Origin of the sequence: Spirosoma sordidisoli (genome assembly GCF_004138325.1) — a bacterium.
In the GTDB taxonomy this organism is placed as follows: Bacteria; Bacteroidota; Bacteroidia; order Cytophagales; family Spirosomataceae; genus Spirosoma; species Spirosoma sordidisoli.
The window spans coordinates 1,728,437-1,959,122 of sequence record NZ_SBLB01000001.1; the positions used below are offsets into that span (position 1 = coordinate 1,728,437).

Annotated in this window: 188 protein-coding genes and 5 tRNA genes (2 of these 193 cut by a window edge); 99 read left to right on the top strand and 94 right to left on the bottom strand. The window is 57.1% G+C overall.

From position 1 onward, the window contains the following. The 12 genes from EQG79_RS07405 to pfkA form a co-directional block, all read left to right on the top strand. Nucleotides 1-872 carry the 3' portion of a LegC family aminotransferase gene (locus tag EQG79_RS07405; RefSeq protein ID WP_129600967.1) on the top strand. 274 nt of this gene lie to the left of the window's left edge, so 872 of the gene's 1,146 nt are visible here — the last part of the coding sequence; its start codon lies beyond the left edge, outside the window; the stop codon is at nt 870-872. Continuing rightward, the gene (locus tag EQG79_RS07410) at nt 869-1,516 is read left to right on the top strand and encodes an acetyltransferase (protein ID WP_129600969.1); all 648 of its coding nucleotides are present in this window, start codon (nt 869-871) and stop codon (nt 1,514-1,516) included. Before EQG79_RS07405 ends, EQG79_RS07410 begins: the two co-directional genes overlap by 4 nt. Next, entirely contained in the window at nt 1,513-2,535 is a 1,023-nt protein-coding gene (gene neuB, locus EQG79_RS07415) for an N-acetylneuraminate synthase (protein ID WP_129600971.1), read from the top strand. Before EQG79_RS07410 ends, neuB begins: the two co-directional genes overlap by 4 nt. After that, nucleotides 2,532-3,644 (top strand): UDP-N-acetylglucosamine 2-epimerase, encoded by a 1,113-nt coding sequence (gene neuC / locus EQG79_RS07420; protein ID WP_240699296.1) that lies wholly within the window; start codon nt 2,532-2,534, stop codon nt 3,642-3,644. Before neuB ends, neuC begins: the two co-directional genes overlap by 4 nt. Beyond that, a complete protein-coding gene (locus EQG79_RS07425; RefSeq protein ID WP_129600974.1) occupies nt 3,628-4,671 on the top strand; it encodes a nucleotidyltransferase family protein in 1,044 nt (347 codons plus the stop codon). The genes neuC and EQG79_RS07425 overlap by 17 nt, the downstream gene beginning before the upstream one ends. After that, nucleotides 4,668-5,366, top strand: coding sequence for an acylneuraminate cytidylyltransferase family protein (locus tag EQG79_RS07430; protein ID WP_129600976.1), 699 nt, complete (start codon nt 4,668-4,670; stop codon nt 5,364-5,366). The genes EQG79_RS07425 and EQG79_RS07430 overlap by 4 nt, the downstream gene beginning before the upstream one ends. Nucleotides 5,367-5,502: 136 nt before the next feature. Continuing rightward, nucleotides 5,503-7,107 carry a lipopolysaccharide biosynthesis protein gene (locus EQG79_RS07435; protein WP_317126239.1) on the top strand — a complete coding sequence of 535 codons (1,605 nt, stop codon included), beginning with the start codon at nt 5,503-5,505 and terminating at the stop codon, nt 7,105-7,107. A gap of 67 nt (nt 7,108-7,174) precedes the next feature. Further along, on the top strand, nt 7,175-8,017 hold the full coding sequence (locus EQG79_RS07440; RefSeq protein WP_129600977.1) for a class I SAM-dependent methyltransferase: 843 nt from the start codon (nt 7,175-7,177) through the stop codon (nt 8,015-8,017). A gap of 75 nt (nt 8,018-8,092) precedes the next feature. After that, the gene (locus EQG79_RS07445; RefSeq protein WP_129600978.1) at nt 8,093-8,899 is read left to right on the top strand and encodes an FkbM family methyltransferase; all 807 of its coding nucleotides are present in this window, start codon (nt 8,093-8,095) and stop codon (nt 8,897-8,899) included. Continuing rightward, the gene (locus EQG79_RS07450) at nt 8,896-10,164 is read left to right on the top strand and encodes a glycosyltransferase family 4 protein (protein WP_077920728.1); all 1,269 of its coding nucleotides are present in this window, start codon (nt 8,896-8,898) and stop codon (nt 10,162-10,164) included. Before EQG79_RS07445 ends, EQG79_RS07450 begins: the two co-directional genes overlap by 4 nt. Before the next feature lie 21 nt (nt 10,165-10,185). Then, the gene (locus EQG79_RS07455; RefSeq protein WP_129600979.1) at nt 10,186-10,959 is read left to right on the top strand and encodes a glycosyltransferase family 2 protein; all 774 of its coding nucleotides are present in this window, start codon (nt 10,186-10,188) and stop codon (nt 10,957-10,959) included. Nucleotides 10,960-11,155: 196 nt separating this feature from the next. Continuing rightward, nucleotides 11,156-12,130 carry a 6-phosphofructokinase gene (gene pfkA / locus EQG79_RS07460; RefSeq protein ID WP_077920726.1) on the top strand — a complete coding sequence of 325 codons (975 nt, stop codon included), beginning with the start codon at nt 11,156-11,158 and terminating at the stop codon, nt 12,128-12,130. A 52-nt stretch (nt 12,131-12,182) separates the two neighbouring features. Here pfkA and EQG79_RS07465 read toward each other — a convergent pair whose 3' ends face one another. Next, complete coding sequence (locus tag EQG79_RS07465; RefSeq protein WP_129600980.1) at nt 12,183-12,962, bottom strand: YdcF family protein; 780 nt, start codon at nt 12,960-12,962, stop codon at nt 12,183-12,185. Between the two features lie 101 nt (nt 12,963-13,063). Here EQG79_RS07465 and EQG79_RS07470 point away from each other — a divergent pair, with 101 nt between their 5' ends. Then, entirely contained in the window at nt 13,064-14,557 is a 1,494-nt protein-coding gene (locus EQG79_RS07470) for a thioredoxin-like domain-containing protein (RefSeq protein ID WP_129600981.1), read from the top strand. A 129-nt stretch (nt 14,558-14,686) separates the two neighbouring features. Here the strand turns inward: EQG79_RS07470 and EQG79_RS07475 are convergent, their stop codons facing one another. Further along, entirely contained in the window at nt 14,687-15,598 is a 912-nt protein-coding gene (locus tag EQG79_RS07475) for a DUF58 domain-containing protein (protein WP_077920723.1), read from the bottom strand. Between the two features lie 105 nt (nt 15,599-15,703). After that, nucleotides 15,704-16,144, bottom strand: coding sequence for a septal ring lytic transglycosylase RlpA family protein (locus EQG79_RS07480; protein ID WP_077920907.1), 441 nt, complete (start codon nt 16,142-16,144; stop codon nt 15,704-15,706). A gap of 271 nt (nt 16,145-16,415) precedes the next feature. Between EQG79_RS07480 and EQG79_RS07485 the strand changes: the two genes are divergently transcribed. After that, complete coding sequence (locus EQG79_RS07485; RefSeq protein WP_077920722.1) at nt 16,416-16,745, top strand: DUF3276 family protein; 330 nt, start codon at nt 16,416-16,418, stop codon at nt 16,743-16,745. 195 nt (nt 16,746-16,940) lie between these two features. Then, complete coding sequence (ychF, locus tag EQG79_RS07490; protein WP_077920721.1) at nt 16,941-18,041, top strand: redox-regulated ATPase YchF; 1,101 nt, start codon at nt 16,941-16,943, stop codon at nt 18,039-18,041. 57 nt (nt 18,042-18,098) lie between these two features. Here ychF and EQG79_RS07495 read toward each other — a convergent pair whose 3' ends face one another. Beyond that, on the bottom strand, nt 18,099-19,397 hold the full coding sequence (locus EQG79_RS07495; RefSeq protein ID WP_077920720.1) for a type IX secretion system plug protein: 1,299 nt from the start codon (nt 19,395-19,397) through the stop codon (nt 18,099-18,101). A 368-nt stretch (nt 19,398-19,765) separates the two neighbouring features. Beyond that, on the bottom strand, nt 19,766-21,709 hold the full coding sequence (locus tag EQG79_RS07500; RefSeq protein ID WP_129600982.1) for an ABC-F family ATP-binding cassette domain-containing protein: 1,944 nt from the start codon (nt 21,707-21,709) through the stop codon (nt 19,766-19,768). 104 nt (nt 21,710-21,813) lie between these two features. Here EQG79_RS07500 and EQG79_RS07505 point away from each other — a divergent pair. After that, nucleotides 21,814-21,886: transfer RNA gene (locus EQG79_RS07505), tRNA-Thr, on the top strand. A gap of 56 nt (nt 21,887-21,942) precedes the next feature. On the opposite strand, the gene EQG79_RS07510 is transcribed toward EQG79_RS07505, so the two are convergent. Beyond that, on the bottom strand, nt 21,943-22,245 hold the full coding sequence (locus EQG79_RS07510; protein ID WP_129600983.1) for a hypothetical protein: 303 nt from the start codon (nt 22,243-22,245) through the stop codon (nt 21,943-21,945). A gap of 198 nt (nt 22,246-22,443) precedes the next feature. Here EQG79_RS07510 and EQG79_RS07515 point away from each other — a divergent pair, with 198 nt between their 5' ends. Continuing rightward, nucleotides 22,444-23,976, top strand: coding sequence for a sensor histidine kinase (locus EQG79_RS07515; protein WP_206445576.1), 1,533 nt, complete (start codon nt 22,444-22,446; stop codon nt 23,974-23,976). Between the two features lie 105 nt (nt 23,977-24,081). Here the strand turns inward: EQG79_RS07515 and EQG79_RS07520 are convergent, their stop codons facing one another. Then, nucleotides 24,082-24,447, bottom strand: coding sequence for a hypothetical protein (locus EQG79_RS07520; protein WP_077920716.1), 366 nt, complete (start codon nt 24,445-24,447; stop codon nt 24,082-24,084). A gap of 109 nt (nt 24,448-24,556) precedes the next feature. Then, the gene (locus EQG79_RS07525; protein WP_129600985.1) at nt 24,557-26,833 is read right to left on the bottom strand and encodes an FG-GAP-like repeat-containing protein; all 2,277 of its coding nucleotides are present in this window, start codon (nt 26,831-26,833) and stop codon (nt 24,557-24,559) included. Between the two features lie 132 nt (nt 26,834-26,965). On the opposite strand from EQG79_RS07525, the gene EQG79_RS07530 reads away from it, so the two are divergent. Together EQG79_RS07530 and EQG79_RS07535 are read left to right on the top strand one after the other, a co-directional pair. Next, the gene (locus tag EQG79_RS07530) at nt 26,966-28,258 is read left to right on the top strand and encodes a UDP-N-acetylmuramoyl-tripeptide--D-alanyl-D-alanine ligase (RefSeq protein ID WP_129601166.1); all 1,293 of its coding nucleotides are present in this window, start codon (nt 26,966-26,968) and stop codon (nt 28,256-28,258) included. Between the two features lie 45 nt (nt 28,259-28,303). Beyond that, nucleotides 28,304-28,954, top strand: coding sequence for a GDSL-type esterase/lipase family protein (locus EQG79_RS07535; protein WP_077920713.1), 651 nt, complete (start codon nt 28,304-28,306; stop codon nt 28,952-28,954). Here EQG79_RS07535 and EQG79_RS07540 read toward each other — a convergent pair whose 3' ends face one another. Together EQG79_RS07540 and EQG79_RS07545 are read right to left on the bottom strand one after the other, a co-directional pair. Continuing rightward, a complete protein-coding gene (locus EQG79_RS07540) occupies nt 28,955-29,416 on the bottom strand; it encodes a GNAT family N-acetyltransferase (RefSeq protein WP_077920712.1) in 462 nt (153 codons plus the stop codon). A 51-nt stretch (nt 29,417-29,467) separates the two neighbouring features. Beyond that, entirely contained in the window at nt 29,468-29,959 is a 492-nt protein-coding gene (locus EQG79_RS07545) for a MarR family winged helix-turn-helix transcriptional regulator (RefSeq protein WP_129600986.1), read from the bottom strand. Between the two features lie 134 nt (nt 29,960-30,093). Here EQG79_RS07545 and EQG79_RS07550 point away from each other — a divergent pair, with 134 nt between their 5' ends. The 11 genes from EQG79_RS07550 to EQG79_RS07600 all read left to right on the top strand — a co-directional run bounded on the left by EQG79_RS07550 (nt 30,094) and on the right by EQG79_RS07600 (nt 42,217). Beyond that, nucleotides 30,094-30,561, top strand: coding sequence for a RidA family protein (locus tag EQG79_RS07550; RefSeq protein WP_206445577.1), 468 nt, complete (start codon nt 30,094-30,096; stop codon nt 30,559-30,561). 140 nt (nt 30,562-30,701) lie between these two features. Continuing rightward, nucleotides 30,702-32,012 carry an adenosylhomocysteinase gene (gene ahcY, locus EQG79_RS07555; protein WP_129600987.1) on the top strand — a complete coding sequence of 437 codons (1,311 nt, stop codon included), beginning with the start codon at nt 30,702-30,704 and terminating at the stop codon, nt 32,010-32,012. Between the two features lie 100 nt (nt 32,013-32,112). Next, the gene (locus tag EQG79_RS07560) at nt 32,113-33,267 is read left to right on the top strand and encodes a hypothetical protein (RefSeq protein ID WP_077920709.1); all 1,155 of its coding nucleotides are present in this window, start codon (nt 32,113-32,115) and stop codon (nt 33,265-33,267) included. Nucleotides 33,268-33,315: 48 nt separating this feature from the next. Then, nucleotides 33,316-34,992 (top strand): M1 family metallopeptidase, encoded by a 1,677-nt coding sequence (locus EQG79_RS07565; RefSeq protein ID WP_129600988.1) that lies wholly within the window; start codon nt 33,316-33,318, stop codon nt 34,990-34,992. Between the two features lie 247 nt (nt 34,993-35,239). Then, complete coding sequence (locus tag EQG79_RS07570; RefSeq protein WP_129600989.1) at nt 35,240-35,983, top strand: 5'-nucleotidase C-terminal domain-containing protein; 744 nt, start codon at nt 35,240-35,242, stop codon at nt 35,981-35,983. Beyond that, nucleotides 35,961-36,893, top strand: a complete 933-nt coding sequence (locus EQG79_RS07575) for a bifunctional metallophosphatase/5'-nucleotidase (RefSeq protein WP_129600990.1) — start codon at nt 35,961-35,963, stop codon at nt 36,891-36,893. Before EQG79_RS07570 ends, EQG79_RS07575 begins: the two co-directional genes overlap by 23 nt. Before the next feature lie 179 nt (nt 36,894-37,072). Continuing rightward, entirely contained in the window at nt 37,073-37,759 is a 687-nt protein-coding gene (gene purQ / locus EQG79_RS07580; RefSeq protein WP_077920706.1) for a phosphoribosylformylglycinamidine synthase subunit PurQ, read from the top strand. Between the two features lie 497 nt (nt 37,760-38,256). Beyond that, the gene (locus EQG79_RS07585; RefSeq protein WP_129600991.1) at nt 38,257-38,568 is read left to right on the top strand and encodes a hypothetical protein; all 312 of its coding nucleotides are present in this window, start codon (nt 38,257-38,259) and stop codon (nt 38,566-38,568) included. A 533-nt stretch (nt 38,569-39,101) separates the two neighbouring features. Beyond that, nucleotides 39,102-39,494, top strand: a complete 393-nt coding sequence (locus EQG79_RS07590) for a VOC family protein (protein ID WP_129600992.1) — start codon at nt 39,102-39,104, stop codon at nt 39,492-39,494. 167 nt (nt 39,495-39,661) lie between these two features. Beyond that, nucleotides 39,662-40,882: a hypothetical protein gene (locus EQG79_RS07595; protein ID WP_129600993.1), complete on the top strand. Its 1,221-nt coding sequence runs from the start codon at nt 39,662-39,664 to the stop codon at nt 40,880-40,882. Between the two features lie 177 nt (nt 40,883-41,059). Then, on the top strand, nt 41,060-42,217 hold the full coding sequence (locus EQG79_RS07600) for a LamG domain-containing protein (RefSeq protein WP_129600994.1): 1,158 nt from the start codon (nt 41,060-41,062) through the stop codon (nt 42,215-42,217). Between the two features lie 184 nt (nt 42,218-42,401). Here the strand turns inward: EQG79_RS07600 and EQG79_RS07605 are convergent, their stop codons facing one another. Further along, the gene (locus tag EQG79_RS07605; protein ID WP_129600995.1) at nt 42,402-43,037 is read right to left on the bottom strand and encodes a dioxygenase family protein; all 636 of its coding nucleotides are present in this window, start codon (nt 43,035-43,037) and stop codon (nt 42,402-42,404) included. 193 nt (nt 43,038-43,230) lie between these two features. Between EQG79_RS07605 and EQG79_RS07610 the strand changes: the two genes are divergently transcribed. From EQG79_RS07610 to EQG79_RS07630, 5 genes are read left to right on the top strand one after another with little or no spacing between them, the layout of a single operon-like run. Then, on the top strand, nt 43,231-44,313 hold the full coding sequence (locus EQG79_RS07610) for a sensor histidine kinase (RefSeq protein ID WP_129600996.1): 1,083 nt from the start codon (nt 43,231-43,233) through the stop codon (nt 44,311-44,313). 5 nt (nt 44,314-44,318) lie between these two features. Then, a complete protein-coding gene (locus EQG79_RS07615; protein WP_129600997.1) occupies nt 44,319-45,254 on the top strand; it encodes a Kelch repeat-containing protein in 936 nt (311 codons plus the stop codon). A gap of 2 nt (nt 45,255-45,256) precedes the next feature. Continuing rightward, entirely contained in the window at nt 45,257-45,724 is a 468-nt protein-coding gene (locus tag EQG79_RS07620; RefSeq protein ID WP_129600998.1) for a hypothetical protein, read from the top strand. A 7-nt stretch (nt 45,725-45,731) separates the two neighbouring features. Continuing rightward, nucleotides 45,732-46,238, top strand: a complete 507-nt coding sequence (locus EQG79_RS07625; protein ID WP_129600999.1) for a hypothetical protein — start codon at nt 45,732-45,734, stop codon at nt 46,236-46,238. A gap of 19 nt (nt 46,239-46,257) precedes the next feature. Further along, nucleotides 46,258-46,974, top strand: a complete 717-nt coding sequence (locus EQG79_RS07630) for a LytR/AlgR family response regulator transcription factor (protein WP_129601000.1) — start codon at nt 46,258-46,260, stop codon at nt 46,972-46,974. A gap of 644 nt (nt 46,975-47,618) precedes the next feature. Here EQG79_RS07630 and EQG79_RS07635 read toward each other — a convergent pair. The 3 genes from EQG79_RS07635 to EQG79_RS07645 all read right to left on the bottom strand — a co-directional run bounded on the left by EQG79_RS07635 (nt 47,619) and on the right by EQG79_RS07645 (nt 50,456). Continuing rightward, nucleotides 47,619-48,713 (bottom strand): alkene reductase, encoded by a 1,095-nt coding sequence (locus EQG79_RS07635; protein WP_129601001.1) that lies wholly within the window; start codon nt 48,711-48,713, stop codon nt 47,619-47,621. A 93-nt stretch (nt 48,714-48,806) separates the two neighbouring features. Continuing rightward, on the bottom strand, nt 48,807-49,076 hold the full coding sequence (locus tag EQG79_RS07640) for an ArsR/SmtB family transcription factor (RefSeq protein ID WP_077920695.1): 270 nt from the start codon (nt 49,074-49,076) through the stop codon (nt 48,807-48,809). A gap of 171 nt (nt 49,077-49,247) precedes the next feature. Further along, nucleotides 49,248-50,456 carry an alpha/beta hydrolase family protein gene (locus EQG79_RS07645; protein ID WP_236648694.1) on the bottom strand — a complete coding sequence of 403 codons (1,209 nt, stop codon included), beginning with the start codon at nt 50,454-50,456 and terminating at the stop codon, nt 49,248-49,250. 211 nt (nt 50,457-50,667) lie between these two features. On the opposite strand from EQG79_RS07645, the gene EQG79_RS07650 reads away from it, so the two are divergent. Then, nucleotides 50,668-51,537 carry a glycosyltransferase family protein gene (locus EQG79_RS07650; RefSeq protein ID WP_129601168.1) on the top strand — a complete coding sequence of 290 codons (870 nt, stop codon included), beginning with the start codon at nt 50,668-50,670 and terminating at the stop codon, nt 51,535-51,537. A gap of 71 nt (nt 51,538-51,608) precedes the next feature. On the opposite strand, the gene EQG79_RS07655 is transcribed toward EQG79_RS07650, so the two are convergent. Both EQG79_RS07655 and EQG79_RS07660 read right to left on the bottom strand, forming a co-directional pair. Next, nucleotides 51,609-52,496, bottom strand: coding sequence for a hydroxypyruvate isomerase family protein (locus EQG79_RS07655; RefSeq protein ID WP_077920694.1), 888 nt, complete (start codon nt 52,494-52,496; stop codon nt 51,609-51,611). A 100-nt stretch (nt 52,497-52,596) separates the two neighbouring features. Then, nucleotides 52,597-53,322: a 3-keto-disaccharide hydrolase gene (locus tag EQG79_RS07660; RefSeq protein ID WP_077920693.1), complete on the bottom strand. Its 726-nt coding sequence runs from the start codon at nt 53,320-53,322 to the stop codon at nt 52,597-52,599. Nucleotides 53,323-53,562: 240 nt separating this feature from the next. On the opposite strand from EQG79_RS07660, the gene moeB reads away from it, so the two are divergent. The 6 genes from moeB (at nt 53,563) to EQG79_RS07690 (ending at nt 58,237) form a co-directional block, all read left to right on the top strand. Continuing rightward, nucleotides 53,563-54,702, top strand: coding sequence for a molybdopterin-synthase adenylyltransferase MoeB (gene moeB, locus EQG79_RS07665; protein ID WP_129601002.1), 1,140 nt, complete (start codon nt 53,563-53,565; stop codon nt 54,700-54,702). 105 nt (nt 54,703-54,807) lie between these two features. Continuing rightward, a complete protein-coding gene (panD, locus tag EQG79_RS07670; protein WP_129601003.1) occupies nt 54,808-55,161 on the top strand; it encodes an aspartate 1-decarboxylase in 354 nt (117 codons plus the stop codon). Between the two features lie 72 nt (nt 55,162-55,233). After that, nucleotides 55,234-56,292, top strand: a complete 1,059-nt coding sequence (locus EQG79_RS07675) for a lysylphosphatidylglycerol synthase transmembrane domain-containing protein (protein WP_077920690.1) — start codon at nt 55,234-55,236, stop codon at nt 56,290-56,292. A gap of 12 nt (nt 56,293-56,304) precedes the next feature. Then, complete coding sequence (gene rfaE2, locus EQG79_RS07680) at nt 56,305-56,784, top strand: D-glycero-beta-D-manno-heptose 1-phosphate adenylyltransferase (protein ID WP_129601004.1); 480 nt, start codon at nt 56,305-56,307, stop codon at nt 56,782-56,784. A gap of 148 nt (nt 56,785-56,932) precedes the next feature. Beyond that, nucleotides 56,933-57,346: a DUF2147 domain-containing protein gene (locus tag EQG79_RS07685; RefSeq protein WP_236648693.1), complete on the top strand. Its 414-nt coding sequence runs from the start codon at nt 56,933-56,935 to the stop codon at nt 57,344-57,346. A 225-nt stretch (nt 57,347-57,571) separates the two neighbouring features. Then, nucleotides 57,572-58,237, top strand: a complete 666-nt coding sequence (locus EQG79_RS07690; RefSeq protein WP_077920687.1) for a zinc metallopeptidase — start codon at nt 57,572-57,574, stop codon at nt 58,235-58,237. Between the two features lie 71 nt (nt 58,238-58,308). Here EQG79_RS07690 and EQG79_RS07695 read toward each other — a convergent pair whose 3' ends face one another. Continuing rightward, on the bottom strand, nt 58,309-58,713 hold the full coding sequence (locus EQG79_RS07695) for a phage holin family protein (protein ID WP_077920686.1): 405 nt from the start codon (nt 58,711-58,713) through the stop codon (nt 58,309-58,311). Between the two features lie 160 nt (nt 58,714-58,873). Between EQG79_RS07695 and EQG79_RS07700 the strand changes: the two genes are divergently transcribed. Continuing rightward, nucleotides 58,874-59,602 carry a class I SAM-dependent methyltransferase gene (locus EQG79_RS07700; RefSeq protein ID WP_129601005.1) on the top strand — a complete coding sequence of 243 codons (729 nt, stop codon included), beginning with the start codon at nt 58,874-58,876 and terminating at the stop codon, nt 59,600-59,602. A gap of 24 nt (nt 59,603-59,626) precedes the next feature. Here the strand turns inward: EQG79_RS07700 and EQG79_RS07705 are convergent, their stop codons facing one another. Both EQG79_RS07705 and EQG79_RS07710 read right to left on the bottom strand, forming a co-directional pair. Further along, complete coding sequence (locus EQG79_RS07705; protein WP_129601006.1) at nt 59,627-60,460, bottom strand: ion transporter; 834 nt, start codon at nt 60,458-60,460, stop codon at nt 59,627-59,629. A 62-nt stretch (nt 60,461-60,522) separates the two neighbouring features. After that, nucleotides 60,523-62,187, bottom strand: a complete 1,665-nt coding sequence (locus EQG79_RS07710; protein WP_077920683.1) for an amino acid permease — start codon at nt 62,185-62,187, stop codon at nt 60,523-60,525. Between the two features lie 131 nt (nt 62,188-62,318). Between EQG79_RS07710 and gldA the strand changes: the two genes are divergently transcribed. Then, nucleotides 62,319-63,236, top strand: a complete 918-nt coding sequence (gldA, locus tag EQG79_RS07715; RefSeq protein WP_129601007.1) for a gliding motility-associated ABC transporter ATP-binding subunit GldA — start codon at nt 62,319-62,321, stop codon at nt 63,234-63,236. 185 nt (nt 63,237-63,421) lie between these two features. Here gldA and EQG79_RS07720 read toward each other — a convergent pair whose 3' ends face one another. Together EQG79_RS07720 and aroB are read right to left on the bottom strand one after the other, a co-directional pair. Further along, nucleotides 63,422-63,955, bottom strand: coding sequence for a DUF4136 domain-containing protein (locus EQG79_RS07720; RefSeq protein WP_077920681.1), 534 nt, complete (start codon nt 63,953-63,955; stop codon nt 63,422-63,424). 176 nt (nt 63,956-64,131) lie between these two features. Then, nucleotides 64,132-65,169 (bottom strand): 3-dehydroquinate synthase, encoded by a 1,038-nt coding sequence (aroB, locus tag EQG79_RS07725; RefSeq protein WP_077920680.1) that lies wholly within the window; start codon nt 65,167-65,169, stop codon nt 64,132-64,134. A gap of 266 nt (nt 65,170-65,435) precedes the next feature. Between aroB and EQG79_RS07730 the strand changes: the two genes are divergently transcribed. From EQG79_RS07730 to EQG79_RS07740, 3 genes are all read left to right on the top strand, one after another. After that, the gene (locus EQG79_RS07730) at nt 65,436-66,824 is read left to right on the top strand and encodes a beta-alanine-activating enzyme beta-propeller domain-containing protein (protein ID WP_129601008.1); all 1,389 of its coding nucleotides are present in this window, start codon (nt 65,436-65,438) and stop codon (nt 66,822-66,824) included. Nucleotides 66,825-66,898: 74 nt separating this feature from the next. Beyond that, nucleotides 66,899-68,140 (top strand): MFS transporter, encoded by a 1,242-nt coding sequence (locus EQG79_RS07735; RefSeq protein ID WP_129601009.1) that lies wholly within the window; start codon nt 66,899-66,901, stop codon nt 68,138-68,140. 137 nt (nt 68,141-68,277) lie between these two features. After that, the gene (locus EQG79_RS07740; RefSeq protein ID WP_077920677.1) at nt 68,278-69,186 is read left to right on the top strand and encodes a manganese catalase family protein; all 909 of its coding nucleotides are present in this window, start codon (nt 68,278-68,280) and stop codon (nt 69,184-69,186) included. Between the two features lie 85 nt (nt 69,187-69,271). Here the strand turns inward: EQG79_RS07740 and EQG79_RS07745 are convergent, their stop codons facing one another. From EQG79_RS07745 to EQG79_RS31445, 5 genes are all read right to left on the bottom strand, one after another. Continuing rightward, the gene (locus EQG79_RS07745; RefSeq protein WP_077920676.1) at nt 69,272-70,411 is read right to left on the bottom strand and encodes a pyridoxal phosphate-dependent aminotransferase; all 1,140 of its coding nucleotides are present in this window, start codon (nt 70,409-70,411) and stop codon (nt 69,272-69,274) included. A 109-nt stretch (nt 70,412-70,520) separates the two neighbouring features. Next, a complete protein-coding gene (locus EQG79_RS07750) occupies nt 70,521-71,000 on the bottom strand; it encodes a hypothetical protein (protein ID WP_077920675.1) in 480 nt (159 codons plus the stop codon). Nucleotides 71,001-71,033: 33 nt separating this feature from the next. Further along, nucleotides 71,034-72,494: a SusD/RagB family nutrient-binding outer membrane lipoprotein gene (locus tag EQG79_RS07755; RefSeq protein ID WP_129601010.1), complete on the bottom strand. Its 1,461-nt coding sequence runs from the start codon at nt 72,492-72,494 to the stop codon at nt 71,034-71,036. A gap of 94 nt (nt 72,495-72,588) precedes the next feature. Next, nucleotides 72,589-75,756, bottom strand: a complete 3,168-nt coding sequence (locus EQG79_RS07760; RefSeq protein ID WP_077920673.1) for a SusC/RagA family TonB-linked outer membrane protein — start codon at nt 75,754-75,756, stop codon at nt 72,589-72,591. 15 nt (nt 75,757-75,771) lie between these two features. Continuing rightward, nucleotides 75,772-75,903, bottom strand: coding sequence for a hypothetical protein (locus EQG79_RS31445; RefSeq protein ID WP_262708610.1), 132 nt, complete (start codon nt 75,901-75,903; stop codon nt 75,772-75,774). A gap of 520 nt (nt 75,904-76,423) precedes the next feature. Between EQG79_RS31445 and EQG79_RS07765 the strand changes: the two genes are divergently transcribed. The 7 genes from EQG79_RS07765 (at nt 76,424) to EQG79_RS07795 (ending at nt 85,787) form a co-directional block, all read left to right on the top strand. Further along, a complete protein-coding gene (locus tag EQG79_RS07765) occupies nt 76,424-79,459 on the top strand; it encodes a SusC/RagA family TonB-linked outer membrane protein (RefSeq protein ID WP_240699297.1) in 3,036 nt (1,011 codons plus the stop codon). A 13-nt stretch (nt 79,460-79,472) separates the two neighbouring features. Continuing rightward, a complete protein-coding gene (locus EQG79_RS07770) occupies nt 79,473-81,017 on the top strand; it encodes a SusD/RagB family nutrient-binding outer membrane lipoprotein (RefSeq protein ID WP_129601012.1) in 1,545 nt (514 codons plus the stop codon). Between the two features lie 18 nt (nt 81,018-81,035). Then, nucleotides 81,036-81,812 carry a DUF4397 domain-containing protein gene (locus EQG79_RS07775; RefSeq protein ID WP_129601013.1) on the top strand — a complete coding sequence of 259 codons (777 nt, stop codon included), beginning with the start codon at nt 81,036-81,038 and terminating at the stop codon, nt 81,810-81,812. 134 nt (nt 81,813-81,946) lie between these two features. Then, nucleotides 81,947-83,086 carry a BamA/TamA family outer membrane protein gene (locus EQG79_RS07780; RefSeq protein WP_129601014.1) on the top strand — a complete coding sequence of 380 codons (1,140 nt, stop codon included), beginning with the start codon at nt 81,947-81,949 and terminating at the stop codon, nt 83,084-83,086. Between the two features lie 55 nt (nt 83,087-83,141). Next, entirely contained in the window at nt 83,142-83,828 is a 687-nt protein-coding gene (locus EQG79_RS07785) for a TIGR04283 family arsenosugar biosynthesis glycosyltransferase (RefSeq protein WP_077920669.1), read from the top strand. Between the two features lie 95 nt (nt 83,829-83,923). Next, nucleotides 83,924-84,913 (top strand): NAD-dependent epimerase/dehydratase family protein, encoded by a 990-nt coding sequence (locus EQG79_RS07790; RefSeq protein WP_077920668.1) that lies wholly within the window; start codon nt 83,924-83,926, stop codon nt 84,911-84,913. Continuing rightward, complete coding sequence (locus tag EQG79_RS07795) at nt 84,867-85,787, top strand: SDR family oxidoreductase (protein WP_236648691.1); 921 nt, start codon at nt 84,867-84,869, stop codon at nt 85,785-85,787. Before EQG79_RS07790 ends, EQG79_RS07795 begins: the two co-directional genes overlap by 47 nt. 12 nt (nt 85,788-85,799) lie before the next feature. Here the strand turns inward: EQG79_RS07795 and EQG79_RS07800 are convergent, their stop codons facing one another. From EQG79_RS07800 to EQG79_RS31450, 5 genes are all read right to left on the bottom strand, one after another. Beyond that, a complete protein-coding gene (locus EQG79_RS07800; protein WP_129601015.1) occupies nt 85,800-86,915 on the bottom strand; it encodes a hypothetical protein in 1,116 nt (371 codons plus the stop codon). A 14-nt stretch (nt 86,916-86,929) separates the two neighbouring features. Further along, nucleotides 86,930-87,640, bottom strand: coding sequence for a hypothetical protein (locus EQG79_RS07805; protein ID WP_129601016.1), 711 nt, complete (start codon nt 87,638-87,640; stop codon nt 86,930-86,932). Beyond that, nucleotides 87,612-88,169, bottom strand: a complete 558-nt coding sequence (locus EQG79_RS07810) for an RNA polymerase sigma factor (protein WP_077920664.1) — start codon at nt 88,167-88,169, stop codon at nt 87,612-87,614. The genes EQG79_RS07805 and EQG79_RS07810 overlap by 29 nt, the downstream gene beginning before the upstream one ends. Before the next feature lie 126 nt (nt 88,170-88,295). Then, nucleotides 88,296-89,003, bottom strand: a complete 708-nt coding sequence (locus EQG79_RS07815) for a GIN domain-containing protein (RefSeq protein ID WP_129601017.1) — start codon at nt 89,001-89,003, stop codon at nt 88,296-88,298. A gap of 257 nt (nt 89,004-89,260) precedes the next feature. Next, a complete protein-coding gene (locus EQG79_RS31450) occupies nt 89,261-89,395 on the bottom strand; it encodes a hypothetical protein (RefSeq protein ID WP_262708611.1) in 135 nt (44 codons plus the stop codon). Between the two features lie 61 nt (nt 89,396-89,456). Here EQG79_RS31450 and EQG79_RS07820 point away from each other — a divergent pair, with 61 nt between their 5' ends. Beyond that, on the top strand, nt 89,457-90,047 hold the full coding sequence (locus EQG79_RS07820; protein WP_129601018.1) for a diheme cytochrome c-553: 591 nt from the start codon (nt 89,457-89,459) through the stop codon (nt 90,045-90,047). Between the two features lie 79 nt (nt 90,048-90,126). Here the strand turns inward: EQG79_RS07820 and glmS are convergent, their stop codons facing one another. From glmS to EQG79_RS07835, 3 genes are all read right to left on the bottom strand, one after another. Beyond that, nucleotides 90,127-91,965, bottom strand: coding sequence for a glutamine--fructose-6-phosphate transaminase (isomerizing) (glmS, locus tag EQG79_RS07825; RefSeq protein ID WP_077920661.1), 1,839 nt, complete (start codon nt 91,963-91,965; stop codon nt 90,127-90,129). A gap of 140 nt (nt 91,966-92,105) precedes the next feature. After that, a complete protein-coding gene (locus tag EQG79_RS07830) occupies nt 92,106-93,545 on the bottom strand; it encodes a DUF4270 family protein (protein ID WP_165358847.1) in 1,440 nt (479 codons plus the stop codon). Beyond that, nucleotides 93,499-94,305, bottom strand: coding sequence for a glycogen/starch synthase (locus tag EQG79_RS07835; protein WP_077920659.1), 807 nt, complete (start codon nt 94,303-94,305; stop codon nt 93,499-93,501). Before EQG79_RS07835 ends, EQG79_RS07830 begins: the two co-directional genes overlap by 47 nt. 182 nt (nt 94,306-94,487) lie before the next feature. Here EQG79_RS07835 and panC point away from each other — a divergent pair, with 182 nt between their 5' ends. Then, a complete protein-coding gene (gene panC, locus EQG79_RS07840; RefSeq protein ID WP_129601020.1) occupies nt 94,488-95,327 on the top strand; it encodes a pantoate--beta-alanine ligase in 840 nt (279 codons plus the stop codon). Between the two features lie 96 nt (nt 95,328-95,423). On the opposite strand, the gene EQG79_RS07845 is transcribed toward panC, so the two are convergent. Beyond that, nucleotides 95,424-96,125: a M15 family metallopeptidase gene (locus EQG79_RS07845; RefSeq protein ID WP_394343294.1), complete on the bottom strand. Its 702-nt coding sequence runs from the start codon at nt 96,123-96,125 to the stop codon at nt 95,424-95,426. A 121-nt stretch (nt 96,126-96,246) separates the two neighbouring features. On the opposite strand from EQG79_RS07845, the gene EQG79_RS07850 reads away from it, so the two are divergent. Continuing rightward, the gene (locus tag EQG79_RS07850; protein WP_077920657.1) at nt 96,247-97,482 is read left to right on the top strand and encodes a nucleoside recognition domain-containing protein; all 1,236 of its coding nucleotides are present in this window, start codon (nt 96,247-96,249) and stop codon (nt 97,480-97,482) included. Between the two features lie 112 nt (nt 97,483-97,594). Further along, nucleotides 97,595-97,777: a hypothetical protein gene (locus tag EQG79_RS07855; protein WP_077920656.1), complete on the top strand. Its 183-nt coding sequence runs from the start codon at nt 97,595-97,597 to the stop codon at nt 97,775-97,777. On the opposite strand, the gene EQG79_RS07860 is transcribed toward EQG79_RS07855, so the two are convergent. Then, the gene (locus tag EQG79_RS07860) at nt 97,752-98,411 is read right to left on the bottom strand and encodes a DUF1345 domain-containing protein (RefSeq protein WP_077920655.1); all 660 of its coding nucleotides are present in this window, start codon (nt 98,409-98,411) and stop codon (nt 97,752-97,754) included. The two genes, EQG79_RS07855 and EQG79_RS07860, sit on opposite strands and share 26 nt — an antisense overlap. Nucleotides 98,412-98,481: 70 nt before the next feature. Continuing rightward, entirely contained in the window at nt 98,482-99,321 is an 840-nt protein-coding gene (locus tag EQG79_RS07865) for a DUF2911 domain-containing protein (RefSeq protein WP_077920654.1), read from the bottom strand. Between the two features lie 493 nt (nt 99,322-99,814). On the opposite strand from EQG79_RS07865, the gene EQG79_RS07870 reads away from it, so the two are divergent. Beyond that, nucleotides 99,815-103,264: a pyruvate carboxylase gene (locus EQG79_RS07870; RefSeq protein ID WP_077920653.1), complete on the top strand. Its 3,450-nt coding sequence runs from the start codon at nt 99,815-99,817 to the stop codon at nt 103,262-103,264. 22 nt (nt 103,265-103,286) lie between these two features. Then, on the top strand, nt 103,287-103,685 hold the full coding sequence (locus EQG79_RS07875; RefSeq protein ID WP_240699298.1) for a DUF4870 domain-containing protein: 399 nt from the start codon (nt 103,287-103,289) through the stop codon (nt 103,683-103,685). Nucleotides 103,686-103,726: 41 nt separating this feature from the next. Here the strand turns inward: EQG79_RS07875 and EQG79_RS07880 are convergent, their stop codons facing one another. Next, complete coding sequence (locus EQG79_RS07880; RefSeq protein WP_129601021.1) at nt 103,727-104,350, bottom strand: CPBP family intramembrane metalloprotease; 624 nt, start codon at nt 104,348-104,350, stop codon at nt 103,727-103,729. Nucleotides 104,351-104,490: 140 nt separating this feature from the next. On the opposite strand from EQG79_RS07880, the gene EQG79_RS07885 reads away from it, so the two are divergent. From EQG79_RS07885 to EQG79_RS07910, 6 genes are all read left to right on the top strand, one after another. Beyond that, the gene (locus EQG79_RS07885; protein WP_129601022.1) at nt 104,491-105,759 is read left to right on the top strand and encodes a glucuronyl esterase domain-containing protein; all 1,269 of its coding nucleotides are present in this window, start codon (nt 104,491-104,493) and stop codon (nt 105,757-105,759) included. Nucleotides 105,760-105,778: 19 nt separating this feature from the next. Continuing rightward, a complete protein-coding gene (locus EQG79_RS07890; protein ID WP_077920649.1) occupies nt 105,779-106,333 on the top strand; it encodes an NUDIX hydrolase in 555 nt (184 codons plus the stop codon). A gap of 113 nt (nt 106,334-106,446) precedes the next feature. Further along, complete coding sequence (locus EQG79_RS07895; protein ID WP_077920648.1) at nt 106,447-107,610, top strand: pyridoxal phosphate-dependent aminotransferase; 1,164 nt, start codon at nt 106,447-106,449, stop codon at nt 107,608-107,610. Next, nucleotides 107,607-108,464: a prephenate dehydrogenase gene (locus tag EQG79_RS07900; RefSeq protein WP_129601023.1), complete on the top strand. Its 858-nt coding sequence runs from the start codon at nt 107,607-107,609 to the stop codon at nt 108,462-108,464. Before EQG79_RS07895 ends, EQG79_RS07900 begins: the two co-directional genes overlap by 4 nt. A gap of 197 nt (nt 108,465-108,661) precedes the next feature. After that, a complete protein-coding gene (locus tag EQG79_RS07905; RefSeq protein ID WP_129601024.1) occupies nt 108,662-108,967 on the top strand; it encodes a type II toxin-antitoxin system RelE/ParE family toxin in 306 nt (101 codons plus the stop codon). Between the two features lie 84 nt (nt 108,968-109,051). After that, complete coding sequence (locus EQG79_RS07910) at nt 109,052-109,915, top strand: aldo/keto reductase (RefSeq protein WP_077920646.1); 864 nt, start codon at nt 109,052-109,054, stop codon at nt 109,913-109,915. A gap of 111 nt (nt 109,916-110,026) precedes the next feature. Here the strand turns inward: EQG79_RS07910 and EQG79_RS07915 are convergent, their stop codons facing one another. Then, nucleotides 110,027-110,482 (bottom strand): ferritin-like domain-containing protein, encoded by a 456-nt coding sequence (locus tag EQG79_RS07915; protein WP_077920645.1) that lies wholly within the window; start codon nt 110,480-110,482, stop codon nt 110,027-110,029. 286 nt (nt 110,483-110,768) lie between these two features. On the opposite strand from EQG79_RS07915, the gene EQG79_RS07920 reads away from it, so the two are divergent. Next, complete coding sequence (locus tag EQG79_RS07920) at nt 110,769-111,518, top strand: ferritin-like domain-containing protein (RefSeq protein ID WP_077920644.1); 750 nt, start codon at nt 110,769-110,771, stop codon at nt 111,516-111,518. A 13-nt stretch (nt 111,519-111,531) separates the two neighbouring features. After that, on the top strand, nt 111,532-112,299 hold the full coding sequence (locus EQG79_RS07925; protein WP_129601025.1) for a ferritin-like domain-containing protein: 768 nt from the start codon (nt 111,532-111,534) through the stop codon (nt 112,297-112,299). A gap of 66 nt (nt 112,300-112,365) precedes the next feature. On the opposite strand, the gene EQG79_RS07930 is transcribed toward EQG79_RS07925, so the two are convergent. Continuing rightward, complete coding sequence (locus tag EQG79_RS07930) at nt 112,366-113,799, bottom strand: hypothetical protein (protein WP_077920642.1); 1,434 nt, start codon at nt 113,797-113,799, stop codon at nt 112,366-112,368. A gap of 159 nt (nt 113,800-113,958) precedes the next feature. Continuing rightward, on the bottom strand, nt 113,959-115,287 hold the full coding sequence (locus tag EQG79_RS07935; RefSeq protein ID WP_240699299.1) for a hypothetical protein: 1,329 nt from the start codon (nt 115,285-115,287) through the stop codon (nt 113,959-113,961). 301 nt (nt 115,288-115,588) lie between these two features. On the opposite strand from EQG79_RS07935, the gene carB reads away from it, so the two are divergent. Beyond that, nucleotides 115,589-118,465: a carbamoyl-phosphate synthase large subunit gene (gene carB / locus EQG79_RS07940; protein ID WP_129601026.1), complete on the top strand. Its 2,877-nt coding sequence runs from the start codon at nt 115,589-115,591 to the stop codon at nt 118,463-118,465. A gap of 270 nt (nt 118,466-118,735) precedes the next feature. On the opposite strand, the gene EQG79_RS07945 is transcribed toward carB, so the two are convergent. Beyond that, nucleotides 118,736-120,280 (bottom strand): DUF4394 domain-containing protein, encoded by a 1,545-nt coding sequence (locus tag EQG79_RS07945; RefSeq protein WP_317126241.1) that lies wholly within the window; start codon nt 120,278-120,280, stop codon nt 118,736-118,738. A gap of 361 nt (nt 120,281-120,641) precedes the next feature. Next, nucleotides 120,642-122,114: a capsule assembly Wzi family protein gene (locus EQG79_RS07950; RefSeq protein ID WP_129601028.1), complete on the bottom strand. Its 1,473-nt coding sequence runs from the start codon at nt 122,112-122,114 to the stop codon at nt 120,642-120,644. 132 nt (nt 122,115-122,246) lie between these two features. On the opposite strand from EQG79_RS07950, the gene EQG79_RS07955 reads away from it, so the two are divergent. Beyond that, a complete protein-coding gene (locus EQG79_RS07955) occupies nt 122,247-123,065 on the top strand; it encodes an aldo/keto reductase (RefSeq protein ID WP_129601029.1) in 819 nt (272 codons plus the stop codon). 8 nt (nt 123,066-123,073) lie between these two features. On the opposite strand, the gene EQG79_RS07960 is transcribed toward EQG79_RS07955, so the two are convergent. Beyond that, complete coding sequence (locus EQG79_RS07960; RefSeq protein ID WP_077920637.1) at nt 123,074-123,817, bottom strand: Nif3-like dinuclear metal center hexameric protein; 744 nt, start codon at nt 123,815-123,817, stop codon at nt 123,074-123,076. Nucleotides 123,818-123,852: 35 nt separating this feature from the next. On the opposite strand from EQG79_RS07960, the gene EQG79_RS07965 reads away from it, so the two are divergent. From EQG79_RS07965 to EQG79_RS07985, 5 genes are all read left to right on the top strand, one after another. Beyond that, nucleotides 123,853-124,380, top strand: a complete 528-nt coding sequence (locus EQG79_RS07965) for a dihydrofolate reductase family protein (protein WP_129601030.1) — start codon at nt 123,853-123,855, stop codon at nt 124,378-124,380. Nucleotides 124,381-124,658: 278 nt separating this feature from the next. Then, on the top strand, nt 124,659-126,044 hold the full coding sequence (locus EQG79_RS07970) for an MATE family efflux transporter (protein ID WP_077920635.1): 1,386 nt from the start codon (nt 124,659-124,661) through the stop codon (nt 126,042-126,044). Between the two features lie 118 nt (nt 126,045-126,162). Next, a complete protein-coding gene (gene hflX, locus EQG79_RS07975) occupies nt 126,163-127,461 on the top strand; it encodes a GTPase HflX (protein WP_129601031.1) in 1,299 nt (432 codons plus the stop codon). Nucleotides 127,462-127,619: 158 nt separating this feature from the next. Next, nucleotides 127,620-127,691 (top strand) — tRNA-Arg (locus tag EQG79_RS07980). Nucleotides 127,692-127,803: 112 nt separating this feature from the next. Continuing rightward, the gene (locus tag EQG79_RS07985) at nt 127,804-128,244 is read left to right on the top strand and encodes a tyrosine-type recombinase/integrase (RefSeq protein WP_165358848.1); all 441 of its coding nucleotides are present in this window, start codon (nt 127,804-127,806) and stop codon (nt 128,242-128,244) included. Nucleotides 128,245-128,384: 140 nt separating this feature from the next. Here the strand turns inward: EQG79_RS07985 and EQG79_RS07990 are convergent, their stop codons facing one another. The 7 genes from EQG79_RS07990 to EQG79_RS08020 all read right to left on the bottom strand — a co-directional run bounded on the left by EQG79_RS07990 (nt 128,385) and on the right by EQG79_RS08020 (nt 134,474). Next, nucleotides 128,385-129,200 (bottom strand): SMODS domain-containing nucleotidyltransferase, encoded by an 816-nt coding sequence (locus tag EQG79_RS07990; protein WP_129601033.1) that lies wholly within the window; start codon nt 129,198-129,200, stop codon nt 128,385-128,387. A gap of 6 nt (nt 129,201-129,206) precedes the next feature. Continuing rightward, nucleotides 129,207-129,986: a hypothetical protein gene (locus EQG79_RS07995; protein WP_165358849.1), complete on the bottom strand. Its 780-nt coding sequence runs from the start codon at nt 129,984-129,986 to the stop codon at nt 129,207-129,209. Between the two features lie 139 nt (nt 129,987-130,125). Next, nucleotides 130,126-130,728, bottom strand: a complete 603-nt coding sequence (locus EQG79_RS08000) for a master DNA invertase Mpi family serine-type recombinase (RefSeq protein ID WP_129601035.1) — start codon at nt 130,726-130,728, stop codon at nt 130,126-130,128. Nucleotides 130,729-131,251: 523 nt separating this feature from the next. Beyond that, on the bottom strand, nt 131,252-131,470 hold the full coding sequence (locus EQG79_RS08005; RefSeq protein WP_129601036.1) for a YgaP family membrane protein: 219 nt from the start codon (nt 131,468-131,470) through the stop codon (nt 131,252-131,254). Nucleotides 131,471-131,563: 93 nt separating this feature from the next. Beyond that, complete coding sequence (locus EQG79_RS08010; RefSeq protein WP_129601037.1) at nt 131,564-132,220, bottom strand: endonuclease III domain-containing protein; 657 nt, start codon at nt 132,218-132,220, stop codon at nt 131,564-131,566. Nucleotides 132,221-132,235: 15 nt separating this feature from the next. Continuing rightward, nucleotides 132,236-133,465 (bottom strand): OmpA family protein, encoded by a 1,230-nt coding sequence (locus tag EQG79_RS08015; RefSeq protein WP_129601038.1) that lies wholly within the window; start codon nt 133,463-133,465, stop codon nt 132,236-132,238. Between the two features lie 55 nt (nt 133,466-133,520). Beyond that, on the bottom strand, nt 133,521-134,474 hold the full coding sequence (locus tag EQG79_RS08020; RefSeq protein ID WP_165358850.1) for a cyanophycinase: 954 nt from the start codon (nt 134,472-134,474) through the stop codon (nt 133,521-133,523). A gap of 278 nt (nt 134,475-134,752) precedes the next feature. On the opposite strand from EQG79_RS08020, the gene EQG79_RS08025 reads away from it, so the two are divergent. Both EQG79_RS08025 and EQG79_RS08030 read left to right on the top strand, forming a co-directional pair. Beyond that, nucleotides 134,753-137,827 carry a SusC/RagA family TonB-linked outer membrane protein gene (locus EQG79_RS08025; RefSeq protein WP_129601040.1) on the top strand — a complete coding sequence of 1,025 codons (3,075 nt, stop codon included), beginning with the start codon at nt 134,753-134,755 and terminating at the stop codon, nt 137,825-137,827. A 27-nt stretch (nt 137,828-137,854) separates the two neighbouring features. Continuing rightward, nucleotides 137,855-139,219 carry a RagB/SusD family nutrient uptake outer membrane protein gene (locus EQG79_RS08030; RefSeq protein ID WP_129601041.1) on the top strand — a complete coding sequence of 455 codons (1,365 nt, stop codon included), beginning with the start codon at nt 137,855-137,857 and terminating at the stop codon, nt 139,217-139,219. Between the two features lie 71 nt (nt 139,220-139,290). Here the strand turns inward: EQG79_RS08030 and EQG79_RS08035 are convergent, their stop codons facing one another. The 4 genes from EQG79_RS08035 to EQG79_RS08050 form a co-directional block, all read right to left on the bottom strand. Then, nucleotides 139,291-140,298 carry a bifunctional heptose 7-phosphate kinase/heptose 1-phosphate adenyltransferase gene (locus EQG79_RS08035; RefSeq protein WP_129601042.1) on the bottom strand — a complete coding sequence of 336 codons (1,008 nt, stop codon included), beginning with the start codon at nt 140,296-140,298 and terminating at the stop codon, nt 139,291-139,293. Nucleotides 140,299-140,468: 170 nt separating this feature from the next. After that, nucleotides 140,469-141,989: an NADH-quinone oxidoreductase subunit N gene (locus EQG79_RS08040; protein ID WP_129601043.1), complete on the bottom strand. Its 1,521-nt coding sequence runs from the start codon at nt 141,987-141,989 to the stop codon at nt 140,469-140,471. Between the two features lie 87 nt (nt 141,990-142,076). Further along, nucleotides 142,077-142,889, bottom strand: coding sequence for a TerC family protein (locus EQG79_RS08045; protein WP_077920625.1), 813 nt, complete (start codon nt 142,887-142,889; stop codon nt 142,077-142,079). A 111-nt stretch (nt 142,890-143,000) separates the two neighbouring features. Continuing rightward, a complete protein-coding gene (locus tag EQG79_RS08050; RefSeq protein ID WP_077920624.1) occupies nt 143,001-143,666 on the bottom strand; it encodes a hypothetical protein in 666 nt (221 codons plus the stop codon). A gap of 255 nt (nt 143,667-143,921) precedes the next feature. On the opposite strand from EQG79_RS08050, the gene EQG79_RS08055 reads away from it, so the two are divergent. After that, the gene (locus EQG79_RS08055) at nt 143,922-149,045 is read left to right on the top strand and encodes a translocation/assembly module TamB domain-containing protein (protein WP_129601044.1); all 5,124 of its coding nucleotides are present in this window, start codon (nt 143,922-143,924) and stop codon (nt 149,043-149,045) included. A gap of 11 nt (nt 149,046-149,056) precedes the next feature. Continuing rightward, on the top strand, nt 149,057-151,438 hold the full coding sequence (gene tamL / locus EQG79_RS08060) for a translocation and assembly module lipoprotein TamL (RefSeq protein WP_240699301.1): 2,382 nt from the start codon (nt 149,057-149,059) through the stop codon (nt 151,436-151,438). Nucleotides 151,439-151,479: 41 nt separating this feature from the next. Here tamL and EQG79_RS08065 read toward each other — a convergent pair whose 3' ends face one another. Continuing rightward, nucleotides 151,480-152,208: an arylesterase gene (locus tag EQG79_RS08065; protein ID WP_129601045.1), complete on the bottom strand. Its 729-nt coding sequence runs from the start codon at nt 152,206-152,208 to the stop codon at nt 151,480-151,482. A 117-nt stretch (nt 152,209-152,325) separates the two neighbouring features. Between EQG79_RS08065 and EQG79_RS08070 the strand changes: the two genes are divergently transcribed. Continuing rightward, entirely contained in the window at nt 152,326-153,039 is a 714-nt protein-coding gene (locus EQG79_RS08070) for an ABC transporter ATP-binding protein (protein ID WP_077920621.1), read from the top strand. Between the two features lie 22 nt (nt 153,040-153,061). Further along, nucleotides 153,062-155,581: an ABC transporter permease gene (locus tag EQG79_RS08075; protein WP_240699302.1), complete on the top strand. Its 2,520-nt coding sequence runs from the start codon at nt 153,062-153,064 to the stop codon at nt 155,579-155,581. A gap of 60 nt (nt 155,582-155,641) precedes the next feature. Here the strand turns inward: EQG79_RS08075 and EQG79_RS08080 are convergent, their stop codons facing one another. From EQG79_RS08080 to EQG79_RS08105, 6 genes are all read right to left on the bottom strand, one after another. Further along, nucleotides 155,642-156,394: an SDR family NAD(P)-dependent oxidoreductase gene (locus tag EQG79_RS08080; protein WP_129601046.1), complete on the bottom strand. Its 753-nt coding sequence runs from the start codon at nt 156,392-156,394 to the stop codon at nt 155,642-155,644. Between the two features lie 123 nt (nt 156,395-156,517). Continuing rightward, nucleotides 156,518-157,135, bottom strand: a complete 618-nt coding sequence (locus EQG79_RS08085) for an ABC transporter ATP-binding protein (protein WP_170315645.1) — start codon at nt 157,133-157,135, stop codon at nt 156,518-156,520. A 251-nt stretch (nt 157,136-157,386) separates the two neighbouring features. After that, nucleotides 157,387-158,184 carry an acyl-ACP--UDP-N-acetylglucosamine O-acyltransferase gene (gene lpxA / locus EQG79_RS08090; RefSeq protein ID WP_077920619.1) on the bottom strand — a complete coding sequence of 266 codons (798 nt, stop codon included), beginning with the start codon at nt 158,182-158,184 and terminating at the stop codon, nt 157,387-157,389. A gap of 133 nt (nt 158,185-158,317) precedes the next feature. Continuing rightward, the gene (locus EQG79_RS08095; protein ID WP_077920618.1) at nt 158,318-159,712 is read right to left on the bottom strand and encodes a bifunctional UDP-3-O-[3-hydroxymyristoyl] N-acetylglucosamine deacetylase/3-hydroxyacyl-ACP dehydratase; all 1,395 of its coding nucleotides are present in this window, start codon (nt 159,710-159,712) and stop codon (nt 158,318-158,320) included. Between the two features lie 71 nt (nt 159,713-159,783). Continuing rightward, nucleotides 159,784-160,812, bottom strand: a complete 1,029-nt coding sequence (lpxD, locus tag EQG79_RS08100) for a UDP-3-O-(3-hydroxymyristoyl)glucosamine N-acyltransferase (RefSeq protein ID WP_129601048.1) — start codon at nt 160,810-160,812, stop codon at nt 159,784-159,786. A gap of 103 nt (nt 160,813-160,915) precedes the next feature. Beyond that, nucleotides 160,916-162,166: an HD domain-containing protein gene (locus EQG79_RS08105; RefSeq protein ID WP_129601049.1), complete on the bottom strand. Its 1,251-nt coding sequence runs from the start codon at nt 162,164-162,166 to the stop codon at nt 160,916-160,918. A gap of 138 nt (nt 162,167-162,304) precedes the next feature. On the opposite strand from EQG79_RS08105, the gene EQG79_RS08110 reads away from it, so the two are divergent. Continuing rightward, a tRNA-Ile gene (locus EQG79_RS08110) sits at nt 162,305-162,378 on the top strand. A gap of 59 nt (nt 162,379-162,437) precedes the next feature. Here the strand turns inward: EQG79_RS08110 and EQG79_RS08115 are convergent. Further along, complete coding sequence (locus EQG79_RS08115; protein ID WP_129601050.1) at nt 162,438-163,619, bottom strand: dipeptidase; 1,182 nt, start codon at nt 163,617-163,619, stop codon at nt 162,438-162,440. A 167-nt stretch (nt 163,620-163,786) separates the two neighbouring features. On the opposite strand from EQG79_RS08115, the gene ubiE reads away from it, so the two are divergent. The 4 genes from ubiE (at nt 163,787) to EQG79_RS08135 (ending at nt 167,087) form a co-directional block, all read left to right on the top strand. Continuing rightward, nucleotides 163,787-164,521: a bifunctional demethylmenaquinone methyltransferase/2-methoxy-6-polyprenyl-1,4-benzoquinol methylase UbiE gene (gene ubiE / locus EQG79_RS08120; RefSeq protein ID WP_077920897.1), complete on the top strand. Its 735-nt coding sequence runs from the start codon at nt 163,787-163,789 to the stop codon at nt 164,519-164,521. Next, complete coding sequence (gene porT, locus EQG79_RS08125) at nt 164,467-165,201, top strand: type IX secretion/gliding motility protein PorT/SprT (protein WP_077920614.1); 735 nt, start codon at nt 164,467-164,469, stop codon at nt 165,199-165,201. Before ubiE ends, porT begins: the two co-directional genes overlap by 55 nt. A gap of 441 nt (nt 165,202-165,642) precedes the next feature. Next, nucleotides 165,643-165,717: transfer RNA gene (locus EQG79_RS08130), tRNA-Val, on the top strand. 470 nt (nt 165,718-166,187) lie between these two features. Next, nucleotides 166,188-167,087, top strand: coding sequence for a bestrophin family protein (locus EQG79_RS08135; RefSeq protein ID WP_077920613.1), 900 nt, complete (start codon nt 166,188-166,190; stop codon nt 167,085-167,087). 1,226 nt (nt 167,088-168,313) lie between these two features. On the opposite strand, the gene EQG79_RS08140 is transcribed toward EQG79_RS08135, so the two are convergent. The 12 genes from EQG79_RS08140 to EQG79_RS08195 all read right to left on the bottom strand — a co-directional run bounded on the left by EQG79_RS08140 (nt 168,314) and on the right by EQG79_RS08195 (nt 187,490). Further along, the gene (locus tag EQG79_RS08140; protein ID WP_129601051.1) at nt 168,314-169,375 is read right to left on the bottom strand and encodes a glycoside hydrolase family 2 TIM barrel-domain containing protein; all 1,062 of its coding nucleotides are present in this window, start codon (nt 169,373-169,375) and stop codon (nt 168,314-168,316) included. Nucleotides 169,376-169,475: 100 nt separating this feature from the next. Continuing rightward, nucleotides 169,476-170,912 carry an MOP flippase family protein gene (locus tag EQG79_RS08145; RefSeq protein WP_129601052.1) on the bottom strand — a complete coding sequence of 479 codons (1,437 nt, stop codon included), beginning with the start codon at nt 170,910-170,912 and terminating at the stop codon, nt 169,476-169,478. A 33-nt stretch (nt 170,913-170,945) separates the two neighbouring features. Then, nucleotides 170,946-171,818 (bottom strand): alpha-1,2-fucosyltransferase, encoded by an 873-nt coding sequence (locus EQG79_RS08150; protein ID WP_129601053.1) that lies wholly within the window; start codon nt 171,816-171,818, stop codon nt 170,946-170,948. Nucleotides 171,819-171,881: 63 nt separating this feature from the next. Next, on the bottom strand, nt 171,882-173,366 hold the full coding sequence (locus tag EQG79_RS08155; RefSeq protein ID WP_129601054.1) for an O-antigen ligase family protein: 1,485 nt from the start codon (nt 173,364-173,366) through the stop codon (nt 171,882-171,884). A gap of 28 nt (nt 173,367-173,394) precedes the next feature. Continuing rightward, nucleotides 173,395-175,608 carry a GumC family protein gene (locus tag EQG79_RS08160; protein ID WP_129601055.1) on the bottom strand — a complete coding sequence of 738 codons (2,214 nt, stop codon included), beginning with the start codon at nt 175,606-175,608 and terminating at the stop codon, nt 173,395-173,397. Nucleotides 175,609-175,611: 3 nt separating this feature from the next. Beyond that, on the bottom strand, nt 175,612-176,364 hold the full coding sequence (locus EQG79_RS08165) for a TolC family protein (protein ID WP_077920607.1): 753 nt from the start codon (nt 176,362-176,364) through the stop codon (nt 175,612-175,614). Between the two features lie 160 nt (nt 176,365-176,524). Continuing rightward, entirely contained in the window at nt 176,525-177,760 is a 1,236-nt protein-coding gene (locus tag EQG79_RS08170) for a glycosyltransferase (protein ID WP_129601056.1), read from the bottom strand. A gap of 9 nt (nt 177,761-177,769) precedes the next feature. Further along, entirely contained in the window at nt 177,770-178,774 is a 1,005-nt protein-coding gene (locus EQG79_RS08175; RefSeq protein ID WP_240699303.1) for a hypothetical protein, read from the bottom strand. A gap of 264 nt (nt 178,775-179,038) precedes the next feature. Then, nucleotides 179,039-181,405 (bottom strand): right-handed parallel beta-helix repeat-containing protein, encoded by a 2,367-nt coding sequence (locus EQG79_RS08180; protein ID WP_129601057.1) that lies wholly within the window; start codon nt 181,403-181,405, stop codon nt 179,039-179,041. 566 nt (nt 181,406-181,971) lie between these two features. Continuing rightward, nucleotides 181,972-182,955 (bottom strand): ThuA domain-containing protein, encoded by a 984-nt coding sequence (locus EQG79_RS08185; RefSeq protein WP_129601058.1) that lies wholly within the window; start codon nt 182,953-182,955, stop codon nt 181,972-181,974. Between the two features lie 120 nt (nt 182,956-183,075). Beyond that, nucleotides 183,076-184,080, bottom strand: a complete 1,005-nt coding sequence (locus EQG79_RS08190) for a YpdA family putative bacillithiol disulfide reductase (RefSeq protein WP_129601059.1) — start codon at nt 184,078-184,080, stop codon at nt 183,076-183,078. A 122-nt stretch (nt 184,081-184,202) separates the two neighbouring features. Continuing rightward, nucleotides 184,203-187,490, bottom strand: a complete 3,288-nt coding sequence (locus EQG79_RS08195) for an SdrD B-like domain-containing protein (protein ID WP_129601060.1) — start codon at nt 187,488-187,490, stop codon at nt 184,203-184,205. 213 nt (nt 187,491-187,703) lie between these two features. Here EQG79_RS08195 and priA point away from each other — a divergent pair, with 213 nt between their 5' ends. Beyond that, nucleotides 187,704-190,229 carry a replication restart helicase PriA gene (gene priA, locus EQG79_RS08200; RefSeq protein WP_129601061.1) on the top strand — a complete coding sequence of 842 codons (2,526 nt, stop codon included), beginning with the start codon at nt 187,704-187,706 and terminating at the stop codon, nt 190,227-190,229. A gap of 298 nt (nt 190,230-190,527) precedes the next feature. On the opposite strand, the gene EQG79_RS08205 is transcribed toward priA, so the two are convergent. Then, complete coding sequence (locus tag EQG79_RS08205) at nt 190,528-192,981, bottom strand: outer membrane beta-barrel family protein (RefSeq protein ID WP_129601062.1); 2,454 nt, start codon at nt 192,979-192,981, stop codon at nt 190,528-190,530. Between the two features lie 307 nt (nt 192,982-193,288). Between EQG79_RS08205 and EQG79_RS08210 the strand changes: the two genes are divergently transcribed. The 3 genes from EQG79_RS08210 to pyk all read left to right on the top strand — a co-directional run bounded on the left by EQG79_RS08210 (nt 193,289) and on the right by pyk (nt 196,786). Continuing rightward, nucleotides 193,289-194,353 carry a sensor histidine kinase gene (locus tag EQG79_RS08210; RefSeq protein ID WP_129601063.1) on the top strand — a complete coding sequence of 355 codons (1,065 nt, stop codon included), beginning with the start codon at nt 193,289-193,291 and terminating at the stop codon, nt 194,351-194,353. A gap of 30 nt (nt 194,354-194,383) precedes the next feature. Next, on the top strand, nt 194,384-195,118 hold the full coding sequence (locus EQG79_RS08215; RefSeq protein WP_129601064.1) for a LytR/AlgR family response regulator transcription factor: 735 nt from the start codon (nt 194,384-194,386) through the stop codon (nt 195,116-195,118). A 231-nt stretch (nt 195,119-195,349) separates the two neighbouring features. Further along, on the top strand, nt 195,350-196,786 hold the full coding sequence (gene pyk / locus EQG79_RS08220) for a pyruvate kinase (protein ID WP_077920895.1): 1,437 nt from the start codon (nt 195,350-195,352) through the stop codon (nt 196,784-196,786). A gap of 112 nt (nt 196,787-196,898) precedes the next feature. Here the strand turns inward: pyk and EQG79_RS08225 are convergent, their stop codons facing one another. Next, complete coding sequence (locus EQG79_RS08225; RefSeq protein ID WP_077920597.1) at nt 196,899-197,372, bottom strand: DUF5606 family protein; 474 nt, start codon at nt 197,370-197,372, stop codon at nt 196,899-196,901. 97 nt (nt 197,373-197,469) lie between these two features. Beyond that, nucleotides 197,470-198,105 (bottom strand): ribosome biogenesis GTP-binding protein YihA/YsxC, encoded by a 636-nt coding sequence (yihA, locus tag EQG79_RS08230; RefSeq protein WP_077920894.1) that lies wholly within the window; start codon nt 198,103-198,105, stop codon nt 197,470-197,472. A 189-nt stretch (nt 198,106-198,294) separates the two neighbouring features. On the opposite strand from yihA, the gene EQG79_RS08235 reads away from it, so the two are divergent. Further along, on the top strand, nt 198,295-198,753 hold the full coding sequence (locus EQG79_RS08235; protein WP_077920596.1) for a thioredoxin family protein: 459 nt from the start codon (nt 198,295-198,297) through the stop codon (nt 198,751-198,753). A 75-nt stretch (nt 198,754-198,828) separates the two neighbouring features. On the opposite strand, the gene EQG79_RS08240 is transcribed toward EQG79_RS08235, so the two are convergent. The 12 genes from EQG79_RS08240 to tgt all read right to left on the bottom strand — a co-directional run bounded on the left by EQG79_RS08240 (nt 198,829) and on the right by tgt (nt 214,306). Further along, on the bottom strand, nt 198,829-200,043 hold the full coding sequence (locus tag EQG79_RS08240) for a glycosyltransferase family 4 protein (protein WP_129601065.1): 1,215 nt from the start codon (nt 200,041-200,043) through the stop codon (nt 198,829-198,831). Further along, entirely contained in the window at nt 200,040-201,575 is a 1,536-nt protein-coding gene (locus EQG79_RS08245; protein ID WP_129601066.1) for a heparinase II/III family protein, read from the bottom strand. The genes EQG79_RS08240 and EQG79_RS08245 overlap by 4 nt, the downstream gene beginning before the upstream one ends. After that, on the bottom strand, nt 201,569-203,722 hold the full coding sequence (locus EQG79_RS08250; protein WP_129601067.1) for a bi-domain-containing oxidoreductase: 2,154 nt from the start codon (nt 203,720-203,722) through the stop codon (nt 201,569-201,571). Before EQG79_RS08250 ends, EQG79_RS08245 begins: the two co-directional genes overlap by 7 nt. After that, on the bottom strand, nt 203,719-204,816 hold the full coding sequence (wecB, locus tag EQG79_RS08255) for a non-hydrolyzing UDP-N-acetylglucosamine 2-epimerase (RefSeq protein ID WP_129601068.1): 1,098 nt from the start codon (nt 204,814-204,816) through the stop codon (nt 203,719-203,721). Before wecB ends, EQG79_RS08250 begins: the two co-directional genes overlap by 4 nt. Before the next feature lie 25 nt (nt 204,817-204,841). Next, a complete protein-coding gene (locus tag EQG79_RS08260) occupies nt 204,842-206,002 on the bottom strand; it encodes a Gfo/Idh/MocA family protein (protein WP_129601069.1) in 1,161 nt (386 codons plus the stop codon). Beyond that, nucleotides 205,999-207,132, bottom strand: a complete 1,134-nt coding sequence (locus tag EQG79_RS08265) for a glycosyltransferase (protein ID WP_129601070.1) — start codon at nt 207,130-207,132, stop codon at nt 205,999-206,001. Before EQG79_RS08265 ends, EQG79_RS08260 begins: the two co-directional genes overlap by 4 nt. Before the next feature lie 11 nt (nt 207,133-207,143). Then, a complete protein-coding gene (locus EQG79_RS08270; protein WP_077920589.1) occupies nt 207,144-208,163 on the bottom strand; it encodes a glycosyltransferase family 4 protein in 1,020 nt (339 codons plus the stop codon). Beyond that, nucleotides 208,160-209,653 carry an O-antigen polymerase gene (locus EQG79_RS08275; RefSeq protein WP_077920588.1) on the bottom strand — a complete coding sequence of 498 codons (1,494 nt, stop codon included), beginning with the start codon at nt 209,651-209,653 and terminating at the stop codon, nt 208,160-208,162. The genes EQG79_RS08270 and EQG79_RS08275 overlap by 4 nt, the downstream gene beginning before the upstream one ends. A 3-nt stretch (nt 209,654-209,656) precedes the next feature. Continuing rightward, nucleotides 209,657-210,652: a CgeB family protein gene (locus EQG79_RS08280; protein WP_129601071.1), complete on the bottom strand. Its 996-nt coding sequence runs from the start codon at nt 210,650-210,652 to the stop codon at nt 209,657-209,659. A gap of 20 nt (nt 210,653-210,672) precedes the next feature. Continuing rightward, entirely contained in the window at nt 210,673-211,965 is a 1,293-nt protein-coding gene (locus tag EQG79_RS08285) for a nucleotide sugar dehydrogenase (RefSeq protein ID WP_129601072.1), read from the bottom strand. Further along, on the bottom strand, nt 211,955-213,085 hold the full coding sequence (locus EQG79_RS08290) for a GNVR domain-containing protein (protein ID WP_165358851.1): 1,131 nt from the start codon (nt 213,083-213,085) through the stop codon (nt 211,955-211,957). The genes EQG79_RS08285 and EQG79_RS08290 overlap by 11 nt, the downstream gene beginning before the upstream one ends. A 90-nt stretch (nt 213,086-213,175) precedes the next feature. Further along, entirely contained in the window at nt 213,176-214,306 is a 1,131-nt protein-coding gene (gene tgt, locus EQG79_RS08295) for a tRNA guanosine(34) transglycosylase Tgt (protein ID WP_077920584.1), read from the bottom strand. 373 nt (nt 214,307-214,679) lie between these two features. On the opposite strand from tgt, the gene EQG79_RS08300 reads away from it, so the two are divergent. The 4 genes from EQG79_RS08300 (at nt 214,680) to EQG79_RS08315 (ending at nt 217,424) form a co-directional block, all read left to right on the top strand. Continuing rightward, nucleotides 214,680-215,912, top strand: coding sequence for a glycosyltransferase (locus tag EQG79_RS08300; protein WP_129601074.1), 1,233 nt, complete (start codon nt 214,680-214,682; stop codon nt 215,910-215,912). Between the two features lie 59 nt (nt 215,913-215,971). Further along, entirely contained in the window at nt 215,972-216,601 is a 630-nt protein-coding gene (gene rsmG / locus EQG79_RS08305; RefSeq protein WP_170315646.1) for a 16S rRNA (guanine(527)-N(7))-methyltransferase RsmG, read from the top strand. Nucleotides 216,602-216,899: 298 nt separating this feature from the next. Next, nucleotides 216,900-217,229 (top strand): hypothetical protein, encoded by a 330-nt coding sequence (locus EQG79_RS08310; RefSeq protein ID WP_077920582.1) that lies wholly within the window; start codon nt 216,900-216,902, stop codon nt 217,227-217,229. A gap of 121 nt (nt 217,230-217,350) precedes the next feature. Beyond that, nucleotides 217,351-217,424 (top strand) — tRNA-Asn (locus tag EQG79_RS08315). A 159-nt stretch (nt 217,425-217,583) separates the two neighbouring features. Here EQG79_RS08315 and EQG79_RS08320 read toward each other — a convergent pair. Further along, nucleotides 217,584-219,173, bottom strand: a complete 1,590-nt coding sequence (locus EQG79_RS08320; RefSeq protein WP_129601075.1) for a hypothetical protein — start codon at nt 219,171-219,173, stop codon at nt 217,584-217,586. 397 nt (nt 219,174-219,570) lie between these two features. Here EQG79_RS08320 and EQG79_RS08325 point away from each other — a divergent pair, with 397 nt between their 5' ends. The 3 genes from EQG79_RS08325 to EQG79_RS08335 all read left to right on the top strand — a co-directional run bounded on the left by EQG79_RS08325 (nt 219,571) and on the right by EQG79_RS08335 (nt 224,445). Further along, complete coding sequence (locus tag EQG79_RS08325; RefSeq protein ID WP_165358852.1) at nt 219,571-220,164, top strand: sigma 54-interacting transcriptional regulator; 594 nt, start codon at nt 219,571-219,573, stop codon at nt 220,162-220,164. Between the two features lie 71 nt (nt 220,165-220,235). Further along, nucleotides 220,236-221,651, top strand: a complete 1,416-nt coding sequence (locus EQG79_RS08330; RefSeq protein ID WP_129601077.1) for a DUF1593 domain-containing protein — start codon at nt 220,236-220,238, stop codon at nt 221,649-221,651. Nucleotides 221,652-221,706: 55 nt separating this feature from the next. Next, nucleotides 221,707-224,445 (top strand): vWA domain-containing protein, encoded by a 2,739-nt coding sequence (locus tag EQG79_RS08335; protein ID WP_129601078.1) that lies wholly within the window; start codon nt 221,707-221,709, stop codon nt 224,443-224,445. Between the two features lie 90 nt (nt 224,446-224,535). Here the strand turns inward: EQG79_RS08335 and EQG79_RS08340 are convergent, their stop codons facing one another. Genes EQG79_RS08340 through EQG79_RS08350 form a run of 3 tightly spaced genes read right to left on the bottom strand, consistent with a single transcriptional unit; the run spans nt 224,536 to nt 230,230 of the window. Beyond that, a complete protein-coding gene (locus tag EQG79_RS08340) occupies nt 224,536-225,645 on the bottom strand; it encodes an efflux RND transporter periplasmic adaptor subunit (RefSeq protein WP_165358853.1) in 1,110 nt (369 codons plus the stop codon). Then, a complete protein-coding gene (locus EQG79_RS08345) occupies nt 225,626-228,826 on the bottom strand; it encodes an efflux RND transporter permease subunit (protein WP_077923520.1) in 3,201 nt (1,066 codons plus the stop codon). Before EQG79_RS08345 ends, EQG79_RS08340 begins: the two co-directional genes overlap by 20 nt. Nucleotides 228,827-228,838: 12 nt before the next feature. Further along, a complete protein-coding gene (locus tag EQG79_RS08350) occupies nt 228,839-230,230 on the bottom strand; it encodes a TolC family protein (protein WP_077923519.1) in 1,392 nt (463 codons plus the stop codon). Between the two features lie 181 nt (nt 230,231-230,411). On the opposite strand from EQG79_RS08350, the gene EQG79_RS08355 reads away from it, so the two are divergent. Beyond that, nucleotides 230,412-230,686 carry the 5' portion of a response regulator transcription factor gene (locus tag EQG79_RS08355; protein WP_077923518.1) on the top strand. Its footprint extends 403 nt past the window's final position, so the window shows 275 of its 678 coding nt (coding positions 1-275); the start codon lies at nt 230,412-230,414; the stop codon falls past the right edge of the window.

The following is a 230,686-nucleotide window of genomic DNA, read 5'->3' on the forward strand; positions in this document are numbered from 1 at the left end:
TCATTACCCAGCCGCTCTCGTTCGTGGCCACCAGCAACGCCATTGCCTATACCGGCGCAACGCCCTGCTTTGTCGATGTCGATCTCGCCACGCTGAGCCTCAGCCCCGAGAAATTAGCCGCCTTTCTGGATGCGCAGACCGAGATCAGAGACGGCCATTGCTATCACCTGGCGAGCGGAAAACGCATAAGCGCCTGCGTACCGATGCATACGTTCGGCCATCCGGCCCGGATCGATGCCATCGTCAGGATTTGCGCTGCCCACCAAATCACCGTTGTCGAAGATGCCGCCGAGTCGCTGGGCAGCACCTACCAGGGGCAGCAAACCGGTACGTTCGGGCTGCTGGGCACCTACAGCTTCAACGGCAACAAAACCATTACCTGTGGCGGGGGCGGCATGATCGTTACCAACGATGAACAACTGGGCAGGCTGGGGAAACACCTGACCACCCAGGCCAAGGTACCGCACCCCTGGGAGTTTAACCACGACCAGACCGGCTATAACTACCGGCTGCCCAACCTGAACGCAGCCATGGCCTGTGCGCAGATGGAGCAGCTCGACGGCTTCATTGCCAACAAACAGCAGCTGGCCGGACTGTATGAGGCCTTTTTCCAGACAACTCCCTACCAGTTTGTGCAACAGCCGGCCAACAGCCAGTCTAATTTCTGGCTGAACGCCATTCTGCTGAACAACCGGCAGGAGCGCGACGCATTTCTGGCCTACACCAACCGCAACGGCATTATGACCCGACCGGCCTGGACCCTGCTGCCCAGCCTGCCGATGCTGAGCCACTGCCCGCACGATGACCTGACCCACGCCCAGTACATCGAAGACCGGCTCGTCAATATTCCCAGCAGTGTACGACTGACATGAGCAAGCCACAACTGATACTGGTAGGGGGCGGTGGACACTGCAAATCGGTGATCGATGTCGTGGAAGCGTCCGGCCAGTTCAGCATTGCCGGCCTGGTCGATACCCGGGATAAGCTGGGTACCACCCTCTCGGGTTACGCTGTTATCGCCACCGATGACGACATCGACGCGCTGGTTCGGGAGTACCGCTATTTTCTGGTGACGGTAGGCCAGATCAAGTCCAGTGCCCTGCGGTACCGGTTGTTTCAGCTTATCAAAAGCCAGGGCGGTCTGCTGCCAACGCTGGTTTCGCCCCGGGCTTATGTGTCGCCCCACGCCCAACTTGGCGAAGGCACGGTTGTTCATCATCAGGCGTTTGTGAACGCGGGTGCCCGAATCGGCGTAAATTGCATCATCAATACGGCTTCCCTGATCGAGCACGATGCCCAGATCGGCGATCACTGCCACGTATCGACGGCGGCCGTTGTCAATGGCGACTGTCGGGTGGGCGACCATTGTTTCATCGGCAGCCGGGCCGTGCTGTCGCATGGGGTTCACGTAGCGCCCAGCGGACTGATTGGCGCCGGGGCCGTGCTGTTGAGCCATACCGAAGCAGGAGGCTTGTACGCGGGCAATCCGGCGGTGCTGAAAAAACGAGTATCATGAGTAAGACACTGATCATCGCCGAAGCCGGCGTCAATCATAACGGCGATATAAACCTGGCGAAACAGCTGATCGACATCGCTGCCGACGCCGGGGCCGACATTGTAAAATTCCAGACCTTCAAGACCGAGAAACTGGTCAGCACATCGGCCCGCAAAGCCGATTATCAGGTCAATAACATGCCCGACGAGGCCGACAGCTCCCAGTTTGCCATGCTGAAAAAGCTGGAGCTGAGCCCGGCCGATCATCAGGAACTGATGGCCCACTGCCAGCTGCGCCATATTCAGTTTTTGTCCACGGCCTTCGATCTGGACAGTCTCGATTTTCTGGCGGGCCTGAACCTGACTATCTTCAAGATACCATCCGGCGAACTGACCAACCTGCCCTATCTGCGCCGGATCGGCAGCTACAACCGGCAGGTCATAGCCTCAACGGGCATGGCCACGATGGATGACATTTCGGCCATGCTGGATGTGCTCACCAGCGCCGGTACGGCCCGCGAGAACATTACGGTGCTGCACTGCAATACCGACTACCCGTCTCCTTTCCGGGATGTTAACCTGCGGGCTATGCAAACCATTGCCGACACGTTCGGGGTCGCGGTTGGCTATTCTGATCACACCCCCGGTATCGAGGTGCCCATTGCGGCCGTTGCCCTCGGCGCTACCGTCATCGAAAAGCATTTTACCCTCGACCGATCGCTGAAAGGGCCCGACCACCTGGCCTCCCTCGAACCGGACGAGCTGGTACAGATGATCCGGGCCATCCGCAATATCGAGGTAGCGCTGGGCGACGGTATCAAGCAACCGACCCCGTCGGAGCAGAAAAATCTGGCCGTTGCCCGAAAAAGCATTCATCTGGCCCGGCCACGGCTGGCGGGGCAGGTACTGACCGAAGACGACCTGATCATGAAACGGCCGGGCTCCGGAATCTCGCCCATGCAGCTGGATCAGGTGACGGGCCGTAGTCTGGGTGTCGATGTCGAAGCCGACCACCTCTTGCGCTGGGAGGATCTGGTATGAGAATCGGCGTGTTGACCAGCTCCCGGGCCGATTACAGCATCTACTACCCGCTGCTGACGGCCCTGGCCGAAGACCCGTTCTTCGACCTTGACATCCTTGCCTTCGGCACCCATCTGTCGGCCCGCCACGGCCATACGGTAGACCAGATCGTAGCGAATGGATTTTCGGTAAAGCACCGGATCGACACCCTCCCGGCGGGTGACGCCCCGGCCGACATCAGCCACGCGATGGGCAGCGTTATGCAGGCGTTTTCGGCGCTGTGGCCGCAGGAAAACTACGATCTTGTCTTATGCCTGGGCGACCGGTTCGAGATGTTTGCCGCCGTGGCCAGCGCCGTACCGTTCAACCTGCCGGTGGCGCACATTCACGGGGGCGAAACCACCCTGGGTGCCATCGACAACGCGTTTCGCCACGCCATTACGGTGATGTCGACCTATCACTTCGCCACGACCGATGCGTATAAAGCGCGGGTCATCGAACTGACCGGCTCGGCCAGGAATGTGTATAATGTCGGCGCCTTGAGCATCGACAACCTCCGCCACCTGACCCTGCTGACCAAAGCCGAGTTTTTCGAGAAATTTGCCATTGACCTCGACCAGCCCTCGATCCTCATTACGTTTCATCCCGAAACGGTTTCGTTCGAGAAGAACAGGGAGCACGTAGCCGAGCTGATCGGGGCGCTCGGGCAGCTGTCGGCCTACCAGCTGATCATCACCATGCCCAACACCGACACCATGGGCAACTACGTTCGGGAGCACCTGCTGGCCTTCATCGACCGGCAGCCCAACGCGGTAGGTGTCGAATCATTCGGGACAATCGGCTACCTTTCGTGTATGAAATACTGCCGGTTTATGCTCGGCAACACCTCGAGTGGATTCGTGGAAGCCAGCTTTTTTCCGAAATACGTGATCAACCTGGGTAACCGGCAGGAAGGGCGGCTGATAACGTCCCATATTATCAACTGCGCCATCGAGGCCAGCCAGATCCTGGAAGCGGTACGGACCATCGAAAACGCCGGTCCGCCCGCGCCTGTCGACGCCTACGGCAACGGTACCACCGCGCAACAGATCGTTTCTATCTTAAAACAGATTCGTGGCAGACTACAGTAAACATATCGTTCAGCACGACGTACCCGTTACCCGGGCGCTGGAGCAGATCAGCAGCCTCGGCCAGTACCTCACGCTCTTCGTAACTGACCAAACCGGCAAACTGCTGGGTACCCTCACCGACGGCGACATTCGGCGCGGACTGATTGGCGGCAAGCCACTCAGCGAGCCCGTAAGCCAGTTTATGAATCCGAACTTCCGGTTCCTGCGCCATAATGAGTATGATACCGAGACCATCCGGCGCTTTCGGGCGCAGCTGCTGCAACTGATTCCGGAGCTGGACAGCGAAGGGCATATCGTCCGCATCGTCAACCTGGCCCAGACCAAAGCGCTTTTACCGGTCGACGCCGTCATCATGGCTGGCGGCAAGGGCGAACGGCTGATGCCCCTGACGCGCGACACCCCCAAACCCCTGCTGAAAGTCGGTGATAAACCCATCATCGAGCACAACATCGACCGGCTGACCCGCTACGGAATCAACCACATTCACATCACCACCCGCTACCTGGGCGACCAGCTGGAAGACTATTTCGGCGATGGCTCGGCCAAAGGCATACGCATTCAGTACACCCGCGAAGACGAACCCCTCGGCACCATCGGATCGATGCGCCTGACGGACAATTACCAGAACGACACCATTCTGCTGATGAACTCCGACCTGCTGACGAACATCGACTTCGAGGATTTCTACGAATCGTTTCGCCGGCAGAACGCCGACATGTCGGTAGCGACGGTGCCCTACCAGGTCAACATTCCCTATGCCGTTCTCGAAACGAATGAGGGAGCGATCCGGTCGCTCAAGGAAAAGCCGACCTACACCTACTACATCAACGCCGGTATCTACCTGATGAAACGCAGCCTGGTCGATCTGATTCCCGAGGGGGTCTATAACGCTACCGACCTGCTCGAGAAGCTCATAGCCGAGCAGCATACCGTTACCTACTTCCCGATGCTGGGCTACTGGCTCGACATTGGCCGCCACGAAGATTACCAGAAAGCCTGCGTCGACATCAACCACATTACGTTATGAAACCCCTGTTCCTGATTACGGCGCGGGGTGGGTCGAAAGGGATTCCCGGCAAAAACATCAGGCCTTTTTTGGGAAAGCCGCTCCTGTACTACGCCATCGATACGGCGCGGGCGCTGGCTCCGGATACCGATATCTGCCTCTCCACCGACGCCGACGAAATTATCCGGGCGGCAGAAGCCTACGGCTTGTCGGTACCTTTCAAACGACCCGATCAGCTGGCTACCGACCAGTCGGGCAGTTATGAGGTGATGCGCCATGCCGTTGATTTTTACCGGCAGCAGCACCGGCCGTATGATACGCTGGTGCTGCTACAGCCCACCTCCCCGTTCCGCACCGCCCAACACGTTCGGGACGCGATGGCGCTCTACGCCGATGAGCTCGACATGGTGGTATCGGTAACGGAATCGGCCAGTAATCCGTATTACAACCTCTTCGAAGAACGCGCCGACGGGTTTCTCGAACGATCCAAAACGGGTAACTTCAGCCGTCGGCAGGACTGTCCGGCGGTTTATGCCTACAACGGAGCGGTGTACGTGATCAACCTGGCTTCGCTGGCCGAAAAACCCCTCAGCGAGTTTAGTAAGGTCAGAAAATACGTCATGAGCCCTCACGATTCCGTCGATCTGGACACCCCGCTCGACTGGGCCTTTGCCGAATTTCTGGCTACGCATGGTTCCCTGACGGCCAACCCATGAACCAGACCGTTGCGGCACCGGCCTGCTGGCTGGGCCACAGGTGGCAGTTCTCGACCGAAAGCCGTAAATTTGAGGTGCCAAGTCTGGCACGATGCGCGTGGCTGCGGGATGGTGTTACCAAAACCGATCGCCACACGTGCTTATCGGGCCCGGGCTGGCAAACCTGATTGACGCCTGCACAACCGGCCGGGCCCTGTTTCCCGATCTCCGGTTCTTCGTCATTCGTTTACTCGTTCAGTACGTGGGTATCATTAAACGGCAAACCATACAGAGTTCGATCTATTCCTACGCGGGGGTAGGCGTAGGTTTTTTAACGCAGGGCGTCTTTTTCCCAAACCTGTTCTCTACAGCCCAGATCGGCCTGATGGCGTTGCTCATTGCGATAGCTCAGGTGCTGGTTCAGGCCTCAAGTCTGGGGTTGAACAACGCCGGGGGCCGTTACTTTCCGTATTTCCGGAACATCGACCGGCAGCACAACGGCTACCTGATCATCAGCAGTCTGACCACGCTGGTCGGTTTTGGCCTCTGCACCCTCTTGCTGTGGCTGGGTAAACCCTGGGTCATTGCTCACTACGGTTCCCAGTCGCCCCTGTTCGTCGAATATTATTATCTGCTCATTCCGCTGACCTTTTTTACCGCCTATTTTGCCGTCTTCGACAACTACGCCAAACTGCTCTACGACCCCGTTACCGGTACGCTGCTCCAGCAGTTTGTACAGCGGGTGCTGGTGCTGGCAGCAGGCGGATTGTACTGGGCGGGCTGGCTTACCTTTAACCAGTTTATGGGCGTCTGGCTGATGGCCTTTTTTATCCCGACCCTGTTGATGATAGCGAGCGTGATGCGCGATGGCAACCTGTTCGCCAACCCCCGCTACGTAGCGGTCAGCCCGGACCTGCGCCGAAACCTCATCCGGTACGCCAGCCTGAGCCTGACCACGGCCCTGTCGACCCAGATCATCCAGACCATCGACAAAGGCATGATCAGCAATTCGCTGGGGCTCGACGCGACAGGGATCTACAGTACAGCCTCCTACTTTGCCGCCGTCATTGCCCTGCCCGCAACGGCGCTGTATAAAGTAGCCGCCACCCTCATCGCCGAATCCTGGAAAGTAAACGACCGCGCCAACATTCTGATGATCTACCGCAAAAGCTGCCTCAACCAGCTCATTGCCGGCTGTCTGGTCTTCGTGGGCGTAGCGGTCAACCTGCCCAGCCTGTTTACCATACTGCCGGCAGGCTACAAAGCGGGTTATTTCGTTATTTTGTGGCTGGGACTCAGCAAACTCATCGACATGGCAACGGGCGTCAACGGCCTTATTCTGTCTACGTCGCGTTTCTATGCGCTCGACTCGGTGCTTTTTATCGGTTTGATCATTATCACTATCCTGGCCAACAACTACCTGCTCCCCCGCTATGGCATCAACGGAGCCGCGATGGGTGCCGTGCTGGCCACGTTTCTGTACAATTTTGTCCGGACGCTGCTCGTCTGGATCGCCTTCCGGATGCAGCCTTTTTCGTGGCGCAACGGAGCCGTCATTCTCGTTGCCGGGATGGTCTGGCTCATCAGCGAGCAGGTGCCGCATTACGGAGGGTCGATCTGGCAGACCGGAACCGACGTACTGCTTCGGTCGGGTGCCGTTACCCTGCTTTTTGTGGGTCTTGTTGTTGTGTTGAAACTCTCGCCCGATGCCAGCGAACTCCTGACGGGTGCCTGGCAGCGGGTAAAAAAGCTACGGTCCTGACAGTCTGTAGCTCCCTGATCACGTTTGTGTTTACTAACCGCTCACCAGTAACGATGTGAGTTCATTGATGCGAAAACTTCTTATTAAGGTATTTGGCCTCGACACCCTGTATAAAGTACGAAAGTCGCCCGTTGTCAATTTTTTGCCCCGGCTAAAAATGGCCAGCGGGGTCTACAACTACCGCTACGGCCAGATTCTGCGCTGGAGCCTCCAGTCGCGGGAAGACACCAACTTCACTTATGAACTGAGTGAAGACAATCTGCTGTATATGGCCCATACCGTTGCCGTAGTGGCCGACGTGTCGCCCAAACTGGTACAGCAGTACATCCGCGAAGCCCAGACCGACGAAGCCCTGCGTCAGCATATCCTCGAAAAAACCCGCACGTCCTCCTACCGGCGCGTGGCCGATCTGCGCGTCGAGTTCGGTCGGCGGCTAGGCTGGTATGCGCTGGTCCGGCTCCGTAAGCCGGAGGTCGTTATCGAAACGGGCGTTGACAAAGGGCTGGGGGCGGTGCTGCTCTGCGCGGCCCTGCTGCGGAACCGCGAAGAAGGTAAACCCGGCCGCTACTACGGCACCGACATTGCCACCAAAGCCGGCTACCTGCTCGACGGCCCCTACCGCGAGGTGGGCGAGGTACTCTACGGCGACTCCATCACGAGCCTGCGCGCGTTCAGTCAGCCCATCGACCTGTTTATTAACGACAGCGACCACTCGGCTACCTACGAGGAAGACGAGTATCGGGTCGTTCTGCCTAAGCTGGGGCCGGGCGGCCTGCTGCTCAGCGACAACGCCCATGAAACAAGTGCTCTGGCCCGCCTGTCGCTGGAGGTAGGGCGTAAGTTTGTGTTTTTCAAAGAGATTCCGAAAGACCACTGGTACCCCGGTGCGGGTATTGGCTTTTCGTATTAAAGAAGGCGATCAGAATGGGGTCGGGACCGATACAAACCTGCCCCCGCGCTGGCCCTTCCTGTCTTCCCCGCGCTTATGTGGCTCTTCAAATACCTGTTCACGAACCTGTACCGGGCCCTGCAATCGGCCAACGGACGTCGGCTATTGTGGCTCTTTTTCCGGTACGCCGGCCAGCCCCGTCACCGGTTGACTACCATCCCGTTTCTGCGTTACCGCTTTCAAGTGCCGGACCCGCTGTCATTTGTCTGGCAGTTCAAGGAAATCTTTGCCGATGAGTCGTACCGCTTCCTGACCGATGCGGCCAAACCCGTCATCTACGACTGCGGAGCCAACATCGGCACCAGCCTGGCTTATTTCCGCCAAACCTACCCGCAGGCCCGCATTGTGGCGTTTGAGGCCGATCCGGACATTGGGGCGGTGCTGGCGCGGAACCTGCAAACCAACGGCATCAACGACGTTGAGGTCATCAACAAAGCCGTTTGGATACATGAGCAGGGACTCGATTTTGGCAGTGGCGAAGCCGATGGCGCGTCCATGTTTTCGGAGACGGGTCGGCGGCTAGTTCCGTCGGTCCGGCTGCGGGACTACCTCCTGCGCGAAACCCGCATCGACATGCTCAAAATCGACATCGAAGGCGCTGAAACCGAGGTGCTGGTCGACTGTAGCGATGCGCTCGCGCACATCAGAAACCTGTTCATCGAGTACCATGCCTACATCGGCCATCCGCAAACGCTGGGCCTCATCACGCGGCTGCTCGAGAACCAGGGCTTTCGGTATTATATCGACAGCAACCAGTCGCGGGTACGGCCGCTGGTCAACCATCGCTACCGGGGCAACGACCTGATGGACCTGCAGCTCAACATCTTTGCCTATCGTCCATGAATGTTGTCATCCTCAGCACCTATCAGCATTTTGGCGGGGCAGCCGTAGCCACCAGCCGGCTCCATCGGGCGCTGCTCAACCAGGGCGTTCAGGCTACCCTGCTCATCGGCACGTCGAACCGGCAGGAGAAACACCAGCCCGCCCCGGAGGTTGCCTTCCTGGCCAACAATTTCCTGGCCGAACAAACCGCCTTTGGCCGGTTCGTGGCCGAGCGGCTTTACTTTCTGCCGTTTGAACGCGACCCCTCCGTTCGTTTTCAGTTCTCGCCGGCCGTCTTTGGCGCGGATCTCGATTTCCACCCTGCTGTTCAGCAGGCCGATCTGCTGCACATTCACTGGAGCAGCTTCGGCTTTTTATCCCTCAGCGGGCTGCGGTCGCTGTTCAGCCTCGGCAAACCCGTTGTCTGGACGCTGCACGACCAGTGGGCCTTTACGGGAGGATGCCACTATACGGGGGGCTGCACCCACTTCATGACGCACTGCCACCATTGTCCGTACCTGAAAAAACCCGCCAGCAATGACCTGTCGGCCAGACGGTTCGACCGGAAGCAGTGGGCCTATACCAACGCTCCGCTGCATGTGGTACACCCGAGCCGGTGGCTAGCCGAACAAGCTGAAGGCAGTGCGTTGCTGGGCAGCTTCCCGCATCAGGTCATTCCTAATACGCTCGATCAGCAGGTCTTCGCGCCAGCGACTTCCCCACGGGACGGAGGTCAGCCCCAGCGGCTGTTGTTCGGCAGTGCCAACGTAACCGACACCCGCAAAGGATTCAGGTATTTTGCCGAAGCCCTGACCCTCCTGCACCAGCAACATCCCGAACTTACGCCCGAGATCCTGGTCTTCGGCAAAGGACGCTCGTACCTCTTCAACGAACTACCCTACCCGATCCGGCAACTGGGCCTCCTGACCAGCGAAGCCGACATCGTGGCTGCTTACAACGCAGCCGACGCCATGGTTGTCCCGTCGCTGGAAGACAATCTGCCCAATACAATCGTTGAAGCGATGTCCTGCGGAACCCCCGTAGTCGGCTTCCGCACGGGCGGCATCCCCGAGATGATCGACCACCGGCAAAATGGCTACCTGGCCGCTACCGGTTCAGCGCAGGAACTAGCCGACGGGCTGGCGTACGTACTTACCCATCCAGATCCGGCCGCTCTCCGGAATCAGGCCCGCCAGTCGGCCGAGGCCCGGTTTTCGGAAGATGTCGTTGCCGGCCAGCATATCGATCTGTATCAATCGTTACTGAGCGCACCAGCTAACCGATAGCGGAGAACGCCCCTTCTGATCATGCCGCCAACCGTCTCCATCATTACGATCACCTACAACGCCGGCCAGTTTCTGGAGCGTACGATCCGGAGCGTCATGGCGTACACCACCTCCGAGGTTGAGTACATCATCATTGACGGAGCCTCGACCGACCGCACGCTGGACATCATCCGACAGTACGAAGCTCACGTAACGAGCTGGATTTCGGAGCCCGACCGCGGGCTGTACGATGCCATGAACAAAGGCCTTCACCGGGCGCAGGGCAAATACGTCTGGTTCATGAACGCAGGCGATGAACTCCACGACCCCGATACCCTGCCCAGGCTGCTTAGCCTCATGCAGACAAACCCGGCGGATGTGTATTACAGCGACGCCCTGTTCGTTGAGGATACGGCGGACCGGCGGTCCAGCATTCCCGTTGGTCTGCGCAGCGTGATAACGCCCCATACGCTGCCCGTTCCGCTGACCTGGCGCGATATGGCGTTGGGGATGAAAGTATGCCATCAGGCGTTTGTGGCCTGCCGATCCATCGCGCCGGACTATATACTCGGCAACCTCAGCGCCGACCTCGACTGGGAAATTCGTTGTCTGAAGGCGGCCCGGCGTATTGAGTTCGTTCCTTTTGTCCTGTGTCGTTATCTGGTTGGCGGTTTGTCGGTACAGCAACACCGGCGGTCGCTGATCGACCGCTTCAGGGTCCTGGTCACCCATTTCGGCTGGGGATCGACGCTGTTCAATCACGGCCGAATTGTCTGGCGGGCCCTGAATCGACCCGGTAAAGGCCTGGGTAGTTAACCAAAAGGAAATCAATAGAGTAGTCATGCAGCCCCGTTGCTCTATATTATTTGGCCGGTATGAATTTTGCGTGAAGCCGACGGGATTAATGACTAAAAAATACCTTTACATCGAGAATTGCAGATAAATTTGCGGGATTTGCTTCGCTAAAGCCTGGCCTTCTTGTCCTTTTCCTGTAAAAAAATAGATTTAACCAATGAAACGAATCGCTGTATTTACTTCGGGGGGCGACGCACCGGGGATGAACGCTTGCATCCGGGCCGTTGTCCGGGGAGCAGTTTACCACGGACTCGACGTATTTGGCATCCGCCGGGGGTACAACGGAATGATAAACGGTGACATTTTTCAGATGTCCTCCCACTCGGTCAGCAACATCGTACAGCGCGGAGGAACCATTCTGAAATCGGCCCGGAGTAAAGAGTTTATGACGCCCGAAGGCCGTAAAAAAGCCTACGACCAACTACAGAAATTCGGGATTGAAGGCCTGATCGCCATCGGCGGAAACGGTACGTTTACCGGCGCAACGCTCTTCTATGACGAATACGGCATTCCGACCGTGGGCGCGCCGGGTACCATCGACAATGATCTCTACGGCACCGACTATACCATAGGCTTCGACACCGCCGTTAACACGGCCCTCGAAGCGATCGACAAAATCCGCGATACGGCCGACTCGCACGACCGCATTTTCTTTATCGAAGTAATGGGCCGCGACTCGGGTTATATCGCCATTCAGTCGGGGATTGCCGGCGGGGCAGAACTGGTCATGGTGCCGGAGGTACTCACGCCCATTTCTGAAGTTGTCGAAACGCTCAAAGCAGGCTGGAGCCGCCAGAAATCCTCGTCGATCATTGTCGTAGCCGAGGGTGAGGAAGAAGGGAACGCCAACGAAATTGCCGAGAAGATCCGGCAGCAGGTACAGTCGGATATCGACATGCGCGTAACCACCCTGGGCCACATCCAGCGGGGCGGCATCCCAACGGCCTACGACCGGATTCTAGCCAGCCGTCTGGGCCTCGGAGCACTCGAAGGACTCATGAACGGCGAGAAAAACGTAATGGCTGGTGTAGTCAATAACGAGCTGGTCTATACGCCCTTCAAAGATACCATCCGGCTGCCCAAGCCCATCAATGAGGATTTGCTGCGGATGGTAAAGATCCTGTCGGTCTAGACAGTCAGACGCCGGAACAGACCCCGCTTCCCAGCCGAGGGTCTGTTCCGGCTCAAATGTACCCGACCAGGCGGTAGGCCATATACCCCACCCCTTCTTTAACGAGGTAATACGCATCCTGAAAGGCCTGCGCGTTAGGCAACAGCCATTCGCCCGGCACGAACGTGCGCTGATGGCTCATGAAGCTGCCCGGAAACGGCACCACCTCAACACCCGCTTTTCGAAAACAGCCCACCGTCCGACGCATATGCCAGGCCGAGGTGACCAGCACACAGCGGTTGGTACCAAACTGCTTCCGCAGTAGCCGAGCCGTGAACAGGGCATTTTCACGCGTATTCTTCGATTTGTTTTCGAGTATGATATCCTCCCGGCGAACCCCCGCCGTTTCCAGGAAACGCGCTGTCATCTGGCCTTCGTCGCTCACGATACCCGGCTGAAACGGAAGGTCGCCGTTGCCGCCACTAATCAGAATGGTACGGACTGCTCCCTGTTTGTACAGATACAGTGCCTGCCCGGCCCGATCGGCCTCGCGGTCGAGCAGAAACCGCCGGTCTGGTATAGGCGTCATCCCATCCATCATGCCGCCGGTCAGGACAACAGCAATGCGGGTCGTGGTGTCGGCAGGAACGGCTACGGGGCCATACTCCCACCAGCGCGCAAACTCATTGACCAGGAAGGTATTACCGAATAGCCAGAAAACGGCCAGCGCCCCGCCCGCCAGCCAGCGCCTGCGTCGGTGGCTCCTGGTGAACAACGCCAGAACCAGCAAGGCCACCAGCCAGCCAGCCGGCGTAATAAAGTAGCTGAGAACTTTAGAAAAGAAATAAAACATAGACTACAGGCGGGATGGCAAGCGTTTTGTACCTGACGTATTTACAAATTGAAATCTGTATTTTTGACATCTCACAGTCGCGAAGATACGTACCACCCCCTATGAACAACCGTCTTATACTAACCTCTGTACTTGGTTTACTGCTGGTAACAGTCGGCTGGGCGCAGTCGCCGGCTTCTGCTCCGTCTGACGGCTTTGCCATCAAAGGTCGCATACAGGGCCTCAAAGACACAACCTGTGTGCTGGCCCATTATTTTGGCGCCACCCAGTACATTCCGAAAGACACGGCCCGGGTCGACGCAACCGGCTCGATGACGTTCTCCGGTACGAAGCGCCTGCCCGGCGGGTTGTACATCGTTGTGACGCCCAAAAATCGTTACATCGAATTCCTGATCGACGAAGCCAACCAGAATTTTTCGTTCGAGACCGATACGGCCAATACCGTACGGGAGATGAAAATTACCGGCTCAAAAGAGAACGCCCTCTTTTATACGTACCAGCAGCAACTTGGCAAGATTTACGAGGAAGCCCAGGCGCTCAACATTCAGAAAAAACTCCGCGACGACGCCGTATCGGCCGCAGTCACCAACAAACAACTGGCCGACCTGCAGAAGCAGGCCCAGACCTACCGCGAGCAGTTCCTCAAAGACAACGCCGGTACGTTTGCCGTCAAACTTCTGAAAGCCACCGCCGAACCCGACATACCAGCCGCCCCCAAACTCGCGAACGGCCGCTCTGACTCGACCTGGGTTTTCAACTATTACAAAAGCCACTTCTGGGACGGGTTCGACTTTGCCGACGAGCGGTTTGTACGCACCCCGATTTTCCAGCGCAAACTTGACCGCTACCTGAAAGAACTGACCGTTCAGACGCCCGACTCGCTCATTAAAGAGGCCGACTTCATCGTGAACAACGCCATAAAAGGGAAGTCGAAAGAAGTGAAGTCGTATGCCATCTGGTACATTACCAGCCAGTACGAACAACCCAAAATCATGGGCACCGATGGGCTGTATGTCCACATGTTCGAGAAGTACTACGCGACGGGCATAATGCCGGTTACCGACTCGACAACGATCCGGCAAATTGGCGAACGGGTTAAGTCCCTGAAGCCAACGCTGGTTGGTAAAGTGCTTTCGATACCCAACGTCAGCGATACCCTTCGCCGGCCCATCGCCTTTGCCAACATCAAGTCGGAGTACACGGTCGTTTTCTTCTATGATCCACAGTGCGGCCACTGCCGCGAGAGCGCTCCGAAACTGCAGCAGTTTGTCGATGCGAACAAAAGCAAAGGCGTTGAGTTAGTAGCGGTCGCGGTCGAGCAAAGCCCCGACGAGTGGAAGAAATTCATTCGAGAGTTCAAGCTCCAGAAAGCCATCAACGCCTACGATTACAGCTTCCGCACCGACTATCGCCGTCAGTATGATGTCTGGACCACGCCCACCATTTACGTGCTCGATAAAGACAAAAAGATCATTGCGCGCAAGTTGCCCGTGGAGCAGCTGGAAGACTTTATCGGTTTCCACAGACGCCAGCAGGCAACCGCCAAAAAGCCAGCTACGGCACCAGCCAACGCCAAGGCCAGCGTTAAAAAATAAGCCAGTTCCCGGCACTCGATGCCCGATCCCGTATAAAACCAAAGGCCAGCACGGATAGTCGCGCTGGCCTTTTTTATCATTCGTCTGGCCGGATTCGTCTCCGTTTTCCGACCAGTTGACAATCGTTGACTACCTCATTTTTGTTCGCTTCACCAGGTAGGCGGTCAGAATCTGTTCGAATCCCTGGGCAATATCGGCCTCGATAAAGTCGATCTTGTATTGACCACAGCGAAGCTTCAGCTCCTGAAAGTAATTTTTGACGGCCTGCTGGTATGTGTCGCGCACCTGACCGGGCTGTACCTTCACTTTCTCGCCCGTTTCCAGGTCGATAAATTCGTAAGGCCGTTCATCGAAGGCAAAATCTTCTTCGGTTTTTTTGTCCGTAACGTGGAACAGAAGAACCTCGTGGAGATTATGACGCAGGTGTTGCAGGGCCGAAAACAAGGCATCCGACTTCTCCGAGTTATCGAACATATCACTGAAAATCACCACCAGCGACCGCTTGTTGATCTTTTCGGCTACTTCATGAATCACCTCCGCAGCCGATGTCCGGCGCAGGGGTTTGGGCTGAAGCATGAGCTGGTCCAGCTGGGTAAAGATCTTGTGTACGTGCGAGGGTGTCGACTTGGTAGGCGTCTGCAGGTCGATCTGATCGGCAAAGGCCGTCAGGCTCACCGCATCTTTCTGGCGCTGGAGCATATAGGCCAGGCAGGCCGCAGCCATTACGCTGAAGGTTATTTTGCCGTAGTTGCTCTCGGGGTAATACATGGACGAGGACGTATCGACGAGCAGGTGGCAGCGGAGGTTTGTTTCTTCTTCGTAGCGTTTAACGAATAGTTTCTCTGTTTTGCCGTATACTTTCCAGTCGATATGCCGCGTGGTTTCGCCGGTGTTGTAGAGCCGGTGTTCGGCAAACTCGACCGAGAAGCCGTGAAAAGGTGATTTATGCAGGCCTGTAATAAACCCTTCGACCAGCTGGCGGGCCAGGAATTCGACATTGCCGAACGAACGTACCTGCCCCAGGTTAAGTGGTTGTTTCATATAGGTAAGGTACACAAAAAACGAACCCGCCCGACACCCCCGTCAGGAATTGCACAGCGGGGTATCGGGCGGGAACAGGACCGGACCGATCAGTCCGGATGGTTATTAAAGAACCGGCTCCAGCAGGGGCTGGAAAGCAACGGGTGCACTGAACGCTGAGGGAGCGGGTGCGAAAGCAACGGACTGGCTTTTGCCAATAACCCGGAGCGAAACATTGGCAACGCCCTTCGAAATCATGCCTAAAGCACGGGCGGCTGCGTGGGTCAGGTCAATGACGCGGCCTTTGGCAAAAGGACCCCGATCATTGATTCGTACAATTACGGTACGCTGGTTGTCAAGGTTGGTAACTTCAACCAGGGTGTTCAGTGGGAACGAACGATGAGCGCCTTCGAGGGCATCGGCGCTGACGCGCTCACCGTAGGCCGTCTTTCGGCCGTTAAACTTTTTGGAATAAAAAGACGCTTTGCCTTTCTGTATGAGACTCGGTAGAGTCTCCGCCGGTTTTATGCTGCTAAAAAACAGCATAATGGACATGATTACACTCATACAGCTATTGGTTACGTGAATAATGCAATGGAGCGGCTGCATTAACTGACTGGGCCAAATCTCCATCCCCAAAAAGTGCAATTCCTGTTTTACAAAGATACATCATATATGCCTAAAAGACAAGGCTTTATCGAAAAATCTGTGGAATGGTCTCCACAACCTGGCCCGAATGTGAGGGATTTTCGCCCCAAAATATTGTTGTTCAATTCTTTTTGTTCTCATACGAATGAACGTACTTTAGCGTTTACGAACGCACTAAACCTAACGCATTGTGGACGAAAGAGAACGGGAAAAGATTTACTCCAAACGGGTTCGGGCGGGCAAACGAACGTATTTCTTCGATGTAAAAACCACCCGCGCGAACGACTATTACCTCACCATAACTGAAAGCCGCCGACAGCCGCAGGGCGAAGGTTTCACCTACGAAAAACACAAAATGTTTCTCTATAAAGAAGACTTCGATAAGTTTATCGAAGCCCTTCAGGAAACCGTAGATCATGTTAAAACAGAGCTTATGCCCGATGTCGACTTTTCGCAGTTTGCCCAGCGCGAACGCGACGAATCGGACGACTACGCCAGCAGCGAACTCAAGTGGGAATAACTGAACGCCAGCTGCATGATCTGACTCTACTCACTCGTTTTCAAAATCCTATTCAGCCCTTGGCCCATGCCGAAGGCTTTTTTTGTTGTAATTTTGTCTAAACTATTTAGCGATAGAGCGAATGGGAAGATGGGCCTGCCAAACCTATAGCCACGGCCCCCTCCCCCACTCATTCGCTCCATCACGCATTCTCTTATGGGCTTACAATGTGGAATTGTGGGGTTACCGAACGTCGGCAAATCAACCCTGTTTAATGCAATATCGAGCGGCAAGGCCGAAGCCGCCAATTACCCGTTCTGTACGATAGAACCCAACGTCGGCGTGGTCACCGTACCCGATGACCGACTCGATACGCTCGAAAGTCTGGTGAAGCCGCAGCGCGTCGTTCCGACCATCATCGAGTTTGTCGACATTGCCGGCCTGGTAAAAGGGGCCAGCCAGGGCGCCGGACTGGGCAACAAGTTTCTGGCCAACATCCGCGAGGTGGATGCCATCGTTCACGTGATCCGCTGCTTCGAAGACGACAACATCGTTCACGTAGAAGGCAAAGTGAACCCTATTGCCGACAAAGAGATTATCGACGCCGAACTACAGCTGAAGGACCTCGAATCAGTCGACAAGAAAATTCAGCGGATCGACAAGGCAGCCCGCGTGGGCGATGCCAAAGCCAAAGTCGAGCTTGAAGTGCTAAAACAGTTTAAAGCAGCCCTGGAAGCCGGCCGTAGCGCCCGCACCGTACAGGTGTCGCCCGAAGAGCGCGAAACGGCCATCGGCGACATATCGCTGCTGACTGTGAAGCCGGTCATTTACGTGGCCAATGTGGACGAAGGCAGCCTCCCTAACGGAAATCAGTACTCCGACGCCCTGCGCGAAGCCGTAAAAGACGAAGGTGCCGAAGTCATCATCATCAGCGCCGGTATCGAGTCGCAGATTGCGGAGATGGAAGACCCCGATGAGCGGGAGCTGTTTCTAGGTGAGTACGGCCTGACCGAGTCGGGGCTGAGCAAGCTGATCAAAGCGTCGTACCGGCTGTTGGGGCTGATCACCTACTTCACGGCCGGCGTTAAGGAAGTACGGGCCTGGACCATCCACCGGGGCTGGAAAGCACCGCAGGCCGCCGGGGTCATCCACTCCGACTTTGAGCGCAAGTTTATCCGGGCGCAGGTCATGAAACTCCCCGACTTTGAGCAGTTCAAGACCGAAGCGGGCGTTCGCGAAGCCGGTAAGCTGTCCGTCGAAGGAAAAGAATACGTCGTGCAGGACGGAGATATTATGGAGTTCCTCCACAGCGCCTAGCCATCATCCTACTGTTGGGGCTAAAAGATTCACTTTTAGCCCTTTTTTTGTTCTTTACTACCGCCGGTTGACGCTCATACGCCGGTAGCCTACAAGCTGGTCGGCGCGGGCAGCCGGCGGACGGTGGTAGACAAATACTTCGTACTCGTTCTCGGTAGCCGAGTAGTTTCCTTCGATATACCCTTCATCGACCCGCGGGGGCTGGCCACTCGTCCGAACGATGTAATCGTAGTTATACACGCCCTGCTTAAGCAGGATAGCCGCCTGATACGTACCCGATGCCGCGTCGAAAGCCATACGGTTGCGGTCGTCCAGTCGCCAGAGGTTAAAAGCTCCGTTTACAAATACATCTACGCCCGGCAACTCGGGTATCCGCAGCGTAAATACGGTTTCGATGTAGTCAGCGCCGGTAGCGCCGTTGCCCGTTTCGCGGTGGTCGATCACGTATTGGCCGTTGAAGTCGTCGCTCTGGATATAGGCCCCCCGACTGCGCGCCTGGTCAGGCTGAACGTAGGCAATGTTGCGGTCGGCCGGGCGCTCGATGCGGTCGATGAAGTTAGCCCGCGAGAGTACCGTTCGTATGTCGAAAAAACGAAATTCGTTTCCGCCGGGCATGGTGTTGCTCAGATCGATCAGCCGGTACTCCAGCACCTGATCGAAGGCGCGAACGTTGGTAGGTCGCAGTCCGCCGATGGTCCGGTCGTCGCGGTAGTTCTGCCGGACAACGACCCTGAAATCGTCCTGGGGCGAAATCACCTGATACCCCCGATAATCGATGGCCAGATCGATTTGCTGATCGGTAAACTGCCTCGACGGATCCGACGAGAAGGCAACGGCCGCGTTGACCCGAATCCGATTCTGGTAGGTGCTGAACCGGCGCGTCAGGATAATATTGCTCCGGTTACGTTCGTCGTACACGATGAGCAGGTAGTTACCCGGCAGTTTGACCCGCGGCACCGGAAACTTGTAGTGATAGTACGGCACCTTGGTGTTGATCGATACGGCGTAGTCGGTGATAGGGTTATCGTTGTACTCGTAGGTAAACTCGATATCGTTCAGCACAGACTGCTTCCAGTCGGCATTACAGTGCATCAGTTTGGCCCGGAACGACCGGTAGTTGGCCGTCAGATCATCGAATTCAAGCTGAAGAAAGGCAGTCTCGTCGAGCGAGATAACCGGCGGGTTAAGCGTTTCGGACGGGTTGTCGGCTGCGTTGGCGGCCAGCTGCGGAAACAGCAGGACGGTCTGAATTTTGGGGTCGTAAATCTGATCGACCGCCGGAACGGACTGGGCACAGACAGGAACGACGACCGAAGTCATCCACAAACACATAATCAGCAGGCGGTACGAAATCATTAGCGATGTTATCAGCAGAAGCAGGTATCTACTAAACGGGTTTTGGCGGCAAACCGTCAGTGGTGATAGCGAAATTAGCCGGCTGTCTGCAGGGCTGGCCGGTTGAATCAGTTTACTTTACTCAACAAACGAGCCAATTCCCTGTCGGCCTTCCCAGATGTCAGGTTGCTAAATTTGGTACTGACAACAGGTACGGCCTCGACCTGGTAATTCAGTCAGGCGATCCGTTTTCATCTCCATGCCGCCCCTAACGGGGCCAGCCGAAAACCCGACCGCCGGGAGAATGTCATGTATGGAGCTATCGGCAAACCCGTCTACAGGCCACATTATATGAACAAACCCAGCCGGTTAGACTGGGTTTGTCGGGATCAGGCTAGTTTCTTTTCCCACTCTTCGGCTTCGAGCATGGCGTTTTCCCACTCGTCCTGAAGCTGACTGATTTCGGCCTTGACGCGGTGGTATTCGTCGTTTTTGGCTTGCATCAGCTTACTGTCGCCGTAGGTAGCGGGGTCGGCCAGTTCGGCTTCGAGTCGTTTTTTGCGTTCTTCCAGCTGGCTAATCTTGGTTTCTGATTCTTCGGCCTGCTGGGTCAGTTTCTTCAGGGTTCGCTGCCACTCCTTCCGTTCGTCGTCGCTGGCGCGCGGGGTGGTGGTGGCTGGCTGGGGGGCAGGCGCGGGTTTCCTGTCAACTGATTTGGAGTTGCCTTCCTGCTCCTTGCGCTCTTCCATCCACCATTCGTACTCGTCATACGTACCCGGATATTCTTTGATCTGCTCATCTTCGATGTACCAGATCTTGTTGGCAATCTGCGAAACGAAATAGCGGTCGTGCGATACGACTACGTACGTTCCTTCATATTGTTCGAGCGCCTGAATCAGGATATTCACCGACTGCATGTCGAGGTGGTTGGTTGGCTCGTCAAGCAGCAGGAAATTGGCCTGCGACAGCAGCACCTTGGCCAGGGCTACCCTCGATTTTTCGCCCCCCGACAGGACCTTAATTTTCTTGAATACCTCATCGTTGGAGAACAGGAAACAGCCCAGTACGCCCCGCAGCTCCCCTTCGCTCTTGGTTGGGTTGGCATGTTTCAGTTCGTCGAGCAGCGTATCCTCAACGCTCAGCGACTCCAGCTGGTGCTGCGCGTAGAAGCTGAACGACACGTTATGACCCAGCTGGCGTTTGCCCTCGTTAACCGGCTCCGAACCGGAAATAATCCGCAGCAGTGTCGATTTACCACGACCGTTGGCACCGATCAGCGCTACTTTGTCGCCCCGCTCCAGCCGGATATCGGCCCTGGTCAGAATCCGCTTGGGCCCGTAGGCCTTCGTGATGTCGTCCAGGTGCAGAATATGTCGGCCGGGCTGGGTCGAAAACTGGAATTTAAAGTTCACCCGGGCCGTTTCGTCGATCACCGCATCGACCAGCTCCATGCGGGCCAGCTGTTTGACGCGGCTCTGGGCCTGTTTAGCCTTCGTGGCTTTGGCCTTGAAGCGTTCGATAAACCGCTCCGTCTGCCGGATTTTGGCCTGCTGGTTTTCGTAAGCTCCTTTCTGAATTTCGTTCCGCAGCGCCTTTTCTTCGAGGTAGAACGAATAATTGCCGGGGTAGTAATTCAGCTTGGCACCGGCTACTTCAACCGTCACGTCGATGACGTTATCGAGGAACTCGCGGTCGTGCGATACGACTATGACGGCCCCTTCGTAGGTCTGAATATACTTCTCGACCCACTGAATCGAGGGTAAGTCAAGGTGGTTGGTCGGCTCATCGAGCATCAGCAGCGACGGCTTCTGCAGCAGCAGCTTGGCGAGCATCACGCGCATGCGCCATCCGCCGGAGAACGTCCGCAGGGGTCTTTGCAGATCGTCGGTCGAGAAGCCGAGACCTTCCAGGATTTCTTCGGCCCGGGCCTGTACGGTATAGCCATCGAGCGCGTCGAACTCTTCCTGCACTTTGCCGAGTTTATCGACCAGTTCGTCGCGGTAGTTGGTTTCCATCTCATGCAGCAGCTCATCGATCTGCCGCTGTAGCTCGTTCTGCCGCGCGAAGGCCTGCATGGCTACGGACAGGATGGAGTCATCGGTCTGGTAGCTGAGCAGATCCTGGTTGAGGAAGCCCAGCGTAACGTCGCCGGCTTTGGAGATAGTACCGCCATCGGCCTGGTATTCGCCATTGATGATGCGGAGTAAGGTTGACTTGCCGGTACCGTTGAGGCCAATAAGACCGATTTTCTGGTTAGGCTTAATGTGCAGCGATGCGTTTTCGTAGAGCGCGCGGCTGCCGAGGTAATACGACAGGTTCGTGATGGAAATCATGGGGCAAATTTACCGAAAAATGCCCGGTCGGCTGCAAAAATTTGTATCATGAGTTGCGCATTATGGGGCTTTGGCCCTATATTTGCACCCGCTAACAGCAAAAAGCCTCCTTAGCTCAGCTGGTAGAGCGACGCATTCGTAATGCGTAGGTCGCAGGTTCGAATCCCGTAGGAGGCTCATATCCCCGCTCAACCGAGTGGGGATTTTTTGTGTCTCCGGCATGAATGCCGGCGCTATTCATATGTCGTAGCTGGCTGGCTCGTTCGTTTTTTTGGTCTATTTTTTTGAGTTGGATCTTGGCGGATATGGTCCTTTTTTTCCGGCATGAATGCCGGTACCAGGCATTTGTCGTAGCTGGCCGACTCATTTGTTTTTTTGTCTATTGTCTCGACTTGATTATTGCTGGTCGGTCCCGGCTCATCCGATAAATGAATAGCCTCGGCATTCATGCCGGGGGCCTGTTTTTCGGCATTGATGCCGGTGAGCTCTTGGCCATAGCCCCTCTCCGAAACATGAATAGCCCCGACTTTTATCATTGGGGACTCTGTTCTGGCATTTCAATGGCACCTGATCACTTACCCGGTATGTACTTTGTTCGCTACACAGGTGACAATCTGCTGATTAACAGGCACCCGGATGAAACAAACCGATTCCATCATACGTTATATGGCTGTTTTTTAGTACTTTCTATGAAGTCTGTGCCGTAGCTCAACGACGTTATGAAAAGCCCATCTATGACCCCGTCCGAAAACCCGGTTCAACTTCGGGCCGCACTCAGCCTGTCAGGCAACGCCATCATGCTGTTCGAGTGCCTGCGTACGGCGCTGGGCGAGATTCAGGATTTTCGGCTCATACTGGCCAACCGAAAAGCAGAAGAAGTAGTGGGCATGAGCGAACAGGATATGCTTAATCGCAACTCTACCGATTTATTTCCTACCGCCAATACCGTTAACATATGGGAGCAGGCCCGACGCGTTGTAGAAACCGGGCAGCCGTACGAGGTTGAGTTTCAGCCCCAGCTGAACGACCAGCTCTGCACGAGCTGGTTTTCGCTGACCCTCCAGCGGTACGGCGACGGACTGGCTGCATCCTTTGTCGATATCACCGCCCTCCGCCAGCAGAAAGACCTTACCGAACGTATTCTGAACGGCTCGATCAATGGGATGGTCACCTGCGAGGCTCTGCGCAACGAGACGGGCACGCTGTATGATCTACGGATCCGGCTGGTGAACGACGCAGCTGCCCGCCTGATCCGGAAGCCAGTTAGCCAGCTGATCGGCGATACCCTGTTCAACCAGCCTGCCACGCTGGCGCAGCCGGAGCTGCTGCCGCGCTGTATCCACACCGTCGAAACGGGCGAGTCTCAACGCTTTGAAAGCCGGATCAGCGTCAATGGTATCGAGAACTGGTACGACATATCGATTTCGAAGCTGAGCGACGGACTATTGATGACGTTCATCGATATTACGGCGGCCAAGCACCACGAGCAGGAACTTAACCTGCTGATCGAAAATCTGAAACGGTCGAATCAGAACCTGGAACGGTTCGCCTACGTAGCCTCCCACGACCTGCAGGAGCCGCTCCGCAAGATTCAGTCATTTGGCGACATTCTGCGAAGCCAGTCGAGTCCGGCCGTAGACGACCATAGTCGTGAGCTGATTGACCGGATGCAGTCGGCCGCGAGTCGGATGAACACGCTTATTCGTGATCTGCTGACGTTCTCGCGGCTATCGACCCAGTCGCAGCCTTTCCGGACCATCTCCCTGCCGGAAGTGGTGAGGGATGTGCTGACCGACCTCGAAGCCACCATTCATGAGAAACAGGCGCAGGTCGAGGTAACGTCGCTGCCTGCTGTACTGGGCGATGCACTTCAGCTCCGGCAGGTGTTTCAAAACCTGATCAGCAACGCGCTCAAGTTCGCCAAACCAGCTTCTGGTCAACAAAAGCCACATATACGTATCGACTGCGAACAGGTTCCCGGCAGTGCTGTGCGACCTCTGCCCGGTCAGCCAATAGCCGCGTCTGACACCAGTCGGTTGTTTTACGCCATCAGCGTGACCGACAACGGTATTGGCTTCGACGAGAAGTACCTGGACCGGATTTTTACCATCTTCCAGCGACTCCACACCCGCTCCGAATACGACGGCACCGGCATTGGCCTCACCATTGTGCAAAAAGTAGTAGAGAACCACAGAGGCTACATCAGTGCCCGCAGCCAGCCCGGTCAGGGCGCTACATTCACCATCTATCTGCCTGCTTTGCTATAAAAAAAAGGTGATTTCTCTGGGGGTGATCGGTGGCTGTACGCCCTTGCGCCGTCCCACCAATCACCCCCAGAGAAATCACCCGCCAAATGTCGGTTCGGTTACTGGCTAGTACCGCTCGTTGCTGGCTTCCTCGTCTTCGGCGAGTTCGGTTATTTCCCGATCCAGCTCATCGTCGGAGAGGTCGTCGGCGAGCAGATCGTCGGGGGTGTCGTCCAGGTCGTCGGCGTTCGATACTTCATCGGTCGCATGGCGGGCTGTGGCGGTGTCGGTGTAGAGCAGCGTGTCGGTTGCTTCTTCATCGCCGGGGTTCATCACGTCAGGGTCGTTGTTAACGCCAAGACCCGCGTAGACCACAGCATCCATCTCGTCGTTGTTCTCGGGTACGTTGGTATTCTGGGGCGACATACCCTCCAGCGGGCCACCCGTATTCTGGTCGACGCGCTGCTGATCGGCGTTGTTTGTATTTTCCATACTGGTTTTTCGTAGTTGAGATGATCAGGTTATGGCTGGTCAGGGCTCGTTACGGGCCGTGACTCAGTCGTATGTGTCTCTAACCGACGAAGCCCCAAACTGTTTTCTGCTACTTCCAGACAACGACTTTCTGCACCTGCGCGGGCCGGTTTTCGCCCGTGAGCCGAAGCAGGTAGGTTCCGTCGGCCAACTGACTGACATCCAGCAACGTCTCTTCACCAGCCCGGACCGGCTGGGCGGGCAATACGGCCTGACCGGCTAACGACAGCAGTTCGACCTGTCCGGTAAAGGCGGGACGCACCGTCAGAAAATGATCGGTCGGGTTTGGGAAGGCCCACGGACTGACGGGCTCTTCGGGTTTGGTACCCGTAACGACTACTTTCTGCGACGTGTTTTTGAGGTATCGCAGCCCCCCTGCCCGGCTACCCAGCATCAGGTCGGGCAGCTGATCACCATCGAGGTCAGCCACAGCCGCCACCAGTCCCGCGCCTGGTAGACCCAGACCCGGCAGCGAGTCGAGCAGGGTGAGAGGCTGGTCGGGCCGGTCGGGAAAGCGGTAGATCCGGAGCTCGCCGTGGTCAGATGCCGAAATCAGCTCTGCTTTCTGGTCGCCGTTTAGGTCAGCCACTACCAGCGACCGCGCCCGATCCTGAAACACGTTGGCCGTTAACCCGCCGAAAGTCTGGTTCTGGAGCTGAAACGAAGGGCTGGTAGCCGAGCCAGCGTTGCGGTAGTAGCTGATAGTGCCGTCGTTTTTGCCGAGCAGCAGATCGAGCAACCCGTCGCGGTCCACATCGGTAAGCGTCGGTCGTTCGCCGATTTGCTGCGTACCGGGCAGCGCCCAGCTGGTAGCCCGGCTCAGATCGAACCGGACAGCCGCCCCTCTCGGAGCCGTATTCACCAGCGCCCGCATTTCTACATTGCGCGCGCCGGTACCGGTCAGCACCAGATCAACACTGCCGTTGGCATCGATATCGATCAGCTGAGGCAGCACCGATGTCAGGGCCAGCGACTGGCTGATACCCAGATAATCGGTCGTGACGAGTACGAAGGCCGGATTCTGGTTGGTGCCCTGGTTTTCGAACTGCCATAAGCCCGCCCGGTAGCTGGTTCCGGTCCGCAGACCGTCGAACCCCACCAGCAGGTCGGCATCCCCGTCGCCGTCGAGATCAGCCAGGGCCGGCGTAGCGTTCTCTCCCAGGTCGAGCATGTCTTTTTGCAGGAAATCGGTCTGTACAAACTGAAAATTGGGGTTGCGGTTGTTGCCGCGGTTTTTGTAATACCAGCCCGAAGCCCGAAAATCGAAGACCTGATTTTCGTTATACCCGACGTTGGGCGAAGCCAGCAAATCTTTTTGCCCGTCGCCGTCTACATCTTCCCAGGATACCGCCGGAAACGCCGGAAACACAATCGGTTTGCTGGCCGGAAACAAACTGTCGAAGCCGACAAAACGGGCTACGTTCGAGTTGGGTCCCGCGCCCCGCAGCCGAGCCAGGTTAGAACAGGTAACGAACCCGAACAGCAAATCTTTATTGCCGTCGCCATCGGTATCGACCACCGTCAGCGTATTGCCCGAGTGCAGCGGTCGGCCGTTGGGATTGGTACCGGCCAGGGGTGGCTTGATGGCTACCGCTCCCGCCGTAATCGGCTCGACGGAGGCCGGGGCATCGCCACACTCCAGCCCGAAGACAAAGTCATTGCAGAAATTCTTCTTGAAGTAACCCCAGCAGGGGCCCGACGTGCGTTTGAAGTCGAGGCCGTCACGTTTGCCGGTGCGCTCCACGCTCATGTTCTGCTGATACGAGATCTGATCGCCCGAGGGGTCGAAGGTGAGTACGTCGATATCGCCGTCGTTGTCATAATCGAGAATGGCCGGTGTATCGACACCCGCCACGTAGAGCGACTGTCGCCCGCCGTATCCTTCGGTCATCAGTTCGGCAGACACCAGCCGAAATGCGGGGCGCCCGTTGACGGGTTCGTTCCGGAACAGCCGGATGCTGCTGGCGCCGTTGGTGAAGAGATCTTTTTGGCCATCGCCGTCATAATCGACCAGCAGCAGCCAGCTGTAAACGGTTGGAAAAACGGCTTCGTACTCGGGCGCGTACCGCCAGGCAATTCCGCTACCGGTCGGGTTATCGATGGCTACAAAGGTGCTGAGCTTATTAGTAGTCCGGTCAAACACAACCAGATCGTCGCGGGTGTCGTCGTTGAGCCGGAGGGTCGAGTACTGGGTAGCGTTCAGCCCGCCCACCCAGGGGTTCAGCACGGCCTGGCCGTTGACGCTGACGGTTGGGCGCTGGTCGTACTGAAACCCGAAGGCCCCGTTCGATTGCGCCATACTCCACCACGGACTTACCAGAAAACAAAGCGTAAACAGCTTTTTCATTCTAATTTTGACTGGATTATTCAACACAGAGGCACTGAGGTCATCCCGTTTGCCGGCAACGAGCCCAGACTTGTTCCTGACACGACGTTGTTTTCTGTGTCTATTTGAAACGATGAAACCCGCCCGAATGTGATGGTGAACACCGAGCAACTGTATCATAAATTTCTGGAATGCACCGGCGTATCGACCGATACCCGACGAATTACGACCGGCTGCCTGTTTGTAGCCCTGAAAGGTGGCAATTTTGACGGAAACCAGTTTGCCCAGGAGGCTCTGACGGCCGGAGCCCGCTACGCCCTCGTCGACGATCCGGCCGTAGCGGCTCAGCAGCCCGACGGCTGTTTGCTGGTAGCCGACGCCCTCACGGCCCTGCAGGATCTGGCCCGCCATCACCGCCAAACGCTGACCATTCCGGTAGTGGGCCTGACGGGGTCGAATGGCAAAACCACCACCAAAGAACTCATTGCGGGGGTGCTTTCGAAACGCTACATCACCTACGCCACCCAGGGCAACTTTAACAACCACATCGGGGTACCGCTCACGGTTCTGTCCATCACCGATCAGTACGAGATGGCGGTCGTCGAAATGGGTGCCAATCACCAGCGCGAGATTGCCCTGCTCTGCTCAATCTGTCAGCCTACCCACGGACTCATCACGAACATCGGCAAGGCCCACCTCGAAGGGTTTGGCGGTATCGAGGGGGTTCGGATCGGCAAAGGCGAACTGTACGATTATCTGGCCTCAACCGGCGGGACCGTGTTCGTCAACGCGAACGATCCCGTTCTGACGGCCATGCATCAGGAGCGCAGCGGCTTCGGGCAGACCGTTTTTTACCTGGAACATAACCAGCCCGAACTCGTGCAGGAGTCGCCGGTAGCCGTATACCGAACCGACACCGGCCAGACCATCACGACCCACCTGCCCGGCCGCTACAACTTCGAGAATATGGCGGCCGCCCTGGCTATCGGGCAGCATTTTGGGGTATCGCCTGCCGAAGCTCACCATGCCGTTGCCGACTACAACCCCACCAACAACCGCTCGCAGGTGGTGCAGAAAGGCAGCAACACGGTACTGCTGGATGCCTACAACGCCAACCCCAGCTCCATGGCAGCTGCCATCCGGCAGTTTGCGGCTACCCCTGCTAAACGCAAAGTCGTTATTGTAGGCGATATGTACGAACTGGGCGACGAGAGCCCGGCCGAACACGAAGCCCTGGGGCAGCTCATTGCCGATGCCAAGTTCGACCTGGTTATTCTGGCGGGGAAAGACATGAAGTACGCGCTCGGTGCCCTGCCCAAGGCCTATTATTTTCCCGACAAATTTTCACTGCACAACTGGCTGATGGACAATCCCATGACCGACACCCATGTACTGATCAAAGGATCGAGGGGCATGAGTTTGGAGAGCGTTGTGCCTTTTATTTAACGCCCGGCGGCTACTGATGGCCAGCTTTCTCTCCTGTCGACACGCATGTTTGTTTTCCGAATCCTGTTCTTCGTTGTTTTTACCCTGCCCGTCCTGGCGCAGGACCTCCCCCGGTTCGAGTCGGAGATCCGTGCTTTCGAAGCCGCCGACAAAACCACCCGCCCACCCCGGCGGCCTATTCTGTTCACCGGTAGCTCGTCGATCCGGCTCTGGGATAACCTGGCCTCGTATTTTCCGGGCAAGAAGCTGCTGAACCGGGGCTTTGGCGGGTCGGAGCTGAGCGATGTCATTCGCTATGCCGATCGCATCATCATTCCCTACAAACCCAAACAGATCGTTCTGTACGCTGGTGAAAACGATATTGCTACCGGCAAAGTGAGCGGCCAGCAGACCTATGAGCGGTTCGTTACCCTGTTTCGTTACGTTCGGAAACGGTTACCGGGTGTGCCTTTCGTGTTTATATCCATCAAACCCAGCCCGTCGCGCCGGCAATACCGGGCTCAGGTCGACGAAGCCAACCGGCTCATCAAACAATTCCTGGCCGGCCAGTCGAAAACGAATTTTGTCGATATCGGCCCGGTTATGCGCCAGCCAAACGGCCAGACCATCGGCGCCCTGTTCAAGTCCGACAGCCTGCATATGAACGAGAAAGGCTATGTTTTGTGGGCCAGAGAACTGCGCCCTGTGCTACGGTAATTACAGCCGCATTTCCATGCAGATATCGGCCCGGGTGTAGGGCGACGGCCGGAGCGGGACTTCCACGAACCCAACCCGTTTGTAGAGTTCGATGGCGGCCACCGCTTTCCGATTCGATTCGAGCCAGATCAGACTGGCGCCCACCTCCCGGGCATACGCGATAGCCCCCAGCGCCAGCAGCTTACCTACGCCCCGGCCACGAAGCGCCGAAGCCACCGACATTTTAGCCAGTTCGTAAGTCCCCTCGCCCGTAGGAACCATAGCCGCCGTACCCACGATCTCATCGCCCTGTTTCGCCAGCAGAATCTGTCCACCGTTTGGCAGGATGTGGGTTTCGGGGTGGTCGAGCTGTTCGAGGTCGTGTTCTTCTACGGTAAAGGATTCGCTGATCCAGGCTATGTTGAGCCGTTTGAAGTCGGGCTGGTACTGAGGCTGGTAGTAGATAATGGAGATGTCGTTCATGATGATTACAGGTGGAGGTAACTGATTATTGGTAGGTAAAATAAAGAGACGTTAGGGGTGGCTTCTGGCGTCCAGCTCGGCTCGTACCCGGTCAAAAAAGCTCTGCTCGGCCAGCTGGTCTTCCATTTCCTGGACCGATATAAGCAGATTGTGCGTTTGCTGCATGAGCATCTGACGGTTCACCGTTACGAAAGCATCCCAGAGCGGCTGTAGCCGGGGCAGCATCGCCAGTCCCGCTTCGCTCAGGGCCAGGAGCCGTTTGCGCCCATCCTGATCGGACTTGGTCGATGCAATGAGATGCCGCTTTTCCAGTTCGTTGATGACCTGAATAACTGCCGGATGGGTAATGCCGAGCCGGTCGGCTATTTCCGTCACCGCAACGGGTCCCTGCCGGGCAATCAGGATGAAGATAGTGGCCCACCGAACATCGAAATCCAGACCCGACTGCCGATAAATAGCCGTAACCGCCTGCCAGTACGTTTCGCTCAGCCGCCGAAGCCGACTGGCCATAGCCAGCTCGGCCAGTTCTGCCATAAAATCCATATAAGTAAGTGATTACGTAAGCTCTTACATAGTTAATTAGTATATAGCTTGATGTCAAGCGGTAATGGATTATTTTTTCGTTTATCGGTTATCAGCCCGTACAGTCCTTGTCTTCCGGTATCTATACATCATTTATGCGCCTGTTCGCCTACCGCTACATTTTCCTGGTCGGGTTGCTGCTTATGACGCCCACCCTGCTGGCCCAGTCCATTCAGCACATCAATCCATCCGGCCTGCTGGTGTCAAAAGGGTATACCCAGGTGGTCGTTGCGCAGGGCGGCCGAACCGTGTATATATCCGGGCAGGTCTCGGCCAACGCCAAAGGGGAAATTCTGCACAAAGGCGATTTTCAGGCGCAGGTCAGGCAGGTATTCGACAACCTGAAAACGGCACTGGCGGCTGCGGGGGCCACATTCAGCGATGTCGTGAAACTGACAACCTATGTCGTGAACAGCACGGACGACAAATTAAACGCCGTGCGCAGTATCCGGACGCAGTACTATACGGGTCCTAATCCGCCCGGCAGCACCTATGTGGGCGTGCAGGCTTTGTATGATAAAGACGTGCTGATCGAGATCGAGGCCATTGCGGTCGTCCGATGACTGGTTAAAATACCAAATGGTTAGTCTTTCTGCCCGTTGGCAGCTAATTTTGCACTTTGCTAAGAAACCAATCCGGTCTGCTGCCGACCCACTGAGCCAATCGTGGGCGCTTCTGTAGACTGAAACATGTAAACTACTATATGCAAACCTCCACGTACGTCCCTTACAAGGTTAAGGACATCGCGCTGGCCGACTGGGGCCGCAAGGAAATTCGGCTTGCCGAAGCTGAAATGCCGGGTCTGATGGCTCTGCGTGCTGAATATGGCCCGTCGCAGCCGCTGAAAGGCGCTCGTATTGCGGGTTGCCTGCACATGACCATACAGACGGCAGTGCTGATCGAAACACTGGTAGCGCTGGGCGCCGATGTGACCTGGTCATCGTGTAATATCTTCTCTACGCAGGACCATGCCGCTGCTGCCATTGCCGCTGCAGGCATTCCGGTCTACGCCTGGAAAGGGATGACCGAAGAAGAATTTAACTGGTGCATCGAGCAAACGCTGTTCTTCGGCGAAGAACGCCAGCCTCTCAACATGATCCTGGACGACGGCGGAGACCTGACCAACATGGTGTTCGACGTATATCCGGAACTGATTCAGGGCATCAAAGGACTCTCGGAAGAAACCACGACGGGGGTTCACCGCCTGTACGAGCGGATGAAGAACGGCACCCTGCACCTGCCCGCCATCAACGTCAACGACTCGGTAACGAAGTCGAAATTTGACAACAAATACGGTTGCCGCGAGTCGCTGGTCGACGCCATCCGCCGGGCCACGGACCTGATGCTGGCCGGTAAGGTAGCGGTTGTAGCGGGTTATGGCGACGTAGGTAAAGGCTCGGCCGAGTCGCTTCGGGGCGCTGGCTGTCGCGTACTGGTTACCGAAATAGACCCCATCTGCGCCCTGCAGGCCGCCATGGACGGATACGAAGTGGTGCCGATGGACGAAGCCGTTACCCGGGCCAATATTTTTGTGACCGCCACCGGCAACGTCCGGATCATCAAAGACCGGCACTTCCGGGCCATGCGCGACAAGTCGATTGTCTGCAACATCGGTCACTTCGACAACGAGATCGATATGGCGTGGCTCAACGAAAACTACGGTCACAGCAAAAGCCAGATCAAACCGCAGGTCGACATGTACGAAATTGACGGCAAAGAGATCATCGTGCTGGCCGAAGGCCGTCTGGTGAACCTCGGCTGCGCTATGGGCCACCCCTCGTTTGTGATGTCCTGCTCGTTTGCGAACCAGACCCTGGCGCAGCTCGAACTGTGGGCTAACTCAGACAAGTACGAGAACAAGGTATATGTACTGCCCAAAAAACTGGACGAAAAAGTAGCGGCTATGCACCTGGCCCACGTCGGCGCCAGGCTCGAACCCCTCGAGCAGGAGCAGGCTGACTACATCGGCGTTACGGTTGATGGTCCGTTCAAATCAGAGATGTACCGGTACTAACCGCGTACAGACCTGCCTCGCTTTAGTTGGCGCAGCTTCGGAAACGGGGCTGCGCTTTTTTAGTATATTTGTTGATAGACAACCCCATCATCTTTTCGTCATGAACCGACTGTTCGCGGTGCTGCTGCTTCTGACGTCGTCTCTGCTCTGTTCAGCGCAGCAGACCACGATCGATACGCTGCATTGGAGCGCTACCCGTCGGCTACAGCTCAGCGACTTTCACAGCCCCGCCCAGCCCGGCCTGGGCGGGTCGGAGTTCTACTACCAGATCGGCTACGAAGTCCGACCGACGTCGATCGGAAGCCTGCCCGCTATCGATGCCTTCTGCCTGATGTTCCGCAACCTGTCGTGGGTATCCGAAACAGCCCGCTCGGAGCGGACACTGGCCTATAATCAGGTCCTGTTCGATCTGGTTGAAGTGCATACCCGCCAGATGAAAGCCAAGCTAATTGCGCTCGGTGCCGACCGGCGGTTTAAACAGCAGGCCAAACAGATCGAATACCTCACCAACGCCGAGCTGGGTGCCGAAGTAAACCGGTTCCGGGCCGAAACCGGCGGGGGCGACGACCTTGCAGCCCTGCAACGGTGGCAGCGGCAGGTGGTTCAGCGGCTGTACGATGTGCCCGACCTGGTAACGACCTACCGCTCGTCGAAAATAGGGTACGGCATATTCTTCGGCGGAGGGGGCGCCCTTGCCACCGGCCCGCTGGCCCAGCACCTCAACCCATCGGGCGGTATCGTGTTCGGTCTGGACCTGGCCTTCCGGCGAACGGTGCTGTTTATCCACCCCACGCTCTACAACGGCAGCGTTAAGTCCGACTTTTCGCACCAGAACAAAAAATGGGAAGCCGGTATGCCCGTCAGCCCCACCCAGCTCGAAATCGGCCTGGGGGCCATCGCCTACGAGTCGTCCCGGCAGCGGCTGATTCCCTACGTGGGCTACCGGCTGCTGGAGCTGACGCCCCGCAACCGGAACGATGAACGGTACAAAGGCTTCGTCGTGTCGGATCATGCCCCCGTAGTAGGCCTGGCCCTGGATATCAAACTGGGCAATAATACACCCCGGCCCGATCGTTCAGAAAATAGCTTCTGGTTTGTTCGTACCAAAGTATCCTACAGCCCGGTGCTGATTGGCAAGCCCTTTTCCGGTGGCCTGTTCAACCTGCAGATCGGCATCGGCGGCTTCGGACGGCTTCGTAAAGTCAACTACCGCCCCGAGCGAACAACCATTGTGCTGCCGGGCAACCTGATTTAATTACCTGATCGGCATGGTGTTTTTTATCGCTTCTTCAGACTCCCGTTTATGAACGCCATTAGCAGGCTGGCTTTTGCCGTATTTCTTTCGATCCTGAGCCAGCTGTCGGTGCAGGCGCAGACACCGGCCAGCCGCTTCACCCATGCCGACTCGCTGCGGGGTGGTCTCCGCCCCGAACGTACCAGCTACGATGTGCTTTTTTACGACCTGAGCCTGCGCGTCGATCCGGCTACCCAAACCATCCAGGGCAGCAACACCATCCGTTATAAAGTGGTGAAGCCGTTTCGGCGGATGCAGGTCGACCTGTTCGCCAGCATGGCGGTCCGATCCATTACCCAGAAAGGCAGCAACGGGCAGCTCAAACCGCTTGCCTATACCCGCGACGGCAACGCCCTCTTCATCACCCTGCCCGATGCTCCCGCGGCTGGTCAGGTTCGCGATATCACCATCAGTTATGCCGGTAAGCCCCAGATTGCCAAAAATGCCCCCTGGGATGGCGGCTTCGTCTGGCGCAAAGACACCACAACGGCCCGACAGGCCGACTGGGTAACGGTAGCCTGTGAAGGTACGGGCGCCAGTTTATGGTGGCCCAACAAAGACCACCTCTCCGACGAGCCCGACTCGATGCGCATCCGCTGCCGGGTGCCGAAAGGGCTGACCTGCGTCTCGAACGGAAAGCTGGTTGGGCAGAAACCGGCAGCCGGCGGTACACAAACCGAATGGACCTGGTTTGTTCATTACCCGATCAACAACTATAACGTAACCCTCAACATTACCGATTACGCCCACATTTCGGATACCTACACCGCCAAAGATGGCCAGAAACTGGCGCTGGACTATTACGTACTGCCCGGCAACCTGGCCAGGGCCAAAGCGCACTTCGCCCAGGTAAAGCCCATGCTGGCCTGCTACGAAACTCACTTCGGCAAATACCCTTTCTGGCGCGACGGCTACAAACTGGTTGAAACACCCTACTGGGGCATGGAACACCAGAGCGCGGTCGCCTACGGGAACAAGTACCGCAACAACGCCTACGGGTTCGACTTCATCATCATCCACGAGAGCGGCCACGAATACTTCGGCAACAGCCTGAGCTGCGCCGATCAGGCTGAAATGTGGATCCATGAGTCCTTTACGACCTATGCCGAAGCCCTGTACATGGCCTGTACGCAGGACGAAGCCCGCACCATCGGCTACCTCAACAACCAGCGGAAGCTGATTAAAAACAAGTTTCCGATGCTGGGTCCGCTGGGTGTCAATGCCGAGCAGGAAGACACCGACATCTATTACAAAGGAGCCTGGATGCTCCATACCCTCCGCTACGCCGTCAACAATGACAAAACCTGGTTTGCGGCCATCCGGGCGCTGGCGACCGAAAAACAGCGATCCATAGTATACACTGATGAAATCATCGACTTTCTGGGCAAACAGACCGGGGTGAACCTGCGCCCGCTGTTCGATCAATACCTGCGCCATGCCGACCTGCCCACGTTCGAGTACAAACTGGCTGGCAAAGGCACCGACGAGCTGGAGATGAACTACCGCTGGGTGGCCGACACGGATGGGTTCAACCTGCCCGTGTGGGTCCGGACCAGCACCAGCGACTGGCAACTGCTACGGCCTACCCGCTCCTGGCAGACTCTGACGCTCAAAGCCGGCGCCGGTCCAGTCAGCGTAGACCGGGATAAAGGCCTGTTCGACGTACGCGTCACCGCTGTCGAATAGCTGCAAACCCAGCCAGTAGACGCAGCCCCTGACTGTGGTCAACAAACCCAGCCAGTAGGCGTAGCCTCTGGCTGTGGTGAAGCGGTACGTTAGCGCGGTCTTCTTTTAAGTTTCCACTTGCTGTGGGGCGGTCGATGTGGAGCTGGCTTGCCAACCACAGCCAGGGGCTACGCCCACTTGGCTGGGTTTGCCGGCCTACATTAGCGGCTGTGGCTACTGGACCCGTTTCGTTATCTTTACATCCATCATGAAGCAACTCCTAGTTTTGATTACCCTGGCCGGGTTGTCGGCCTGCCAGCCGGGGGGATACCACCTGACCAGTCGAACCGCCCGCCGAATCGGTATTGACTCGGCAAGTGCTCCGGCCGACAGCAGCGTAGCCCGCTTTCTGCTTCCGTACCGCCAGGGCCTCGATCGCAGCATGAACGAAGTGCTGACCCGGTCAACGGGCCGGATCGAGAAAGGCCCGCCCGGCGCCCCGCTCAACAATCTGCTTACCGACGCGCTGCTGCAACAGGCCAGCCTGCGCTATGGCAAACCCATCGACTGCTCGCACCTGAACTACGGCGGTATCCGGAACAATCTGCCCGAAGGCAATATCACTACCGGCTCGATCTTCGAGGTGATGCCGTTCGACAACCAGCTGGTTATCATGACAGTTACGGGCACCATGCTCCAGCAACTGCTCGACCATTTTGCGAAAGGCGACAAACTGGTGATGGGTGGCCTGCGGGCCAGAATTCGGGGGGGGCAGGTACACGACGTTGCGTTTACCAACGGCCGAACCCTGCAACCGAACGAAACCTATACCGTAGCCATGAGCGATTACGTGGCCGACGGGGGCGACAACACCGGCTTCCTGAGAAATCCGGTCAGGCGCGAAACACTTACCTACCTCATCCGCGATACCCTGATCGATTATTTTCGGCAGCAGGGCAAGTCGGGTCAACCTATTACTCCTACATCTGATGGACGCTTTACAGTCGAATAGACGCCAGTTTCTGAAGCTGCTCGGCACCACCGCCGTCATTGGCGCGGTAGCCCCCGAGGCCCTGGCCCGGCGCGGCCCCACTACGCTGACCATTCTGCATACCAACGACGTACACAGCCGGCTCGACCCCTTCCCCATGGATGGCAGCCGGAATGCCGGCCGCGGTGGCGTGGCCCGGCGCGCAACGCTGGTCCGGGCCATTCGGCAGGAGCAGGTGGACGGCCACCCCCGCAACGTGCTGCTGTTCGATGCCGGGGATATTTTTCAGGGAACGCCCTACTTCAATCTGTACAAGGGCGAACCCGAAATACTGGCTATGAACCAGCTCGGCTACGACGCTGGTACCATCGGCAACCATGACTTCGACGGCGGCATCGACAATATGGTGACCCAGTTCGGCAAGGCTACGTTTCCGATGCTGATTGCCAACTATGACTTCAAAAACACCGTCCTGGATGGCCGCACCATGCCCTACAAAATCTTCACGAAAGAGGGCGTCAAAATAGGTGTTTTCGGCCTCGGTATCCGGCCGGAGGGGCTCATCCCGAAAGACGCTTACCGCGAAACGAAATACCTCGACCCCATCGAGATCGGGAACGACATGGCGGCTACCCTGCGCAATGACAAAAAATGCGATTATGTCATCTGCCTGTCGCACCTGGGGTTCAAGTACGACGGCCCAACGGTTTCGGATAACGTGCTGGCGGCTCAGACGCGCCATATCGACGGTATCATCGGTGGCCATACCCATACGTTCCTGGAGGCTCCCGTGCAGGTCAACAACCGCGATGGGCAGCCCGTCTGGATCAATCAGGTCGGTTTTGCCGGCATTAACCTGGGCCGGATTGACCTCACGTTCGAGAAAGGAAAAGTAACGGCATCGGGTCAGTCCGTAGCAGTGAAAGGCTGAGTTACCAGGCACGGGCTACTCCGTATAAGCATAGCCTTTTGGGCCGCCTGATTGCCTTAAACAGCATCTAAGTTCGTATCTTTGTATCATCAACGGGTAACCCGGCCACCGAGCAATCAGGGCCGCTGCCGGTCTGCTTCCGCGCCTGGTTACTCCTTCACTCTTTCGCTTTTTCGTCCATGAAATTTGGCGTTGTTGTATTTCCCGGCTCTAACTGCGATCAGGACGCGGTAGACGCTCTTGAACTGATGGACCAGCAGGTTGTCAAGCTCTGGCACAAAGACCACGACCTACAGGGCTGCGATTTTATTATACTTCCCGGCGGTTTCTCCTACGGCGACTACCTGCGTACGGGTGCCGTCGCGCGGTTTTCGCCGATCATGAACGAGGTGATTGCCCATGCCAACCGGGGCGGTTACCTGATTGGTTTCTGCAACGGCTTCCAGATTCTGGCCGAAGCCAACCTGGTGCCGGGGGTGCTGCTCCGGAATACGAACCAGCAGTACATCTGCAAAAACATTTACCTCAAGCCGGAGTCGACCGATGCGTTGCTCACGGCCGATCTGGAACGCCGGGCCTATAAAATTCCGATGGCCCACGGCGAGGGTCGCTACTTTGCCGATGCCGACACGCTCAAAGCGCTGACCGACAACGGGCAGATCCTGTTCCGCTACTGCGATGAACAGGGTAACATTACCGATGCGGCCAACCCCAACGGGAGCCTCGACAACATTGCCGGCGTAACCAACGACCGGAAAAACGTATTCGGCATGATGCCCCACCCCGAACGGGCGGCTGATCCCATCCTGGGTAATACCGACGGGCGGCTTATTCTGGAACAGATGCTCAAAGTCGTTCTGGCTTAAACAGGAGTCATCCCCAATTTTAGGGTCCTGGCATAAAAAGGCCTCCTTTCTTAGCTTTGGCATCACCAGGATTCCATAGCCAGAAAGGAGGCCTTTTCAGAACGTACTGAGGGGCTAACTGTGAAATCGCGATAATATGTGTTGACTATTAGCCAGGGAAAGCCAGCTTGTGGACGACCTAAACGCGTATTCGCAGCTTTCGCCAGGCGCCGGAAGAAATTAGTCCACCCGATACTTCGTTCCACGCTCCAGCCGGTCCGCCGGTGCAGCTTTGCTACCGGAACGAAGGTTTTTGCCGACGCTGGGCGGAAGGCATTCTCAACATCGGACTTCAGGCCGCAAACGAATCTGTAATAACTCGATTGTAGCCTTGATTACCAGCCATTTTCCAGTCGATCACCAGCACCTCACAAAATTGTTCCGATCAAGGCTACAGCCGCCGGTCCATCGCTCTCATGACCATCGGCAGCCCGGAGTCGACCTCAGGTTACCTGAAAATGAGACCTTTGAGTGGCTACGTTTCCTTCGCAGGAGCTATACCATGCATCCATAACCCGGCGGAGATCGACTTTACGCTTGCGCTGAAGCCGGGTGGGCTGGTGCCATCGAAAAAAGGTGAACCGGGCCGCCGGCGCGATTGCCGCCCACTGGTATCGGTCACAGATCAGCTTAAACCAGCTGGAGCTATCGACGAGATGGCGGCCTCCGGTAAGCCTCTTACCAGTTTATTGAGGACCAATGGCGTGTTTGATTCGGCAGACAAAGACCCCAATCGGGCGGTGGAGTTTCCCGACTCCAACTGCGTTTAGGCCTTCTTCTAATGAAAAAAAGTACAGCAAGCCCCACTCAGCGTAAAAAGATTACGTTGTGCGGGGGTTAAACTTGCCTGAGCAAACCGGGAACGGGCCTAACCACCTCTGCACACAAACACGGATGACAGTCAACAAAGCCGTCCCTCTACTCTACCGATGTAGCCCGCAGCCTGGCGTATTACACCGACGTACTGGGTCTCAAGCACACTAGGAGTGGGAAACCCAGCCCAGTTTCGGGGGTGTCGTGAAAGACGAGGTCGAACTGTTCTTTTGTCTGAAAGGTCATGGGCACCTGGCTCTCGATCACGGTCGACGATGTGGATAGCTATTATGAGACGATCAGGGCCAAAGGGGCCGTTATCGTGATGCCTCTCACCAATAAACCCTGAATATGCGCGAAATGCGGGTAAAGGACCCCGCCGGATACCTGCTGCTATGGAGTGCGAGCCGAAAAACGAACCAGCAGCTTAACCAGACACGTTTGGCCCTGGCAACAGAGAACACCATCCATTTATCCTGAAAACCACCATATGACCCAGTCCAAAGCCACCATTTCCCAGGCCTGGCCCTACCAGCAGAGCCCGATGAACCTGCCCGTTGCCGACGTCGATACGGCCCTGCCTTTCTACACAGACACCCTGGGTTTCCAGCTCGTATCACGTAGCGATACGCCCCATAAAGCAGCTACCCTTACCCGCGACACCATTCAGATCGGTCTGGCCGAAAACGGCGGTGACCCCACGCAGGATGGCTGCTTCTTCGCCGTAGACAACCTTGACAACGCCTTCGCCGAACTAAAAACAAACGGACTGCCGCAGGAACAGCCTACCTATGACTACCAGAAATACGGCGAAACGGTCTGGAAGGTCTTTTTCGTAGTGGCCCCCGACGGCCTCTGCTACTGTTACGGCGAACAACAATAAAACTAACGTCCCAGCGCGGCAATCGCTCCCGTAACCGGGCGTTGAGCATGCGCGCATACCCGTTTGCAAAACAGACCGGGGTAGGTTAGTATTACAGTTCATCGGGCGTCGCATCAATCCGTTGATGTACTATGGACAGGAAAGACATCAGTAACTTAACTCACCTTTTGAGCCGAATCGAAAGCCAGCTCAACTGGGGGTCGGCGGCAAGCTGGAGTAGTTTCGATTTTGACCGCTTAAGTCAGCAGATTTTCGAGGCAACCCATGTGCAGCTTAGCTCTACTACGCTGAAACGGGTTTGGGGACGTATAAAATCGAATCATACCCCCACCACCGTTACCCTGAACACCCTTGCCCAATTTGCCGGTTACGACAGTTGGCGAACGTTTTCACACCGAGAAACCGACACCATGGCTCCCGACATTCACCCGCCTAAACCGGCCGTTTCTCGTTCGTACAGGCATTGGCTAACGGCTGCGCTGGCCGTGTCGACCTTGACCATTGTATCCCTGCTGTTCCTGCACAATACCCGAAAACCCTACGACCCGACGTTATTCCGGTTTGCCGCCAACAAGGTCTTAACCAGGGACTTGCCCAACTCCGTTGTTTTTAGTTACGATGCCGTAGCGGCTGGTGATGATTCGGTATTTATCGCCCAGACGTGGGATGTCAGGCGTAAAACCCAGGTACCGGCCAACGGGAAGTACCATTCGGCCCTGTATCATTATCCGGGATATTTCCGGTCGAAACTGATCATTGGTAACCAGGTTGTCAAAACCCATGATATTCAGATTGCTACGGATGGCTGGCTGGGGCTGATCGAAAACGAAAACCAGCCTTTTTACTTTCAGAAACAAGAGCTGCTGACCGATAGCAGCGTGCGGATTTCTACCGATCTACTCCGTCAACATCATCTGTCGGATAGCCCCCAGCCGCCTAAAGTCCGGTTTTTCAACCAGAATAACTTCGGCCCGATCTATACCCACAACTTTCAATTCGAAACCAGCCTGAAATCGCTGGATCTGAACGGCTCAAACCCCTGCCAGTTTTGCCAGGTGTTGATTCAGTGTGTTGACGATATCATTATCATTCCCCTGTGTTCGCCCGCCTGCGTGGGTGGTATCGAGCTAATCGGATTGGGCAACTACACCCAAGCCGCCAAGGATGATCTTTCAGGCTTCGGCACGGATATGAACACCGTCACCAGGTTAAACGTGGTAGGCTCAGGCGAAAAAGTGAGCTTTTTCGTCAACGGGAAACTGGCTAAAACCATAACGGCAAAAAACCCATCGGCCCGAATCGTAGGGGTGCAATACCGGTTTCAGGGAGCTGCCGAAATAGGAAAAACCTGGTTTGTGGGCGAAAAAGGCCCCGTCATAATCCGGTAAGGTTTGAGAGAGCAGCCAGTTAGCCGACTGGGCAATAATTCACTGATTATCTGACACTTGTTTGTTACGCAAGTTGCAGAAGCACGTGGCATGAAGTTGCACGAACTTGATACTGCTTTGGTTTGGGCAAAAACAGGCCTGATAACAGTTTTGAGCAAACCAAAATCAAGTCAGGCCATGAGAAACTCACTAACCCTGTTTTTGCTGATCTGTAGCCCGCTCGTCTGGGGGCAGCAAACCAAAAAAAAGACGCCCAAACCTACATCGGCCACGTCCAGTCCGATCATCGACCTAAGCCCGGACAACTGGGAGCATCAGGCCGGCAAGGTCGAATTTATCGACCACAAGGGCACAAAAGCCATTAAGCTGAACCCAAACTCAGGCGAGGTATTTTTGAAGGATTACGTTTTCAGCAATGGCACCATCGAGTTCGATGTCGAGGTAAACCAGGCGTCTCCGTTCCCGGCGGTTTATTTTCGGAGGAAAGGGAATAATGCCGAGCATGTGTACCTGCGAACGGGGGCATCGAACCGGCCACAGGCAGTTGATGCGGTGCAGTATGCAGCCGTTGTCAATGGGGTCAACCTCTGGGATCTGGCCCACGAGTACCAAACCAGTTGCAACCTGAAAATCAACGACTGGAACCACCTGAAACTGGTGGTAAATGGGGCGCAGCTTCGGGTCTATGTAAACAACCTGGCCGAACCCGTTCTGGACGTACCAGCTTTGGAGGGCAACACCTCGGAAGGGCAGATTGGCCTATCCACGGGTTTTCCGGGTGAAACCGTATTCGCCAACCTTACCGTAACGATCGATACCGAAGGCCTCATGGCCTCCGCTGGTGCCGATCTGACCCGGCACGACACCCGTTACCTCAGGCACTGGCAGGTTACGAAACCAGCCAGTTTGCCGGTGGGCACCGAAATTACCTCGCAGAATTTACCCCAGCCAGGAGCTGAATTCGAGCATATATCGGCCGAGCGACGTGGACTGGTCAACCTCTCCCGAAAATTTGGGGGCGATCCCAACCGCCGGTATGTGTGGCTCAAGGCGACCCTCAAAGCCGAACAGGCGCAAAGCCAGATGCTGAAACTGGGCTTTAGTGACGAGGTGTGGGTGTATCTGAATCGCGTACCCGTCTATGTAGACAAAGACAACTACATTCAGGGTATGCGAAAAAGCCCCAACGGGCGTATTTCGCTGGACAATTCGCAGTTTCCGATTCACCTCAAGCAGGGCGAAAACGAACTGCTGATAGCCGTGGCGAACAATTTCTACGGCTGGGGTATTATGGCCAGGCTAGAGCACCTGGAAGGGGTAACCATTCTGAAGTAAAGGGTAATCGCACCATACGAGGGCCTTCTGGTTTGAAAAAGTAGCCAACTGATCCCTATCGGTGATCGGTGGATAGCTGACAGCCCCAATAAAACATAGGCAACCCCGATAAGCCCTTCGCCAGGCTGAAGACCATTGTTTAGGTTTCCAGAGGGTAGAAACAAGGCTTAGAGAACCCGTTATTTTATGGGTGTACGGGGTAGTTCGGAATGTTACGGCCGAGGTAGATGTGGCGCTCGGCCTTGTACATGTTGCCTGCGTCTATCAGTTTCAGAATGCCGCTGCCACCCCGATTATCCAGTTTCTGCCGTTTGGCGGGCGTAAGCAGCGGGTCGTCGTCAAACACGAATTCGTCGATGTAGTATTCGGTGAGGCCCGGCTCTTTGATCGTGACATGGATATGCGCCGGGTCGCTGTAGCCGGGGTACGGGGCCGGGCGTAGGGTCACGAATTTGTACTCGCCTTTCTCGTTGGTGCGCATCCAGCCACGTAGGGAGCCGTGCCGCCGTTCCCAGCCCGTTGCGCCTTTTTTGGCCACGTAATGGCCGGTTTCGTCGGTGTGGTACACGTAGAGAATAACATTAGGCGCCGGTGTTTTTCCGTCGGCTTTGTACACAATCCCGTTGATGCCCAGCGGCTTTTTACCCGTCCAGGTGGCGTCGGGTAGTTTGGCTAACATGTCCAGTTTGTCGAAGGGTACCGGACTTTCGTGAATCGCTTCGCAGCCCTCGCAGGGGCCACCTACTTGTTTATCCTGTGCATGGGCCTTCAGTGCAACCAGCAGCAGAACGACCAGCAACGTACATACCTGATTTTTCATGGCTTGTTTTTTTGGTAAAGCAACGAATACCCACCGGCAGACAAAAAAATAGTAGAGCAACGACCCGAAAAATCGACCTGCGAAAATACCCCTTCCCGTCCTCTACTTTTTGCGCTGTTGGTCGATAAAATTTTCAGCGTACCGGCCTTTTCAATTCATTTACAGCGGGTTTCGTCAAGCCCGGCCCCCGCATATGGATTTTCTGGACCGTCGCATCACCATTCCGCTCACCACCCGCACCACCACCGTCAAATACGCGCTGGTACATACGGCTTATTGGGTATTGATCACGGGCTTTTTCCTGTACGAAAAGCGCTACCTGATCTACAAGGCGGGTCTACCCTATTTCGTTGCCTGTGTGGTGGTGCGGGTGGTGCTGCTCATCGCCATTGCCTACCTCAATATTCACTACCTGCTCCCTCGCTACCTGCTGGCGGGGCGTTATGTCCGGTATTTTTCGCTCGTCCTGCTGGCTATTCTGGGGTATCTGCTCGTGCAGGCCTTCTACGACTATATTCTCTATGGGTACGTGATTGCCCCCACGCGTAGCCGCGACTGGCTCGAAACGCTCTCGTATAATTTCTTCAGCACGCTCTGGTACCTGGGGCTGATGGTGCCGCTCAAACTGAGCATCGACTGGTACCAGCAGCAGCGAGTATTACAGCAGATTACGGTCGAGAAGTTACAGGCCGAAGTCAACTTCTTGCGGGCGCAGATCAACCCGCACTTTCTGTTCAACGTGATGAACAGTCTCTACGCTCTGACGCTTAAAAAGTCGGATCTGGCTCCCGAAATGGTCTTGAAACTTTCCGACATGATGGAGTATATGCTCTACGACAGCGACGAGCTGACGGTGCCGCTCGAACGGGAACTCAAGTACATCCAGACTTATATCGACCTCGAAAAAATCCGGTGCGGTGGCGAGGCCGACGTAGCCCTGCGCATCGATGGGCACCCCAACGGGCAGGAGATTGCCCCGCTATTGCTGCTGCCGCTGGTTGAAAATGCGTTCAAGCACGGTGTGAGCCGGCAGGCTGGCAAAGCCTGGCTACACAGTACCGTGACGCTCAACCCAACCACCGTTGAAATCACCGTCGAAAACAACAAACCGGCCGTTTACACGGGCACCCAACCCGCCGAAACCAGAGGGGGCTTTGGGCTGGCGAACCTGCGCAAACGGCTGGAGCTGCTGTATCCGGGCCGCTACACGCTCCGTACTGAAGAAGGTTCCGACACCTACAAAGCGGCCCTCTTTATTTCGTTCACCAACCACTAACACCAATGACTACGCCCGTACGCTACCTGCTGATGATCATGCTGTTTGTTGCGGCTACGAACGTACCCAGGCCGGGCGTACCGTCCACCTTCGCCTGGACGAAGTTACTCGATGCAGGCCCCTGGAGGAAGAGTTATAACTTCCAGTTGTTTAGCCACCACGATACCCTCTGGGCGTTTCATCCCGATGGCACCTGGTTCTCGGCCGATGGGCAACACTGGGTCAAGTCGCCCCTGCGCAACGCCATCGACAACCAGGCGTTTCTGGATTATGTGCCCTTTAACAACACGATGCTGGGCCTCGGCCATTTCACGGGCAACATTGACCGGTACACCTTCCGACCCGATATTTACCAAAGCCCCGATATGAAGCACTGGAACCGACTCGCAGGCTCGAATCTGCCTCAGCGGTTTTTCTACCATCCGTTTGTGTTTCAGAATAAGATCTGGATCATTGGTGGCGAAGATAAACGAACCCAATTTGCCGACATCTGGAATTCGGCCGACGGCGTTCACTGGCAACGGGTGAAAGACAACCTGCCCTTTGGTAAACGCAGCAGCAGCCAGGTTGTGACGCTCAACAACCGGCTGTATCTGCTCAACAACGATGTGTGGTCGTCGGCCGATGGGCTGAACTGGCGGCTCGAAACCCCCGAAATTGTGAAGGGCGCGTCTATTTTTGGCTATGCGGCCGTGGTCCTGGACGGAAAAATCTGGCTATTGGGCTGTAACCGAAACGGGCAGTTCAGCAGTCAGGTGCTGGTCAGTGCCGACGGACGTGCCTGGCAGGGGCAAAATGCACCCTGGTCGCCACGCGGGGGTATTGCCGCCTGCGCACATCGCGGAAAAATATACATGACGGGCGGCAAATACGGCGGGCAGGATACCGCCCACCCCGACTTTGTCTATAGCAACGATGTCTGGGTACTACAAGCTAACTAACTATGAAACAGATTATCCTGCTACTTGGCCTGGCCATCAGCTTCGTTGGGGCCACACGACCCTCGCCCCAACCATCGGTATTCGTGGCCAGTACGCCCTGTGATCTCATCCCCCGCATCTGGCTCGGTATTCCTACCGATGCCTCCTGCGAGTTTATCAAATGGACGCTGTCGCTCAGCCGCGACCCGCGCAATCAGGCCCCGGCAGCGTACCTGCTTCACTACACCTACGGTATAACGCAGCCCAACACCACGGGCTTTGCCAACGGCGGCACCACCCGGCAGAAAACAGGCCAATGGCAGCAGGTTCGCGACGCGCAGCAACGGACGGTTTATCAGTTAGGCACCAGCCCGGCAGACACGACCATCCGTCTGGTCAAACTGGACGACAACCTGTTACACCTGCTCGACCCACAGGGCAAACTGATGATTGGTCATGCAGGCTGGAGTTACACCCTAAACAAACGCTAACGCACTGATGAAAGCGACCCTCCTTACCCTACTACCGTACCTGATCGTCAGCCTAAACGCGATTTACGCGCAGGAAGCCCGGCCAACAAACGTACCCGGTAAAACCACGTCCCGAACGCCCATACCCGAGGGGCCGTCGGTGACGGGCGAATTTCACGGGCGGTTCCCCTGCGCCGAAATCGCCAAAGACTGGAAAGTAGCTATTGCTCCCGGCCAATGGAAAATGAAGTGGGCATTGACCTTGTATCAGGATCCCGCCACCGGCCAGCCTACCACCTACCGGCTGCGAGGTACCCTAAACCGGGCCGCCACCCGCGAGGGTACATGGGCCATCGTCACGGGTACCCCCACCGACCCCACCGCCATCGTGTATCAGTTGGATGCCGACAAGCCCAACGTATCGGTCTACCTGCTCAAAGGCGATGATGATGTGCTGTTTATACTCGATCAGCAACGCCATTTCCGTATCGGAACGGCCGACCTGAGCTATACCTTGAACCGGGTCGTAAATTAACCTGTACCCCGGAAACACCATGCTCCGCTGCGTGATTGTCGACGACGAAGTGCTGGCCCGCGAGATCCTGCACAACTACCTGAGCCGGTTGGAGGGCATTGGCGACGTGCATTCATTCGGCAACGCCTACGACGCCCTGACGTACCTGAACACCGAGATCGCCGATGTGTTGTTTCTGGATATTGAAATGCCGAACCTAACGGGCATCGAGTTCCTGAAGTCGCTGCTGAACCCACCCATCACCGTGTTTACGACTGCCTACCGGAATTATGCCTTCGAGGGTTTCGAGCTGGGGGTGATCGACTTTCTGCTCAAGCCCATTGCCTTCCCCCGCTTCGTGCAGGCCGTAGACAAAGTGCGTGAATTCATGGCCCTGAAAGCGCAGCAAATTCAGGTCGACGCGTCGCCCGTCAATGCATCGCCCGATACCATTTTCGTGAAGAGCGGGGTGCAGCGCATCCGGCTGGCGCTCGACAGCGTGACCTACATCCAGGGGCTTAAAGATTACGCCATCATCCACACCGATACCGGCAATATCGTACTTAAAGGATCGATCAAAACAATGGAAACTCTTTTCCCACCAAATCGATTTATACGCGTTCATAAATCGTTTATCGTGGCACTGTCGCGCATTAGCCGCCTTGAGCGTAATCGGTTACTGCTGAATGCCAGCCACATTCCTATTGGTCGAAATTTCCGTAGTAACCTGGAAACGGCTTTGTCCAGTATCCGCTAATGCCCTGATAGCCTCGTAAACTTAACTTTTGGGATGATTAGGTAATGCACGATACTTGTACATTGACTGGATCAAGACGCAAACAAATGTGAAAAATCAAATCCTCGATTGCTATGACTTTATAGAGTGCGTACAGAAAATACAGCGTTTTACTGAACGATAACAACATAAACCAGTTTTGTACTATTAGCTGATTTAGTCAACGTTCTTACCCTACCTATGCAGGATTTAGAGCACCAGCACAAGGAGCTCATCAAGGATCGAGAAGATTGAATAAAAGCGGCAGCACAGAGGGCACGCGAAGCAATTGATAGATCAGTAAACAGGAGTAATCCCAAATCTTGGGTGAGGTCGAATGCCAGCATCAGCGCACTCGAGATGGCTGCATAAACAGCAATTCTAAACCACGCCAGTTGTAAGAGCGAGCGTAGAAAATCATATACCAGACTTACGTTACCCGATAGTTTCTCAGTTCTCCCAGAACCGTAACCGGGGCGACTCCATGCCTAACTCGGCCTTACCTGGCCACAAAAAGACCTCCTTTCCGGCTTTGGCGTTGTGGTCGGTGCGCAAAGCTAAGAAAGGAGGCTCTTTTGAGTCAACCCATCAAGATTAGGGATGACTCATGGTTGTTTATGGACAGCTTACTGCGCTACCGCTGCCAGCGCCGGGTAATCGGTATACCCCTTCTCGCCGGGCGTGTAGAATGTGTTGAAGTCAGGCTGATTCATCTCAGCACCACTTTGCAGCCGCTCCGCAAAATCGGGATTAGCAATGACCGGACGGCCAAAAGCCACCAGATCGGCCTGACCGCTTTCCAGAACAGCTTCGGCCCGCTCCGCATCGTAGCCTCCGCTCAGGATCAGCGTGCCGGTGAAACGAGTCCGAATGTCGTCAACGATATGGGCCGGTACGGCGGGCGCACCCATAGCCGCGTGATCGACCAGATGCAGGTACACGATACCCAGCGCATTCAGTTTTTCGGCCAGGTACCGGTAGGTTTCGTCGGTTTCCGGATACGGATGGATGTCGTTGAACACACCGTAGGGCGATAACCGCACCCCCACTTTATCGAACCCGATAGCTTTTCCAGCCGCTTCGGCCGCTTCGAGCAGGAAACGACTGCGGTTCTCAACGCTACCGCCGTACTCGTCGGTGCGCTGGTTCGTGTTGGGGCTGATGAACTGCTCGATCAGGTAGCCGTTGGCGCCGTGCAGTTCGACCCCGTCGAAACCGGCCTCGATCGCGTTTTTCGACGCCGTTACGTACTCCTGAATGGTTTGCTTCACCTCATCGGTCGTAAGGGCTCGGGGGGTTGGGTGATCCTGCATCCCTTCGGTATCGGTATAGATCTGACCGGCAGCCGCAATGGCCGACGGGGCAATCAGTTCGGCATCACCCACCAGATGACTGGCGTGGCCGATCCGGCCGGTATGCATGAGCTGGATAAAGAGTTTACCCCCTTCGGCATGAACTGCGTCGGTCACTTTCCGCCAGCCAGCTACCTGAGCCGCACTATGAATACCCGGAATGCGCGCGTACCCTTCGCCGTTGGGCGAAGGCGATACCCCTTCCGTAATGATCAGGCCAATAGACGCACGCTGCGCATAATAGGTAGCCATGATGTCGGTCGGCAGGTGATCGGCCGTGGCCCGGTTACGGGTCATGGGGGCCATAACCAGGTGGTTCGTCAGCGTCAGATTGCCCAGACGAGCTTCTGAAAACAGTTTTTGTGCCATGTGTTTAATTCAGTTGTGAACGGTATAACTCCGTGAATACCTTCTGTCAACACAACCAAATATTTAAAAGTTTGAATGTTTGCGGATAAAATTTTAGCCCAGCTTCTCCAGGAAGCCGGATAACTGCTGCAACGACTCCTTATTGAGCGACAGGTACAGATTTCGGCCTTCCTTGCGTGCGTTAACCAGGCCGCTCTCGGTAAGCTGCTTGACATGGTGCGACACGCAGGGTTGCGACAGCCCGGTCAGTTCCTGAATATCGGTGCAGGTCATGCTGCCTTTGTCTGACAGCTCCAGCAAGATGGACAGGCGGTATTTATCAGCAATAGCGCCCGTGGCTTTTTCAACAAACCGGTGTTCCATAGTTACGAGGGGCTTCGTCCCCAACTAATGACGAAGAAACAAATTATCTATAAACGAACAAAATCCAGCGACGTATAGTGCCTGCCTGAACGCCAGCGGTTTCCGTGGCTGATAATCAGCCGGTCGCTGTCTGCCGTAGACTCACAAAGCAGACAACGACCGGTTTGGGCTTTACGGTATACTGGCGAAGAACTGAAGCGTTTGCAGCAGGTAACCCGGAATAGCGCTCGCGTGCGACTGCCCCTGCAGCGGGAACAGCTGGACCGTAGTGGCGCCTTTTTGCTTCATGGCGTTGAAGGCATTCTCGCTATTGAGCGGATAGACCTGCTGGTCGGCGGTGCCGTAGATGAGCAGGGTCGGCGTTTTGGGCACGAAATTGTACGTATCGTTATCTTTCAGCGCGTTGATGAATTCGGTGTCGGTACCGTTCAGGATACCGTTCTTGAACCCATCCGTGGCGGCCTGGTTGAAGCTGACGTCGATAGTAGCCAGAACCCCCTGGGTCTGTACCCGGCTCGCATACGGCTCTTTCAGGAAGAACGACAGGGGCCGGTTCAGGTTATAAATCCGGTTGTAGGTCGTCATGACCCACAGGTACTGGCTGTTGGCCAGGGGCAAGCCGGAGGTAGGGCTTCCCAGCACGAATTTGGTGAAGTTGAGCTTATCGTAGGCTCCGGCTCCGGCGCTAACGGCTTTGAGCGTAAAGGGCTGCGAATTTTCGGTTTCCATCTTCTGCTGCAGCGCCATCGTCGCTCCGCCCCCCTGCGAGTAGCCCGACAGGTACAGGTTGTTGTTCCAGCTGATGTTGTTGGCGGTACAGAACTCGCGGGTGGCCTGAATCATGTCATAGGTCGATGAGGCCAGGGTTTTACGGTGTTCGTAGGGATGCGGCACCTGCTTGCTTTCGCCGTAGCCGATGTAGTCAGGGTAAATAACCAGGTAGCCCAGCGCGGCTCCCAGCACGCCCACCGTAGCCGACTCGCCCCCGGCCACAAAGTACGAAGGCGCTTCTTTTTCGTCGAAGATTGTACCGTGCTGAACGCTGATGGCCGAGAAAGCACCGGTTCTGGTAGGTACCAGCACCGCCCCCGAGGCCGTAATGTCGGTGCCGTCGACGTTTTTGGTTTTGTAGGTGATACGGTGAACCGTGCAGCCGTACTGGATAAAACTGGCAATCGGAATACCACCGCCCAGCTGTGCGCTGAACGGGCTGAGCTGGGTTACAACCTGCTCTTTGGTCAGCTGGGCAATTTGAGAATTCCCAACCAGGTACTGGTTTTGCGGGGTCGGCGTATCGGTCGTGCTGTTGTCGCAGGCGGTCAGCACCACAGCCAGCCAGAGTACCCAGACGTACCGGAATGACTTTACGGTAGAGATCATATGATTAGAACGATTTGACAAGGTTGCAGAGGAAATAAGCGATCAGATTACCTACAAATATGCATTCGTTTTCGGTCTGTTTTCTGCCGATTATAGGTGAGCAGCGGAAATCTGTTGGTGAGCGGGTCTGACAGCGGGGCGAACTTGACGCGGCCGGCTGGACAGAATCAGCGGGGGCGTAGTACCTTTGTGCTTTCTTCTCGCTTATTTCATGAAAGTAGCCGGTTTCACCTTCATTCGGAACGCCATCCAGTACGACTATCCTATCGTGGAAGCCATCACCTCTGTACTGCCGCTCTGCGATGAGTTTGTAGTAGCCGTGGGCCAGTCCGACGATGAAACCCTCGCCCTGATCGAAGCCATTCCGTCTGATAAAATCCGGATCATCCATACCGTCTGGGACGATACGGCCCGTGCGGGCGGCCGGGTGCTGGCGCTGGAAACCGACAAAGCCCTGGCTGCGGTTTCATCCGATGCCGACTGGGCGTTTTATATTCAGGGCGACGAGGTGCTGCACGAACAGTATATTCCGGTCGTTCGCCAGGCGATGGAAACCTACCTGAACGATACCAGCGTAGACGGCCTTCTGTTCAACTACCTGCATTTCTACGGCTCCTACAGCTATATCGGCGACTCGCGCCGGTGGTACCGGCGCGAGATACGCGTGGTTCGCAACACGGGTAATGTAGCTTCGTACCGGGACGCGCAGGGATTCCGCACGCGCGAGAATAAAAAACTGCGGGTTCGCCTGATCGATGCCTGGATTTACCACTACGGCTGGGTGAAGCCGCCCGAAACCCAGCGGAAACGGCTCCGCAACGCCAACCAGTTCTGGCACAGCAGCACCACCATCGACAAAGCCAACGCCGGCGCCGATGTGTTTGATTATAGCCAGATCGATTCGCTGGCGCCATTTACCGGTACCCACCCCGCCGTCATGCAGGCCCGGGTAGACCGGCTGAACTGGCCTTTCACCTTCGACACCCGTCAGAAACGGTATACGCCCCGCGTCCGCTTCCTAACCTTTATCGAGAAACTGACCGGCTGGCGCATTGGCGAGTACAAGAATTACAAACTATAAAAAGGGGGACGGGTCAGTAAAGCAGTCGATTGACTACGTTACTGACCCGCCCCCCTTTTTCAGTTCTTTAGTTAAACGTCACACAGCAGAACGGCTTCTTTCAGGCTGGTGAGCGGGTCGCGTTTGGGGATAAACTCCTGCGCCACAAACCCTTTGTAGCCCGTCTCCACGATGGCTTTCATCACGGCCGGGTAGTAAATCTCCTGCGATTCGTCGATTTCGTTCCGCCCGGGGTTGCCGCCGGTATGGTAATGGCCAATGTACTGGCTGTATTTACGGATGGTTCGGATAATATCGCCCTCCATAATCTGCATATGGTAGATGTCGTACAGCAGTTTAAAGTTCTCCGAGCCAACCTGTTTGCAAACCTCCACGCCCCAGGCCGTATGGTCGCACATGTAATCTTTGTGATCGACCTTGCTGTTGAGCAGTTCCATGATCATGGTGATGCCGTGCTTTTCGGCGCTGGGCATTAGGCGTTTCAGACCCGTAGCGCAGTTTTTAGCGCCTTCTTCGTCACTCATGCCGCGCCGGTTGCCCGAGAAACAGATAACCGTTTTGTAGCCGGCTGCCTTCAGTTTCGGGAAGATGGCTTCGTAGCTGGCCACCAGCTCATCGTGTAGCTTGGGGTCGTTGAAACCGCGTTCAATGCCGAGCCCGGCCCCCTGCGGCAGGGCGCAGGTCAGGCCATATTTTTTGAGGGTGGGCCACTCATCAGGTCCCAGCAGTTCAATGGATGTGAGGCCAATTTCTTTGGCAGACTTGCAAAACTCGTCGAGCGGAATTTTGCCGTAGCACCATTTGCATACCGAATGGTTAATGCGCCCTTTCAGCGCTGTAGCTCCGCTGGGAGACAGGTCGGTTTGTGACGTATTCATAGAAGCAGCAAGCGATTCAGTCAGGGCGGGTAGCGCAAGGGCGGTACCGGTTAAGGTTCGGAGGGCCGTTCGGCGAATCATGTTGGTAGGTTTTACGTAGCAACGCAACCGACTGATGTTGCCAATCGGTTGCGTCTCGCTAGGATGAGCTGGTATCAACACCGGCGCAACTGGTTTAGTACTAGAGTTCCCGGATTCGGATGTTGCGGTACCAGACCTTGTCGCCGTGATCCTGAAGGGCAATACGACCGGTCGGGAATTTGTTGAAGCCTTCCCAGCCCTTGAATTTGCTCTGCGCGACCATAGCGTCCCACTCGGGCCCGCTGGTTGGGTAGTCGGCTACTTTTTTACCGTTCAGGTAATGCTCGGCGCGACCGTTATTAACGACCAGCCGGGCTTTGTTCCACTCACCGGCCGGTTTGGCGGTGTTCATCGTGATCGGCTTCTGGATATCGTACAGCGCACCGGCCGTGCGGTTGCCATCGCGGCCCATCTTAGCATCGGGATGACGCTCGTTGTCCAGCACCTGCATTTCAGGGCCGGTATTGTAGGTAGCTTTGAACTTCGGATCTTCGTTTACGTGGTAGATGATGCCACTATTGCCCCCTTCGGCAATTTTCCACTCGATTTCCAGTTCGAAGTTACCGTACTCTTTATCGCTGACGAGGTCACCACCACCCCGGCCACCGGCAAAATGAATCGCGCCGTCGTCAACGACCCAGTTGCTCGACACAGGCTGGTTCGTTTTGAGGTAATTGTGCCAGCCGGTCAGGGTTTTCCCGTCGAACAGCGTTTCCCATTTTCCTTTTTTAGGGATTGCCGTAGCGGGTGTTGGGTTGGCAAACAGGGTTCCACCAAGGGTCAGTACCAGAGCCAATGCGGTAACTGAAGCACGCAGGTAGTTCATAGTTGAGATTTGTTAGGATTATTACGGAACAATACTACTGAAAAAACCAGTAGCTCGTATAAACACAAAAGAGGCAACCGGGCCGCTCATACCCGTATCAACGGAAATTCTCCCCTATACGTCTGTCTGTCAGTAAGCGGCAGGTACCGGTATCGAAATTTATGGGAGCGACGCAATTTTCGTTCTGAAAAATCTGTTGGACTATAGCAACAATAGATTGCGCTGCCCGATCATCATCTCATGGAAGCGACTACCCTGATTCCCGCCGAAAAAGAGCGTTATCAAAAACACCTCAATCTGCCCGAACTTGGCCCTGCCGGTCAGCTACGGCTCAAGAACGCCCGTGTGCTCGTTGTAGGCGCTGGTGGGCTGGGGTGTCCGGTACTGCTGTATCTGACCGCTGCCGGTGTTGGTACAATTGGCCTGATCGATCCTGACGTCGTGGCCCTGAGTAATCTGCAGCGGCAGGTCCTCTACACCACCGACGAGGTAGGTAAGCCTAAGGTCAAGATGGCAGTCAGCCACCTGAACCGGCTCAACCCCGACCTTACCTTCGACACCTACAACATGGCGCTCGAGATCGGGAATGCCCGTTCCATCATCGAGAAGTACGATATTGTTGTCGACTGTACGGACAATTTCACGGTTCGGTATCTGGTCAACGATATGTGTGTGCTGCTCGGCAAACCGTTCGTTTACGGCGCCATCCATCGGTTCGAGGGACAGGTAGCCGTCCTGAACGCCAGCCTGCCCGACGGGGGCCGGGGCCCTACCTACCGCTGTATCTTTCCGGAAGAACCCAACTCCATCGAGATTCCGAACTGTAACGATACGGGGGTGCTGGGCGTACTGCCGGGGGTGATCGGCACCTATCAGGCCAGCGAGGTGATCAAGCTGATCACGGGGATCGGACAACCCCTGAACGAACACCTGCTGATGATCGATGTGTTGAGTATGGGGCAGCAGAAAGTCAAAATCAAACGCCGGGCCGACGCCGACGAACTGGCTCAGCAGGGACTCAGCAAAGCCGGAGCCCGACCAGCCTCCGTCGATTCGGGACCGCAGAAAATAACCCCGGCCGAGCTGGCCGACCGGCTGGCCCAGGGCGAATCGATCTTCCTCCTCGACGTTCGCGAACGCCCCGAGTACGACCTCTGCCACCTCGACGGAGCAGTGCTGATTCCGGTGGGTATGATCCCGAACAACCGCAAGCGCATTCCGACCGACCGACCCGTGGTTGTTTATTGCCATCACGGCATCCGGTCGGCCAACGTAGCGCAGTATCTCTACGCCCAGGACGGCCTGACCAACCTCTACAACCTCGATGGCGGTATCAACGCCTGGGCTCGCGAGATCGAACCCGAAATGGCCGTTTACTAATCCTACGGCCCGTATGACCGGCGCGGCCTGATACGACGGTTACTGGCTGTACCTGTTGCGACTGTTTTAGTCGTACCTTTGCCGCGCCATAACGGTAAACAAATCATGTTTGTCAACATTCTGAAATCGAAACTCCACCGCGTTCGCGTAACGCAGGCTGAGTTAAACTACGTCGGCAGCATCACCATCGACGAAGACCTGATGGATGCCGCCGGTCTGCTCGAGAATGAGCAGGTGCATGTCGTCAATAATAACAATGGCGAACGGCTTATTACCTATGTCATCAAAGGAGAACGCGGTAGCGGCATTATCTGCCTGAACGGGGCAGCCGCCCGACGGGCCCAGGTTGGCGATATTGTCATTATTATTTCATACGCCATGATGACCGCCGAAGAGGCACGCACTCATACGCCTACGGTCATTTTTCCTGATGATAACAACAAACTTGTAACGGTTTAACCCAACACCCAGAGCGTAGCCCCTCAGAACGGTTACGCTCTTTTTTTACACACCCCGTTTGCTCCCTCCCGTATGAATCTGAAAAACATCCTGAAGTACCTCATCTCACTGGCTATTGCGGGCGGTCTGCTCTGGTTCACCTTCCGGCAGAGTAACCTGAACGCAGCCGATCTGTGGGCCAAAATCAGCGCGGCCGATTATCGCTGGGTCATGCTCTCGATGGTGCTTACGCTGGTGGCCCACTGGAGTCGGGCCGAGCGCTGGCGGCTGCTGCTGGAGCCGGTTGTTCCGCAGCGGCCTTCGTCGGTCGAGGCAACGGTGAGCGTACTGATCGGGTATCTGGCCAACATGGCCCTGCCCCGCGCGGGTGAAGTGGCCCGCTGCGGCACCCTGTACCGGCTAGCCGACGTACCCGTCAACGTCAGCTTCGGTACGGTAGTGGCCGAGCGGCTGTTCGACGTGCTGGTGCTGTTTATCCTGCTGGGCGTCACCTTCATCCTGGAGTTTGACCGGCTGAGTCAGTTCTTCATCGAGTTTCTGGGCGGCAAACTGCCGAACGGGGGCGCCGGGGGCGGATCGGGCGTACTCGTGCTGGCGGCTGCTACGCTGGTGGGGCTGGCGCTACTGGGCTGGTTTCTGTTCCGTCGGTACCGGGCTGTCCTGGAGCGGCAGCCGTTCTATCAGAAGATCAGCGGTTTTGTCGTCGGCCTGCTCGAAGGGCTGTTGAGCGTACGGAAACTACGCCGGCCGGGTGCCTTTGTGCTGCATACGATCCTGATCTGGACCATGTACTACCTGATGTCGTACACGCTCTTCTTTGCCATGCCCGCCACGGCCAATCTGGGTCCGCTGGCCGGCCTGACCATTCTGGTGGTCGGCACGCTCGGCATGGCCGCGCCAACGCCTGGTGGTATTGGCTCGTTTCACCTGCTGGTTGGGCAGGTAGCGCTGCTGTATAGCCTCACCGCGCAGGACGGGCAGATTCTGGCTACGTTTATCCATGGCGTTTCAACGCTGATGATTATCATTCTGGGCGTACTGGCCCTGCTGGTCGTGCTGCTGCGCCGGAACCGCGTGGTCAGTTCATCCGCTTCTTTACCCGATACCAACCCCATTAACCTGGAGCGGTAATCGTTTTCCCGTATGACTGAACGTAAAATTCTTTCCCGCGACGAGGCCATTCAGCAGGCCGATCAGTGGCGCGCCAACGGCGAGCAGATCGTATTTACAAACGGCTGCTTCGATATTGTTCACCTGGGCCATATCGACTACCTCGAAAAGGCCCGCCAGCTGGGCGACCGGCTGATTTTGGGCTTGAATACCGATGCGTCGGTGAGCTGCATCAAAGGCCCCCTGCGGCCGGTCGTGAATGAGTACGCCCGGGCCCGGCTCATGGCGGCTCTGGCCTTCGTCGATGCGGTAACCCTCTTTGGCGAGCCTACCCCTCTCGAACTGATCGAGGCCGTACGACCCGACATCCTCGTCAAGGGCGACGACTATAGCGTGGCTACGATTGTGGGGGCTGATTTTGTTCTCGGGCGGGGCGGACGCGTCGAAACCATTGCCCTCGTTCCGGGCTACTCGACCACCAAACTGATTGAACGAATCAAGAGCAGTTATTAGACGAATTAGTAGTATTTCGGTAGATTCTAATAAAAATTTAATCTACTGATGTAGTGGAACTTGCATCCCAAGTTGTCTAACTTTAAAATCCTGATGGCTTTAATACAGTTATCAGAGTGTAGATTTCTACATAGACAACAACATACGGATGACCTTACAAAAAACTCGATTCACCCTGCTTGTTCTGGTCCTGCTGGTCGTTTGGCCGATGGCCGTTCAGTCGTCAGCCGGCCCCTCCGGCGATCAGATTCTGGGGCGCTGGCTCTTTCCGGCCAAGGGGTCGAGCGTTGAAATATACCGATCTGGCAATCAGTACTTTGGCCGCATGGCCGATGTCAGTTCAACCGGTAAACAACAGTTTGGCGTTACGAAAAACCAGCTACTGATGAGCAATCTGTCGTTCGATGGGCAAGTCTGGTCGGGGGGCGAACTGATTCATCCCAGAACCGGTAACCGCTTCGGCGTTGAACTGAATCTGGAAGACCCCCGTACCCTGCGGGTCAAGGTTTATAAAGGCTTTAAGTGGATTCATAAGGAGTTTACGCTGACTCGCCCGTCGTAGGTCTGCGCTCCGTTTAGACGAGAATTTCCTCAACGCTCTGTCCTTAAAAAAGGCAGGGCGTTTGTGTTACCAGCCTGCCAAACGGCGGTAGCACCGGATAAATGGCAAAAAGGCCGGGATACTTTTTGGTATAAATCGTTGTTTTACTATCGATGGGTCATTAAGTTGCCCGGCAATTGAAACCACAAACCTGACTAACGAACGATGTCATCCATTTGGTTAATTATGATTTTGATCTTCGGCGCCAGTGCTTTTGTAAGCTGGCGGCTGCGGAGCAAGTTCAACGAATATTCACAAGTTGGCCTGAGTAACGGGCTGAGCGGAGCCGAAATAGCCCAGCAGATGCTGAATCAGAACGGCATTTACGATGTGCGCGTGCTGTCGGTAGAGGGTATGCTCACCGACCACTATAACCCGCAGGATAAAACGGTAAACCTCAGCGCCGATGTCTACTACGGGCGAAGCGTAGCGGCTGCGGCCGTAGCGGCTCACGAATGCGGACACGCGGTGCAACACAAGGTAGCTTACGGCCCTCTGCAGTTCCGGTCGGCCATGGTGCCCGTGCTGACTGTTTCGTCGCGCTACCTGCAGTGGGTACTGCTGGCCGGGGTACTGTTGCTACAAACCACGCCCCTGCCCCTGGCCATTGGCGTAGGGTTGTTCGCGCTGACCACGCTGTTTGCGTTTGTAACGCTGCCGGTCGAGTTCGACGCCAGCAAACGGGCCCTGGCCTGGATTCAGACTAACGGCGTCGTGAACCAGCGTGAATATGGTTTCGCGAAAGACGCCCTCTGGTGGGCCGCTATGACCTACGTAGTTGCCGCTCTGGGTTCACTGGCCACGTTATTGTATTACGCCAGCCTGCTGCTGGGTGGTCGCCGGAGCGACTAATCCAGACTGGTCAACAAACAGAAAAGCCTCGCCCGATATGGGTGAGGCTTTTCTGTTTGTTGGGGCATTGACTACGCCAGCTGGAGGGCAGCCACCGCCTGTCGGATCACCACGTACCCCGACTCAACCATTTCGGGCGTGGGGGCCTGCCGGTCGATCAGGGAACCTACCACCGCCACCACCAGGGCAATGACCAGCGCGGGCCAGAACCCCCGAATGGTGAAGCTATCCAGGAAGCTGTCAATGAGTTTGAGCAGGAGAGCCGTAACCACGATCCGTACCAGCCCTGTCAGCAGGAAAAAGGTGACGAGGTTCAGCGGGAAGCGGATGATCCAGCCCAGGAAGAAGTTAAGCAGTCCCAGCAGCACCGCAATAAGCAGCGCCGTACCGAAGTTTTTCACATCAATCTGGGGCATGAAATACGCCAGGCCAAAAATAACGCCGGCGTCAATGAGTAAGTGTAGTATCAGATTCATAGGGGAACCGTTCGTGTTGTTTTCAGCAAAACAACCTGATTGAGCGCGAGTTGTTCGACTGGCGCCGACGCCGGGTCAGTTACCGGTACCGATCCGGTTCTGCTTTTTTCCAAATCAATTGGGTTGGTTTAGCGGTTTTACTCGGCAAACCCCTCTGCTCATGTACCGTCTTCTGATTTTTCTGGTCACCTCCCTGATGGCCTGCGGGCAGGGATCGTCGCAACAGACCACGACCCGCCCTTCTACCGACTCGACCCGGTTTTACCAGTTTGGCGAAGCCAGCCGCGACGGCATTGGCAAACGGTATCAGGGACGCGAGATTGCGCAGGTTATGGGTCACCTCGGCGCGTCGTGGCTCGACCGGCCGGAGCGGGAACAGGAAGAACGAACCGACCTGCTGCTCGAAGCCCTCAGCCTGAAGCCAGCCGATGTGGTGGCCGATATCGGGGCCGGAACGGGTTATTTCACTTTCCTGATGGCGCCCAAAGTACCGCAGGGGCAGGTTCTGGCGGTCGATATCCAGCAAGAGATGATCGACTACCTGAACGAAGGCAAAACCAGCCGAAAGATCCGGAATGTAACCCCCGTACTCGGTACCGAATCCGATCCGAAGCTGACGGCCAATAGCGTCGATCTGGCTATTCTGATCGATGCATACCACGAGTTTTCGTACCCGCGCGAGATGATGCAGCACATTGCCACGGCCCTGAAACCGGGCGGGCGCGTTGTGCTGGTCGAGTACCGGGCCGAAGACCCCAGCGTGCCCATCAAGGAACTCCACAAGCTCAGCGTGGCGCAGGCTACCAAAGAGATGAAAGCCGTCGGGCTGCGGCTCCTCAGGAACGACAAACGACTGCCGCAGCAGCACATCATGTTTTTCGGGAAATAAGCCCGTTTCCCTGGCTCGAGCCGGCTAGAGGTGGTTGCCGCAGTATTTGCAGAAAACAGCGTCGGAGTCGTGCCCCTCTGACCCACAAACCGGACACGACTGGGTGGTTGCCTGGCGGGCTTTCAGGGCGGCCTGCGAGATCTCGACCGTAACGATGCCGGTCGGTACGGCAATGATGCCGTAGCCCATGACCATAACCAGCGAGGCCAGCGCTTTTCCCCAGGGCGTCTGAGGAGACAGGTCGCCGTACCCAACGGTGGTGAGGGTTACAATAGCCCAGTATATACTGGTCGGGATGCTGTCGAAGCCGTTTTCTTCGCCCTCTACCATGTACATGATCGAGCCGATCACCACCACCAGCGACAGAATGGTCAGGATAAAGACGCTGATCTTCCGCTGACTGGCTTTAAGCGCGCTGGTCAGAACGAATGCTTCGGAGAGGTATTCGGAGAGTTTCAGGACGCGGAACACCCGCAGCAACCGCAGAATCCGAATGGTGAACAGGTACTGGCTACCGGGCAGAATCAGGCTCAGGTACGTTGGCAGCAGCGCCAGGATATCGACGAAGCCAAAAAAGCTGAGCATGTACCGCAGCGGACGCCTGACGCTGATCAGCCGCAGTATATACTCGATCGTGAAGAGTAGGGTGAAGAACCACTCGATCCGGATCAGAACCTGACCATAACTGGCCCGGATACTGGCCACGCTCTCGAGCATGACTACCAGCACACTCAGCAAAATGCTCCCGATCAGAACAATATCGAAAGCACGTCCGGCGGGCGTGTCGGCCTCGAAGATGATTTCGTGTAAGCGAACCCGCCAGTGGGCATCCGGTTGCCGGGAGTCAGAACGGTTCATACAGTCGGGGATAACGAGGGCCGGGTAGCGGATTTCGGGCTGGCTCAGCCCCCGTCGGGCGGTTAGGCGGTAGCCAGCTTGCTCTTCCGGAATCCGTACGAAAAATAGATAACCAGTCCGATGGCCAGCCAGCCGACGAAGATCAGCCAGTTGCTGGCCCCCAGCTCGGTCATCAGGTACAGGTTGGTCAGTACACCAACAACCGGCAGCAATGAAAAGTTATACCGGAACCCCTGTACAGCCAGCACCGCCCAGGTACCCCAGAAAACGAACAGCAGCGGTTTGGCTTCCATGTGCTCCAGCAGGTTAGCGCCGGTCAGGGCATAGCCAAAAGCCAGAATTAGCAGGGCGCCAATCGTATATTTTCCGTTGATGTAAGGCACCCGAAATTTCGACTGTCCCGACAGCCCCTTGGCATCCAGGTACAGAATACCTCCGCAAACCAGAATAAACGCGAAGAACGTACCGACGCTGGTCAGATCGACGAAGAACTTAAGGTCCATAAACATAGACGGCACCGCCACCAGAAACCCGGTAACGATCGTGGCGAACGAAGGCGTTTTGTAACGCGGGTGGATGGTGGCAAACCGTTTCCAGAGCAGACCGTCGCGGCTCATGGTCATCCAGATACGGGGCTGACCCAGCTGATACACCAGCAGCGCACTCGTAATAGCCACTACGGCACTCACCGAAATAACCCCCGCCACAAAGTCCAGATTTACTTTCTGGAACACGTAGGCCAGCGGGTCGCTCACGCCCAACTCTTTGTAATTAACCATACCGGTCAGTACGAGGGTAATCAGCACGTACAGCACGGTACAGATAGCCAGGCAGTAGAGCATGGCCCGGGGCAGATCGCGCTGGGGGTTCTTACACTCTTCGGCCGTTGTGGAAATCGAGTCGAAGCCGATAAAGGCAAAAAATACCGACGCTACTCCGCTCAGTACACCCGCTACTCCATTCGGCGCAAACGGTGACCAGTTGGCGGGTTTTACGTAAAAGGCCCCAACCCCAATCACCAGGCCGATAACGGCCAGCTTCAGCACCACCAGAATGTTGCTGGCGGTGCGTGATTCTTTGATACCAATGTAGACCAGCGCCGTGATGAGTACCGTAACCGCCCCGGCCGGCAGGTTGGCAATCAGGTGCAGATCGCCCAGCTGAGGGGCCTGCGCGTACGCATCCGCCAGCACGCGCGTATTCTCCGGAAGGGTATCGAGCGGGGTGCCCGCCTGCCGGGTCTGCTCAACCAGCGCAAACGCCCGAGAGGCCGAGCCGTAGTCCGTAGCCAGGTATTTGGGAAAGGTAATGCCGAATCCGCTGAGCATCGACGTGAAATACTCGGACCACGAAATGGCCACTACCATGTTCGAGACGGCATACTCCAGAATAAGCGCCCAGCCAATGATCCAGGCGAAGATCTCCCCGAAGGCAACGTAGGCGTAGGTGTAGGCGCTGCCGCTGACGGGTACCGTACTGGCAAACTGGGCGTAGCTAAGGGCCGTAAAGACGCAGGCGATGGCCGTAAAGACAAACAGCAGCGACACCGCCGGGCCGCCGTTATAGCTCGCCAGCCCGATGGTACTGAAAATACCGGCTCCGATAATAGCCGCAATGCCGAACGAAGTCAGGTCGCGTACGCCCAGCGTCTTTACCAGCTTGCCGGAATCGCCTTCGGCGGCATCACTCAAAATTTGCGTTACGGTTTTTTTACGGAGAAGAGACATGTATCGATCAGAAAAACGGTGCCTATTTGCGTTAAACCGCTAAAAATAGAGATACTTTCCGGTTTTTTGTACGTTACATTCGTACCAGAGGCTGCAATAGTCAACCTGGTCAGGCCAATTTAGTCGTATCCATGTCGATCCGTGTTCAGAATTTGACCAAGGTATATGGTCAGCAAAAAGCAGTCAATCAGATTTCGCTGGTTGCCCAGCCGGGCGAGATCGTCGGTTTTCTCGGTCCCAATGGCGCGGGTAAGTCAACGACCATGAAAATTGCGACGGGTTACCTGCCCCCTACCGACGGCACGGTCGACGTGAACGGCTTCGACGTGCGCACCCAGCCGATGGACGTGCGCCGGAGCGTTGGCTACCTGCCCGAACACAACCCCTTGTACCTCGATATGTACGTGAAGGAGTACCTGCGCTTTGCGGGCTCGCTCCATGGCCTGGGCGGAGTTGACCTGAGTCGGCGCATTGCCGATATGATTGAGCGGGTGGGCCTGGGCCGCGAGCAGCATAAACGCATCGGTCAGTTATCAAAAGGCTATCGGCAACGGGTCGGTCTGGCGCAGGCACTTCTTCACAACCCGCCCGTGCTGATCCTCGACGAACCCACTACCGGCCTCGACCCGAACCAGCTGGCCGAAATCCGGCAGGTTATCCGCGAGGCCGGCCGCGACAAAACGGTGTTGTTCTCGACCCATATCATGCAGGAGGTCGAAGCCGTCTGCGACCGGGTGGTCATCATCAACCGGGGGCAGATCGTTGCCGACGGACCGCTAAGCCAGCTTCGGGGGGCGTCGGCGGGGGCCGGGGTTGTGGTGATTGCCGAGTTCGAGAGCGAGCTGGCTACGGCCGATGTTCTGATGAACCTGTCGGGGGTTGAGCGGGTCGAGCCGCTGGGCAAAGGCCTGTATCGCGTCACGGCCGGCCCCAATACCGATCTGCGGGCGGCTATCTTCCGCCTGGCGGCCGATCAGAACCTGACACTGGTTGGGTTACGTCAGCAGGAGAATTCGCTGGAAGGCATCTTCAAGGAGTTGACCAAATAGGTCATTGACATGTCGCCCCCCGGGGCTACAGGGGCTGGCTGTGACTCTGCCAAATGCTAGATAGCGAATACCGAATGGCTGGCGGTATATGGTCGGCGATGGGTTATAAACGACAAAAGCGGGTAGTGCCCGCTTTTGTCGTTTACAGATATGTCTATGTGCCTCTTTATCGCTGACTGTTCTACCTAGCGGGCCGTTGCCATTAGCGGGTACTGGTCAAATATGGATCGGACAATCCCTTTGAAGTAGTTGTTCTTGAAGTTGGGGTTGCGCATCATCTTCGACGCGTAGCCTTTCCAGATTACCTGATACGACTCGGCATCGATCAGCGAGATCATCAGCGTTCCTTCGTCGAGGTTGTAGTCGATACGCTTATAGGTAGCGTCATCGTCTTCACGAACAACCCAGTCTTTGATGACCGGCTGCTGATAACCGCGGAAACGCAGGTCCGAGCGGAAGATGTTATACGAGATCAGCAGGTTCGGGTTGCGGTTGCTTACGCGGTAGCCGCGGGCCTCCATCTGGTGCCGGATGGCATCCTGAATATCGGAGCAGAGCAGCGTTGAGTCAACAAACTCACACTCCAGAAAATTGAATGATTCGTAATTTTTGAAGTGACCTTCGTAGCTGTAGTCGTGCTCGACAAACAACCGACTCGGCGAACAGCCCGCCATCGCAATAACGGCCAACGCAAACAGGATACCGATATACTTCTTCATACTGCGTTTGTAAAAGTTGCTGATAGGAGATTCTGAATTTAGTAGAACGATGGTTTATGTCGTGACCAACTCAAATATAAGCGGTTATGTTTGGTTATTCAAGGTAATGTTACCAAAATTTAATTGCCAGATGAGTTATCGGCAAAATCTCCGTACCGCCACGAAACGCACTTTTTTTACCTGGATAAGCCGCTGTAAAAAGCCAGTCCCCGGCGCATGTCAGCCATGGTAACCGGCAGGTCGAACGCGCAGCTTCCCGGCCCGTCGAGCAGGGCCATCCGAACCTGGTTGCCCCGGTTTTTCTTGTCCTGAAGCGTCAGTGCCAGAATAGGCTCGGTATCTGCATCGGTTAGTCGTACATTTCCATATACGGCAAATACGTATTCTTCGATTTGCGTGAGCAGCTCCTGATCGATCATCTTTTTCTGGAAGGCAATGAACGCTTCGGCTACCATACCGACCGCAATGGCTTCGCCGTGGAGCAATCGCTTGCGAGGTTGCGTCAGGAAGTAGGTTTCTACCGCATGGCCGAGCGTATGGCCGAAGTTCAGGATCTTCCGCAATCCTTTCTCCGTCGGGTCCTGTTCAACCACCCGCTGCTTTACGGCTACCGAATGCGCCACGAGCCTAGCCCAGTCCTGCTCGTCGAGGTCGCGCCGACGAATGTCGTTCCACATACCGGCGTCGGCGATGAGGCAATGCTTGATAATCTCGGCAAAGCCCGACCGAAGCTCCCGCTCGGGCAGGGTAGCCAGCAACGACGGGTCGATCAGCACGGCGTTCGGCTGCTGAAACACGCCGATGTGGTTCTTGAAGCCGTTGAAGTCGATCCCCAGCTTGCCGCCAACGCTGGCGTCGACCTGGGCCAGCAGGGTCGTCGGCAGTTGGGCAAAGGCAATACCGCGCTTGTACGTAGCGGCACAAAAGCCACCCATATCGCCAATAACGCCACCGCCGAGGTTCAGCACCAGCGCATGCCGGTCAAAATTGGCGCGGGTCAGCGCATCCCAGATCAGCTCGCAGGTAGCCAGGTGTTTCTGTTCCTCGCCCGCCTTGATGCGTACCAGCGTATGTCTGGGCAGCAGGGCCTTTATCTCGGGGTAACAGAACTTAAAGGTGTGATTGTCAGCAATGACGGCTATGGCCGAAAAATCGGAAGCGTCCAGAAAAGCGGGCAGGCTTTCGGTAAGGGAAGCAATGGTTACAGTTGACATACAGCAAATGTACGCAACAGCAACGGCTGGGCGTAACGATGGCCTTGATCTGTTAACAATCAGGAGCAGCCATACCCTTCCGAGCCCAAAGGATAGCTCTTTTTCGCTTGTGTAGCCAGCTCTGAGCCCGGCTGTTTTGAGCCGCACCAGCCCCGGTTTATAGTTTGGCATTATAAATGTTTTCAGTCCAGCTAACGGACTCACCCCAGGCCCCATACGCCTGGTACTTGGTCTGCTTCTCTCATATATAGTCATCTATTGTGCTGATGTTTCGGAATGTATCTTCTCCACTGCTCCGGATAACGGGGCTGCTGTTACTTGTGGCGGCCTGCAAGGAATCAATCGATACGGCACCCATCAATACGGGCAAAGCCATCGAATCCTTTGTTTTTTCGAAGTTAACGCCCCCAGTGTCGGCCGTCATCGACTCCGTGGTGTACACCGTTCGGGCCACCGTTCCGGCCGGTACGAACCTCAGCCAGTTAGTCCCCGCCATCACAATTTCGGAGAAAGCGATTATCTCGCCCGCTTCGGGTACGGCTCAGGATTTCAGCAAACCGGTTTCGTATACCGTTACGGCCATGGACAAATCGGTACAACCCTACGTGGTCACGGTTAGCGTAGCCAGCCTGATTCCCAACGGGGGCGCTCTCGTTTATCTGGGAAACAGTATTGGCAATTTTTTCGCCCTCGACGGCGGCACCGGCACGGTGAAGTGGCGCATTTCGACGGGCGCATCCATTACGTCGAGCGCTTATGTTGCCGCCGGACAGGTCTTCACCGCCAGCGAAAATGGTAACCTCTACGCGCTCGACGCCCAGACGGGCACCCAACGCTGGAAATTCAGCGCCGGCAAGAGTATTCTGTCGAGTCCGGTCGCGTCGGGGCGGCTGGTGCTGGTGGGCAGCGAAGACCAGAACCTGTACGCCCTCGACATTCTGACCGGCGCCCAACGCTGGAAGTTCAGCACCGCGGGCGGGGTTACCTCAAGTCCGGTTGTTGCGAACCGGCTGGCCTATGTGGGCAGCAAAGACCAGACCCTCTATGCCCTCGATGTTGACTCAGGTACGCAGCGCTGGAAGTTCAGCGCCGGTAACAGCATCACCTCCAGCCCGGCCGTTGCCGGCGACCTGGTCTACATCGGCACCAACGATTATAACCTCTACGCCCTCGACGCCAAAACCGGCACCCAACGCTGGAAATTCAGCACCGGTGGGGCCGTAAGCTCAAGCCCCACAGTCGTTAACGACATCGTATACGTAGGCAGCGACGACCGGAATCTGTACGCCCTCAACGCCAGCTCGGGCACTGTAAGCTGGAAGTTCAGCACCGGTGGCCGTATAACATCGAGTCCTATGGTGGCAAACGGGCTTGTTTACGTGGGCAGCGACGACCGAAATCTGTACGCCCTCGATGCCCAGACGGGTACGCTGCGCTGGAAATACAGCACCGGCGGCCTCGTTAGCGCCAGCCCGATCGTGTATAATGGCTTTGTTTACATCAGCGGACAGGATACCAGTCTGTATTGCCTGAACGCCACCAGCGGGGCTCTCCGGTGGCGGGTTCCGCTCGATGCCCGGCTGCTGGCCAGCCCCTGCCTGGCCACTACAGACCTCGTACCGGTGGCAGCGGGTATTAGTGGCGGTCGGCAGTAAAGGGGCGGTTAGGACAGAACAGGCAGAATTGCTTAGCTTGCCCGGCCAAACCCTATCCCCTGCGCGCCCAGCCGATGAAAGTCCGATACCGCGTTCTGACCGGTTTATTTCTCCTGTCGACCATCACCTACCTCGACCGCGTTTGCATGAACGTGGTCAGCAAGTACGTGAAGGCCGACCTCCAGCTCGATAACCAGCAGTTTGGCTGGATACTGGGGGCTTTCTCGCTCTCTTACGCTCTGTTCGAAATACCGACGGGTACGCTCGGCGACCGGATCGGGCCAAGACGGGTGCTGACCCGGGTGGTGCTCTGGTGGTCGGGTTTCACGGCCCTGACCGGCACCGCGTTCTCGTTTCTGTATCTGCTGGTGGTTCGGTTTCTGTTCGGCGCCGGTGAGGCCGGGGCTTACCCGAACTCGTCTATCGCCATTGCCCGCTGGTTTCCCGCTATCGAAGTAGGCCGGGCGCAGTCGGTCATCTGGGCCGCCGGTCGACTGGGTGGTGCGCTAACCCCGCTTATTGTGATTCCGCTCGTCCACTGGGCGGGCTGGCGCTGGGCATTTGCCATCCTCGGTTTCATGGGCGTTGTGTGGGCTATCGGCTGGTACATGTGGTTCCGCGACGAGCCCGCTACCCAGCCGGGCATCAGCCCCGCCGAAGTCGACGAAATCGAAACCGGCCGGAATCTTCGGCAGACCGACCACCGTATTCCGTGGCAGACCATTATCCGTAATCCTGACCTCTGGGCCCTGATGCTGATGTGTCATCTGTTTTTTTACGGGTCCTATTTCTTCACGAACTGGTCGTCGGTATATTTCCAGGAAGGCCGGGGCATGACGGAAGATCAAACCAAAAATTTCATTTCACTCTCGTACTTTCTGGGGGCCGTTGGCTGCCTGGCCGGGGGCGCGCTGAGCGATGTACTCACCAAACGCTATGGCCTCAAGATCGGGCGCCGGGCGGTGGGTATGGGCGGCTTGGGGCTATCGAGTCTGTTTTTTCTGCTGGCCGGGCTGACAACCGACAACCAGGCTGCGGGTTACCTGCTGGCCACCTGTGTGCTGCTGAAGGACCTGGCCCTGCCGGTCGCCTTTGCCGTATGCGTTGACATTGGTCAGCGCAACGCCGGCACCGTTACCGGGTCCATGAACTTTGCCGGGCAGCTGGGTGGCTTTTTCATCACCATCCTGTTCGGCATCATCGTTGAGCAAACCCATAACTTCAATTATCCCCTCTTCATGATTGCCGGCTGCCTGCTGGTCAGCGCCTTACTCTGGCTCAAGATCGACCCGACCCGGCCGGTGGCCATCCGGTAAATTGTGAGGCTCCGGTCTCCCTGGCTGTGTATTTTACCAGGATTCACACAGAAGACTCCCTTTTTTATAACTAATCTCTATAGGTTTAGTTGGTTTTATAGATACGCGTCATCTCTAACCAACAAACCCAGAGAGCCATGATACTAAAAATGGACCGGTTGCCGATCGAGCTGCCTCGCCCCAACAACCCATCGCCCAATAGCGCAGCCGCCGTACAGGAACTGCTGGGCGGTAAATTCGGGGAGATGTCGACCCTGATGAATTACACGTACCAGTCGTTCAACTTTCGGGGACGTAAGAAACTACGGCCTTTCTATGATCTGATCTGCTCCATTGCGGGCGAAGAATACGGTCATATCGAGGTAGTTTCGTACACGACGAATCTCCTGCTGACGGGCGTAAGCAAACGCGGCATGGACCCGACCACCACCCCGCTGGCCAACGGTGTTGACGCGCGCAATACGAGCCACTTTATAGCCAGTGGCCAATCAGCCTTACCAATGGACTCGATGGGTCGGTTCTGGTCGGGCGAGAACGTCTTCAGCAGCGGCAACCTCAAGCTCGATCTGCTCCACAATTTCTTCCTCGAATGCGGAGCACGGGCCAACAAGATGCGCGTCTACGAAATGGTCGACGACCCAACCGCGCGGACCATGGTGGGGTATCTGCTGGTACGGGGCGGTTTACACGTGGTAGCGTATGCCAAAGCCCTTGAAAAACTGACGGGAGTAGAAGTAACCAAACTGCTGCCTATTCCGGATCTGAGCAACGATGCGTTCCCCGAAGCCCGAAAGTTCATGGACGAGAAGCTTCACCTGCAGCTGTATACCTTTAGCCAGGAAGACTACAAGCAGGCCGGTCTGATCTGGAACGGCCCCCACCCCGAAGACGGGCAGGAGTGCGTAGTCATTGAAGGGGCCATACCCGGCTACCCGGTTCCCGACCTCGACGAGGAGCCGCAGCTGAACGCCCCCGGCGCCGACGATTTCGACCCGCAGATGTTTGCCGATATGGCCAAGAAAATGGGAATCGATTATAAATATTAACCGGATCTTGTCATGACCCGGAAGTAATCATAGAAAAAGGCGCTGATTTCTGTCAGCGCCTTTTCCCATTTCTGGTAGTAGTCAATTACGATATCACTTTCAGTCCTTCGGCAAAGGCCTGCATCTGGGGCATGGTACCCAGGCTCACGCGGCACCAGTACTGACCGTCAAATTTCCACTGACGGATGCTTACGCCCTGGCTCATCATCTTGGCTACGAAGTCCTCGCCCTTCATCCGGATCGGGAACAGCACGAAGTTAGTGCCCGACGGCAGGTATGTGTAGCCGTTGGTTTTCAGGGTTTCGTACAGGTATTCGCGCGCTTCGAGGCCTTTGGCCAGCGAATACTTGATAAAATCCTGATCGGTATAGCAGGCCAGACCGGCCCGGATGGTGGTCATTGTCAGACCGCCGGGTCCCCCGCCCCACTTGCTGATGGCCGCCAGCGTATCGGGCTGGCCAACCAGATAGCCCAACCGCAAACCAGCCATGCCGTAGATTTTTGAGAACGTACGCGCGACCAGCACGTTCTGGCCTTTTTTCACGTTGTCGATCACCGAGAATTTGGCCGGGTCGCTGGTGTAGTGAATATAAGCCTCGTCGGCAAACACGGGCTTTTTGGCCGACACCCGGTCGACAAACGCCCGCAGCGCCACCGGATCGATGGTTACGCCCGTTGGGTTGTTCGGGTTGTTGATGTACACCATGCTCGTATTGTCGCCGATGCGCTTTTCCATCTCGGCCAGGTTGTGGTCGTAGTTGCCGGCCGTCAGGGGTACTTTCTCCCATTTGGCGCCGTGCTGAACCGCGGCCCGCATCAGCTGCTCGTACGTAGGGTCGGCCGAGATGATCGTGCCGCCGGGCTTGGCGTAGCTGTAGTGCATCGCAGCCGCAACCAGCAGTGATCCCGAACCGGGTGCCAGCAGTACCTGCTCCTCGGCCACACCTTCCTGCTCAGCAATCATCTTACGCAGCTGGGTAGCGTACTGAAACGGATACAGGTAGCCTTCCTGCGCAGCATCGTTGATGGCTTTCAGCGCCTTGGGCGACGGGCCGTAGGGGTTCTCGTTGGCCGACAGACGGGCTTTCATGGCGCCTTTGGGCGGCAGCACCGGCGCCGTTGGAGCGGCATCGAGCCATGGTTCACAATATCCGGCCTGTGCCGTTGCAAGACCTAATCCAGAAACCAGACCAGCCCGCAGCCAGTCACGACGATTGATTGACATAATTGTGTATAAGTTGTTGGTAATGGGGTTTCCTGTAACGGATATTGGTTTACAGCCAGCCGCTGCCCCAGGGCAATAAGCCAGCCGTAAACCAACCTCTGCTTACGTATTAATTGACACCTTGTACTCGGGACAGCCGCGAGAAGGCCTGTCCTTTGTACTCACCTGACCAGGTCAGTTGAACACTACTACCCGCTCTTGGCGCCGTTACGCCCAGCTCAGCCCAGGTCTTTGTCAGGCTGGCTTTACCGGTTCCGTCAGTTTTGAGATCACCGAGTGCTTTCCCGTCACGCGTGGTCAGCCTTACGGTCAGCGACGTCACCGGAATCGAATCGATCCCGACTTTATTATCCAGAATACCACTTTTGTCGAGTTCGTAGATCCGCACGCCCATCACGACGGGGCCCGTCACTTTCTGCGATACCACGGGTTCGGCCGTCAGGCCACCCCCATCGCCGGTAGCGTTGTCGATCACGACCAGTACCGGAGCGGCTACGCGGTCGATAAACGGATCGTCTTTCTTCATGCAGCCAGCCAGCGAGCCCAGGGCCAGCAGCGCCATTATCGGGTAAATTCTATATCGTTTCATTGGTCGATAATCTTGTTTGTTGTACATGCGATCTTACTTCTCCGCCCACCACAGTTTCGACTTGGTGTCGTTTTTACCGCCAATCATCTCGACGCCTTTCTTGTAGTTGGCTTCGTTCAGCGACACTTCAGAACCCGGATAAGGCAGGCGGGTGGGCAGAACGCCGTCGTTCTCGAATACCGCGCGCGGATCTTTGGCAGGCAGCACCGGCAGGCCCGTACGGCGATACTCGGTCCAGGCTTCGAGGCCCTGGCCAAACAGCGCGATCCATTTCTGCTCCATAATTTTCTCTTTCGATACGGCCCCAACCGTTTTCAGGTACGCGTCAGACACTTTCAGCCCGTACTGATCGAACGAAGCGGTTATGCCTCTCTCGAAATAGCTCTGAGCCGACCCGCTGATATCGCCATCCTGAGCCGCTTCGGCCAGGATCAGGTTCAGCTCGGCAAACGTCATCAGCACTTCGGGTGCCGTCTGCTGAATGAAATACGAACCGATGTTCGAGCTGACGCCCAGGTAGGTAGTGGCGATGGCGTCGGGCAAACCGTTGGCGTGGCCGAGGTATTTACCATCCTTGTTGGGCTGGGCAAACACCGTCAGGCGGGCATCGCCCAGTTCCGTGAGCCGGTCAACGAACGTCTTGCTCATGTTCCAGTCCGTACGGCTGTCGTTGACCATAACCATGTACAGCTCGTTGCTGCTCGACAGGACCGTGGTACATTTCAGGCTTGCGTTGTCGGCGTTGCTCGTGAAAATGGGGTACTTGGCCGGATCACCCAGAATTTCGGCCATGATGGCTTTCGACTCGGCGGGTTTCTTGACCGCCTGCCGGTTAGCCAGCCGCAGCCGCAGCGAGTTGGCAAACTTCTTCCACTTGGTAATGTCGCCGTTATAGAGAATATCGCCCGACACGGCCGGCCCGCCAACGGTCAGCTTGTCGTTGGCCGTTTTCAGGTCGGCCAGCAGACCAGCGTAGATCTTATCCATCGAGTCGTAAGACGGACTGTAAATGGGCGCGTCGGTCGTGCCTTTGAGCGCTTCCGTATACGGGATAGGGCCGTACAGATCAGCCAGCAGCGAGAACGTCCAGGACCGCATCACCAGCGCAATGCCTTCAAAATTGGTGTTCTGATAGGCCGCACCGGGCTGCGACAGGGCAATGATCCGCTGGTAGTTGACCAGACCGTCGTTGAACAGGGCTTTCCAGTTGTTGTTGTAGAAAGCCGGGTTCAGCCCGTAGTTGTCGCCCTCGTTGGAGTAGATATTACGCGAGAGGTACTGCATCCAGAGCATAGCCCCGTCCAGGTTGAGCCGCTCGAAGCGGGTTCGGCCACCCCAGGAGCGGTCGATGGTGTATTCGAGCGCGTACGGCAGCAGAAACTGCGGCCCAAGACTGGTGGGGTTGTTGGGGTCCACGTTCATCTTGTCAAAGTCCTTGGTGCAGGAAGAGACCGTCAGAAGTGCCGCTATAGCGAGTAAGAATGTGCGTTTCATAGTTAGTCGTTTTCCGTTTTCAGCGTCCGGCCGGCGGTACTGGATGGCCCCGTTGCGACCTGTCCGGTACCGCGGTCCGGCCTACCGATACCCATTAAAAACTTAGATTCAGGTTAACCCCTACACTGCGCGACGAGGGTAGCTCGCCATAGGCAAAGCCCTGCTGGTTACCACCAAACCGGTCAACTTCCGGATCGATGTGCGGGTGGTTGCTGAACAGCATCAGCAGGTTCCGGCCCACGACCGAAATCTTGGCCGAGCGGATAAACTTACCGGCCAGCAGCGAGGCAGGCAGGGCATAGCCGATGGTAGCTTCGCGCAGTTTCACGTACGACCCGTCGTAGATAACCGCTTCGTGGTACCGGCGTGGGTTGTTGTAGCTATAGAGCGTGCTGGCGGGCATGATGACCGTGTTAGGCACATACTGAGGGCTCTCGGCCGTACCGATGTTGACAACGCCCTTGCCGATGATGCCTTCTTCGCGACCAACAGCGGTCTCTTCGTACTGGCCTGTCCAGCGGGCGGTACCGGTTCCTTCATCGTAGAAGTCACCTCCCATTTTCACGTCGACCAGGGCCGACAGAACGATGCCTTTATAGCTCACCGTGTTCAACCAGCCACCGGTCCACTTCGGCTGAATGTTACCCAGCACTTTAGGATCCGTAGCAACGACCGGCAGGCCGTTCCGGTAAATGATCTGGCCATCCGGTGCCCGCTCGAAACCGATGCCGAACAGGGTGCCGTAGGGCTGGCCCACGCGAGCCTCGGAGTTGAGGCCCTGGCGGGTGTTGAGCACGTAGGTAGTCAGGCCGTCGGCGAGGGCGTCGACCCGGTTCCGGTTGCGGGCGAAGTTCAGCGTGGTTTCCCAGGTCAGGCCCATGGGCAGCCGCACGGGCGTACCGGTCAGTACGATCTCGACGCCCTGGTTGGTCAGCTGACCGGCGTTCAGGATCCGCTGGTTATAGCCGCTGGCTTTCGAGATGTCGACGGCCAGAATCTGGTTGCGCGATGTCTGCTTGTAGTACGTCACGTCCAGGCCGATGCGGCCTTTCAGGAAACGCAGGTCAACACCCAGCTCGGTGCCGGTGGTGATTTCGGGCTTGAGCGTTGCGTTGGCGATGGTCGTGTTTTCGTAGAACTCAGGAATCGATCCGTTCCAGGAACCACCCGCCCGGAAGGTCTGGGCCAGCTGGTAGGGGTCGGTGTCGTTACCCACCTGCGCCACGCTGGCCCGGATTTTACCGAACGACAGCACGTTGCTCTGAATACCCAGCAGCTCGGTCAGCACCGCCGAGGCCGAAACCGATGGGTAGAAGTACGAACGGGCTTCGGTGGGCAGCGTGCTCGACCAGTCGTTACGGGCCGTAGCGTTCAGGAACAGCGAGTTGCGCCAGCCGAATTCGACCGACCCGAATACGCTGTTCATCTGCGACTCCCGAATGGTACTTTCGGCCGTGTTCTGGCTCGGATTCGAGTTGGCCAGGTTGTAAACGCCATCTACGACCAGCTGACCCACCCGGGTGAAGTTCCGCTTGTAATAATTGATGCGCTGTACGCCCCCCAGCTGCACGGTCGTGGTCAGCTCGGACGTGATGTTCTTGTTGAAGGTGAATAACAGGTCGTGGTTCGTTTCCTGCCGGCGCAGAATCTCTTCCGAATACTGGCCCGGCGTCTGGTTCCCGTTCCGAACCCGCTCAAAGTTGATGATGTTGATCCGCGTATCGGACCAGTAGTCGGTACCGCTCCGCAGCATGACGCTCAGCGACGGCAGAATTTTGTAGTTCAGCGCCATGTTGCCTACCAGCCGGTCTTTGTCGTTGGTGAAGGGCAGCAACTCGGTCAGGTAATACGGGTTGGTAAAGAATGTGTGCTGCCAGTTCGGCGGATCGGTATCGGCCGGGCGACCGGGTAGCGCACGCTGGATGTGCGTAGCCGAATAATCGCGCCAGTTGCGGATCTTGGTCCAATCGGTCTGGCGGTGCGCCCAGATAAACTGCTGCCCTTCCTGATAGCCCCGGTTACCACCCGATTTTACGTATTCGGCCGAAATCGATACGTTCAGCTTGGGCGTGAAGTTGTAGTTGGTGTTCAGCTTGTAGTTGTTCCGGAAGAAATCATTGTAATACATGATACCATCCTGGGTAAGCCGCCCCACACTCAGCCGGAAATTTCCTTTGTCGTTACTGCCCGACAGCGCTACGTTGTTGGTAAACGTTTTACCCGTTTGCCAGTAGTCGGCGTAGTTGTTGGGAGTCGGGGTCAGGGGCGCCACGCCGGTACCGCTCCACCAGTGGCGAACCAGACGCCCGTCCATGGGAGCGCCCCAGCTTTCGTCGGTGCCTTCGGTGCCGCTCAGCGGAGCCAGCGGGCCGTAAGCCGACCGGTACTGCGCTATCTCGGCCGGGTTGGTGATGGCCCCGCTCCAGCCGTCGGTATACCAGGTACGGTAGCCGTTACCACCGCCGTAGGTGTTCTGAAACTGTGGGGTAATCCAGGGGCGCTCGAACGTGGTGTTCGAGTTGATCTCGACCCCGATCCCTTTGGTACCCGCGCCCGATTTCGTCGTGACCAGGATAACCCCGTTGGCCGCCCGCGAGCCGTAAAGCGCAGCTGCGTTGGGCCCTTTCAGTACGCTGATATCCTGAATGTTATCCGGGTTGATTTCGGAGAGGCCACCGCCAAACTGTTTTTCGCTGGTTTGCTGGATCGGTACCCCGTCTACAACGATCAGGGGCTGGTTGTTGCCCGAGACCGAAGCTGCGCCCCGAATCTGAATGGCGGAGCCGCTGCCGGGGCCGCCGTTGCTGCTGATGCGCAGACCGGCTACTTTACCCGACAGGGAGTTGGCTACGTTGGTGGCCCGGGCTTCGGTGAGCGAACCGCCTTTGATTTCCTGCACCCCGTAGCCCAGTGATTTTACTTCTTTCTTGACCCCGAAGGCCGTTACGACCACTTCGGAGAGCGAGCGCACGTCGGACCGGAGGGTAAAGTCCAGCACCGACCGGCTACCGACTTTCATTTCTTCGGTCATGAACCCAATGGAGCTGAAGGTCAGAACAGCCTCGTCGTTGGGCACACTCAGCGTATATTTTCCTTTTGAGTCGGTCGTGGTACCGACCGACGTCCCTTTCAGCACGACGTTCACGCCCGGTAGCGGTCCCTCCTCGGCCGAACTCACCGTGCCCGTCAGTAAACGGGACTGCGCCTGAGCGGTTAATCCTGCCAGGCACCAGAAAAGAGCGTAGAGTAATAGTTTTCGCATGTTAGTTAGGTTGTTTTAACGAGTTGCCTGCGCCCGGTCGTCCGGGCGATGCCGAATACTAGCCGCCCGATCCGAATCGCCCGAAACCAACCGGGCGCAATGCAACCGCTTCTGCAGACCGTAGGGTTGCAGATACATGAAGTACATTCAGCTAAAAGGGTACGTGTTGCTGCCTCGTCCTATCCACACGCGCATGGATCAGGGGATGGGCAACGCTCGTTCTGACAGCATTCCGTCCAGCAGACGGCTAGCTATACTCCTGACCGTTCGCCGGGCGAAACGGAAGTAGGATGTCATCGACTGCCCCACAAGTGCGGCCAGTGAACAGTCGATACGGGAAGTTGTTCTGTTGTACTAAAAATCGATGTACCAAATATAGGCCCTTAATCAAATATCCAAATAACATTTTGATAAATTTTATCGATACATCAATAATATTCTACATAATCATACTTTATCAAAATATACTACAAGTCTTAGAGAAAACTTTTTCTTGCTTTAGTCCTACTTTAATTTCTTTCTGTAATAATCCTATGGGAGTTGTATATCTATGGATTTAAGGGCAATTTTGACCCCGTTTTCCATATAATTCTTATTTCTCCCCTACTTGCTTATGAGGTTATTTGTACGCAGTATACTTCTCATACTGCTTTGTTCATCAACATTCATGGCTGCGCTGGCTCAGGATCGGACGATCTCAGGTCGGGTCACATCGGCCGACGATAACCAGCCTATTCCCGGAGCCAGCGTGGTGGTACGTGGCAGCACACGGGGTACAACGACCGACGCGAACGGTAATTTTCGCATCCAGGCCACTCGTGGTCAGGCACTTCGGATCAGCTTTATCGGTACCACTACACAGGACGTTACTATCGGCAACGCTGATGTAATCAACGTGGCGCTGAAGCAGGAAGCCAACGCGCTGAACGAAGTGGTGGTTACCGCGCTCGGGATCGAGCGGGAGAAACGTCAGCTGGGCTATGCCGTTACCGAAGTAGCCGGTCAGGATCTGGCCAACTCCCAGCGCGATAACTTCCTCAACGCCATTCAGGGCCGGGTGGCCGGGGTTCAGGTCGGCACATCGAGCGGGATGCCGGGCTCGTCATCGTCGGTCATTATTCGGGGTATCAACTCGCTCAGCGGCAACAACCAGCCGTTGTACGTGGTAGACGGTATGCCGATCAGCAACAATACGATCTCGAGCAACAACTTTGCCTCGTCGCGGGCGGCCTCGGGTCAGTCGACCGAAAACCGGACGGTCGATTTCAGCAACCGGGCGCAGGATATCAACCCCAACGATATCGAAACCATTACCATTCTCAAAGGCCCCGAGGCCGCAGCCCTCTACGGGGTCGAAGCTGCCAACGGTGCCATTGTGATCACCACCAAGAAAGGTCGGTCGGGACAGGGTCGTATCAGCTATACCAACAGCTTCACCTGGCAGCAGACCGGCCCGCTGCCCAAAACCCAGCGCGTTTACGGGCAGGGTAACAACGGCGTCAGCAACAATACCAACTTCAACGCCTTTGGGCCGCGGATTCCGGAAAACGACACCTTGTATAATAACGCCGAAAATTTCCTACGTACCGGCACCGGCCAGCGGCATAACCTCTCGTTCGACGGTGGTACCGATCGGTACACGTACCGGCTGTCGGCGGGGTATACCAGCTCGGAGGGCGTTATTCCAACCACTGACTATAAACGACTCAACATCACCCTGGGCGGTACGGCCAAACTGACCGACAAACTCTCGCTCGAGTCGACGATTCAGTACATTAATACCGACAACCGGAAGGTATCCAAAGGAGCCAACAGCTTCCTGATCGGGATGCTCTCCTGGCCCGTTACCGACGACATGAGCAACTACCTCAACCCGGACGGATCGCGTCGGCGGGCTACGGTGGGCAATACGGAAGTCGAAAACCCGTATTTCGATATCAACAAGAACCTGCTGCGCGACCGGGGCAACCGGGTCGTTACCAACGTGGGGGGTAATTATACCGTAGCCGACTGGCTGACGCTATCGGCCCGCGTCGGTCTGGATGCGTTCTCGACCCAGTACCTGATCAAATACCACCCCGAATCGAACCGGTCGGGCGGGGTCATTGGCGGGGCGCTCGACCAGGCAACCGACAACAACCGCACCCTTACGGCGCAGTATTTTGCGACGCTGAAACGCACTTTCGGCAAACTGGATGCCTCGCTGCTGGTTGGTCAGGCTATCTACGACTACCGATACGAAGTGCTGGCCACCCGGGGTGAAAAATTCCTCGACCCCAACTTTACCTCGATCAACAACACCGATCCGCTGACGCAGAAATCGCTGTCGACGCTTCGGCAACGGCGGCTCATCGGGGCCTTTGCCAACGCTACCCTCGATTACGACAATACCGTAACGCTGACCCTGACGGGCCGTAACGACTGGTCGTCGACGTTCCCGATTCAGAACCGCTCGTTCTTCTACCCGTCGGCCTCGCTGAGTTTTGTATTCACGGAGCTACTGCCCGATGGCGGCCTTCGCAAGGCGCTGAGCTACGGTAAGCTGCGTTTCTCGGCTGCTCAGGTGGGTAAAGAAGCCCCCGAGTATGCCACCACCCAGGCGTATGAGAACCAGACCACCACGGGCGGTGGCTTCTCGTACGGCTTTACGGCGCCCAACCCGGTGCTGCGGCCCGAGAAAGTGACCTCAGTAGAAGTAGGTACCGAACTGAAGTTTTTCAACGGCCGGTTTGGTATCGATGCGGCTTACTACCGCACAACGAGCGTGGCCCAGATCATCCGTGATCTGCGCATCAGCTACGGAACCGGTTTCGTGCTGAAAACCATCAACGGTGGTAAGCTCTGGAACAACGGAATCGAGCTGTCGCTGACGGCCGAGCCGATCCGGCAACCCAATTTCGGCTGGAACACGACCATCAACTTCACCAAGACCGACAGCCGGCTCGAACAGCTGGCCCCGGGCCTGACCGAGTTCTACAATTCTGACTCGAACGTCTACAGCAACATCCGCAACGGATCGCGGCTGGGCGGCCCGCTGACCACCCTGACCGGCAACAGCTACCTGCGCAACGCGAAGGGCGACATTTTGATCAGCCCCCTCTCGGGTCTGCCCCTGACCGAAACCGTCTGGAACGTCGTGGCCGACCGGAATCCGGACTTCGTGGTCGGTTTCCTGAACTCGTTCCGCTACCGCGACCTGTCGCTTAACTTCCTGTTCGACATCCGGAAAGGGGGCGATGTATATAACGCGACCGAGTCGTACCTGTACCGCACCGGCCTGAGCACCAAAACGCTCGACCGCGAAACGCCCCGCGTATTTACGGGTGTGCTGAAAGACGGGCTCGAAAACTCCGACACCCCTACCCGCAATTCGATTCAGGTTGTCCCTTACTACAACAACAATTTTTACACTTCGCTGGCCGACGAGACCTTCATCGAGCGCGACATCAACTGGGTTCGGCTGAAAGAGGTAACGGTCCGGTATAACCTGCCGACATCGGTGCTGGGCCGGTCGCGGATATTCAAATCGGCCAGTGTGTTCTTCACGGGTAACGATCTGTTCCTGCTGACGAACTACACCGGTGGCGATCCGGGCGTAAACGCGGTCAACACGGCTACGGGTGGCTCGGGCGGCTTCGGTATCGACTTCGGTAACCTACCCCTGCCCCGGGTATTCAACGCGGGTATCAACATTGGCTTATAACGTATCAACAACCATGCAGTACAAAAAACTAACCGGACTCCTGCTAACTGGCCTGGCCCTGATGCTGAGCAGTTGCAACGAGTATCTGGATATAAACAACAACCCCAACAACCCCGATAAAGTCGAGGCTGCTCTGTTGCTGGCTCCCATCGAGAACCAGTACGTTTTGGGTATTCAGTTCGACGCCCGCTACATCGGTTCGTACGTGCAGAACTGGCATAACGCCACTTCGGGCGTTGTCTGGGATGCGCAGGGCTATACTCCGTCGTCCGATGCGGGTGGCGAATTGTGGCGTAGTGTTTACTGGAAAGGGGGCCGTAACCTGCTCAACCTCATCGACGATGCCCGCGCGGGTCAGAAGTGGGACTATCTGGGAGTCGGCCTGCTGATGCAGGCCTGGGGCTGGCAGATGCTGACCGACGTTCACGGCGAGATCATTCTGTCCGAAGCCTACGACCTCGATCCGAACAAAAACACCTTTGATTACGACACCCAGGAGGCCGTATACGCCCGGGTGGTCGAGTTGAGCCGCGAAGCGATCCAGAACCTGAACCGGGCCGATGGAGCCGTATCGCAGGCCGCTCTGGCCCGGGGCGACGTCCTCTACAAAGGCGACCGCCTGAAATGGAAGAAGTTTGCCTACGGCCTGCTGGCGATCAACGCCCACCACCTGTCCAAAAAAGCCAGCCTGTACAAACCCGACCAGGTGATTGCCTATGTCGACAGCGCCTTCACCAGCAATGCCGACGATGCGCTGTTTACCTTCAACGGCCTCAGTACCGCCGATGCTTCATTCTTCGGCCCAGTGCGGCAAAACCTGCAGGTATACGGCCAGTCGACGTTCATTACCCGGCTGCTCGACGGGACCAACACGGCCTTCGGTGGCGTAAAAGACCCCCGGCTCCCGATCATGCTGGCCACCAGTGGCGACGGCCAGATCCGGGGCATAACCATGGGTCAGGGCCAATCGACCGCAGCCAGCGTTCCACTACCTACCCGAGTAGTGAGTCCCTGGGGTACGCAGCTGGGTATTAACCCGCCCGCTGGCACAACCGGCCGGTACATTTTCACCGACCGGGGCCCGTTTCCGCTCATGACCTACGCGCAGCTTCAGTTCATCAAGGCCGAAGCCGCCTTCATCAAAGGCGATAAGGCAACGGCGCTGGCGGCTTACCGCAAAGGCATCGAAGCCCACCTGACCGCTCCTTACGTAAACGTATCGGCCACCGACCGGGCTGCCTACCTGGCCAACCCAGCCGTAGTCCCCACCGCCGAGAATCTGGCGTTGAACCAGATCATGCTGCAGAAATACATTGCACAGTGGGGATGGGGCTTCCTGGAGCAGTGGGCCGATATGCGCCGGTATAACTACGATGCCAGCGTATTTACCGGGCTGACCCTGCCGACTACGTTCTACATCAATAATAACGGCAAAACGGTACAGCGGCTGCGTCCGCGCTACAACTCAGAGTACGTCTGGAACGCCGATGCACTGGCCAAGATTGGCGGTCTCGAACTTGATTTTCACACAAAACCGCTGTGGTTCACCCAGCCGTAACCGCGATTTTCTCCTATCATGAAGCATTCATTCATTCAGTTTATTGTCATAGGCGCGGCCGTACTGCTCGGCTGGTCGTGCGAAAAGAATACCCTGACGCTCCCCGTCGAATCGGTAACGGGCGGAGCGCGGGTCAAGCTGATCCATGCGGCTCCTGAAGCACCAGGCGTCGATCTGCTCATCGGCGGCAAAAAATTCAGTGGCTTTACTCCAGCCGGCGCGTCGACGACCAACCCCGGAACGCCCGTCCCGATCCGGTACGACAACACCTTTCCGGAGCGCGGGGCCAACTACACCATCGTACCGGCTGGCGCATCGGAGGTCACCATTACGGCCCCCGCCACGACGACCGCCGGCAGCGCCACCGTCATCAGCACCCAGAACCTGACGCTCGACGACAACAAGTACTACTCCCTCATCGTGGCTGGCAACGCGGCCCGGCAGGAAGTGGTTCTCGTCAACGATGATTTCAGCGGGGCGCTCGATCCCAGTAAGTTTTATGTTCGCTTCGTGAACCTGATTGCCGGCCAGAACTACGACCTCGCGCTGTCGAGTGCCAATGCGCCGGCACTGGTAGCCAATCTGCCCTACAAAGGCGTGTCGCCGTTTGTGCCGGTCGATGTGAGTAACAATGCGTCGTTTGTCCTTCGGGCATCCGGCTCTGTAACCCCCATCGGCACTTCTCTTTCGTTTACCAATACAGCTAATGGCCGGGTACTGACGATCTACGCACGAGGTATTGCCGGCCGCACCGGCACTGTTGCCCCCGGCATCAATATCTACACGAACCGATAGTTTACCAATTGCTTCATTACGACGCGCTCTGGCTTTCGGGCCGGAGCGCGTTTGCGTTTTCAGTGTACCATCGGTTGAACGAAATCTGTTTCTGCGAGTTACTCGTATATAACTGGGCACCTGTTCATGGCCCTATGGGGTATCGCATTTATATATGTAGTTGGCTGATTTGTATTGGCGAGTTCGGTCTGGCCATAGCCCAGTCTCCTGATTCGACCCAGAAACCTGCGCCCCAAAAAGCGTTCAGTCTGTTCCCGATTCCGGTTGTTTACTACACCCCCGAAACCCGTTTTGCCTTCGGAGCGGCCCTGTCGGCCACGTTCCGGTTCCGGCGCGACCATCGGCAGGTGCTGGCCGATACCGGACAAACCACCCTGACCGATTCTGACCGGCCGCGCCCGGCCAATATTCAGTTCATCGGGGCCTATACCCAGAACCAGCAAATTCTGCTGTACACGCCGTTTCAGATCTTTTATGATCAGAATCGGTACTACATCTACGGCGAGGCTGGCTACTATCGCTATACCTACAATTTCTACGGCCTGGGCCTCCGCGAAACGCCGGCCGAAACCTACGGAGTCGATTTTCCGCGTATCCGGCTGAATGCGTTCCGGCGGGTTCGGCCAAACCTGTACGCCGGCCTGCGGTACGAGTACGAAAAATACACCGTCACCTCGGTCGAACCCGACGGGCTACTGGCCACGGGTACGGTCCCCGGCGGGCTGGGCAGTCTTATTTCCGGCGTAGGTCTCGGCCTCTTGTACGACACCCGCAACACCATTTTTTACCCCGACCGCGGTATCTTCGCCAACATCTCGTACCTCGCTCATGGACGCGCCGTGGGTAGTGAGTTCAGCTACAACCGCTACGTAGCCGATGTGTCGTTATACTACTCGCTTACCCGCCGGGCCATTCTGGCCGTCAACTCGGTCGTCAGCCTGACGGGCGGCACCGCTCCGTTCAACGCCTTATCGCTGCTGGGAAGCGGCAAACGGCTGCGCGGTTACTACGAAGGCCGTTTCCGCGACGAAAATATGGCCCTGCTGCAAACCGAATTGCGGCTCAACGTCTGGAAACGACTGGGTGCGGTGGTATTCGGCGGGGTTGGTATTCTTGGTGATAGTAATAAATTGCTAAGGCCCGGCGCGCCCAAGGTGGCTGCCGGAGCCGGCCTGCGCGGACGCATCAACGCCGATGGCCTCAACGTTCGGGTTGACTACGGCGTCGGTAATCGATCGACAGGCCTCTATGTAACAATTGGTGAAGCGTTTTAACCGGGCCGGATCAGTACGCCACCCCGTTGGCCAACCTCCTGCCCAGCCAGTGCCTATGACTCTCAGTATCATAATCCCCACGCTGAACGAAGCCGCCAACATTGGCCGGCTGGTGCGTGACTTAAAAAAATACGGAAACGATCAACTCGCCGATCTGATCGTTGTTGACGGCGGCAGTACCGATGCTACCGTCGATGAAGCCCGACAGGCCGGAGCCCGGGTGGTGAACTCGCCCCTGCCCGGCCGCGCCAACCAGATGAACGCTGGCGCCAGCCTGACGTCGGGCGAGGTGCTCTATTTCGTTCATGCCGACGTAACGATAAACCCCGATTTTGTTCAGGACATCGGCGCGGCCATCGCCAGTGGGAACGAAGCGGGCTGCTACCGGTTTCGGTTTGCCTCGTCGCACCCGCTGCTGCGGCTCAACAGCTACGGCACCCGCTTTTCGGGCCTGATGAGCCGCGGGGGCGACCAGACCCTGTTTATCACCCGGTCGCTCTTCGACCGGCTGGGTGGCTTTCGCGAACGGTACGTCATCATGGAAGATTTCGACATGATTGCCCGCATCCGACAGGTAGCGCCGTTCTGCATTATTCCCAAAGACGTAATCGTGTCGGCCCGGAAATACGAGTCCAACAGCTGGTTACGGGTACAGGTCGCCAACCTGACCGCGTTCTCGATGTTTTTCATGAAGGTATCGCCGGTACGCATCGCCCAGACGTATCGGCGTATGCTGCATTGATAAAGTAAAAATCAGGATAAAGTATATAATATTAATATAGTATCACTTTATCATTTTTACTTTCTACGAGTTATATACTTGTTATTACTCAATGTATGAAAACAGTCTTACTAACGGGCGCCAACGGTTTTCTGGGCGGGCATCTGTGCCGCGAGCTGCTGACACGCGGCTATGCGGTACGGGCCTTTGTTCGGCCGGGCAGCGATCTGCGGGCGTTGGCAGGACTGCCGGTCGATATCTGGACGGGCGACATCCGGGATTCGGCCAGCGTGCGGGCTTCGGTATATGGCTGCGATCAGATTATTCATGCCGGTGCACTGGCGCAGGTAAACCCGGCCCGTTCGCCCATGGTGGTCGAGGTGAATGTGTACGGCACAGCGGCCGTGCTGGCGGCAGCGGTACAGGCGCGGGTAGAGCGGCTGGTCTTTGTCGGAACGGCCAACGTGTTCGGGTTCGGCAGCAAGAAACACCCCGGCGACGAGTTGTTTCCGTACATGGGGAGTCGCTACGGCCTCGACTATATGGACAGCAAGCGGGCTGCTACGGATCTGGTGTTACAGGCCGTTCGGCAGGATGGATTACCAGCCGTACTGGTGCATCCTACGTTCATGCTCGGTCCGCTCGATTACAAGATTACCTCCAACGCCCTCCTGCTTGCTCTCTACAACCGGCAGGTTGCGGGCATACCGATGGGTGGCAAAAATTACGTGCACGTAGCCGATGTGGCTACGGCTACCGTTAACGCCCTGACTATGGGACGCATCGGTCATTCGTATATTCTGGGCAACGAAAACCTGAGTTACCGCGAAGCCTTTACGTTATTTGCGGAATGGATGCAGGTCCAGCCGCCCCGATTACCTGTTTTGCCCCCCATGGCGTCGGCCATCGGGCGACTGAGCGACTGGAAACATCGGTTTACCGGTCAGCTCGCCCGGCTGAATTCAGCCATGACGGCCGTTGCCAACGACGGCCACTATTTCAACGTCTCGAAAGCTCGTAATGAACTCAACTTACCCACAACTGCCCTCCGCAACGCCGTTGAGCAAGCCCTCGACTGGTTCAGATGTCAGCAACTTCTCGATTGATTCGTCTCCTGTAGCGCCGGCCCGGCCCGACTACGTGGCCCCCGTTCCGGCCGACAGACCGCGGCAGCCATTAACGGGTAAAGTAGCCATTGTAACGGGTTCTGAGTCGGGCATCGGCCGCGAAACGGCCCGCCAGCTGTGTGAGCAGGGCGCCAGTGTGGTTCTGAACGGCCTAAACCCGACCCGACTGGAACAGACACTCCGGGCCTTTCGGCAGGCGGGCTACCCGGCCGTGGGCTGCCTCGCCGACGTAACCGACTACGAACAGTGCCAGGCCCTGATCGATACTGCGGTCGAGAATTTTGGTCGCATCGATATCCTGATCACCAACGCCAGTATTTCCATGCGGGCCTACTTTGCCGACCTGACGCCGGACGTGTTCAGGCGAGTGATGGACAGCAACATCTACGGATCGGTTTACCCGCTCAAAGCCGCCCTGCCTTACCTGACCGAATCGGCCGGCAGCGTTACGTTTATCTCCAGCATTTCGGCCCTGAACGGTATGCCCAGCGGATCGGCCTACTGCGCGGGGAAAGCCGCCCTGTCTAACCTGGCCCACACCCTCCGGCTCGAACTCCACAGCACCGGCATTCACATCGGCGTGGTGCATATCGGGTTTACCCAGAACGACCCCGACAAGCGCGTTCTCGACGCTGCCGGGCAACCCGTACCCATTGCGTACCGGAATCCGCGCTGGCAGATGAGCCAGACGCAGGTGGCGCTGGCCATTCTGCGGCATATCCGCACCCGCCGGCAACGCACCATTCTTTCGCCCACGGGCATGCTGATTCATGTCATGACTACGTATTTTCCCCGCCTGGCCGACCGCATCGTTCTCTGGACCATGAAGCAGTGGCCCCGGTCGTATGAGTGACCGGCTCCGCTGTTACAGCCCGATCGCCAGCCGCACGCCCGGATACACGTTCTTGAAGAAGCCGTTCATGTATAGCTCCGGCTGTACCCTGAACAAGCCTTTCTGATATACCGTACCACCCAGCTGGATGGTATTTCGGTCGAAGTAAGGCCCGCTTCGGTAGACCGGCAAGCCAACGAAGAACGACCCCAGCTGTCGGCTGAACGGGTTGGCTTTGCCCCCGCTGGCCGGTTGGTAAAAAGCGACCCCCACGGTCAGAAAATCGTTCCGGAAGGTTTGAAACCGACCGTCGGCGGCTGTCTGCGCGAAGAAGAAGCTGGACGAGTAGCCAATGCCGTAGCTAACGTTCCGGTATCGGTTCGGAATCAACTGCAGATCGAGCTTCAGCGACGGTACCCACTGGTTTCGGACCAGCCCGACGCCAAAGCCCGGCTGAATGCTGATGAAAGGCGCCCGGGCCAGCCCCGGCCCGATAAACTTCGCTTTCTCGTCGGTGCCCTGTACCATGTCGAACCCCATTTTCGGGTTGGTCAGGTCGTGCGCCTTGTACTGCTGTACAGATGCCAGCGCCGTTTCTACTTTGCCGTTAACGCCACCCCGCGCCAGCATCGGCCCAATATCGGCCAGGCTGTTGATGAACAGGTACATCACGAAAGCCTCCGACGACCCTCTCTTACGGACGTCGCTACTGGCGGGTACGTCGGTAGTCCAGCTGATCTGCAGCGTATCCTGCTGCGTTTTTACGCTGAGCGGGGCATTCCGGTTGCGAAACCGAAACGACGACACGACCTGCGGCCAGACCCGCACCTCCAGCGACCGGTCGGGCTGCCCCAGCCGGAACCTGGCATGGACCGCATGAGTAGGGTTTTGGATGGTGTCGGCAACCTGCTGGTAGTCGGCCACGAACAGGCGAAGGACCGAGTCGACGTTCTGCCGCTGGCGAACCTGTGCGTACCGGTCAAAGCCGATCAGGAGTGTGTTGCGCTGCCCCAGATCGATCTCGATATGGCTCAGTCCGTCGAAATTGTGTTTATGGTTGGGTGTTTGCAGATGCGACCCGGTTTGCTGGGCCATAGCGGTTCCGGTCATGCTAAGCAGGAGCACAACGAGCTGGTTGATTAAACGCATACTAAGGGGTTGATTTAAGGATTCAACGGGAGAGTTAAGGTCGGCGTAGCGGCATCAACGGGTGCGGGTCCGGGCGCACCCGTACCCAGCCGCACAAATCGGTCGGTGCGGTGCGGAGTAGGTCTGATTTCGTCTTCGGTTTGTAATTCATTCAGATGTACGACCTGAAACCGGCGGGTTTTAGCCGCCGACGTCGACGCGGGCTTACCGGCACTGGCAACCACCGCGGGCGTTGTGGGTACTGACGCTTCGGGGGCGTTTATAGTGGCTACAGGTTCTGCCAGAGTTTTCGGTAACTGCGGGTCGGCAGTAGTCTGGACCGGGGCGACGGCCGGAGCGGGCGATTTTCTGACTCGTCCGGAAACGACCGCTACTTCGCGTGGTACCGAAACGCGCTCCGGCGCAGGTCTGTACGTCCGAACGGGCGCCGAAGCAGCCGCTGGCGGAGCAGGCTGGCGCTCTTCTGTTTGGCGCGCCAGCCCGGTTGCCGACTCCGGCCGGGGGTTTACGCTCAGCCAGACAACCAGCACCGCGATCAGGCAGGCAGCTACTGCGCCCCCAACCCGCCACCAGGGCCAGCGGACGGGCTTTTCCTGCATGGCTGGCCGCAGCTGTTTCCAGACGCGGTCGGGGTCGAAGGCCGACCCGGGCGGTGGCCCGTCGGGAAGCCGGTCGAGCGACTGCCGCACCCACTGATCAAGCGTTTCGTCGGGTTGCTGTTTCATAGCCGTATTGGGTTAACCAGGTCTGTAACAAAGCCCGGGCTTTGCTCAACTGCGATTTTGATGTGTTCTCCGAAATACCGAGCTGATCGGCTATTTCACGGTGCGAGAAGCCCTCGATGGCGTATAGGTTGAACACCGTCCGATAACCCGGCGGCAGCTCCCGAATTAGGGCGTAGATCCGCTCGGCATCCAGCCCCGCATCGGGCTGGGGGTCCGGGTCGGCATACGCTTCGGCGCTGTCGTCGGTCTGGAACACCGGCAGGCATCGGTTGGCCCGCAGGTATTGCAGCGCTTCGTTGACCACGATCCGGCGGAGCCAGGCTTCCAGTCCGGTATCGGTGCGGTAACTGAAGTCGCCAATCGCCCGGAACGCTTTCAGGAACCCATTCATCAGCACCTCTTCGGCTTCCGGTTCATTCCGGACATAACGGAGGCTCACCCGAAACAGCCGACCGGCATACTGATCGAACAGCCGCTTCTGGGCAAAGGCGTTACCCCGTTGGCATTGTTCGACCAGTTGCTGTGACATGCGATGAGTACGATTCGTATGGGTTTCAATGACAGTAATGCCTGCCCCGGCAAAAGGGTTGCCTGACGTATAAAAAAAGGGTCACTGCCCCCGGCAATGACCCTGTCGCGTGACCCGGCAACGCCCTTACTCCCGCTCTACCGAACTGGCCCCCGACAGTTGTGAGCTGACCCGGGGCGCTCCCTGGTAGCGGACCTTACTGCCACCGCTGGCTTTTACCGTCAGCGCATCGGCGACCCGTACCCGCGCTGTACTCGCTCCCGAGAGGTCGAGTGAGGCCGTTGTAACGGGGTAGCTGAGGGTTTCGAGGGTGCTGGCGCCCGAGAGGCTGGCGCGCAGGTCGGTGCCGCTGCCCAGACCCGTCAGTACCGACGCGCCCGACAGGTCAGCGGTCAGCCGGGTTACGTTACTGTTCACGGCGGCTTTCGACGCACCCGTCAGTTCAACACGCAGGTCGGTCAGGTTGGTGAAGCCGGTCAGGGTCGACTGAGATGCGCCCGAGAAGCTGACCGCCCGAATCGTTGGCATGGTGATCGTGAACGCCATCGCATACCGGCGTTTGCGGGTGTAGTTGCGATACTGCGCGTGGAGCGTGCCGCTGCGAACGCTGACATCCAGATCGTCAACGTCGCTCCGGTTGCCTTTTACCTCAACGGCAAAGACCGAACCCGACCGGACATCGACCCGGAAGGCACTCCCCATGTCGAGCCGGTCAAAGTTTTCGAATGCCAGCGAGCGGGTTGTTTCTTCGTACGGTCCGCTATCGGGCTGACAGCCAGGCAACAGGCCGATCAGCGCCAGAGCAGCTAAGCGAAAAATGAGTAGGTGATTCATAGTAGTTGTTGGTTTACCCCGCAAAGTTCACCCCCAGCCATCGGCCCGAAAGTAGATACGGCACGAATCGGCACATGAACCAGCTGGAACGTCGCATTTGTGGGATGAGCGGATGTGGGCCGGCTTCACCTACCGTTTACTCAAGCCCGCCCGGTCTATTTGGAAGTAACCCCTGTCCTGCCTTTCTTTAAAGCTGTCAACGGTGCCTTTCGGCAGGAAACAGAATACAAAGAAGCCATTGACCTACAACCTGTTACTTACTGACTGCACTCCATCCGGCTTCGTCGGGGTGTCGATACACAGGGAGCACTAGCCAGCTCATGAGCAACGACCAGTGCGCCCTGAATCACAACGTTCAACTGCTCATGCAGCCACCAGCGGTGTTGAGCCATTCGTAACAGCCGACCAACGACTTTACCCGTCAATCATAACCCGTTTAACCAATAAGTACCCATGAAAAAACAATACCTGGCTCTCGCTACCTTAACCCTGTTTCTGGGCACCGCTGCCCTGGTCTCCTTTACCAGCAAGCCTGCCCCGCCGAAGCGGGTCGTCAACAACCCGCCCTATACCAAAGCGCAGATCGAGAAAGGCAATTATCTGGTAAAGATTATGGGCTGCGCCGACTGCCACGCGCCCAAAACCATGACCCCGCAGGGTCCCGTTCCTGACCCGATGCTGGGTTTATCCGGCCACCCAGCCAAAATACCAGTGGGCAAAGTAGCCAAAGACGCCCTGACCGATTGGGTTTTGTTTCACCCCATGAATACCATTGCGGTAGGCCCCTGGGGCGTATCGTTTGCCGCCAACCTGACCCCGGACAATACCGGCATAGGTACCTGGACAGAGGAGCAGTTTATCATTGCGCTGACCGAGGGCAAAAGTAAAGGCATCCGCACGGCCCGTCCGTTGTTGCCCCCCATGCCATGGCCCAACTACGCTGACATGAAAAAGGAAGACCTGGTAGCCATCTTTGCGTACCTGAAAAGCTGCAAGCCCATCGAAAACGCGGTTCCACAACCCATCAGTCCCGACAAGTTATGAATTGAATTTTCAGAGTAGTCCATAACCAAAAAACGCGGTCAGACTCAGCCTGACCGCGTTTTTGTTGGTACCGTTTGTCTTACTCGACCGTTACGGACTTGGCCAGGTTGCGGGGCTGGTCAACGTTGCGGCCCCGCATCACGGCGATGTCATAGGCCAGCAGTTGCAGCGGCACTACCGATACCAGCGGCATCAGCACGTCGTGTACGTTCGGAATCTCAATGGTGAAATCGACCATGCCCGGCAGCTCGGTATCGCCCTCGGTCGTGATGGCAATGACACGGCCTTTGCGAGCCTTCACTTCCTGGATGTTCGACACCACTTTCTCGTACGAACTGTCTTTGGTAGCGATAACTACCACCGGCATATCTTCATCGATGAGCGCAATGGGGCCGTGTTTCATCTCGGCAGCCGGATAGCCTTCGGCGTGGATGTAGCTGATCTCTTTCAGTTTCAGCGCCCCTTCCAGCGCCACGGGGAAGTTCATGCCCCGGCCCAGGTAGATGAAGTTACGGGCGTAGGTGAAGATGTAGGCAATCTCCTTGATCTTGTCGGCCGACTGCAGCACCTTCTCGACTTTGGCCGGGATACTTTCCAGCTCGACCAGCAACTGCCGGAACAGCGAATCCGAGATAGTGCCTTTCCGCTGGGCAGCCGCCAGGGCCATCAGCGTCAGTACCGTAACCTGGGCGGTAAAGGCTTTCGTACTGGCCACCCCGATTTCAGGACCCGCGTGGGTATAGGCGCCCGCGTGGGTAGCCCGCGCAATCGACGAACCGACCACATTGCAGACGCCGAATATGGTAGCTCCTTTCGACTTGGCCAGTTCAATGGCCGCGAGCGTATCGGCCGTTTCGCCCGACTGCGAGATGGCAATAACAATATCGCCTTCTTTGATGATGGGGTTTCGGTACCGGAACTCCGATGCGTACTCGACCTCGACCGGTATGCGGGCCAGTTCTTCGAAGATGTACTCGGCTACAAGACCGGCATGCCACGACGTACCGCAGCCGATGATGACAATCCGCTTCGATTTGGCCAGTTTGTCCATATAGTCGCGCAGGCCACCGAGTTGTAGCATGGCCGCGTCGGCGTTGACCCGGCCGCGCATGGAGTCGGCAATGGAGCGGGGCTGCTCAAAGATCTCTTTGAGCATGAAGTGGTCGTAGCCTCCTTTTTCGATGGCTTCCAGCTCCAGCTCGATGGTATGCACGTAGGGCGTTGTAGTCGTATTGTCGAGCGTGACGACCCGCAGTTCGCCATTCCGGATGACCGCAATTTCGTAGTCGTTGAGGTAAATCACCTCCTTGGTGTACTCTACGATGGGCGTCGCATCCGAGGCCAGGAAGAACTCGTTATCGCCCACACCGATGACGAGGGGTGAGCCTTTCCGGGCCGCAATGAGCTGAGTCGGTTCGCTTTCGCTCATGACCACGATGGCGTAGGCGCCCACGACTTCCTGCAACGCGAGCCGTACGGCTTCTTCAAGCGTACCGCCGTTATTTTCCCAGATATCCTCGATGAACTGACCCAGCACTTCGGTATCGGTCTCGCTCTGAAACGTATGTCCTTTCTTGAGCAGCGCCTGCTTGATAGCCGCGTAGTTCTCGATGATCCCGTTGTGGATAATAGCCAGTTTGCGATGGAACGAATAGTGCGGGTGCGCGTTTACGTCGTTCGGTTCGCCGTGGGTAGCCCAGCGGGTGTGGCCCATGCCCACGGTAGCGTGCAGCGCGCGCCCGGCCAGTTCCTGCTCCAGGGCGGCCACCTTTCCTTTTTTCTTATATACCTGAAGATCCGTACCGTTCAGTAGTGCTACACCGGCGCTGTCATAGCCCCGGTATTCGAGCCGTTTCAGCCCTTTCAGTACCAGCGGACACGCTTCCCGGTGCCCAACATATGCTACAATACCGCACATAAGTCGATTCTTGATAAAATGTTAACAGGATTACAAACATAAACCAGATCGGCCAGAGTCCGGTCCTGGGTATAAAGCAAATACAAAAAGCCGGATAATCCGGCTTTTTGGAAAAAGTCAATCCGACGGTCCGGCGGTTCCTAGTTTGAGGTGGTATAGAAAACCACCAGCTTCACACTGGATTTGCCGTCAAGTGCGGCTCGCCAGACCCGGTCGGTCAGGAAAGCCTGGGTGGCATCGCTAACGCCCCCGTTTGCATTCTGCGGAAAGAGCGTGCCGCCCGGCGCTACCAGCGCCAGCCCCGTATTGGGCGTAATGCCAATTACGATCGACTGCAGGTAGCCCGTCATATCGAAGGTATAATCCCGGGTGCGGTCACGCAGTTCTACCTGTTGCGGCCGCGCAAAGCTGATGGCCGTCCGGTCGGTCGGGCCCGTTGCAGGGACGATGAACGGGAAGCCGCCAAATCGGCTCGTTCCCGAACCCGTTACGTCTGTCCGGCGCAGCACGTTTTTCTCATCGAGCTCGGCCAGCGACATCAGGTAAGGCGCGTAGATATTGTCATTCGTCGATCGGGTTGGCGTAATGATCAGATCGGCCCGGTTGATGGCCACCCGCGCCTGCTGTACAAACCGGGTCAGCGTCGGGAACCTGAGCCGGGTGGTTACGCCCGTACCCGGCTGAACGAAGGTACGCTCGTTGGTGGCTGAGGCTGGCAGTACCTGCCCCCGCTGCAAGTTGGCCAGCGCCGTACCGGAACGATCGGCCATGATCTGGTTGAATCGCTTCCCGGCCAGCGAGAAAATCTGGAACCGCACCCGTCTTTCGCCTTCAACGTGGTAATAAACAACCACCGCCGAACCGGTCGAGAAGCCGATCACAGCCGCCTGATTGGAGGAGGCCGTTGTCAGCATCAGCCCGCGCCGGACCTGCGCCCGGAACAAGGCCGGATTGGTTGTTTTACCCGCTTCCGTATTGGCCAGCGCCATCAGCTCCCGCCCAAATGCGTCGGGCACGGTCAGCTTGAACGATAACGAATCCGTTGTGTTGGGACGCGGCCGGATGGTTTGCCGAATCAGCGGCTGGGCTTCGGCCGGCACATTGCTGCTAATATCGTAGTTGATCGTTGTGTTCAGACTGTCGGTAAGCCGGTAAATCTGGAGTTCCTGCGTCTGGGTAGTATCGCCGTAATACAGCTGATCGTAGTCCAGAAACAGGCGCGTCGAATCATAGACGATACGGCTGGCGGGCGTTACGTTGGTCGTGGCCGAGTCGGTCACCACAAAATTAGACCCCAGCGACAGCTGCACGAACGACCGGGTCTGCACCCGGCCAAAGATGGGATCGGTATACCGACCGACCAGCATGGTACTCTGGTCATTGCTCCGGACCGAGTCGAACCGAATGGTTTCGCGCGTAACGGTCAGCGTATCGGTATAGGAAACAGTAACGGGCGTGGTGGGGGTCAGCCCGATTTCTTTAGGTTCTTCACAGGCCAGAACGCCCGCTACAGCACCGGCCAGTAGAGTTAGTCTACCCAGCCAGCTGCGTGTACAGGTTGTAATAACGTTCGGCAACATCTTCATCGTCGGCAGCATCAAATTTATGTTCGGGTAAATCAGTTAAAATGGCGTTGAGACTTTCGCTCGACTCTTCTTCGGCGCGAACCACAGCGTCTGCATAGGTTGAGCCAATTCGAATGAAGCCGGGGAAGTCCGCCGTTTTCAATTCTGCCAGCATTTCGTCGTCGATGTCCATCATCCGGGCCTTTTCGATGATGTCGCCTTCAAAGCGATGCTCAAAGGCGTTGTTGTAAACCGTAAAAACCGACTTGGTGTCTTTAAACATGGGGTCGTTTTTATAGGTTGTCTTGAGGTACAGCGGAATCAGGGCGGTCATCCAGTCGTTGCAGTGTACGATATCGGGCGCCCAGCCTAACTTTTTGACGGTTTCGAGCACGCCTTTGCAGAAGAAGATAGCCCGCTCATCGTTGTCTTCGTAAAAGCGATTCTCTTTGTCATGAAAAACGTACTTCCGCTGGAAATAGTCTTCGTTATCAATAAAATAGACCTGTAGCTTGGCCGTCGGGATCGAAGCCACCTTGATAATCAATGGTTTCTCTTCGTCACCCACGGCAATATTGATACCCGACAACCGTACTACCTCGTGCAAGCGGTTTTTGCGTTCGTTGATCAGTCCAAAGCGCGGCACCAGGATTCGAATTTCCATGCCCCGCTCCTGCATAGCCTGCGGCAGTTTACGGACGAAATCGGCAACATCGGACGTTTTCAGAAAGGGATTAATCTCGCTGGCAACGTAAAGAATACGTAATTTGCTCATAAGAACGGGAAGCGGGTGTTGTCTGAGAGAACCAAAAAACTTGCAAAATTATACAATTTTTTCCCGTATTTCAATAAGATTTGTGCAAAAAAAGAAGGATCGCACAGCCCGATAATAAGCCCCACCGGCTTGTTTCTGCCCGGTTTCCTACGCCCGGCTCTGCGTCCAAGCTCGTCTACTTTATGCTCCTCATTCACTCAATTGCTTCGCTTCGTCAACAGCTTTCTTCCCGTCAACCTACTCATTCTGTTGGGCTTGTACCTACCATGGGCGCTCTTCACGATGGCCACCTAACCCTGATTCAGCAGGCCAAAGAGGAGAACGATCTGGTTGTCTGTAGTATATTCGTTAACCCGGTGCAGTTTAATAACCCCGACGATCTGGCCCGGTACCCGCGCACGCTCGAGGAGGACTGTCGGCTGCTCGAAACGGCGGGCTGCGACGTAGTTTTTGCGCCTTCGGTCGACGAGATGTATCCCGAGCCCCCCCTGCTCAAACTGAACTTCGGCGAACTGGAAACGGTCATGGAAGGCGCCATGCGTCCGGGGCATTTCAACGGGGTGGGCATCGTAGTCGCCAAACTCTTCAACATTGTTCAGCCCACCCGGGCCTATTTCGGTCAGAAAGATCTGCAACAGGTGGCCGTCGTACGCCGACTCATCCGCGATCTGAGCTTCCCGGTCGAGCTGATCCGCTGCCCTACCGTCCGCGAAACCGACGGTTTGGCCATGTCATCGCGCAACCGCAACCTGACATCTGCCGAACGGGAGCAGGCACCCGCCCTGCACGAAGCGCTGACGCTGGCTCACGATCTGCTGCGCGAGGGCCAGAGTACAACACAGGCGAAGGCGGCTGTAACCGGTTTTTTCACCAACCACCGCAGTTTTCGGCTGGAGTACGTCGAGGTAGCCAACGCCGATACGCTGCAACTGGCTAACGAAGTGCTGGCTCCCGGCCAAACCGCTATCTGTCTGGCCGCCCACCTCGGCAACGTCCGCCTGATCGATAATCTGGTATTTTAAGCCGACTCACTACCGGCACAGGCTACAGGCAATCGACCGACGGCGCAGGGCCGTAGCCTAGCCAGGGAGCTGATTTGTTGTTTACCAGAAAACCGCTCAATCGACAATCCGGAACATCATTTTGGCTTTTTCGCGGGACAGGGCGTTGAAATGCCACCACTCGAACTCGATGGAACTGAAACCACCCGCCCGCATGGCCGTGCGGAGAATACGCCGGTTCTCTACCTGCTGTTTGGTCAGCTTACCGGCTTTGAGCAACCGCTCCTCTTCGGACGGGTACGCCAGTTCACCGAAGAAATCGTATTTAGTGCCCATATCGAGGGGTTTCCCCTCTTTCGTGGCCACGGTCAGGTCAACCGCGCAACCGTAGTTATGAATCGATCCTTTGCGGGGGTCAGCTACGTATTTCTGGCGTTCGCCTTCGGCTAGTTCAGGCAGGGCGTTCCAGAGATTCCATTGCGCCTTGCGCGGGCGGGCCGCATCGTAGACCAGCAGGCGAAGGTCGGGGTGCCGGGCCTGTAACGCCCGGCTGGCACTGGCTAGCTTTTGGGCTGCCATTGGCTGCATGTACGCCCGCGTCAGGTCGCCGTAGACATCTTTCCCGACAAAGTTATCGGTCGTCGAGTACTTCAGTTCGACCAGAATGGACGGGTCTGCCGTCTGGATGTCGACAAGGCCCTGTTTTTTCATAGCCCCTTCGAGCGACTGGGCTGTAAGCGACGTTGTCAGTGACGCAAAAAGGGAAAACAGGAGCAGAAACGTGATAAAATGGGGCTGCTTCGTGAGGTAGTCGTTCATGAAGATTGATTTGTGCCGGTCGATCGTGTAAACTTACAGGATTTATAACCAAAGCTGGCGCAGGGGCGTAGACGAAGTCGATCGTTCTTCTCTTCATTCGCTCGTTCACTCATCGAGACTGATGGCTCTAAATTACATCTGGGTTGCTTTTTTTCTGATTGCCTTTCTGGTGGCGCTGGCCAAGCTCATTTTTCTGGGCGACACCGAAATTTTCAAGATCATTGTTGAGGGCCTGTTCGACTCGTCGAAGGTAGCGGTCATGGACATTGCGTTGCCGCTGGCGGGCGTAATGACGTTTTTTCTGGGGCTGCTGAACGTAGGGGAGAAAGCCGGCGCCATCAATTTTCTGGCGCGGATCATCGGGCCGTTCTTCCATAAACTCTTTCCCGAAGTACCGAAAGATCACCCGGCCAACGGCCAGATGATCATGAACTTCTCGGCCAACATGCTCGGCCTCGACAATGCAGCCACGCCCTTCGGCCTGCGGGCCATGAGTAGCCTTCAGGAGCTAAACCCCAACAAAGACACAGCCTCGAACGCGCAGATCATGTTCCTGGTCCTGCACACCTCGGGGCTAACGATCATACCGCTCAGCATCATGGCGCAGCGGGCTATTCTGGGCGCCAAAGACCCGTCCGATATCTTTATTCCCTGCATCATCGGCACTTACGTCACCACCGTGGTAGCGCTGGTAGCCGTTGCGCTCAAACAGCGTATCAACCTGCTAAACACCACCGTACTCGGCTGGCTCGGGGGCATCACCGGCCTGATTGTGCTGGCCCTGTGGTGGCTGTCGGGCAAGCCGAAAGAAGAAATTGAAATCATCTCGAAAGTAACGGGCAACCTGATTCTGCTGACCATCGTCGTGTCGTTTCTGCTGGGGGCCATGCGCCGAAAAGTGCCGGTTTTTGAGACCTTCATCGAAGGCGCCAAAGGCGGGTTCGAAACCTCGGTGCGCATTATTCCGTATCTGGTTGGGATGCTGGTGGCAATCGGTGCGTTTCGAAATGCAGGCGCTATGGACTACCTCGTGGGCGGCATGAAATACCTGTTCGACCTAACGGGGCTGAATACCGACTTTACCGATGCGCTGCCCGTGGCGCTGATGAAACCGCTGAGCGGCTCGGGCGCACGGGCGCTGATGATCGATGCCATGAAGCAGTTTGGCCCCGACTCGTTCGTGGGGCGGCTGGTATGCATCTTTCAGGGGTCGGCCGATACGACGTTTTACATCGTAGCGCTCTACTTCGGCTCGGTAGGCATCCGCAACACGCGCTATGCCATTCCGTACGGTCTGTTTGCCGATCTGGTCGGTGTTATTGCCGGTATTGCGCTTGGCTATTTCTTTTTTCACTGACCCAAAACGGGCGCTGGTGCGTTATAAGAACAACCGGATATACGCAGCCGGGACAAAAATCACCTCTCTTTCCGTACGCGTCAGCTTAGTGGGCGCGTCACCAGATAAACGAATGAATATTACCCAAGTCCGCGAACACCTGCACCGGCTCATCGATGAAGTAGACGACATCTATGTTCTTAACGGCCTGTACCGCACCCTGGAGTCAGACAAACGGCATCGGGAAGAATACGAGCGCGAGCAGGCCGAGAAAGCCCGTAAGCAGCAAGCTAAAGCAGGGGGGCGAGGCCGCTGATGGTCAGCGCAATGATGGTAGTGTTGAACCCAAACGAGAGTACCCCATGGATGAGCGCTGTCCGGCGCATGGCCTTCGAGCCAATGGCCACGTCGGACACCTGGCTCGTCATCCCGATCACGAACGAGAAATACGCAAAGTCGAGGTAATCCGGTTCGGGTTCGTGCGGGAAATCAAGTCCCCCCGGCCGATGCGTTTGTCGGGGGTCGTTGCCGTAGTACAGGTGCGCGTATCGCATGATGAATACCGTATGCACCAGCGCCCAGGCACTGAAAACGGCCAGCACAGCCAGCGTACTATGCGTGGCCCGTTCGGCTGGCTTCATGCTGTCGAGCAGGGCCACAACGGCAAACAGGCTCGCCACAGCCGCCACGACCACAAACGCAAAAATGAATGTCCGGCTCGAATCCTGCAGGCGCGAGAGCCGGGGCAGATCGCGGGGGTGCGCCACCAGAATCGACGTCCACATCAGCCCTAGTACCGTACAGGCGTACCCGATCCAGATCAGGGTTAGCTTTACCGGCGTCTGATAGGTGGTCGGCATCACCACCAACGCCGTCAGCAACGCAACGCCCAGCGCCAGATAGAGCCGCTGGTGAGCATCGAAACGACTGACGCGCTTAGCAATAGACATCAGAAATGGGGTTAGTGTATCGCGTTCCGACGCGCCGGATGGTTTACTGTCCGGCGCGTCGGCAGGCTGCTTACTTACAGTCGGCCAGAATCCGCTCGTTATTTTTGATATACGCATCATCACCGGCTTTCTTAGCCAGTTCGAGCGATTGCTGGGCGTCAGCGCGGGCCTGTTTACAGTCGCCGGTTTTGGCCGCGATCTTAGCCCGCAGGTGGTAAGTCCAGTATTGTTTTTCTGACTCGACCACTTTATTGGCCCAGGTCAGGGCCTGCTTCATATCCCGATTGGTATCGTAATAGTAATTGGCAGCGGCCGATAACACCCCCGGTTTAACGTCGGCTTTGGCCGTCTGCTCCGCAATCTGGGCCATGATTTTAGTGTCGGGGTCGTTTTTGAGGGGCAAACGTGCCACCAGTTTCTCCCAGCGCAGCGTCAGGTTGGCTGATGTGGGGGTAAAGTCGGTAAACTCAAAGGTCAGTGCTTCGGCCGGGGCGTTTGTTTTCTCGGTTTTGACCGCGAACCGGGCTACGTCGTTCGCTTCTTTGTAGTCATACGCCCCCCAGCTATTCGCATCCTTGTTGACAATAAACGTAAAGTCAGCAGCGGTCGGGATGGCGTACAGCCCGTACCGACCGGCGGGAATAGCTTTGCCAGCCACCAGCATATCTTCTGACAGCACGATATTGGTGATCTTGTTGGCTCCGGTCCGCCACACTTTACCGTAGGGAACCTGGTCGCCGAACATGGTGCGGCCTTTGAGCGACGGGCGGGCATACTCGACGGTAACGGTACCCAGACCGACCTGCTGCGATACGGTGGCCGACGGGCTGGCGGCTGGCAATTGAATTTGTGCATAGGCCGTACCGGTCAGGCAGGCTACGGCAGCCATAGAGAGTAAACGAGCAAACATTGTCGTGAATACTAGTGGGTTATTTGTAGCGCAAGTTTACGGCTTAATGCCATGCCATCCAGCTGACTCTCCGAATTATCCGCCCCGAAACCAATGGTATCTCCGGCTGCTACAGGCGTTGGTGGTTTGGTGATGTCCAATAGAGGTTGGTAGATTATCTGTTTGGCACCACTGTCAGAGTCTTCGACCACTGACAGGGTGTAAGCGACCAGAACCCTGTCAGTGGTTGAAGACCCTGACAGTGGTTATAAAGGCACTTACTGACAGTGGTGCCAAACCAGTGACGACAACCCTATCTCCCCGAAGACACTGACAGCGGTTTATAACGAATAATAAGTAAACCAACCCATACGAATACAGACGCTTACAGGGGCCATTTACCACGAAAAACAATTCCTTTCTATGGCAACTTCTCCATTTCCCAAAATTTTCGATAATCTTGCCTTGTCGTTTCGACACCTGTACAACCTGAAGCCACGCTGGCCTGACTACCATGAAAGATTACATCCGCCCGATTAAACGCCTGCTCGTCGCCAACCGGGGCGAAATTGCCATCCGCATCATGCGGGCTGCTACCGAACTTGGCATCACCACCGTTGCTGTTTATACCTACGAAGACCGGTATTCACTCCACCGCTACAAAGCTGACGAAGCGTACCAGATTGGCCGCGACGAAGATCCGCTGAAGCCGTATCTCGACGTAGAAGGGATCATCCTGCTGGCCAAACGTCACCAGATCGACGCCATCCACCCCGGCTACGGATTTCTGTCCGAAAACGTGAAGCTGGCGCGCCGGTGTCGCGAAGAAGGCATAATCTTCATTGGCCCGTCGCCCGAAGCCATGGACGCCCTGGGCGATAAGGTACGGGCTAAAAACCTGGCCATGAGCGCCAATGTACCGCTCATCCCCGACTCGCGCGAAGAAAATATGTCGCCCGAGTTTGCCCTGCAGGAAGCCCAGCGCATCGGGTTTCCGGTCATGGTGAAAGCGGCTGCCGGCGGAGGGGGACGCGGGATGCGCGTTGTTCGGAACGTCGACGATTTCGAGAAAGCGTTTACCGAGGCTAAAAACGAAGCCCGCAACGCGTTCGGCGACGATACCATCTTCCTCGAAAAATTCATTGAAGATCCCAAGCACATTGAAGTACAGCTCCTGGGCGACCAGCACGGCAATATCGTTCACCTCTACGAACGCGACTGCTCGGTACAACGGCGGTTCCAGAAGGTGGTCGAGGTAGCGCCGTCGTTCGGGCTGCGGCAGGAAACCAAGCAGAAACTGTACGATTATGCCCTGCAGCTGGGCCGGGCCGTGAACTACTCCAACGCCGGAACAGTCGAGTTCCTCGTCGACAAAAACGAGAATATTTATTTTATTGAGGTCAACCCCCGCATTCAGGTAGAACATACCATTACTGAAGAGGTGACCGGTATCGACATCGTTCGGACACAGATCCTGATTGCGATGGGGTATCAGCTCTCCGACAACGGCATCTACATCAACCACCAGGACGAGGTGCCCCTCAACGGATTCGCCATCCAGTGCCGCATCACGACCGAAGACCCCGCCAATGGGTTCAAACCCGACTTCGGCACCATCATCGCGTACCGGAACGCAGCCGGTTTCGGTATCCGGCTCGATGAAGGCAGCAGCTACGCGGGCATGAAAATCTCGCCGTATTTCGACTCGATGATCGTGAAGGTGTCGGCCCGGGGCCGTACGCTCAAGGGCGCTACCCAGCGTCTGACCCGCGCGCTGGTCGAGTTCCGGATTCGGGGGGTTAAAACCAACATCGGCTTCCTGCTGAACGTCATCAGTCACCCAATTTTTCAGCGGGGCGAAGCGCGGGTGTCGTTCATCGAAAATCACCCCGAACTGTTCCAGCTCCGCGAACCGCAGGATCGCTCTACGCGGGTACTCAACTACCTGGCCGACGTGATCGTAAACGGGAATCCGGAGGTGAAAAAGAAAGACGACAGCAAGGTATTCCGGACGCCGGTCGTGCCACCCTTCGATACCTTCGGGCCCTACCCATCGGGCAACCGCAACCGCCTGAAAGAGCTGGGCCGCGAGTCGTTCGTTCAGTGGGTCAACGACCAGAAACCGATCCTGTACACCGATACCACCTTCCGCGACGGTCACCAGTCGCTGCTGGCGACGCGGGTCCGGACGCAGGATCTGCAACGGGTGGCCGAAGGCTTTGCCAAAGCCCATCCGGAGTTGTTTTCGATGGAAGTCTGGGGCGGAGCTACCTTCGACGTGGCGATGCGTTTTCTGTACGAAAGCCCCTGGAAACGGCTGGCAGCCCTGCGCGAAGCCATGCCGAATATGCTGCTCCAGATGCTCTTCCGCGGCTCCAACGCCGTTGGCTACTCGGCCTACCCCGATAACCTGATCGAGAAATTTGTGGTCCAGTCGTGGGAAACCGGCATCGACGTGTTCCGGATTTTCGACTCGCTGAACTGGATCGACGCTATGAAGGTCAGCATCCGGGCCGTCCGCGAACGAACCGACGCGCTCTGCGAAGCGGCCATCTGCTACACGGGCGATATGCTCAGCCCCAGCCAGTCGAAATACACCCTGCAATATTACCTCGACCTGGCCCGTCAGCTCGAAGACGAGGGGGCTCACCTGCTGGCTATCAAAGACATGGCCGGGCTGCTGAAGCCGCTGGCAGCCGAGGTGCTGGTCCGCGAACTCAAACAGGCCGTCAGTATCCCGATCCACCTCCATACCCACGACACGCCGGGTATCCAGGCTGCTTCATACCTGAAAGCCATCGACGCCGGTGTCGATATTGTCGACTGTGCGCTGGGCGCCCTGTCGGGCTTAACCTCGCAGCCTAACTTCAACTCGGTGGTAGCCATGATGCAGGGCCACGAACGCGAGTGTCCCATCGACCTGTCTTCGTTAAACGCATACTCCAACTACTGGGAAGACGTTCGGGAGTACTATTACCCCTTCGAAAGCGGCATGAAAGCCGGCAGTGCGGAGGTCTACGAAAACGAGATTCCGGGCGGGCAGTACTCCAACCTCAAACCGCAGGCGATGGCTACCGGCCTTGGCGACAAGTTCGAGACGCTGAAGAAAAACTACGTCGTGGCCAACCAGCTCTTCGGCGACATCGTGAAAGTAACTCCGTCCTCGAAGGTAGTCGGCGACATGGCCATTTTCATGACCGCCAACAACCTGACCGCCGACGACGTTCGGACCCGTGGCGAGTCGCTGGCGTTTCCGGAGTCGGTAAAAGGGTTCTTTAAGGGCGAGCTGGGCCAGCCGGTGGGTGGTTTCCCCGACGATGTGCAGCAGGCCGTCCTGAAAGGCGAAGAGCCGATAAAGGGCCGCCCGAACGAACACCTCAAGCCCATCGATTTCGACAAGGATTTCGCGGCTTTCCAGGAGAAATACCCGAACAACGACGGCTTTGTCGATTACCTCTCGTACCAGATGTACCCGAAGGTCTATGACGAATATTACAAAGCCAACGAGCAGTATGGCGACGTCAGCGTTATTCCGACGCCCGCCTTTTTCTACGGCCTGAAGCCCGGCGAAGAGATTCTGATTCAGATCGAAGAAGGCAAGAACATCCTGGTCCGGCTGCTGTTCCAGTCCGAACCGGACGCGTTCGGTATGCGCACGATCACGTTCGAGCTGAACGGCCAGACCCGCCAGGTGCAGGTCCGCGACCGGGCTTCGAAGGTTGAGAAGCAGATGAACGCCAAAGTAAGCAAAGACGGCGACGTAGGGGCTCCATTGCAGGGCCGGCTGACGCGTATTCTGGTGAAAGAAGGCGATGCGGTGAAGAAAAACCAGCCGCTGTTCGTTATCGAAGCCATGAAGATGGAAAGTATCGTGGCGGCTCCCAAAGAAGGAAAAGTTGCCAAGGTCGTGCTGACCGAAGGGATCGTGGTTGAACAGGACGACTGGGTTATTGCGCTGGACTAAGTAATCACCAAACCGTGTTTCTATGCAGAATCAACCACCCCCTCCACCCCTGGGCAGCTCTCCCGTTGGGCCACCGCCCATGAGCCAGTCCGACGAGCGCATGTGGGCCATGCTGACGCACCTGAGTTCGCTGACGGGGTTTTTCACGCTGGTCGGCAGCCTCGTTGGGCCGCTGATTGTCTGGCAGGTTCAGAAAGAGAAGTCGGCGTTTATCGACTACCACGGCAAGGAAGCGGTTAACTTCAACATTACCATGGCCCTGGCCGCGGGCGTGGCGTTTCTGCTCTTCCTGATCCTGATTGGCTTCGTGCTCCTCTGGGTGGTTGGGGCCGTCTGGTTGATCTTTACGCTGATTGCGGCTATCAAAGCCAATAACGGCGAGTACTACCGGTATCCGCTCTCGATCCGGTTTATTAAATAAGGGCATCGTTCCGGTCTGGCCGCCCGGTCAGACCGGAATGATCAGAACCATGGCCGACGCACCTTGAACGACCGGCGCAGGCCACTGATGAGCAGGAAGGCCCCCAGCAGACCGAAGATCACGGCCAGGATCGTTACGTGGAAGATGGCAAACAGGATGGCCACCAGGATGACAATAACCGAAGCTTTCAGTTTCCAGCTGATGCGCTGCCACCAGTTCAGCTCTTCGCGCAGCGGCATGCCCAGCGCCTGCCGGATCTTGTTACCCAGCCGCATCTGCTTTTTCGGTTTGGGGCCCGGCCCCTGCTGCTGATCGGCAATCGGCGCGGGGCGGGTCAGCATCGATTCGACCCGACGCATGCGGTGGTCCAGGCGCGTCTGGGCCGAGTTGTCGATACGCGTTTGCCGACTGGCCAGGAGCGGGGCAGCCTGGATAGTTCCGGCCTGGATGGGTCCGGCCTGGATAGGTTCTGTTTGTGGCGGCTCAGCCATAACGTCAGCTGCCAACGCTACAGTATCTTCCGGCATGTCGGCAGCGGGTTCAGGAGTTGCCTGCGCCAGCCGGGCCGGGCTGTAAGGCGTACGCTGAAAATAAGCGACGGGACGGTGGCAGGACGTAGCGAACAGGCAAAGAGCAGCAGCACAAACAGAAAAAGCGTTTCTCATCAGGTATCTCGAACAATCAGCACGCGAAGGTAAAAACCGTTTAGACAACGAAAGAGACAAGCCGGTTAATATGAATTGGCTAAAATCAGTATGAAAAAGGCGGTTCACTGCTTTCCCGACAGAACCCTTTCCCTAGCCTGATGACCCGCCTTGTTCCTGGTTTAGCGCTGTTACTCACCCTCCTACAGCCCGCCCTGGGCCAGGCTCCCGAGCCGCCCGCCAATTATGACGAAGCCAAAGTAGGGACCTTTACCCTGCCCGATCCGCTGGTGTCAAAAGCAGGCAAACGCATAACTACCCCGGCCGACTGGCAAAAACGCCGTACCGAACTGCTGCAACTCTTTGCCGACAACGTGTACGGGCAAACCCCGGCTCAGGCCGTAAAACTCCGGTTTCAGGTCAGTAATGTCGACCAGGCGGCCCTGAACGGGCTGGCCACCCGGAAACAGATCTCTATTTTCTTTACCGACTACCCCCAACTGCCCCCCATCGACGTACTGCTGTACATACCCAAAAGCGCCCAAAAGCCCGCGCCCGTTTTCCTGGGCCTGAACTTCTGCGGCAACCACTGCGTCACGACCGAAGCCGATATTCCGCTCTCGACCCGCTGGGTCAGCAATGTGATTGGCAACGTATCGGTCAACAACCGCGCTACCGAAAAAGCCCGTGGCCTCCAGGCCACCCGCTGGCCCATAGAAACTGTGCTGAAACGGGGTTACGCCCTGGCTACGGCCTACTATGGCGACATCGAACCTGACTACCCGCAGGGCTGGCATACGGGCATCCGCTCCGTACTGGGCGATACTACCAAAGCCAGCAACTGGGGCGCTATCGGAGCCTGGGCCTGGGGATTGAGCCGCATCATGGATTACCTGCAAACCGACCCCGCCATCGATAGCAAACGGGTTATGGTGATGGGCCATTCGCGGATTGGCAAGGCCTCGTTATGGGCCGGAGCGCAGGATACCCGGTTTGCAGCCGTCATCTCCAACGAGTCGGGCGAGGGCGGGGCGGCCCTGGCCCGGCGCTGGTACGGCGAAACCCTGGAGCGCATCAGCACCCATTTCCCGCACTGGTTCTGCCCGCGCTACACCACCTACAGCAAGCGGGTGGCCGAACTGCCCGTCGATCAGCACGAACTGCTGGCGCTGATAGCCCCACGCCCGCTCTATATTGCCAGTGCCGACGGCGATCAGTGGTCCGACCCGCGGGGCGAGTTTCTGAGCGGTGTCGAAGCCGAGGGCGTTTATCGGCTGTACGGTAAAACCGGGCTGGGTCCGGTTCGCTTTCCGGGCCTGAACGAGCCCGTAGGCCAGACGGTACGCTACCACAACCGAAGCGGCAAACACGACGTAACCGACTACGACTGGGCGCAGTATCTGCGCTTCGCCGACGAATTAGTCCGCTAGTCGTGCCTACCTTTGCGGCATGACAACGCCTGACAACGACCCGCAGCCCTGGCAGGTCGAATCCTCTGAATACATCCATCAGCTACCCTGGTTTACCGTTCGGAAAGACGCCGTCCGGATGGCCAGCGGGGGGTATATTCCTGACTATTTTCTGCTCGAGTACCCCGACTGGATCAACGTAGTGGCCGTTACGACCGAAGGCCAGCTGGTGCTGATCCGCCAGTACCGGCACGGATCGGCCGATGTTCGCTACGAGCTTTGCGCCGGCGTAGTCGATCCGGGCGAGTCGGCCCTGGCCACAGCCCAGCGCGAACTCCTCGAAGAAACCGGCTTTGGCGGTGGGCACTGGGAGCCGCTGCTCACCCTATCGGCCAACCCCGGTACCCATACCAACCGCTGTTACTGTTTTCTGGCAACGGGCGTCGAGCCCGTACAGGCGCAGGAACTGGAGATTACCGAAGAAATTACCGTACACCTGGTGTCGCGGGAGCGCGTCCTCGACATCATCGAAACCGGCCAGATGCTACAGGCGCTGCATGTGGCTCCCCTGCTAAAATACTGTCTGCAATCGTGATTCATCGGATTAGCTGTCCAACCCGACCCGCTTCGGCCTTATCTTTGCGGTTCGTTTTTTCATCGACCGGCCCAAACCACGATTAATCTGCCGACTCCGACGCATTCGTACCAATGATCATTCCCGTAGCTCACCGTGCCGACCAAACGCAGGAGTACTACTTTTCGGTTAAACTCGCCGAAGTACGTACGCTCCTGGCAGCTGGCCACGACGTCATCAATATTGGCATCGGCAACCCCGATCTGATGCCCTCTGACTCTACCATCGACGCGCTGATGGCTTCGGCCCGGCAACCGTCGGCACACGGCTATCAACCTTACAAAGGTACTCCCGGACTCCGGCAGGCTATTGCCCGCTTTTACCAGCATACCTACGGCGTTACGCTGAATGCCGACACGGAGCTGCTGCCCCTGATCGGGTCGAAAGAAGGCATTACCCACCTGTCGCTGACGTTTCTGAACGAGGGCGATGGGGTGCTGGTGCCTGAGCTGGGCTACCCCGCCTACCGCGCCGTGAGCCATATGCTCGGCGCCAACGTGCTGGAATACCCGCTCCGGGAGTACCACGGCTGGCAACCCGACTGGAGCGCTATGGCCGATCTGGTGGCGGCTACGCCCCACACCAAAATCATCTGGCTGAACTACCCGCACATGCCCACCGGTGCGCCCGCCACCCGCGAGCTATTCGAACAGGCCGTTCGGTTTGCCCACGACCACCGGGTACTGCTCTGCCACGACAATCCCTACAGCCTGATTCTGAACAAAAAACCGCCCATCAGCCTGTTGTCGGTCGACGGCGCCCGCGAGGTGGCGGTTGAACTGAACTCGCTCAGTAAGTCGCACAACATGGCGGGCTGGCGCATTGGCTGGCTGGCCGGGGCCAAACCGTATATCGATGCGGTACTGACCATAAAAAGTAACGTTGACTCGGGCCAGTTCAAACCCCTGATGGATGCAGCCACGGAAGCCCTCGGCAACTCCGACGACTGGCACCGCGAGCGGAACGCCGTTTACCAGGGTCGCCTGGACGCGGTTCATGCGCTGCTCGACGCCCTCGGCTGCACCTACAGCCCCGATCAGGAAGGGTTGTTTATCTGGGCCCGACTGCCCGACTCCGTAGCCTCGGCCGAAGACCTCGTGAACGAGCTGCTGTATCAGAAACACGTATTCATTGCGCCGGGCTTCATCTTCGGCCCCAAAGGCGAGCGGTATATTCGCATCTCGCTCTGCGTACCCAAAGAACGAATTCAGGAAGCAACCCAACGCATACAGGCATGACAATCAGCATCGTAGGCATCGGCCTTCTGGGCGGCTCATTCGCCCTGGCCCTGCGTGACAAATACCCCCGAATGCGGTTCGTCGGCGTCGATGCGTCGGCGGTGAACGGACAGCTGGCCCTCGCCAAAGGCATCGTTGACGAGCTGCTGCCGCTGCCCGAAGCCGTTGCGCAGAGTACCCTCGTTGTGCTGGCTACGCCCGTCAACGTCATTCTCGACCTGCTGCCCACCGTACTCGATCAGCTGCCGGCGGGCGCTACCGTGGTTGACCTGGGCTCTACCAAGGGACTCATCTGCGACCTCGTCGATGCGCACCCCAACCGGGCACAGTTCGTAGCGGCTCACCCCATGGCCGGTACCGAAAACTCCGGCCCCGGCGCGGCCTTCCGCGAGTTATTACCCGGCAAGAACCTCATCATCTGCGACCGCGACAAAAGCGATCCGGATAGCCTGGCCCTGGTCGAAAGTCTTTTCCGCGACATTGGCATGAAACTGTTTTTCATGACTCCACAGGAGCACGACCTGCACCTGGCCTACGTCTCGCACCTGAGCCACATCAGCGCCTTTGCGCTCGGCCTGACGGTGCTGGAAAAAGAGAAAGATGAGCAAACCATCTTCGATATGGCCAGCACGGGTTTCAGCAGTACGGTGCGGCTGGCCAAAAGCTCTCCGCAGATGTGGGCGCCGATCTTCGATCAGAACCGGGCCAATGTGTCTGACGCACTGGGGGCCTATATCGATTTCCTGCAGCAGTTCAAACAGATTGTCGATAATCAGGACGTGACAAACTCGCTGGAGTTCATGAAACGCGCCAACGTTATCCGGCGGGTGTTGGACGGCATAGAGAAGCGGTAATTTTCTATCTTTGGTAAAAAGAATACGATCATGACAAAGACGGCCGTACAGGAATCGCTCGATAAACTACCTGACGAATTTCCAGTTGAAGCCCTGATTGAACGTTTGTTATTTATTCAGAGTGTTCAGGAAGGCCTACTGCAATCAGAGCGGGGAGAAACGGTACCTTTAGATGAAGTCAGGAAACGGTTGCGTGGATGATTAGCCTATCTTTCACGAACCGGGCCATTGATGACCTCGATGCAATAAACGAGTATCGTTCTGCCTACTCACCAGCTTATGCCGATCATCTGGTCGATACCATCATCGCTAAGATCGACAGACTCAAAACTTTTCCGCAACTGGGGCGTAAAGTGCCCGAATTCGATTTGCCTACCCTGCGCGAGCTGATCCATAACGATTACCTCATCGTTTACAAACTGGTGGACGATGAAAAAATCGACATCATTACGATTCAGCACAGTTCGCGCAACTTGCAGGAACGATTCTTCGATGCAACCTGATTTGACGGCATAGAGAAACGGTAATTTTAAACAGTTTGGGTTTATAGGTTGTCGTATTACTAAACCTAAAACACAAACTGTTTTATGCAATCGACAACCGACAAACCCGCTACCCAGGCGGGTACGATTACCCTGGGGGGCGACCTGACCGTGAACCGGATGGGTTACGGTGCCATGCGCATCACCGGCGACGGTATCTGGGGACCACCCCGCGATCATGACGAGGCTATTCGGGTGCTGAAGCGCTGTCTGGACCTGGGCATCAACTTCATCGATACCGCCGATTCGTACGGGCCTTATGTATCAGAAGAGCTGATTGCCGAAGCCCTCCACCCCTATGCCGACGGCCTGGTCATTGCCACCAAAGGGGGGCTGCTGCGCACCGGACCGAACCAGTGGCCGGTCGACGGGAGCCGCAAACACCTCGAAGAAGCGCTGAACGGAAGCCTCAAACGCCTGAAGGTCGAACAGATCGACCTCTACCAGCTCCACCGGTTCGATGACAAAGTACCCGCCGAAGAATATTTGGGTTTTCTGCAGGAAGCACAGCAGGCCGGCAAGATCAAACACATCGGCCTCTCGGAGGTAGACGTTGAGCAGATCGAGCAGGCGCAGGCTTACTTCGAGGTCGTATCGGTGCAGAACATGTACAATTTCGGCCAGCAGAAGTGGAACGACGTGCTCAAATACTGCGAAGCGCAGAACATTGCCTTTATTCCATGGTATCCGCTGAGCGCTGGTAACCTGGAAGCCGAGCAGGCCATTCACCGCGTGGCCGAACGGCATCAGGCAACCGAATATCAGGTGGCTCTGGCCTGGCTGCTGGCAGCCTCGCCCGTGATGCTGCCCATCGCCGGCACCTCGTCGGTCAAACACCTGGACGAAAACGTACAGGGCGCTACGATCAAGCTGACCGAAGAAGATTTTCAGGACATGCCGCTGCCGTAAGCGAGAAGTAAACAGGAAGAAGGGGTACAGAGAGCGCTGATGCGATTCCTGTACCCCTTCTCTTTATGGTCAACTTACCGTGAACAATGGATGGCAGGCCCCTGCCACTCATTATTTATCTCCGCGGAGTGCCTTCACTTTTTCGTAGGCATCTTCGAGCTGGCTCATCTGCTTCATCAGGTCTTCCTTGATGTAGGCGGGCAGGTGATCTTTCTCAATAGCGTCTTTGTAGGCCTCCAGGGCTGCGTTCTCACCAAACTCAACCGAGCTCAGCACCGTATCGCGGTCTTTGCCGGTCACGGCAGCTTTTATATCGATCCAGGCCCGGTGAATTTTGCTCGATACGTCGGTCGAGGTAGCGTCGGTAACGGCCGTGCCATCGATGCGCACGATATGGTCAGCCAGCTGGCTGCGGAAGTTCTGGCTCTGTACAACATAGTGCCGGAACAGATCGTCCAGCTGGGCATCCTTGTTGTCTTCAATGGCTTTCTCGTACCCCTGAATCCGGTCGTTATTGATTTTGACCAGGTCGTTCAGGTCTTCTACGATTTCTTCGTTCTTAATCATAATCGCTGACTTGTTTGATAGAATGTGAATCAGCTAGTAGAACCGTAAGGACCGCCGATTGTTTCAATAGATACTCCTACGTAACCCCAAGGCACCCTGCCGTATACCAATTTGTCGACTAGACGGAAAAAAGGGAGATTTGTTGACTAAACGGTGTTTTTTATCCCGCTCAGTCGGATACAACTTTTTTTTTTAAAAGTGCAAAACCGTAGGCTCACCTTCTCCGTATTTACTCCAGTTCTCTCGACGAACGGGAGATGATTTCACTAAACGTTTATACAACTCAATGGAAAAACTACCCAACGACCAGACTGACGTACGTCAGATGTTGACGGGCAGGGAGTCGGCCGCACTTGGGCGTCGTCTCTTCATGCGCTACATTGGAGCAACAGCGGCTGCTGGCGTAGCCCTGAGTGCCTGCCAAAATGAACTGGTTGATCCATCGGCCCGCGGTGCCGCCCGCGCTGGTGATGTCATTGACCTTGGTGACATCGGCTATGACGATATCGGTGTTCTCAACTATGCCTATGCGCTGGAGCAACTGGAAGCCGCTTTCTACATGCAGGTAATCATGACGCCGTATGCCGGCATGAACGGCTACGAGCGTAGCGTACTGACCGAAATCCGCGATCACGAAATCATTCACCGCGAGCTATTCAAAGCTGCGCTGGGTGGCAAAGCGATTCCGGGCCTTACCCCTAATTTCAGCAGCATCAACTTCGGTAGCCGGGCTGCGGTACTGGGCGTAGCACGTACGTTCGAAGCAGTGGGTGTATCGGCTTACAACGGCGCTGGCCGTCTGCTGAAAAGTGCTGATTATCTGACCCTGGCCGGCAAAATCGTTTCGGTTGAAGCTCGCCACACGTCGATCATCAGTGAACTGCTCAATCCTATGACGACTTCGTTCGCTGGCGACGATATCGTAAACCCAGGTCCTGCTTCGGGTCTTGGCGAAGCACGCAAACCGGAAGAAGTACTGGCTCTGGTCAGACCTTTCATTCAGGAAACCATCAACGGACGCACCCAGCCGCAATAATTAAGCTACGACCATGAACCTACAAAACATACTGAACGAAATTGAAAAGGTTGATGCCGAAGTGTACGAGCGGCTTGACCACGTATCGCGTCGTCACGTTTTCCAGAATCTGATGAAGAAAGCAGTGCTGGGCGTTGCTCCGGTCGCTTTCGGTTCGATTCTGAACAAAGCCTATGCGCAGAACAGCGCCGTGGTTGAAGTGCTGAATTTCGCCCTGACACTCGAGTACCTCGAAGCTGAATTCTACAACATCGGTACGGGCCGGGCTGGCTTCCTCACGGGTGAGGCTATGACCACGTTCATGCAGATTGCCAAGCACGAAAACGCTCACGTAGCCCTGCTGAAGAGCGCGCTGGGTGGTGCGGCCGTTGCCAAACCAAACTTCGATTTTACCGCCAAAGGCGCTTTCCCAACTGTATTCACCAGCTATCAAACATTCCTGGCCGTTGCTCAGGCGTTTGAAGACACCGGTGTTCGGGCTTACAAAGGACAGGCCGGTCGGCTGATCCCGGCTCCCGATATTCTGACGGTAGCCCTGCAGATTCACTCGGTAGAAGCCCTTCACGCAGCTAAAGTACGTTACCTGAACGGTAACAAAGGCTGGATCGTGAACTCGAACGGTTTCCCCGCTGCTGTCTATGCCGGCGACGACGTAGTGGTACAGGGTGGCGTAAACCTGGTCGGACTGACGGGTCTGAGCATGGAGCGCGTTACCGAAGCCTTCGACGAGCCGCTGACCAAAGAGCAGGTACTGGCTATTGTTAGCCCGTTCCTGGCGTAACGGAAACGTTTAGTGCCGAAAAAGGGGACCCGCCATTGGCAGGTCCCCTTTTTCATGGCCCGTTGGTTAGCCGTTTGTTCGGGTGGCGCTCACGCTGCGAAGCCGAAACACCGATCCTTTCTCGAACTGAATCTGGTTGGCCGGGTACATAAACTGAATCTGGGTGATGACCCCGTCCCAACCGGGCAGGCCCTGCATGTTGACTTCGTAGGTACGGAACTGCCCATCGCCAATGATCGGAATATCGACCGAGCGGGTCGGAATGTCGTAGATGTCGACCTCGCCGGGTCGGCGCCAGGCCAGCCGGACCGAGGTGGCTTTTGTCTGGAAAGCCGCCTGGATGTACAGCTTCGGAATTTCGGCAGCCCGCCAGAACACCAGCGGACTTTTGATACCGAGGTTTTGCTTGGTCAGGTCTTCGCGCTGGAAAAGAATCGCCAGCTCGTTCTGGATGGGCCAGCCCCGGTCCCGGGCGTTGTAGTAGTACCAGCCCTGCCGGTCGGTGGTGAACTGGTAGTTGGGCCGGGTAGCCGGGCGCGGCTGACTCACGGCGTACTGCCGGATGTCGGTCAGCCCACCGACCACCAGCGTGTACTCGTATTCGTACTGGCCGTTATGATCGATCAGCAGGAAACTGTCGCTGTTGAGGTAGCCGCTGTGCTCGTCGAACTCCCCCCCTACTTTTGGCGTACCGAAACCAGCCGACCGATACCGGAACTCGTTGGCCCGGTACAGCCCCACGCCCCGGCCTTTATCGTTCAGCAGGGCAATCCAGTTTTCGGTGGCGTAGCGGGTAATGATATCGCGGTCGGTATACTCGACGGTGGGCGCGTTGGTGAAGGGCTGCTCGCCTTCGTAGGTGACAATGCGGTACCAGGGGCCGTTCAGGTAGACGCAGGGCGTTTCCTGGGTCCGGGCCTGATATTGGGTGGTATCGGCACGGTTGACGGTAATGCGGCAGCGAACCCGAACGGTATTGTTCTGGATCTCGTACCAGTGTTCCATGGAGCAGTCGGCGGGTTCGTTGAGCAGGGGCCAGATCAGCGGCACCGACTTCACGTAAATCCGGTTCTGGTCCTGCTGGTAGCTGACAATGCGGGCGGGGTTGTTGAACACGTCGCCGGTTTGTACCGGGTTCCAGCCGAGGTATTTCCATTTCTCGACGGGCTGCTTGCCGTTGATCGAATACGGAAAAGGACCGCTATAGATCGACGTCTGGATTTGCCGCCCCAGGTCCACGTTGTTGACCATGTTTTCGCTGCTCCCGGCTTCGGCCAGGTAGGTAATGGCCCCACCGGCGTTGAGATCGATACCCACGCGGAGCTTGTCGTTACCCAGAAACAGGCGCTTCTGGGGCGAAGGCGTGGTCTGTGGAGGCAGGCCGGGAGTGGTGGTCGGGGGCGGTGGTGTATACGGAACCGTAGCCGGATAGTCGCGGACACAGGTAAACGCCAGCGCACTGATCAGAACGGACGAAAGCAGAACGGGTAAACGAGCCATAAATAGGAAAACTATGCCATAACCTACTCAAAAGTAGCCCCGCAACCAACGTTTTCCAATTAAACTTAGCGACCAACCAGCGCAACCGGATTCACGCATCGCCCGGATTAAAAAACCCGCTCCCCGCCCCGATGCAGATGGGTCTTGATCAAGTAGTTTTTACCGGTTGGCTTCGGAGAGCCAGTGGAACTGGCGTTCGGCGAGCTGGAAATGGCGGTTGGTGCGCCGGAGGGCTACCGTCAGCGAGTCGCCCCGGAACAGGCCGCGCAGCAGCAGCCGGTTGGTATCGGGCCGGTCGATGTGCAGGGTGAACAGCGCCAGGCTGTCATCGGCAAATTTCCTGAAGGCGATGGTGTGTCGGGCCGAGTCGAGGTCGTAGCTGAAATAGCCCCGGCGGTAGCGCTGCCGGAAGAGCGTATCAGGCGTCTGGATACTACCCGCTGCTTCTTCCTCGAACACTACGTTCTGCCACCGCAGCGAATCGGGAAACGCGGGCGGCACCCGGAAGTCGGCCACCTCGTAGAAACCGGCTTTCAGTTTGGGTTTGGGCGGTTTTTTACCGGCAACCGGCTCGGGCTGGCTGTACTGGTAAGCCCGGTAGAGTGGCAGCAGCCCGAAAAACAGCACAAAGCCGGCTTTGAGCACCAGCCAGCCGATGCGCGCCCGCCGGCTCGTAAACGCATACGTTCGTTTGGGTTGCGTGGGCCGGTTGAAGACGAAAAAGTCGAGGAGTCGGCGGGCGTCGCTGAGCAGCAGCAGGTTGCTGAAAACGAAGAGATGGATAGAGAACAGCTTGACGGGAATGTCGTAGCAAAGGTTCATCATCATGACGTTCAGGAAAACGCTGGTGGCCACAAACGCGCCCAGCGTAGCCGTACGGCGCCATAGCAGCAGCACTCCGGCCAACACCTCGACCGCGCCCGAAAAAAACTGATACGGCTCCGAATAGCCGATAAACAACCAGGAAAAACGCATCGGCAGCAGATCGCCGAGGGGCGTGGCGAGCTGGCTCAGCGACGGAAAAATCATCTGCTGGCCAAAGAGTTTGATTGTTCCGTAGAGCAGCGCTACCAGCGCCACGTAGTAGCGAAGCGCCACCAGAAACCAGTATGACAGCCGGTCATAGGCCCGCCGACGGTCGAGGGCGCTCCAGACCGCGGTCCCGATCAGGGCCAGGAGGGTAAAAAGACAGAGCTGGGCGTAGCCGTACGAGGTGTCGCCACTGCCATTGAATGGCACCAGTTCTTCCTTGACATGAAAAAGGTGGCGGTTGGCCAGGGTTACCAGCCAGCTCTCGCCCATCGAGTAGTAGTTGCCACCCAGGTTGAGCAGCGGCACACCACCGGCCCATTTCAGGGGCGACATGTACAGACCGACATACATAACCGTGAACCGAAACAGCAGCCGGCGCCAGGCCGGCCAGGGGCTCACAACCGAAGCGGCCTCCGGGTGGGGAGCCGGGTGTGGAAGAGGGGATGTCTGTATCATAGGGTAGAAAAGAGGGGAAGCAACGGAGCAGGCATCGACCTGTCTGTCAGGCATCAAGATACTCATTTTTTCATAGTACCGGGCGCCGTTATCTACCCGGCCGATAACAGCGATCCGGGATCTGCCGCCTTTGTTCCAAGAGCTGTCGACATTTTCTAAAAAAAACGCCTGTCTTGTCGGCTATTCCCCCTAATTTTGCGGGATTTTTGGCCATACGTCAGCCGTATTCGTAGGTCAATCCTGTACATTCCGGTACGCCGGCCGGTTCATTTTTCATTGTACATCATACATTACCCCCGCAATGCCCAAAAATTCTGCCATCCGCTCGGTTTTGATTATCGGCTCCGGCCCTATCGTCATCGGACAAGCCTGTGAATTTGACTATGCTGGTTCGCAGGCAGCCCGGTCCATCCGCGACGAAGGAATCGAGGTCAGTCTGATCAACTCCAACCCGGCCACGATCATGACCGATCCGATCAACGCGGATAACGTCTATCTGCTGCCGCTGGAGAAAAAGTCGATCGTCGACATCCTGAAAAAACACCAGGAGATGGGTCGCCCCATCGATGCCGTACTGCCCACTATGGGTGGCCAGACCGCTCTCAACCTCGCCATCGACTGCGATAAGGCGGGCATCTGGGAAAAGTATGGGGTGAAGATCATTGGCGTAGACATCAAGGCCATTGAGACCACCGAAGACCGGGAAAAATTCCGGCTGCTGATGCTGGAACTGGGCGCGGGCGTCTGCAAAGGCCGTACGGCCCGCTCGTTTCTGGAAGGAAAAGAAATTGCGCAGGAAATTGGCTTTCCACTCGTTATCCGGCCGTCGTTTACGCTGGGCGGTACGGGGGGCGGCTTCGTGAACCATCCCGACGACTTCGACAAGGCCCTCACCGCCGGGCTGCACGCGTCACCCGTTCATGAGGTGCTGGTCGAGCAGAGCGTTATGGGCTGGAAAGAATACGAGCTGGAGCTGCTGCGCGACAACAACGGTAACTTCATCATCATCTGCTCCATCGAGAACTTCGACCCGATGGGTATCCATACCGGCGACAGCATCACGGTGGCGCCGGCCATGACCCTGCCCGATACGCTGTACCAGAAAATGCGCGACCTGGCCATCCGGGTCATGAGTGGTATCGGTCAGTTTGCCGGGGGCTGTAACATCCAGTTTTCGGTCAATCCGCAAACCGACGATATCATTGTGATCGAGGTGAACCCACGGGTGAGCCGGTCGTCGGCGCTGGCCTCGAAAGCTACGGGATATCCCATCGCCAAGATTGCCGCTAAAATGGCCGTTGGCTACAACCTCGACGAGCTGATCAACCCGATTACGGGAACCACCTCGGCCTTTTTCGAGCCGGCCATCGACTACGTCATTGTTAAAGTACCGCGCTGGAACTTCGATAAGTTTCCGGGTGCCGACCGGTCGCTGGGCCTCCAGATGAAATCGGTGGGCGAAGCCATGGGCATTGGCCGGAATTTCCAGGAAGCGCTCCAAAAAGCCTGTCAGAGTCTCGAAATCCGGCGCAACGGCCTCGGCGCCGACGGCCGCGAGCTGACTGACCGCGAGGCTCTTACCCACAGTCTGGCCCACCCCAGCTGGAACCGGCTGTTCCATATCTACGACGCGTTCAAGGCCGGTATGTCGTTCCGGACTATTCAGCAGCTAACCAAAATAGATCCGTGGTTCCTGCACCAGATTGAAGAGCTGATTCTGCTGGAGCGCGAAATTCAACAGTACGACCTCGACGATCTGCCCCCCGAACTGCTCCGCACGGCCAAACAGAAAGGCTATGCCGACCGGCAGCTGGCCCACATCCTACAGGTTCGTGAAAGCAAAATCTACGACTACCGCCAGCGTCACAACATCCGGCGGGTGTTCAAGTGCGTAGACACCTGCGCGGCCGAGTTCGAAGCCAAAACGCCTTACTACTACTCGACCTTCAACAACCAGCTGCCCATCACCCTCGACCGGCCCGAGCCGGTATCGGATCTGCCGGGTAACGAGTCGGTCCGGTCGAACCGGAAGAAGATTGTGGTGCTGGGATCCGGTCCGAACCGCATCGGGCAGGGCATCGAGTTCGACTATTCCTGCGTCCACGGTGTGCTGGCGGCCAAAGAAGCGGGGTACGAGACGATCATGATCAACTGTAACCCCGAAACCGTCTCGACCGATCCCGACATTGCCGACAAGCTGTACTTCGAGCCGGTATTCTGGGAACACGTTCACGCCATCATCATGCACGAGCAGCCCGAGGGGGTTATTGTGCAGCTGGGTGGCCAGACGGCCCTCAAGATGGCGGAGAAGCTGACGCGCTACGGCATCAAGATCATCGGCACCAGCTGGGAAGCGCTCGACCTGGCCGAAGACCGGGGGCTGTTCTCGGGCATGCTCCGCGATCTGAACATTCCGTATCCGAAGTTCGGCACGGTTCGCGAGTCCGAAGCCGCGATCGAACTGTCGCGCGAGCTGGGTTTCCCGCTGCTGGTACGCCCGAGCTACGTACTCGGCGGTCAGAGCATGAAGATCGTGATCAACGAAAACGAGCTGGAGAGCCACGTGATGAAGATCATGCAGGATATTCCGGACAACAACATTCTGCTCGACCATTTCCTGGAGAACGCCATCGAAGCCGAGGCCGACGCCATCTGCGACGGAGAGAACGTGTATATCATCGGGATTATGGAGCACATCGAACCGGCGGGTATCCACTCCGGCGACTCGTACGCGCTGCTGCCCCCCTTCGACCTGAGCGAGCACGTCATCAACCAGATTGAAGAATACACCAAAAAGATTGCGGTCGCGCTCAAGACGGTTGGCCTGATCAACATCCAGTTCGCCATCAAAGACGAGCAGGTGTACGTGATCGAGGCTAACCCGCGCGCCAGCCGGACGGTACCGTTCATCTGCAAGGCGTACCAGGAGCCATATGTCAACTACGCCACCAAGGTGATGCTGGGCGACAAAAAGGTGACCGATTTCGATTTCAAGCCGGTCAAAAAAGGCTACGCCATCAAGATTCCGGTCTTCTCGTTCAGCAAGTTCCCGAACGTGAACAAGGAGCTTGGCCCCGAAATGAAATCGACCGGCGAAGGCATCTATTTCATCGATGACCTGACCGACGATTTCTTCCAGAAGGTCTACTCCGAACGGAATCTATACCTCAGCCGGTAAACCCGGCTCAGGCCCGGCATAAATGCCGGGATAACCAATGTATAAAAATGGCCCGGCATGAATGCCGGGCCTATTCATTTGCTGCCATCAATACGAATCCGGGATAACCGATCCGGGATGAAAAAAAATGGCCCGGCATGGATGCCGGGCCTATTCATTTGTTACCATCAATACGAATCCGGGCCCATTCTGACTATGAATAGGCCCGGATTTTAATCCGGGATAATCGATCCGGGATAAATCGATCCGAAATGGGTATCCCGGAATTTATTAGAATCCCAAACCGACGGCGAAACCACGAATCGTGGGATTGCCGGGCAGCATAGCGCCAGCCGTGACCGACGGGGCGGTCAGGTTTACGGTGTACAGGCGGGTCATGCCGTTCGACCGGAGGATAGCGTAGGCAATATTGCTCGTACCACCGATGTCAAAGCCATTGGCTCCTTCGAACGGCAGTCCCAGCAGACCATTACCGCCAACGGGTACCAGCGTACCGTTGTTCGGCGGGTTCTGGATGAACAACTGGCCGTTGGAGTTGCTGAGGCTATACAGCGTCGTTGTAGTAGAGCCCGCAAAGTTGTTGGTATAAGCCGCGCCGGTTGCGCCACCCAGCGAGCCGGTCAGCATACCGTCAACAGCCGCTACAGCACCGTTGTCAGGGTTCAGACGCAGGTTCTGGTTGCTGTTGCTGATGAGCCGGATGCGGTCAACGGTTGGGTTGAAATCGAAGCCGTAGTCACCCACGGTCAGACCGGGGCTAAATGGAGCACCTACGGCCATGGCAGCGCCATTCGACGTGTTGATGGTATAAATTCGGCTCGTGCTGCCCAGCGCGTAGAGTTGACCGTTAACCGGCCGGATGTCGATTCCATAAATATCTTCACCGGGCTGCAGACCGGTAATCTGCTTGGCAATGGGCGTCGGATTCATCGGGTTGAAAATCCACAGCATGTTCGACGACGTAACGGCGTAGGCAACCGGCTCCGTCGGGATGGCCAGGCCAACGATGCTCACGTTCGGCAGGTCGCCCAGGCGCTCGGCCGCACCGCTCGTCAGGTCGATCTGGTACAGGCCACGGGTGTTACCGCTGATCAGCGTCGCAATGGCGCTGCCATCCGGACCAATGTCGAAGCTACCCGTACCGGCAATATCGACGCCCAGTGAACCTACGAGTTCAAGCCGGCCATCGTTCGGTGGGTTCTGCCGGTACAGCCGGTCGGTAATCGGGTCGATGTCGTACAGGGTCGTGGTCGTAACGCCGGCCCGGTTGTTGGTATAGGCAACCGCCGTAACAGCCGCGCCCGCTGCGCCGTTGATAGCCCCGTCAACGTTAGCCACACCGCCGGTTTCGGGGTTGAGCCGCAGGTTCTGGCCCTGGTTGGTTACGAGCCGGATCCGGTCAACAGTCGGGTTGAAATCGAAGCCAATGGCGTCACCGTTGGTAGGTGGCATGAACGGACCGGCACCGATGGGCGTGGCTACGCCACTGTTCAGGTTGATAACGTACAGCCGGCTGTTGCTGCTAACGCTGTACAGCTGCCCCGTAGCCGGCCGGAAGTCGATGCTTACCAGCCGCTCCCCGCTTTGCAGGCCCGTAATGGTCATGGAGCTGCTGCTTACCGACGGATTCTGGGTGTTGAGCTTAAGCAGCTGATTGTTGTCCGACAGGACATAAAAGTCAAAGTTAGCCGACAGGCGGGCACCGGAAACGGTGGGCTCAACGGGTTGCAGCGCGTCGCGGCAGGAATCCAGAGTCAGGAGCGAGCCAATAGCCAGCAGGCTGGCGGCCATTCGGAGCTTTGTTCGGTACAGCATAGACATAAATGAAAAGTTTTTCTAGTACTAATTGATCATGAACAGGTTGCAACAACCTGCATGAGCCTATACGACCGAATCTGATGTCTGGATTTTATCGGGTTGAAAAAAGGTAAAAATTAATATTTCTCTAATAAAACCTACCTACAGGAAAGTACTCGTACGACCACCGAATCGGTATAGGTGAATGAATCATGAGGTTGAGACGCGACCGCCCGAGCCACCAGCGTGGTCCGTGTCCGCACCGGGACGCGCAGTCGGACCACCTATCCAGACGATTTTGCTGACGCGCAAGTGGTCCGTGAGGACACGGACCACGGTGACGGGTGACGACTGCCTGGCGGCCCACCAGCGCCCAAACCTACCAGCTCTTTTTCAGACTGATCGAACCACCCGTTGACGTCGGAAACAAATCACCCCGATCCAGGGCCAGTGCGGTTGTTAGCCACAGCGGAGCCTTTTTGTAAAGATTCCATTGCGCTGATAACAGGCCCGAAAACTGCCGGAATGCCGTTGGGTAAGGCTGCGTAAACGTGCCCCGGTTCCGGCTGTACGAGAGTCGCGTAGTCAGCAGCGGGCCGCGTCGGAAACGACCGCTACCTCCCCCATACCAGACCCTGACCCGGTTGTTCGGAAAATACCCTCCGCCGGTGAACGCGTTGACAGCCTCCGAAAACGACGCGCGGGGCGCAATGAATGGCGTGCCGAGCGTATGGCCGCGGTACGACCAGCCTTCGCGGTACTGGCTGTTGTTAAAATAGTTGTCGCCCCCCTGGTAGCGGGCCATCTGGTCGAACGTAGCTCCGCTCTGGTTGGTGGTACTGAGCCACTCCAGCACCACCCGCTCAACCCGGAATCGAACCGGGTTCGTCTGTTTGTTCAGAAACCGTAACCCCGTCAGCCCGTCGGGCACGTTCTGCAGCGCCAGCCCCGACGCGTCTTCGTACATATGCTGGTGGTACAGGAGCCAGCTCTCTCGACGGCCGGTCCAGGCCAGCGCCAGGTCGTAACTGCCGACGTGATTGCCGATCCGGTTGGTGCCGTCGAAGGTGGTGAAGCGGTTGTTTTGCAGGGCATCCGGGTAGCGGCCCGTGATCAGCGACAGATAGTCCCGAAACGAAGTAGGCAGGCTACCGTCTACCGACAGATCCGTACCGATCAGGTAATCGGCGCGGCCACCCCACTGCACCTGGTGATTCAGCCCAACGTATACATTCAGCCGCGCCTGGGGTCTTCCTATGCGGCCGTACAGGTATTTCTGGTGCAGGTAACTGCCCTGAATATAGCTGTTGACCAGCCAGCCGTGGGCGTAACCAGCCCGTACAGCGATGCGGTTTCGGGTAAACGCCAGCGGCACGAAGTCCGGCATGTGCAGCTGAACCTTCGGAAAAGGCAGCGCATTCCCCGACCAGGCCACAAAACCCGATGTCAGGAGCGTATCGCCCAGTCCGTATACTTCGCGCCGGTTGCCGCCAAAGAGCTCCAGCCAGCGGTAGCGGACAGTCACGTAGGCATCGGGCACCAGCAAAGCCGGCTGGTCGGGCAACGGGCGCGGCCCAGCGTTGGCAACGGCATACAGCCCGCCCCCCCAGTCGATCCGTTTTTTCCGGGTGGTGTCGGGTCGGGGCGCATACGGGCGGGAGATACCCAGCCGGAGCGTCCCGAACGACTCGCGCAGCGGCACCGTACCGTACTGGTTGGTACGCAGCCAGAAGGGGTTCTGGGCAGAAGACGCACCAAACCCACCCAGCTCGGCCGAGTACTGAACAGACTGCGCCGACCCAACCCGCAGCAATCCCAGCGCTATACTCCCAATCAGGTAAAATTGTCGCATACCGGACCTTTTGTCCACTTTCTCTATCTACGGAAGACCATAGATACTGAATTCATCTGACATTGGGATATACTCATTTTCTGAACTATTGACCGGTCAACGCTCTTATGCACACAAGACCGTTTTACCCGTATGACTATACCATCCGTTACCCTTAATAATGGCGTCGACATGCCCCTGCTGGGGCTGGGCGTTTATGCGCCCCAACACAACAGTGAAGTGCAGCAGGCGGTAGAATGGGCCCTGGAAGCGGGCTGCCGCCTGATCGATACGGCCTCGGCCTACGGAAACGAACGCGAAGTGGCCGACGCGCTCCGGGCGGCCAGCCTCCCCCGCAGCGAGGTGTTCATCACGACCAAAGTCTGGGATGACGATCAGGGCTACGACGCCACCCTGCGCGCCTTTGACCGGAGCCTGGAGAAACTGCAGCTCGACGTGCTCGACCTCTACCTCATCCACTGGCCGTCGAGTCCGCACCGGCTCGACACCTGGCGTGCGCTGGAAAAACTCTATGCCGACGGGCGCGTACGGGCCATCGGTGTTTCGAACTACTACCAACCGCATCTGGACGAACTGATTGGGCAGGCCACCGTTGTGCCGGCCGTGAATCAGGTCGAGTTCAGCCCCTACTGCTACCTGCCCGACGTGCTGGCGTACTGCCGTTCAAAAACAATTCAGCTCCAGGGATACGCTCCGCTGGTCCGGGGCGAGAAACGCAACGACCCGCCCCTGCTGGCGCTGGCCGAAAAATACAATAAGTCGACCTACCAGCTGCTGGTACGCTGGTCGGTTCAGCACGGCGTCGTTACGATTCCGAAGTCGGTCAAACGTGACCGCATCCGCGAGAATCTGGATGTGCTGGACTTTACGATCTCGGACGAGGACATGGCGCTGATGAACACCTTCTACGACAACACCCGCGTAGCCACCGACCCCCGCGAGATTCCGTAACCGGTTTGTCAGCGGCAGATGGTGGTCAGGTCCGGCCAGCGCTCGCGCAGGAGTTCAGCCAATGCCAGCAGACCCCACTCCTCGGTTCGGCGGTGGCCCACGGCAATGACGGCCATGCCGGTCTGGTTCACAGCGTCCTGCGCGGGTTTGCGGTACTGACCCGTCAGGTACAGCTCGGCCCCCGCTTCGGCAGCCTGCCGGATCAGCGTATCGGTCATAGCGCCAACCACCGCCAGCCGGGTTACATCGGTATGCCGCCCGGCTTCGGCCCGGTCGTACCCGGCAAACGCCCGGCTGATCGTGGCCAGCTGGGCGTCGAATTCGCGCATAGGCACGTCGATCAGCATCCCGATGGGTCGGGGGGGCAGCAGTTGCCCGCGCTCATCGGTAGCCTGTTTGGTACCCAGCGGCCGAACCGGGTCAGCCGCCCCCAGCAGCCGGGCCAGCCGATGGTTCAGGCCCATGGTCAGTGTTTCATCGAACGGCAGGTGATGATGCAGCAGGGCCAGACCCGCTGGTAGCTGCGACGCATCGAGCTGCCACGGCCGATGCAGCCACAGGGCGTCGAGCTGCTGCTCACGAACCCAGTTCAGGATGCCCGGAAACGGCTCCAGCGCTAGCCCCAGCCGACGAACGGGCCGGTCAGACGGACAGTCGATGCCGCCCTGTTCGCTAATCGGGTATCGCCCGGTGGCTAATTCGTGCCCGAGATAGTCGGCAATGTGATTGACAAGTAAGGGTTCTGCGCTCATATTTGCTTAACCGCCTGCCCGGCCTATAGTTCGTTATGCGAAAACTGATTCTTTACATCGCTACCTCGCTCGATGGGTACATTGCCCGCCCCGATGGCCGGGTCGACTGGCTCGAAGCCATCCCCAACCCCGATCTGCTCGACTACGGCTACGACGATCTGCTGGCCGGTATCGACACCACGCTGATGGGCAACAGCACCTATCAGGTCGTTCTGGGTATGGAGGGCGAGTTTCCCTATGCCGACAAGATCAACTACGTATTCAGCCGGTCGGCCCGGCCCGATGCACCCTATGTTCAGTTCGTAGCCGAAGACCCGGTGGCGTTTGTCAGGTCGCTGAAACAAACCGACGGCCAGGGCATCTGGCTGATTGGGGGCGGGCAGATCAACACCATCCTGCTGAACGCCGGCCTGATCGACGAACTCATCGTTTCGGTGGCGCCCATTGTGCTCGGCGCTGGCATCCCCCTCTTCGGCGACGGCGCTGCTGAGACCCCACTCACGCTGGTCAGCAGCCGGGCATTCGATACCGGATTTATCCAGATGATCTACCAACCAGCCTGAGATAAACAAGCCTTTTCAGGCTGTACGGGCCTGTTCTGGACCGCTGGCTCAATTCTGATTGGATTTCGAAAAAATAAACGCGTAGGTTTGCATCGCAAAACGCGGCCGCGCCAGCGGTCCACTAACGCCCATGAAGTTCCTCGGATAAGACCCTACGCAGGTCTTCTTTCTCTCCTCCAGTACCTCGCTGACCCTTCCGACAGGGCGGCCATTTCCATGTTTCATCATCCATAGGTTGCCGTTAGCCGGTTGGGCTATGGGTCAATCCGTTGTCATCAATGACCAGATTTTTCAGGTTATTTCTGGCTGCCCTGCGCGGTTCGGAAACCAATTTTACGTCCGGCAGTATCAACCGGGCCATTTTTCTGCTATCGGTGCCCATGATTCTGGAGATGGTCATGGAGTCGCTGTTTGCGGTGGTCGACGTGTTTTTCGTAGCCCGCATCGGTACCGAAGCCATCGCCACGGTGGGGCTGACCGAGTCGGTTCTGACTATCGTTTACTCCATCGCCATCGGTCTGAGTACGGCCGCCAGCGCGCTCGTTTCCCGGCGCATCGGCGAAGGCAACCCACGCGAAGCCGGTACTACGGTGGGGCAGGTCATCCTGGTATCGCTCACGATGGCGGTGCTGCTCGGCATACCGGGCGTGTTGCTGGCCGAAGATATCCTGCGGCTCATGGGTGGCAATGCCCAGCTGGTTGCCAACGGATCGGGCTTCACGCGCATGATCTTTGCCTCGGCCCCGGCCATCATTCTGCTCCACACGCTCAGCGGCAGTCTGCGCGGAGCCGGCGAAGCATCGCTGGCCATGCGCTCCCTCTGGATCGCCAACGGGGTCAACATCGTACTTTGTCCGGTGTTTATCTTCGGGTTTGGTCCCGTGCCGGCTATGGGCGTGATGGGGTCGGCGGTAGCCACCACCACCGGTCGGTCGCTGGGCGTACTGTACCAGCTCTACGCCCTGACGCGGACGGGTAGCTCGGTGCAGGTGCGGAAAGACGACCTGACGCCCGACACGGGTATTATCCGAAACCTGCTGAGCGTGGCAGCCGGCGGCACCGGACAGTTCCTGATCGGGTCGGCCAGCTGGGTCTTCCTGACGCGGCTGGTGTCTACCTTCGGCAGCGAGGTTGTAGCGGGTTATACCATTGCCATCCGGATTCTGGTCTTCACCATCCTGCCGTCTTGGGGTCTGGCCAACGCAGCGGCTACGCTGGTCGGTCAGAACCTCGGCGCCGGCCAGCCCGACCGGGCCGAAACCTCAGTATGGCGGGCTGCCTTCTGCAACATGGTGTTTCTGCTGCTGGTAGGCATCGGCTTTTATCTCGGTGCCCATGAGGTAGTTGGCCTGTTCGACCATGACCCGCGGGTGGTTGCCGTAGCCGTAGAGTGTTTGCGAGTGTTCTGCGTGGGGTATGTTGCCTTTGCGTATGGCATGGTTGTCAGCCAGGCCCTCAACGGAGCAGGCGACACCCGTACGCCAACGCTGATCAACATCGTATGCTTCTGGCTGATCGAGATTCCGCTGGCCTACGTGCTGGCCGAGCGGATGCAGTGGGGGCCGTCGGGCGTATTCTGGGCGGTGGCGTTCAGCGAAACGCTGCTGGCCGTACTGGCTATTCTGGTGTTCCGGCGCGGCCGCTGGAAACTGATTCAGGTATAGCCAGATGCAGGTGTAGAGGGCCTTCTGGGGGCGAAACTTTTACCCGGAATGGCCCGTTTATTCATAGTAGGCCAGTGACGTTTCATCACTGGTTTACACATACCACAGACATCAATTCATGAACGAAACCCATACACACCCGACAACCAAACCGGCCGAAACCGCCGTACTGGTTGCCCTCGTCACCCAGAAACAGACCGCCGACCAGACCAAAGAGTATCTGGACGAGCTGGCTTTTCTGGCCGAGACCTCGGGGATCATCACGAAGAAAAGCTTCACCCAGAAACTCGACCGCCCCGATACCCGCACCTTTGTGGGCAAAGGCAAGCTGGAAGAGATTCAGACGTATATACTCGACAACCCCGTCGATACCATCATCTTTGACGACGATCTGACCCCGGCGCAGGTGCGTAACCTCGAAGGACAGTTTACCGACGTTAAAGTGCTGGACCGTAGCCTGCTGATTCTGAACATCTTCTCGATGCGTGCGCAGACCGCCCAGGCCCGCGTGCAGGTCGAGCTGGCGCAGTATCAGTACCTGTATCCCCGACTGACACGGATGTGGACCCACCTGAGCCGGCAAAAAGGGGGCGCCGGGATGCGCGGACCGGGTGAAAAAGAGCTCGAAACCGACCGCCGGATCGTGAAAGACCGGATCGCGTTCCTGAAAGAGAAGCTGGCCAAGATCGACAAGCAGAGCGTAACCCGCCGGAAAGAACGCGACCGGCTGGTCCGGGTGGCGCTGGTCGGCTATACCAACGTTGGGAAGTCGACGCTGATGCGGACCATGGCCAAAGCCGACGTGTTTGCCGAAAACAAGCTCTTCGCTACCGTCGACTCGACCGTACGGAAGGTGACGCTGGGCAATATCCCGTTCCTGCTTACCGACACGGTTGGGTTTATCCGGAAACTGCCGACTACGCTCATCGAGTCGTTTAAGTCGACCCTCGACGAGGTTCGCGAAGCGGATATTCTGGTTCACGTAGTCGACGTATCGCACCCCAATTTCGAGGAGCAGATCGAAGTCGTGAACACCACCCTGGCCGACATCAAAGCCGCCGACAAACCGATGGTGCTGGTCTTCAACAAAATGGACCAGTTTACGCCGAAGGAAGAGTGGCTGGAGCAAAGCCTGCCAGACCCGGCCGATGATCCGTTTGGCGACGACGCGCCGGATGAGGTAGCCGTACCGGTAGCGGTACGCCGGCAGACCGCGCTCGACTTCCTGAAGAAAACGTACCTGACTCACAAAGCCGATCACGTCGCTTTCATTTCGGCACAGACCGGCGAAAACGTGGGCGAACTGCGCGAGCTGCTGTATAAGCTAGTCAGGGAGAAGCACTATCAGATCTATCCGAACTGGGTCAACGTGCCCCTGGCCGAATCGGCCGAGTATGGCGATGGTTTGGCAGGTTAACGGATTTTCGACAAATTTGCATAGTTCAAACCTAAAAGGTTTCCCCAAACCTTTTAGGTTTTTATTTGGTACCCCGGGCAACGGTTCGCCCGCTTCCGGGTTTCTGCAGCTCGGGCTGGGCCGGTCCTTTCTCCTGCCCGGCTCAGCTACCGGCAACAGGTCCCGTAGTTCAACGGATAGAATAGACGTTTCCTAAACGTTTGATATGGGTTCGATTCCCGTCGGGACCACGAAACAGAGTAAAAAGGCCGTTTCCACGATGGAAATGGCCTTTTTCTTTTCCGAATTCCTTTCCGAATAAACTTTTTGACCCTCTATTTTCCGATTAGCTGTTTTACAGGTTTGCGGATTAGCGACGCGAAGGCCGTCGCCCACGACAATCTAAAGGGCGACTGGCTGGTCATAAAGCCCCACAAAAGCCGCCGATTTCAGAAGGTCGTCCGGATCCCGTTGCACCCGCTGGCGAAAACGCTGGTAACGACGACGTTAGGCCGCCTGTTTGAAACTTATTCGGATCAGTATACAAACCGCTTATTGGCCGGGATCGGCGAAGCCGCTGGCGTCGATTTTAAGATTACGACCCATACCGCCAGGCATACGTTCGACACCCTATTTATAGAATTAGGGGGCGACGTGGTTACGCTGAAAGAGTACATAGGACACAGTAAGATCGAAACGACAATGAAGTATGTACACATCAGCGAACGCCGAAAGAAGGAAAAGATCAACGTGTTCGACAGGATTTTTACAAAACACAAAAAGGGGGGTCAGGGGGCCGCGTAATCAGTATGTACTTACCGTCACCTAATTAAAAAGCCGTTCTGGCCGCCTGAAGCCATACTTTTACAAGTGAAGATCTTAACCGTTAGGTTAAATTAAAGGATGAATAATGCAAAGAAGCCCGGTAATACCGGGCTTCTTTCTTAAAAGCTATCTTTATTAATAGGCAAGATGTGAGCTAGCCATCCAACAGCTGTTAATGGCCTATCTGTTTGCAGTGCTTCGTCAACCCTTTCGATATTACTCTGCAATGCCTGTATCTTATTAATTGTATTTTGCGAATATCCCTTCCCGTATATTAAGAGTTTTTGAGCTGCATATATAAATCCAGATTGAACGTTGTCACCCAAAAAACTCATACTTGCTACTTCTTGCTCTAACTTATATGGAGAGATAGGAAAGCCGACCTTGGCATTCCATGCTTTCATCAATCTTATAATTGGCTTCACAATATATCCATACTTAACATTTGACGATGAAAGTGTGGCATTAAATCCTAAAGGATCTGTTGTTTGCCACTGCGAGTCATTTAAGGGAATGTATGTATTTTGACTATAAAATGAGCTTACTTTGATTACTGGAACAAGGTCATAATTTATATGCTGTAATTCTAGCACAACTACAGGCGAATCTCTGTAAGAAATAGATCTACTGTAATATGTCTCTGAAAAAGTAATTAGATAATTCCTTAGTGTTCTAGGCGTAACATTCAAATCATCCCTATTCCAAACAATCATAAGATCTACATCAGAATAAGGATCGTATATTCTTGGCAAAATTGTCCCGCGAGTATATGAGCCAAATTTTTCGACGTTTCGAATATCTCCTTTAAAAGAAGCTATTAATCTAGTAGAAAGATTATTCACTGACGTTCTGATCTTCTCTCCTTCCGCATCGTTTACACCTACATAAAGTGAAGAAGCAAAAGCTGCTAGTTTTGCATTAATTGATACCGACATTCCCTTTTATTTTATGTGCAGATTAGATTTAATTTCTTCCCACTCCAACGATAACTCTTCATTAAGGCTTTGAAATACAGGGACATCCAATGGAACCTGTAGTCTCGAAAGCATAGATTCATATATCAGCCAGTATCTCATTATTTCAGGAATCTGGGATACATGATCTTCATTTATATTAGTTGTTCTAAATAAATTATTCCAACCTTCATATATTGCTTTTGACTTATTATGCAATATTATATACTTTATAAAATCAACAGCTACTACTGTCGAAAACAGTAACTGTAAAGCTGGCAGAGCAATTGGCTGGTCTTTCCAACCAAATATCGCTAAAATAATTACTACTGCTAGAACTAATACAAGAGGTATTATCTTTTTGGGTAGCATTGCTTTAGATACTCTAAATGTAAATAAGGAATTCTCAAAAAGATTTACAGCAGCTTTATAAATACCTATACCGATGTTATCATTAGTGTAATAGTCAACTGAATTTCTAGACAGAATATGTGTACCAAACGCATTATCTAGAAAATCAGCTTTTCTTTTTTCTTCTACCCCTGGAACAATAAAGTATTCAATATAAACATCTAATATTGAGTATAAGATTAAGGAAATAAATGTCACAACAATGACAATATTTCGAAATATCGAATAATTGTCCGTATTAGGAATAACTAAAATCAGAATTGGCAATAAAGTATTCATATAAAATAATGACAGAGCAAACTTTCTCCAAGTCTCCAATGACTTAAAATCTTCGTAGTGTGGTACGTATTTTGCCATTTATTTACTTCATTTTATTTAGATACAACCTTTCATCACATATATCTGATTCATCAAATTCACGTGAAGGGGGCATTTGATTGAATTATAAGCATAATATGATTTTATGAACTAATTACTCCTTTTGATTACAAGGATGTTATTGGATTACTCTGCGTCTATTAATAAAAGCGGCTACTGTTTGGCGATTCACTTTAAGTATCCTAGCAATCGCAGAATGACTTACGTTGTTTTTCAGTAGTTCCCGTATCGTTTCCTCCTGGCCTGACAATTTTACCGTACTCGAAAGGGATCCTTTTCGTCGGCCCAGTTGAACGCCTTCAGCTTTGCGCCTGGCCAGGCTTTCTTTAGTACGCTGGCTGATCAGCTGGCGCTCAATTTCTGCCGACAACCCGAAGGCGAAGGCCAGCACTTTCGAATTAATGGTATTACCCAGCGTATAGCCTTCTTTGATCGATATAATGACCGTATCCTTTTCCATGCAGGAATGAAGGATCGACATGATTTCGAACAAGGATCGGCCAAGACGCGACAATTCTGTAATGTACAGCTGATCGCCCGCCTTCATGCTGATCAACACGTCGCCCAGCTGGCGGTCGTTTGCCTTCTTGGTTCCCGAAACCGTTTCTTCGATCCATCGATCAATTTGAACGCGATCCTGGTCAGCTTTCTTCAGGATTTCGAAACGTTGGTTTTCCACCGACTGACGATCTGTAGAAACCCGGATGTAGGCAAAATTTATAGGATTTAAGTGGGTGTTGGAGTAAACCTATTTCAGCCATTAATATACGCAATTATTGCCAGATTTAATTTTGATTTATATACGTTATTGTTAGCCATACAAAACGTCGCTTTATACTATACGGTCATTTCTTAGCCTTGACATTTCTGTACAAAAAATGGTTTGCACAGCTGTGCAAACCATTTTTTGTTGTTCCCCCTGGATGCGTGCTCAATCTTACGGACGCTGCCCGGTACGACTTCTGGCTTTACAGGATCGACTAACCCCGTGTGTTCTGCTCCGCGTAAGCGGAACGGTCGTGCCGGATCGTTGTCGACGGCCAGTGTTGATCCACTTCTTCAACTTGCTTTTTATAGGTGCTCACCCGTTCGCTGGTCAGGGCGTATGCAGGGCTGGCTTATTTTATACCGGCCTCCCTAAACAACCCTGTCAGGGGTAAACCCACTGACAGGGTTGATAATACGATCGCTCGCCAGACCTTGTCGGTGGGTTTACCCCTGACAGGGTCGAGTCGACAACTGCCTCATTTGGCCGAACTCGTTTTTCGGCGGTTGGTGCGGAGGCCGAGGACCGTGTAGAGGGGGCATACGCCGGTCATACTGGTCAGGGCAAAAACAACGGCCACAATGCCCAGCACAATGGCCCATAGGCCCGTGACGAGTTGTGTGACAATGAGCAGAACGACGATGGCGGCTATCGACAGCCGGATGCGTTTGTCTAGAAAACCCATGTTCGTTTCCATGTGATTAATGAGCCTGGTTGAGCCAGCAAGGTACGCAGCCGCCGAGGTTCACGTCTGTGACTTTTATCACACGCAATCCTGATTGTTAACCCCTTACCGATGCCGGTCTACACCCACCTGCTCACAGTAGTCGAGTACCGGGCAGGTAGAACAATGGGGCAGGGTGCCGGTGCAGATATGTTTACCGAAGGGCATCAACAGCCGGTTTATGTTCACCCACTGCTCGCGGGGCACCTGCTTCTCCAGCACCTTCAGGGTCTGCTCGGGTTGTTTGGTCTGGACGTAGCCCCAGCGGTTGACCACCCGGTGTACGTGCACATCCACGCTGATAGCCGCCTGACCCGTGGCTACCCCCAGTGCCAGATTCGCACACTTTGGCCCCACCCCTTTCAGCGAGGTCAGCGTTTCGTAGTCGGCCGGTAACTGCCCGCCAAATTCGTTGACGATCCGTTCGGCAATGCCGTGCATCGTATAGGCCTTCTGGTCGGGGTAGGTAGAGCCGTACAGGCAGGCCGTCAGGGTCGGGATATCCAGGGCCAGCAGCTGCTCCGGCGTGCGGGCCTGCTCGAACAGGCGCAACGATACGGGTATGGTTGTTTCGTCGAGCGTCCGGATCGACACGATGCAGGAGATCAGCTGCTCGAACAGGCTGTCGTAGCCACGTTCGGCCAGCTCGAACATGGCCGCTTTGGGGTATGGCCTGATGGCCTCGTCGATACGCGACAGAACAACGTTGAGGTCAAACGACATAGGTAGAGTCTCGGTTTACACCGTTACAACTACCATCTCGACCCGCCGGTTTTCGGGCCGCTCTTTCAGGCTGCGGTTGGTGTTGATGGGCCGCGACGGACCGTAGCCGACCGTTTCGATCCGCCCGGCAGCAATCCCTTTGCTGACCAGATACCGCTTCACCGCGTTGACCCGGTTGCGCGACAGCTCCACGTTGGCATCGAAATCACCCACGGTATCGGTATGTCCTTCGAGCCGGATCTGCATGGTCGGGTTATCCTGCATAACGGTCACCAGCCGGTTGAGCTCCGGAAACGACTCGGGTTTGAGATCGTATTTCGACACGTTGAAATAGATATTACGGAGCGTGACCGTGGCGCCGGCCTCAATGGGTACCAGGTCGAAGTCGCGGGTAAGGTTGATCCGGTTCGTTGCCAGCGTATCGCTCTGGCTGAAATAGCCCGGCGCCGAGGCCGTAACGGCATAAACGCCCCGCCGGTCGACAGGAATCTGGTACTTGCCGGTCAGACTGCCGCTCAGCACCGAGTCGGCGGGGTCGTCGCCTGCAGCTTCGGCGCCCGAGATCAGCTGGTAGCTAACCGTGGCCGTTATGGGTTTGCGGCTTTTGGCGTTGCGCGTAATACCGGTTATCGATATACTGGCCGGAACGGGAGCCGGCGTTACGGGAGCCGGGGTTTTGGTTTCGGGGGCAGACTGAGGCAGGCTACGCGGCCGGGGCGCCGGCGTTACGGCCCCCTGCGGACGCGGACTCCGTTTGGCGTAGGTATCCTTGGGCGGGCGGGGCGGGTTGATGATATGCACCCCCCAGAAGTTGAAACAAACGTATCCGTAGCTGTCCTTGCACTCGAACAGGTCGAATACCGTGTAGCCCGGATCGATGCGCTCGAAATACGCTACAAAATCGACCGACTCGCCAGGGGTAACGCGCCGACGGGTTTCGAGCGGGATGTTCTCGGCCCGTACAAACTTGTACGACCGTTCGCCCTGATTGACATACAGGCGCGACGACGGCTGAAACCCAATGGTACTGCTGATGGTCCGGTCTGGAATCTGCCGGCGGCTACCCGCGGCCTGAAATTTCATGTACAGGATCGTGTACTGATCCGTCAGCTCGACCCGTTGAATCGACACATCGGTATCGTTTACGTCGTCGACGCGGGGCTTCGGTGTGGTATACTGAACCTGAGCCAGCAGGTCCGGTGCCCACACCAGCCCTACCAGCAGGGCAAGTAAATAGCGGTTCATGATCGTTGTTTACGAGAAGTGTTCTTCTCTAAAACGTTGGACCAGGCCGGGTAGTTTATGGTTTAATCAATTGCCCGTTTTCGGCATACCAGTACGTTACACCTGTCGGATCGGCAGGCTGGAACGTGCGCAGATCGAAACCGGCCGTACCCGTCTCGGCACCCGCTACCCGCACCACCCGTACGGCTCTGGCGCCGGCTTTCCAGGTGAGGGGCTTACCGGGCGTACACGTTTCGGGCAATGTGGCCGCGGCCTGCAGGAAATAGGCGTTGCCCTGCCCGAATACCAGCGTTTTGCCGTCGGGCAGCACACAAACGGCCGTTTTTTCGTCGACGCCGATACCCCGGGGTTGTTGGGTCTGAGCCGCAGCGCGGGCCAAAAACGTCAGGTGTCGGCCGTGCCGGTTGCGGTTGGTATAATGCTGGTCGGTGATCAGGTTGGCCAGCAGCGGGTGTTTCAGAAAATCAGCATACCCCAGCGTAACCCGCTGATCGAACGGGTTGGCCAGCGCTTCGTCGGAAACGATTGAATCGTGCAGCGCCGAAAAATAGATCTGCCCCAGAATAGCACAGCCAGCGCTGGTGCCGCCCAGCACCGCTCCCGCCCGGATGCGTTCGTTCAGGGCATCGGCCAGCGGGGTTGCCCGGTAAAAGTTGACGTAGTTGGCCTGATCGCCCCCAGCGAAGAAGATCGCTTCGGCCTGGCGCACTTTCCGGACAATATCGGCATGGTGGGCCAGCTCACGCGTGTTTACCAGTATCGTCTCGACGGAGTTGACGCGCTCACCCAGCCGGCTGAACAGGTAGTCGTTATAGCCATTACTGCCCGACGCCCTGATAATGAGCACATCGCCGTGGTTGCTGCGCTGCAACAGCCAGCGCATGGCCGCGTCGACATCGGTACTTCCGCCGGCCAGTACAAGCCCGCCCAGCGGTTGTGTCTGTACATCGGCCGTATCGCCCGTTACCCAGGCCGTATAGGCCGCTGGCCGGAGGTCGGGCGTGGACACAAGATTTCCACAGCCTATCCATAAGCAGGCGGGTAACCACAGGAAAAAGCAAACCAGTCGAATCATAAACGCCTTAATCGTACGGAAACACAAAGTTAGTATACTTCAGCATTTACTTAATCTATTTTACAACTATACTATTGTATAATATTTGGTATAATTCTATTTAAGCGCATAATAATTCTGATATATGCATGTATTACCGACCATGATATCCTTTATAAATCAATAGACAAACGTTACTTTTGCGGTTATTGTTGAATTAACCACTTCATATTATGAGTAAAATTCTACGAATTGTACTGCCATTGCTCGTTCTGGCCGTACAGATGGGTCACGCACAAACCCGCTCTGTTTCGGGGCGGGTTACGTCGTCAGATGATAATGCAGCCTTACCAGGGGTATCGGTCAGTGTAAAAGGCCGAACCACGGGTACGCTGACCGATGCCAATGGCAACTATGCTCTCAACGTTGACGATGACGCTACACTTATCTTCAGCTTTATTGGCTTCGCCAGTATCGAAGAGCAGGTAGGTTCCCGTTCGGTTATCAACGTGAAACTGCAGGCCGACGTCCGCAACCTGAACGAAGTCGTCGTCACGGGTTATGGGCAGCAAATCAAGCGCGACCTGACCGGTAACATTGCCAAGATTCGCCCGGCCGATATCCAGGATCAGCCCGTAACCACCTTCGACCAGGCCATACAGGGCAAGGCTGCCGGGGTGCAGGTCAACTCGGGCAGCGGTAAACTGGGCCAGGGGATTCAGGTACGGGTGCGGGGCCAGTCGTCGGTATCGGCCTCCAACCAGCCGCTGTACGTGGTTGACGGCACGCCGGTAACGACCGATAACCTCTCGTTCAATGCCGCAGCCACCAACCCCCTGAGCGACATCAACCCACAGGATATCGAGTCGATCGAAATCCTGAAGGATGCGTCGGCGGGTGCTATTTACGGCTCGCGGGCGGCCAACGGCGTGGTGCTGATTACGACCAAAAAAGGCCGCGCCGGTCGCACCAACGTGACGTTCAGCGCGCAGGCCGGTTCGAGCGAGCCCACCCGGAAGGTGCAGTTCCTCAACACCCAGCAGTACGTAGATTTCTACCGCCAGGCCGCAGCCAACTCGGACCGCATCGACGGCTACGCAGCCAACGACCCCGATTCGTATACGACATACATGGAAGATTTCTTCCTGACGCAGGGACTGGGCACCTTCGGCACCGCCAATCAGGCCAGCACCAACTGGGGCGATCTGGCTTACCAGGATGCGCCCTTCCAGCAGTATGATATGAACATCAACGGCGGTAACGACAAAACGACGTTCTACCTGTCGGGCCAGATTCTGGATCAGAAAGGGATACTGATCGGCAACGCCCTGACGCGTTACTCGGGCCGGGTCAACATCGACCATAAGATTTCGGATCGGTTCCGGGTTGGTTTCAACACCGGTCTGTCGCGCACGTTCAACCAGCGGCTCTCGGGCGACCGTCAGTTCGACAACCCGGTTCAGATGGTGGCCCTGCCGCCGATGACGCCTTCGACGGACCCGGCCACCGGGCTGCCCGCAGGTACTCCCCCCGGCGACATCTCGATTCCTTATTACTACAACCCGATCGTGAATCTGGGTAACTCGAACTTCAACACCACCGTATACCGTAACATCAGCAATGTATACGGCCAGTTGGGTATCGTTAAGGGCCTCACCTTCCGGACCGAATTTGGTATCGACGTGCTGAACCAGCAGGAAGAGCTGTATTACAGCAGCAAAACCCAGCGGAACAGCGGCTCGCCCCTGGGCGAAGCCTCGAACCGGTACGTACGCGTCGAAAACTACACGACCAACAACTTCTTTAACTACGGCACCAGCTTCGGCCGCAGCGTGGTCGACGGCGTACTGGGTATGTCCTATCAGCAGTCGCAGCGGAAAACCAGCCTGGCCGAAGGACAGGATTTCCCCTCAGACGCCTACAAGCAGCTGGCCAGCGCAGCGCGCAAAACCAACGCCAGCTCAACCCAGACGGACTACCGCTTCCTGTCTTACTTCGTTCGGGCCAACTACAAGTTTGCCGACCGGTATCTGCTGGGCGTCAGCGCCCGGATTGACGGTTCGTCGCGTTTCGGGCAGGACAGCCGCTACGGTTTCTTCCCGGCGGTATCGGCGGGCTGGGTACTGACCGAAGAAAACTTCCTGAAGAACATCTCCGGCATCAGCTTCCTGAAACTCCGCGCCAGCTACGGCCGCACCGGTAACGCCGAAATTGAAAACTTCCCGCAACTGGGTCTGTTCACCGGCGATGGCGGCTATGCGGGCCTGCCCGGTCAGCGGCCCTCGCAGCTGGCTAACCCCAACCTGAAGTGGGAAACCACCGACCAGGCCGACATAGGTCTTGATTTCGGGTTCCTCAACAACCGGATCAACGGCGAAATCGACTACTACAACAAGCAAACAACGGGACTGCTGCTGAACGTAAACGTGCCGGGCACAACCGGCTTCTCTACCCAGTTCCGGAACGTAGGCAGCCTGGAAAACAAAGGGTTCGAGTTTGTCCTGAACACCGAAAATACCACGGGTGCTTTCCGCTGGACAACGAGCCTGAACGCGTCGACGAACCGCAACAAAATCACGAACTTACAGGGTCAGATTATCGAAGGTGGCCTGAACGCCATGAGCCGGGCCGTTGAAGGTCAGCCCCTGGGCGTGTTCTTTACGCCCGAATACGCGGGGGTCGATCCGGCCAACGGAAACGCCCTCTGGTACAAGAATACCACCGGTACGGACGGTTCTATCGACCGCACCACCACGAGCACCTACAACCAGGCGCAGCGCGTAGTGGCAGGCAGCCCGCTGCCGAAGTGGACGGCTGGCGTTACCAACACCTTCAGCTACAAAGGGTTTAGCCTGAGCGTCTTCTTCAACGGGGTATTCGGCAACAAGATCAACTTCTACGGCGTAGGTCGTTTCTCGTCGGCCAACGGTCGCTTCGAGGATAACCAGACCGTTGATCAGCTGGCCGCCTGGACTCCGCAGAACACCAACACGACGGTACCGGAAGCCCGTCTGTTCTTCAACAACGGAGCCCAGCCATCAACCCGCTTCATTCTCGATGGCTCGTTCGTTCGGCTGCGGAATGCGACGCTGGCTTACAACCTGCCCAAGAATCTGATCAGCCGGGCCAAGCTCAACAACGTACGGATATTCGTAACCGGCCTGAACCTGCTGACCTTCACCAACTATGCCGGCTGGGACCCCGAGGTTAACGCCGATGACATCGTTACCAACATTGCGCAGGGCTACGATTTCTACACGGCTCCCCAGGCCCGCACCATCACGGGTGGTATCAACATCGGATTTTAAGCAATCGACAAACGGACATTTCAGATTATGAATACATACATAAAAAACGGATTGCTGGTTGGTTTGAGCACCCTGTTGCTGACCGCCTGTAACGACCGCCTGACCGTACAGCCAACCCAGAGTATCGACGCCAGCCAGGCGCTGAACACCGAACGGGACGTACAGATTACCCTTACCGGCGCCTATGACGGCATCAGCGATGTGAACCTCTACGGGGGCGGTATCCAGTATACCGGCGAGCTGCTAGGCGACAACCGCGATGTGGTCTTCGGAGGAACGTTTACCACGCTCGATGAACTCTGGCGCAAAACCGTCACGACCACTAATGTGGACGTGCGCGACCTCTGGCTCGACAGCTACAACGCCATCAACCGGGCCAATAACGTACTGGCCAACCTGGATAAGGTCAGCGCAGCCAACCGGAACAACTACGAAGGGCAGGCTCGCTTCCTGCGCGGCTCGCTGTACTTCGAACTGGTGAAGTTTTACGGCAAAAGTTTCAACGACGGTACGCCCGCCAGCAACCTGGGGGTACCGCTCGTGCTGACGCCCACCGCAACGATTGGCGACGCCGACAGCCGCCCGCGGAACAGCGTGGCCGAAGTATACGCGCAGGTGCTTGACGATCTGACGAAAGCCGAACAGTTGCTGCCGGCCAGCCAGCCCGCTTCCTTTGCCGGTACGGCCGACCCGAAAGGCTTTGCCAACAAGGTGGCCGCCCAGGCTATGCTGGCTCGCGTGTATCTGCAACAGCAAAACTTTGCCGGTGCCCGCGATGCCGCCAACCGCGCCATCACCGCCGGTACGTTCTCGCTGGCCAGCACCTTTGCCGGTGCCTTCACCGATACCTCGCCTGAAACGATTTTCAAGGTGCTGGTTACCGATCAGGACGGCAGCAACGCACTCAACACCTACTACGGATCGACCCGCGTGTCGGGCCGGGGCGATATCCGGGTGCAGACCAAATTCCGCCAGCTGTACGAGGCTGCCGATGTGCGGGGCCAGTTCTTTACGACCGTCAACAATAACGTGTTCACGAATAAGTTCAACGACCGTTTTGGCGATGTGCCGGTTATCCGGCTGGCCGAGATGTACCTGGTCCGGGCCGAAACGAACCTGCGCCTGAACACCACCGTCGGCGCCACTCCGCTGGCCGATGTGAACCTCATCCGCGCCCGGGCCGCTGCGCCCGCACTCACCAGCGTGAACCTGGCGGCCGTGCTGCTCGAACGGCGGCTGGAGCTGGCCTTCGAAGGGCAGCAGATTGCCGACATCAAGCGTACGGCCGGCACCGTTGGTACCACGCCCTACAACGCCAATAACCTCGTACTGCCCATTCCGCAGCGCGAGATCGACACCAACAAACAGCTGACCCAGAACCCCGGTTACTAACCGTCAGTTGTTCCACAAAAAAAGCGAACCACAGCTACGTGGTTCGCTTTTTTTATGAGCTGGGCGCTGGTCTAGTCGGCCCGCAGCCCCGTCTCGATGGCTTCCTGCTTCAGCTGCGCTTTGTCGATCGGCACGACGCCCACCGACTCGCAGACCAGCCCACCGCCCAGGTTCGACAGGCCCGCAATAACAGCCGGCGACTGCTTCAGGGCCACGCAGCAGGCCGCAATGCTGATGACGGTATCGCCCGCGCCCGACACGTCGGCAATCTGACGGACGTGGGCGGGTAGTTTCAGCGTTTCGCCGTTATAGTCGATGAACGCACCACGCTCCGACAGGGTAATCAGGGCTCCTTTCAGATTCAGCGTCTCTTTGAGCTGGCTGACCACCGCCTGAAATTCGGTTGCGTTATCGACGTCAAACTCTACTTTCAGCCCTTCGCGCAGCTCTTTCAGATTGGGTTTGAACAGGGTGGTATTCTGGTACGACAGGAAATTGCGCTTCTTCGGGTCAACCACCGTCGGTACGTTCTGCAGGTTGGCGAAGTCGGTGATTTCGGCAATGGCTTCTTTGCTGAGTACCCCTTTGTCGTAATCTTCAAAAATCACCACATGACAGGATGGAATCAGCTCTTTGGCTTTCTGCACCAGCTGGGCGCGCTCGTCGGCGGTGATGTATTTGTCGGTTTCGGTATCGACCCGTACGACCTGCTGCGCGCTGGCAATGATCCGCTCTTTGATGGTGGTGATGCGGGACGATGACCGGATCAGCCCGTCGCAGTTGAGGCCCCGGTCGCAGAGCTCCTGCTCGAGCTGATCACCGGCGGTATCCGTACCGATTACCGAACAGATGATCGCTTCGGCACCCAGCGCCTGTACGTTGAGGAGTACGTTACCCGCCCCACCCAGCCGGCGTTCGCGCCGGTCTACCGTCACAACCGGAACGGGTGCTTCGGGCGAAATGCGTTCAACCCGCCCCCATACGTAGGAATCGAGCATAACATCGCCAACAATCAGAACTCGGAGCCGATCGAACTGATCAAACAACTCATCGAGAGACATATCCAGAACCGGATTCATAAGCGAACTAGTGAAGTAGGAAACCAGCGCATCCAGACAATACGAACCAACCCCTGGTCGATATGGGTTGGCGAAGCGGTCGGTTTAGCGCGGGCATAACAGGCGCAAAGAAACGAAAACCGGGCGCGTTTTCCGAAGCAAGCCGGGCAGAATGAGCCAGCGGGCATTACTTACCAGCTCGCAATCAGGCCCGCCAGCCAGTCGGGTTTAAGAAAAAAAGCCAGAATAGGCACCACCAGGCCCACCGCCAGCCATAGCGCGCCCCGGGGTAGTACGCCCGCCGACGCTTCTCCGCCTACGGTGGACGGCATGGGCCTGAAAAACAGCAGGAACGGGATACGGAGGTAGTAAACGAGCGAAATCAGGGCGTTCAGCAGACCCAGCGCAAACAGGGCCAGCAGCCACGGCTTTCCGCTCAGCTGCCACGCATCGTAAAGAGCCGAAAAGGACAGTAGCTTCGCCGTAAACCCCACCGTTGGCGGTAAGCCCGTCAGCGCCAGCATCACCACCGTTAGCGCCACCGACAAGACGGGCTGTCGGGAGCCCAGCCCCGCAAAGTCGCGGATGGCCAGCGTATGCCCCTGACTGCTGGCCAGCAGATCGATCAGAAAGAATGCAGCCAGCGATATGAACAGGTAGGTGCCGGCGTAGAACAGTACGGCCTCAAAGCCCGCTTCGTTCAGAGCCACCACCCCCACCAGCAGAAACCCGGCATGAGCAATGGACGAGTACGCCAGGAGCCGTTTGGCATCGGTCTGCCGCAGCGCCGAAAGATTACCGATCAGGATACCCGCCAGCGCCAGTACGGCCAGGGGCGTTTGCAGGGCGCCCACCGTAGCCGCCCCGCTCTCCGACTCGACAGGCAGCGCCGTGATGACCCGCATCAGCACCAGCACCGCAGCGGCTTTGGGAGCTACGGAGAAAAAGGCCGCTACGGGCACCGGCGCAGCTTCGTAGGCATCGGGCGTCCAGACGTGAAAGGGTACGCCCGCCAGCTTGAACAACAACCCCGACAGGGTGAGCAGCACCGCTACCGTGGCCACGGCCGCATCCTGCCGGGCCAGCTCGGCCCCGAAGGCGTCGGCAGTCAGGTCGAGCGTACCGGTCATGCCGTAGAGCAGCGACATCCCGTACAGCATAATGGCCGAGCTAACCGCACCAAAGAGCAGGTACTTGATGCCGCCCTCCGAGGCTTTCCGGGTGGTGGTCAGCGCCGTCAGCAGGTATGAACAGATGGAAACCAGTTCGACACTCAGGTATAGGCTGAGCAGATTGACCGACTGCGTCATCAGAAACAGCCCCAGTGTCATGGCCACCAGCAGCGCATACCACTCGAGCGGCAGTTTACCCGCTGAATCGGCGCGACTATCGGCCCCCATGAGTCGCTCGTATCCCACAACCAGCACCCCGCTCAGCGCCACGACAACCTGGAAGAAAAGCGCCTGATTATCGACATACAGCAGGCGCATGAACAGAAACCCGCGCCAGGGCAGCAGGACAGCCCACAGGCCGGCTACGACCAGCGTCAGCAGGGTAAGCAGGCCAATGACCCGACGCGCCTGGCTGGGGGTTGCGCGCAGCAACAGCAGCTCAGCCAGCAGCAGCCCACAAAAGGCCACCGATAGCCAGCCGATTGGCCCAAAGCCACCCAGGCTACTAATAATGTCAGAAAGTTGATCGGAGAGAGACAAATTACGCAGCGGTTCGGAACCGTACCGGGGTCCTGGCAGCCTACACTGTTTTGCTGCCCGGACCCCGGTACGGTACTTTTTTTAGGATCAGACCATGCCGTCGCGCAGGGGTTGCCCTTCGTAGCCGCGTAGCTGAACCGGCTTCTGCGTCTTGCGCAGCCGGATGTTCAGGAACTCGACCAGCAGCGAGAACGCAATCGCAAAGTAGAGATACCCTTTGGGCACCGTACCGATCGGCTGGTTAAAAATAACAACCTCCGACAGGTGAGCCCCTTCGACCACGAGCATGAACCCGATCATGATCAGAAAGGCCAGCCCCAGCATCTGGATGGTCGGGTGCTCGTTGACGAAACGCCCTACCGGCCCGGCAAAGAACATCATGACCAGCACCGACAGCACTACCGCAATCATCATGATGGTTACGTTCTGGGTCAGCCCGATGGCGGTCAGGATGGAGTCGATCGAGAAGACGATGTTCGTAATGGCAATCTGCGCCACGACGCTGCTGATCGTTGTCTTACCCGTTGTTTGGCCCGTCACCTCGTCTTCGCCCGGTCCTTCCAGCTTGTGGTGGATTTCGGAGGTCGCCTTGTAGAGCAGGAATAAACCACCCGCAAACAGAATCAGGCTCTGCCCGGTCAGCTCGGCCCGGAACCAGCCCGAGTCAATATGGGTAAACGGCTTGCTCAGCGAAATAACGAACGAGATTCCCATCAGCAGCAGCAGCCGGAACCCCATAGCCAGGATCAACCCGATGTTACGCGCCCTGGCCTGGTCTTCACGGGCCAGTTTGTTGGCCGCGATGGAAATGAAAATAATATTGTCGATCCCCAGAACGATTTCCAGGAACGTCAGGGTCAACAGACTGATGATCGATTCAGCCGTAAACAATTCGGTCATAGCATTGAAAAAGTAGGTTGCACAAAACTACCGGCTCCCGACCGGGTGTGCAACCCCTAGTTCAAGAAAGAACCGCCCGCCGGACAAAAGGTTGGCCTATGGCCTGAGCGGTTAGCGACCTGCGCTGTCGGTGGGCTTCTCAACCGCATCGGCACCGGCGCGGAACGAGGTTCGTTTGCTGGCCAGCCCGTCGCCATCTTTGATGATGCGGGACGTACCGACCGGAATCAGCTCATCGCTGGGGTCGTTTTTACTTTTCATGTACAGGGTAGTGTACAGGTTCTTGATGCCGTCGCTGGTCATCTCACCCGAAAATATCCGGATCTGTTTGGCCGTGGCAGCGCCAGATTTCAGGTCGATTTCGGCAAAGAACGTGAACTGGGTCCCGTTGCCGGCAATAAAGCCCCCCTGCCCCGCGCCGGTCGAGTTACCCGTTTTCAGCTCTACTTTGGCCCGCTGGTCAGTACTGGTCTGCTCCGAAAAACGGAGGATCAGATCGGTGAACTCATCGCCCGGCCTGAAGGTATCGTCAGGGCCGTAGGGACTGACCAGCTCGTGCGGAGCCGACATGTAGATGCCTTCAATATTGGGCGGCACAGTGCCTTCGTAAATGGGCATGCCGCGCTGACGCAGGGTTTCGATGTCATCCTGCGCAATAAGGGACTGGATACTGGTAGAAAATCCTTTGGTTGGGTCGACCTCGTCTTTCTTACAACTGCCCAGGATAAGCAGACACAAGGCTGGAACGGCCAGCGAAACCCGAAATGGCATGAACATAGCAGTGTTCGTTTAGATTGTTCACTACTTGGTCGGCCTGGTAGCCATTTGGGCAAACAGATGGCCTGAACATACCGCTCCGGTTGAGCCAACGGTAAGCGAATTTAGGTCAGGCAGGGGTGTCTGTTGCCGAAGAAGCCTATCCTGTGGCTTGCTGGAGTTAGTAACATATTAGCGGTTGTGCGCGTTAACAGAAAAAGTTATGTTGCGTCAACACACCGTCAGGCTGTTTTTGGCCAATCGGAAATCTAACGCATGTCTGCCACTAAAGTACTTGTCCGTGTTCTGCTTGGTCTGCTCGCCCTCGTGCTCCTGCTCGTGGGCTTTGTGGCGTTGGTAGCCACGACGCCCTGGGGCCAGCAGCTCGTTACCAAGCAGGTCAACAGCTATCTGGCCGGAAAGATCAAGTCGCCGTTCCGCATCGGCCGCGTCCGCTACAGCATTCCCGACTACATCGAGCTGGAAGATGTCTTCTTCAAAACACCCCAGGGCGATACCCTGCTCAACGGCGGCCGGATGCGCGTCGACCTCGATATGTGGGGGCTGCTGTTCGACAACAAGGCGTCTATCAACCAGATCGAGCTGGAACGGACACGCCTGACCATCAGCCGGACGTTGCCCGATACGACCTTTAATTTCCAGTACCTCATCAACGCTTTCGACACCGGTACCGCGCCCGAACCCGCCGACACCACCGCTACCCCCATGGCGATCAACCTGACGGGTATTTCGCTGAAAGATGTCCGAATCAAATACCGCGATGATGTGGTCGGCGCCGACGTGAATGCCTATGTCGACAGCCTGCGGGCCAACTTCGTCAAGACCGACGTGTATACCTCACAGTATCACCTGGAGAACGTAGCCATTGACGGACTGAATGCTTACACGCGGCTTTACAACGGGCTGCCGACGCCCGATAGCCCGGCCTCCGACCCGGCCGACTCGCTCGACATCGGGCTGGGCAAATGGACCGTCAACCGCGCTCAGTGGGATGTCCGCGTTGAAACCGCCGACTTCAGCACCAAGGGGAAAGTGGGGCGGCTGGCCATGGAGACGGATTATTTTTATCTGAACGGCCAGAAGATCGGCATCCGCTCACTCGCTCTGGAGAATGGCGACATTGCCGCCCGCCTGACCAAACCGACCAAAAAAGCCACCACTACCCCACCCTCGTCCGCGACAAGCGCCGGTGCGCCCGGCTGGTTTGCCCGACTCGGTACCGTTCGGCTGGCCAACAACCGAATCCGTTACGACGACGAGACGGCGCCCCGGCAGCCAAAAGGACTCGACTACGGCCACCTCGACCTCCAGAACCTGGGCATCGATGGGCAGGCGCTGGTGTACGAAGACCAGGGCGCCCGTGGGCAGCGGATCAGCGGGCAGCTTCGGAACGGCCGGTTCCGGGCCTCGAGCGGGTTTACCCTGCAGCAGCTGAGCGGCAACCTGCTCTACACCGACCGAACTACCCAGGTTACCAACCTGCTTATCAAGACGCCCACCTCGCTGCTGCGCGATCAGCTCATACTGCGCTACGACTCGCTCGGCCAGTTGAGTATACCGCGCTTTGCCAACCGGGTTCAGGTGCGGGTTAACCTGCGCCAGAGTCGCCTGTCGGTAGCCGATGTGCTGCAACTGGCGCCTTTTCTGGCCGACACTCCTCCCTTTGCCGGTAACCCGAAGGGCGTATTCGTGGCCAACGCGCAGGCAACCGGAACACTGGCGGCCCTCAACCTGCCCCGCTTCGATCTCGACATGCTGTCGGGAACGCACCTGCGCATGGGCGGCCGGCTGACCAACGTAACCGACCCCGAACGGCTGGGTGTTGACCTGACCATTCGGGAGGCTACGACCCGCCTGGCCGACATCAACCAGCTGGCACCCAAAGGGTCGATTCCGTCCAGCATCGACCTGCCGCCGGATTTCGACCTGACGGGGCGGCTCCAGGGCCAGCTGAACGATTTGATTATCGACGCCAATCTGCGGACCGACTGGGGTTCGGCCGCGTTCGACGGGCGACTGGCCGGATTCGTGACCGGAAAAAACCAGACCTATAAAGGCACCCTCGACCTCCAGGATTTCGACGCGGGCAAGTGGACCAAACAAACCGGCACCGTCGGCAAACTGACCGGACGCGCTACGGTAGATGGCCGGGGAATCGACGTCAACACGCTGACGACCCGCTTCGATGTCAACGTACAGTCGGCCGAGCTGACCGGCTACCGCTATCAGAACCTCGTCGCCGAAGGCCGGCTGGCCAACGGTCTGCTCGATATCGTCGGCACGCTCCGCGACCCGAACGCCAGCCTGAACCTGGACATGAAAGTCGGACTGAAGAACCTGACCGCGCCGGAGGCTGGCTTTCCGAGCGTAACCGGCCAGGCCGTCATTAACGAGCTGAACCTGCAACCGCTTAAGTTGTACAACGACCCGCTGTCGGTCAAAGGCCGGATTATTCTCGATATGGCTTCGACCGATCCGGCCCGGCCCGTCGGTACGGTCGAAGCCGCCGACGCAGTGATTACGCTGAACGGAAAAAGCTACCCTGTCGACTCGCTCTACGCCCGGCTGGCCGCTAACGGGAATACGAAGCGGGTGCTGGCTCAGGTGCCGGGCGCCCGGCTAACCCTGAACGGTCAGTTTGAGTACGCCCAGCTGTACGATATCGTAGCCAGTGAGATCAGCCGGTACATCGCTATCCCGGATCTGACGTTCAAGACCATTCCGCCCCCCTACGCGTTCCAGGTCGGCCTCAAAGCGTATCAGAACCCGCTTTTTCAGGCGTTTGTACCGGCCCTGACACGGCTCGACACGGTTCAGCTGACGGCCTACCTCGACAACGCCAACCCGGCCGGTAGCCTGACCGGTTCAACCCGCGACACCACCCTGTCGGCCACCATCCGGACGGGTACCATCGTCTACGATACGACCACCATCAAGGGCGCCACACTGGCTATGCAGGCCGTCAACAACGAGCTGAGCCTGACCGGGACGATCAACGGGATTTTGTACGACGGCCTGACGCTGCGCGAAACCGACATTACCGGAACGGCCGCCAACAACCGGCTCCGGTTTGCCATAGTCAACAAAGACTCGGTCGATAAAGACCGGTTCGGGCTGGCCGGTACGCTCAGTATCGTCGACAAAAACTACCGCTTTCAGTTTGCGCCCAACGGCCTGCTCACCAACTACGAGCGCTGGGATACCGACACCAGCGGCTTCGCCCAGTACGGAAACGACGGCGTGCTGATCAACCGACTGCGGCTCGACTCGGGTCCGCAGTCGCTGGAGGTCAGCAGCACCGAACCCTACGGCAACGCCCCCATCCGCATCACCACCCGGGCCGTGGAGCTGGGGTATCTGGCACGGCTGGCGCAGCAGGACACTACCCTGGCCTCGGGCGAGCTGAACGGCACGGTCGTAGTGCGCGACTACCTGGGCGAAGATAACCAGCTGTCGTTCATCGGCTCGATCTACGTCGACAGCCTGGAGGTGATGCAGAAACCGATCGGGAACCTCACGGCCCGCTTCAGCAACAATTCAGACGGCCGGATCAACGTCAACACGGTGCTGGCCGGGCCTTATAACGACGCTACCGTCAGCGGATTTTATAACCCGGAAGACCCCAAAGCGGCTCTCGACCTGGCCGTTACCCTGAAACGACTGGACGCCCGCACCATCGAAGCGTTTAGTTTCGGCGAGCTTCGGCAGGCCCGGGGTAAGCTGACGGGCGAGTTTACCGTGGCCGGATCGCTGACCGATCCGCAAACCAACGGACGGCTGGCCTTCGACTCGGTAGCCTTCAATATCAGGCAGCTGAACGCGACCTACCGCATCGATCAGGAGCAGCTGTCGTTCAGAGGCCAGACCATCACCCTCAACGATTTCAACGTGCGCGATACATTGGGTCGCACCCTGACCACCGACGGTACGGTGGTCCTGAAGAATCTGCCCAATGCCGCCTATAACCTGCGGGTACGGGCCAACCAGTTTCAGGTACTCAACGCAGCCCGGAAAGACAACGACTACGCCTACGGGCAGGCCGCCGTTACGGCCGACCTGCGGATCAAGGGAACGGGGTCCAACGCATCGATCAACGGAAAAGTCCGGCTCGACGATGGCAGCAAGATCTCCCTGGTTCTGCCCGACGAATCGGTCGATGTCAACGAAGCCAACGGCATTGTTACGTTTATCAACCACAACGACTCGCTGGGGCTGAAAAAGTACATCTATCGACCCAAAACCGATTCGACAACTACGAAACGACTGGCCTTCGACGAGCTGAGCAACTCAACGATTTCGCTCGATCTGGAGGCCGACGAGAAGTCGGAGCTGACCATTGTGGTCGATGAGCTCAACGGCGACTACCTGCGCGCCCGCGGCAATGCCCGGCTCAACGTGGGCGTGAACGCTGCCGGTCAGATCACGGTGCTGGGCCGCTACGACGTTACCGAGGGCGAATACTCGCTGACCTACCAGGTGCTGAAACGGCAGTTCAAAATCCAGAAAGGCGGCTATATCAACTTCTCCGGCGATCCGCTGCGGGCTGACATCAATATGACCGCGCTTTACGACGTGGCGGTCTCGCCCGCGGATCTGATCGGGAACGAATCGACAACGGTCGATGCCAATGCCATCAAGCGGAAACTACCTTTCCAGGTGGCCCTATCGATCAGCGACAACCTGGCCCGGCCCAAGCTGGACTTCGACATCCGGCTGCCCGAAATTGAGGACGGCAGCAACAGCGCGGCCAACAGCCCCTTTGCCACCACGATCGAGAACAAGCTGAAGACGCTGCGGCAGGATCAGTCGCAGATTAACAAGCAGGTCTTTGCGCTGCTGATTCTGAACCGGTTCTTGCCCGAAAACACCTCCGACTTTTTCTCGGGTGGCTCGTCGGGCGGGCTCGACACCCAGGCCGAGGGCGTAGCGCGAAACAGCGTCAGCAAACTCCTGTCCGAGCAGCTGGGCCGGCTGGCGTCGGGCGTGCTGAAAGGCTTCGACGTTGACCTCGACCTGCTCTCGCAAACGGGCAGCGCCAACACCGGTGGTCTGACCAACGGCGCCCGCACTGACCTGAACGTGGGGCTGTCGCGGAGTTTTCTGGAGGGTCGGGTTACGGTGTCGGTCGGCCGGAACTTCGTACTCGAAAACGCGGCCAAGAGCACCACCCGCAATCCGAGCGAAGTGTTTGACAACCTGTCGGTGAACTACACCATTACGCGCGATGGCCGCTATGTACTGCGTGGCTACCGCCGTAACGACTACCAGGCGGTACTGGATGGGTACGTGATCGAAACGGGCATTGGCTTTATCATCACGGTCGATTACAACACCTTCTCCGATATCTTCCGCCGGTCGCCCGGTGCCGCCCTGAATTGACGTATATGAAAATGAGTTTCCCCACCATAGATCGAGCCGGTATCTGGCCCTACAGGGGTCCGGCTCTGTTTGTGCTGTTGCTGATTACCCTGAACGCCTGTAACGTGGCCAAGCGGCTGCCGCCCAACGAACGGCTCTACATGGGCACCGATATTGTAATGCAGGCCGACTCCACCGTGCCCGAGTCGGAACAGGATGCGATGGAAGAGCAACTGACGGCGCTGGCCCGGCCGCGGCCCAATAAACAGCTCCTGGGGTACCCCTGGAAAGTAGCGGCTTATTACCTCTTTGGCGAACCCCGCAGCAAGAACGGATTCAGAGCCTGGTTTCGCCGGAAATTCGGACAGGAGCCGGTCTTCGCAAGTGCCAAGGCTATTTCGTCGAGTATTCCGGTCTGGGAGGCTCGGATGCAGAACGAAGGATATTTCGACTCGCAGGTAACGGGCGAGCTGAAAGAAGAAGGTTACAAAGCCCGAGGGGTTTATACGGTGCAGCTGAAACCCCGTTTTTACATTGATTCGGTGGCCTTCGTATTCGACTCGCTGGCGCTGAGCGACACCAGCGCACGCCGGAATTTCATGACATCGGCCCGTCGGACGTTACTCAAAAAAGGCATTCCGTACCAGCTCGACGCCATCAAACTGGAACGGGAACGCATCGGTCAGTACATGAAACAGCGCGGGTTTTATTACTTCCTGCCCGATTACGTAGCGGCCCTAGCCGACAACGACTCAGCTGCTCACCGGACTGATTTGTACATGTACATCAAGCCGGAGATGCCCGCTGCAGCCGGCGTGCCCTACTCGATCCGGAACGTCTTCATCTACCCGAACTACAACCTGTCAACGGCTCAGCGCGACACCAACCGGCAGCAGGCCTACCAGACCCCCGAAAATCGGTTCAACGTTGTCGATTCGACCAACCACTTCAACCCCAAGCTGTTCCGCGATATCGTAACCGTACTGCCGGGCAAACGCTACAACAGCCGGGCGCAGGATCTGACGCTGTCGCGGTTCGTGAACGTCGGCGCGTTCAAGTTTGTCCGGAACCGCTTCGACCCCGACCAGCAGGGCGACTCGGCCGTTCTCGACGTGCATTATTACCTGACGCCCTACCCGACCAAATCGGTCCGGCTCGAAATCGACGGCACCTCGCGCTCCAACAACTTTACCGGTTCGCAGCTTACCCTGAGCTGGCGCAACCGTAACGCACTCAAACGGGCCGAACTACTGACCATCAACGCCAACGCCGGTATCGAATTTCAGGTCAACGCGGGCAATCAGGGCATAACGAATTACCGCTATGGCCTCGAAGCACTGCTGAGTTTTCCGCGGCTGGTCAGCCCCATCCGGTTCCGTCAGGATGAGCGCCAGCGGGCCCTGCCCAAAACAAACGTCACCCTTGGGTATCAGACCATTATCCGCGGCAACCTCTACAGTCTCAATTCGTTTCAGACCACCTTTGGTTACTCATGGCGGCAGAATCAGCAGATCGAGCATTCGTTTCAGCCGTTCAATGCCACTTATGTGCTGCCTTCGAACATCAGCCAGGCCTTTATCGACTCGGCCGTCGAGAACCCGTTCATCTTTCGGCAGCTGGTTAACATACAACGGTCCAAACAGCTGATCCTCAGTTCGCTCTACACGTTTAACTACAACTCGTCACCCCGTACGGTCTCGCCCACCACCTTCCGGCTGACCTCCAACATCGAAGTGGCGGGTAACCTCGCCAATCTGCTGTTCAACAAGCGCGACGAAAACGGCGACAAGGTTATTTTCAACGTTCCCTTTGCCCAGTACGTCCGTTTCGATGCCGACGCCCGGGTTTACCGGCGGCTGGGTTCGAACCTTACCTGGGCCAACCGGCTTTTTGTGGGCGTCGGCCTGCCCTACGGCAACTCCCGGGATATGTCGCTGCCGTTGATCCGTCAGTATTTTGTGGGCGGCAGCAACAGTATTCGCGCCTTTCGGCCCCGCGCCATCGGCCCCGGTCTGTTCACCCGCGATACCCTGCAGAATGTGCTCATCACCCAGGACGGCGGGGGTGATATCCGGCTGGAAGCCAATACGGAACTGCGGCTGAAATTCAACAAGTACGTAGAGGGCGCCGTGTTTGTCGACGCCGGTAATATCTGGTCTTATTACGCCATCAACGTATTTGGTCCGGAGGCCCAGTTCACCAAACAGTTTTATGAGCAGGTGGCTATCGGTACCGGAGCCGGTATCCGGATCGATCTGTCGTACTTCCTGATTCGGCTGGACCTGGCCACCCCGCTGCGCAAACCGTACAAGGTCGACGGTAGCGAATGGGTCATTAACCAGATCAACCTGCGCGACAGCAACTGGCGCAAACAGAATCTGGTCTTCAACATAGGCGTAGGGTATCCCTTCTAAAAACAGGCCGGGGGCCGTCAGCTGACGGCCCCCGGCCTGTTTTATTGAGCTTCTTTTCGCAATACCGGTTCCAGAATACCCCAGACCGTATTAGCCACGATCTTATGACCGGCGGGCGTTGGATGGATGCCGTCGGGCTGGTTCAGCTTCGGTACACCCCCTACGCCTTCGAGCAAAAACGGAATCAGCACCGCTTTATTTTTGTCGGCCAGCTCTTTGAACAGATCCCTAAACTCGCGGGTGTAGTCGGCACCCATGTTCGGCGGTATCTGCATACCCGCCAGTACGATCGTTGCATCGGGGCTTTTGCGCCGAACGGTATCCATGATGGCCTGCAGGTTCTGACGGGTCGAGCTGAGCGGCAACCCGCGCAGACCGTCGTTGCCCCCCAGTTCGAGCACGAATACCGAAACAGGCTGACGCATGACCCAGCCGATCCGGCTCTTGCCCCCGGCGGTGGTTTCGCCACTGAGTCCGGCATTGACAACCTGGTAGTTCAACCCGAGCGAGTCGATCTTCTGACCAATCAGGGCCGGAAACGCCTGCGACGGCTCTACCCCGTACCCGGCCGTGAGGCTGTTGCCGTAGAACAGAATAACGCGCCTGGCCGAAGGAGCCGCAGCCGTCGTTGCTGCGGGCGCGTTCGCCGTGGTCGGGGCGGTAGCAGCATCGTCTTTTTTATCCGACGACCCACAGCCCCAAACCGCTACGCCTAGTATCAGACCGCTCGTCACAGAAGCCAGGGTTTGCCTCGTTCTCAAGAACTTCATAGGAATGTATTCGGTTTTGATTACACACAGAGGCACCGAGAACGCAGCGAAATCCAGCAGAAGCGTTACGTTCCCGGTGCCTCTGTGTGTAATCAATAAACACTAGCTCTTTGTTCCATGAGCATTCTGCACGTCGAAAATCTCACCAAGACTTACCGGAGCGGGGGCCGCGACCTGACCGTTTTACACGGGGTCAACTTCACCCTCGAGCCGGGCGATACGTTTTCTATTGTAGGGCCATCGGGCAGCGGCAAAACGACCCTGCTCGGTTTGTGTGCCGGTCTGGACCGGGCCTCGTCGGGTAGCGTGTATCTGAACGACATCCGGCTCGATACCCTCAGCGAAGACCAGCGGGCCGCCGTCCGGAATGAGCATGTGGGCTTTATCTTCCAGAACTTTCAGCTGCTGCCGACCCTCACCGCCCTCGAGAACGTAATGGTGCCGCTCGAACTGCGGGGCGAACGCGGAGCCCAGAAAGCCGCCCAGGCCCTGCTCGACCGGGTGGGGCTGGGGCAGCGCGGCCACCACTACCCTACCCAGCTTTCGGGCGGTGAACAGCAGCGGGTGTCGCTGGCGCGCGCCTTTGCCAACCGGCCCAAACTGCTCTTCGCCGACGAACCCACCGGCAACCTCGACGCCGACACCAGCGACACGGTGGTCGACCTGCTCTTCGAACTCAACCGCGAAGCCGGCACGACGCTCGTTCTCGTTACCCACGACCTCGAACTGGCCGCCCGCACCCAGCGCGTTATCCGCATCCGGGGTGGAGCCGTTGTCTCCGACTCGGGCCAGCCAGTTAGCACCCCGGCGCCCACCGTGTTACCCGACTAATTCACTCTTTCGCTCCTGATACATGCTTTGGCTTTTTAACATGGCCTGGCGCGATAGCCGCCGGAGCCGACAGCGTTTGCTGCTTTTCATGTCGGCCATTGTGCTCGGTATTGCCGCTCTGGTAGCCATCAACTCGTTTGGCGACAACCTGGCACGCAGCATCGACGGGCAGGCCCGTGAACTGCTGGGCGCCGACCTGACCCTGTCGTGGACGCGCCCGCCTTCGCGCCGAACGGTGCAGCTGGCCCAGACCATGGGGCGCAGCCGCTCGTACGAAGTGTCGTTTCCGTCGCTGGTCTCTATCCCGAAAACGGGCGGGGTACGGCTGGCGCAGGTCAAAGGGCTTGAAGGCGGGTTTCCGTATTATGGGACCTGGGAGGTAGAGCCGCTGGCGGCCGTCCAGGCGTTTCGGCAGGCCAGCAGCCGCGTAGCCCTGGTCGACGATGCGCTGCTGGTTCAACTGGGTGCGCAGCCCGGCGACTCGGTTCGGGTCGGAACCCTTTCTTTCCTGATCGCTGGCCGCGTGCTGAAAACCCCCGGTCAGGCCGCCATCACCACGACCGTAGCCCCTACCGTTTTTATTCCCAACAAGTACCTGAACCAGACGGGCCTGCTGCAGCGCGGCAGCCGGATTGCCTACAAGTACTACTACCAGTTTCCGGCCGGCACCGACGTGGGCGCGTACGTCAAAACCATTTCGGGCCGTCTGGACAAGGAAGGCGTCAACTACGATACCGTAACGGCACGCAAGCAGCAGACCGGCCGCTCCTTTGCCGACCTGACCAAATACCTCAGCCTGGTAGCCTTTGTGGCCCTGCTGCTGGGCTGCGTAGGGGTGGCGAGTGCGGTGCAGCTGTACGTCAAAGAAAAGATAGCTTCCGTAGCCATCCTGCGGACCCTCGGAGCCAGCGGCCGGCAGGCCCTGCTGATCTACCTCATCCAGACCGCTCTGATGGGGCTGCTGGGGGCCGCGATCGGCGCGGTGCTGGGCTCGGTCGTGCAGCTCGTACTGCCGCGGGTGTTCAGCGATTTTCTGCCGGTAGCGGTCGAGACGGGCCTGTCGGGAGCCGCCATCGTGAGTGGTATCGGCACAGGCCTGCTCATCTCGGTCCTGTTTTCGCTGCTGCCGCTGCTGGCCATCCGAAACGTATCGCCCCTGCGCACGCTGCGTACCAGCTACGAAGATGACCTATCGGGCCGCGACCCGCTGCGGTGGCTGGTGTACCTGCTGGTGCTGGGCTTTATCGTTGGCTTCTCCTACTGGCAAACCCGTAGTCTTACCCTGGCGCTCGGCTTCACGGGCGGCATGGCTGTAGCCTTTGGCGCGCTGACGGGGCTGGGCCTGGGCCTGATCTGGCTCGTTCGGCGGTTCTTCCCGGCTTCGTGGAGTTATACCTGGCGGCAAAGTCTGGCCAACCTGTACCGCCCCAACAACCAGACCCTGATACTAGTCACGGCCGTGGGACTGGGGGCTTTCCTGATCTCTACGCTCTACCTGACCCAGGGACTCCTGCTGAACCGGGTCGAACTGTCGGCCAGTGGCAAGCAGCCAAATATGGTGCTGTTCGACATACAGAATGAACAACTGGCCGGCGTTCGTTCGCTGGTGGTCCAGCAGAAGCTGCCCGTGCTGGAGCAGGTGCCGGTGGTAACTATGCGGCTCGCCACCATCAACGGCCTTACCCCCGAAGCCATACGGAAAGACACCAGCCTGAAAATACCGGACTGGGCCATGATGCGCGAATACCGGGTTACGTACCGCGACTCGCTCATCTCGTCGGAGAAGCTGACCGCCGGGAAGGTACCCTATCAGGCCAATGGCCTCCCGTATATATCGTTCGAAAAAGCCTACCTCGACCGCATGCAGCTGAAAATTGGCGATACGCTGACGTTTAACGTACAGGGAGCACCTGTCCAGACCATCGTAGGCGGCACCCGCGAGGTGGAATGGAACCGGGTGCAGCCTAATTTTCTGGTTGTCTTTCCGTCGGGCGTACTCGAACAGGCTCCGCAGTTCCACGTCCTGATGACCCGGGTTCCGAGTAACGAAGTGTCGGCCATGTTGCAGCGGGAGCTGGTCAGCCGGTTTCCCAACGTCTCGGCCATCGATCTGGGCCTCGTGCTGAAGACGATCGACGAGATTCTCGATCAAATCTCGTTCGTTATCCGGTTCATGGCGCTGTTCAGCATCCTGACGGGCCTGCTGGTGCTGGCCAGCTCGGTCATCATCAGCAAATACCAGCGCCTGCGCGAAAGCGTCCTATTGCGGACCCTCGGGGCCAGCCGCAACCAGATTCTGCGGATAACGGCGCTCGAATACGGGTTGCTGGGTATGCTGGCGGCTCTGGCCGGTATCCTGCTCTCGTTGCTGGGCACCTGGGCGCTGGCGCAGTTTGTGTTCGAGGTAGCTTTCCGACCCGATCTTACCCCACTGGCTATCGTAGCCGCCGTAGTCACCACGCTGACGATCCTGATCGGGGTTTTCAACAGCCGCGAAGTGCTGGTCCGGCCGCCCCTGGAGGTATTGCGAAACGATGCTTAAGCAATAGGGCTGGCCCGGCAGGTAATATGCCGGGTCAGCCCCATGTTTATTTCCAGTTTATTACTGCGCCAGGTAACCGCCATCGACCGGGTAGTACGAACCCGTTACGAAGGAGGCTTTATCGGAGGAGAGCCAGATAACCAGTTCAGCGACCTCGTCCGACTTACCCAGCCGACCGATGGGATGCATACTGATGAGTTGCTCCCGGGCGTCGGCGGGCAGTACCGACAGCAAGGGGGTATCGATATAGGCAGGGCCAACGGCGTTGACCCGAATGCCGGATGCTGCGTATTCAAGGGCCGCGGTTTTGGTCAGTCCAACGACGCCGTGTTTGGCCGCTACATACCCCGGCGAGTTGGGGGTACCCACCTGCCCCAGGATAGAGGCCATGTTTACCACTACCCCAGTACCCTGTTTGGCCATCTGCGCCAGCTGGTATTTGAGGCAATAAAAAACGCTGTTCAGATTGATGTTGATTATGGTCTGCCACCCTTCCAGGCTATAGTCGGCGGTCTTGTTCAGCTCACCCCCGATACCGGCGTTGTTGCAGGCAATATCCAGTTTGCCATAGCGATTGACGGCTTCGTTCACCAGCCGCTGGCACTCGGCGGGGTCGCCTACGTCGGCCAGCACGAAATGCGCCTGCACGTCCATTCCCTTGATCTGTTCGACGACAACCTGCCCTTTTTCGGCATCGATATCCGATACCAGCACGTTCGCACCATGTTGTCCATAAAGCAGAGCAATGGCTTTCCCGATCCCCGAAGCGGCTCCCGTAACGAGCGCTGTTTTTCCAGCCAGTGAATGTTCCATAATCCCGTGTGTTTGCTTTACAAACAAGCCTACCCCTAAATAGTTAGGCAAGTAGTCGCTTATCCATGAAGTAACAACATAGGAAAAATAGGCAGTCGGCGCAGCGCAGCCCGTCGTCAGGGCTTACTTCCAGCGCATTACGTCCATAACATTCGGACAGAAATCGTATTCGTCGGGAATGTTGGAGCCTATAATCAGGAGTTGGGTGGGGCCAAGCTGTCGCACCTGTTCGTGGTACCAGGCCGCCCCCTGCCGGTCGAGGTTGGCCGTGGGTTCGTCGAGGATAACGACCGGCGAGTCGGAGAAGAACGCCAGGCCGAGTTTCACCCGCTGTTTCATCCCCGATGAGAAATACTTGACTTCTTTATGGCGGGCGTGGCTCAGCAGCAGCCGATCGGCTACCAGGTCGGTTGTCAGGCCCGCCTTGAACGGCTTGAATGTCTGGTGAAACCGCAGCAGCTCATCCAGCGTCAGCTCCTCGATCAGCTCCAGATAGGGGGCAGCCAGGCTGATATGCCGGAACCAGTTATCGGGATCCAGGTCTTTTCCGTTGAGGCTATAGGTAAGCTTCCCTTCGGTCATGGGTAAACTACCGGCCAGCAGCTGCAGCAGCGTCGATTTCCCGCTTCCGTTCGGTCCGACGAACGTATAGCTCGTTCCGGCCGTAAACGTCAGATCGACCCGCCGAAAGATCCACTCTTTCCGGTATTTTTTCCCAACCTGATCCGCTCTGATGACCATAATTCGACTGTTATGTCGTTTTTCCTCTTCTCACCGTGGTCCGTGTCCTCACGGACCACTTATGCGACAGCAATACCATCTGGACAGGAGACGCGATACCATCCGGATAGGAGACGCAAAGGGTTGCGTCTCTACGACACCACACCATGGTTCTGCTCCACGGTGGCCGTTACCACCGTGGTGGTGAAACAAAGAATGGACAGCGATCGCCGGGTGGCGTCTCTATCCATTCGTGGTGGTTTTGGTATGCTTTATTCGCGTTCGGTACCCGATGAGGTCGGTCCTTTCATGATGCCCCGCTCGGACGAACGGATGAAATTAACGATCTCGTCGCGCTCATCCGATGGCGGCAATTCGAGTTCGATCTGCGTCAGCGCATCGGCGTTGTTCAGGCCACGCAGGTAGATATAGCGGTATATTTCCTGAATTTCGTTGATGCGGTCATTGTCGAACCCACGCCGACGGAGACCGATCGAGTTGATGCCCGTATAGGACAGCGGCTCACGAGCGGCTTTCGTGTAGGGCGGCACGTCTTTCCGGACCAGCGACCCGCCCGAAATCATAGCGTGCGCGCCGATTTTCGTGAACTGAAGTACCGAACTCGACCCGCCGATAATGGCCCAGTCGCCCATGTACACGTGGCCGGCCATCTGGACGTTGTTGGTCAGAATGCAGTGATTGCCAATGCGGCAGTCGTGGGCTACGTGCGCGTAGGCCATGATGAGGCAGTTGGCGCCGATCTCCGTTTTCCAGTGTTCTTCGGTACCGCGGCTGATGGTGGCGTATTCACGAATAGTCGTGTTGTCGCCAATGAACGTCCGCGTGTACTCGTTTCTGAACTTGAGATCCTGCGGAATGGACGAGATGACCGCGCCCGGATAAATTCGGCAGTTACGGCCAATACGGGCACCTTCGTTGATAACCGCGTGCGAACCAATCCACGTCCCCTCTCCAATTTCAACATCCTTGTGAATAATAGCAAACGGCTCAATCACCACATTGTGCGCAATCTTGGCTTCGGGGTGTATGTACGCTAATGGTTGAATCATGTTCTTCTAATGATGAATGATAAACGATGAATGATAGGGGAACCCGTCGGAACCTCAGCGAATGATTTGCCCAGCCGGGCAGCATGATGAAAACCAGCGATATGGCTCCTCATCAGGTATCATTCATCGTTCATCATTTCTTTTTAACCAGACTGGCAATCATGTCGGCTTCGCAAACCAGCTGGTTGTTGACGTACCCCCGGCCCTGCATTTTCACAATACCCCGCTTCATGGGTGTGGTGAACTCACACCGGAAGATTACGGTATCGCCCGGCAGAACGTTGCGCCGAAACCGGCAATTTTCGATACCGACCAGAAAGGGCCAGTAATTTTCAGGATCAGGTACCGTACTCAGTACCAGAATACCACCCGTCTGAGCCATCGCTTCCAGCTGCATTACCCCCGGCATAACTGGGTTTCCCGGAAAATGGCCCGGGAAGAACGGCTCATTCATGGTCACATTTTTGATACCAACCACGCTATTCTCGTCCAGCGCGATGATTTTATCGATCATCTGAAACGGGTAGCGGTGGGGCAGCAACTGCGAAATTCGGTTGATGTCCAGAACCGGCGGTTGGGTAGCATCGTACTTAGGCACCTGATTAGCCGCGTTTTTGAGCATCAGTTTTTTTATTTTTTTGGCGAAGGCAACGTTGGCTGCATGGCCGGGCCGGGCCGCCAGGATCTGCGCTTTGATGGGCCGGCCAATCAGCGCCAGATCGCCCACCATGTCGAGCAGTTTATGGCGGGCCATTTCGTTGGGATAGTGCAGTTCCAGGTTGTTCAGAATGCCTTCCCGCTTGTTGACGCCTACCTTCGACTTGTGCAGCAGGTCGGCCAGGTAGTCCAGTTCGCCATCGTTAACCTCGCGGTCTACGATCACGATCGCGTTGGTGAGGTCACCCCCTTTGATCAGGTTCTGCTTGTAGAGCGCTTCGAGTTCGTGCAGGAACACGAACGTCCGGCAGTTGGCGATCTGCTCGGGAAACTGGCTGATGTCGTTCAGATAGGCGTGCTGGCTGCTGATCACGCGCGAGTTGTAGTCGACCATAACCGTCAGCCGGTAATCGTCCAGCGGCAGGGCGGCCAGTTCAATATCTTTTTCGGCATTACGGTAGTGAACGTACTCGCTCACTTCGAAGTAGTTACGCTGGGCGTTCTGCTCTTCGATACCGGCGCTGCGGAGAGCCTCGATGAACTGAATCGACGAGCCATCCATGATGGGCGGCTCGGGACCATCCAGCTGAATCAGCACGTTATCGATCTGTAAACCAACCAGAGCCGCCAGGGTGTGTTCTACGGTATGGATCCGGGCACCACTTTGCTCGAGGGTCGTTCCCCTCGACAGGTCTACCACGTTGTCTACATCGGCGTCCACGATGGGCTGGCCGGGCAGGTCGACACGCTGAAATTTATAGCCATGGTTGGTGGGCGCGGGCAGAAACGTCATCGTAGCCGAGACGCCCGTATGCAGGCCCACACCCGATACCGATATGGATTTCTGAATGGTCTGTTGTTTGGTATTCATGCGTTTCCGTTTTCAGTGGATGCGTTTGTCGACTTCAGCCCCGAACAGGACCGATGCCCGAAACCTGAAAACTATTTATTGTTCTTTTTCTCGAGTTCACTGACCCGCCGGTCAAGATCGGGTAATCGGCGGAATATAGCCTGCGAGCGCATGTTGTCGCGCAGCAGGAAGGCGTGCGACCCGTTCAGCGAGGTTCCCTCTTCGGTAATGTTCTTACCAACGCCCGACTGAGCGCCTACTTTGGTGTTGTTGGCAATGGTCAGGTGACCGGCAAAGCCGACCTGTCCGGCTATAACGCAATTTTCTCCGATTTTGGTCGATCCGGCAATGCCCGTTTGGGCAGCAATGACGGTATTCCGGCCAATCTCGACGTTATGGGCAATCTGGATCAGGTTATCCAGCTTAACTCCCTGGCGAATAATTGTCGACCCCAGCGTGGCGCAGTCGATGGTCGTGCTGGCACCGATGTTGACAAAGTCTTCGATGATGACGTTACCCAGCTGCGGTATGGTCTTGTACGAGCCGTCGGCCTGGGGCGCAAAGCCGAAGCCTTCGCTGCCGATAACGACGTTGGGATGCAGCACGCAGAAATTCCCGATCACGCAGTTGTCCATAATCCGGACGCCAGCCTGCAGAATGGTGTTATCACCGATCCGCACGTTGTTACCCACATAGGTATGTGGATAAATTTTGACGTTTTTACCGATCTGGCAGTTCCGGCCGATGTAGGAGAAAGCCCCCCGGTAAATCTGGTCGCCGATCTGGCTTCCTTCGCCCAGGTACGATGGCTCTTCGACCCCCATCCGGGCAAAACTAATCTGCTTATGATACTCTTCGAGAAGGCGGGTAAAGGCAGAGTAGGAATTTTCTACAAAAATAAGAGCCGACGAAACCGGGCGTTTAGGCTGAAACGAACGGTCAACAATAACCGCCGAAGCCCGGGTCGTATAGAGATGTGGCTCGTATTTCAGATTAGACAGAAACGAAATGTCGCCTGGCTGTCCTTCCTCTATTTTGGCTAACTTACTGATTGCCAAACTTTCGTTGCCGGCAACCTCGCCATCCAGCAGCATAGCGATCTGCTTAACTGTAAACTCCATATACGTATAAAGCCCGTTCCGGAACGCTCTGTTTCAACGGGTATTTGGGCCGCTAAGGTAATTAACAAATTGCACTTTCCCGCACTGAGCCTCAGCCGGGCACTTACTTCTCGACCTCGTTGAACGCCAGATTCCGTGCCCAGCAAACGTAATACCGCCGAACAATATTAGTCAGCACCTGAATATTCGATAAATCGGATGCATCGGCTATATCGATTACGTTACCCGATTTCAGTTTTATACTGATCCGTTCCTCGGATGGCATATAGGCCGCATTGGTAGCCTGACCCTCCACCAGGAAGTACGACAGGGCATCGTCAGACAGGCCCAGCTCGCGCAGCTGGCCTTCGATCTGGGTCAGCAGCGCCCCCGCAAACGGCTCTGTCGACAGCAGAATTTTGAACAGACGGCGGTCGAGCAGCATCTGGCAGAGGGTTGCCAGCACCCAGTCGTCGTGGGTAGCCCACTGCTTGACGCACGACCAGACATCATAATCGTCGAGCCGGGTAAAGGCATTCAGGTAAGTGCGGTCGGTCCGGAATTCGGCGAGCGAGATACTGTTGGCCAGAAACAGCCGGAACGGATCGGGGGCGTAGATAGCCGCGCCCTGCCGGGCCAGGAACCGCGCCCGGCGCAGGATCTGAACCAGCATCGACTCGCAGCAGATCGACGTTTTGTGCAGATACACCTGCCAGTACATCAGCCGCCGGGCGTTGAGGAAATTTTCGACGCTCAGAATTCCTTTGGCCTCTACAACCAGCGTATCGTCGGCCAGGTCGAGCATCTTGATGATGCGCTCGGCGCCGATGGCCCCTTCGGCCACGCCCGTATAGTAGCCATCGCGGTTAAGGTAATCCATCCGGTCCATATCGAGCTGGCTCGACATGAGCTGGTGAAAGAAAGGCCGTTCGTAGGTGCCTTCAAACATCCGGATCGCCAGCGACAGCCGCCCGCCCATCTGCTCGTTCAGATCATGCATGAGCAGCAGCGAGATTTCTTCGTGCGGCACGTTATCGAGCAAACAGCATTCGAGCACGTGGGAAAACGGCCCGTGCCCGATGTCGTGGAGCAGAATACCGATCTGGGCGGCTTCGCACTCGGCATCGCTGATGCGGTGTCCTTTGCTTTGCAGGGTCTGCATGGCCTGCCCCATCAGGTGCATGGCCCCCAGCGCGTGATGGAAGCGCGTATGCAGCGCCCCCGGATATACATACTCCGACAGGCCTAACTGCTTGATACGCCGAAGCCGCTGAAAATACGGATGCTCGACCAGGTCGAACAGCAGTTCAGTCGGTATGGTGATGAATCCGTAAACGGGGTCGTTCAGGATTTTTTTCTTGTTGGGCGCTGCCATGCGGCAAAAGTAGTAGACAGATGCACAGGATTTAGCCGATTTTTTAGCAACGGATCACCGAAAATCCGGCCCATCGCTGCTATTCTGCCTAAAAATGCTTAAATTTGCATCGCTGACGTCAAGCAATTGACCAGCAACGGGCTTGTAACTCAGTTGGTTAGAGTGCCTGACTCATAATCAGTAAGTCCCAGGTTCGAGTCCTGGCTGGCCCACAAAAAACCGCAGTATCGACAGATGCTGCGGTTTTTTTAATGGAGCGGAGCTGCCAGCCTTACCTGACCTTTGCCTGGCCCAGGACGCGCAGCAGGTTACCCCCCCAGATTTTGGCGATGTCTGTCTCGGAGTAGTTCCGGCGTACCAGCTCGGCGGTCAGGTTTTCGATCTGGCTGACGTCTTCCAGTCCGTTAACGCCCCCGCCCCCGTCGAAGTCAGAGCCGATGCCGACGTGGTCGATGCCGACCAGCTTCACAATATGATCGATATGATCGACAATATCGGCCAGGCTCGCCCGCTCCGACGCGTAGGCTTTCGCTACCGAATCGCTCAGGGCCGTCATTCGGGCTTCCATCTCGGGCGTAACGACCTTGCCTACGCGCGCCATCCGGATTTTGGTCTTGGCCGCCCGGTGCGCTTCCGACGGTTTTTTCAGGTAATCGCTCACGAAGTTGACCTGCACCACCCCGCCTTTGGCCGCAATGGCCTTAATCATCTCGTCGGTCATGTTACGCGGAAAATCGCAGAGGGCGCGGCTGTTGGAGTGCGACGCAATGACGGGCGCTTTCGATAGTTCAAGCACGTCGTAAAACGTACTGTCGGCCACGTGCGAGACATCGATCAGGATGCCGAGCCGGTTCATTTCGGGCACCACCTTCTTGCCAAACTCGCTCAGCCCGCCGTACATCGGCCCGTCCGGATCGGTCGACGAGTCGCCGATGAGGTTGTTGGCAAAGTGGGTCAGCGTCATGTAGCGGCACCCCAGGTCGTAATAGGTTTTCAGCAGCGACAGGTCCTGCCCGACCGGGTAGCCGTTTTCCATACCGATGAACACGGCGCGTTTGCCCGCTTTCTCGATGCGGTAGGCATCTTCGGGCGTGGTAGCCAGCTCGGCCAGGTTCGGGTATTTTTTCAGCGCCTGATGGATCAGGTCAAACTGGTTGAGAGCGTTTCGTTTGGCTTCGGCATGGCCTTCGGGCGTGCGGGGGCCCTGCGAGGTATAAACCGCAAAAAACATGGCATCCATATTGCCTTCTTTCATGCGGGGAAAGTCGATCTGGGATCCGCTGCCTTTGGTGTTGTGGCGCTGGCCCACGTCGAAGCCTGCTTTCTGCATCATAATGGGCGCATCGGCATGGGTGTCGAGCGTCAGCACCCGCTGGTGAATCCTGTGCACATTTTTGTCGGGTGGGGCGAGGTAAACCAGGAAAGAGACAAGGGGAAGCAGAAAGAGATTCATGTGTTCTGGTTGTATAGTCAATGGGAAAGCTACGCAGAACCGCGCGGAAACGCAATCCCGAACCGATGGCACGAAACTTTCCGCTCAAACGCCCGGTTTGTCAGAAAGCGAAAAAGCCGGACGCAATTCGCCCTTTCGTTCATACACACTTTCGCTCACTGACGCCAATGGCCGTTGTACCCTACAAAGACAAAGACACCTCCAAGCGCGACCAGGTGGCTGAGATGTTTGACAGCATCTCGCCCAAATACGATCTGCTCAACCACGTGCTGAGTGGTGGTATCGACATCCTGTGGCGCAAACGAGCCATCCGCGAACTCCGGAAAGCCTCTTCCCAGCCGCCCAAACGCATCCTCGACATCGCGACCGGCACGGGCGATTTTGCCCTCGAAGCGCTGGCGCTGAAGCCCGAGACAATCGTGGGCATGGATATTTCGGAGGGTATGCTGTCGGTAGGGCGCGACAAAATGCGGAAGCGGGGTGTCGATCATATTATCGAGATGCGGTCGGGCGATTCAGAAGGTTTGCCGCTGCCAGACAATGATTTCGATGCTGTCATCGTTGCATTTGGTGTGCGTAACTTCGAGAATCTGCTGAAAGGCCTGACCGACATGTACCGCGTTACCCGTTCGGGTGGGGTGTGCGTTGTGCTGGAGTTCTCGAACCCGCGCCAGTTTCCGTTCAAGCAACTCTACGGTTTTTACTCCCGAACCATCCTGCCGCTCATCGGGCGCGCGGTGAGCAAAGACGCGTCGGCCTATACGTACCTGCCCGAATCGGTGCAGGCGTTTCCCGACGGTCCTGACTTTCTGCGTATCTACGAAGCCGCCGGTTTTACCAACACGAAATGGATACCGCTTACGTTCGGCGTCGCATCAATTTACATTGGCCACAAGCGCTGATTGTTTGTCTGCTGCTTAGTTCCTGCTGCCTGTCGGCCCACGCCCAGGGCTATAAGTACGTACGCAAGCACCTCGAGCGCTACGACGATAAAACCATTCATTACGGTTTTTTCTTCGCAGCGCCCGTTACCCGGTTCAGCGTGGGGTACAGCCCGGCCTTCGTTACGTCGGACTCGGCTTATCGGATCTATTCGCCCAACACCGGCAGTTTCCGGGTCGGGTTTGTGGTCAACACCTTTCTCGACGACCGGTGGGATCTGCGCCTGACGCCTTCCGTATCGCTGTTCAGCCGCGAAGTCAAATACGATTATCCCGGCGGCACCTCCCGCACCGAAACCCGCGAGTCGACCTGGCTCGATTTTCCGCTGCTGCTCAAATACAAATCGGAACGGCGCAACAACAGCCGCATGTACCTGCTGGCCGGGGGCGCGTTCAGTGTTGAAACGAACGTACGTCGGCGGGAAAATCAGGGCGCGAGCCGGCTAAGCACCAACACCATGGACCTGGCGGTGGAGTACGGGGTTGGGTTCGAGCAGTTTTTCGAGTTTTTCAAGCTGGCCCCCGAGTTGCGATTCTCCCACGGTCTGCTGAACCTCTACCGTCCCGGCACCAACGCGGCCAGCCTGGGCATCAACCGGCTCACCACCCACAGCGTTACCCTCTATCTGAACTTCGAGTAAAAGGCCCCTGGCGACCGGTAGGCAGCACCACCGCATGCCACCCGTAACGCCGGAACGCCTGAAAATAGTCGAGCCACTGCTGGTCATCGACTGGCTTCACCACGTAGGAGGTACCGCGATGCACGTACGACTGTTTTAGCTGACGTTGAGGCTGGAGTCATTGGCTCGTCGTTCAGCATACCTACCCATGCCACAGCTACCCTACACCAGTAGCCCCGGCCTACGAGAAGGCTCATCCTACGGAACAACCTTTCCGGGTCCGCGGTCGGCTGGGCAGACTACTTTTCCACCGGCCTGCCCGGCTTATTTTCAGCCCTTTAGCGGCTCCTGCGCCCGGGAGGGCCTATTTTTTTCAACTTTTTTTGAGTCATCGCTTGCAAAACCAATTAGCAGCCTGCTATATTTGCACTCCCAAACGACAACAACGGGCGGGAAAGAAAAGGGAGTTTAGCTCAGCTGGTTCAGAGCATCTGCCTTACAAGCAGAGGGTCGGCGGTTCGAACCCGTCAACTCCCACAAAGAAAAGGGTTACGTCAGCAATGATGGTAACCCTTTTTTGTTGGCCTTTGCTGGATACGCCAGGTTGGTTTGCCGCTCGATTCATAACGAACCATGTTTGCTGGCACTTGCTCTCTGGGGCACTGGCAGATAATCATTTTCCCTTCAGCCCGACGGCGAAGCTGGAATAGGATGCGCTCCGCGCATTATCAGAAACCCATTCGGTACCGGCGTTATCCGATACATCCAACGCTGTTTGTCCGAGCGTATGTATAGCCGTTGCCCGATCCCGTCGCGTCAGATTCTCTAATCAAATCCGCAGTTCGGGTGGTTTATACGGGTACCGGCACGGCCCAACCATTTCTTACCAATGCTGTTGTTCCGCGCTCCGACAGGAGGGGGCACAACAGCATTGGTAGCTGGCCAGCAGCCGGTTCCGGTTCGGCTTGGTCCGGATTTGACTTTACTTACTCAACGAAACGTAAATTATGCTGCTGAATCGCCGGATTCCTTTGTTATTCTTTGTGCGTGAAATACGCCGGGAGGCCCTGCTCGTTTTTCTGTTTGCCAATGTAGTTGTACTGGTCAAATTCTCCCTTGGTCTGTGGACGCTGACGATACCGATTGCCATACCAACCCTGCTGGGTACCTGTATTTCGCTGTTGCTGGCGTTCCGAACCAACCAGTCGTACGATCGGTGGTGGGAAGCCCGCATTGCCTGGGGCGCCATTGTCAACGATAGCCGAAGCTTTATCCGGCAGCTGATCATGTACCTGCCCGACGGTCCCGACCGACACGATCTGGTCCGTAGCTTCGTCAACCGCCATTGTGCGTGGTGTTATGTGCTGGGCGATGCGCTGCGGGGCCACATCATTCCCGATCATCTGACCAACTTCCTCAGCCCGGCCGCTACCAAACGTATCATGGAGTCCGATAACAAGCCGAACGCCCTGTTACTGGCCCATGGCGAGTCGATCCGGCGACTTTACGCCGAGGGCCAACTGACGGATTACCAGATGGTGCAGCTCAGCGATACGCTTACCAAATTTACCGACTCGATGGGCCGCTGCGAACGGATCAAGAATACGGTTTTCCCGCGTACCTATACCTTCCACATGCAGGTGTTTATCTACCTCTTCGCGGCCGTATTGCCCTTCTGCTTCGACGCCGACATGTATTACCTCGATGTGCCGCTGGTTACGCTGATCGGGTCGGCGTTTATCCTGATCGAAAAGAGCGCCATCCAGCTTCAGGATCCGTTTGAAGGCCGCCCGACCGATACGCCCGTAACGACCATTGCCAACACTATCGAGATCAACCTCAAGACGATGGCCAGCTACGAAGCCATTCCCAAAAAAGCCGACGCCCTCACGTATTATTCGCTTTAACCGGTACCGAGCAGGTGACGGTTGGTTGCTACCGGGTGCTACCGACATCTACCGACGCTGGCTACCGACGCTGCGCTGTATAGGCCCTGACGGGCCTATATGCAGGCCGGGAAGGTATTGGGTGGTATAGATTAAACGGGGAATGGCTGACTGCTACCGACGCTGCGCTGTGAAGGCCCTCACGGGCCTATATGCAGGCTGGGGAGGTGTTGGGTGGTATAGATTGGTGGAACCCGCCGACTGCTACCGATGCTGCGCTGTGAAGGCCCTCACGGGCCTATATGCAGGCTGGGGAGGTATTGAATTGGTAATTAGGGAATACGATGGGGAACGGCATGGGATGACCCGTCAGGGCCTTCGAAGCGTGGGTAGATGTCGGTAGGAACCGGTAGCCAATGGATCAGGCGGAAGCTACCGTGCATCACAATCAACATGGCCCGTGAGGGCCTATACAGCGCAGCGTCGGTAGATGTCAGCGGAGAGCGTAATGACGATCAACAAGGCCCGTCAGGGCCTACACAGCGTAGCGTCGGTAGATGTCAGAGCGTAATGACGATCAACAAGGCCCGTCAGGGCCTACACAGCGTAGCGTCGGTAGATGTCAGAGCGTATTGACGATCAATTATGGCCCGTCAGGGCCTACACAGCGCAGCGTCGGTAGCAGTCAGCCGTTCCTCGTTTAATCTATACCACCCAATACCTTCCCGGCCTGCATATAGGCCCGTGAGGGCCTACACAGCGCAGCGTCGGTAGATGTCAGCGGAGAGCGTAATGACGATCAACAAGGCCCGTCAGGGCCTACACAGCGTAGCGTCGGTAGATGTCAGAGCGTATTAACGGTCAATTATGGCCCGTCAGGGCCTACACAGCGCAGCGTCGGTAGATGCCAGCGGAGAGCATGATGATGATCAACATGGCCCGTCAGGGCCTACATAGCGCAGCATCGGTAGAGCGTAATGACGATCAACATGGCCCGTCAGGGCCTACACAGCGTAGCGTCGGTAGATGTCAGAGCGTATTAACGGTCAATTATGGCCCGTCAGGGCCTACACAGCGCAGCGTCGGTAGCAACCGGTAGCAGGTAGAAAAACCGTATGAGCGAACGCCATGGCCGTCCGATACATACCAGCTATGCATCGGACGGCCCGTCGATTTTACCGATACCCAATGCGGCTACCCGCTCTGACAAACCAGGCCGGGTGGTTTGGCTGAAACCGGGGCGGGTTCTATTGCTTACCGGTCAGCGCCCGGATCGTGCTGATTTCGTTGGGGCTGAAGGGGGTGCCGTCGGGACGGTAGATGTCGTGGAACCATAGCTCCGGCTCTTTGCCGCTGGGTACGGGCGTTCCCCAGGCAAAGATGGTATTGGTCTTACCCGCCACGAAGCCCCAGTTGATAGCGCCTACGTTTTCCTGCTTCAGCATCGGCATGATCGTCTGAAACAGGCTGCCGTTCTTCCGGGCCATGTATTCGGTACAGATCAGCGGTCGGTTGTATTGGCGCAGGTCGCGGATCAGCTCCTGATGCCGGTCGATGTAGCCGTAATGATGGTAGGTGATCACGTCCGAGTTTTCCAGCTGGAATTTGTTCAGCTCGGTAAACTTATCGCCCCAGCTCCAGACCCCGGCGCTGACGGGCTGCGACGGGTTAACGGCTTTGGCCCAGCCAAACACGGCTTTCAGCAGGGGCAGGCTCCGGTCGAAATACTGGCTGTTGCCCGGCTCGTTGTAAAGGTCCCAGAGCAATACGCGCTCGTCGTTTTTGAAGGTCGTCATCACATCTTTGACGTACCGCTCCAGCATGGCCAGGCTGTCGGGATGCTGATGAATCATGGTGCCGGGGTCGCGTACCCAGCCGCTGTTGTGAATACCGGGTTTAGGGTCGGGCTGTTTGCCGGGCCGGTATTCGTCGTTCCAGCAGTCGTCGAAAAAGACCAGAATGGTTTTGATACCGTGTCGGCTGGCAATCTGGAGGTACTGGTCCAGGCGTTTTTTGAACCCCGCCTGATCACTGGTCCAGGCTACGTGGTGCAGGTATACGCGCATGGCGTTCAGACCAAGCCCTTCGGCCCAGCCCAGCTCCCGATCGATGGTTTTAGGGTCGAAGGTAGCGGCCTGAAACATTTCGAGCTGGTTAATGGCCGTACTAGGCTGAAAATTGGCACCCCGCACCCAGCCCTGCTTCTGGTACCAGGCGTTTGCCTTTTCAGCACTCCAGACAGGGGTTTGCGCCAGCAGTCCCGAGCCGGCCAGGAACAGGCTCAGCAGAAGAATCGATACGTATTTCATACATCAAGTAGGGATTGGAATCGACTATATCAGGCGATAACGAGCCGTATCTACTCATCGACCGGCCGCCGGTGGCCCCTGCCCTGCCGTCTGGTCCGGGTTAAAGTGCCTTGCGCAGGGCCATGATTTCGGGGAACGACAGCTTGTACAGAAGCGTCAGGCCGCCGTATACCGCCCCGCCGATGGCAATCTGCATAGCCGCATTCACCGGCCCCGTATTGCCTATAAAGGTTTTGTAAAGCAGAATCAGGCAGACCATCGCCAGGCAAAAGGTGACGGGCAGCCGGATATTGGCGAAGAACGGTTTGTAGAACGAGCCGATGAGCCGGTGGGCAATCAGGAAGCTGAATACGTAATTGATGAACGTAGCCAGCAAAAACGCCAGCGCAATACCCGTTACGCCCCAGTACGAGCCCAGCCCATACAACAGCGGCACTTTGATCAGCAGGGTAACCAGGTTCAGATAAAACAGGATTTTGGGTTTTCCTTTGATAAAAACCAGGATAAACAGCGGATGGCTCATGCTCGAAAAAAAGCTCAGGAACACGAAAATACGCACCAGGTCGACGGAGCTTTCCCAGCCGGGGCCGTACAGGATCGGAATAACGATATCGGCGGTGATGAACAGCCCCGCCAGCAGCGGCATGTTGCAGTAGCTGATGATGTCGAGAATTTTCAGGTACGACCGCTTCAGCTCCTCGTTGTTCTCTTTCATACGCGCCAGCAGCGGGTGAGCTATCTGCAGAATAATCGGGTTGAGCTTGGTAACCGGATAAATAGCCAGCTGGTAGGCAATAGTGTAATACCCCAGGATTTTTACCCCGAGCAAACCACCGATCACGATATTGTCGGAGTTGAACTGAATGAAGCCCAGCAGACCATCGCCGATATTGTACATACCGTATACCAGATGCTCGCGGGCCGACTTCAGGTTCATGTACAGCAGCGGTCTGAAAAACCGGAAGCCCTGCTGAACCTGAATGGCCGATTTGGTGAGCTGCATCGATAGCTGGCCGTAAATCAACGACAGCTCCTCATACTCCTGATAGGCCAGCAATACGGTGACGGACGTGCCCACTACGGTACCAATGATATCGGTGAGGGCCACCGACTTAAACTTCAGCTCTTTCTGGAGAATGAACGAATAAATCTGGCCGACGTAAACGATCAGAAAATAGCAGGACGATAGCTGAATCACCTTCTCCAGGCGGGGCTCTTTGTAATAGGCGATAATCAGGGGCGAGCTGAAGTAAATCACCACGAACATGAGCGCGCCCAGCGACACATTCAGCAGGTAAAGCGTCGAGAGCACCTTCCGGTCACTCTCCTGCCGCGAAATGATGGAGTTGGAAAAGCCTACGTTGGTGAATATGGTAAAGAAATTGACGATCATGGTGCTGATGCTCACAATCCCGAACGCAGACGGGTCGAGCAGCCGCGCCAGAACGGCAATCTGCGCAAACTGACATACCGTAGCGATAACCGTGGCACTGGTTATCCACTTCCCTCCGTTGATGGCTTTATTGACCGTACTCATAGAAACAAATGATAAAACTGGTGTGGCAACAGATCAGAGCTTTACCCAGCTCTCGGGCACCAGATCTTTGGTGTTCCAGTCGGGCTTATTCCGGTACCACACCCGGGGCGCAATGACCGTTTTTTCGGTGTTGTTGTTGAGCCAGGCCCCCCACCAGCTGTAGGAGCTATTGGCAATGATGTTATGCCGGCATAGGCTCATCAGCTCCAGATCATATATGTCGCTGTCGGCGCCTTTGTTGGCGACGAAGTACGGGTCTGGAATGAACTGCATGTTTTCTTTCACCCAGTCGGTATCGTCACTGAAGACAAAAAACGTGCAGTTGCCATGAGCCACTTTCATCTGCTCGATCGCGTTTCTGTAGTAGTCGATCCCGATAAACCCGAACGACTGGCTGAACTCGGGATGGTGTACGTAATCGCCCCGCCTGATGTGTACCGATACCGGCAGGTTGCTGGCCAGCACGGCCTGTTTCTGACGCAGAAAATCGGGGCATGTCGCTTCTTTGAAGACCAGGTCCTGGCGCAGCGTGGCGGCTACATCCCGAAAGTATTTCTCCGACTGCCAGTAGCCCTGTAAAATGGTACAGCCCGCCCGCTTACGCAGCACCGACTCATCGAAATGATGCTGCTTTTCCCGGACCCAGCTAACCACCGGCGGCAGGCTCCGGTTGGGTAGTAGTTTGGTGCTTTTGGCCAGGTAGATGCTCGTTTTCCGGGCAATGGTTTTGTAATGAATATGAAAATGGTCGAGCTTGAACTGACGCGCCGTATTGTTCGGGTTTTTCATATCATAAAACCCAAGATCGAAGTAAAGCGGGGTGTTATTTTTCAGGGACAGATGCCGGGCCAGCGCGTACTGGAAAAGCTGATTGCCCAGGCCGCTCGTTATTTTTGAAATAATCATAGTCGGTACAAGTTTTCGATCGGATCAGGTTTTGGTACAAGACATTGTCAGGCTGGTTGCGGGCTAGCTGACAGCGGGTTGAGCCGGCGCAGCAGCTGCGGTCGCTTCTTTATCGAGTACCGGGGCTACCAGCAGCAGTACCATGGTCAGGTACACGACCAGGTTGGTAGGAAACTGCCCCAGCAGCTGGTTCCCGTACGAAGCGCCGACTATGCCCACGTAGCCGCACAGCAGCGCTTCCATCGTTGATCGCAGGCGCGGGTCTTTCAGCCGACGGATGTTGATCAGCGCCAGTACGATCATGAGCAGCACCGGAATCAGGTAGATAACGAGACCCACCACGCCGGTTTCGAGCCAGATACGAACGTACCAGCTATCGATGCCCAGCTCGGTCAGCGCGCCCGTAACGCCGTATTTAGCCCCGGTAGCGGTCATGCCCAGCCCTACACCGAAGGGTTTGTTCTGCATGATTATCTTGAAGGTCTTCTGGTTGTTGAGCCGCACCTGAAGCGACGGGTCGTTGGGGTCGAGCGAGCTGCGCATCCGCTGAATCTGGTAGTTGCTCTGCCCCACCCGGGTGAACTTCAGCAGCCCGTAGGCCCCCAGCAGCAGCAGCCCGCCGGCTACCAGCAGCGGCACGTTGCCTTTCAGCAGCAGATACACCGAAAACCCCATGCCCAGCACGAGTACAGGGCCGCGGCTTCCGGATACCGCAAACCCCCAGAAATACACCATGGCGAGTATAAACAGCCCGATTTTGCGCGACCATTTCGGCTCGTTCAGGCCCCGAATCAGCGTAAACACCGTGATATGGGCCATGACCGCCCCAAACTGACCCGCATCGGACACAAACGAGAAGCTGCGGAGCTGGCCCTGCAGCAGGTGGGTCGTATAGCCGAACGTTTCGAGCCATACTTTATCGGCCCCTACCAGCCCGATGTACTGCTGCTCGAACGACCAGATGGCCAGCACGAACGAGCAGCCCGACCAGATGCGGATAATCCGGTTCAGATCGGCCATCCGCGATATGGTAACTACCCCGACGATCAGCACCTGCAGCCAGTAAAACGAAAAGCCGCGCACACTGTAGAACCAGGCTTCGGCACTGCGCGACTCGGGGTTGACCAGCTGCAGAATGGTATAGATCAGCCACATCAGCACCGCATACGTCATTGGGTTGTGCAACCGGGCCGTATCGGCTTTACGCCCCGTAAACAGAATCCCTAGCAGCGAGATGGTCAGCAGCCCGTCGACCGTTAGCCCGAACGGAACCGCCACCGGCGACCACCGGCTGACCCCGCCCAGAAAGAAGCCGAAGTAAAAACTGGAGATCAGCCCCAGCTTAGGCTGCCGGAAACAACAGATGACGTAATAGAGGGCCGGCGGACCGGCTACCATGGCCAGCGCCAGCGGCACCCCGCCTTTGGCCACCACCTTGCCCAGCCCCGCCCCCAGCAGCAGCAACGCCAGCAGCGAACTCAGGCTACGCAGCGCAGGCCGGGTATCGAGGTAGCGGGCTCGGGAGTTTGTGTTCTGGAGGGGTAGCATGACGGGTAAAGCGCTGGATCGGGGCGGGTCAGCTCCGTTTGACGACGGCCTGTTCGGCCGCCTTATCGCGAACCTTTTTTTCTTTCTTCCGGGCCAGTTCGCGTTTGCGTTTGGCCAGCGGCCCCATCAGCGTTTCGAGCCGGTCGGGTTCAACGTCGTTCAGCACCGCTACCACGGGGCTGTAGGCCGCCCGTCGGTACAGGGTAGTCAGCTCCTGATCGGCCTGGCTCCAGGACGTCCGGGCGCTCACCACCAGCACCGACATGTCGCACTGCCCGATCAGCTGTACGGGCATCGGCGTGTTGAGCAGGGCGGGCAGCTCCAGAAAAATATAGTCGTAATCGGACAGGGTCTGCTCGGGGGTCGACTCCATGAACTCGGCCAGCCGGTCAACATCGGCCAGGTTGGTCAGCTGCGGATACGCGATCAGTTTGGCCTGCGACGTAGCCGGATTAAGCAGCTCGTCGACCCGCAGGTAGGCCACCCGCTTCCCCGATTCGGCAAAGAGGTCGCTGATGCGGCTGCCCACCCACGTTTTCCCCTGCTGGGGGCGGGTGCTGAAGATCAGAATCAGGTGATACGAATGCCGGGCCAGTCCGGCCTCCTGAATATCGACCAGAATACGGCTGCGCAACTGTTCCAGCATGCTGTGTTCGGCAAAGTCGAGGTCGTATTTCTCCAGCCGGGGCAAACGCAGAGGCAACGCAGCCGCCAGCGGGATGCTGGTCAGCGGCTCTACCCGCTCGGGCGACGCAATCGACTTGTTGAGCATCACCTGCCCCAGGGCTATCGACAGAATCAGGACAAACCCACCCAGCCCGGCGGCAATGATCAGCATACGCCGACTCGATGGCAAGGGCTTCATGGGCAGCGAGGGCGCATCCAGCACCGTCATGGCCCCGCTCATCTCCAGATCTTTCTGCCGCAGCCGGGCCTGGTTCAGGCTGTGCAGCGCATCGAAATACTCGCGTTCGGCCAGGCTGATTTCGCGCTGAAACCGCCCGATGGCCGAGCCTTGCGGAGCCATGACGTCGTAGACCTGATCAAACTCCTTGATCCGGTCCTGCATGGTTTTGAGCCGAACGGTAGCGCCCCGGTTTTCGAGGGTGTTGTCGAGGTATTTGCCCATCAGCTCCTGTTGTGGCACCGACTCGAGCGTATGGGTACTGTCGTAATACCGGGCCACCATGCCTTTCAGCTCGTCGGACACCCGGTTGGTGGTGGCCCGCAGCTTGTCGATGGCTTCTTTCGAGTAGCCGTACACCATGGCGTTGGAGAGCTGGGTCTGGGCCTTGTCCAGCTCGGCCCGTTTATCGTTCAGGGCTTTGTTGGTGACCAGCACCGAGCCCAGGTTGGTAATGCGCTGGTTGAGGGTGCCGAGGGCGGCATTGGCCGTTTCGAGGTTTCGCTTTTCCTGGTAATACTCCGTCGTGATGCCTTCTTTGGCCGCTGCCGTGTACTTCGACTGCTCGCCGTAGTTGATGATTTTGTTGTCGATGCTGTACTTGGTAAGCCGGTCTTCAGCCGCTTTCAGGTTGCGGAGGGCAGTCTGGGTCTGGTCTTCAAAGTAGCCCACTACGCTGCCGGTCTCGGAGGTTTTGAACGAGGTATAGCGTCGCTTGAAACTCCCGATCAGGTACAGCAGCGTTTGCTGGCAAATGGCCGGATCGGTGCCTTTACAGGACAGGTCGAGCATGTCGCTGTTGCCTTTGCGGCTGCTGGTAATCCGGCCCAGTATCGACTCAACCGCGTAGGGCGTTCCGGACTGGTAGAGCAACGACTTGACCGTATTTCCTTCGGGTTGCTTCAGCATGGCCTGCAGCCGCTCGTAGGTCGCTTCCTCGTTGCCCGGCACGATGGCTTTTTTCAGACTGGGCGTCATCAGGGCTTTCAGCGCCTTGAACGAGTTGGCCCCGAGCTGATCGGGCCGGGGCTGCCGCAAAACCAGGTGATGAGCCAGCAGGTGCAGCCCCACGTCCGACAACGTCTCGCGCGACTTGATGGTCGTCATGAGGTTGTCGAAGGCGTTGTTGACGGCCGTATTGTCGATCCGGTCGCTTTCGGAGCTGGTGATCGAATAGCCCGACGCGATACCCGTATAGACCGTAGCCGTAGAGGTGAACTCCAGCGGCATATCGCGCGTGAAGTAGGCCACGGAAGCCGTCAGCACCGCCGGAAACAGCAATAACCAGAGGAGCCATCGCTTAACGACCTGCACAATGGTGGCCATCGTCAGTGCCATAGCTTATCGTGCTTTTAGTTGACCCATATCGACGCCAACCAGGGCGCTCAACTCATACAGGTTGTTCATCAGATTACCCCGCGCAATTTCCGTCTTGATGTGCGTTTCGGTATAGCGGGTGCTGGCGCCAGCGTAATCGTCTACGTTCAGCCGCCCTTTGCGCCACTCGATCTCGGCCGTCTGGTACGCAATCAGCGATTTCTGCTCCAGTTCGATGTAAGCATTCACAATCTTCTGGTTGGTCAGCATAGTCTGGTACAGCTGACTGATTTCCCGGCGCAGGCCCAGCTTGATGCCATCCTGCTTGGCCACCGCCGACCGGTAGGCGGCCTGTTCCTGCCGGCTCCGGGCCCGGTAGCCAAGCAGGGCCCCTAACGAGATACCGGCCTGCACGCCAGCCCGGTATCCGTTCGACACCTGAATATTTTCGGCAGTGGCCGCGTTGCCGCCGGTAGCCAGCAGCGACTGGTTGCCGGTCGAGTAGCCCCCCGATACGCTGACTCCGCTCAGTAACGACGACCTGACCAGCCGGTTGGCCTCTACCTGTACGTCGAGCAGGGCTTTCTGCTCGCGGATGACCGGCGAGTTTTGCAGGGCCAGCTGATACAACTGTTCGAGCGGCAGCAGCTGATCGACCAGATCTTTGTCCAGATCAAACTGCAGGCTATCCGTAGTAGTAGCCGCAGCATAGACCCTCGGGCACGGTACCAGGCCCAGAGTCATCGTCAGCAAACAGACAACGAGAAGCAATTTCATTAGTAACGGTTCGTACAATTACTTTGCCAAAAGTAGGCCATTTAGTAGTTATATAGATTTCAAAGTTAACTAACAGTTTAAATATATAGCACATACGCTATCTTTTACGAACTACATACCTAACTACTATTAAATAAGTATATATACTTAGTTTAGTTGCCTACCTCATAGCGGGCTGACCCGACACGGCATCAGCCTGCGTTTCGGCTGCCGATGACCGGGTAAGTACCTCGTCGATGATGGCCGAAAACTGCTGCCCCCGGTGCTGCCAGGAGTTGGACCGGGCCATCTCGATCCGCTTGGACCGAAGGTCGGGCTTATCGAACAGCAGGTTTTCCTGAAGCGCGTCGATAAACGCATCGGTCGTTGGGGCTACCTGTATCAGCCCATCAAACTGGCTCAGATCGGTAAAATCCGTAGCTACAACCGGAATGCCGGTGGCGAGGTATTCATTCAGTTTCATGGGGTAAATGGCCCGGGTCTGCTCATTCCTGACAAACGGAATCAGGCCCACGTCCATCTGCCGGACCCAGGTCGGCAAATCGGCAGGCGGCTGGGGCCCCGGTGCCTGTACGTTTTCGAACTGACGCAGCCAGGCCGCCAGCGCCGGATCGGGTATACGACCAACCAGCAGAAACTGAACGTGGGGAAAACGGGTGAAGCAACGCTCCAGCAGCGACCAGTCGATCCGGTTGTCGAGCGCACCGATGTAGCCAATGGTTTTTACGGTTTTACTGGCTGGGCGCAGCGCGTCGGGCTGGTAAAACTGATCGAAATCGACCCCGTTTTCGACCAGGAACGTACGGGGCTGGTACGCCCGTTTGGCAGCCGCCAGCGCAGCCGAGGTAGTAACAACCGCATCGACCCGGCGTAGAAACTGCTTCTCAAGCCGTTCGCCATGCTGCCGGCTCCAGGCTTCGGCCCGGATGTCGTCGTAGCAGTAGTAAATCAGCGCCCGTTCGTTCAGCAAACCAGCCATAGCCACACCCAGCGACGGATGAAAGGCATTGATAACCAGCGGCCTGTCGAAATCCAGCCGATCGAGCGCCCGCCGGATACAGCGGGCCTGACGCCGGGCGTTCCAGTTCAGGAGGGCGGTATAGAGGGCGCCGGGGGGCAGCCGGTTGATGGGTAATGTCCAGGGGAGCGTCAGTACGTGCAGCGTTCCACCGGTAGCGGGTGTCTGGGTTGTCAGGCGGTCGGTCAGGCCCAGTACGGCCCGCAACGGTATCCTGGCCCGGCCCAGCAGGTGCTTGACCACATCGTTGATGGTAAACGCGTAATTGACAAACAACAGCCGGTGGCCTTTGGCCAGTTCGTTCATCAGCTGCACCGTCGACTTGTTATAATCGCCCGGCCAGCTGACCAGACCTACGCACACGATGTCTGTTTTCATAGGCCGGGGTTAGCTGACCAGGGCGGTCGCCGAAGCAGGCTGCCCGGCCCCGGCGAAGTGTGACTGCACGTACTGCTTTACCTCCTCGTCGGTTTTAGCGTGCAGGATGGTAGCGCCCGACAGTTGCGGATACAGCGTCTGGTAGCAGTTGAAGTGATGCTCGGGTCCTTTCTTGGACAGGATCAGGTTGATGCCGCCAAAGTAGCTGGCCAGTACCGACGTGCCGCCATGGGTGGAGATGAACCGCTCGGCGTTGGCGTAAAGCTGGAGCTGAAAATGGTTGTAGTTGCGGGCGTTGCCGCGGTTGGCCTGAAACAGGTCTTCCATCAGCAGCACCTCCGGATGTTCGCGCCGGAGCCAGTCGAACTCCCCCAGATCGTGAAAATCGCTGTTGTCCATCACGATCTGCGCCAGTTTCGGCCGGTTGTAGATAATGGTATACCGATCTTTCAGCGACCTGATAATGAAGTCAATGACCTCTACGCTGAGAAAACTGACCGGCGGCCCGTCCCACTCCTGGTTATAGCGGTTGGCAATGATCAGAATCGGTTTCTCGTAGACGTATACGTCGTTCCGGTAGATTTCTTTCAGCGGTACGGGCGTCCACTTGCTCATGTCATAATCGTGGCTGTACAGGGTGCGGGGCAGGTCGTAGTTGTAGTTTCCCTCGGTCGTACGCCGGTCAAACGTGGCCGTATGCTCGGGCGAGAAGTAGTAAAACTCACCCATGAATTTAGTAGACTGCGTAGCTTTCAGGGTGCCGTTTTTGTAATGCCAGTACGCATGGGGCAGCGCAAACTGCAGGTCCGGCCCAAACTCCCCATCGAACCCAATCATCTTATAGGGTTTGCGCCGGATAAAGTCGGCAACGACGTACTTGAACTGTACCAGTTTGCATAGATAGGTATTCCGGTAATAGTAACGATAGCCCGGCGGCACGCCCGCATGGCGAATACGTACGTACAGACTCACCAGTTTACTGGCTATCCTGAAAAGCAGTGAAGGGGGAGTCATAAGGGTTCGTTCAGTAACGCTGACGCTCAGGTACGACCGGCCTGACGATAACAGCGGCTTTTTCTAGTTAGAAATTACTATAAACAGGCTAACAACTATCTGTAAACCTCGACGGGCAGGTAAATTTAAAAAAATCTGTTTATTCTAAATACTAAGTTAATAATATTTCGTTTTAGCAACTTAAGGAAGTAGCCTGGTAGCCGCATAGCCCGGGGCCTGCCGCTGACTACGGAGTTCGGCCTAAACGAGCAGTAAATGAGTAGTTTATAATTTAACGACCCGGCCCCGAATCAGGCGGTCGCCGGCCTGAACCTGGTAAGTATACGTACCGGCGGGCCAGGTAGCGGTCGACAGGGTAACCGTATCCTGCTGACCGGGCATTGCGGTCTGGTTCATAAGCTGACCCTGAACCGAATAAACCGCTACCCGGCTGATCAGATCCCCCGTTCGCAGCTGAATGGTTAGTTTATCCACGCAGGGCAGCGGATACGCCAGCACCCCCTCCGGCGCTGAATCGGGCAACAGCGGCCGGTCGTAGTCGGCACCTGCCCGGGCTCCGTTGCCCCCCGCCAGTATGAATTCATAGGCGCCTATGTCGTAGGCATGGCCAGCCGGCCGGGGCTGGTCGTTCCGATCCGCTACGACGCCCCATTGGGCTGCGTGGGTACCGGCGTTGATCAGCGGAGAACCGGCTATCAACAGAAAATTGTCGCTGGCCGCGTCGGCATAGCCCGCCGTTCCGTACGATACCGCCGTAAAATTGGTCATTACCGAGGCCGTAGCACCCTGCGCAAAGGTGATCGCCCGCCCCTGGCTACCCCAGTTCGTGATGGCGTTGTTGGCAATGGTGTTGATGTTGTCCTGGTTGTAGAGCCGGATGCCGTCGCGTACGCAGCCGCTGATGGTATTGTTAACAATCTGCACGATCGTACCTGGCAGCGACCCGGGCCGCTCGTCGCAAAAGATGCCATCGCCCCCTACCTGACTGATCACGTTGTTGAAAACGCGGTTGTTACCCAGATGCCCCACCACAATGATGCCCATGCCCGCTACCCGCCGAATGGTATTGCTGTAGCAGTCGCCCCCGGCTCCTCCGCCAATCTGGATGCCGTTGTTTTGTCCGTAGGCAAACGGCGAAATACCGGTATCGGTCAGCTCGTTATGGTGAATCTTCGCGTCGGGCGCGCAGCTGTACTGCAGCCCTTCGGCGCCGGTGCGTTCAATCCGGTTGTGATGAATATCGAGTCCGTAGATCAGGTGCGGGTAAACCTGCTTCTGCACCCCGCTACAGGAAATGGTCATGCCGGTGCCGAAAAACGAGTTACCGGCGTAGATCCCTTCGCCTTTGGTGTCGTGGATGTAGTTATCGTGTACGTTGACATTGTACATCGTAAAGTTAGCCTGCCACGTCAGGGAGTCGCAGCTGGGGTCGGTTTTGATCGACATACCGGCAAACCCCGACTGGGCCACTTCGAGGTGGTCTACCTCACAGTCGGAGCTCATGCCCCCAATGCCCAGAGCCGCTGCCGCCGTAGCGCTGGCCAGGCTGATGCCATACGCATGGGCCGGATCACCACTGCCGCTCAGCACAAAATACCGACTGCCCGAGAACTGGAGACAGCTCGCGTTGGAGGTTGAACTGAACGACACCGGCCCACCGCAGTTCACGAAACGAATTGGCTGGGCGGAGGTACCTACAAAATTGGTGAAGGTGGTGTTCATGTATGCGCCTGCCGCCAGGCAAACCGTTTTCCCCGGCGCTACCCGCAGCAGGTGGTTGTTGTACGACCCGGCTCTGGTAACGGTATAGTCGCAGCCGCAGGCCGATGAGCCTCCTGCCTGCCAGCCCGCCGGCACAGCGCCCAGATTGGTGTACAATATACTGTTGTTATAGATAGAAGCTCCCGGCGCGTTGTTGACCGTCATGGCGGCCCCGCCAATGTATTCGATTCGGTTGTTGTAGACCTCCAGGCCTTCGATCTGAACCGGGTACACCCGTTTCTGCACGCCGTTGCAGGTAATCAGCACCCCGTTGGTAGCCGACTGCCCGCTACCCAGAAACATGGCCGTACCGGGGGTATCATGGATGTAGTTGTCGTGAATCTTTACCGTTCTGACGGTATAGTTGGGCTGGTAAGTCATGGAGTCGCAGCCGGGGTCGAGCTTCATAAAAAAGCCGGCATACCCCGAGCCAGCCACTTCTACCCGCTCCACTTCGTAATTGGTGCTGGTACCGCTCACTCCCACTGCCGATGCGCCACCTCTGACCTTGTTGGCCAGGAACCCGTACTGAACCGCCGGATCGCCGGAGCCGCTCACGATGAAGTAGCTGCTGTTGCTGAACCCCAGCGCTTCTCCCCCCGTCTCTATTCCCGTTCTGACCTGCCCGCCACAGTTTACGAAACGAATGGGCTGGGCGGCTGTTCCTTTAAAATTGCGGAAGCTCAGGCCGGTGTACTGCCCCGCCTGCACGCAGACGGTCTGGCCCGGCTGCACGTTCAGCACGTTATTATCGTAAGCACCCGACTGCGTAATGGTAACGGCACACTGACACCCTCCGCCCGACTGTGTAAACCCCCACTGCGGTACCAGAACACCTAAACAAATCAGCAGATAGCGGTACAGCATCATCTTAAGTTGAGTATAGTTAAGCGGGAAAGATAGCCTTTCTATAGCATCTGCTCAGAAAGGCCAGCTCCCGGCATCAGCTCAATCGGCAGGCTCATTTGGTAGCATCTACGACGGACCACAAATGGCAGATTGGGTGACTGATGGACAGATTCAGATCACGATATTATGAATTTTAATTGTTTTTTAAGAAGGGATTATTTACTTATTATATTTTTTTGTTTATGGATGGGCTATTTGCATGAACGAGTGACTATCGAAATTGTTGGGCAATTTTTATTTACGACTTTTAATCACCAATGACTTATATCAGGCCATACGCATTACATATTCACGATTTCAGTAACATATTTTAATTTACTTTTCGGTACGTGAAAACAGCGGTTTGCGAGAAGCTGAGCCTGAAAAGACCCCGGTCAATTACCGGTATCTCACTCCCCGTAAAGCAACCAGCCGCCATCAACGATCGTTAATGGCGGCTGGTCTTGACAGGCAAACCGGATAGTATGACAGAAGCAGGCGGCCCGGCCAGGTGGGATGACTGCTACCCACGGACAGTACGCTTAAACCTACTCAACAAACGGGCGCTGGCTGGTAGCTTTTTCCGTTGGGAAATCGGGCGGGATCGGGATGTCGACTTTACCCGTGGCGGCCCACTGCGCCCCGCGCTGCAGACAGGTAATAAAGCCAACACATTCGACCGAATAATCGACGTGGCCCAGGGGCGTGTGAAAAATGCGGCCTTTTCCGTATTCAATGGTCATCAGCATGGGTTCGTGCCGGTCGGTACCGCGGTTATCTTTGGGCGAGAAAGCCGTAGCGAGTACCGTCATTTTTTCGGCGGGGCCACGCAGCCGGTCATACATCTCATCTTTCGTGTGCATCCAGTTCAGCGGCATTCCTTTGGTGATCGGATGCCGGGTATCCCGAACCGTTATCATAAATTCCTTCTGCGCACCGTGCGAACCGGCGCGGCCCGCCTGACTGTCTTTGACCAGTTTTCCGTTCTGGTCGTAATAAACGTAGGGACCATCTTTCTCGGTCCGGTCGCCCCAGCCGCCCAGGCCGATCATTTTGTTGTAAGCGGGCCAGAGCGGAAACGAGTTATCGGCCGCGTGGATGACGACCAGCCCGCCCCCGTTGTTCATGAATTTCTCGAAATCGGCCTGCGTCTCGTCTGACCAGGGGGCCGCATTCCAGCCAAAGTTGCAGACAACCAGGTCGTACTTTGAAAAGTCGGGATGGAAGCTGGAATCGGCTTTGGGCTTCGCCAGGGCCTGGGTGCTTCTGACCCCGTCTACCTTGTATTTGTCGATCAGATCGGCACCGTTCCAGGTAAAATACGTGCGCTTCACATCGACCGAAAACTTACCCGTCTCTTCCAGGTAGCGTTTCATCATGAACGTAATCTTGGGCCACTGCTCGTGGTTGTTCTGCCCGTCTACGATCAGGGTTCTGATGACCTTTTGGTTGCCCGTCTTTTTCGATTGCGCCAGGGCGTCAGCCGGGAGGAAGGCAATGAGCAGCAGCAGGAGCGTGCAAAGTGATTTCATGAAAGGTTGTCTATGTGTTGGCTCTCGACCAGAAAGCCGCGCCGGACCTGAATCCTACTTTCCTGCCGCAGCATATCGACGCCCTGCCTACCTTCTGCCCCGAAATAGTCCTGCTTCAGCCTAGATACGCTGAATCAGCTCCGCCACCTTATGTACTTCGCGGCCCATAATGTGGTCGATGATCGCCTGAGCATGTTCGCGCCCATTCTCGATAAAGACTTTTTCGGTATAAATTCCCGCCAGTACCGTACCGCAGACGTACAGGCCCGGTACGTTGGTTTCGAAGGTTTCTTGGTTGAAGACAGGCACCTGCGTAACCGGGTCGAGGTCGATGCTGCACCGGCGGAGCAGATCGGCATCGGGAATGTAGCCCGTCAGCACAAACACAAAATCGGCCGGGATCTGCGTTTCATCGCCGGTTTTCAGGTTGTTCACCGTCACGCTCTTCTCATCGATCTGGGTAACAACGGAGTCGAAAACGGTCTTGATTTTTCCTTCCCGAACGCGGTTTTTAACATCGGGTACCAGCCAGTACTTCACCGTACTCCTGAAATCGTCGCCCCGGTGTACGACCGTTACGTTCACATCGTGTCGATACAGTTCGAGCGCAGCCTCAACGGCGGAGTTCGACGCGCCAATAATGACTACGTTCGTAAACGAATACTTGAAGGGCTCGTCGTAATAGTGCGACACCTGGGGCAGGGTTTCGCCGGGGATGTTCAGCCAGCGGGGGCGGGTGAAATAGCCCGTGGCCATGATCACCTTACGCGCCTGGTACAGATCGCCGGTGGTGGTAGTAACGGTAAACAGGTCGTCCTGTTTCTGTACGTCCCACACCTCCTGAAACAGTTTGGTATTCAGCTTGTAATACGCAGCCGCTTTCCGGTAGTACTGCAGGGCTTCGTCGCGGCCTGCTTTGACACCCGAGATCGGAAAGGGCAGACCGCCAATTTCGATATTTTCGGCTGTTGAGAAGAAGCGCATCCGGCGCGGATACTGGCGGATCGACTCGGTGAGGCTACCCATTTCCAGAATCAGATGGCTCAGTCCCGATTTAGCGGCTTCGATACCGGCAGCCAGGCCACAGGGCCCTCCGCCCACAATAATGACGTCGTAGTGTTGCATATTCAGACAATTGGCAGGTAATCGTCAGCAAATGGTCTGCCCTGCCCTCTGGGTATGCAACATAGAAAAACCCCTCAAAGGTTGCGTTCCTGAGGGGTTTTCCATACGATTTACGGGTCTGTTTATCGAATCCGGGTAGCCCGGATCGGAACGCAGATGGGTTCGGGACAGCCCAGTTCAACCACCTCGACACTGGCCGAGATAGAACAGCCGCTGGCCGCAGTAGCTTTCACCGTATACACACCGGGTTGGGTTACCTCGTTAACAAAAGCAGTTGACGTATAAGAATCGGGGCCTGTCCACGAAACCGAAGCGCCGGGTGCGCTGGCCGAGATGGTTGCCAGACAGGTGGGACAGGTGGGAGCCGTAACCGTGGCCGTAAGCGAAGGAACGGACGTATCGGCCGTAACGGTAGCGGTGGCCGTACTGACCGAAGCCGGGCAGCTACCGTCGCCAACCGTAAGCGTATACATACCAGGCTGGTCCGTAGTCGGATTGGGCGCGGTACTGCTGAAACCACCCGGCCCGGCCCAGACAAAGGTAGCACTGGTAGCGGGCGTATCATCGCCGTACAATGCCTCGCCCATCAGCGTTACGGCCGTGGTCGAACAGCTGAGGGTAGCGCCCGTAGCGCGGGCTTTCAGCGCCGGCAATACATTGACGATTGTTTCTCCCGACTGTCGGCAGGCCGGGTCTTCGGGCGTAGGAAATATAATGGCGTAGATGTACTGCGTCTGGGGCGTGGCGGTGTTGTTGGTTATGTTAATGAGGGGCGTATACAGCACCGCCCGCTTGATGGAGTCGGCCGTGGCCGAGGCCGACAGGGCGGTGGTCGATATACCCGGTCCGGCCGTAGCTGACACCGTTCCCAGTACTGTTCCTCCGCTATACATGGCCGTACCCGACTGCGGGCTCGTAAACAGCACGAACCGCACCTGGTCTACCTGGCTCAGGTGTAATCCATAGGCCGCTACCGAATCGACCGGTGTTCCTGAACAGACGGTAATCGCTTCTTTCTCCGGCGCCAGCATCGGGCAGGAAAACATCGACAGGTCGAAGGTAAAATTATTCTGCCCCGCGTCGCCGGTCGTTACGGCAATCACGGCCGACGATCCGGTTGTGAGCGCGTCGGAATCGCGCTGATCGGTATCCGGGTTGCCGTCGGTCCGGTTCAGGGGCGAGATCGCGTACGACCGCTGCACTGCGGCACTTTGCCGCCCACCCCGGGCTGCCAGCCGCCCGCCAGCCACGCTGATCGGCCGGGCGCCTTTGAGGGTAATGTCCAGCAGGGGCAGTTGCGAGAGGTCCATACGAACTTCGTAGCGGTGATTAAACTGGATACCGGCAGGCACCGTCCGGTTATTGAAGTAATACTGACCGCCGTCGCGCGTGGTCTGGGAGGCAATTTCCAGCCCCCCGTTTTCCATATCATGCAGCGTCAGCACGATCCCATCGACCCCGGGTTCGTAGGCATCCTGAATTCCATCGCGGTTATCGTCGAACCAGACCCGGTTACCGATCTCGACCGGTGCCGGATCGCACAGGGGTTTGCTATCGCCCAGGCCCGACGCTTTACCAAACAGGCCCGGTACCTGGGCGTACAATACGTAGTTACGGTTAACCTGCCCGGTCGTGTTGTTGAATACTTTCAGCCCCCCCGCCTTGAAAACGCCTTCGATTGGGTCAAAGGCCGAAGTAACCACTTCGTTATATCCCGGAATCAGGCTCAGGGCGCCATTGGTCACTTCGGCATGAGCTACGTTGCCAAAGAAAATCCAGTTGTCGAGTCCGTAAAATTCGCCACCGGTATTGCTGGCATCAACGGGGCCTTCGTTGTTGGCAACGCCACTACCCGTCCGGCCGCCAACTTTCCCGTTCTTTTCCAGCTCGTAGGTGCCGTTATTGTTGTAGGCCCGAAGAATATCGCCACCCGTAAAGCCATCGTAAAAGCCATTGCCGTTCGGATCGTGGTTCTGAACGCCCCCCAGCATACCAAACCGATCCAGAAAACCCAGGATCATTGACCCATCGTCATCAAACTCGATGTCGGTTATCATGGGTTGCGGGTGCATGACGAAATACGGATTGGTACCAGCTCCGCAGGGCGTTGGCCAGGCACTTGTCCAGGGCAGCCACCGATCATACCGTGCACAGGAGTTCTGCGGGTTGAGCGGATCGGTGGTGAGGTCGGCCGGTCCGCGCCGGAAGTTGAGCGGAAAGGCCAGTACCGATTCAAACGTAGGGTTGGCCACCGAAGGGTCCATGCGGTATATCGTCACGTTCAGGTCGCTTTGCTGCTGCGACGTTTCGGCCGAACACACAACGCCGATATACAGCTTGCCCCGGTACATCTTTACGGCCCAGGGTCGGTAGTCGCCATTGGAACAGCCCGGGTCGGGAATGGTCCATGATTTTACATCGGCGGCCGTAGGCACCCGGGCTGGCACGCCCAGGGAGAGCCCATACAGCTTCCGATCGTTGAGGTTGACGAAATACAGTGTCTTGTCATCTTCTGACATATCCATACCGCCAAAACTGCGTTTGCCAACATCGGTCATCGGTCCGGGATCGGCGTTGGGCAGTAACTTGTTTCCCGACAGACCGCTATGCGAATCGCTTCCTACGTCGATACCGATCGTACTGACATCCAGAAAGCTACCCGTGGTGGAGGATGTAATATCGGTCACGTAAATCCCACCCGGCCCCAGCGGACCGTATGAGGTATGCCGCTTTAGAACGGCTGCCGAGAACAGTTTTTTACTGCGTCGCTGATAGGCCAGTCCCCAGGTGGCGCCAATCTCGCCGGCCGATGCCAGATGAGTGGGGTAAAAATTAGTGGGCGAAGCGACACCACTGGCCGTGTAGGCAACCGATACCAGCGCATCGACCCGGGCCGTTTGTTCATCCGGCGGTATACCGTCTGTGAGGTTCGAGTTGCCGTTTACGTAGCAGGGGGTTGCCAGCTTCACATCGGTACCCTGGCAAAAATCGGACGGGTAGTTCAGGCCAATGTTGATGGCGGTTGCCGATGCGCCCGCTGTTATGAACTGCACCCGGGTTCCACTGCCACTACCGTAGGGACCTTCATAATCGCCGGTCGGTAAGTTGCTGAACTCGATCCGCACCGGCGTACCGGCGGGTAGCTGCGCCGAGCTGAAACTAAATCTCCCGTCGGCATTGGTCGTTGTGGTAAGGGCCGTTCGGCTCAGGCCGGCAAAGGCCTGTACCGATACATCACGAATGCCCACTTCGATAGGTAAGGTGTCGGAACGGACTCCGTTCAGGTCAAAGTCGCGGTATACAACCCCGCTGACCTGAGCCCGTACGCTGAACGTGCTCAACACAAGCAACAGGAACGGGCCCAACCATCTACTAAGTACAAGGATACGGTACGGGTAATTTTGTTTCATGCTAAGAGGCTGTTAAGTGGATGCAATTGGCAAAAAAGATGGTTAACCAGAGTTAACTTATCAGAACACGGTATATCAACGATACCGCAACCCGACAGGCCGCTTATCCGCTTATCAGGTAATAGCAGGATAAGCACCCGCTTAGTAGACAAAATCCTTGCCATCCGCAGCCGCTTTTCTCCGTATCTTTACAGAACGTACTCTTCAAAAAAGGTGGAAAATCAAGCCAATACGTTATTTACTTCTTTTGATGCGGACGAGGTAACCTTTTTTGCCGACCTGATTTTACCCATTCCGGTCCCAAAATTGTTTACCTATCGGATACCGCGTGGAATGGCCGATCTGGTCAAAATTGGTGCCAGAGTAATTGTTCCGTTTGGCAAGAAAAACAGCCGCGTTCTGACGGCTATCGTGGCCCGTTTACACAACTCTCCGCCCGCAAACTATCAGGCCCGATATGTTACCGAACTCCTTGACGAGTACCCTTTAGTTAACAGCTACCAGCTGGAGCTTTTTCGCTGGATGGCCGAGTATTACATGTGCTGCGTGGGCGAAGTGATGAACGTTGCGCTGCCATCCGGACTGAAAATCTCGAGTCAGTCGAAGGTCCAGTTCAACCCCGATTTCGACTACCCGGAACTGCTGACCGAGCACGAGGAGATTCTGCTGACCGAGCTCAAAAAGCAACCTGCCCTCACCTACGACGAACTGAGTCGGCTGGCGGGCGAAGGCGTCAACATAGCCGCGCTGATCAAATCGCTGGTCGGCAAGAAAGCGGTCATTGTTTTCGAAGAGATCCGGGAGAAGTACGTACCGAAGATGATCCGGAAGATTCGCCTGCACCCCAATTACGAAGAACGGGAGCAGTTGCTGGTACTACTGCAGCGGCTCGAAAAGCTTCCCAAACAGCAGGAAGTGGTCATGCGTTACCTGCGCCACGTACCGGTGCAGCATAACCCGGCCCTCAACCAGAAAGGACTCGATAAAACGATTCTCAATCAGGATGACGAGCTGTCGCAGTCGTCACTCCAGACCCTGGTCAAGAACGCCGTTTTCGAAACCTTCGAGGTTATTCAGCCCCGGTTTGCCGACACCAGTGCCCCGCAGGGCGAAATACGGCTGACCGAACACCAGCAACGGGCGGCCGAGCAGATCATGGCCCGGTTCGATCAGCAGAACATCGTGCTGTTTCACGGCATCACGGGCAGCGGTAAAACCGAAGTTTATATTCACCTCATTCAGCAGGCACTGGCGGGTGGGTCTCAGGTGCTGTACCTGCTGCCCGAAATTGCGCTGACGACCCAGATTGTGGTCCGGCTGCAGCGGGTCTTCGGCGACAAAATGGGCATTTATCACTCCAAATTCTCGGACAACGAACGGGTCGAGGTTTGGAAAGGGGTGGTTTCGGGTCAGTATCAGTTCGTGGTGGGCGTACGGTCGGCGGTGTTTCTGCCGTTCGACAACCTGGGTCTGGTCATCGTGGATGAAGAGCACGAAACCAGCTATAAACAACATGACCCCGCGCCCCGCTACCACGCCCGCGATGTAGCGCTGATGATGGCCCATTGGCAACAGGCTAAGGTTCTGCTCGGCTCAGCCACGCCCTCGCTCGAAACGTATTACCAGGCCAAACAGGGACGCTACGGGCTGGTTGAGCTGCATCATCGGTTCGGCGACGCCACCCTGCCCAATATCCTGCTGATCGATACCAAACAGGAAAAGCGGCAGAAGACTATGAAGAACGAGTTTTCGTCGGCCCTGCTCGATGCGCTGGAGATGAACCTGGAGCGGAAAGAGCAGAGTATCCTGTTTCAGAACCGGCGTGGCTACTCGCCCTACATGCAGTGCGAAGACTGCGACTGGACGGCCGAGTGCCCCAACTGCGCCGTTAGCCTGACCTACCACCAGCGCGATGCCGAGCTGCGCTGCCATTACTGCGGTCATAAGGAAGCGGTGCCGCGCCTGTGCCCGACCTGCGGTTCTACCAAAGTCAAAACCATCGGCTTCGGTACCGAAAAGCTCGAAGACCAGCTGCAGGTTTATTTCCCGAGTTCGCGGGTACTGCGGATGGACCTCGACACGACCCGCGCCAAAGATGCCTACGGGCAGATCATCCGCGAGTTTGAAAGTGGCAGCGTCGATATGCTGGTCGGCACCCAGATGATTACCAAAGGACTGGACTTCGACAACGTCAGTCTGGTCGGTATCTTCGACGCTGACCGGCTCATCCACTTTCCCGACTTTCGCGCTACGGAACGGTCGTTTCAGATGCTTACCCAGGTAAGCGGCCGCGCCGGCCGACGCGCTGGCCGGCAGGGTACGGTCCTGATTCAGACGGCTAACCCGCACCAGAGCATCCTGCAAAAGATCATCCAGAATGATTACAAAGGCTTGTATGAGGAAGAGATTCAGGAGCGGCAGGATTTCAACTACCCGCCCTTCTCGCGGCTTATCAAGCTAACCGTACGCCATCCCGACAAAGCCATTAGCCAGCAGGCCGCCGAACGCCTGTGCGCCGAACTGACCGATGCGCTCGGCAGCACGCGGGTACTGGGTCCGGAGCAACCCCTGGTCGAGCGCATCCGCAATCAGTTTCTCTTCGACATTCTGATCAAGATCGAACGGGAGAAAGTCAATATCAAAGCCGTAAAGGCCTATATCCAGGACCGAATCAACGACATCCTGACCGACAAAGGTCTCCGCCAGGTCAGCATCGTCATCGACGTCGACTGCCTGTAATTCCGGATTGGGCGGTCGCTCCGATTTTTCTCTGGCTTTCAGGCCGGGGCAAATGAATACCTATTCCCATTTCCCCGGCCTGAAGGCCCGGGCTATTCATGAATCTAACACATGGGGTCATTTCCGCAATCGGACGATCCATGAATTGCCCCGGTTTTTAAACCGGGGATTATTCAAACCGCCTATTCCCCGGCCTGAAGGCCAGGGCTAGCCATGGACCCAACACCCAGGGACACCTCCTCAACCGGACGATCCATGAATTGCCCCGGTTTTTAAACCGGGGATTATTCAAACCCCATCACCCCCCGATCCGGCCCTTCTCAGCCTCCAGACCGGTTTCGCGCTGGCGGGCGGCTTTGAGCTGTTTGCTGCCGAAATTGTACGTAAAATTGAGCCGGATCTGACGACTCTCCCACCCGCCACTAGCGTCCATGTAGAGACCGCCAAACTGACTGATACCGCGCCAGCGCTGGCTGTTGAACGGGTCCGATAGGGTCAGCACCACCGATCCCCGGTCGGCCAGCACCTTACGCTGTAAGCCAACGGTGCTTCCCCAGAAATGCCGGTTTTGAAAGGTGCCGCCCCAAATAGAAGGCGAGGTATAATAGCCGGACACCTCCAGCCGCAACTGGCCGGGTAGCGTCAGCGTGTGCTGCGCATACAGACTCAGCACGTGAGCCGTCAGCCCAATGCGCTTCCCGTCGCCGAAATTAGCTTCGTTGGCCGACCGATAAGCGCTTACGTTCATAAACACACTCCACCACCGGGCCACGTTGAACGGATAGCTCACATCGACCGACAGCACGCGCTGGCTGGCCAGGTTGCGCGTGGTGATGTAGTTGCGGGGCCGACCGTCGGCGCTGCGAGCGCTGGTATCGGTAATCTCGGTGAAGAAATCCTGCGTGTCGCTGTAACTGAGGGAGGTTGTCAGTTTGTATTTGTAGGTACGCGACAACCGAAGGGTATTGGTATACTGTGGCCGCAAAAAAGCGTTGCCCTTCTGGTACGTCAGTTCATCGAGCTTCGACTCAAAGGGGTTCAGACTCTGGTAGCTCGGCCGGTCGATCCGGCGGCTGAAGGTGACCGAGAAGGTGCTGTTCGGTGTAGCCTTGTAGGTAATACCCGAACTCGGAAACGCATTCAGGTATCGGCGGGTCACCATAGCATCGGCCTGACTGACGGCGCTGGTCAACCGACCGTCCGACTCCGTCTGTTCGACCCGAAGGCCAAACTGCCCCTGCCATTTACCACGGCTTTTCTCGAACGACGCGTAAGCCGCGTAGATGGATTCGGTGTAAACGAAGCGATTTGTTCGATCAGTATTCAGAACATCCTGACCGTTCTGAACGTCGAAAAAGTCGAAGTCGTTGCCGGTTCGTACCGACGAGAGTTTGAAACCCGCGCTCAGCCGACCACCCCAGAACCGCTGCCCATAATCTGCTTTCAGCGTTCGCAGGCTTATATCGGTCAGGGTATTCATGCGGTAATTGCGCTCAAACAGCAGCTCGTTCGTTACCGGGTCGATGTAGCGGTTGGGCTGGTAGGCGTCGCCGGTCGAGCGGAACCGGCCCAGGTCGGCATCAACGCTCAGCTCATGCCCCGAAGTGTCGGCGTAGCGGTAGTTCAGGTTAGCGTTACCATTGGCGCGGTTGCTCAGGTTCCGGTTGTCGGCAATGAGCAGCTGGTCCGGAACCCCTACCGCTGCGGTCACGAACCCGATGGGTGTGCGACCCAGTGTACTGGAGCTACCATCGCGCAGCATGCCGTCCAGCAACAGACCCAGCGTACTATACCGGCTCACGAACCAGTCGGCCCCCAGCCGCGCATTATGCCCCGCCGACGTTGACCGGGTTTCGCTTTTCTGGTCGAAAAATTGCCCGCTCTGTTCGCGATAGAGGTTGATAAACGACCAGTCACGGGCCTGCCGCAGGCTGTAGCTGGCAAACAGATTGGTCTTTTTGACGCGGCTGTTCACCGACACGGAACCGTTGTATTTCGGGTAATAAGCGCCCTGCGCGAAGCCGAGCGTAGCACTTCCATTCGTACCCGCATCCGGACTACCCGCCCGGTTTCTTTTGAGCCGGATGTTGATAATGCCGGCATTGCCCTGCGCATCGAACCGGGCCGACGGCTGGGTGATAATCTCGATGGCGTCGATGTCGGTAGCCTGTAACGTCCGAAGGTAAGCCGCCAGGTCGGCCGGTCCAAGGGGCGAAGGTTTACCGTCGATGAAGATGCGAACACCATTCTTGCCCTGCAGCACGATATTATCATTGGGGTCGATCTGTACTCCCGGCGCTTTCTGCAGCAGCTCAATCGCCGAACTCCCCGCCGAGGTGATGCTGCTCCCAACGTTCAGCACCAGCTTGTCGGGCTGCACGTCCAGCAAAGGCTTCGTGGCGGTTACCTTCACCTCGTTCAGCGATCGGGCGGCTTCGGTCAGTACGACAGCGCCCATCGAGCCAGCCTGTCCGTCAACGACCACCACCGGCCCCGAGGTCCAGGCGGCATACCCAACCCCCGTAAGCCCCACGCGGTAGGTACCGGCCCGTATTCCGGGAAAAACATACACACCGTTTTCGTCGGCCACGGCGGCTTTTACCAGCACCGAGTCGGTGGCCTGCCGAAGGGTAGCCGTAGCGAACGGGATCCCCCGCTGCGAAGCGGTAACAGCCGTGCCGCTCAGCGACGCCGTCTGAGCAAATGAGGGAGCTGACAGGATCAGCAAACATAGAATGAACAGGTTTTTCATAGCTTTGGCGAATTGGATAGGTCAAAGCTAGACACCCGCTCCAGGGCCTGCCAGCCCCAATCGGTGAGCCGACAAATACGTCGCCGAACGGTAGCCCATTCCATTCAGCGACGTATTTGTCAACTCGTCGGAAAAAGACGCCGGTCATCTATGAATCCGTATAGCTTTGTAAACGATGGGTATCCGTACTCACCACGGACTACTCACGCGGCAGCCACACCATCCGGTCAGGTGGTCCGTGCGGACACGGACCACGGTGAGATAACGCCACGCGGAAACGAAAATAATTGTACAAACCAGGCTAACTATGAACTGGAACCGGATTGCGTTTTGGGGCATTACGTACCGCCAGCTGACGCTGATCGTGGGGTTGTACATCGTATCGGCGCTGCTCTACGACGGTGCGTTATCGATCAGCCAGCGGGCCTGGTCGAAAAGCCCCCTGTTCATTGACTTTCTCAATGAGGTTCCGAGGGCCCTGCTCGACTACAGCACGAAGCTGCTCGTTACGGCACCGGTCTGGTATCTGCTGTTCATCCGCCTGCGCCACCTCACCCTAACCCGCCGAATTTTGCTGCACGTCATCCTGCTGCCCTTGTACCTGCTGGTCTGGCAGTTTGTGTACTACGCCATATCAGATGCACTGAAAATCGGGCGGCTGCGGGGTACGGGGCAAGTCTGGGATACGTATATCGGGGCGCTGTTCTACCTGGTGCAGTTCGGTATCTATCACGCCTACGACTACTACCGGGATCTGCAACAGCAACGGCTCCGCGAAGTGCAGCTGCGCGAACTGGCGCTGAAAAGTGAACTGGCAGCGCTGAAAGCCCAGCTCAACCCCCATTTCCTGTACAACGTATTCAACACCATCAGCGCATCGGTACCCCCCGCTCAGGAACGCACCCGCGAGCTGCTGGCCGAACTGGCCGATCTGTTTCGCTATCAGCTACAGGCCTCCAAAGCCGATGTGGTCACCGTGCGCGAAGAAATCGCCTTCGTCAAGAAATACCTCGACCTGGAAAAGGCCCGCTTCGGCGACCGGCTCCGCGTCTCGTTCGATGTGGCCGATAACGTACTCGACAACACCATGCCGCCCATGCTCCTGCAACCGCTGGTCGAAAATTCGGTGAAGCACGGTATTGCGTCGCTCATCGAAGGGGGCGATATTCACGTGGGTATTCACCGGCAGAACGGACACCTGCACGTAGCCATCTCCGACACGGGCGTCGGCATGAACGGCTCCAGCACCACCGGTCACGGCCTGGGGCTGGCCAACACCCGGCTTCGACTCGATAAAATGTACGGCAGCCAGCTGACCGTGGGCAACAGCCAGCCCCGGGGCGTCACCGTCAAATTCACCATACCAGCTTAACGCAACCTGACCGGTTCTGCCGACCCGCCTATGCAGAAAGTTATCATCATCGACGACGAAGCCGCCGGGCGTACCCTGATCCGGCAGTACCTCGACGCTTACCCCGCCCTGATCGTGGTCGGCGAAGCCAACAACGGCGTCGATGCCGTACGGCTCATCAACGAGTATAAACCCGACCTGATTTTTCTGGATGTGCAGATGCCGGGCCTGACTGGCTTCGACGTTCTCAAACACATCGACGAGATTCCGCAGATTATTTTCTCGACCGCCTACGACCAGTACGCCCTCCAGGCCTTCGAGGTTCATGCCGTCGATTACCTCCTCAAGCCCTACACCCGCGACCGGTTCTCCCAGGCCATCCAGCGCGTGACCGACTCGCGGATGGGTAACCTCCAGAAAATTCAGCCCCTGGCCGAGAGTCTCCTCAGTACCGCCACAACCTATCCCGAGAAAATTCTGGTCCAGACCGGCAACCGGCTCGTTACGGTCGCCGTGGCCGATATTCTGCGGATCGAAGCCGAAGGCGATTACGCCACGCTGGTTACCGCTACGGGCCGCCACCTCAGCAACTACGGCATCAGCGCGCTCGAAAGTAAACTCAACCCCAGTCATTTTCTGCGGGTTCACCGGTCAGATATCATCAATCTGCACGTTGTCCGCGAAATCCAGAAATACCCATCCAGCTACGATGTCATCCTGCAGAACGGCGATGTGGTGCGCGTGAGCCGGTCGTATATGGACAAAATCCGGGAGCTGACCTTTTAGGCGCGTACCCCATTCCGGCCCGATTCCGGTTTGCGCGATCGAGCCCGGATACACCGGCACCCTGACGACCGGGAGCCAGTCGAGCCGCTGTTCGGCTGCGTCAGCGGGGGCAAACCGGGTCGGGAGCCCGTCGGCTTCTTTGTAAATTTTCCGCGAACACAACTGTATATCTTTGTGTCCGGTTATTTTTGCACCGGCTTCTGGCCGTACTGCCCAACTTTTTCTTTCCCCATGTCCAAGAAAACCAAGATTGTGGCCACCATTGGCCCGGCTTCCGAGACCAAAGAACAACTGCTGGCACTGGCTCGGGCTGGCGTTAACGTCTTCCGGCTCAACTTCTCCCACGGCACCCACCAGGATCACCTCATGCGGCTTACCCGCATCCGCGAAATCAACGCCGAATACAACCTGAACCTTTGCATTCTGCAGGATTTACAGGGGCCTAAAATCCGCATCGGCAACGTGGAGCATAAAGACGGCGTCATGATTTTGCCCGGCAATACGCTGACGTTCACGAACGACGACATCGTGGGTACGGCCGAGCGCGTCAGTACGCCTTACAAAGACATGTACAAAGATGTACACCCCGGCGAACGGATTCTGATGGACGACGGTAAACTGGAAGTGCGCGTACTGCGGACCGAAGGTACCGACGTCGTTACGGAAGTGGTCTACGGCGGCTCCATGAAGTCGAAGAAAGGCGTAAACCTGCCCAACACGAAGGTATCGATGCCCGCCGTAACCGAGAAAGACTGGGCCGATCTGGAGTTTGGTCTCGAAAACGACGCCGAATGGATCGCCCTGTCGTTTGTACGGGAAGCGTCGGAGATTCTCGAAATCAAAGAATACATCCGGTCGAAAGGCAAGAAAAGCCGCGTCATCGCCAAGATTGAAAAGCCCGAAGCTATTCAGAACATCGACGAAATCATTGCCGCTACCGACGGTCTGATGGTAGCGCGGGGTGACCTCGGCGTCGAACTGCCCGCCGAAGAAGTACCGATGATTCAGAAAATGCTGGTCGAGAAATGCAACCGGGCGGCTAAACCGGTTATCGTGGCTACCCAGATGCTCGAAAGTATGATCGATGCGCCCCGCCCCACCCGCGCCGAAATCAACGACATCGCCAATTCGGTACTCGACGGCGCCGACGCCGTTATGCTCAGCGCCGAAACGGCGTCGGGTAAATACCCGATCCTGGCCGTAGAGTCGATGGCCAACACCATCCTCCAGGTAGAGGCAGCCTCCGACGCCATCTATTACCGCTACCACGCCCACGTCAATGAGCAGCCCGGCGAGAACGTCATCAACGACAACGTGGTGATGAGCGCCTGCCGCCTGGCCCGCGACACCCGGGCAAAAGCCATCATCGGGATCACCAACTCGGGCTATACCGCCGTGCGGCTTTCGCACCACCGCCCCAAAGCCGACCTGTACGTCTTCTCGAACGATCCGCAGCTGCGCAATACGCTCGGCCTGTACTGGGGCGTTCAGGTGATGCCGTACGAACAGAACCCGGAACTGAACATCGATCAGACCGTAGAGGGTATCAAGCAGACGCTCATCAGCCAGAAAAAGCTGTCGTCGGGCGATATCTTCATCAATACGCTCAGCATGCCGCTAACGCAGTCGCGCCGGACCAACACGGTCAAGCTCAGCACTGTCGACTAATACGCGTCTCCTTCCGGAAAGCAGTCTGCTTTCCGGAAGAACCGGACATAAAAAAAAGCCGCGAAGCCAAGGGCCTGTCGCGGCTTTTCTGTTCTCACTGAAAATGAAGTTTTTAGGCCTTCGGCTCGTCGGTCGTCTCGGCTGAAGGGGTTTCGTCGGTGGTTTCGGCCACTTCGGGCTGGGCGTCGAATACCTCAGGCGCATGCTGGCGCAGAATGGTATACCAGACAATGAGCTTCTTGATATCGGCAGGCCGTACCCGATCCCGATCGTAATTGGGCACAACGGTGGCCATAAACTCAGCCAATTCGTCGTTCGAGCCTTTGGGGTCAACGGTCAAGGTATCGCCATAGGTCGTGTATACGCTCATCAGCACGTCGGCCAGCGGAGTCGACTGATCGTTTCCGTCGCCATCCACGTAGATGGATATATCATTCAGGACCGAGACACGAGCCGTTGGGCCCATCATGGTCTTTGCTTTCTTATCATCGAGCGACTCAACAATAACGCCTGCCCGGCCTGGCTTCAGAATTCGGTACAGGCCGCTATAACCGGCCACATTGGCAATCTGCTTTAATGCTTCCATAAGTAATCTACTAAATTGGTAACGCTACCTTGGTTGGTGTATTGTTAATTGAACTGAGTGATTGGCTGAATTTATCATCGATCACTCCGGCGCGGGTTTATTTGCCGGGCTTGAACCGCTTGACGCCCGCACTTTTCTCATACTCCTCGTTCAGCGGGCGGATGAACGAAAGAATGTCTTCGCGGCCTGCAGCGGTGACGGCCGATGTGATAAAGATCTGCGGCACCTCTTCCCAGGTTTCGAGCAGCCTGGCGCGGTAGTTGTTTAGGGTTGCCTGGAGCTTTACCGCACCCAGTTTTTCGGTTTTCGTGAAAACGATCACGAATGGCAACCCCCGATCGCCGAGGTTTTCCATGAAATCTAGGTCTATTTTCTGCGGCTCGATCCGCGAATCGACCAGCACAAAAATACAAAGCAGGTTAGGCCGGCTGGTCAGGTACCCATCAATCAGCGCGGCAAACTTCTCGCGCTCGGTCTTGCTAACCTGCGCGTAGCCGTAGCCCGGCAAATCGACCAGGTACCACTGGTTATCGATGATAAAATGGTTGATGAGCTGTGTTTTACCCGGTTTACCGGATATTTTAGCCAGCGAAGCCCGACTCGTGAGCATGTTGATCAGCGACGACTTACCCACGTTGGACCGGCCAATAAACGCATATTCGGGTCGATCGGGCCGGGGGCATTTGGCAGGATCGGAGTTACTGACGAAAAATTCGGCTTGTTTAACGGGCATCGTGGTAGTAGCTGAAATGGCCGCAAAGTTCGGAAAGAATGTGGACAATGGCATATGGTTTGCACCTTGTCATTTACAATGCCGTTATTAACTTGCTTTCAGAAATCGCGTCGCTGGAAACGAAAGGCACAAGGCTACGCGTTATTAATCGGAAAAGACTCACAGACTACCGGCGCGCCGGATCAACTCATGAAAAAAGTAGTTTGGCTATTAACCATTCTGTTTACCGGGCTTGGTGCTGTTTCTACAGACGCGGCCCGGTCGGTCCCCCCCACCAACCGCATCGGCGACGATAAACCGGAAGCGGGTATTCAGTTCACGGAGGCATCCTGGCGCGAGATTCTGAAGAAAGCCAAAGCCGAGAAAAAAGTCATTTTCCTCGATGCCTACGCCAGCTGGTGTGGCCCCTGCAAACTGCTGCAAAAGCGGGTGTTCACCCAAAAAACCGTAGGCGACTACTACAACAGCCGGTTCATCAACGTGAAGATGGACATGGAAAAAGGCGAAGGTCCGGCCCTGATGCAGGTGTACCCCCTCGAAGCCTATCCAACGCTGCTGTTCATCGATGGCAACGGCCGGGTACTGAAAAAAGTACTGGGCTACCAGTCGCCCGAAGACTTGATTGCCATCGGCCGCAGCGTGAAATAAATCACCGACATTCAGTACAAAAAAAGCCTGCAGTCATACGACCGCAGGCTTTTTTTTGGCCAGATCCGACCCGGATCATACCGTTGTGGTCGAGGCAGCGCGGCTGACGGGTTTACGGTCTGTGGCTGCCTCCAGCAGACAGCGGGCCAGCTCGACCATAATCTGCTGCCGGCTGAATTGCCGAATGAAGTCAGGCCGGTACTGTGTCTGGTAGGGCGTCTGCTGCAGCTGGGTTACCAGCTCGGCCACGTTGCCGGGCGAAAACAGCCGATAGTTACTGAGGTGTAGTCGAACAAATCGGGCTGCGTAGCCCCCCACCCCCGCCAGAATCGGTTTGTCAGTCGCTCCGTACTCGAACAGCTTGGAGGGCAGCACTCGTTTCAGAGCCCGCAGATTACTTAAGTGAACAAACAGATAATCGGCCCGCTGGTACTCGGCCAGCAGCGTTTTTCGGTCTACGGGCGGGCGCAGCTCCACGTTTTTCAACCCCCAGTCACGAACGGCCGCTTCGAGAGCCGACAGCCGGCTGCCATCGCCGATGACAACGAAACGAAACCGGTTGCCCAGCAGCCAGGCTGCCTGTGGAACGATGATCTCCAGCCGCTGCCCGGCCCCGATATTCCCCGCATATAGAATAGTTACGGGTCGGGTAGCGTCAGGCGCAGGGGTAACCGGATTGTTAGTAGGCATAAACTCTCTATCGATGCCGTTGGTGTAAAAGCTGTACGACGCCTGCCGGTACCGGCCGAAATAGCTGGTAAAACCTTCGGATACCAGGTTGATATGCCGGGCGTAGCCGAACGTGTACCGCTCCACCGCCCAGAGTACGGGGTTGAGTGGCCAGCTGAGCGGATGACCCAGCAGTTCCACTATGGTTTCCCGAAACAGATCGCGGATGTCGAGCAGCAACGGAATCCGGCGGCTTCGCGCCAGCCGGGCGCCCAGAAAGGCCGTGAACAAACGCGACGACGATGCAATGACTACATCATAGTCGTGTACTTTAGTTAGCTGACGAGCAGCCCGGTAATACGCCCCGAACGACCAAATCTGATCCCGGAACCCGTTCGCGTGGGCCGGTACACTAATCCGGTCGATTACCAGATTTCCCCGTTCTTCGTGAGCCGGAGCCAGCCGGTAGAACGACTGGTATCGGTTGGGCTGCGTGGTGACCACGTGCAGCCGGTCATCGGCCGTCAGCTGCCGCGACAATTCGGCCACCAGCGCCGAGTTGCGGAACGACCCTGCACACAAGTCCGGCTCGAAATAATAGGTTAAAAACAAAATAGTCATTCAGCTAGCTGGATTATGGTGTTCAGGGTGGTAGCAAAGTCAACCGTCAGGCAGATACTGGGCCGCAACCGGTTAAAATCCACAGCCATCTCGTACGGAGTCAGCCGCCACGCTACTGGCCCATCTGACCGTAGCATCAGCCGCAGCGGACCAATCATGGCCCCGTTGTCAGTCAGGCTAACCGGCACATCCGGATGGGCATAAAACCGGGCTGTTCTCTGGCGATTGCCGGTGGTATGCCGCCCCGTAATCCGGTCGGCAATCCAGATACGGTCCGGGGCCAGGGTCCAGCGTCGCCAGTGGGTCAGGCCCAGATGCCGGTAGCCCGTATGCCGGGCCAGCAGGGTTGTTTCCGTATCGGTCAGTATCGTAACCCGTGCCCGGCGCCCCACCCGAAAAGCGGCCCAGACCTCCGATGAGTTCTGACCGGCTATCTCTACGGTATTGTGGGCTGCGGTACTGCGTTCCCACCGACGGCGTTCGTTTCGTTCATAAGTCGACGTACCTACATCGACCAGTACCGGACGATTATCGACGTACAGCACAAACCCGAGGGTGTCGGCATGGGCGTGACCGGGCTGATGATCCGGCCCCACCGGCCCCACGTCGGCCAGCAGCTCATACCTGGGCCGACGGAACATACGATAGCCGGGCTGCCCGAACCGGGTGTCAGCCACGGCCAAACCAGCTGTCGATGTCACAGAGATACTATCGTTCATCATTGGTAAATCACCGTTCCGAAACGTAATGGCCGCCAGCCAGCCCTGCATCTGGCTCACCTTCCGGGATACGACAGTTATCAACTCCGGGTCGTTGGGCCAGCGGTCCGCCAGCAGCATGGTCAGCAAGGTAATGAGCCGGTTCAGCAGCAGCCGGTGGTAGGTTGGACTTTGTTCGTAATGCCCTCCATCCGGCCCGATCTGACGGTTCAGCTCCGTACAGACGAGCCGAGTTGCTTTTCGTAACCAACGCTCATCACGCCAATGTACTGAAGCCATCAGCAGCGCGATGCCATTTTCTAGTAAATGGTTGCCGCTCAGGTGATACTCGAGACGTTGCCATACCAGCCGGGCCTGCGCCTTCAGGTGCCGGTTCAGTACGACATCCTGAATCTGGTGCCACCGCAGAAACTGAATCCAGTTGACCAGCCGCAGGGAGGTCGGGTACGGCTCCAGCCCATCGCGCAACGAAGAGGTTTGCCGCACGAAGTCGTATAGCAGCGCCAGCCCCCGATCAGCCGCCATGGGTTTCGGCTCGTTCAGGTAGCTGAACCCGTTCAGGTGATAGGTCCAGAGTTTGCCGTATATGGCGTAATTCCAGTCGACGGTTTCGTGGAACGTAGCGGTTCGATTCAGGAACGTGAACGCAACCGGCGCTATGTCCGGCACACCCAACCGTATCACCCCGGCCGTAGACCAGCCATCGAACCCCCGCAGGCGCGGGGCGAAACGCAGCCGGTTCCAGACCTGGTAAACGAGCTGGCGGGGCGTCAGGTGCCGCAGTGTACGCCAGTACAGACCGGGAGTTACCATGCTGAAGAGGCTGATGGCGGATCAATAGCTGGCCGGAGGGTGACCCAGCCGGTCTGGCGCAGGCTCTCCAGGGCGGCCAGCATGGCCTGGGTCGTGTTCACGCTCTCCGCGAACGGAATGGGCGGTTCGCTGCCCTGACACCGGTGCTGCGCCAGCGCCATCATCAGCGCCCGATGGCCCTTATCCTGCCGCCCCGCCAGCCGCGAGAAGTGGCGAAAGCCGTAGCCCGTCAGGCTTCGGTAGTTGTCGAGCACCAGCGTCCGGCTCTGGCTATGCACCTCAACCCGTTCCTTGACGTAAGCGCGGCTGCCAACAGCGAGGAAGTTCAGTACCCCCGTAGCGCCGTTGGCGTACTGGATGAGCAGCGAGGCCGAATCGGTTGTCTCGCTGGGCTGGGTTCCCATCGCCAGCAGACATACCCGCACCACCCGGCTACCGGTTAGAAAGGTAATCAGATCGACGCCATGGCAGCCTTCGCCCAACAGCCGCCCTCCCCCAGCAGCCCGGTCGTGTAGCCAAGACTGGACTGGCACCTCACCCACATTCATAGTCATGGCCACATGCATCGGCACCGCATCGGATACGGCTCCGCCCAGCAGCGTCTTCATCCTCTGCACATAGGTCGAGTAACGTCGGTTAAACCCCACCGTTACGGTCCGACCCGACAGCCGCTGTGCCTCCACGACATCGGCCAGCTCAGCCTCCGACAGCGCCAGCGGTTTCTCGACAAAGACATGCTTACCCGCCCGCAGCGCGTCGACGGTGAGCCGGGCGTGGCTGTCGTGACGGGTAGCGATCAGGCATAGGTCGATTGTCGGGTCGTCGAGCAGGTGGCGGTAGCTGGAGGTAGCCTTTCCAATCCCGTAGACAGTTGCCAGCCGGGCCGCGCTTAGTCCACGTTCGCTGGCAATAATGGCGGGAATCAGGCCGACCTGCTTCAGCGCGGGCAGCAGGGTTGTTTTGGCGTAGTTACCCGCGCCGATCAGGCCTACCCCACCAGCCGAATCCGAAAACCGGCCGGGACTTATACAAACGACCGGACTGAGCGATACCGGGTCAGGATAGGAAAAGAGGGCAGCCACCGGCCCCGTCGATGTATATACTGAGCGGAAGTCGGTCAGCGGCACGGGCTCCGTCCGCAGGGCCGACACCGCCAGCTGACCGCTGGCCAGCAGCTGCAGAATAGTCTGAAAGTTCCGGTTTTCGGTCCAGCGAACAAATGGCAGCGGGTAATCGTGTCCCTGCTGCTCGTAGGTATCGTCGTAGCGACCGGGCCCGTATGAACACGACACCTGAAACGTCAGCTCTTTGGCGTAGAAGTCGGCCCGGTTCAGGTGCAGCCCTACCTGCCCTACCAGCACGATACGCCCCCGAACCCGACTCATTCGGGCGGCCTGGGTCAGGAGCGTATCACCCGATGCGGTAGCTGCGATGATCACCCCATCGGCCCCGGCCTGACTCGTTAGCGATGCCACGGCCCGTAGTACGTCGGTCTGGTCCGGATTCAGCGCCAGCAGGCCCCGGCTCCGGGCCAGGTCGCAGCGCGACTCGTCGGGGTCCGTAGCCACCACCCGACAACCGTTGGTCCGAAGCAGATCGGCGGTCAGCTGCCCGATGAGCCCCAACCCGATAACCACGACCGTTTCGCCCAGGGTCGGGTTGAGCAGGCGGATACTCTGCAGCGCAATGGCTCCCACAACGGTAAAGGCGGCATCGTCGTCGCTGACCTCGTCGGGGACGGGCGCTACCAGCTTACGGGGTACGCAGACGACCTCCGCATGCGGACCATTGCTGACAACGCGCTGCCCCAGGTGCAGATCGGTTACCCCCTCGCCTAGGGCCAGCACCTCGCCAACGTTGCAGTACCCCAGCGGCACCGGCTGGTCGAGCCGCCGGCGCACCGCGGCTATGGTTGGCCAGAGGCCGTCGGTTTTCAGCTTGTCCAGCATCTGCCTGACCCGTTCGGGCTGCTGGCGGGCTTTGGCGAGCAGACTGGCCCGGCCGAACGCAACCAGCATCCGCTCCGTTCCCGCCGACACCAGCGACCGGCGCGTTCGGATCAGCACCTGCCCGGGCCTGACCCGTGGCGCGGGTACGTCATCAAGGCGTATCTGCCCGGTTTTCAACTCCAGAATCAGCTGTTTCATGACAGGGTAGCCGCTATACAGTCAGCAATGCGACGGGCCGTCTGGCCATCCCAGAGCGGGGGCACGGCCGCGGGTTGACGGGTTCCGGCCAGCAGGTCGGTTACGCGCATCCGTACCGTATTCGGGTTGAGGTCACTCAGGAGCTGGTTGGTGCCCAGGGTGGTGGTAACGGGCCGCTCGGTGGAGTCACGGAACGTCAGGCAGGGCACGCCGAGGTAGGTGGTCTCTTCCTGAACACCGCCCGAATCGGTAATGACCAGGGCCGCCTGGTCGAGCAGGTTCAGAAACTCGAGGTAGCCCTGCGGCTCCAGCACCCGGACATCAGGAAGCTGCTCCAGTTCATTCAGCAATCCAAACCGGGTCAGGCTGGCCCGCGTACGCGGGTGCATCGGGAACAGGACCGTACGCTGCTGCGCCGTATCGCTGATCAGCTGCAGCAGAGTCCTGAGCCCGTCGGCCGAATCGACATTGGCGGGCCGATGCATGGTCATCAGGATATATTGGTGGCGCTCGAGGCCCAGCGAGCGCACCGTATCCAGGGCTCTGGCCCGGGGCAGGCATTGCTGCAGCGCATCGATCAGCACATTACCCACAAAATGAATCGTATGCGGTCGTACGCCCTCATACCGGAGGTTTTCCAGCCCGGCCGCTTCCGTAACGAACAGCAGGTCAGCCAGCTGGTCGGTCAGCAGCCGGTTGGTTTCTTCGGGCATGCGCCGATCACCGGACCGCAGACCGGCTTCGACATGGGCTACCCGGATGCCGAGTTGTACGGCCACCAGCGCACAGGCCAGCGTACTGGTCACATCCCCTACGACCACCACCCAGTCGGGACGTTCGGTGAGCAGTACGGCTTCAAACCGGGCCATGATGTCGGCCGTCTGCTGCGGAATAGACCCCGGCGCTATTCCCAGCACATAGTCCGGTGCGGGCAGGTTCAGTTGCTGGAAGAAAAGATCGCTCAGCCGGGCATCATAGTGCTGCCCCGTATGCACAATCAGGTTCGTCAGGGCCGGATGCGCGTTAAACGCCCGGTGCAGCGGAGCCACTTTCACAATATTCGGGCGGGTGCCGACAACGGTAATGAGTTTCACGGGGTCTGCGGGGTCTATTAGGGGTTCACACTACGGCCAGACAAGTCGTCTGTACAGCATCGTCAAAGCAGGCCAGTTCATCGGCCAGCACAAAGCGCGACTGCCGGGTGCGGGTCAGCACACAGTCGCGGATATGGAGGCTCAGGAGGGTTGTCAGTTCGATCTCGCGCCAGGGCCGAACGTCGGCATGGAAGGGTTGCAGCACGGCCCGTTCGTGGCCCACGTCTTTGGGTGAGAAGCGCCAGGTTTGTTTGGCGGCCCCCTGCCAGATAGTCATCGACCGAAAATCATCGATATGGACCATGAGATCGCCACATTGCAGGTCTATTCGTTCGTTGATGCCTTCATAGGGCTCCGATCGGGCGGTCAGCAACAAGCTAACCAGATCATGCCGATCGGTGGTGAGCGTCACCGACAGGTTATCATCGGATTCGGCCGGATCGGCCCAAGCCAGCTGGATGGCAAACCAGTCGGGTAAGCCACGTTGGGTCATCAGGTGAACAGCCAGGTCGATCCAGTGGCTCAGATTCCCCAGGATGCGGGTACCTTCGGGCGGGTGACGGTACCAGTGGTCGGGCGGAATGCGGTGGCCATTGATGTGACAGCTGAGGCTGAGGGGAGCCGCTCCCGGCAGGGTACGTAGCCAGCTCGTCAGCTCGGTCGTAGCCGCGGCAAAAGGCCGGTTGTAGCCAGCCAGCAGCCGACCCGCTACCGCCCGCTGCGCCGACGACAGCGTCACCAGCTGCTGCCGGGTAACCGCTACCGGTTTTTCTACGTACACATCGAGCCCCCGCTGCAACCCCGCCAGGGCGTAGGGCGTATGTGACGCGTGCGGGGAGGCTATGTACAGCACTCGCAGAGCCGGGTTGGCGAGCAGTTCGCCGGGCGTGTCGACATACCGCCGAAAACCGTACATCCAGGCCAGCGACCGGGCCTGTTCGGCGTCGGTGTCATAGGCATCGAGGAAGCGGTTTCCGCGGTGTTTACGCAGAAAAAAACAAAGGGTGCTGAACGCAAACTGCCCGCAGCCAATAACCGACGTATCGGCCCGGCCGGGACACCCCCGCCCCAGCATCAGCCATACCGGCCATCGGGTGCGCAGTCGGCCGGCGGCTTTGGTTAACGCCCGACGCCAGCCGTAGATACCGGCAAACCGAACCAGTCGGGTTAGCTGCTGGGTCGTCATAGCGGGGCTGAAACCGGGCTGAACAGCTGCTGGTACTGAGCCAGGGCTGCGGATCGGTCGAAGATGCGATCCAGGACAGTCCGGGCGCCAATGGCCCGCTCAATGTAGGCTATGGGCCCCATATCCAGACAATTGGTCAGGACATCCACCCAGCGATCGGTGTGCAGCGGCAGGTTCCACCCGGCCCGCTGCTCGTACAAATGCTGCCAGGGGGTCTGATCGCTGATAAGCACCGGTAATCCAACCGATAAAGCCTCGGCAATACCATGACCGAAATTTTCGCCGGACGTGGGCATCACCAGAAAGTCGTACGGCACGAGCGTATCCCGCACAGCCGTCGGCATCACATCCCCCCGGTATACGATCCGGTGCCGGCTGGCGCAGATACGCTGCAGGCACGCCTGCCAGTAACGCTCGTCGACCACGGGGCCGTAGATGGTCAGAGTCACCCCCTCTGGTACCTGCTCCAGACAGTCGAGCAGGAAAAGCAGTCCTTTGTTTCTGGCGATACGGGCCAGCCAGATCAGCCGAAGTTGCTTAGCCTGTTTATAGTGAGGAGGGCGCGGGCTGAGCCGGATGGGCAGATCAGGCGCCACCACGACCTGTTTGTTACCTACGCCCAGCCAGTACAGGATCTCCTGTTTTTCATGAATCGATGTGGCATGCCAGCGCAGCTGGTCAGTCATTAACCAGCGCAGCAGCTGCACATAAGGCTCTTTTTTCCAGGCTTTCAGCCGGATAGCACCTGGCAACAGCTCGCCCCGCGGAGCTACGGTAAGGAGCCGTTTCATCAGGAAACTGTTCAGCAACAGCAGCCGCGTAAATACCGAGAACAAACTATTGGTATAAACCATAGCCTCAGGCCGCTCACTCAACAGCTGCCCCACTCGACAGAAAGTGATCTGATCGGGTGGCAGATACAGCACATGATAGCCGTCTCTGTTGAGCCATTCTCCGGTGGTCAGGTCAGGATACGGTGCGGTATCGCCTGCGTCGCGGTCGCGCGTTACGATGAACAGATCGTACTGATCCCGCAACAGACCAATCAGGTTTTCGACAGCGGGAATAGGGCCGCCAAACCGATAGCCAGGCCGAAAATGGTCGATGAATATAAGCAGCGAGGGTGTCAAGGAAAAGGCGTTTACCGGCAGTTGCCAGAACCGATAGACGTATATACAGTCCGGTAGTCACGAGCCATCTGTGCGGCAGAGTACCGGTTGGCATTCTGCAAACCAGCTTCGATTCGCTCGTTTCGATAGGCTTCATCCGTCATGAGCCGGACAATACCGGCCCGAATAGCAGCCACATCGACCGGGTCTACTACCAGGGCCGCGTCGGCCGCCACCGACCGCATGGGCTGCCAATCAGCGGTGATGACCACCCGCCCTACCGCATTGGCTTCCAGAATGGGCATACCAAATCCTTCGTACACAGACACGAACGTGACGATGTCGCAGCTCGTGTATAGCTGAAAAACAGCCTGCTGGCTCAGGTCGGTGTACGATACATAATCGATCTGACAGCGGTTGAGCTGCTCCCTGAGCCCGGGCGATAAAGGCCCTACCAGCACCAGCCGACACCGCAGCCCGGTCAGCGCATCGATCAGCCGGGGCAGGTTCTTATGCGGGGCTGTTCCCAGCTGGAGCAGGACCGGGTACTTGGACCGAAAGGGGCGCGGGCTGTACTGGAAAATCGGGTCGGGCGCGTTCGGCACGACCACCACCGCATCGGCCCGACGCCCTACATACCGACGGAGTTCCTGCCGGGTTTTGTCCGAGACGGCCGTTACGACAGCCGCCCGACGTATGGGCCAGTAGAACCACAACAGCCAGAAAATCAGCCACCGAACCGGCCGATGCCGATTCTGATGCAGGGTAATGGCATCGTGAATGGTCAGCACCGTTCGCGACGGCGGCAGCACCAGCGCCAGGTAATGCACGTCGCCTGTGATGTGGTACACGTCGGCGGGTGAAGTGCGGGTCAGGCGAGCCACAAACCGGAGGTTCTGCCAGACGCTCCGGATACCCCGGCTCACGTACGGCATCGGTACCACGCGGACCGTACAATCCGGCTCACGGGCCAGTTCCTGCCCGATACCGGCTACCAGCGACTCGATGCTGTAGCCCGTACCGGGGCTTCGTAGTAGCAGGGTTATGTTCATGACGGCGTCTCTCCTGATGCGTTTTGGCCGTTGGTAATCGACGGCGGGGCGGAGGCTCGTTTCGGGCTCAGTAGCCAGGCCAGTCCGTAGCAGACCAGTACCGACCGCAGCCCGATTAGGAAGGTGATCATGTCGGTTTCAAGCATCGACAGCGCCAGCGATACCAGCACGCAGGCCGTCAGCAGCGCAAAGACCGGCCTCCGGTCCGACGACGCCAGCCGATACACCAGCCCGACCAGCACCGTCAGGAAGCCGGCATATACTACAAACCCAAACCCGCCAAAATCGACAAACGACTCCAGATACAGCGTTTCGCTGATGTCGGTCAGGCCGATTCCGAAGGCATGCTCATAGAGTTTTTCTTTTACCTCGATCGTTTGCTTGTCGACCAGAAAATCGCTGGGTGTCGCCACGAGCAGACTCCCCGCCAGTTGCTGTCCCAGCAGGGGCGACTGCGAACTGGTTCGGAACAGGTTCACAAACTGGCCCAGCGCCAGCGAACCATAGCCCGCCCGCAGCGCCAGGTTTCGGTTTCGGAGCGCGCTGTATTCATCCGTATCGGCCTGCCAAAGCCCCGTCAGCATCTCCCAGCCGCTCATACGCTGGGCCGCTTCGAACCGGTAAACGACCCGCAGGCGGTGGTAGGCATCGGCCAGCGCAAAGGCCATCATCGCCGTCAGCAGCAACGCCAGACTAGTTTTTAACCGGAATGGCCGATGCAGTGGCCGGTCGAACAGAATCCCTAGCCCGGCCAGCCCGAAAAAGAAAAAGACACTGCGCCGACCAAACAGAAAAAACCAGCCCAGCTCGACCGTCAGCAGCAGGCCGTAGAGCCAAACGTGTCGGTAGCGACCCTGGGTGTACTGACACCGGGCGTAATACCCCAGCACCACCGGCACCACCGGAGCCAGCGGCCCGACCAAGGCCAGCAGCGGATGCGTAGGCGCTCCGTCCTGCGCCAGATCACGACCGCCGTAGACCACCGCCCCTACCGCCAGCAGATACCCCTGCGTCAGCAACAGCAGCCCGACCAGCCCCTGCAAACGACGCCGGTGGTCGGTCAAAGCCGCCAGCGCGGCCCGGTGCAGCCGGGTTATGTGGCCGGCCTGCTGAACCCGGTTGCCCACCAGCCATAACGTCAGCGCAAAAACGTCGGCATACGCCTGCGCCAGGGCCAGATCGGTACTGGTCGTATGCGCCTGCTCAATGACATCGGTCCACAAACCGGCCTGCTGAACCGATAGCGCCAGCAGGCTGAACAAACCGCCCAGCGAACTGGCCAGCCCGATCGTAACGGCGGCTACCCGGAAGAAGTTGAGCCGACTCGCCGGCTGGCGCAGCAGCCCAACCCCACCCAGCCCGCTACCCGCCAGCGAAAGCAGGGCCGTACTGACAAAGACCGCATCGGTCGGCCAGACCAGCCCCAGCCCCGCCACGGCCATCGCCAGCAGCAGGTACCGCACCACCCGTCGATCAGCGTCGTGTTCCATCGGTCAGAGGTCCAGTATGGCGAGCAGCTGCGCTACCCGCCGGTCAAACGTATGATGCTCCTGAAAATGTCGGTACTGCCGGTCGGCCAGCTCGTGGCGCTCGTCGGGGCGGGTCAGGTACTGCCTGATGCTGGCGATGGCTTCGTCGAGGGTATCGAACGTCACCTTGTCAGACGGCACCCCCGTACAGGCGGCAACCATGGGTTTGTTGTCGCACAGCTGAAACCCGCCGATGCCGTTGATTTCAAAATATTTCTGATTGGCCGACGACACCTCGGCGTAGTGAAAGCCGTTGAATACCACTTTAGCGCCGTAGACGAGCCTATTTTTCTCCTCGCCTGTCAGGTAGCGCGTTCGCCATTGGACCGGGCCCTCCAGGTGCCGGTACCGACCGGGCTGTCCGTAAACGACCAGGCGCAGCCCCGCCCGCGCCAGCTGCCCGATCAGCCGGGCCCGGTAGGCGTACAGACTTCCGTAGACCAGCACATCGACCTGCTGCCTGCGTTCGGCATCGGCTTTGGGGAGGCTGGGTCGGCGGTGTACGCGGGGGTTGAATGCTTCGGGCAGGTAGTGGGCGTTCAGCCCGGCTTTATCGCGCAGGAACGCCACCAGATACGGCTCTTTCGAGAAATAACAATCGTAGTCGGCTCCGATGATCTGCTGCTGCTCCAGGTTGGTGAGCGCGTCGGGATTGATCTGGGCAACGGGCACTCCCGGCAGATCGCGTTTCAGCAGGTCGACCAGCAGGGGGTGCAGGTGGCGGTATACGACCAGCACCAGATCGGGCCGACATTGCCGAACCCGACGGGCCAGCTGCCGGGCCAGCAGCCGGTCATAAGGCTCCGCAAAACGAGCTATCCAGTAGCTGAGCCGCATCGGAACAGGCAGTCCGTCGGTTATGTCGACCAGTTGGGGATGGTGGCCCAGCGCCCGGAACGAATCTCCGAGGTGATACTCCAGCGAATCGAACGCCCGACGTCCCACCAAGACAACCTTCATCGGTCTAGCTGCGCAAATGCCTATAATCGCCAGTAATCGAACCCATCGTCAGGGCTAATGGCATACAATCCTTTTACGTCGAGCAGAATGGGCGTGCCGTTCATCAGCCCCCGCAGATACGCCACCTCATACTGCCGGAAGGGGTCATGCCCTACCGCCACGATAACGGCATCGTAGGGCCCCGCGGGCTGATCGAACAGGGCCAGCCCGTAGGCCTGGGCCACCTCCCGGGGCGATGCGTAGGGGTCAACTACGTGTACGCTGATAGCCAGTCCCATCAGCTCCCGAACCAGATCGACCACTTTCGAGTTGCGGATATCCGCCACGTTTTCCTTAAAACTCAGCCCCATCACCAGCACCCGCGATTGCGCAGGCACCTTGCCATTGCGTACCAGCATCTGGTTCAGCTTAGCCGCAATAAAGGCTGGCATGGCTTCATTGATACGTCGGCCGGAGTTGATCACCTCGGGGTCGTAGCCGAGCTGACGGGCTTTATAAAGCAGGTAGTGCGGGTCGATGCCGATGCAGTGACCACCCACCAGCCCCGGCGTGAACGGCAGAAAATTCCATTTCGTGGCAGCCGCTTTCAGCACGTCCTGGGTGTCGATCTGCATGCGGTCGAAGATGATAGCCAGCTCGTTCATGAGCGAGATATTCAGGTCACGCTGTACGTTCTCGATCACCTTGGCCGCTTCGGCCACGCGGATGCTGGGCGCCACATGAATACCGGCTTCGATAATCCGGCCGTAGACCCCGGCGATGGTCTGAACGGCTTCGTCGTCGCTGCCCGACACGACCTTAACGATGGTAGTCAGCGTACGAACCCGATCGCCGGGGTTGATGCGCTCGGGCGAGTAGCCCAGCCTGAAATCAGTGCCGAGCCGCAGCCCCGACCTTTGTTCGAGTACCGGCAGGCAGTCCTCTTCCGTACAGCCCGGGTAAACCGTCGATTCGTAGACCACATAATCGCCCGGTTTCAGCGCCTGGCCAACGGTTTCGGATGCCCGGCGCAGCGGCTCCAGATCGGGCTGATTGTTGGCGTCGACGGGGGTAGGTACCGTTACGATGAAAAAATGAGCCTGCCGCAACCCGACCGGATCAGCCGTAAAGTGAATGTCGGCACCGGCAAAATCGGCGGTCGTCATCTGCTGCGAAGGGTCCAGCCCCTGCTGCATCTGCGCCACGCGGTCGGCATCGATGTCGAAGCCGATCACCCGGAACTGCCGCGCCAGTGCCAGCGCCAGGGGCAACCCCACGTACCCCAGCCCCACCACCGCTATCCGTTTCTGTTTTGTTACCAGTTCATCGATCATTCGTTGCAGCGCTAGTCCGCGCGGTTCGTTCAGGTGTATCGGTATCGCTTTTGTGTACCGGTCTGTCCAGCCAGCTGCGCCAGTCCATAGCGCGTATCAGCACGTAGCCAGCGCCCAAAGCTAAGCCCCCCAGCCCAAACAGCAGCACCAGCAGGGTCCGTTTGGGCGAAACCCGTTCGAGCGGTACCGTTGGGGGTTCGAGGACTTTAAAGACCGGCGTCCGCTCCTGCACCTTCAGCCGGGCCTGTTCGTAGCGCCGGGCCAGCTCGGTATAGAGCCCCTGCGCCAGCGTTAGCTCGTCGGTCAGGCGCTGCCGCTCCAGCGTGGCCGTTTGCAGAAACAGGCGCTGGTGCTGGTCGTTATGCCGAAACAGCCGGAGCTGCGCCGTCTGGTAGCGCTGGCGGGCGTCGGCAAGCTGCCGGTGATAGAACAACAGATCCTGCCGGGCCTTTTCGGTGCGGTAGCCCACTACGTACTGCTGCAGGTAATCCATGGCCAGCTGCGCCACCGTTGCCGACGCGCTGGCATCGGGCATCCGGGCCGTTATCGTGATAATGCCGGAGCGTGTGTCGAACCGCGCACTCACCCGTTCGCCGACGGCCTCGATCAGGGCTTTCTGCCGCATCGACAGCCGGATGGGTTGCCCGGGCCTGACCCGCGCGGGCGGTGCCAGCTCGCGGCTACCCGCTCCGAACCACCGCCCGATCTGCGCGACCAGGCTACGCTCCGGGCGAATCAACTGGCCAACGGTGGTCGTATCGCCCTGGGTCAGCCGCACGCGCTGATCGATCAGCGCCAGCAGAAAAGGGGTGCTCTGCAGAATATTGGGGTACAGATCGGGCCGAATGGTTTCGGTATCGGTGCCGTCGGAGAGATCGAAGCCCGAAAACCCCGCCACCGACGCCAGCTGCCGGATTCGGTCGCCCGACCCATCGGTCAGTTCGGGCATCACCCGCGCCCCGGCCGCGTACTCGGGCCGGAGCAGCAGCGCCACCGCCACGCCCAGCAGCGCGCCCGCCAGCCCGGTCAGCCAGACCAGCCGCCGGTTGGCCCAAAGCACGCGCCCGCTGGTTTCGGGCGACAGCTCGGCCCAGGCCAGGCGCTTTGGATGGATAGTCACGGTGTCCAGATCGGGGTGGTTCTGCCCTCTCCGACGTACAGACACGCCCAATGTCTCTGCTGACCGGTAAAGTTAGCGGCCGGGCGGGCGTTACATCCGCTGCATCAGCCGAACGACCATCTCGTTTTTCCAGGACAGGAAGTCGCCCGCTTCGATATGGGCCCGCGCCTGCCGCACCAGCCAGAGGTAGAACGTCAGGTTATGCAGGCTGGCAATCTGCCCGCTCAGCAGCTCGTCGGCCTTGAACAGATGCCGGAGGTACGCTTTGGAGTAGAACGTACTGGCGTAGCCGCCCAGCCCCGCATCGATCGGACTGAAGTCGCGGCTCCATTTTTCGTTCTTGATATTCATGATGCCTTCCGTGGTGAACAGCAGGCCATGGCGGGCATTGCGGGTTGGCATCACACAGTCGAACATATCGACGCCCCTGGCAATGGCTTCGAGGATGTTGGCGGGTGTACCTACGCCCATGAGGTAGCGGGGTTTGTCGGCAGGCAGGATTTCGTTGACCAGCTCAATGGTTTCGTACATGGCTTCGGCGGGTTCGCCCACGGCCAGACCACCAATGGCGTTGCCTTCGCGCTCCTTGCTGGCAATGAACGTTGCCGACTGTTTCCGCAGGTCGGGATAGGTGCTGCCCTGTACGATAGGGAACAGGGTTTGTTTATAGCCGTAGTGTCCCTCGGTGCTGTCGAACCGGTCGATGCAGCGGTCGAGCCATCGGTGGGTCATCTCCATCGATGCGCGGGCATAGCCGTACTCGCAGGGGTAGGGCGTACACTCGTCGAACGCCATGATGATATCGGCGCCGATGGTCCGCTGAATGTCCATGACGCCTTCGGGCGAGAAGTGGTGCTTCGACCCGTCGATATGTGACATAAACGTGACCCCTTCTTCCTTGATCTTGCGCGTTCCCGACAGCGAATAGACCTGGTACCCACCCGAATCGGTCAGGATAGGGCGTCGCCAGCCGTTGAACGCATGCAGTCCACCCGCCTGCCCCAGCACATCGAGGCCCGGACGCAGGTACAGGTGGTAGGTATTGCCCAGAATAATTTCGGCGTTGATGTCGGTTTCGAGTTCACGCTGGTGAACGGCCTTCACGGTCCCGGCCGTGCCGACTGGCATAAATATTGGTGTCTGTATAGGCCCATGATCCGTCGTAAGCAGCCCCGTCCGGGCCTTCGACTGTGGATCATGCGCCGTAATCGAAAAATTCATCCACAAAGATAGGGAAGGAGTGATGAGTTATGAGCGATGAACGATGAGTTATGAATGATGACAGCTATGAGCCACCCGGGGGCGTGTCCCCACGGCCACCTTCGCGTCAGCAAAGATCCAGACGCATAGTCGTGGGAACATCCTCGCCGGTCCTGTTACTTGATTACGCGACAGCAACACTATCCGGACAGGTGCCCGTGGGGACACGGCCACGGGTGGCTCTTCACTCATCACTCATCGCTCATCACTCATCATTCATCATTCATCATTCAGTCCCGCTCATCGCTAATCACTCATAACTCATCACTCTTCTTTACCTTTGCCGCTTCATTCAGATAATCAATTCACTACTGAACAACCGTTTACTTTTTCCGTGATCACTGCCCTCCTGATCGCCTGGCTGCTTGTGGTCGGCATTCAGCTCGTTTATATCCTGTTTATCTACACCCGAACGGCCTTTTACCGGCAACCCCAGCGGATGGCGGTAGCGGTGGCCGAAGCGGTTTCGGCGCCAGTCCGATCGCGACAGGCCGCTGGTGAGACACTGACCGACGACGAAGCCGCGGGCGTGACGGTCGTGGTTTGTGCCCATAATGAGCTGCACAACCTGACCGAGCTGCTGCCCCTGCTCAACGAGCAGCACTACCCCACCTTCGAAGTCCTCGTCATGGACGACCGCTCGACCGACGGCACCGTAGCGTACCTCGAAAACGACATCGCCAGCCTCGACCGGGTTCGGTTCATCCGCATCGCCAACGAACACGAACACATTACCCCGAAGAAGTACGCCCTGACCATAGCCCTCAAAAAAGCCACCTACCCCACCGTCCTGCTCACCGACGCCGACTGCCGCCCCGCTTCGGCCGACTGGCTGGCCGGTATGGTTACTCCCCTCTCCGACCCCAGCCGCGACATCGTCCTTGGTTTTTCACCCTACGAAGCCCGGCCGGGTCTGCTGAACCTGCTCATCCGCGCCGAAACGCTGTTTACGGCCGTACAGTACTTTTCGCTCGCGCTGGTGGGTCGGCCGTATATGGGCGTGGGGCGCAACCTGGCCTACCGGACCAAAACCTTCTTCGCCAACCGGGGTTTTTATACCCACAAGAACGTGCTCGGTGGCGACGACGATCTGTTCATCAACGAAGTAGCTACGGCCCGCAACACCGCCATCTGCCTCGACGAAGCTACCTTCATGTGGTCGAAACCGAAGGAAAGCTGGGCCGACTGGCGCATCCAGAAACGACGGCACCTGAACGTAGGCAAGCACTACAAGCCAGGTCATAAATTCCGGCTGGGTCTGCTCACCGGCTCGCACGTACTCAGCTGGCTGCTGGCCCTGGCGGCTGGTAGCGTACTGCTGATAAAAGAAATACGGCAGGTGCCGTTCACGACCGACGAATGGCTACTTTTGCTCATTGCCTCGGGCGTGTTTACGTTCCGGTGGCTGGCGTTCTGGGGCGTTGTAGGCCGAATCAGTTACCGGCTGGCGCATACCGTTCACTGGGCGCTGGTGCCGTTGACCGACCTGATGCTCGGCATCTATTACGGCCTGGCGGGTCTGAAAACCCTCTTCCGCCGACGTCGGCAGCGCTACTACTGGCGGTAGATGGCTAGAGAGCACCGATGAGCGGTCGGCATCTGACCGGGCCAATTGAATGAACTGTGATGACTATTGATCTTCTGCTTACTTATTTCCCGAATCTGACGGAGCAACAGCGAGAGCAGTTTGCCGCGCTGGACGGGCTCTACCGCGACTGGAACGCCAAAATCAACGTTATTTCGCGCCAAGACATCGACGCTCTGTACGAGAAGCACGTGCTTCACTCGCTGGGTATCGCCAAAATTGTGTCGTTCAAACCCGGCACCGAAATCCTGGACGTAGGCACGGGGGGCGGCTTTCCCGGCATTCCGCTGGCTATCCTGTTTCCCATGGCCGACTTTCATCTGGTCGACAGCATCGGCAAAAAGATCAAGGTGGTACAGGAAGTGGCCGACGCCTTGGGGCTCACCAATGTCAGGGCCGAGCAGGCCCGCGTGGAGCAGCTCAACACCACCTACGATTTTGTGGTTAGTCGGGCCGTAACGCGGCTGAAGCCGTTTCTGGGCTGGGTTCGCTACAAGATTCACAAAAATGGCAACAACGACCGCCCCAACGGGGTTTTGTACCTGAAAGGCGGTGACCTGACTGAAGAACTCGCCGAAGTCCCTGACCGGTACCGGGTCTACGACCTCTCCGATTACTTCAAAGAGCCGTTTTTCGAAACCAAAAAAGTAATTTACGTCCCGAAGAAATAGGTATCACGATGAGGAAACACCGCTTCATTAGCGACAGCCTCCCGCCGTTGGTAACGCGATAAAGCCACGTCAGAGCATGCGTGGCCGAGTGGCCGCTACCTTAGTCCGTGCGGTTGTCACCGTGGTCCGTGTCTCCACGGACCACATGACCAGATGGTTTTCGCTGACGCGAGAGTGATCCAACTACGCGTCCCGGTGCGGATCGAAGCGCCGACCGCACGAACGAGGACAAACCAACCGAACCCTGGAGGCCCTATACCGACAACCGGATTTCAACATTGGCATACCCAAATCAACTATGAACGAAAAATTCCATTCCAGCAGTTTCAAGGACCCCATCAACCGCGACGAGGTTGAGTTCAACGACAAAGGGGTTACGTTTCGGGTGCGCAAGCTCATCGGCGGCACCGACAACTTCGTGTTCTACTCCGACATTTCGGGCGTCGAGATCGACAACGGCGTTTTTTTCTCGACGGTACGGGTTATTCCGCGGGCGCGGCCGGAGATCGTGATCCGCAACTTTACCAAGGGCGACGCCCGGCGCATCAAGGAGCTGATCCTGCAGAACGTGCCGAGCAACCGCCCCGATATGTTTGGTGGCCCTACGGGCGGCTATCCAGCGCGCTGATCATCAACGGGGTAGCTGGCCTATCCCGCCTGCTGACGTCCTGACGGCATATTTTTTCTAAGAATATACTTGCGCGGTGTTGTGTTACGCACTACTTTTGCACCCACAATAACCGACACACTCCCGAATAGCTCAGTCGGTTAGAGCATCTGACTGTTAATCAGAGGGTCGCTGGTTCGAGCCCAGCTTCGGGAGCAAAAAGCCACAAAACACGCTGTTTTGTGGCTTTTTTGTTCATCAGTACACCTGTCCTCGTAACAGAAACTCTACCACTATACGTATAAGTCGGTGAGTTAACCCTTTCACATAAAATAGTAATCTCACAATCAAAGAGTTACGACTATAAAGCTTACTCTAGAAGCCAAAGTTTTTCTTCAACCCTATTTTTAAAATAGGTATAACACTATCATTTGTTTCCTTAAAATCAGTATTACTAAACATTGTCCGCATGTCATCATTAATTCTTACAAAACCTAAGTCAAACAATAGTTTTAATTGACTCCGTTTTGTAGGACTTATAAAAAACTTAAAACCAAACTCGGAAAACGATCTACCTCTACCTGATTGATTCGGGTAGTTTACTGCAAAATCATTACTATTATCGGTAACGAGTAAATAATTTGCGGCTAGATATGCGCTTACTACACCTGGAATAATTATAGCTTGTATGCCTAACCTACCATGAAAAGTATTGGTAGAAATCGATTTACTATTCAAACTATCAGGAATATTCTTCCCTAAGTAATTCAAGGCACCAAAGACTCCGATTCTGTTATCTCTCCTCCCCTTTTCTATAGGAATAAACGAAAATCCGAAATTCGTTAAAAATCCAAATGAACTGGCTTCTGGTATAAAAAAATTTCTTATTGATGCTTGTTGATTAACGGAAACAGGTGCGGTGAATATTCTTATATCACCGTAAAGTCCGCTTTCGGTACTACCAAAGTTAGTATTTCCCAATAGCGTAATATTAGGAGTGACGGCACCTTGTCCTAATTGACTAACTAAACTGGGAATGACAGCTAGATCATTACTATCTTCTTTATTAGCTAAATCCTTCTTCTGTTTTAAGAAATCATCGTATGTATTTTTAAAATTGTTGTATTTTACGGTAAAATTATTAATCTCGGTTTCAATTTTTTGTGATCTTTTCAACAAATCAACTTCAAATGGTGCAAATAGAATAATTTGACTAAAGTTATTCGTTAGCCCTTTCAAACTATCTAACTTTTGCTCGAAACTTACAATCAGAGCTTGGATCTTGTTAACCGATGCTATTAAATCATTGGTATTCTGAAAGATGCCTATATTGTTTTTGTACAAAAATTTTGCAATCGATGCATCTTCACTTCTATTTGCAATTAATGTATCAATCAAAATACTGGTATTGACTTCCTTTAACGCCTGAATATTATTGTTAGTGATTTTTCTAAATATTGAGTCTTTTTGTGCGTACACGCTTAAAAGTAAGGCTACGGCCTTCTCATTATCTCTTAAGATTGACAGACTATCAAATCTTTTTTTCTGTTTTAACTGTTCTAATGCGGTAACACTATCTTTTTTAATAATCGCTGCCACTGAATCAGCTATTGGTTTAAGACTGCGATCATTTCCTGAACGTCTATATAAATCACGAACATAGTCTTTCAAGCTTTTAAACGAATTCAGATAATTTTTATACGCTCTGTTAGCAGAATCAACTCTTCTGTAGTAATTATATACATTTTCAGTCTGGCTAACCGGAATACTTCTAGAATCATAGTTATAATACTGGCTATTTAATAATTCTTGATAATTACCATTTAATTCAGGGGCTGGTCGAATAATGGTAGTCCTGTACTGAAAGGGATCTACTCTAACTTTTTCATTACTTTCCTGTAACACCTGAGCTTGTGCATACAAAGAAAAAAAGCTTAAAAGCAAAACCAATACTGTATGTCTCATACTATTTTAGGTTATTAAGTTCACAAAAATTACATCAACACGTTTTTTATCAACATGAATGACGCAAAGTTGTAGTCGAGAACTTGCAGTCACAATGGGAAAAACCCCCTTTTTAGTCGTGTTTTCCTCCTTTATTACAGGTCACACTACCTCGCGACCAGTCACTAAACCTAAGGCGCTATTATCGTATCGATAGACTGCTGGTAAGAGAGGTAGGCCTATTGCCGAAAGAGCCTGGGAACTGCTGTGCACAGCGGCTCCCAGGCTCTTTCGGCCTGCCGGTATGCGAGGAAACCAGGCTGGTGAATATCACCGGCCTGGCTCAGGCAATGGCCCGGGCATTTCTGTTTATTCCGTCGATTACTTCAAATAGATGCCGGGTCCGGTCCGCAAAGACATGCAGCAAACGCTGCTGCGGGTTTCGCAGGCGCAGGAGTTCACCCCGGTTGGGTCGACAAAAGCCCGAAAAACAGACGTGCGTATTATTGCCGCTACGCATAAGTCACTACGACAGGCCTGCCATGACGGCCTCTTTCGGTGGGATTTATTCTATCGCTTATCCGTAGCGGAGCTGCATCTGCCCACCCTGACTGCGTGGAGCCTGACCGAAAAGCGAGACCTGATCGATCATTTTATCCGGATCAAGCAAAAAGCGTTTCGCCGGCCGAGGCCAATCCGGCTAACCACTGCCGCCCGGCAGCAGCTGGACCTGTATCTGTTTCCGGGCAATGTTCGCGAACTGGAGAATCTGATCGAATCGCTGTACGTCTTTGCCGAAAGTCAGGTAGACGTAGCCGATCTGCCCGACTGGATTCGGCAACCTGAGCAGGCAATAAACGGTTTTACCTGGCAACACCACGAGAAAGACCTCATACAAAGGGCTCTTGCCTATTTCGGGGGCAACAAGACCCGCGCCCTCGACGCGCTGGGCTACGGCTCCATGAATACGTTGACGGCCAAAATAACCCGTTACGCCATCCCGCTACCCTGACGAACCGGCACCACCACGCATTCGTGAGCACAAACGCATAGCTTTGCCAACAGCTTTTCCCTAGACCGATCATGCGACTTTCGTTTGTGTTCCTGATGCTGCTGCTGGTGCTTCCTGCCTGGGCGCAGGTAACCGAAACCCGGCCCAAACCCCGGGTGCTGGTACTAACCGATATCGAGAATGAGCCCGACGATACGCAGTCGCTGATCCGGTTCATGCTCTATGCCAATCAGTGGGATATTGAAGGCTTGATTGCCACTACCTCGGTTCATCAGCAAGAGCGGGTTGCGCCCGAGAAAATCAGGGAGGTCGTTACAGCCTACGGACAGGTCAGGGCCAATCTGGCTTTGCACGAACCCGGCTATCCGGAAGCCGCGCAGCTATTGGGTCTGATCAGGCCTGCCCTGCCCCGGTTCGGCAGACAGGCGGTTGGCCCCGGCAACGACTCGCCCGGCTCGGACTGGATCATTCAGGTTGTCGACAAAAACGACGAGCGGCCCGTCTGGGTGCTGTGCTGGGGCGGGCCGAACTGCCTGGCCCAGGCGCTCTGGAAAGTATCGATGACCCGATCGGCGGAAGAGCTGAATCGCTTTGTCGGTAAACTCAGGGTCTACACCATCTCCGACCAGGACGATTCAGGGCCCTGGCTGCGCAAAACCTTCCCGTCACTTTTTTACGTGGCCAGTCCCGGCGTATACGCCCGGGGAGCGTACCACTACGCCACCTGGAACGGCATCAGTGGCGATCGGCACCACGGCCGGTTTTCAGGTGCCGATTTTTCGCTGGTCGATAACCCCTGGCTGGATGTCAACATACGGCAGGGTCACGGCCCGCTGGGAGCGCTGTATCCGGTTACCAAGTACCTGATGGAGGGCGACACCCCCTCGTTCCTGCATTTGATCGACAATGGATTGAGCGTACCCGAACACCCGGACTATGGCGGCTGGGGCGGCCGCTACGAATATTACCAGCCGCACACCCGACCCTGGTTTTCGGAGCCGGAGACCCGTCCGTTTTTCACCGATGCCGACGATGAGGTCAAGGGCCTCGACGGACACATGCACCGGAGTAATCAGGCCACTATCTGGCGCTGGCGGCAGGCCTATCAGCATGACTTCGCGGCCCGGATGGACTGGTGTGTGAAGCCGTTCAGCGAAGCCAACCATCCGCCCCGGGTCGTGCTGACCCACCCGGCGGTGCTGACAGTAAGCAGCGGAGAGCCCATCACCCTCAGCGCGCAAGGCTCGACCGACCCCGACGACAACTCTCTGACCTACAAATGGTTTTACTATCCGGAAGCCGGTACGTATCTGAGCCATCGGGACCTGGTGATCGGCCAGCCAGCCGCCCCGTCGGTTACCCTGACGGCCCCCGATGTCAGCAAACCCGAAACGCTGCATGTTATTGTGTCGGTAACGGATAACGGCCGGCCGGCCCTGACGCGCTACCAGCGGGTTCTGGTAACGGTTCTGCCCAAGATCCGGTAGACCGCTGGCTAAAGGACTGGGGCGGGTAACGGGCTCCTCTTCCGATCTTTCGGGTATGCAGACCTTGCTTTGTTCCCTCCTGTTGCTGGGGCGACCGCTGGCTCTAACCGAGCCGCCCCCGCAGACGCTCAACCAGTACGTGGCGTTCCTGAGCCAGTCGGTCGATGTGGTCAATGGGCGCTGTCTGGCGCTGAAAGCGTACGAGGCCGAGGTGCAGCGGTATCGGAAAAAAGCCGATGGTACGCTGCGGCTACCTTCGTCGGGGCCGCTGGAGACGTATTATTACCAGAAAGCGCTGGCCGCGACCGGACTGACTGCCGCTGAACAGCAATCGTTAAAAACCAGCGCGCAGGGTCTCTGGCAACGGCTAAACCAGATCGACCAGACCGGCAAGGCGCTGGAAACCTACGTGCGCCTGGGCGATTACCGGCGCGACAACCTGAGCCGATCCGATTCGCTGGTACGGGCGCTACAGACCCTGGCTAGTCAGTTTGGCCGGGAGAAGGACGCCTGTTACCAGCAGATCCGGCAGATGTACCGGCGGTATCAGCCCTACCAGGCCAGCGACCCGTACCTGGTTGCCGAACACGAAATGGAACAGGTGTTACAGAGCCAGCAGGCGCTGCTGTCGGCCCTCCCCTTCGTGCTCCACGACGATAGCCCCGCGGCCTGGCCCGTCGACCGGGTGCAGCAGCATATGCTGGCCGATGCGGAACCGCTGCAACGCCTTGACCAGACCGCCCCCCGGATCGCCTACCCGGCTTCGTCCATGCTGGCGTCGTTCAAAACGGCTTTACAGACCATACAGGCCCTCAAGAGCCGGGCCATCGATGATAATACCTATGCCGCCCGGCAGTCGGCCCGGCATGGGAACGAGGTGTACCTGGCCCTGCTGCAGGCGTTCAATCAGGATTTGCTGGCCATGTATCACAGCTTTGTCAACTACAGCCGGTCGGCCCGGTCGCTGCTCGACTACCCATCGGTCAGCATCACCTTCCTGATCGACCCACCCGCTCCGGTCAGCCGGACGGTCGCGTCGGCCGTGCCTTTTGCCGACAGCCCTCCGCTGGTGTTCAGCGTCCAACCGGCGACGGCACCGGCCAGCCGGGCTACGTTCCTGGCGCTCAATGCCTATGTCGATTTCATCAACGAGTCGCTGCGGCAGCTGCGTACGCTACAGGTCGGCCTGCGCAACTACCAGTTGTCGGCGGAGTACCAGCGCGATCCGGCCCGGAGCCAGAAACGGGCGGCCCTCACCTACGCCCACGACGACTACAAACTGCCTACTTCCCTGTATCAGCTGCTGCGTGTCAGCAGCCAGTCTGTGCCGCCCTCCTACCGGGCTTCGGTCGTTGGCCAGGCCGAGGTGCTGATGAACATGCTGACCGAGATGGACCAGCTGAGCATCGAACTGACGACCTATACGGCCGACAAACGTTACCAGCAGGACCAGCTACAGCGGTCTGACGCCATTCTGGACCGCTACGCCTACCTCTTCGATGCCTTCGATCAGAAGAAAGAGCGGCTATATACCGACATACGGCGCATTTACGAAAGCTACCCCGCGGCCAGTCCGGGCAGCTCGTGGAACCGGGCCGGGAAAGCCCTGCTCAGCGCGGTCGACAGTAACCGGGCCGTGCTGGCGGGTATTCGGGCGTACCTGAGCGGACAGTCGGACCGGCTTCCCGAAACCGCTTCTCTCGAAGCCATGGGCCGGCAGCTGATGGCCGATGAGTATTCGAACCTGAACGGCCTGACCCGCTACGGACGCAGCAATGGGCTCTGCCCGTATACTCCCTACGAAGACCTGGCCGAGAGTTCGCTGCGGTTTGCGGAGTTGACGAAGCGGATCGCGTTACCCCGGGCTACGGCCACCAGCCATCCCTACGAATCGGTCTATTATTTCTATAACAATCAGCTTATTTACCCCTACAACAGGTTCTGCGAGCTGGCCAAAGAAAACCGGCTGAAAGCCATCGACCAGCCCGACCTGTTTGCGTTCCGCCGGCAGGCGTCGGCTCCGGTGTCGCCCCCCGCTCCGCTGCCGGTCAGCCCGCCCGAATCGGCACGCCCCCGCCGGGAGCCACCGCCCAGCCCGGCTACAACTCCGGCAACGCCCGTTTCACCGACCTCCGCTCCTGTGGCCGCCGGACCGACGCTGCGGGATACGGTTTATGTGGAGCGGCTGCGGGTCGATACGATGTACGTCGACCGAAGCCGCGAGGGGGCGGTAAGTCCGTCGCTGGCGGGGTTTGCGCCGAACAACATGGTGCTGCTGCTCGACGTGTCGGGGTCGATGGATTCGCCCTACAAACTGCCCCTGCTGAAGCGGTCGGTCAAAGCGCTCCTGACCCTACTCCGGCCCGAAGACCAGCTCTCCATCGTGGTTTACTCGGGCAAAGCGCGGGTGGCCCTGAAGCCAACCTCCGGCGCGCATGTGGGCGAGATTGCCCGCGTCATCGACGAGCTGACATCAACCGGCGATACCGATGGCAACGGCGGGTTGAAACTGGCATACAAGGTAGCGGACCGGAACTACATCCGCGCCGGTAACAACCGGATCATTCTGGCTACCGACGGCGAATTTGCGGTCAGCGGGGAGGTGCTTCAGCTCATCGAGGAGCGCGCCCGGCAGGACATCTCCCTGACCGTTTTCACCTTTGGCCGCAATGCCCTTACCGGACAGGGCCTCCGGCAGCTGAGCCAGCTGGGCCGGGGCACTTTCGTTCACGTTACCCCCCAGAACGCCACCAACCAGCTGATCCTGGAAGCGCAGGCCAGGCCCGTTCGATAGCCCGCGCCCGGTAAAGAAAACAGCCGCTCAGAGAGTGGCTGTTTATCGGACAGGAAAAAGGCATGTTATCAGTCAATACGGTTCGGTTTGTCAGCGGATCGCGATACCATCTTTGATATCCTCGCGTGCGTTGATGATGATCTTGTCGTTGGGGGTCAGGTCGCCGAATATTTCTGTCATATCGCCCGATTTCTGCCCCCGCCGGATCGGTACATGCCTCGCCCGGCCGTCTTCGACCTTGATGACGTACTGGCGCTCCGTCGACGCAATGACGGCCGAAGTCGGTACGGCCAGAGCGCCGGGCGTACCGGCCGCCGACAGAATAATTTCGGCGAACATGCCTGGCCGCAGGGTCCGGCTCCGGTTGTCGATGTCGATCTCGACGGTCTCGGAGCGGAACTGCTGGTTCATACTGCCCGACCGCCGGCTGATTTTCCCGGTAAAGGTTTTTCCGGGCATGGCGCTAACCGTAAACGCCACCGACTCGCCTTCCTTCATCTGGGGGCTGTAGGTCTCGGGGACATCGACAATCAGACGCAGCCGGGTCTGCTGCTGCAAAACCAGCATCGGCCGGTCCTGTCGGGCGCCCGACCCGACCAGCGCGCCGGGGTGTACGTTCCGCTCGGTGATGAAGCCATCGAAGGGTGCCGATACGGTCAGGTATGATTTGAGTTTCGCCATGGCCCGGTAGTTGGCCTGTTCGCCCAGTACAGATGCGCTGTCGGCCTGCACCCGCGCCTGGGCCGTTTCCAGGTCCAGAGCCGATACCGAACCGGCTACCTTATTGCTGGCCAGCAACCGGCGGTAATGTTCGCGGCTGGCTACCAGCATGGCCTGTGCCTTCAGCGTGTTGGACCGCGCAGCCGCCAGCCGCTCTTCGGTTTCGGGCGCATCCAGCACCATCAGCACCTGCTCTTTCCGCACGGCCGAACCCCGGTCAACCAGCACGCGCTCCACAAAACCCGTGGCTCGTGGATAAATGGTCACCTCCTGATAAGCATGAAACTCGCCGGGCAGCTGTACCGTCTGGGCCAGCGACTGCCGCGTTACGGCGCCAATCCGGTAGCTGGACGGGGCTGATTTTGTTGCCGGAGCCGATTTTTTCCGGTCGCTCTCAGCCGAGTCGCCGGAGTGGCAGCTGCAGAGGGCACCCAGCCCCAGCAGGAAGGCCAGTGTTCTGTTATAATGAATGCTTTTCATACGATTCGGGGAGAACAGGTTGGGGGTCATAGTCGGTATCAGCTACCGGCGTGGTCACCGGAGCGGGCAGGAGCGACGGGTCCTCATACGTAGCCCGGCGCTGCAGCCAGACGTAGACCTGCGGTACGATATAGAGAGCAGCCAGCGTAGACGCTACCAGCCCGCCGATAACAGCCCGGCCCAGTGGTGCCACCTGCTCACCCGCTTCGCCCGTACCGAGCGCCATCGGCACCATGCCCGCAATCATGGCAAAGGAGGTCATCAGCACCGGCCGCAGCCGCAGCCCAACACTGTCGATAGCCGCCTTCCTCAGATCCCGATACACCCAGCGCAACCGCTCGGCATTGGTCACGATCAGGATAGCGTTGGCTACGGATATACCCGTCGACATGATAATGCCCATGTACGACTGCAGGTTGAGCGTACTACCCGTCAGCAGCAGCAGCCCGATAGCGCCGACCAGTACGGCAGGTACCGTGCTGAGCACCACGAACGATAGTCGGAACGACTGGTAGTTGGCCGCCAGGAGCAGGAAGATGACCAGGACCGCAATACCCAGCCCCAGCTGCAGGCTATCGAGGGTTTCGGTCAGCAGCGACGACATCCCTTTCACCTCCGTAACGAGGCCTTTCGGCGTTTCGCCCAGCTTGCTCAGGGTTTGGTTTACGGCCTGGGTAGCGGTACCCAGGTCGCGGTGGTGAACGTTGGCCGATACCGTTACGTACCGGCGCGGCCCCGTGCGGTCATACTCGCCGGGCAGCGTATCGACCGAGAACGTAGCCACATCGCCCAGCACCGGCCGCGACTGTCCCGCCACCAGCGGAATCTCGCGCAGCTGCGACAGGTTCTGCATATCATACTCCGGAATCTGGACCTGTACCTGGTAGGTATAGGCCGCCTGCTGGTCGAGCCACTGGTTTTTCTCGGTATAACGGCTCGATGAGGTCGAGGCCGTAATGGACCGGGCAGCCTGCTGGATGTTCAGCCCCATCATGGCCAGCCGCTGCCGGTCCAGTTTAATGTTGATGACCGGGAAGTTGAGCGGTTGCAGAATCCGGACATCGCGCAGATAAGGCACCTCGGCCAGACTGTCGACCAGGCGGTGGGCATAGCCCGCAATCTGCTTCATATCCCGACCGGCTACCTGCACCTCGATGGGCGTGCTGGCGCCACCGCTCATGAGTTTCTCGGTCAGGTCGGCCGGTTCGAAGGAGAGCGTCAGGTCGGGCATCTGCTCCCGTACGGCCTCGCGAATCCGTTCTTTCAGATCCTGCATATTGGTCCGAAACCCCTTCGTCAGCCCGACCTTGATGACCGCGTCGTTTGTACCACTGGTGCTGACGTACAGGTTGGAGGTGGCATAGTTGGTGGGGACAACGCCGACGTAGGCCGACGACACCGCCAGATTCCCGCCCGACACCTCATCGACCAGTGTCAGCAGCTCACCCACGCGCTCTTCGGTTCGTTCGAGCCGGGTGCCGTCGGGGGTTTTCATGCGGATGACCATCTGGCCGGTATTGATGACGGGCAGCATGTCTTTCCCGATCAGTGCGAATCCCGCGCCCGCCAGCACCAGAATACCTATCCCATACAGCCCGATAATGAGTTTGTTACGGTTCAGCAACCGGTCCGTCTGGGCCACGAAACCCGCCCGGACCCGATCAAACCGCGACGGCTGGGCGTCGGGCCGATGGGGTTTGTGGCTGTGGGCTTTCATGAGCCAGTTGGCCAGCACCGGCACCAGGCTCTGCGCCAGAAAGTACGATACGGTCATGGCAAATCCGATCGACAGCGACAGCGGCAGGAACATAGCCCGGGGTACGCCCGTCATGATGAACGATGGAGCAAAAACGGCCAGAATACAAAGCAGGATGAGCAGGAGCGGCAGCGCTACCTCTTTGCAGGCCTCGAATACGGCCTCTTTTTTGGGCTTGCCCATCTCCAGATGCTGGTGAATATTTTCGATGGTCACCGTAGCCTGGTCGACCAGCACCCCGATGGCCAGCGCCAGACCCGACAGCGTCATAATGTTGATCGTTTGCCCGGCCAGACTCAGCCCCAGCACAGCCGCGATAATCGAAATCGGAATGGTGATGATCACGATCACCGACGACCGCCAGTCGCCCAGAAACAGCAGCACCATCAGGCCGGTCAGAATAGCCCCCAGCCCGCCTTCGAAAAGCAGACTCTCGACCGCGTTGATGACAAAAACCGACTGATCGAACTCGTAATTGACCTCGATGTCGTCGGGGAGCAGGCTCCGCATCTCGGGCAGTTTGGCTTTGAGCCGCGTGACCACATCCCAGGTTGAGGCATCGGCCGTTTTGACGACCGGGATGTACGACGACCGGCTTCCGTTCACGAGCGCGTAGCCCGAGGTAACATCGGAACCATCCTGAACGGTGGCCACATCGCTCAGAAAAATGGTGCGGTGCCCTTCGGTAATGACCGGAATCCGGCCAAAGTCCGACACCTGATCTTCGAGCGAGTTGAGCGTGGTAATGTAGGTGGTATTGTCGACCCGGATGTTGCCCGATGGTGTCATGGCATTATTGGCCGCCAGCGCCCTGACCACCTCATCGGGTGAGATGTTCATACTACGAATCCGGCCGGGGTCCAGGTTGATAACGATGGTGCGGGAGTTGGTACCGATGGGGGGCGGAGCCGTCAGCCCCGGAACGGTCGAGAACAGAGGCCGGATGCGCGTAACGGCCAGTTCGTGAATCTCTTTCAGCGACCGCGTTTTGCTCGAAAACACCAGATCGCCGATGGGTACCGACGAGGCATCATAACGCACCACCTGCGGAGGCAGCGCCCCGGGCGGGAAAAACTTCATGGCCCGGTTTACCTGAATAGCCACTTCGGCCGCGGCCTGAGCCATGTCGGTTCCTTCGTAGAAAGCCAGTTTCACGATGGTCAGCCCCTGCACGTTACGGCTCGATATGTCGCGCACGCCCCCGATGTACAGAAACTGATCCTGCATGCGGGTGGCGAAAAAGCCTTCCATCTGCGCGGGCGACATACCGCCGTAGGGTTCGATGACGTAGATCACCGGCGAGTTGAGCCGGGGAAAGATATCGATCGGAATCCGCAGCGCCGACATAACCGAGAACGTCACTATGCCGGCAACCAGCACCAGCACCGATATCGGGCGTTTCAACGAAGTTGATAATAAGGACATAAGCAGATCGGGTTAGCGACGGAACAGCGAATAGAATTCGTCAAGGTTATCGGTAGCCTGGGCGCGTTGCAGCCGCAGCTGAACAGCCTGGGCGCGCGTTTGTACCACTTCTTTCTCCACGGCCGTAAGCAGGGTTAGCGCATCGGTCAGGCTCAGCACGGTTTCCAGACCGTTGTTGTACAGCGAAAGTCGCTGGGTGTAAGCCTCCCGGGCCGAACGAAGGGCGTTAGGAAGCTCGGCCAGCTGGTTCTGCACCACAGCCAGCCGGGCATTGGCGATACCGAGGGTGTTCTGCAACTGCAGCTGAGCTACCATCAGCTGATTACGGGCCTCCTCGACCCGAAACTGCTGCAGCCGGACCCGACTGGTAGCCCGCCGAAAATCCATCAGATTGGCCGTAGCCGCCACTCCCAGCAGATAGTTGGTACGGCTGTAAGACAGCCCCGGCAGAAGCGGGCCGTAGTTATTGTCGACATCCAGACTGGAGCCGCGCGCCCAGGTTGCGCCCAGCAGCGTTACCCGCGGCAGCGCCGATTTCCGGATCAGGTCGACCTCGGCCACCTGTCGGGTAATGAGTCGTTGCTGAACCTGCAGCAGCGGGTGAGCCGAAACGGGTTCAGGGTCAGCCAGCGGTATAAGCAACGGGTCGACGCGCAGCGCTGTGTCGATCTCGATTTGGTCGATGGGCCGTCCGGTCAGGGTAGCCAGCTGAACCCGCGCCCGCTGCCGCTCTTCCTGCATGCGCAGATAGGCCAGCCGGGCGCGCGACAGGGCCGCCCGTGCCAGCGACGAGTCGAGTCCCGGCTTGATGCCGTTGCGAACGAGGTTGGCGATAATTCGGTGTACGGTATCGACCCGGGCCAGGTTCCGCTGCTCGATCTGCAGGTTCTGCTCGGTCCAGAACAAATCCAGAAAACTGCTGATTACGGTTTGCCGCAGTCCGAACCGCTCCCGTTCCAGACCGGCCTCCCCTACGGCGATGTCGGCCCGCAAGAGCTGGTTTTCGGCCGCAAACCGGCCAAAGTTATATACCTCCCAGTCGGCGCTAGCCAGCGCAATGTTACCCGTTGCCAGATCGGCCTGGTTATCGGCGCGCCGGGCGCCCGACGTGGGCACAATGAGTCCCAGCGAGAAATACGAACCCGACAGCCCGTTGGCCGTACCGATATTGGTCTGGCTATGGACACGCACATTCGGCAGCCGGTTATCAGCAAGAATCTGGCTGTTGGCTCTCAGCGCGCCCAGCGCCGACTGCCGGGCGGCCAGCGTAGGGTATTGCGCCAGGGTGGCCGCTACGGCCTCTTCGAGGGTCAGTCGCTGCTGGGCCTGCAATCGGGTTGGCAGACCGACCAGACCGCTGATCGCACACATCCAGATAGTAAGCAAACGAGCCGCGTGAGGCATAGGCAACGGAACAGTTGAGTAAAAGGTCGCCGGATCGGTTGAGCCGGTCAGTAACCAAAATAACCACCGGGTCCATTAGAGACTTCTGAGAGAGTTATTACAATCTGATTAGAGTGAGCAGACGGCCGCTCATCCTGGCGTCTTCTGCTGTACTTTCGACCCTGTACTATCAGGCGCAGCTATGCACGTATTGGTTGTAGAAGACGATGTTGAACTGACGCAGTTCATTCAGAAAGGCTTACAGTCTGAAGGCATCGGCGTATCCGTGGCCTTCGACGGGGTCGTTGGTCGCTCTATGGTCAATGACCGGCAGTTCGATGTGGTAGTGCTGGATATCAACATGCCGGGCCTCAATGGCTACGAGCTTTGTGCGTTCATCAAGCAGAACTGGCCCGCTATTCCGGTCATAATGCTTACCGCCCTGGGTAGTCTGGACAATAAAGTAATGGGGTTCGA

What these genes read in the sequence shown, in the direction of transcription:
- EQG79_RS31450 (WP_262708611.1), bottom strand. Translation starts at nt 89,395, where the DNA reads ATGGCTCAACACCGCTGGTGGCTGCATGAGCAGTTGAACGTTGTGATT.
- EQG79_RS07655 (WP_077920694.1), bottom strand. Translation starts at nt 52,496, where the DNA reads ATGATTCGCCGAACGGCCCTCCGAACCTTAACCGGTACCGCCCTTGCG.
- EQG79_RS07970 (WP_077920635.1), top strand. Translation starts at nt 124,659, where the DNA reads ATGACCAGATTTTTCAGGTTATTTCTGGCTGCCCTGCGCGGTTCGGAA.
- EQG79_RS08185 (WP_129601058.1), bottom strand. Translation starts at nt 182,955, where the DNA reads ATGAAATCACTTTGCACGCTCCTGCTGCTGCTCATTGCCTTCCTCCCG.
- EQG79_RS08070 (WP_077920621.1), top strand. Translation starts at nt 152,326, where the DNA reads ATGAGCATTCTGCACGTCGAAAATCTCACCAAGACTTACCGGAGCGGG.
- EQG79_RS07455 (WP_129600979.1), top strand. Translation starts at nt 10,186, where the DNA reads ATGCCGCCAACCGTCTCCATCATTACGATCACCTACAACGCCGGCCAG.
- EQG79_RS07855 (WP_077920656.1), top strand. Translation starts at nt 97,595, where the DNA reads ATGAATATTACCCAAGTCCGCGAACACCTGCACCGGCTCATCGATGAA.
- EQG79_RS07445 (WP_129600978.1), top strand. Translation starts at nt 8,093, where the DNA reads ATGTGGCTCTTCAAATACCTGTTCACGAACCTGTACCGGGCCCTGCAA.
- EQG79_RS07590 (WP_129600992.1), top strand. Translation starts at nt 39,102, where the DNA reads ATGACCCAGTCCAAAGCCACCATTTCCCAGGCCTGGCCCTACCAGCAG.
- EQG79_RS07700 (WP_129601005.1), top strand. Translation starts at nt 58,874, where the DNA reads ATGTACCGTCTTCTGATTTTTCTGGTCACCTCCCTGATGGCCTGCGGG.
- EQG79_RS07575 (WP_129600990.1), top strand. Translation starts at nt 35,961, where the DNA reads ATGGACGCTTTACAGTCGAATAGACGCCAGTTTCTGAAGCTGCTCGGC.
- EQG79_RS07475 (WP_077920723.1), bottom strand. Translation starts at nt 15,598, where the DNA reads ATGAAACAACCACTTAACCTGGGGCAGGTACGTTCGTTCGGCAATGTC.
- EQG79_RS07620 (WP_129600998.1), top strand. Translation starts at nt 45,257, where the DNA reads ATGAAACAGATTATCCTGCTACTTGGCCTGGCCATCAGCTTCGTTGGG.
- EQG79_RS08175 (WP_240699303.1), bottom strand. Translation starts at nt 178,774, where the DNA reads ATGACTCCCCCTTCACTGCTTTTCAGGATAGCCAGTAAACTGGTGAGT.
- EQG79_RS07430 (WP_129600976.1), top strand. Translation starts at nt 4,668, where the DNA reads ATGAAACCCCTGTTCCTGATTACGGCGCGGGGTGGGTCGAAAGGGATT.
- EQG79_RS07550 (WP_206445577.1), top strand. Translation starts at nt 30,094, where the DNA reads ATGCGCCTGTTCGCCTACCGCTACATTTTCCTGGTCGGGTTGCTGCTT.
- EQG79_RS08210 (WP_129601063.1), top strand. Translation starts at nt 193,289, where the DNA reads ATGAACTGGAACCGGATTGCGTTTTGGGGCATTACGTACCGCCAGCTG.
- EQG79_RS07815 (WP_129601017.1), bottom strand. Translation starts at nt 89,003, where the DNA reads ATGAATCACCTACTCATTTTTCGCTTAGCTGCTCTGGCGCTGATCGGC.
- EQG79_RS07865 (WP_077920654.1), bottom strand. Translation starts at nt 99,321, where the DNA reads ATGTTTGCTCGTTTACTCTCTATGGCTGCCGTAGCCTGCCTGACCGGT.
- EQG79_RS08170 (WP_129601056.1), bottom strand. Translation starts at nt 177,760, where the DNA reads ATGAAAACAGACATCGTGTGCGTAGGTCTGGTCAGCTGGCCGGGCGAT.
- EQG79_RS08190 (WP_129601059.1), bottom strand. Translation starts at nt 184,080, where the DNA reads ATGCAACACTACGACGTCATTATTGTGGGCGGAGGGCCCTGTGGCCTG.
- EQG79_RS07945 (WP_317126241.1), bottom strand. Translation starts at nt 120,280, where the DNA reads ATGCTGTACCGAACAAAGCTCCGAATGGCCGCCAGCCTGCTGGCTATT.
- EQG79_RS07635 (WP_129601001.1), bottom strand. Translation starts at nt 48,713, where the DNA reads ATGGCACAAAAACTGTTTTCAGAAGCTCGTCTGGGCAATCTGACGCTG.
- EQG79_RS07805 (WP_129601016.1), bottom strand. Translation starts at nt 87,640, where the DNA reads ATGAAACAGCAACCCGACGAAACGCTTGATCAGTGGGTGCGGCAGTCG.
- EQG79_RS07675 (WP_077920690.1), top strand. Translation starts at nt 55,234, where the DNA reads ATGAATCTGAAAAACATCCTGAAGTACCTCATCTCACTGGCTATTGCG.
- EQG79_RS07730 (WP_129601008.1), top strand. Translation starts at nt 65,436, where the DNA reads ATGTTTCGGAATGTATCTTCTCCACTGCTCCGGATAACGGGGCTGCTG.
- EQG79_RS31445 (WP_262708610.1), bottom strand. Translation starts at nt 75,903, where the DNA reads ATGTACTTCATGTATCTGCAACCCTACGGTCTGCAGAAGCGGTTGCAT.
- EQG79_RS07630 (WP_129601000.1), top strand. Translation starts at nt 46,258, where the DNA reads ATGCTCCGCTGCGTGATTGTCGACGACGAAGTGCTGGCCCGCGAGATC.
- EQG79_RS07735 (WP_129601009.1), top strand. Translation starts at nt 66,899, where the DNA reads ATGAAAGTCCGATACCGCGTTCTGACCGGTTTATTTCTCCTGTCGACC.
- gldA (WP_129601007.1), top strand. Translation starts at nt 62,319, where the DNA reads ATGTCGATCCGTGTTCAGAATTTGACCAAGGTATATGGTCAGCAAAAA.
- EQG79_RS07525 (WP_129600985.1), bottom strand. Translation starts at nt 26,833, where the DNA reads ATGAAAAAGCTGTTTACGCTTTGTTTTCTGGTAAGTCCGTGGTGGAGT.
- EQG79_RS08235 (WP_077920596.1), top strand. Translation starts at nt 198,295, where the DNA reads ATGAAAAAAGTAGTTTGGCTATTAACCATTCTGTTTACCGGGCTTGGT.
- EQG79_RS07545 (WP_129600986.1), bottom strand. Translation starts at nt 29,959, where the DNA reads ATGGATTTTATGGCAGAACTGGCCGAGCTGGCTATGGCCAGTCGGCTT.
- EQG79_RS08015 (WP_129601038.1), bottom strand. Translation starts at nt 133,465, where the DNA reads ATGAACCGCTATTTACTTGCCCTGCTGGTAGGGCTGGTGTGGGCACCG.
- porT (WP_077920614.1), top strand. Translation starts at nt 164,467, where the DNA reads ATGGATACCGCTTACGTTCGGCGTCGCATCAATTTACATTGGCCACAA.
- EQG79_RS07965 (WP_129601030.1), top strand. Translation starts at nt 123,853, where the DNA reads ATGCGAAAACTGATTCTTTACATCGCTACCTCGCTCGATGGGTACATT.
- EQG79_RS07920 (WP_077920644.1), top strand. Translation starts at nt 110,769, where the DNA reads ATGGAAAAACTACCCAACGACCAGACTGACGTACGTCAGATGTTGACG.
- EQG79_RS08275 (WP_077920588.1), bottom strand. Translation starts at nt 209,653, where the DNA reads ATGGAACACGACGCTGATCGACGGGTGGTGCGGTACCTGCTGCTGGCG.
- EQG79_RS07600 (WP_129600994.1), top strand. Translation starts at nt 41,060, where the DNA reads ATGAGAAACTCACTAACCCTGTTTTTGCTGATCTGTAGCCCGCTCGTC.
- EQG79_RS07850 (WP_077920657.1), top strand. Translation starts at nt 96,247, where the DNA reads ATGGCTCTAAATTACATCTGGGTTGCTTTTTTTCTGATTGCCTTTCTG.
- EQG79_RS07765 (WP_240699297.1), top strand. Translation starts at nt 76,424, where the DNA reads ATGGCTGCGCTGGCTCAGGATCGGACGATCTCAGGTCGGGTCACATCG.
- tamL (WP_240699301.1), top strand. Translation starts at nt 149,057, where the DNA reads ATGAGTTTCCCCACCATAGATCGAGCCGGTATCTGGCCCTACAGGGGT.
- yihA (WP_077920894.1), bottom strand. Translation starts at nt 198,105, where the DNA reads ATGCCCGTTAAACAAGCCGAATTTTTCGTCAGTAACTCCGATCCTGCC.
- EQG79_RS07960 (WP_077920637.1), bottom strand. Translation starts at nt 123,817, where the DNA reads ATGAGCGCAGAACCCTTACTTGTCAATCACATTGCCGACTATCTCGGG.
- EQG79_RS07775 (WP_129601013.1), top strand. Translation starts at nt 81,036, where the DNA reads ATGAAGCATTCATTCATTCAGTTTATTGTCATAGGCGCGGCCGTACTG.
- EQG79_RS08335 (WP_129601078.1), top strand. Translation starts at nt 221,707, where the DNA reads ATGCAGACCTTGCTTTGTTCCCTCCTGTTGCTGGGGCGACCGCTGGCT.
- EQG79_RS07925 (WP_129601025.1), top strand. Translation starts at nt 111,532, where the DNA reads ATGAACCTACAAAACATACTGAACGAAATTGAAAAGGTTGATGCCGAA.
- EQG79_RS07930 (WP_077920642.1), bottom strand. Translation starts at nt 113,799, where the DNA reads ATGGCTCGTTTACCCGTTCTGCTTTCGTCCGTTCTGATCAGTGCGCTG.
- EQG79_RS07510 (WP_129600983.1), bottom strand. Translation starts at nt 22,245, where the DNA reads ATGATAAAAGTCGGGGCTATTCATGTTTCGGAGAGGGGCTATGGCCAA.
- EQG79_RS08050 (WP_077920624.1), bottom strand. Translation starts at nt 143,666, where the DNA reads ATGTTCATGCCATTTCGGGTTTCGCTGGCCGTTCCAGCCTTGTGTCTG.
- EQG79_RS07990 (WP_129601033.1), bottom strand. Translation starts at nt 129,200, where the DNA reads ATGTCGGTATCAATTAATGCAAAACTAGCAGCTTTTGCTTCTTCACTT.
- EQG79_RS07785 (WP_077920669.1), top strand. Translation starts at nt 83,142, where the DNA reads ATGACTCTCAGTATCATAATCCCCACGCTGAACGAAGCCGCCAACATT.
- EQG79_RS07440 (WP_129600977.1), top strand. Translation starts at nt 7,175, where the DNA reads ATGCGAAAACTTCTTATTAAGGTATTTGGCCTCGACACCCTGTATAAA.
- EQG79_RS08350 (WP_077923519.1), bottom strand. Translation starts at nt 230,230, where the DNA reads ATGCCTCACGCGGCTCGTTTGCTTACTATCTGGATGTGTGCGATCAGC.
- EQG79_RS07570 (WP_129600989.1), top strand. Translation starts at nt 35,240, where the DNA reads ATGAAGCAACTCCTAGTTTTGATTACCCTGGCCGGGTTGTCGGCCTGC.
- EQG79_RS07610 (WP_129600996.1), top strand. Translation starts at nt 43,231, where the DNA reads ATGGATTTTCTGGACCGTCGCATCACCATTCCGCTCACCACCCGCACC.
- neuB (WP_129600971.1), top strand. Translation starts at nt 1,513, where the DNA reads ATGAGTAAGACACTGATCATCGCCGAAGCCGGCGTCAATCATAACGGC.
- hflX (WP_129601031.1), top strand. Translation starts at nt 126,163, where the DNA reads ATGAACGAAACCCATACACACCCGACAACCAAACCGGCCGAAACCGCC.
- EQG79_RS07710 (WP_077920683.1), bottom strand. Translation starts at nt 62,187, where the DNA reads ATGTCTCTTCTCCGTAAAAAAACCGTAACGCAAATTTTGAGTGATGCC.
- EQG79_RS07660 (WP_077920693.1), bottom strand. Translation starts at nt 53,322, where the DNA reads ATGAACTACCTGCGTGCTTCAGTTACCGCATTGGCTCTGGTACTGACC.
- neuC (WP_240699296.1), top strand. Translation starts at nt 2,532, where the DNA reads ATGAGAATCGGCGTGTTGACCAGCTCCCGGGCCGATTACAGCATCTAC.
- EQG79_RS08045 (WP_077920625.1), bottom strand. Translation starts at nt 142,889, where the DNA reads ATGACCGAATTGTTTACGGCTGAATCGATCATCAGTCTGTTGACCCTG.
- panD (WP_129601003.1), top strand. Translation starts at nt 54,808, where the DNA reads ATGTTTGTCAACATTCTGAAATCGAAACTCCACCGCGTTCGCGTAACG.
- EQG79_RS07450 (WP_077920728.1), top strand. Translation starts at nt 8,896, where the DNA reads ATGAATGTTGTCATCCTCAGCACCTATCAGCATTTTGGCGGGGCAGCC.
- EQG79_RS07870 (WP_077920653.1), top strand. Translation starts at nt 99,815, where the DNA reads ATGAAAGATTACATCCGCCCGATTAAACGCCTGCTCGTCGCCAACCGG.
- ychF (WP_077920721.1), top strand. Translation starts at nt 16,941, where the DNA reads ATGGGCTTACAATGTGGAATTGTGGGGTTACCGAACGTCGGCAAATCA.
- EQG79_RS08075 (WP_240699302.1), top strand. Translation starts at nt 153,062, where the DNA reads ATGCTTTGGCTTTTTAACATGGCCTGGCGCGATAGCCGCCGGAGCCGA.
- EQG79_RS07720 (WP_077920681.1), bottom strand. Translation starts at nt 63,955, where the DNA reads ATGAAGAAGTATATCGGTATCCTGTTTGCGTTGGCCGTTATTGCGATG.
- EQG79_RS07860 (WP_077920655.1), bottom strand. Translation starts at nt 98,411, where the DNA reads ATGTCTATTGCTAAGCGCGTCAGTCGTTTCGATGCTCACCAGCGGCTC.
- EQG79_RS07895 (WP_077920648.1), top strand. Translation starts at nt 106,447, where the DNA reads ATGATCATTCCCGTAGCTCACCGTGCCGACCAAACGCAGGAGTACTAC.
- glmS (WP_077920661.1), bottom strand. Translation starts at nt 91,965, where the DNA reads ATGTGCGGTATTGTAGCATATGTTGGGCACCGGGAAGCGTGTCCGCTG.
- EQG79_RS08030 (WP_129601041.1), top strand. Translation starts at nt 137,855, where the DNA reads ATGAATACATACATAAAAAACGGATTGCTGGTTGGTTTGAGCACCCTG.
- EQG79_RS08115 (WP_129601050.1), bottom strand. Translation starts at nt 163,619, where the DNA reads ATGAATCTCTTTCTGCTTCCCCTTGTCTCTTTCCTGGTTTACCTCGCC.
- lpxD (WP_129601048.1), bottom strand. Translation starts at nt 160,812, where the DNA reads ATGGAGTTTACAGTTAAGCAGATCGCTATGCTGCTGGATGGCGAGGTT.
- EQG79_RS08260 (WP_129601069.1), bottom strand. Translation starts at nt 206,002, where the DNA reads ATGACGACCCAGCAGCTAACCCGACTGGTTCGGTTTGCCGGTATCTAC.
- purQ (WP_077920706.1), top strand. Translation starts at nt 37,073, where the DNA reads ATGAAATTTGGCGTTGTTGTATTTCCCGGCTCTAACTGCGATCAGGAC.
- moeB (WP_129601002.1), top strand. Translation starts at nt 53,563, where the DNA reads ATGGAAGCGACTACCCTGATTCCCGCCGAAAAAGAGCGTTATCAAAAA.
- EQG79_RS08065 (WP_129601045.1), bottom strand. Translation starts at nt 152,208, where the DNA reads ATGAAGTTCTTGAGAACGAGGCAAACCCTGGCTTCTGTGACGAGCGGT.
- EQG79_RS07905 (WP_129601024.1), top strand. Translation starts at nt 108,662, where the DNA reads ATGATTAGCCTATCTTTCACGAACCGGGCCATTGATGACCTCGATGCA.
- EQG79_RS07955 (WP_129601029.1), top strand. Translation starts at nt 122,247, where the DNA reads ATGACTATACCATCCGTTACCCTTAATAATGGCGTCGACATGCCCCTG.
- EQG79_RS08165 (WP_077920607.1), bottom strand. Translation starts at nt 176,364, where the DNA reads ATGAAATTGCTTCTCGTTGTCTGTTTGCTGACGATGACTCTGGGCCTG.
- EQG79_RS07875 (WP_240699298.1), top strand. Translation starts at nt 103,287, where the DNA reads ATGCAGAATCAACCACCCCCTCCACCCCTGGGCAGCTCTCCCGTTGGG.
- EQG79_RS07780 (WP_129601014.1), top strand. Translation starts at nt 81,947, where the DNA reads ATGGGGTATCGCATTTATATATGTAGTTGGCTGATTTGTATTGGCGAG.
- rfaE2 (WP_129601004.1), top strand. Translation starts at nt 56,305, where the DNA reads ATGACTGAACGTAAAATTCTTTCCCGCGACGAGGCCATTCAGCAGGCC.
- EQG79_RS07465 (WP_129600980.1), bottom strand. Translation starts at nt 12,962, where the DNA reads ATGTTTTATTTCTTTTCTAAAGTTCTCAGCTACTTTATTACGCCGGCT.
- EQG79_RS07520 (WP_077920716.1), bottom strand. Translation starts at nt 24,447, where the DNA reads ATGGAAAATACAAACAACGCCGATCAGCAGCGCGTCGACCAGAATACG.
- EQG79_RS08225 (WP_077920597.1), bottom strand. Translation starts at nt 197,372, where the DNA reads ATGGAAGCATTAAAGCAGATTGCCAATGTGGCCGGTTATAGCGGCCTG.
- EQG79_RS07585 (WP_129600991.1), top strand. Translation starts at nt 38,257, where the DNA reads ATGAGACCTTTGAGTGGCTACGTTTCCTTCGCAGGAGCTATACCATGC.
- EQG79_RS08145 (WP_129601052.1), bottom strand. Translation starts at nt 170,912, where the DNA reads ATGAGTACGGTCAATAAAGCCATCAACGGAGGGAAGTGGATAACCAGT.
- EQG79_RS08245 (WP_129601066.1), bottom strand. Translation starts at nt 201,575, where the DNA reads ATGGTAACTCCCGGTCTGTACTGGCGTACACTGCGGCACCTGACGCCC.
- EQG79_RS08195 (WP_129601060.1), bottom strand. Translation starts at nt 187,490, where the DNA reads ATGAAACAAAATTACCCGTACCGTATCCTTGTACTTAGTAGATGGTTG.
- EQG79_RS08325 (WP_165358852.1), top strand. Translation starts at nt 219,571, where the DNA reads ATGCAGCAAACGCTGCTGCGGGTTTCGCAGGCGCAGGAGTTCACCCCG.
- EQG79_RS08215 (WP_129601064.1), top strand. Translation starts at nt 194,384, where the DNA reads ATGCAGAAAGTTATCATCATCGACGACGAAGCCGCCGGGCGTACCCTG.
- EQG79_RS08345 (WP_077923520.1), bottom strand. Translation starts at nt 228,826, where the DNA reads ATGTCCTTATTATCAACTTCGTTGAAACGCCCGATATCGGTGCTGGTG.
- EQG79_RS07770 (WP_129601012.1), top strand. Translation starts at nt 79,473, where the DNA reads ATGCAGTACAAAAAACTAACCGGACTCCTGCTAACTGGCCTGGCCCTG.
- EQG79_RS08160 (WP_129601055.1), bottom strand. Translation starts at nt 175,608, where the DNA reads ATGGCACTGACGATGGCCACCATTGTGCAGGTCGTTAAGCGATGGCTC.
- EQG79_RS07500 (WP_129600982.1), bottom strand. Translation starts at nt 21,709, where the DNA reads ATGATTTCCATCACGAACCTGTCGTATTACCTCGGCAGCCGCGCGCTC.
- EQG79_RS07915 (WP_077920645.1), bottom strand. Translation starts at nt 110,482, where the DNA reads ATGATTAAGAACGAAGAAATCGTAGAAGACCTGAACGACCTGGTCAAA.
- EQG79_RS08105 (WP_129601049.1), bottom strand. Translation starts at nt 162,166, where the DNA reads ATGGCAGCGCCCAACAAGAAAAAAATCCTGAACGACCCCGTTTACGGA.
- EQG79_RS07535 (WP_077920713.1), top strand. Translation starts at nt 28,304, where the DNA reads ATGTTTGTTTTCCGAATCCTGTTCTTCGTTGTTTTTACCCTGCCCGTC.
- carB (WP_129601026.1), top strand. Translation starts at nt 115,589, where the DNA reads ATGCCCAAAAATTCTGCCATCCGCTCGGTTTTGATTATCGGCTCCGGC.
- ahcY (WP_129600987.1), top strand. Translation starts at nt 30,702, where the DNA reads ATGCAAACCTCCACGTACGTCCCTTACAAGGTTAAGGACATCGCGCTG.
- EQG79_RS07740 (WP_077920677.1), top strand. Translation starts at nt 68,278, where the DNA reads ATGATACTAAAAATGGACCGGTTGCCGATCGAGCTGCCTCGCCCCAAC.
- EQG79_RS07625 (WP_129600999.1), top strand. Translation starts at nt 45,732, where the DNA reads ATGAAAGCGACCCTCCTTACCCTACTACCGTACCTGATCGTCAGCCTA.
- EQG79_RS07750 (WP_077920675.1), bottom strand. Translation starts at nt 71,000, where the DNA reads ATGAAACGATATAGAATTTACCCGATAATGGCGCTGCTGGCCCTGGGC.
- aroB (WP_077920680.1), bottom strand. Translation starts at nt 65,169, where the DNA reads ATGTCAACTGTAACCATTGCTTCCCTTACCGAAAGCCTGCCCGCTTTT.
- EQG79_RS07935 (WP_240699299.1), bottom strand. Translation starts at nt 115,287, where the DNA reads ATGATACAGACATCCCCTCTTCCACACCCGGCTCCCCACCCGGAGGCC.
- EQG79_RS08035 (WP_129601042.1), bottom strand. Translation starts at nt 140,298, where the DNA reads ATGAATCCGGTTCTGGATATGTCTCTCGATGAGTTGTTTGATCAGTTC.
- EQG79_RS07540 (WP_077920712.1), bottom strand. Translation starts at nt 29,416, where the DNA reads ATGAACGACATCTCCATTATCTACTACCAGCCTCAGTACCAGCCCGAC.
- EQG79_RS07950 (WP_129601028.1), bottom strand. Translation starts at nt 122,114, where the DNA reads ATGCGACAATTTTACCTGATTGGGAGTATAGCGCTGGGATTGCTGCGG.
- EQG79_RS08270 (WP_077920589.1), bottom strand. Translation starts at nt 208,163, where the DNA reads ATGAACATAACCCTGCTACTACGAAGCCCCGGTACGGGCTACAGCATC.
- EQG79_RS07885 (WP_129601022.1), top strand. Translation starts at nt 104,491, where the DNA reads ATGACCCGCCTTGTTCCTGGTTTAGCGCTGTTACTCACCCTCCTACAG.
- EQG79_RS08180 (WP_129601057.1), bottom strand. Translation starts at nt 181,405, where the DNA reads ATGATGCTGTACCGCTATCTGCTGATTTGTTTAGGTGTTCTGGTACCG.
- EQG79_RS07790 (WP_077920668.1), top strand. Translation starts at nt 83,924, where the DNA reads ATGAAAACAGTCTTACTAACGGGCGCCAACGGTTTTCTGGGCGGGCAT.
- EQG79_RS07650 (WP_129601168.1), top strand. Translation starts at nt 50,668, where the DNA reads ATGAAAGTAGCCGGTTTCACCTTCATTCGGAACGCCATCCAGTACGAC.
- EQG79_RS08005 (WP_129601036.1), bottom strand. Translation starts at nt 131,470, where the DNA reads ATGGAAACGAACATGGGTTTTCTAGACAAACGCATCCGGCTGTCGATA.
- EQG79_RS07760 (WP_077920673.1), bottom strand. Translation starts at nt 75,756, where the DNA reads ATGCGAAAACTATTACTCTACGCTCTTTTCTGGTGCCTGGCAGGATTA.
- pfkA (WP_077920726.1), top strand. Translation starts at nt 11,156, where the DNA reads ATGAAACGAATCGCTGTATTTACTTCGGGGGGCGACGCACCGGGGATG.
- lpxA (WP_077920619.1), bottom strand. Translation starts at nt 158,184, where the DNA reads ATGATTCAACCATTAGCGTACATACACCCCGAAGCCAAGATTGCGCAC.
- EQG79_RS08025 (WP_129601040.1), top strand. Translation starts at nt 134,753, where the DNA reads ATGAGTAAAATTCTACGAATTGTACTGCCATTGCTCGTTCTGGCCGTA.
- EQG79_RS08320 (WP_129601075.1), bottom strand. Translation starts at nt 219,173, where the DNA reads ATGAGACATACAGTATTGGTTTTGCTTTTAAGCTTTTTTTCTTTGTAT.
- EQG79_RS07690 (WP_077920687.1), top strand. Translation starts at nt 57,572, where the DNA reads ATGATTTTGATCTTCGGCGCCAGTGCTTTTGTAAGCTGGCGGCTGCGG.
- EQG79_RS08205 (WP_129601062.1), bottom strand. Translation starts at nt 192,981, where the DNA reads ATGAAAAACCTGTTCATTCTATGTTTGCTGATCCTGTCAGCTCCCTCA.
- EQG79_RS07845 (WP_394343294.1), bottom strand. Translation starts at nt 96,125, where the DNA reads ATGAACGACTACCTCACGAAGCAGCCCCATTTTATCACGTTTCTGCTC.
- EQG79_RS07900 (WP_129601023.1), top strand. Translation starts at nt 107,607, where the DNA reads ATGACAATCAGCATCGTAGGCATCGGCCTTCTGGGCGGCTCATTCGCC.
- EQG79_RS08240 (WP_129601065.1), bottom strand. Translation starts at nt 200,043, where the DNA reads ATGACTATTTTGTTTTTAACCTATTATTTCGAGCCGGACTTGTGTGCA.
- EQG79_RS07565 (WP_129600988.1), top strand. Translation starts at nt 33,316, where the DNA reads ATGAACGCCATTAGCAGGCTGGCTTTTGCCGTATTTCTTTCGATCCTG.
- EQG79_RS08055 (WP_129601044.1), top strand. Translation starts at nt 143,922, where the DNA reads ATGTCTGCCACTAAAGTACTTGTCCGTGTTCTGCTTGGTCTGCTCGCC.
- rsmG (WP_170315646.1), top strand. Translation starts at nt 215,972, where the DNA reads ATGACTATTGATCTTCTGCTTACTTATTTCCCGAATCTGACGGAGCAA.
- EQG79_RS07890 (WP_077920649.1), top strand. Translation starts at nt 105,779, where the DNA reads ATGACAACGCCTGACAACGACCCGCAGCCCTGGCAGGTCGAATCCTCT.
- EQG79_RS07835 (WP_077920659.1), bottom strand. Translation starts at nt 94,305, where the DNA reads ATGAGCAAATTACGTATTCTTTACGTTGCCAGCGAGATTAATCCCTTT.
- EQG79_RS08250 (WP_129601067.1), bottom strand. Translation starts at nt 203,722, where the DNA reads ATGAAACAGCTGATTCTGGAGTTGAAAACCGGGCAGATACGCCTTGAT.
- EQG79_RS07470 (WP_129600981.1), top strand. Translation starts at nt 13,064, where the DNA reads ATGAACAACCGTCTTATACTAACCTCTGTACTTGGTTTACTGCTGGTA.
- EQG79_RS07645 (WP_236648694.1), bottom strand. Translation starts at nt 50,456, where the DNA reads ATGATCTCTACCGTAAAGTCATTCCGGTACGTCTGGGTACTCTGGCTG.
- EQG79_RS07480 (WP_077920907.1), bottom strand. Translation starts at nt 16,144, where the DNA reads ATGAGTGTAATCATGTCCATTATGCTGTTTTTTAGCAGCATAAAACCG.
- EQG79_RS07910 (WP_077920646.1), top strand. Translation starts at nt 109,052, where the DNA reads ATGCAATCGACAACCGACAAACCCGCTACCCAGGCGGGTACGATTACC.
- EQG79_RS07810 (WP_077920664.1), bottom strand. Translation starts at nt 88,169, where the DNA reads ATGTCACAGCAACTGGTCGAACAATGCCAACGGGGTAACGCCTTTGCC.
- EQG79_RS07640 (WP_077920695.1), bottom strand. Translation starts at nt 49,076, where the DNA reads ATGGAACACCGGTTTGTTGAAAAAGCCACGGGCGCTATTGCTGATAAA.
- EQG79_RS07745 (WP_077920676.1), bottom strand. Translation starts at nt 70,411, where the DNA reads ATGTCAATCAATCGTCGTGACTGGCTGCGGGCTGGTCTGGTTTCTGGA.
- EQG79_RS07705 (WP_129601006.1), bottom strand. Translation starts at nt 60,460, where the DNA reads ATGAACCGTTCTGACTCCCGGCAACCGGATGCCCACTGGCGGGTTCGC.
- ubiE (WP_077920897.1), top strand. Translation starts at nt 163,787, where the DNA reads ATGGCCGTTGTACCCTACAAAGACAAAGACACCTCCAAGCGCGACCAG.
- EQG79_RS08140 (WP_129601051.1), bottom strand. Translation starts at nt 169,375, where the DNA reads ATGAAATACGTATCGATTCTTCTGCTGAGCCTGTTCCTGGCCGGCTCG.
- EQG79_RS08285 (WP_129601072.1), bottom strand. Translation starts at nt 211,965, where the DNA reads ATGATCGATGAACTGGTAACAAAACAGAAACGGATAGCGGTGGTGGGG.
- EQG79_RS07410 (WP_129600969.1), top strand. Translation starts at nt 869, where the DNA reads ATGAGCAAGCCACAACTGATACTGGTAGGGGGCGGTGGACACTGCAAA.
- EQG79_RS08310 (WP_077920582.1), top strand. Translation starts at nt 216,900, where the DNA reads ATGAACGAAAAATTCCATTCCAGCAGTTTCAAGGACCCCATCAACCGC.
- EQG79_RS07615 (WP_129600997.1), top strand. Translation starts at nt 44,319, where the DNA reads ATGACTACGCCCGTACGCTACCTGCTGATGATCATGCTGTTTGTTGCG.
- EQG79_RS08135 (WP_077920613.1), top strand. Translation starts at nt 166,188, where the DNA reads ATGCTGCTGAATCGCCGGATTCCTTTGTTATTCTTTGTGCGTGAAATA.
- EQG79_RS07820 (WP_129601018.1), top strand. Translation starts at nt 89,457, where the DNA reads ATGAAAAAACAATACCTGGCTCTCGCTACCTTAACCCTGTTTCTGGGC.
- EQG79_RS08010 (WP_129601037.1), bottom strand. Translation starts at nt 132,220, where the DNA reads ATGTCGTTTGACCTCAACGTTGTTCTGTCGCGTATCGACGAGGCCATC.
- EQG79_RS07695 (WP_077920686.1), bottom strand. Translation starts at nt 58,713, where the DNA reads ATGAATCTGATACTACACTTACTCATTGACGCCGGCGTTATTTTTGGC.
- EQG79_RS07685 (WP_236648693.1), top strand. Translation starts at nt 56,933, where the DNA reads ATGACCTTACAAAAAACTCGATTCACCCTGCTTGTTCTGGTCCTGCTG.
- EQG79_RS08095 (WP_077920618.1), bottom strand. Translation starts at nt 159,712, where the DNA reads ATGAATACCAAACAACAGACCATTCAGAAATCCATATCGGTATCGGGT.
- pyk (WP_077920895.1), top strand. Translation starts at nt 195,350, where the DNA reads ATGTCCAAGAAAACCAAGATTGTGGCCACCATTGGCCCGGCTTCCGAG.
- EQG79_RS07880 (WP_129601021.1), bottom strand. Translation starts at nt 104,350, where the DNA reads ATGAGAAACGCTTTTTCTGTTTGTGCTGCTGCTCTTTGCCTGTTCGCT.
- EQG79_RS08330 (WP_129601077.1), top strand. Translation starts at nt 220,236, where the DNA reads ATGCGACTTTCGTTTGTGTTCCTGATGCTGCTGCTGGTGCTTCCTGCC.
- EQG79_RS08085 (WP_170315645.1), bottom strand. Translation starts at nt 157,135, where the DNA reads ATGGTCATCAGAGCGGATCAGGTTGGGAAAAAATACCGGAAAGAGTGG.
- EQG79_RS07605 (WP_129600995.1), bottom strand. Translation starts at nt 43,037, where the DNA reads ATGAAAAATCAGGTATGTACGTTGCTGGTCGTTCTGCTGCTGGTTGCA.
- EQG79_RS07755 (WP_129601010.1), bottom strand. Translation starts at nt 72,494, where the DNA reads ATGAAACGCACATTCTTACTCGCTATAGCGGCACTTCTGACGGTCTCT.
- EQG79_RS07495 (WP_077920720.1), bottom strand. Translation starts at nt 19,397, where the DNA reads ATGATTTCGTACCGCCTGCTGATTATGTGTTTGTGGATGACTTCGGTC.
- tgt (WP_077920584.1), bottom strand. Translation starts at nt 214,306, where the DNA reads ATGAATTTTTCGATTACGGCGCATGATCCACAGTCGAAGGCCCGGACG.
- EQG79_RS07800 (WP_129601015.1), bottom strand. Translation starts at nt 86,915, where the DNA reads ATGCGTTTAATCAACCAGCTCGTTGTGCTCCTGCTTAGCATGACCGGA.
- panC (WP_129601020.1), top strand. Translation starts at nt 94,488, where the DNA reads ATGCTCCTCATTCACTCAATTGCTTCGCTTCGTCAACAGCTTTCTTCC.
- EQG79_RS07530 (WP_129601166.1), top strand. Translation starts at nt 26,966, where the DNA reads ATGGTGAACACCGAGCAACTGTATCATAAATTTCTGGAATGCACCGGC.
- EQG79_RS08150 (WP_129601053.1), bottom strand. Translation starts at nt 171,818, where the DNA reads ATGATTATTTCAAAAATAACGAGCGGCCTGGGCAATCAGCTTTTCCAG.
- EQG79_RS07995 (WP_165358849.1), bottom strand. Translation starts at nt 129,986, where the DNA reads ATGGCAAAATACGTACCACACTACGAAGATTTTAAGTCATTGGAGACT.
- EQG79_RS08080 (WP_129601046.1), bottom strand. Translation starts at nt 156,394, where the DNA reads ATGGAACATTCACTGGCTGGAAAAACAGCGCTCGTTACGGGAGCCGCT.
- EQG79_RS08155 (WP_129601054.1), bottom strand. Translation starts at nt 173,366, where the DNA reads ATGCTACCCCTCCAGAACACAAACTCCCGAGCCCGCTACCTCGATACC.
- EQG79_RS07515 (WP_206445576.1), top strand. Translation starts at nt 22,444, where the DNA reads ATGACCCCGTCCGAAAACCCGGTTCAACTTCGGGCCGCACTCAGCCTG.
- EQG79_RS07560 (WP_077920709.1), top strand. Translation starts at nt 32,113, where the DNA reads ATGAACCGACTGTTCGCGGTGCTGCTGCTTCTGACGTCGTCTCTGCTC.
- EQG79_RS08280 (WP_129601071.1), bottom strand. Translation starts at nt 210,652, where the DNA reads ATGAAGGTTGTCTTGGTGGGACGTCGGGCGTTCGATTCGCTGGAGTAT.
- EQG79_RS07830 (WP_165358847.1), bottom strand. Translation starts at nt 93,545, where the DNA reads ATGTTGCCGAACGTTATTACAACCTGTACACGCAGCTGGCTGGGTAGA.
- EQG79_RS08340 (WP_165358853.1), bottom strand. Translation starts at nt 225,645, where the DNA reads ATGAAAAGCATTCATTATAACAGAACACTGGCCTTCCTGCTGGGGCTG.